This window comes from Amycolatopsis coloradensis (assembly GCF_037997115.1).
GTDB lineage: Bacteria > Actinomycetota > Actinomycetes > Mycobacteriales > Pseudonocardiaceae > Amycolatopsis > Amycolatopsis coloradensis_A.
Map to the genome: position 1 here is coordinate 2794084 of NZ_CP150484.1, position 164185 is coordinate 2958268.

Annotated in this window: 159 protein-coding genes (1 of these 159 cut by a window edge); 95 read left to right on the forward strand and 64 right to left on the reverse strand. The window is 69.0% G+C overall.

Annotation, left to right across the window (positions count from 1 at the left end; all coding sequences use genetic code 11):
* Positions 1–348: the 5' portion of a lipid droplet-associated protein gene (locus LCL61_RS13265; RefSeq protein WP_340687113.1), read on the reverse strand. 309 nt of this gene lie to the left of the window's left edge; only the first 348 of its 657 coding nucleotides appear in the window; its start codon is at positions 346–348; its stop codon lies beyond the left edge, outside the window.
* A gap of 151 nt (positions 349–499) precedes the next feature.
* On the opposite strand from LCL61_RS13265, the gene LCL61_RS13270 reads away from it, so the two are divergent.
* A complete protein-coding gene (locus LCL61_RS13270; protein ID WP_061986082.1) occupies positions 500–1513 on the forward strand; it encodes a 4-hydroxy-3-methylbut-2-enyl diphosphate reductase in 1014 nt (337 codons plus the stop codon).
* A 90-nt stretch (positions 1514–1603) separates the two neighbouring features.
* Here the strand turns inward: LCL61_RS13270 and LCL61_RS13275 are convergent, their stop codons facing one another.
* Positions 1604–2479, reverse strand: a complete 876-nt coding sequence (locus LCL61_RS13275) for a DUF6542 domain-containing protein (RefSeq protein WP_340687114.1) — start codon at positions 2477–2479, stop codon at positions 1604–1606.
* Between the two features lie 591 nt (positions 2480–3070).
* Positions 3071–3985, reverse strand: a complete 915-nt coding sequence (rmuC, locus tag LCL61_RS13280; protein WP_016337155.1) for a DNA recombination protein RmuC — start codon at positions 3983–3985, stop codon at positions 3071–3073.
* A gap of 178 nt (positions 3986–4163) precedes the next feature.
* Here rmuC and LCL61_RS13285 point away from each other — a divergent pair, with 178 nt between their 5' ends.
* Together LCL61_RS13285 and LCL61_RS13290 are read left to right on the forward strand one after the other, a co-directional pair.
* A complete protein-coding gene (locus LCL61_RS13285; RefSeq protein ID WP_340687115.1) occupies positions 4164–5315 on the forward strand; it encodes an exonuclease SbcCD subunit D in 1152 nt (383 codons plus the stop codon).
* Positions 5312–8263: an SMC family ATPase gene (locus LCL61_RS13290; protein WP_340687116.1), complete on the forward strand. Its 2952-nt coding sequence runs from the start codon at positions 5312–5314 to the stop codon at positions 8261–8263. Before LCL61_RS13285 ends, LCL61_RS13290 begins: the two co-directional genes overlap by 4 nt.
* 73 nt (positions 8264–8336) lie before the next feature.
* Here LCL61_RS13290 and LCL61_RS13295 read toward each other — a convergent pair whose 3' ends face one another.
* From LCL61_RS13295 to LCL61_RS13305, 3 genes are all read right to left on the reverse strand, one after another.
* Positions 8337–9488 (reverse strand): IS481 family transposase, encoded by a 1152-nt coding sequence (locus LCL61_RS13295; protein WP_340681357.1) that lies wholly within the window; start codon positions 9486–9488, stop codon positions 8337–8339.
* A 161-nt stretch (positions 9489–9649) separates the two neighbouring features.
* Positions 9650–10150: a methylated-DNA--[protein]-cysteine S-methyltransferase gene (locus tag LCL61_RS13300; protein ID WP_125674018.1), complete on the reverse strand. Its 501-nt coding sequence runs from the start codon at positions 10148–10150 to the stop codon at positions 9650–9652.
* Positions 10150–11607 carry a DNA-3-methyladenine glycosylase 2 family protein gene (locus LCL61_RS13305; RefSeq protein WP_340687117.1) on the reverse strand — a complete coding sequence of 486 codons (1458 nt, stop codon included), beginning with the start codon at positions 11605–11607 and terminating at the stop codon, positions 10150–10152. The genes LCL61_RS13300 and LCL61_RS13305 overlap by 1 nt, the downstream gene beginning before the upstream one ends.
* Before the next feature lie 105 nt (positions 11608–11712).
* On the opposite strand from LCL61_RS13305, the gene ychF reads away from it, so the two are divergent.
* On the forward strand, positions 11713–12795 hold the full coding sequence (gene ychF / locus LCL61_RS13310; protein WP_340687118.1) for a redox-regulated ATPase YchF: 1083 nt from the start codon (positions 11713–11715) through the stop codon (positions 12793–12795).
* Between the two features lie 261 nt (positions 12796–13056).
* On the opposite strand, the gene LCL61_RS13315 is transcribed toward ychF, so the two are convergent.
* Positions 13057–13425: a hypothetical protein gene (locus LCL61_RS13315; RefSeq protein WP_340687119.1), complete on the reverse strand. Its 369-nt coding sequence runs from the start codon at positions 13423–13425 to the stop codon at positions 13057–13059.
* Positions 13426–13467: 42 nt separating this feature from the next.
* On the opposite strand from LCL61_RS13315, the gene LCL61_RS13320 reads away from it, so the two are divergent.
* The 4 genes from LCL61_RS13320 to LCL61_RS13330 all read left to right on the forward strand — a co-directional run bounded on the left by LCL61_RS13320 (position 13468) and on the right by LCL61_RS13330 (position 17129).
* Positions 13468–13896 (forward strand): hypothetical protein, encoded by a 429-nt coding sequence (locus LCL61_RS13320; RefSeq protein ID WP_340687120.1) that lies wholly within the window; start codon positions 13468–13470, stop codon positions 13894–13896.
* A complete protein-coding gene (locus tag LCL61_RS42585; RefSeq protein ID WP_425341997.1) occupies positions 13893–14654 on the forward strand; it encodes a DUF6357 family protein in 762 nt (253 codons plus the stop codon). The genes LCL61_RS13320 and LCL61_RS42585 overlap by 4 nt, the downstream gene beginning before the upstream one ends.
* Entirely contained in the window at positions 14651–15841 is a 1191-nt protein-coding gene (locus LCL61_RS42590) for a DUF6357 family protein (RefSeq protein ID WP_425341998.1), read from the forward strand. Before LCL61_RS42585 ends, LCL61_RS42590 begins: the two co-directional genes overlap by 4 nt.
* Positions 15842–16067: 226 nt before the next feature.
* Positions 16068–17129, forward strand: coding sequence for an ankyrin repeat domain-containing protein (locus LCL61_RS13330; protein WP_340687121.1), 1062 nt, complete (start codon positions 16068–16070; stop codon positions 17127–17129).
* A gap of 46 nt (positions 17130–17175) precedes the next feature.
* On the opposite strand, the gene LCL61_RS13335 is transcribed toward LCL61_RS13330, so the two are convergent.
* Both LCL61_RS13335 and LCL61_RS13340 read right to left on the reverse strand, forming a co-directional pair.
* On the reverse strand, positions 17176–18537 hold the full coding sequence (locus LCL61_RS13335; RefSeq protein WP_340687122.1) for a M20/M25/M40 family metallo-hydrolase: 1362 nt from the start codon (positions 18535–18537) through the stop codon (positions 17176–17178).
* A 91-nt stretch (positions 18538–18628) separates the two neighbouring features.
* A complete protein-coding gene (locus LCL61_RS13340; RefSeq protein WP_340687123.1) occupies positions 18629–19003 on the reverse strand; it encodes a hypothetical protein in 375 nt (124 codons plus the stop codon).
* Between the two features lie 138 nt (positions 19004–19141).
* Here LCL61_RS13340 and LCL61_RS13345 point away from each other — a divergent pair, with 138 nt between their 5' ends.
* Genes LCL61_RS13345 through LCL61_RS13355 form a run of 3 tightly spaced genes read left to right on the forward strand, consistent with a single transcriptional unit; the run spans position 19142 to position 20078 of the window.
* The gene (locus LCL61_RS13345; RefSeq protein WP_016337139.1) at positions 19142–19345 is read left to right on the forward strand and encodes a hypothetical protein; all 204 of its coding nucleotides are present in this window, start codon (positions 19142–19144) and stop codon (positions 19343–19345) included.
* A complete protein-coding gene (locus tag LCL61_RS13350) occupies positions 19342–19722 on the forward strand; it encodes a type II toxin-antitoxin system death-on-curing family toxin (protein WP_340687124.1) in 381 nt (126 codons plus the stop codon). The genes LCL61_RS13345 and LCL61_RS13350 overlap by 4 nt, the downstream gene beginning before the upstream one ends.
* A gap of 17 nt (positions 19723–19739) precedes the next feature.
* Positions 19740–20078 (forward strand): helix-turn-helix domain-containing protein, encoded by a 339-nt coding sequence (locus tag LCL61_RS13355; RefSeq protein WP_340688567.1) that lies wholly within the window; start codon positions 19740–19742, stop codon positions 20076–20078.
* 377 nt (positions 20079–20455) lie between these two features.
* Here the strand turns inward: LCL61_RS13355 and LCL61_RS13360 are convergent, their stop codons facing one another.
* On the reverse strand, positions 20456–20746 hold the full coding sequence (locus LCL61_RS13360; protein ID WP_257484417.1) for a 4a-hydroxytetrahydrobiopterin dehydratase: 291 nt from the start codon (positions 20744–20746) through the stop codon (positions 20456–20458).
* Between the two features lie 75 nt (positions 20747–20821).
* Between LCL61_RS13360 and LCL61_RS13365 the strand changes: the two genes are divergently transcribed.
* From LCL61_RS13365 to LCL61_RS13375, 3 genes are read left to right on the forward strand one after another with little or no spacing between them, the layout of a single operon-like run.
* Entirely contained in the window at positions 20822–21874 is a 1053-nt protein-coding gene (locus LCL61_RS13365) for a thiamine ABC transporter substrate-binding protein (RefSeq protein ID WP_340687125.1), read from the forward strand.
* Positions 21850–23499, forward strand: a complete 1650-nt coding sequence (locus LCL61_RS13370; protein ID WP_425341999.1) for an ABC transporter permease — start codon at positions 21850–21852, stop codon at positions 23497–23499. The genes LCL61_RS13365 and LCL61_RS13370 overlap by 25 nt, the downstream gene beginning before the upstream one ends.
* Positions 23499–24512: an ABC transporter ATP-binding protein gene (locus tag LCL61_RS13375; RefSeq protein ID WP_340687126.1), complete on the forward strand. Its 1014-nt coding sequence runs from the start codon at positions 23499–23501 to the stop codon at positions 24510–24512. Before LCL61_RS13370 ends, LCL61_RS13375 begins: the two co-directional genes overlap by 1 nt.
* 85 nt (positions 24513–24597) lie before the next feature.
* On the opposite strand, the gene LCL61_RS13380 is transcribed toward LCL61_RS13375, so the two are convergent.
* The 3 genes from LCL61_RS13380 to LCL61_RS13390 are packed head-to-tail and all read right to left on the reverse strand — an operon-like array spanning position 24598 to position 27541.
* Complete coding sequence (locus LCL61_RS13380; protein ID WP_340687127.1) at positions 24598–25467, reverse strand: ABC transporter permease; 870 nt, start codon at positions 25465–25467, stop codon at positions 24598–24600.
* Positions 25464–26459: an ABC transporter ATP-binding protein gene (locus LCL61_RS13385; RefSeq protein ID WP_340687128.1), complete on the reverse strand. Its 996-nt coding sequence runs from the start codon at positions 26457–26459 to the stop codon at positions 25464–25466. The genes LCL61_RS13380 and LCL61_RS13385 overlap by 4 nt, the downstream gene beginning before the upstream one ends.
* Positions 26456–27541, reverse strand: coding sequence for a LolA family protein (locus LCL61_RS13390; protein ID WP_340687129.1), 1086 nt, complete (start codon positions 27539–27541; stop codon positions 26456–26458). The genes LCL61_RS13385 and LCL61_RS13390 overlap by 4 nt, the downstream gene beginning before the upstream one ends.
* 144 nt (positions 27542–27685) lie before the next feature.
* Between LCL61_RS13390 and LCL61_RS13395 the strand changes: the two genes are divergently transcribed.
* The 3 genes from LCL61_RS13395 to LCL61_RS13405 are packed head-to-tail and all read left to right on the forward strand — an operon-like array spanning position 27686 to position 30155.
* Positions 27686–28414, forward strand: coding sequence for a response regulator transcription factor (locus tag LCL61_RS13395; RefSeq protein ID WP_340687130.1), 729 nt, complete (start codon positions 27686–27688; stop codon positions 28412–28414).
* A complete protein-coding gene (locus LCL61_RS13400; RefSeq protein WP_340687131.1) occupies positions 28411–29742 on the forward strand; it encodes an ATP-binding protein in 1332 nt (443 codons plus the stop codon). Before LCL61_RS13395 ends, LCL61_RS13400 begins: the two co-directional genes overlap by 4 nt.
* 23 nt (positions 29743–29765) lie before the next feature.
* Positions 29766–30155, forward strand: coding sequence for a (deoxy)nucleoside triphosphate pyrophosphohydrolase (locus LCL61_RS13405; protein WP_340687132.1), 390 nt, complete (start codon positions 29766–29768; stop codon positions 30153–30155).
* Positions 30156–30563: 408 nt separating this feature from the next.
* On the opposite strand, the gene trpS is transcribed toward LCL61_RS13405, so the two are convergent.
* Entirely contained in the window at positions 30564–31529 is a 966-nt protein-coding gene (gene trpS / locus LCL61_RS13410; protein WP_340687133.1) for a tryptophan--tRNA ligase, read from the reverse strand.
* Positions 31530–31803: 274 nt separating this feature from the next.
* Between trpS and LCL61_RS13415 the strand changes: the two genes are divergently transcribed.
* Positions 31804–32103, forward strand: coding sequence for a YciI family protein (locus LCL61_RS13415; RefSeq protein WP_240599812.1), 300 nt, complete (start codon positions 31804–31806; stop codon positions 32101–32103).
* 7 nt (positions 32104–32110) lie between these two features.
* Here LCL61_RS13415 and LCL61_RS13420 read toward each other — a convergent pair whose 3' ends face one another.
* Complete coding sequence (locus LCL61_RS13420) at positions 32111–32269, reverse strand: hypothetical protein (protein ID WP_007028942.1); 159 nt, start codon at positions 32267–32269, stop codon at positions 32111–32113.
* A gap of 195 nt (positions 32270–32464) precedes the next feature.
* Here LCL61_RS13420 and typA point away from each other — a divergent pair, with 195 nt between their 5' ends.
* The 5 genes from typA to LCL61_RS13445 all read left to right on the forward strand — a co-directional run bounded on the left by typA (position 32465) and on the right by LCL61_RS13445 (position 41055).
* On the forward strand, positions 32465–34387 hold the full coding sequence (gene typA, locus LCL61_RS13425) for a translational GTPase TypA (protein ID WP_340687134.1): 1923 nt from the start codon (positions 32465–32467) through the stop codon (positions 34385–34387).
* A 743-nt stretch (positions 34388–35130) separates the two neighbouring features.
* Positions 35131–36840, forward strand: a complete 1710-nt coding sequence (locus LCL61_RS13430; protein WP_340688569.1) for an ABC transporter family substrate-binding protein — start codon at positions 35131–35133, stop codon at positions 36838–36840.
* A gap of 287 nt (positions 36841–37127) precedes the next feature.
* Positions 37128–38933 (forward strand): ABC transporter family substrate-binding protein, encoded by a 1806-nt coding sequence (locus LCL61_RS13435; protein ID WP_340687135.1) that lies wholly within the window; start codon positions 37128–37130, stop codon positions 38931–38933.
* A gap of 180 nt (positions 38934–39113) precedes the next feature.
* Entirely contained in the window at positions 39114–40130 is a 1017-nt protein-coding gene (locus tag LCL61_RS13440; protein WP_034305904.1) for an ABC transporter permease, read from the forward strand.
* Positions 40123–41055, forward strand: coding sequence for an ABC transporter permease (locus LCL61_RS13445; protein ID WP_425342000.1), 933 nt, complete (start codon positions 40123–40125; stop codon positions 41053–41055). The genes LCL61_RS13440 and LCL61_RS13445 overlap by 8 nt, the downstream gene beginning before the upstream one ends.
* Before the next feature lie 125 nt (positions 41056–41180).
* Here the strand turns inward: LCL61_RS13445 and LCL61_RS13450 are convergent, their stop codons facing one another.
* Positions 41181–42959 carry an ABC transporter ATP-binding protein gene (locus LCL61_RS13450; RefSeq protein WP_340687136.1) on the reverse strand — a complete coding sequence of 593 codons (1779 nt, stop codon included), beginning with the start codon at positions 42957–42959 and terminating at the stop codon, positions 41181–41183.
* A 195-nt stretch (positions 42960–43154) separates the two neighbouring features.
* Here LCL61_RS13450 and mshB point away from each other — a divergent pair, with 195 nt between their 5' ends.
* Genes mshB through LCL61_RS13465 form a run of 3 tightly spaced genes read left to right on the forward strand, consistent with a single transcriptional unit; the run spans position 43155 to position 45209 of the window.
* Entirely contained in the window at positions 43155–43997 is an 843-nt protein-coding gene (gene mshB / locus LCL61_RS13455) for an N-acetyl-1-D-myo-inositol-2-amino-2-deoxy-alpha-D-glucopyranoside deacetylase (protein WP_340687137.1), read from the forward strand.
* On the forward strand, positions 43994–44410 hold the full coding sequence (locus LCL61_RS13460; protein ID WP_340687138.1) for a hypothetical protein: 417 nt from the start codon (positions 43994–43996) through the stop codon (positions 44408–44410). The genes mshB and LCL61_RS13460 overlap by 4 nt, the downstream gene beginning before the upstream one ends.
* Entirely contained in the window at positions 44403–45209 is an 807-nt protein-coding gene (locus LCL61_RS13465; protein ID WP_340687139.1) for a hypothetical protein, read from the forward strand. The genes LCL61_RS13460 and LCL61_RS13465 overlap by 8 nt, the downstream gene beginning before the upstream one ends.
* Here the strand turns inward: LCL61_RS13465 and LCL61_RS13470 are convergent.
* The gene (locus LCL61_RS13470) at positions 45193–45954 is read right to left on the reverse strand and encodes a site-2 protease family protein (RefSeq protein ID WP_340688571.1); all 762 of its coding nucleotides are present in this window, start codon (positions 45952–45954) and stop codon (positions 45193–45195) included. The genes LCL61_RS13465 and LCL61_RS13470 overlap by 17 nt on opposite strands.
* Before the next feature lie 171 nt (positions 45955–46125).
* Here LCL61_RS13470 and LCL61_RS13475 point away from each other — a divergent pair, with 171 nt between their 5' ends.
* On the forward strand, positions 46126–46509 hold the full coding sequence (locus LCL61_RS13475; RefSeq protein ID WP_007028952.1) for a WhiB family transcriptional regulator: 384 nt from the start codon (positions 46126–46128) through the stop codon (positions 46507–46509).
* Positions 46510–46642: 133 nt separating this feature from the next.
* Positions 46643–49921, forward strand: a complete 3279-nt coding sequence (locus LCL61_RS13480) for a glycosyltransferase family 2 protein (RefSeq protein ID WP_340687140.1) — start codon at positions 46643–46645, stop codon at positions 49919–49921.
* Positions 49922–50339: 418 nt separating this feature from the next.
* Here the strand turns inward: LCL61_RS13480 and LCL61_RS13485 are convergent, their stop codons facing one another.
* Positions 50340–50771, reverse strand: a complete 432-nt coding sequence (locus LCL61_RS13485) for a metallopeptidase family protein (protein WP_007028954.1) — start codon at positions 50769–50771, stop codon at positions 50340–50342.
* A 116-nt stretch (positions 50772–50887) separates the two neighbouring features.
* Here LCL61_RS13485 and LCL61_RS13490 point away from each other — a divergent pair, with 116 nt between their 5' ends.
* From LCL61_RS13490 to LCL61_RS13515, 6 genes are all read left to right on the forward strand, one after another.
* Positions 50888–51241 (forward strand): DUF3499 domain-containing protein, encoded by a 354-nt coding sequence (locus tag LCL61_RS13490; protein ID WP_073848429.1) that lies wholly within the window; start codon positions 50888–50890, stop codon positions 51239–51241.
* A 72-nt stretch (positions 51242–51313) separates the two neighbouring features.
* Positions 51314–52669 carry a phosphomannomutase/phosphoglucomutase gene (locus tag LCL61_RS13495; RefSeq protein WP_340687141.1) on the forward strand — a complete coding sequence of 452 codons (1356 nt, stop codon included), beginning with the start codon at positions 51314–51316 and terminating at the stop codon, positions 52667–52669.
* Positions 52670–52721: 52 nt separating this feature from the next.
* Positions 52722–52943 carry a Trm112 family protein gene (locus LCL61_RS13500; protein WP_240599820.1) on the forward strand — a complete coding sequence of 74 codons (222 nt, stop codon included), beginning with the start codon at positions 52722–52724 and terminating at the stop codon, positions 52941–52943.
* Positions 52927–54018 carry a hypothetical protein gene (locus LCL61_RS13505; RefSeq protein WP_340687142.1) on the forward strand — a complete coding sequence of 364 codons (1092 nt, stop codon included), beginning with the start codon at positions 52927–52929 and terminating at the stop codon, positions 54016–54018. Before LCL61_RS13500 ends, LCL61_RS13505 begins: the two co-directional genes overlap by 17 nt.
* 66 nt (positions 54019–54084) lie before the next feature.
* Positions 54085–55308: a mannose-6-phosphate isomerase, class I gene (gene manA, locus LCL61_RS13510; RefSeq protein ID WP_340688572.1), complete on the forward strand. Its 1224-nt coding sequence runs from the start codon at positions 54085–54087 to the stop codon at positions 55306–55308.
* A 147-nt stretch (positions 55309–55455) separates the two neighbouring features.
* Complete coding sequence (locus tag LCL61_RS13515) at positions 55456–55965, forward strand: hypothetical protein (protein WP_340687143.1); 510 nt, start codon at positions 55456–55458, stop codon at positions 55963–55965.
* A 58-nt stretch (positions 55966–56023) separates the two neighbouring features.
* Here the strand turns inward: LCL61_RS13515 and LCL61_RS13520 are convergent, their stop codons facing one another.
* The gene (locus LCL61_RS13520; RefSeq protein WP_340687144.1) at positions 56024–59032 is read right to left on the reverse strand and encodes an AfsR/SARP family transcriptional regulator; all 3009 of its coding nucleotides are present in this window, start codon (positions 59030–59032) and stop codon (positions 56024–56026) included.
* Between the two features lie 143 nt (positions 59033–59175).
* On the opposite strand from LCL61_RS13520, the gene LCL61_RS13525 reads away from it, so the two are divergent.
* The 3 genes from LCL61_RS13525 (at position 59176) to LCL61_RS13535 (ending at position 62846) form a co-directional block, all read left to right on the forward strand.
* Entirely contained in the window at positions 59176–60090 is a 915-nt protein-coding gene (locus LCL61_RS13525; protein ID WP_340687145.1) for a cation diffusion facilitator family transporter, read from the forward strand.
* Between the two features lie 272 nt (positions 60091–60362).
* Positions 60363–61883, forward strand: a complete 1521-nt coding sequence (locus LCL61_RS13530; protein WP_340687146.1) for an amino acid permease — start codon at positions 60363–60365, stop codon at positions 61881–61883.
* Positions 61884–62141: 258 nt separating this feature from the next.
* On the forward strand, positions 62142–62846 hold the full coding sequence (locus LCL61_RS13535) for an LPXTG cell wall anchor domain-containing protein (protein ID WP_340687147.1): 705 nt from the start codon (positions 62142–62144) through the stop codon (positions 62844–62846).
* Positions 62847–62890: 44 nt separating this feature from the next.
* Here the strand turns inward: LCL61_RS13535 and LCL61_RS13540 are convergent, their stop codons facing one another.
* Positions 62891–65185 carry a hypothetical protein gene (locus LCL61_RS13540; protein ID WP_340687148.1) on the reverse strand — a complete coding sequence of 765 codons (2295 nt, stop codon included), beginning with the start codon at positions 65183–65185 and terminating at the stop codon, positions 62891–62893.
* A gap of 91 nt (positions 65186–65276) precedes the next feature.
* Between LCL61_RS13540 and ahcY the strand changes: the two genes are divergently transcribed.
* Positions 65277–66749, forward strand: coding sequence for an adenosylhomocysteinase (ahcY, locus tag LCL61_RS13545; RefSeq protein ID WP_340687149.1), 1473 nt, complete (start codon positions 65277–65279; stop codon positions 66747–66749).
* A gap of 63 nt (positions 66750–66812) precedes the next feature.
* On the opposite strand, the gene LCL61_RS13550 is transcribed toward ahcY, so the two are convergent.
* Positions 66813–67781: a hypothetical protein gene (locus tag LCL61_RS13550; RefSeq protein ID WP_340688573.1), complete on the reverse strand. Its 969-nt coding sequence runs from the start codon at positions 67779–67781 to the stop codon at positions 66813–66815.
* 355 nt (positions 67782–68136) lie between these two features.
* On the opposite strand from LCL61_RS13550, the gene LCL61_RS13555 reads away from it, so the two are divergent.
* The 3 genes from LCL61_RS13555 to LCL61_RS13565 all read left to right on the forward strand — a co-directional run bounded on the left by LCL61_RS13555 (position 68137) and on the right by LCL61_RS13565 (position 70186).
* Positions 68137–68706: a papain-like cysteine protease family protein gene (locus tag LCL61_RS13555; protein ID WP_340688574.1), complete on the forward strand. Its 570-nt coding sequence runs from the start codon at positions 68137–68139 to the stop codon at positions 68704–68706.
* Complete coding sequence (locus LCL61_RS13560) at positions 68703–69470, forward strand: hypothetical protein (RefSeq protein ID WP_340687150.1); 768 nt, start codon at positions 68703–68705, stop codon at positions 69468–69470. Before LCL61_RS13555 ends, LCL61_RS13560 begins: the two co-directional genes overlap by 4 nt.
* An 83-nt stretch (positions 69471–69553) precedes the next feature.
* Positions 69554–70186 (forward strand): dTMP kinase, encoded by a 633-nt coding sequence (locus LCL61_RS13565; protein ID WP_083650100.1) that lies wholly within the window; start codon positions 69554–69556, stop codon positions 70184–70186.
* 29 nt (positions 70187–70215) lie between these two features.
* Here LCL61_RS13565 and LCL61_RS13570 read toward each other — a convergent pair whose 3' ends face one another.
* The 4 genes from LCL61_RS13570 to LCL61_RS13585 all read right to left on the reverse strand — a co-directional run bounded on the left by LCL61_RS13570 (position 70216) and on the right by LCL61_RS13585 (position 75849).
* Complete coding sequence (locus LCL61_RS13570; RefSeq protein WP_340687151.1) at positions 70216–71328, reverse strand: aromatic ring-hydroxylating dioxygenase subunit alpha; 1113 nt, start codon at positions 71326–71328, stop codon at positions 70216–70218.
* On the reverse strand, positions 71325–72470 hold the full coding sequence (solA, locus tag LCL61_RS13575; protein ID WP_340687152.1) for an N-methyl-L-tryptophan oxidase: 1146 nt from the start codon (positions 72468–72470) through the stop codon (positions 71325–71327). Before solA ends, LCL61_RS13570 begins: the two co-directional genes overlap by 4 nt.
* Entirely contained in the window at positions 72467–74905 is a 2439-nt protein-coding gene (locus tag LCL61_RS13580) for an FAD-dependent oxidoreductase (RefSeq protein ID WP_340687153.1), read from the reverse strand. Before LCL61_RS13580 ends, solA begins: the two co-directional genes overlap by 4 nt.
* A 158-nt stretch (positions 74906–75063) precedes the next feature.
* Positions 75064–75849, reverse strand: coding sequence for an IclR family transcriptional regulator (locus tag LCL61_RS13585; protein WP_340687154.1), 786 nt, complete (start codon positions 75847–75849; stop codon positions 75064–75066).
* Positions 75850–76001: 152 nt separating this feature from the next.
* On the opposite strand from LCL61_RS13585, the gene LCL61_RS13590 reads away from it, so the two are divergent.
* The 8 genes from LCL61_RS13590 (at position 76002) to secA (ending at position 87094) form a co-directional block, all read left to right on the forward strand.
* Complete coding sequence (locus tag LCL61_RS13590) at positions 76002–76319, forward strand: bifunctional 3-phenylpropionate/cinnamic acid dioxygenase ferredoxin subunit (RefSeq protein WP_340687155.1); 318 nt, start codon at positions 76002–76004, stop codon at positions 76317–76319.
* Positions 76316–77476, forward strand: coding sequence for an NAD(P)/FAD-dependent oxidoreductase (locus tag LCL61_RS13595; protein ID WP_340687156.1), 1161 nt, complete (start codon positions 76316–76318; stop codon positions 77474–77476). The genes LCL61_RS13590 and LCL61_RS13595 overlap by 4 nt, the downstream gene beginning before the upstream one ends.
* Before the next feature lie 182 nt (positions 77477–77658).
* On the forward strand, positions 77659–78336 hold the full coding sequence (gene mtrA / locus LCL61_RS13600; RefSeq protein ID WP_005150760.1) for an MtrAB system response regulator MtrA: 678 nt from the start codon (positions 77659–77661) through the stop codon (positions 78334–78336).
* Between the two features lie 7 nt (positions 78337–78343).
* Positions 78344–80059 (forward strand): MtrAB system histidine kinase MtrB, encoded by a 1716-nt coding sequence (gene mtrB, locus LCL61_RS13605; RefSeq protein ID WP_340687157.1) that lies wholly within the window; start codon positions 78344–78346, stop codon positions 80057–80059.
* Positions 80056–81783, forward strand: coding sequence for an LpqB family beta-propeller domain-containing protein (locus tag LCL61_RS13610; protein WP_340687158.1), 1728 nt, complete (start codon positions 80056–80058; stop codon positions 81781–81783). Before mtrB ends, LCL61_RS13610 begins: the two co-directional genes overlap by 4 nt.
* 309 nt (positions 81784–82092) lie before the next feature.
* Positions 82093–82755, forward strand: coding sequence for a ComF family protein (locus LCL61_RS13615; protein ID WP_340687159.1), 663 nt, complete (start codon positions 82093–82095; stop codon positions 82753–82755).
* Between the two features lie 528 nt (positions 82756–83283).
* A complete protein-coding gene (gene hpf, locus LCL61_RS13620; RefSeq protein WP_340687160.1) occupies positions 83284–83973 on the forward strand; it encodes a ribosome hibernation-promoting factor, HPF/YfiA family in 690 nt (229 codons plus the stop codon).
* 289 nt (positions 83974–84262) lie between these two features.
* Positions 84263–87094, forward strand: a complete 2832-nt coding sequence (gene secA, locus LCL61_RS13625) for a preprotein translocase subunit SecA (protein WP_340687161.1) — start codon at positions 84263–84265, stop codon at positions 87092–87094.
* Positions 87095–87175: 81 nt separating this feature from the next.
* Here secA and LCL61_RS13630 read toward each other — a convergent pair whose 3' ends face one another.
* Positions 87176–87679 carry an Rv3235 family protein gene (locus LCL61_RS13630; protein ID WP_340687162.1) on the reverse strand — a complete coding sequence of 168 codons (504 nt, stop codon included), beginning with the start codon at positions 87677–87679 and terminating at the stop codon, positions 87176–87178.
* Between the two features lie 112 nt (positions 87680–87791).
* Between LCL61_RS13630 and LCL61_RS13635 the strand changes: the two genes are divergently transcribed.
* The gene (locus tag LCL61_RS13635; RefSeq protein ID WP_340687163.1) at positions 87792–88196 is read left to right on the forward strand and encodes an HAD-IA family hydrolase; all 405 of its coding nucleotides are present in this window, start codon (positions 87792–87794) and stop codon (positions 88194–88196) included.
* Here LCL61_RS13635 and LCL61_RS13640 read toward each other — a convergent pair.
* Complete coding sequence (locus tag LCL61_RS13640; RefSeq protein WP_340687164.1) at positions 88171–88950, reverse strand: RNA methyltransferase; 780 nt, start codon at positions 88948–88950, stop codon at positions 88171–88173. The genes LCL61_RS13635 and LCL61_RS13640 overlap by 26 nt on opposite strands.
* Before the next feature lie 34 nt (positions 88951–88984).
* Here LCL61_RS13640 and LCL61_RS13645 point away from each other — a divergent pair, with 34 nt between their 5' ends.
* Together LCL61_RS13645 and LCL61_RS13650 are read left to right on the forward strand one after the other, a co-directional pair.
* Positions 88985–90391 (forward strand): wax ester/triacylglycerol synthase family O-acyltransferase, encoded by a 1407-nt coding sequence (locus LCL61_RS13645; protein ID WP_340687165.1) that lies wholly within the window; start codon positions 88985–88987, stop codon positions 90389–90391.
* On the forward strand, positions 90388–90879 hold the full coding sequence (locus LCL61_RS13650) for a DUF6912 family protein (protein WP_340687166.1): 492 nt from the start codon (positions 90388–90390) through the stop codon (positions 90877–90879). Before LCL61_RS13645 ends, LCL61_RS13650 begins: the two co-directional genes overlap by 4 nt.
* 70 nt (positions 90880–90949) lie before the next feature.
* Here the strand turns inward: LCL61_RS13650 and LCL61_RS13655 are convergent, their stop codons facing one another.
* The 4 genes from LCL61_RS13655 to rsgA form a co-directional block, all read right to left on the reverse strand.
* Positions 90950–91834: an NAD-dependent epimerase/dehydratase family protein gene (locus LCL61_RS13655; RefSeq protein ID WP_340687167.1), complete on the reverse strand. Its 885-nt coding sequence runs from the start codon at positions 91832–91834 to the stop codon at positions 90950–90952.
* Positions 91835–91895: 61 nt separating this feature from the next.
* Complete coding sequence (locus tag LCL61_RS13660; protein ID WP_340687168.1) at positions 91896–92690, reverse strand: hypothetical protein; 795 nt, start codon at positions 92688–92690, stop codon at positions 91896–91898.
* Between the two features lie 71 nt (positions 92691–92761).
* Positions 92762–93442 carry a hypothetical protein gene (locus tag LCL61_RS13665; protein ID WP_340687169.1) on the reverse strand — a complete coding sequence of 227 codons (681 nt, stop codon included), beginning with the start codon at positions 93440–93442 and terminating at the stop codon, positions 92762–92764.
* Between the two features lie 179 nt (positions 93443–93621).
* Positions 93622–94632: a ribosome small subunit-dependent GTPase A gene (gene rsgA / locus LCL61_RS13670; protein ID WP_340687170.1), complete on the reverse strand. Its 1011-nt coding sequence runs from the start codon at positions 94630–94632 to the stop codon at positions 93622–93624.
* Positions 94633–94733: 101 nt separating this feature from the next.
* Here rsgA and LCL61_RS13675 point away from each other — a divergent pair, with 101 nt between their 5' ends.
* Together LCL61_RS13675 and LCL61_RS13680 are read left to right on the forward strand one after the other, a co-directional pair.
* Positions 94734–95492, forward strand: a complete 759-nt coding sequence (locus LCL61_RS13675) for an SOS response-associated peptidase (protein WP_340687171.1) — start codon at positions 94734–94736, stop codon at positions 95490–95492.
* Positions 95489–96097 (forward strand): alpha/beta family hydrolase, encoded by a 609-nt coding sequence (locus LCL61_RS13680; RefSeq protein WP_340687172.1) that lies wholly within the window; start codon positions 95489–95491, stop codon positions 96095–96097. The genes LCL61_RS13675 and LCL61_RS13680 overlap by 4 nt, the downstream gene beginning before the upstream one ends.
* Here the strand turns inward: LCL61_RS13680 and LCL61_RS13685 are convergent.
* Together LCL61_RS13685 and ybaK are read right to left on the reverse strand one after the other, a co-directional pair.
* Entirely contained in the window at positions 96047–96610 is a 564-nt protein-coding gene (locus LCL61_RS13685; protein ID WP_340687173.1) for a hypothetical protein, read from the reverse strand. The two genes, LCL61_RS13680 and LCL61_RS13685, sit on opposite strands and share 51 nt — an antisense overlap.
* A gap of 106 nt (positions 96611–96716) precedes the next feature.
* Positions 96717–97193, reverse strand: coding sequence for a Cys-tRNA(Pro) deacylase (gene ybaK / locus LCL61_RS13690; protein WP_340687174.1), 477 nt, complete (start codon positions 97191–97193; stop codon positions 96717–96719).
* Between the two features lie 190 nt (positions 97194–97383).
* On the opposite strand from ybaK, the gene LCL61_RS13695 reads away from it, so the two are divergent.
* Complete coding sequence (locus LCL61_RS13695) at positions 97384–98022, forward strand: sigma-70 family RNA polymerase sigma factor (RefSeq protein WP_126735738.1); 639 nt, start codon at positions 97384–97386, stop codon at positions 98020–98022.
* Complete coding sequence (gene rsrA / locus LCL61_RS13700; RefSeq protein WP_340687175.1) at positions 98019–98345, forward strand: mycothiol system anti-sigma-R factor; 327 nt, start codon at positions 98019–98021, stop codon at positions 98343–98345. Before LCL61_RS13695 ends, rsrA begins: the two co-directional genes overlap by 4 nt.
* 65 nt (positions 98346–98410) lie before the next feature.
* Here the strand turns inward: rsrA and LCL61_RS42595 are convergent, their stop codons facing one another.
* Positions 98411–98485 (reverse strand): 50S ribosomal protein bL37, encoded by a 75-nt coding sequence (locus tag LCL61_RS42595; RefSeq protein WP_369299112.1) that lies wholly within the window; start codon positions 98483–98485, stop codon positions 98411–98413.
* A 106-nt stretch (positions 98486–98591) separates the two neighbouring features.
* Here LCL61_RS42595 and LCL61_RS13705 point away from each other — a divergent pair, with 106 nt between their 5' ends.
* Positions 98592–100115, forward strand: coding sequence for a sensor histidine kinase (locus tag LCL61_RS13705; protein WP_340687176.1), 1524 nt, complete (start codon positions 98592–98594; stop codon positions 100113–100115).
* Between the two features lie 464 nt (positions 100116–100579).
* Here the strand turns inward: LCL61_RS13705 and LCL61_RS13710 are convergent, their stop codons facing one another.
* Both LCL61_RS13710 and LCL61_RS13715 read right to left on the reverse strand, forming a co-directional pair.
* Complete coding sequence (locus LCL61_RS13710; protein WP_007028999.1) at positions 100580–100834, reverse strand: WhiB family transcriptional regulator; 255 nt, start codon at positions 100832–100834, stop codon at positions 100580–100582.
* Between the two features lie 272 nt (positions 100835–101106).
* Positions 101107–102033: a diacylglycerol/lipid kinase family protein gene (locus LCL61_RS13715; protein WP_340687177.1), complete on the reverse strand. Its 927-nt coding sequence runs from the start codon at positions 102031–102033 to the stop codon at positions 101107–101109.
* Between the two features lie 245 nt (positions 102034–102278).
* Between LCL61_RS13715 and LCL61_RS13720 the strand changes: the two genes are divergently transcribed.
* The gene (locus LCL61_RS13720; RefSeq protein WP_219148581.1) at positions 102279–102818 is read left to right on the forward strand and encodes a hypothetical protein; all 540 of its coding nucleotides are present in this window, start codon (positions 102279–102281) and stop codon (positions 102816–102818) included.
* Positions 102819–102838: 20 nt separating this feature from the next.
* Here LCL61_RS13720 and LCL61_RS13725 read toward each other — a convergent pair whose 3' ends face one another.
* Together LCL61_RS13725 and LCL61_RS13730 are read right to left on the reverse strand one after the other, a co-directional pair.
* On the reverse strand, positions 102839–103321 hold the full coding sequence (locus tag LCL61_RS13725; protein WP_340687178.1) for a GNAT family N-acetyltransferase: 483 nt from the start codon (positions 103319–103321) through the stop codon (positions 102839–102841).
* Positions 103321–103914 carry an acid phosphatase gene (locus LCL61_RS13730; RefSeq protein ID WP_340687179.1) on the reverse strand — a complete coding sequence of 198 codons (594 nt, stop codon included), beginning with the start codon at positions 103912–103914 and terminating at the stop codon, positions 103321–103323. Before LCL61_RS13730 ends, LCL61_RS13725 begins: the two co-directional genes overlap by 1 nt.
* 62 nt (positions 103915–103976) lie before the next feature.
* On the opposite strand from LCL61_RS13730, the gene LCL61_RS13735 reads away from it, so the two are divergent.
* Positions 103977–104447 (forward strand): hotdog fold domain-containing protein, encoded by a 471-nt coding sequence (locus LCL61_RS13735; protein WP_340687180.1) that lies wholly within the window; start codon positions 103977–103979, stop codon positions 104445–104447.
* Between the two features lie 76 nt (positions 104448–104523).
* On the opposite strand, the gene LCL61_RS13740 is transcribed toward LCL61_RS13735, so the two are convergent.
* On the reverse strand, positions 104524–105201 hold the full coding sequence (locus LCL61_RS13740; RefSeq protein ID WP_340687181.1) for a hypothetical protein: 678 nt from the start codon (positions 105199–105201) through the stop codon (positions 104524–104526).
* A gap of 168 nt (positions 105202–105369) precedes the next feature.
* Here LCL61_RS13740 and LCL61_RS13745 point away from each other — a divergent pair, with 168 nt between their 5' ends.
* Positions 105370–106977 carry a GMC oxidoreductase gene (locus LCL61_RS13745; protein WP_340687182.1) on the forward strand — a complete coding sequence of 536 codons (1608 nt, stop codon included), beginning with the start codon at positions 105370–105372 and terminating at the stop codon, positions 106975–106977.
* A 1-nt stretch (position 106978) separates the two neighbouring features.
* On the opposite strand, the gene LCL61_RS13750 is transcribed toward LCL61_RS13745, so the two are convergent.
* Positions 106979–107584, reverse strand: coding sequence for a dTDP-4-dehydrorhamnose 3,5-epimerase family protein (locus tag LCL61_RS13750; RefSeq protein ID WP_340687183.1), 606 nt, complete (start codon positions 107582–107584; stop codon positions 106979–106981).
* Positions 107585–107971: 387 nt separating this feature from the next.
* Between LCL61_RS13750 and LCL61_RS13755 the strand changes: the two genes are divergently transcribed.
* Positions 107972–109147: an NAD(P)-dependent malic enzyme gene (locus tag LCL61_RS13755; protein ID WP_425342001.1), complete on the forward strand. Its 1176-nt coding sequence runs from the start codon at positions 107972–107974 to the stop codon at positions 109145–109147.
* Positions 109148–109372: 225 nt separating this feature from the next.
* Here the strand turns inward: LCL61_RS13755 and LCL61_RS13760 are convergent, their stop codons facing one another.
* Positions 109373–110776, reverse strand: coding sequence for a bis-aminopropyl spermidine synthase family protein (locus tag LCL61_RS13760; RefSeq protein WP_340687185.1), 1404 nt, complete (start codon positions 110774–110776; stop codon positions 109373–109375).
* 202 nt (positions 110777–110978) lie between these two features.
* Between LCL61_RS13760 and LCL61_RS13765 the strand changes: the two genes are divergently transcribed.
* From LCL61_RS13765 to LCL61_RS13780, 4 genes are read left to right on the forward strand one after another with little or no spacing between them, the layout of a single operon-like run.
* Positions 110979–112067, forward strand: a complete 1089-nt coding sequence (locus LCL61_RS13765; RefSeq protein WP_340687186.1) for an ABC transporter ATP-binding protein — start codon at positions 110979–110981, stop codon at positions 112065–112067.
* Positions 112067–112750 carry an ABC transporter permease gene (locus LCL61_RS13770; protein WP_340687187.1) on the forward strand — a complete coding sequence of 228 codons (684 nt, stop codon included), beginning with the start codon at positions 112067–112069 and terminating at the stop codon, positions 112748–112750. The genes LCL61_RS13765 and LCL61_RS13770 overlap by 1 nt, the downstream gene beginning before the upstream one ends.
* Positions 112747–113436 (forward strand): ABC transporter permease, encoded by a 690-nt coding sequence (locus LCL61_RS13775; RefSeq protein ID WP_340687188.1) that lies wholly within the window; start codon positions 112747–112749, stop codon positions 113434–113436. The genes LCL61_RS13770 and LCL61_RS13775 overlap by 4 nt, the downstream gene beginning before the upstream one ends.
* Positions 113433–114341 carry an ABC transporter substrate-binding protein gene (locus LCL61_RS13780; protein WP_340687189.1) on the forward strand — a complete coding sequence of 303 codons (909 nt, stop codon included), beginning with the start codon at positions 113433–113435 and terminating at the stop codon, positions 114339–114341. Before LCL61_RS13775 ends, LCL61_RS13780 begins: the two co-directional genes overlap by 4 nt.
* Before the next feature lie 76 nt (positions 114342–114417).
* On the opposite strand, the gene LCL61_RS13785 is transcribed toward LCL61_RS13780, so the two are convergent.
* The gene (locus LCL61_RS13785) at positions 114418–114933 is read right to left on the reverse strand and encodes an N-acetyltransferase (protein ID WP_340687190.1); all 516 of its coding nucleotides are present in this window, start codon (positions 114931–114933) and stop codon (positions 114418–114420) included.
* A gap of 393 nt (positions 114934–115326) precedes the next feature.
* Between LCL61_RS13785 and LCL61_RS13790 the strand changes: the two genes are divergently transcribed.
* Positions 115327–116892: a S8 family peptidase gene (locus LCL61_RS13790; RefSeq protein WP_340687191.1), complete on the forward strand. Its 1566-nt coding sequence runs from the start codon at positions 115327–115329 to the stop codon at positions 116890–116892.
* A gap of 132 nt (positions 116893–117024) precedes the next feature.
* Positions 117025–117741: a hypothetical protein gene (locus LCL61_RS13795; protein WP_340687192.1), complete on the forward strand. Its 717-nt coding sequence runs from the start codon at positions 117025–117027 to the stop codon at positions 117739–117741.
* On the opposite strand, the gene LCL61_RS13800 is transcribed toward LCL61_RS13795, so the two are convergent.
* Entirely contained in the window at positions 117738–118526 is a 789-nt protein-coding gene (locus tag LCL61_RS13800) for an SMP-30/gluconolactonase/LRE family protein (protein ID WP_340687193.1), read from the reverse strand. The two genes, LCL61_RS13795 and LCL61_RS13800, sit on opposite strands and share 4 nt — an antisense overlap.
* A 203-nt stretch (positions 118527–118729) precedes the next feature.
* Here LCL61_RS13800 and LCL61_RS13805 point away from each other — a divergent pair, with 203 nt between their 5' ends.
* From LCL61_RS13805 to LCL61_RS13820, 4 genes are all read left to right on the forward strand, one after another.
* Positions 118730–119299 (forward strand): TetR/AcrR family transcriptional regulator, encoded by a 570-nt coding sequence (locus tag LCL61_RS13805; protein ID WP_340688575.1) that lies wholly within the window; start codon positions 118730–118732, stop codon positions 119297–119299.
* Between the two features lie 26 nt (positions 119300–119325).
* Positions 119326–121269 carry an ABC transporter ATP-binding protein gene (locus LCL61_RS13810; protein ID WP_340688576.1) on the forward strand — a complete coding sequence of 648 codons (1944 nt, stop codon included), beginning with the start codon at positions 119326–119328 and terminating at the stop codon, positions 121267–121269.
* Between the two features lie 243 nt (positions 121270–121512).
* Entirely contained in the window at positions 121513–121728 is a 216-nt protein-coding gene (locus LCL61_RS13815) for a hypothetical protein (RefSeq protein ID WP_340687194.1), read from the forward strand.
* A 45-nt stretch (positions 121729–121773) separates the two neighbouring features.
* Positions 121774–122256, forward strand: a complete 483-nt coding sequence (locus LCL61_RS13820) for an FxsA family protein (RefSeq protein WP_340687195.1) — start codon at positions 121774–121776, stop codon at positions 122254–122256.
* Here LCL61_RS13820 and LCL61_RS13825 read toward each other — a convergent pair.
* Both LCL61_RS13825 and LCL61_RS13830 read right to left on the reverse strand, forming a co-directional pair.
* Positions 122253–122900: an SCP2 sterol-binding domain-containing protein gene (locus LCL61_RS13825; RefSeq protein ID WP_425342002.1), complete on the reverse strand. Its 648-nt coding sequence runs from the start codon at positions 122898–122900 to the stop codon at positions 122253–122255. The genes LCL61_RS13820 and LCL61_RS13825 overlap by 4 nt on opposite strands.
* Before the next feature lie 29 nt (positions 122901–122929).
* Complete coding sequence (locus LCL61_RS13830; RefSeq protein WP_063274063.1) at positions 122930–123565, reverse strand: SCP2 sterol-binding domain-containing protein; 636 nt, start codon at positions 123563–123565, stop codon at positions 122930–122932.
* Between the two features lie 128 nt (positions 123566–123693).
* On the opposite strand from LCL61_RS13830, the gene LCL61_RS13835 reads away from it, so the two are divergent.
* Positions 123694–124359 (forward strand): TetR/AcrR family transcriptional regulator, encoded by a 666-nt coding sequence (locus tag LCL61_RS13835; protein WP_016338219.1) that lies wholly within the window; start codon positions 123694–123696, stop codon positions 124357–124359.
* Here the strand turns inward: LCL61_RS13835 and LCL61_RS13840 are convergent.
* A complete protein-coding gene (locus LCL61_RS13840; RefSeq protein ID WP_340687196.1) occupies positions 124342–125187 on the reverse strand; it encodes a MaoC family dehydratase in 846 nt (281 codons plus the stop codon). The genes LCL61_RS13835 and LCL61_RS13840 overlap by 18 nt on opposite strands.
* Before the next feature lie 2 nt (positions 125188–125189).
* Positions 125190–126524 (reverse strand): 3-oxoacyl-ACP reductase, encoded by a 1335-nt coding sequence (locus LCL61_RS13845; protein ID WP_340687197.1) that lies wholly within the window; start codon positions 126522–126524, stop codon positions 125190–125192.
* A 92-nt stretch (positions 126525–126616) separates the two neighbouring features.
* On the opposite strand from LCL61_RS13845, the gene LCL61_RS13850 reads away from it, so the two are divergent.
* The 4 genes from LCL61_RS13850 (at position 126617) to LCL61_RS13865 (ending at position 130199) form a co-directional block, all read left to right on the forward strand.
* Positions 126617–127906 (forward strand): acetyl-CoA C-acetyltransferase, encoded by a 1290-nt coding sequence (locus LCL61_RS13850; protein WP_340687198.1) that lies wholly within the window; start codon positions 126617–126619, stop codon positions 127904–127906.
* 68 nt (positions 127907–127974) lie between these two features.
* Positions 127975–128928, forward strand: coding sequence for an ATP-binding cassette domain-containing protein (locus LCL61_RS13855; protein ID WP_340687199.1), 954 nt, complete (start codon positions 127975–127977; stop codon positions 128926–128928).
* On the forward strand, positions 128925–129728 hold the full coding sequence (locus tag LCL61_RS13860) for an ABC transporter permease (protein ID WP_007032380.1): 804 nt from the start codon (positions 128925–128927) through the stop codon (positions 129726–129728). The genes LCL61_RS13855 and LCL61_RS13860 overlap by 4 nt, the downstream gene beginning before the upstream one ends.
* A 99-nt stretch (positions 129729–129827) precedes the next feature.
* Entirely contained in the window at positions 129828–130199 is a 372-nt protein-coding gene (locus LCL61_RS13865) for a YciI family protein (protein WP_340687200.1), read from the forward strand.
* 58 nt (positions 130200–130257) lie between these two features.
* On the opposite strand, the gene LCL61_RS13870 is transcribed toward LCL61_RS13865, so the two are convergent.
* Together LCL61_RS13870 and LCL61_RS13875 are read right to left on the reverse strand one after the other, a co-directional pair.
* On the reverse strand, positions 130258–130764 hold the full coding sequence (locus LCL61_RS13870; RefSeq protein WP_340687201.1) for a DoxX family membrane protein: 507 nt from the start codon (positions 130762–130764) through the stop codon (positions 130258–130260).
* A 129-nt stretch (positions 130765–130893) separates the two neighbouring features.
* Positions 130894–131925 carry a glycerophosphodiester phosphodiesterase family protein gene (locus LCL61_RS13875; protein ID WP_340687202.1) on the reverse strand — a complete coding sequence of 344 codons (1032 nt, stop codon included), beginning with the start codon at positions 131923–131925 and terminating at the stop codon, positions 130894–130896.
* Positions 131926–131996: 71 nt separating this feature from the next.
* Here LCL61_RS13875 and LCL61_RS13880 point away from each other — a divergent pair, with 71 nt between their 5' ends.
* The 8 genes from LCL61_RS13880 (at position 131997) to LCL61_RS13915 (ending at position 138761) form a co-directional block, all read left to right on the forward strand.
* Positions 131997–132758 (forward strand): MerR family transcriptional regulator, encoded by a 762-nt coding sequence (locus tag LCL61_RS13880; RefSeq protein ID WP_340687203.1) that lies wholly within the window; start codon positions 131997–131999, stop codon positions 132756–132758.
* 112 nt (positions 132759–132870) lie between these two features.
* A complete protein-coding gene (locus tag LCL61_RS13885; protein WP_007032375.1) occupies positions 132871–134061 on the forward strand; it encodes an ATP-binding protein in 1191 nt (396 codons plus the stop codon).
* 275 nt (positions 134062–134336) lie between these two features.
* Positions 134337–134498, forward strand: coding sequence for a hypothetical protein (locus LCL61_RS13890; RefSeq protein WP_172843476.1), 162 nt, complete (start codon positions 134337–134339; stop codon positions 134496–134498).
* A 233-nt stretch (positions 134499–134731) separates the two neighbouring features.
* Positions 134732–135655: a helix-turn-helix domain-containing GNAT family N-acetyltransferase gene (locus LCL61_RS13895; protein ID WP_340687204.1), complete on the forward strand. Its 924-nt coding sequence runs from the start codon at positions 134732–134734 to the stop codon at positions 135653–135655.
* 267 nt (positions 135656–135922) lie between these two features.
* Positions 135923–136279, forward strand: coding sequence for a YciI family protein (locus LCL61_RS13900; protein ID WP_340687205.1), 357 nt, complete (start codon positions 135923–135925; stop codon positions 136277–136279).
* A complete protein-coding gene (locus tag LCL61_RS13905; protein WP_340687206.1) occupies positions 136279–136659 on the forward strand; it encodes a YciI family protein in 381 nt (126 codons plus the stop codon). Before LCL61_RS13900 ends, LCL61_RS13905 begins: the two co-directional genes overlap by 1 nt.
* Positions 136656–137873: an RNA polymerase sigma factor gene (locus LCL61_RS13910; protein WP_340687207.1), complete on the forward strand. Its 1218-nt coding sequence runs from the start codon at positions 136656–136658 to the stop codon at positions 137871–137873. The genes LCL61_RS13905 and LCL61_RS13910 overlap by 4 nt, the downstream gene beginning before the upstream one ends.
* 261 nt (positions 137874–138134) lie before the next feature.
* Complete coding sequence (locus LCL61_RS13915; RefSeq protein WP_340687208.1) at positions 138135–138761, forward strand: hypothetical protein; 627 nt, start codon at positions 138135–138137, stop codon at positions 138759–138761.
* Here LCL61_RS13915 and mctP read toward each other — a convergent pair.
* Together mctP and LCL61_RS13925 are read right to left on the reverse strand one after the other, a co-directional pair.
* On the reverse strand, positions 138758–140401 hold the full coding sequence (mctP, locus tag LCL61_RS13920) for a monocarboxylate uptake permease MctP (RefSeq protein ID WP_340687209.1): 1644 nt from the start codon (positions 140399–140401) through the stop codon (positions 138758–138760). The genes LCL61_RS13915 and mctP overlap by 4 nt on opposite strands.
* On the reverse strand, positions 140398–140676 hold the full coding sequence (locus LCL61_RS13925; RefSeq protein WP_340687210.1) for a DUF3311 domain-containing protein: 279 nt from the start codon (positions 140674–140676) through the stop codon (positions 140398–140400). Before LCL61_RS13925 ends, mctP begins: the two co-directional genes overlap by 4 nt.
* A 204-nt stretch (positions 140677–140880) precedes the next feature.
* Here LCL61_RS13925 and LCL61_RS13930 point away from each other — a divergent pair, with 204 nt between their 5' ends.
* A complete protein-coding gene (locus LCL61_RS13930) occupies positions 140881–142497 on the forward strand; it encodes an alpha/beta hydrolase (RefSeq protein ID WP_340687211.1) in 1617 nt (538 codons plus the stop codon).
* Between the two features lie 410 nt (positions 142498–142907).
* Positions 142908–143183: a helix-turn-helix transcriptional regulator gene (locus LCL61_RS13935; protein ID WP_340687212.1), complete on the forward strand. Its 276-nt coding sequence runs from the start codon at positions 142908–142910 to the stop codon at positions 143181–143183.
* On the opposite strand, the gene LCL61_RS13940 is transcribed toward LCL61_RS13935, so the two are convergent.
* From LCL61_RS13940 to LCL61_RS13990, 11 genes are all read right to left on the reverse strand, one after another.
* A complete protein-coding gene (locus LCL61_RS13940) occupies positions 143180–143755 on the reverse strand; it encodes an EndoU domain-containing protein (RefSeq protein WP_340687213.1) in 576 nt (191 codons plus the stop codon). The genes LCL61_RS13935 and LCL61_RS13940 overlap by 4 nt on opposite strands.
* 76 nt (positions 143756–143831) lie before the next feature.
* Entirely contained in the window at positions 143832–145079 is a 1248-nt protein-coding gene (locus LCL61_RS13945) for a DUF6297 family protein (protein WP_340687214.1), read from the reverse strand.
* Positions 145073–145678, reverse strand: coding sequence for an ABC transporter ATP-binding protein (locus tag LCL61_RS13950; protein WP_340687215.1), 606 nt, complete (start codon positions 145676–145678; stop codon positions 145073–145075). The genes LCL61_RS13945 and LCL61_RS13950 overlap by 7 nt, the downstream gene beginning before the upstream one ends.
* Positions 145675–146547: an LLM class F420-dependent oxidoreductase gene (locus LCL61_RS13955; protein ID WP_340687216.1), complete on the reverse strand. Its 873-nt coding sequence runs from the start codon at positions 146545–146547 to the stop codon at positions 145675–145677. The genes LCL61_RS13950 and LCL61_RS13955 overlap by 4 nt, the downstream gene beginning before the upstream one ends.
* A gap of 85 nt (positions 146548–146632) precedes the next feature.
* Complete coding sequence (locus LCL61_RS13960) at positions 146633–148456, reverse strand: phosphoenolpyruvate carboxykinase (GTP) (RefSeq protein WP_340687217.1); 1824 nt, start codon at positions 148454–148456, stop codon at positions 146633–146635.
* A 407-nt stretch (positions 148457–148863) separates the two neighbouring features.
* The gene (locus LCL61_RS13965) at positions 148864–149583 is read right to left on the reverse strand and encodes a DUF6802 family protein (protein WP_340687218.1); all 720 of its coding nucleotides are present in this window, start codon (positions 149581–149583) and stop codon (positions 148864–148866) included.
* Between the two features lie 91 nt (positions 149584–149674).
* Positions 149675–151510, reverse strand: coding sequence for a dynamin family protein (locus LCL61_RS13970; protein ID WP_340687219.1), 1836 nt, complete (start codon positions 151508–151510; stop codon positions 149675–149677).
* Positions 151507–151992, reverse strand: a complete 486-nt coding sequence (gene grpE, locus LCL61_RS13975) for a nucleotide exchange factor GrpE (RefSeq protein WP_340687220.1) — start codon at positions 151990–151992, stop codon at positions 151507–151509. Before grpE ends, LCL61_RS13970 begins: the two co-directional genes overlap by 4 nt.
* 39 nt (positions 151993–152031) lie before the next feature.
* Positions 152032–152688, reverse strand: a complete 657-nt coding sequence (locus LCL61_RS13980) for a TetR/AcrR family transcriptional regulator (RefSeq protein ID WP_340687221.1) — start codon at positions 152686–152688, stop codon at positions 152032–152034.
* Positions 152685–153164, reverse strand: coding sequence for a YqeB family protein (locus tag LCL61_RS13985; RefSeq protein WP_340687222.1), 480 nt, complete (start codon positions 153162–153164; stop codon positions 152685–152687). Before LCL61_RS13985 ends, LCL61_RS13980 begins: the two co-directional genes overlap by 4 nt.
* A 111-nt stretch (positions 153165–153275) precedes the next feature.
* The gene (locus LCL61_RS13990) at positions 153276–154796 is read right to left on the reverse strand and encodes a dynamin family protein (RefSeq protein WP_340688578.1); all 1521 of its coding nucleotides are present in this window, start codon (positions 154794–154796) and stop codon (positions 153276–153278) included.
* 209 nt (positions 154797–155005) lie between these two features.
* Between LCL61_RS13990 and LCL61_RS13995 the strand changes: the two genes are divergently transcribed.
* The 3 genes from LCL61_RS13995 to LCL61_RS14005 all read left to right on the forward strand — a co-directional run bounded on the left by LCL61_RS13995 (position 155006) and on the right by LCL61_RS14005 (position 157333).
* Positions 155006–156184, forward strand: a complete 1179-nt coding sequence (locus LCL61_RS13995; RefSeq protein ID WP_340688579.1) for a sensor histidine kinase — start codon at positions 155006–155008, stop codon at positions 156182–156184.
* Positions 156181–156837, forward strand: a complete 657-nt coding sequence (locus LCL61_RS14000) for a response regulator transcription factor (RefSeq protein WP_340687223.1) — start codon at positions 156181–156183, stop codon at positions 156835–156837. Before LCL61_RS13995 ends, LCL61_RS14000 begins: the two co-directional genes overlap by 4 nt.
* 82 nt (positions 156838–156919) lie before the next feature.
* Positions 156920–157333 (forward strand): VOC family protein, encoded by a 414-nt coding sequence (locus LCL61_RS14005; RefSeq protein WP_340687224.1) that lies wholly within the window; start codon positions 156920–156922, stop codon positions 157331–157333.
* A gap of 169 nt (positions 157334–157502) precedes the next feature.
* Here the strand turns inward: LCL61_RS14005 and LCL61_RS14010 are convergent, their stop codons facing one another.
* Positions 157503–158414: an SDR family NAD(P)-dependent oxidoreductase gene (locus LCL61_RS14010; RefSeq protein WP_340687225.1), complete on the reverse strand. Its 912-nt coding sequence runs from the start codon at positions 158412–158414 to the stop codon at positions 157503–157505.
* Positions 158415–158993 carry a TetR/AcrR family transcriptional regulator gene (locus LCL61_RS14015; protein WP_340687226.1) on the reverse strand — a complete coding sequence of 193 codons (579 nt, stop codon included), beginning with the start codon at positions 158991–158993 and terminating at the stop codon, positions 158415–158417. It abuts the gene before it with no gap.
* Between the two features lie 191 nt (positions 158994–159184).
* On the opposite strand from LCL61_RS14015, the gene LCL61_RS14020 reads away from it, so the two are divergent.
* The 6 genes from LCL61_RS14020 (at position 159185) to trmB (ending at position 164143) form a co-directional block, all read left to right on the forward strand.
* Positions 159185–160126 (forward strand): ABC transporter ATP-binding protein, encoded by a 942-nt coding sequence (locus LCL61_RS14020; protein ID WP_340687227.1) that lies wholly within the window; start codon positions 159185–159187, stop codon positions 160124–160126.
* Positions 160127–160155: 29 nt separating this feature from the next.
* Positions 160156–160887, forward strand: a complete 732-nt coding sequence (locus tag LCL61_RS14025; protein ID WP_340687228.1) for an ABC transporter permease — start codon at positions 160156–160158, stop codon at positions 160885–160887.
* A gap of 150 nt (positions 160888–161037) precedes the next feature.
* Complete coding sequence (locus LCL61_RS14030; RefSeq protein ID WP_340687229.1) at positions 161038–161955, forward strand: ABC transporter ATP-binding protein; 918 nt, start codon at positions 161038–161040, stop codon at positions 161953–161955.
* Positions 161952–162704, forward strand: coding sequence for a hypothetical protein (locus LCL61_RS14035; protein WP_340687230.1), 753 nt, complete (start codon positions 161952–161954; stop codon positions 162702–162704). The genes LCL61_RS14030 and LCL61_RS14035 overlap by 4 nt, the downstream gene beginning before the upstream one ends.
* A 169-nt stretch (positions 162705–162873) precedes the next feature.
* Positions 162874–163416: a hypothetical protein gene (locus LCL61_RS14040; protein WP_425342003.1), complete on the forward strand. Its 543-nt coding sequence runs from the start codon at positions 162874–162876 to the stop codon at positions 163414–163416.
* A gap of 43 nt (positions 163417–163459) precedes the next feature.
* Positions 163460–164143, forward strand: coding sequence for a tRNA (guanosine(46)-N7)-methyltransferase TrmB (gene trmB / locus LCL61_RS14045; RefSeq protein WP_340688581.1), 684 nt, complete (start codon positions 163460–163462; stop codon positions 164141–164143).
* Positions 164144–164185 lie beyond the last annotated feature (42 nt).

Here is a 164185-nt window from a genome sequence, read left to right on the forward strand (position 1 = left end):
GAGATGGCCGTTGGTCTCAGCGCGCGGCTCGGGAACCTCGGCGTCCTCTCGCAGCGGGATGACGCACGAGTCGCGCTCGTACCGGCGTTCGCCGACGTCCGGCGGGAGATCTTCGTCGAAGGTGGCCCAGCTCGGCGTGTCCTCGACCGGGCGGAGACCCGACAGCGCGTCGTCGCCCTTGATCGCGAGTTCGGTGACGTGCTGCTGGACGCGCATGGAGAACTGGAGTACCTGGCTGACCACCGTGACGGGGAGCCCGGTGAGCTGCTTGGGAAGTTCGCGAACCCGCTCGGCGGTGGTGACGGCGAGGCCCGCGGCGACCCGGAGGGGGAGCGGGAGAGGCTTCATGCGTCTAGCCTGCCGTATCCGGGCCATCCTGCCCAACCGAACGGGTGTGTCGCCTCACAGGACGTGACTCCACGCACATCCTTTGGAGGGGTTCCCTGGTCACCTGAACGTGAGTGCGGGGAGCCCCCGGGGCAGCCCGTACCCTGGGGGCATGAGTTCTGCGAGTCCCGGAATCACGCCCGCCGGCAGTCCGACGATCACCGAGTCCGGTGTGCCGGCAGGTGGCAAACGTGTCCTGCTCGCCAAGCCTCGCGGCTACTGCGCGGGGGTCGACCGCGCGGTCATCGCCGTCGAAAAGGCGCTCGAGCTCTACGGCGCACCGGTGTACGTGCGCAAGGAGATCGTGCACAACCGGCACGTGGTCGAGACCCTGCGCGAGCGCGGCGTGATCTTCGTCGACGAGACCTCCGAGGTGCCGGAAGGCGAACTGGTGGTGTTCTCCGCGCACGGCGTCTCGCCCGCGGTGCACGCCGAGGCCGCCGAGCGCAACCTGCGGACCATCGACGCGACCTGCCCGCTCGTGACGAAGGTGCACAAGGAAGTCAACCGGTTCGCGAAGGACGACTACGACATCCTGCTGATCGGTCACGAAGGCCACGAAGAGGTCGAAGGCACGGCCGGCGAGGCTCCCGACAAGGTGCAGCTCGTCGACACCGCCGAGGACGTCGACAAGGTCGAGGTCCGCGACCCGTCGAAGGTCATCTGGCTGTCGCAGACCACCCTTTCGGTGGACGAGACCATGGAGCGCGTCGATCAGCTGCGGGACAAGTTCCCCGGCTTGGCCGACCCGCCCAGCGACGACATCTGCTACGCCACCACTAACCGCCAGGTCGCGGTCAAGGCCATGGCCGCCGAGTGCGACCTCGTCCTGGTGGTCGGCTCGACGAACTCGTCCAACTCGAAGCGGCTGGTCGAGGTCGCGCTGAAGGCGGGGGCGCGCGCGTCGCACCTGGTCGACTTCGCGCACGAGGTCGACGAAGCGTGGCTCGAAGGCGTCGAGACCGTCGGCGTCACCAGCGGCGCTTCGGTGCCGGAGGTGCTGGTGATGGACCTGCTGGCGTGGCTGGCCGAGCGTGGCTGGGACAACGTCGACGAGGTCACCACGGCCAACGAGAAGATCGCGTTCGCGCTGCCGCACGAGCTGCGCAAGGCCGCGAAGGCCTGACGCCCGCTACGCAAAAGGGCCGTCCGAGGAGTTCCCCGGGCGGCCCTTTCCGCTGGTCAGCGGCTCAAGCGAGAGCAAAGGTCCCTTGCTTCACCGCTCGTCGTCCCACGGGCGGCGGCGGGGCGGCTGCCCTCCGCGGCGCGGATCGTCCGCGCGCGGCGGACGGCGGCGCGGAGCACCGGGGGCGCTTTCGCCGCGGGGATCGCGACGGCGCGGTTCGCCGTCTTCCGGCGGACGCGGCCGCCGGGGCTGACGTCCCGGCGGCGGCGGTTTGCGGGCGCCGGGCTCGGCGTCGCGGCGAGGGCGTCGCTCGTCGTCGACCGGGCGGCGGCGGGGCGGCGCACCGTCTCGCGGAGCACCGCGGCGGGAAGGCGGGGGCGGCGTCTGGCCGGTCCGGGACGCGGGGCGGCCACGGCCCGGCGCGGCGGCCGCGGCGGGACGGGCGGCGGGCTTGTCCTCGTCACGACGCTCGGGTTTGGTACCCGGCTTCACCTTCACCGGGGCATCGGGATCGCGCTCGCGGTAGATCCGGAAGATGCCGATCGCCAAGGTGACGCCGGTGGTGATGGCCATCGTCGGGAAGCCGTTGATCAGCGGCGTGCCGACGTCGAAGGCTCTCGACAGCAGGTCTGTGCCCTTGCTGCCGTCCGAGGTCAGGAGGATGACCCCCGGGACGGTCACGGCGAGGACCAGGGGCGGCTGCACCATCGGGCCGAACAGCCCGCGGCGCTGGACGGCCACCACGGCGGCCACCGCGCCGAGCGCGTAGCACGCCTTGAACAGCAGGCCCAGGTCCTTCTGCATCATCATGTCGACGAAGGCGCCAAGGATGGCGAGCCCGAAGCCCACCAGGACGGCCGCCCACCAGGGCAACCCTCGCCTGGCGCCGACGAGCGGACGCTCGTCCCAGGCAACGGGGACGTCGTCGGCATCAGGATCGCTCTGGCGATCGCGAATCGCGGTCACAGGCCCCACCGTATATCCAAGCTGCGGGCATACCGCCAACAGGCGGTGTGTCTATCGCCTGGTAGTGGTCATTCCGGACCACCCGGACGGACTGTCCGGGTGCTTACCGGAAGTACTACGGGTGAAGGATCCACAAGGTTGCCGAGCGGGCCGGAACGGAGCTCGCGATTCCGGAAGTCGCAGGTCGGGCGGTGCGGTCCGCATCCGGCCCGTGAGTGGTCAGGACGGGTGTCGAGGGTCCGGACAAGGTGGCGTGGGACTCAGGCTCGGCCGGTGAGGGACAAACGTCTTCGCCCCTGTGGCTACTCGACGTGTTCGGCAGGCGGGGAGTGTTACCGAGGGTGAGAGGGGTGTGGACATAGGGACGTTCAGCGTCCCTATTTCCACACCCCCCTCGCATCTCTCTCGCGTCACGCGGGATTCTGGTCAGCCACCGCACCGAAATCCACACAGTGGGCTTCTTGGGGCTGACTTACCCTCAGCCACCGTGCTCTGCCGGGCCGCGCCAAGTGGCTTCGCGACACGCCTTGAACAGCGACGGCATCGTCGTGAAGGGCCCCTTCACTACCTTCAGGGTAGGCAAGGAGGCCTTCACGAGGCCGGGAGTTCGTCCGCCTTCCTGATCAGCGGGACCGGCGCCGGGCTGCCCGCGGCGTCGGTCAGCGGCGAGACCGTGCTCCGGAAGCTCTCGAGCGCCTCCAGCTCCCGCCGCCGGGCCGAGATGAAGCGCTGCAGGTGGGTGCTCGACAGGTTCAGCGCGTCGACCGCGTTGCCCGCTGCCCGGTGCGCGGCCGCGGCGCCCGCCCGGACCTGCTCGACGTCCTCGACCAGCGCCCGTTCGGTCGCGGCGAACAGCGCGGCGGACGCCAGTACGGCGAACCCCGTCGGCCCGCAGAGGAAGACCCGCCGGTCCAGCATCCAGCGCAGCAGTTCCGGGTCGGTGTCCAGCGCGGCGACCACGGCCGCGTCGGACGGGACGAACATGATCGTCCCGTAGATCGCGTCGGCCCAGCGCTGGTAGCCCTTGCCCGCCAGCTCGGCCGCCCGCGACCGGAGCTGCCGGACGTGGACGCGCAGCGCGTCCAGCCGTTCTTCGGGGTCGTCGGTCTCGACGGCCTCGGCCCAGCAGGCCATGCTCGCCTTCGCGTCCACCGGCACGGTCCGGCCGCCGCCGACCCGCAGCACCATGTCCGGTTTCGCGGCGCCGCCGCCCGCCAGGTCCGTTTGCAGCGTGAAGTGCAGCTCCTCGCGGAGCCCGAGCGCTCGTGCGGTCTCCAGGAGGACCTGCTCGCCCAGCTCGCCCCGGCCGCTGATCGAGGCGAACGCGACCTCGTACCGGCGCAGCGCGAGCTGCTGCTGATCGGCCTTCGCCCGCTCGGCCGCGACCTGTTTCGCCGCCGCGTCCGCCCTCCGCATGCCGTCGTTGTACAGCCGCCACAACAGCGCGACGGCCGCGAGCAGCAGCAACGCGAGTACGACGGCCGCGGTGGTGATCACCGTCGCCACCGGTACCTCCCCTCCGGATCCGAGTCGGGGACATCATGGCGGAACCCACCGACAAGAACGGAACGGCGCGGTCGCGCTCCGTATCTGACCTGCGCCGTCCCCGGCGTGTCGGAAAGCGCGGTGCCGTCAAGGGCGCGCCTCCCCTCTCCGGCCGGTGCGCGGCCCTACCTTGGGCTGCGTGAAGCTCCTGCACACGTCCGACTGGCATATCGGCCGTACCTTCCACGGCGCCGATCTGCTCGCCGAGCAGGAAACCGTGCTCGGCCATCTCGCCGATCTCGTGGCCGCCGAGTCGGTCGACGTCGTGCTCGTGTCCGGCGACATCTACGACCGCGCGGTGCCCTCGGCGGAGGCCGTCCGCGTGGCCACGACCGCGCTGGGCAGGATCCGTCAGGCCGGCGCGGCACTGGTGATGACACCGGGCAACCACGACTCCGCGCCGCGGCTGGGCGCGTTCGCCGAGTTCGCCGCGGCGGGCGGGCTGCACCTGCGCGCCACGATCGACGGGCTCGCCGAGCCGGTGCTGCTGTCCGACGAGCACGGCGAGGTCGCGCTCTACGGGATCCCGTATCTCGAACCGGAGCCCGCGCGTCACGCCCTTGGCGTACCCGAGGCCCGCGGCCACACCGGCGTCCTCACCGAGGCGATGCGGCGGGTCCGCGCGGATCTCGCCGGGCGGCCGCCCGGAACGCGGTCGGTGGTGCTCGCGCACGCCTTCGTCACCGGCGGCGAACCGACCGAATCCGAGCGGACCATCGCGGTCGGCGGCGTCGAGCAGGTGCCGGGTTCGGTGTTCGACGGCGTCGACTACGTCGCACTCGGCCACCTCCACGGCCCGCAGACCCTCGCCGAGCACCTGCGTTATTCGGGCAGCCCGCTGGCGTACTCGTTTTCCGAGACGCGCCAGCGGAAATCGGTCTGGCTGGTGGAACTCGGCGCCGAGGGGCTCGCCGAGGTCCGGCGCCACGAACTACCGGTGCCGCGCCACCTCGCGATGCTGCGGGGCGAGCTGGCGGATCTCCTTTCCGATCCGGAGCACGACGGCCTCACCGAACACTTCCTCTCCTTCACGGTCACCGACCGGGTCCGCCCGATCGACGCCATGCGCAAGCTGCGTGAGCGGTTTCCCTACGCGGTGCACATGGACTGGCAGCCGGAAGGCGGGCACGACGGTGCCGCGCTGAAGTACGCCGAAGCCGTCCGCGGGCGATCCGACGTCGAGATCACCCGCAGTTTCCTGGAGGACTGCCGCGGATCCGCGCCGTCGGAGAGCGAGGAACGGCTGGTGCTGGCGGCGCTGGGCGCGGCGGGCAGGGAGCGCGAAGTATGAGGTTGCACCGGTTGGAGGTCGCCGCTTTCGGTCCGTACGCGGGCCGCGAGGTGGTGGACTTCGACGTGCTCGGCGCCGACGGGTTGTTCCTGCTGCACGGTGACACCGGAGCGGGGAAGACGACCCTGCTCGACGCGATCGCGTTCGCGTTGTTCGGCACCGTCCCGGGCGCGCGGGGCGAGGTCAAGCGGCTGCGCTGCGACCTCGCCGAGCCCGACCAGGTCACCGAGGTCGTCCTGGAACTGACCGTGCAGGGGCAGCGGATGCGGATCGCGCGCAACCCCGAGTACCAGCGGCCGAAGCGCCGAGGCGAAGGGATGACCGTCCAGCAGGCGAAGGCGGTGCTGAGCTGGGTCGGCACCGTACCCGCCGGACACGTGGCCGAGGGCATCACGCGGATCGACGAGGTCGCGCGCACGGTCGAGCGGCTCGTCGGCATGACGCACGAGCAGTTCTTCCAGGTGGTCTTGCTGCCGCAGGGCGAATTCGCGCGGTTCCTGCGCGCGAACACGGCCGAACGCGAGGAGCTGCTGGAGCGGCTGTTCGGCACCGAGCGCTTCTCCGACGTCGAGAACTGGTTCGCGAATCTGCGTGCCGAACGCGGCCGCGAGTTGCAGACGCGGCAGCAGACGCTTCGGGAGTGGGTCGCGCGATTCGCGCAGGTCGCGGGGCAGGAAGCGCCCGAGGAAGGGCAGGCCGAATGGGTCGGGGAGGTACTCGCCGAGTCGGCACGGCGCGTCGCCGAGGCCCAGGAACGCGACACGAAGGCTCGGACGGCGGCCAAGAAGGCTGAAGCGGTCTGGCAGGAGAACCGGTCCACCGCCGAACGGATCCGCCGGGTGCGCACCGCGTACACGCGGTTGTCGGCGATCGCCGAGCAGGCGGACCAGCGGGCGGAGTGGGCGGAAGAGGTCGAGGCGGCGCATCGTGCGGCGGGTGTCGTCGCGGAGGCGGATCTCCTCGAGCGCAGGCTGGATCAGCTCGCGGAGGCCGAAGCCGCCGAGGCGCTCCGGGCTCGGGAAGTGCCGGACGCGGCGGAGAGTTCGGCAGCCGAGCTTCGCGCTCGCGCCGGCGGGTTGCGGGAAGAAGCGGGCGCGCTCGCCGAACTCGTGGCGGAAAGCGAGCAGCAGCAACGGGATCTGGTCAGCCGCGATCAGCTGCACGCCGCCGCTGAGAAGGCGAAGAAGCAGGCCGAGGACTTCGCCGCCGAGCTCGGCGCGGCGCCGGAGAAGGTCGCGGCTTTGCGGGCCGAAGCGGCCGCTGCCGCCGAAGCCGAAGCGAAGCTCGACGGCGCCCGGGCTCGTGTCGACGAGCTGACCGCGCTGGTTCGTGACGCCGAAGAGGTGCCCAGGACACGACAGGCCGTCGAGCGGGCACGTGCGGCGGTCGGCGAGGCCGTGGACGGCCATCAGCAGGCCCGTCAGCACAGGCTGGATCTGCGGGAACGGCGTCTCGAAGGAATGGCGGCAGAACTCGCCGCCGGTCTTCACCGGGGCGAAGACTGCCCGGTCTGCGGCGCGACGGAGCATCCGTCGCCGGCGACGCACACCGGCGGCTTGGTCGACCCCGAGGACGAGCGCCGCGCCGAAGCCGCGGAGCAGCAGGCGCACGCGCGGCGCGAGAAGGCGAAAGCCGCGTTGCAGGAAGCCGAAAACCGCCTGACCGTCCTGATCGAGCGGCTGGGCGAGCACACCGAGGAGACATTGCGGGCCGGGCTCGCCGAAGCGCGCGACCTGGTCGCGACGCTGTCGGAGACGGCTCGCCGAAAGCCCGCTCTCGAGACGCGGCTCCTCGGACTGGAACGGAAGATCGAGCAGCTGACCGAACAGCGCGGGGCGGCCGAACGCCGCGCGGTCGAGGTCGCGACCGAGGTGCGCGGGCTGACCGAGCGGCTGGCCGAGCGCGAACGCCGGTTGGAGGCCGCGCGCGGTGAGTTCGCCGACGTCGCCACCCGGCGGCGTCATCTGCTCGGCTTCGCGACCCGCCTCGACGCGTTGGCCGAAGCGCGGCTGACCGTCGCGGGTGCCCGCGAGCGCCGTGACGAGCAAGCGAAACTGGTCAAGGAAGCGTTGCGGGCCAAGGGTTTCGCAGACCTCGAAGAGATGCGCGCGGCGGCGCGTCCGGACGAGCAGATCACGAAACTGGAAGCCAGCCTCGCCGACGCGAAGGTGATGGAGCGGGCCGCCAAAGCGGAACTCGCGCAGCCCGAGTTGTTCGGCATCTCGCCGGAGGACGAGATCGACGTCGGCGCTTCGGCGGACGCGGCGCAGGAGACACGAGCCGAAGCCGAGCAGGCGTTCGCGGCGCTGCGGACGGCGAAGACGCGGCACACGGACCTGACCGCGCTGGCCGAGCGGATGACGTCCTTGATGACGGAGCTGGCGCCGGTCGAAGAGGGATATCTCGAATTGAAGGCGCTGGCCGAAGTGGTCAACGGTCGCGGGCAGAACGCGCGGAAGATGTCACTGCGCTCGTATGTTCTCGCCGCGCGGCTTGAAGAGGTCGCGGTCGCGGCGACGGCTCGCCTGCGGACGATGAGCCAGGGCCGCTACTCCTTTGTGCATTCCGACGCGGCCGGGGCGCGGGGCACCCGCGGCGGGCTCGGCCTCGACGTGCTCGACGACTACTCAGGCACCATCCGGCCCGCGAAGACGCTCTCCGGTGGTGAGTCCTTCCTCGCGTCACTCTCGCTGGCCCTGGGGCTCGCGGACGTCGTCGCGGCCGAAACCGGCGGAGCGCTGCTGGACACGTTGTTCATTGATGAGGGCTTCGGCACGTTGGACGCCGAGACGCTCGACATCGTCATGAACATCCTCGACGAGCTTCGCGCCGGCGGTCGCGTGGTCGGGCTGGTCTCGCACGTGGAGGAACTGCGGCAGCGGATCCCGACGAGGCTGCGGATCCGGAAGTCGCGTACGGGCTCTTCGGTGGAGATCCACGCCGCCTGACCCCAGGTCTCGTGAGTGGTAAGGACGGTTCTAACCGTCTGTCCTGTTTCAGGACCTCACGGACAGATGTGTTTCAGTACTTGTCGGACAGTTTTGGGTTGGTCAGTGGTTGGTAGCGTATTGCTCTGTTGAGGGTGAGCTGGCGGGCGAGTGTGTCGCCGATCATGATGACGACGCGGTCGCCCTGCCAGAACACGGTGGCGCTCTGGCCGGCCCAGTGTCGGCCTAGCACGATGGAGCAGCCGGAGAAGGCGATGACCCCGGTGCTGGAGACGGGGCGTTGGGTGGTTCCGCTGGGAGCTGTGGAGCCTTCGGGTGGAGTGGCTTTGGGACTGGCGTCGTAGCGTTGCTGCGGGGTCTGGCCGTCGAGGCTCTGGTGTCTTCGGTTGTTGTAGATTGTGCGGTAGTCGTCGAGCAGCTGTTGCAGGGCGGCAAGATTCTCGGCCGGGGGCCGGGCGGCGAGCCATTTCTGCAGAGTCTGATGGACGCGTTCGTTCTTGCCGCAGGTTTGCGGGTGATAGACCGACGAGGCGATCGTGGTGACGCCGTGTTCGGCGAGGTGACGTTCCAGATCGGCCATCCAGCCGCGGTGTTTGCCGGAGAAAGCCAGCCCGTTGTCGGACAACAGTTTCACCGGCGCCCCGTAGCAGGCGATGGCCAGTTGCACTGCGGTCCAGGTGTCAGCACCGTTCTCGCTGACCGCGGCATAGGAGCCGACATCGAGGCGGGAATGGTCATCCAGGATCTGGATGATGCAGACCTTGGTGCCGTCGGCCAGGTAGTGCTCCGTCCCATCGATCTGCCAGCAGCCGTTCGGGTCCGGGTACTGGAACCGGCGCCGCGTGCGGGGCTTCTTGCGTGGCTCGGGTTCGATCTGGCCGCGATCACGCAGGATCCGGTAGATCGACGACTGCGAGGGCGGCGGGAGCATCCCGGCGTCCTCCAGACGCCAGCGAATCGAGATCGGCCCGTTGTCCAGGCCTTCCTCCTCGAGCTCTTTACGGGCCCGCAGCACCGCCTCGGCCACCTCCTCACCCAGCGCGGACGGATGGCTCAGCGGAGCGGTGCTGCGGCAGGCGAACCCGACGGTCCCCTCGCTCCGGAACCGAGCCACATACCGATAGAAGGTGTCACGGGAAACCCCGTGCTCGCGACAGAACCGCGCCACGTTGATCTTCTCGCCCGCAGCCGACCTGACGATCGCGGCGACGAACTCAGGATCCATCGGAAAACCTGCTCTGCCCATCGCCGCATGATCACCACACAAGCCCTGGTCACCACGCCGACAAGCCGGTCAGTGTCCGTGAGGTCCTGAAACATCAACTGTCCGACATGTCCTGAACTCAGACAGACGGTTCTAACCGTCCTTACCACTCACGAGGCGGATCAGGCCGCTTCGTGCGTCAGCAGCCACTGCTTCGCCGGGACACCCCACCGGAAGTTCCCCACGCCGCCGCCGGTCCGCACCACCCGGTGGCACGGCACGAACAGCGCCGCCGCGTTCTTCGCGCACGCCGACGCGGCCGCCCGCACCGCCGCCGGATTCCCCGCCAGCGCCGCGTACTCCGCGTAGCTCACCGGCTCGCCCGCAGGCACCTTCCGCAGGATTTCCCAAGCGTGCTCCCGGAAAGCGCCGGATCGCTGCCGCACCTCGACATCGGCGACCGCGTCCAGGTCGCCGTCGTGGTAGCGGCGGATCGCGGTACTCACCGGGCCGAGGTCCCGTCGCTGCTTCACTTCGCCAGGGGCCAGCGACGGCGAGATCAGCGGCGTCAGCTCGCCGACGTCGCCGGTCCAGCCCGAGGCGAGCACGGCCCCGTCGCCCGCCACCACGGCGGTGAACGGGCCGATCTTGGTGTCCATTGTGGACCAGTACGCGATGCTCATCATTCTCCCTTTTCGGCGCGCCACAAGTACATGCCGGCGTACGAGGACCAGGGCTGCCAGGCCCGTCCGCGTTCGGCCAGCGTCGTTTCGTCGTCGGTGATGCCCAGCGCCGCCGCTCCACGGCGCAGCACCGGGTCACCGGTCAGCAGGACGTCCGGCGCGCCCAGCACGCGCATCAGGACGTAGTCCGCGGTCCCCGGCCCGATTCCCGGGACGTCCAGCAGTTCCGCCCGCAGCTCCCCGGGATCGCGGCCGACGTGGACCGCCACCCCGTCCGCGAGCGCGCGGGCCACCGCGGCCACTCGTTCCGGGCCGTGTTCGGCGACCTGGGCCGCCGTCGGGAACAGCGTGGTCAGCCCTTCCAGCGACTCGTCGCAGCTGGGCAGGCGTTCACCGAGAGCGTCGGCGAGCGACGCCGCCTCAGCGGGGGACAGCATCGCGCGCAGCACGAACTCGTCGCCGTCGACGGTGCCGGGTACCCGGATGCCGGGGATCGCCTCGACCAGCGGCGCGAGGGCGGGGTCGGCCCCGAGGACCCGCGCGACCGCCTCGGGATCGGCGTCGAGGTCGAGCAGCCGCCGCACCCTGGCCACCGCGCTGCTCAGGTCGCGCAGGTCGGAGAGCCGCAGGTCGCAGCGAACGTGGTCGTCCTTCGCCGTCAGCCATACGACGCCGGGGCCGTGCGCGAGCCGCAGCGTGCGCCCGTAGCCGGTCACTCCGGAATCGTCGCGCGTCACGTGCTCGACGCCGGGGACGGCCTGCCCGGCCAGGAACTCCAGCACGCCGGCCGCGTCGAACGGCTTGCGGAACGGCAGCCGCAGGCTCAACCGGGTCCCAGTCGGCAACTCCTCGGCCTTGCGACGGCGCAGGCTCGCGGCGCGAAGCTGCGAAGGCGTCGTCGCGAAGACCTCCCGGATCGTCTCGTTGAACTGGCGGACGCTGGAGAAGCCCGCGGCGAACGCGACGTCGGTCAGCGGGAGCCCGGACATCTCGATCAGCAGCCGCGCCGAGTGCGCCCGGTGGGCCCTGGCCAGCGCCAGCGGTCCGGCGCCGAGTTCCGCGGTGAGGACGCGGCCGAGCTGCCGTTCGGAATAGCCGAGCCGCCGCGCGAGCCCCGGGACGCCGTCGCGTTCGACGGTCCCGTCCGAGATGAGCCGCATCGCCCGCGCGGCGAGATCGGCCCGGATATCCCAATCGGGTGAGCCGGGGACGGCGTCGGGCAGGCAGCGGCGGCAGGCGCGGAAGCCGTTCGCCTGCGCGGCCGCCGACGTCGGGTAGAAGCGGACGTTCTGCTGTTTCGGCGTCGACGCGGGGCAGGACGGGCGGCAGTAGATCCCGGTGGTGGAGACGGCCATGATGAACTGGCCGTCGAACCGGGAATCACGGGCGGCGACGGCGCGGTAACACCGTTCGGCGTCGCGCCAGACGGCCCGTTCGGCCAGGGTCTGCTCGGTCATGACATCGATCGTGCCACCAGGTCGGGGGCGTGGCTGGCGGAAATCCGACACGGCGATCAAGGCCTCGGCGGATGGGGCGGCGGGCGGCACGTAGACTTCTGGCCCGTGAGTCTCACCCTCGGCATCGTCGGCCTGCCCAACGTCGGCAAGTCCACCCTGTTCAACGCGCTGACCCGCAACGACGTGCTCGCGGCGAACTACCCGTTCGCCACGATCGAGCCCAACGTCGGCGTCGTCCCGCTGCCGGATCCGCGGCTGGACCAGCTCGCCGAGGTCTTCGGCTCCGAGCGGACCGTGCCCGCCGTCGTGTCCTTTGTGGACATCGCGGGGATCGTGAAGGGTGCCTCCGAGGGCGCAGGCCTCGGCAACAAGTTCCTCGCGAACATCCGCGAGGCCAACGCGATCTGCCAGGTCATTCGCGTGTTCGACGACCCGGACGTGATCCACGTCGACGGCCGCATCGACCCCGGCAGCGACATCGAGACGATCAACACCGAGCTGATCCTCGCCGACCTGCAGACCCTGGAGAAGGCGCTGCCGCGGCTGGAGAAGGAAGCGCGGACGAAGAAGGAGAACAAGCCCGCGCTCGACAACGCCCAGAAGGCGAAGGAGATCCTCGACGCCGGGCGGACCCTCTTCCAGGCGCAGAAGGAGGTCGACTTCGAGGCCCTGCGCGAGCTGAGCCTGCTCACCACGAAGCCGTTCCTCTACGTCTTCAACGCCGACGAAGGCATCCTCACCGACGAGTCGCGCCGCGAGGAGCTGGCCAAGCTGGTCGCCCCGGCCGACGCGGTGTTCCTCGACGCCAAGGTCGAAGCCGAACTGCTCGAACTGGACGACGAGGAGTCCGTGCGCGAGCTGCTGGAGTCCGTCGGCCAGCACGAGCCGGGCCTCTACTCCCTCGCGCGCGCCGGCTTCCACACCCTCGGCCTGCAGACGTACCTGACCGCGGGGCCCAAGGAGTCACGCGCCTGGACGATCCCGCAGGGCGCGACCGCCCCGCAGGCCGCGGGCGTCATCCACACCGACTTCGAGCGCGGCTTCATCAAGGCCGAGGTCGTGTCCTTCGCCGATCTGATCGAGCACGGCTCCATGGCCGCCGCCCGGTCGGCGGGCAAGGTGCGCATGGAGGGCAAGGACTACGTCATGGCCGACGGGGACGTCGTGGAGTTCCGCTTCAACGTCTAGCGACGAATCGGGCGCAACTCGCGGCCCGCGGTTCGCTGCCTAGGATGACTGTTCGGTGTTCGGTAGTGACCGAACACCGGACAGTGTGGCTCGGCCGAACCTGCGGACCGGTGTCGCGAGGTCGGCTCGAATCCGCTCAAACGCAACTACTCGCTCCTTCATACTCGGCAGTGGTTCGATCGTTTTGAAGCTCAATCGCTGAGAAAGATCAGGGCCGTCCCTGCCGCCGATGAGCCCGCAGGGTTCCGCTTCACCGTCTGATCACACGCCGTAGTGGTCCTGGAACATCGTCGCGGGTGCCTTGCCATGCCGCTCCGTGTAGGCCGCCACGATTTCCTCCGTCACGTCCTCACCGGTCTGAAGACGGACGAGGTACGGAACCGCCCAGTGCAGCTCGGCGGCGTCGAAATCCTTCTCCCAGAGCGGACTGAGCCCGGTCCGCGACTCGTCGAGCACCGCGGAGAGCGCGACTTGCCCACCCGCGTTCACGGGATGCGGTCCCATCGAGATCGAAACGCGTGAAGCGGCGCCGGCCGGGTGCACGGCCACCTCCATGGGGTGTGGGTGACGCCCGGGTGCCGTGCGTGCGATCACGAGGAACCGCAGGGGCCCGCGTTTCGTCTTCTTCATGCGGCCATTCGAGCACGCCGCCACGGACCGAGGATGAACCGCATGACGAGCCCCGCCCTCTCACCGCTCGCCCATGCACTGGCGCGCACGGACTTCGCGCAGAACTGGTACCGCTGGTGCGACGCCAAGCGCGACTGGGCGGCCGAGGCGACGGGTACCTACAGGGAAGACTCCCTGCTCACCGAGAGCGGCGCGTTCGCCGCTCTCGCCGTCGTGGCCAGCCTGGCGGTACAGCTCGGGCGGGGAGTCAACTCCCAGGAGTGCCGCCTGGCGGTGCTCGCGGACGGCGAGCGGCAGGGTGAGCCCGAGATGCTGCACGCGCTGGCGCTGGCCATCCGCCGCTCCCGGGGCGAGCCCGATCCGGATCCTCCCTACCCGCGGCCGATCATCGGCAGCCACGGTCAGCTGGAGGTCGTGTCCCACGGCATCGTCGACGTCCTGGGCCAGGTCGCCCGCGGCTGGGCGTCATGACCGAAGTCCTCTTCTCCCGCGAGAACGGCTGGATCCCCCGCGTGATTCGCGAGGGTGGTGAGCTCAGGCTCGAACTCGGCGCCGGAGCCGACGCCAACCACGACCCCCGCAGGTTCGCCTTCCCCGTTTCGGAGGCCCACCTCGAGGTGATCCGCGACGACCTGACCCGGCACCTGCTGCTGTGGAGCGCGATCCTGCCGCTGTGCGAGGCGGCCGGGATCCGGGGCCCGCTCGACGAACGCGCGGCGGTCGCGTTGCTGGACCCGATCCTCTTCGGCGCGCCCGCCGACGTCGAGTCGTTGTTCCGGGACATGCGCTGGGACAAACGCCGGCTCGTCGCTCAGGGCGCGGACGTCGAGCTGCTCGAACGAGAGCAGCTCTTCGACGCGTTGCGCTCGGCGAGCGTGTTGTCCGATTGGTCGCTCGTCCAGCACTACGACGCGAACCGCGAGCGCGCCCGGCGCGGCGTCCGGCTCGCCCCGCTCGACGAGGCGCTCCTCAGGTACACAGGCCGCTACCTGCATGGCGGGAAGGTCCCGGCCCGGCATCCCGATGCCGTCGATCCCGCCCTGCTGCCCGAGGTCCTGCGGGTGATCGCCACGGCGGAAGAGGCCCGGCTCCCCTTCGTCCGGCGAAAGCGTGCGTGGCGGCGAATCGAGGAGGCTGTCGAGCACGCGGTTCGCCGCGCCTACCCCGACCTCGTCGACGACGCGGTGCGCACGGTGAGTTTTCTGATGTGTTCGGAAGGACGACGATGAGGCCACTGACCTTCAGTGACGACAAGGAAAACGAGCAGAAGTGGGTTCCGGGCGGTGCGCGATCCGCCTCCGACGCGTTCCGGGAGTTCGTCGACCGGCACCGTGCCGACGACAACGCGACGTTCTGCATCGAGGACGAAGAGAACGAAGAAGCGCTGCTGCTCATGTTCGACGTCGGCACCATCTGCCGGATCAAGGGAGCGGAGAACTCGCGGGTCGAGTACCGCCTCGTCACCAACGGCGGCGATTACCGGAGCCAGGTGGCCAACTTCGTCCGCGGCGGTACGGCCGCGCTCGACCGCAGCGGCCCGTGGTGGCCGGACGTCGCCGCCCTCAACCGGGCGAGGCTCCGCTTCGAGTTCGACGGGTCCGTGTTGCGACGGACCCATCCGCGCGTGCTGCGCCGTCGGCTGGAGATTCTGACCGTCATCGACGGACACGAGCCGGCGACGGTCGACGGCGTCACGCACTTCGGCTTCGGCAACGGCGGGGGCGACACGGCCAACGCGTGGTTCACCGCCGGCGGACGCGGCCTGGTGGTGACGTTCGACCACACCAGCGCGCTCAACTTCTCCGAAGACCCGCAGGCGCAGGCGGCCCTGTACGACGGTGTCCCGGCGGACCTCCTCGCCATGGTGAAGAACGTGCCGGAGTCGGACACGACGCTCAACGTCTCGCATCCGGACGGTGGCACCGTGGTGGCCGCCAGCGGCGTCTTCACCTTCTCGGGACCCTGCGCCATGGCGGACGGACTGGTGTCCCGGTTGCAGGAGACGCAGCTGGACGTCCGGGACACCGGGGTCGGCTGGCTGCTGGAGGGCCTCCTCTCGCTGGAGGACTTCACCCCCGCCGCGGTTTCGGAGGAAGTGGCGTGGTGGAGCGCGGAGGAAATCGAGAAGGGGTTCGCCGCCGGTGGTCATGAGGAGGCCGCGCCGTTCGACCGGGAGACGGTGGATCGTTTCTGCGAGATCTGGGCCGACTCCGGGTACAACGATCGCTGGGATGTGCACTACGTCCTCTTCGACGGCAACACGGTCGAGGACGCGGGCGAGGCTCGGGACGAGCTCCTGACGCTGGTCCGGGGGCTCGGGCTCGAGCGCGTGGACGCCCCGCCGGGAGCCGCCGACGGTGAGGTGTGGGTCCGCACGGATCCGCGCATCGACGCCGAACTCGAGCGCTGGTCGTGACCGCCGAACTCATCACGTCGTTGGTCGACGCCGTGGGACCGGTGGACGGCTGGGAATCGCTGGCGATGATCCTGGAGTTCGGTGACGGGTTTCGCAGTGCGCACGGGTACGCGTACTCACCCGAAGGTGTCACACCCGTGGCCTGCAAGTGGTCCAGCATCGAGGCAGAACTTCCGGGAAATGCGCGAACAGCTGCGCCCGAAGTTCGACTGAGGGGACGAGCACGATGGCACGAAAGCGGAAGACCCTGCCCAAGGACTTCCAGGAGATGCTGACCTCGGCGTCGGTGGACGACCTCAAAGCCGTCTTCGGCAAATGCGAGATCGACGCGCGCGGCGGCTATGCCAAAGGGACCGCCCTCGGTTTCCCGGAGTGCCCGGACGAGCTCATCGTCTGGCTGACCGGGCAGGGGCTCGCCGTCGACACCCCGGACAGCTACGGCAGGACCCCGCTTCACGCGCGGGCTTCCCGCGGTGTCCCGAAGCAGATTCCTTTGCTGCTCTCGCTCGGCGCGGACATCGATGCGGCCGACACCGCCGGGAAAACGCCGCTTCAGGCGGCGGTGGAGAGGCTGAGGACCGAGTCCGCGCGAGTGCTGATCGAGTACGGGGCATCGACCGGGATTCTCGACAGGCGCGGTGACCCGTTGCTGATGCGATGCCTGATCAGTACGGAAAACGCCTATCTCCGCGAGTCTGCCGAGATCGCGAAAATGCTGCTTGACCGGGGAGCGAGCATCACGCCCGAGATGCGCCGGAAGGTCGAGCGGATCGGTAGTGGTTTCGAGTTCCACCGCGAGACCTTCAACCGCGACATCCTCGGAGAGACCGACGCCGCGCTCAGTGAGCTGTACCGGATCTTCGGGGTCGAGCCGGTCGCCCGGCGGTCGAAGCACGACGGGGTGTCGCCGATCGCCGTGCCCGACGGAACCTGGCAGGAGCGGCACAAAGCGCTTTGGGAGCTTCTCGTGCCGTCGAAGGGTGCGGGCGCGACAGTGCAGTGCGAGGTCGTCCGCGTCACCGGCCGGATCTCCGGCGAGATGTTCCGGAACGGCGGGGCGAACTGGGATCGCGATTATCGTGCGATGGCCGACGCGTTCCCGGGTTTCCTGACGCTGGGCGAGCCTCTGGGCGACGAGGAACTCCGTGAGGCCAAGGAGATCGCCAAGCAGGTCAGGTCGGGCCGCGGCGCGGACGGCCACCTCGATCGCTTGAGCGAACTCGCCGTCGCCTGGGTCGCGAAGAACCCGGCCCCGATCGCCTTGGGAACGGTGGACTACACACGCTGAGGATCGCCGGGTGTCCTCGATGAGCATCGAGGACACCCGGCCCGGCTCACTTCCGCAGCAGGCTGTACGCCGCCGAGCCGATCAGCTCCAGCGAAACCTGAAGCCGCTCAAGGGAAACGTTGTCCTTGATGGTGTCTTCCGGCGTGTGATAGGTCGGCTCCAGCAGCGCCGGGCCGGATTCGCCGCGCCAGCTGAAGTTGCCCGAAGCGATCCCGCGCTCGAAGAACGGCACGTGGTCGCTCGAACCGCGCGCCACCGGGCCCTTGACCTGAGGGTCGTAGCCGAGTCGCTTCGCGGCGGCGTTGACGGCGGCGGTCGTGGCGTTGTCGGCGCCGTCGACCGAAAGCAGCCAGTAGGTGATCGCCGGGTCCCAGCTGGTGGCGACCATGTCGTTCTGGAAACAGCCCGCGATCCGCTTGGCTTCCGGGTCGGACAGGTTCTTGACGTAGTGCCGCGAACCGATCAGCCCGTATTCCTCCGAGCCCCACAGCGCGAACCGCAGCGTCTTGTTCGTCGGCAGGTACCGCAGGACACGTGCCAGTTCCAGGCAGAGCACGGTGCCGCTGCCGTCGTCGTTGGCGCCGGGGGAGCCGGGGACGCTGTCGTAGTGCGCGGTCACCATGACCACGCCGTCGTCCTTGCCGGGGAACGTGGCCGGCCGCTCGGCGATGACGTTGTACGACGTCAGGTTCTTGTGGTGGGTGGCCGTCGCCTTCAGCGTGACCGAGCCCTTGGCGAGCCGTTCGCGCAGGCGCTCCACCTGGACCTGGGCCAGGCCGAGCACCGGAATGGTGACCGGGGTGGCGAGCGTCGGGGAGAACGCGGACAGCTTCCGTGCCGGGTCGGCGCCGATCCGGCCGAGCAGCACGGCGTCCGCTCCGCGCTGCGCGGCCATCAGGTACGCGTCGGCCTTGTTGGCCACGGCGGCGATCAGCACGATCTTGCCGGTCAGATCGTCGGGCAGCGTGCTGCCGTCACCGGCGTCGACGACGACGGCCTCGCGCGTGACGTCCTGGGCGCCCTGCGGCGACGAGCCGGTCTGCCAGCTGTCGCGCCCGATCGACAGGCTGCCCAGGAACTTGTCGGCGATCGGGAACGGCTGCAGCGTGACCTGGTAGCGCAGGTCCCGAAGCACCTTCGCGATGTAGTCCTTGGCTCGCAGTTCGCCTTCGGTGCCGGCGATCCGGGGACCGATCTTGTCGCTGAGCACCCGCAGGTGCTCCAGCGCCCGCCGCGACCGCACTCGCGCGACCACCGGGTAGTCGCCGAATTCCAGCGACGGCGGGAACTGCGCGCCCGGACGTTGCTGCGTGGCCGCGGCGGCGGTGCCGGGGTTCAGCCCGATCGTCGCCGCGCCCGCCAGTGCCACCGCGCCCGCGAGCACCTCACGTCTGCGCAGACCTGCCATGGAACACCCCTCACTTCTCGGAGAAACTCGTTCGAGTAGCTAAGAGTCACGGGGCCGCCAGGGCAACCTCCGATCGTCCCCTTTTTCCGGTTCACTGCACGGCGACCCGGCGGTAGGCGTGCGAGACGGCGACGGCGCCGGTGATCGCCGCGGCGAGCACCCCGCCGATCAGCAGCACGGTCCCGAGGAAGGGCTCGAAGTCGCCGATGTCGGCGAGCCGTCCCCAGAACGAACCTTCGAGCAGGGCGCCGACGAGGATGAACACCGGCGCGGCGACGCCGAGGAAGAGGATCCACCGGTACTGGGCGGCCAGGGTCAGCACGAGGATCCCGGTCACGCCGAGGATGAACGGGCCGGGCGGGATGTCGGGGAAACCGGGGACGCCCGAAGCGATCTGGATGATCAGGCCCGCGACGCCGACGAAGAGGAAGAAGGCGTTGGCGACGGCGGCGGTGGAACGGTTCATGGTGGAACTCCTCACTGGTCTGATGACCTCTGAAGGGTTCCGCTCGCGGCGGCGGAGGGCGTCGGCCCGGAAGCGGCATTCGCGGCTACGCAGGTTGGCGTAGGGGACTTCTGCCACCAGAGTGGTATCATCAACGACATGGCCATGACCCTGAGGTTGAACGACGAGCAGGAGCGCGCTCTCGCCCTGCTGGCGGAGGCCGACGGCGTGAGCAAGCACGAAGCCACGGTCCGCGCCATCACCGAGGCCGCCGCGCGCCGCGTCCGCGACGATCGGGTCCGGGCGCTGTCGAAGGACGGCCGGGAGCGCTACGCCGCCTTGCTCGACCGTCTCGCCCAGTGATCGAGTACCTCACCGTCGAAGACCTCCTGGCGCTCGCGGAGGACCTCCGGGTGCCCAAGATCCGCGATCTCGGGCTGCTCGACTCCGCCGCGCACCGGCCCCAGTCCTCGTTGATGGGGCAGGACGCCTATCCGACGCTGCACGAGAAGGCGGCGGTGCTGCTGGAGTCGGTCGTGCGCAACCATCCGCTCGTCGACGGCAACAAACGCCTGTCCTGGATGGCGACGTTCGTCTTCTACGGCCTCAACGGGTACGACCTCGACGCACCGGAGGACGACGCGTACGACCTGGTGATCGCTATGTCCACCGGTTCGCGCACCTACCGGGAAGCGGCGGTCGAGCTGGCGGCGTGGGCGAGGGTAACTTCGGACGGATGAAGCCGCTGAGTCCCGACATGTTCGCGCCCGGCTGCCCGTCGAACCTGACCCCGTTCCGGATCGGCGACAAATGGGCGGGCCTGGTCGTGCAGTGCCTGGAAGAAGGGCCGCGCCGGTTCTCCGAACTGCGGGTGCCCTTGAGGGGAGTCACGCCGAAGGTCCTCACGGAGACCCTGAGGGCGCTGGAGCGCGACGGCATGATCACGCGGACGGTGTACGACGAGACGCCGCCGCGGGTGGAATACGAGCTCACCTCGCTCGGCCGGACGTTGTTCGAGCCGATGGAGGCATGTCGTGAATGGGCGGCGAAGCACCTTCCGGAGCTGGTCGCCGCCCGCGAGGCCTACTCGGGTTAGCCGAGCAGGCCCAGTACGACGATCGTCAGCAGTGTGATGGCGGCGGCGAACGTGGTCACCCAGGCGCGCTGGGCGGCGGTGATGGAGGCGTTGTTCACGGCGGTTCCCCGGGGGAGAGAAGCGACAGTTCCGCCGGGAACAGCGCGTTGATCAGGCTCCGCGTTACCTGCCGGACGCCGGTGTGACCAAGGTCACTGGTCGTGCTGGTGATGCCGATCGCGCGCCGTGTACCAGAGCACTCCGGCAGCGGCCGCCACCATCGCGCCGAACGCCGAGAACCCCACCACGATCGCTTGCGTCATCACTCGTCCTTTCTCGTTGTGTCCCTATCGGGATGACGTCCGAGAAGCGGAGTCGTGGCGCGATCGTCGCGGACGTCACATGCCGTCGAGTACCCCGTCGATCTGCGACGCGAGTGAGAAGTCCTTTTCCGTCAGTCCTCCCGCGGAGTGCGTGCTGAGCCGGAACGTCACCGTCCGCCAGCGGATGTCGATGTCGGGATGGTGGTCGGCCGCCTCCGCCAATTCGGCCACCTTGTCCACCGCTTCGATGGCCTTGGGGAAGCTCGGCAGCTTCGCCGTCCGCTCGATCGTCACGCCGTCGCGGGTCCACCCGGAGAGCTTGGTCACGGCTTCGTCGGCCTGCTGGTCGTTCAAGATTTCCGCCATGACTCCATGGTGGTACGCCGTCGGCTACGCTGCACGTTTGCCACGGGTCCCCCCTTGAAGAACGCAGGAGGCTAGATGAAACGCGCCCTCCGCACGGTCGTTGCGGCTGGCACGGTGGCCGCCCTCGTCGCGGGCTGCTCGCTCTCCGGGAACACGGGGAACGACCCGCAGGCGCCGGCGACGGTCACGCTCGTGACACACGACTCGTGGCTAGCGCCCCAGGAGGTCCTCGACGCTTTCGAGCGGCAGTCCGGGATCAAGATCTCCGTGCTCAAGCAGGGGGACGCGGGCGCGCTGACCAACAAACTGGTGCTGACCAAGGCGAACCCGATCGGGGACGTCGCGTACGGCATCGACTCGACGTTCGCCTCGCGCGCGCTCACCGAGGGCGTTTTCGAGCAGTACACCAGCCCGGAGGCCGATCGAGGCCCGCAGCGCTACTCCGTCGACCCCGAGCACCGGCTCTCCGCGGTCGACCTCGGCGACGTCTGCGTCAACATCGACACCCGGTACTTCGCGGACAAGGGGATCCCGGAGCCGAAGTCCTTCGCGGACCTGGCCGACGCCAAGTACAAGGACCTGATGGTCGCCGAGAGCCCCGCGACGTCGTCGCCCGGCCTGGCGTTCCTGCTCGGCACCGTCGCCCAGTTCGGCGAGCAGGGCTGGCAGGGGTACTGGACGCAGCTGAAGGCCAACGGGCTCAAGACGGTCAGCGGCTGGGAAGAGGCCTACTCCAAGGAATTCTCCGGTTCCTCGGGCAAGGGCCCGCGCCCGATCGTCGTCTCCTACGCCTCTTCGCCCGCCGCCGAGATCGGTGACGACGGCAAGCCGCGCACGAAGGCACTGCTGGACACCTGCTACCGCCAGGTCGAGTACGCGGGGGTGCTGAAGGGCGGCAAGCAGGTCGAGAAGGCCCGCAAGGTCGTGGATTTCCTGCTGTCCCAGCAGTTCCAGGTGACGGTGGCGAGCAACATGTACGTGTACCCGTCCCGTCAGGGCGTCGAGCTCCCGCAGGGCTGGGCACAGGCCGCGCCGCAGCCGCAGCAGCCGAAGACGCTCGAACCGGCCAAGATCCAGGCCGGGCGCGAGCAGTGGATCGCCCAGTGGCGCACACTTCTCGAAGGCTGAGCGCGCCCAAGCCGACGTTTCGAGGGGCCGGGCTGGCCGCACTCGCCGTGCTGCCGCTCGGTTTCCTCGTGGTGTTCTTCGCCTGGCCGGTCGCGGCGATCGTCGCGCGCGGATTCGGCTCCGGCGGGGTCGGCACGGCCATCGGCGACCCGCTGACCTGGAAACTCGCCGGATTCACCGTCGCCAGTGCCGGGGTCTCGACGATCGTGGCGGTGCTGGCCGGCCTGCCGGTCGCGTTCCTGCTCGCGCGGGTGCGGCTGCCGGGGGTTTCGCTGGTCCGGACGCTCGTGCTGGTGCCGTTCGTGCTTCCGACCGTCGTGGTCGGCCTGGCGTTCCGCGCCCTCTGGCCCGACGGCGGGCTGCTGCCGCTGGTGCTGGCCAACGCCTTCTTCAACGTCGCCGTCGTCGCGCGCACGGTTTCCGGGCTGTGGAGCCATCTCGATCCGCGCACTCCTGCCGCGGCGCGGGCACTCGGCGCGTCGCCGTGGCGTGCCTTCCGCTCGGTGACGCTGCCCGCGCTCGCCCCGGCCGTCGCGTCTTCGGCCGCGGTGGTGTTCCTGTTCTGCGCCACCAGTTTCGGTGTCGTGCTCATCCTCGGCGGGGCGAAGTACCGGACCCTGGAGACCGAGATCTACCTGCGCACGGTCGACCTGCTCGACCTCTCCGGCGCGGCCGCGTTGTCGCTGGTGCAGTTCGCCGCCGTCGTCGCCGCGCTGGCCGTCGGCGCGCTGGCGAGGCGGCGCAGGGAGAACGCGGTCCGGCTGCGTTCGCGGAGCGAGACCGCGCGGAGGCCGAGGGGTGGCGAGTGGTGGGCGGTGTCCGCCGGGCTCGCGGTGGTCGCGCTCCTGATGACGCCGATCGTGGCGTTGCTGGTCGAGTCCGTGTCCACTTCGGACGGTTGGAGCCTCGCCGGGTACGAAGCGCTCGCCGGGCACGGCTCCCGTGGCGCCCTTCAGGTTTCCGGCTGGGACGCGGCGTCGATGTCGCTGCGGACGGCGTTCGACGCGACGGCGCTCGCGATGATCGTCGGGGTGCTGGCCTCGGTCGTGCTGGTGGCGTTGCGCCGCACGCCGGGCAGGCTGGCCAGGGGTATGGGCGAGACGATGGACGCCGCGCTCATGCTGCCGCTGGGTGTGTCCGCGGTGACCGTCGGTTTCGGCTATCTCGTCACGCTCGACGCGCTCCCCGGCGACCTGCGGACGTCTCCGCTGCTGGTGCCGCTCGCACAGGCGCTGGTGATCATCCCGCTGATCGTGCGGATGGTGCTGCCGGTGCTGCGGTCGGTCGACATCCGGCTGCGGCAGGCCGCGTCGACGCTCGGCGCGAGCCCCGGCCGGGTGTGGCGGGAGATCGATCTCCCGCTGACGGCGCGTTCTCTGGTCGCGGCGGCAGGCTTCGGTTACGTGGTCGCGCTCGGCGAGTTCGGCGCGACGAGCTTCCTGGCCAGGCCGGACGCGCCGACGTTGCCGGTCGCCGTCGCGACGCTGATCTCGCGGCCGGGGGAGCTGAACAACCAGATGGCCTACGCGGCCTGCGCGCTGCTCATGATCGTGACCGTGGTGGCGGTGGTGCTGATCGACCGGTTCGGCGCGGTCCGCGGGCAGAATTCGGTAGGGGAGTTCTAGTGTCGCTGTCGGTACGGGATCTGACCGTCCACTATGGATCATTCGCGGCGGTGAAGAGCGCCGGGCTGGACATCGCCGACGGCGAGGTGCTGGCGTTGCTCGGCCCGTCCGGTTCGGGGAAGTCGACACTGCTGCGGGCGATCACCGGTCTGGAGCCGCTGACGTCGGGCACCGTGCGGTGGGACGGCGAGGACCTCTCCGGTGTCCCGGTGCACCGGCGGGAGTTCGGGCTGGTGTTCCAGGACGGGCAGTTGTTCCCGCACAAGGACGTCGCCGCCAACATCGCGTTCGGGCTGCGGATGCACGACGTCCCCCGCGCCGAGCACGCCGGACGGATCCGGGCGCTGCTCGATCTGGTCGGGCTGGCCGGTTACGAGCGGCGGAGGGTGACCGAGCTGTCCGGCGGGCAGGCGCAGCGGGTGGCGCTGGCCCGCGCGCTCGCGCCGGAACCACGGTTGCTGCTGCTGGACGAACCACTGTCCGGTTTGGACGCCGGGCTGCGCGAACAGCTGGCGATCGACCTCGCGGCCCTGTTGCGGCGCAGCAAGATCACCGCGCTGCTGGTCACGCACGATCAGGAGGAGGCGTTCACGCTCGCCGACCGGGTCGCCGTGCTCGACGACGGGGAGATCCGGCAGGAGGGCGCGGTACGCCGCGTCTGGCGGCAGCCGGTGGACGAGGACGTGGCGCGGTTCCTCGGCGTGACCACCTTCGTCGACGGCGAGGCGTCGGGAGGGACGGTGCGGACCGTGCTCGGCGAGGTCACGCTGCCCGACGTCGAGGACGGCGCGGTGCGGCTGGGGCTGCGGCCGCACGGTCTGCGGGTCACCCAGGAGGGTGTCGAGGGCGAGGTCGTCGCCGTCGTGCATCGGCGGGAGCACGTGCGGCTCGTCGTCGCTCCCGGCGGCGATCTGTCCACTGTGGACGCGGTCGCGCCGGTCACCGCCGATCTGCGCCCCGGTGACACCGTGCGCCTCGCTCTGGACCCGGACGGTGTCGCCCTCGTGGGCTGAAGGGGACTTTCCCCTCGTCTCACGCGACGAAAGGGCCCTTCACCACGTCGCATGCGGTGAAGGGCCCTTTCAGCCCACGTCGGGGTCAGCCGTCCCGCGTCGTGAGGCGCGCGTAGGCGATCGAAAGCCCGATGGCGATGTAGCAGGCGGCGCGCAGCGCGCCTTCGCCGAGCATCGCGGTGTCCACCGGGTCCATCAGCACCGATGCGGGCGCCTGCGACCAGTTCTCGTTGAGCAGGAACGGATGCAGCCACGACACCGCGTCCAGGAAACCGAGGATGGTGAACACGATCGTCCCGGCCAGCACCGAAGCGACGACCAGCATCGGATGTTCGGTGAACGCCGAGATCGCCAGCGCGACCGCGCCGACCGCCCACAGTTGCAGGATCACCCACGCGGCCACGAGCAGGACGCGGCCCAGCGCGTCCCAGACGCTCAGCGTCGAGCCGGTGAGGGTGAACATCGAGTCGGTGCCGCTGATGAGCAGGCCGGTGACGAAACCGGTGAACGTCATGGCCAGTACGGCGATCGTCGAAACCGTCGCGACGCCGAACGCCTTGATCGCGAGCAGCCTGCCCCGGCCGACCGGCGCGATCAGCCAGCCGCGCAGCGTCCCGTGGGCCGCCTCGCCGGCGATCGCGTCCGCCCCGGCCATCGCCGAAGCGAGCGGGAGCAGCAGCCCCAGTGTCATGGTCAGCGCGGCGACCGGCAGGATGAATCCGTTGTTCACCGCGGAAGCGAGCAGCGCACCGTCCTGTCCGCCGCTCGTTTCCGAAGCGTCGACGAACGTCAGCGCGACCCCGATGATCACCGGGATCAGCGCGAGCAGGCCCAGTACGGCGAGCGTGCGAGGCCGCCGGAAGATCCAGCGGAGTTCGGCGCGGTACAACCGGAGCAGGCCGACGCTGTCCTGCCCGGTCCGTGCCGCGGGTGCCGCGGCCAGAGCGTGGGTCACGACTCCCCCTCACCGTCTACAGTGGACTCCGGCTGGGTCAGCCTGGCGAACAGGTCTTCGAGTCCGGTCCGCGCCCTCGCCGCCTCGTGCACGGCCACCCCGGCCGTCACCAGATGACGCAGCACGTCGGGGGCTTCGGCGGCGGTCAGGTCGACGCGGACGCCGTCCGGTGTGAGCCTGCTGCCGATCCTGTTCTCCCGCAACGTCTCCACCGCGAGTTCGGCGTCCGGCGTCCGCACCAGCAGCGCCGCGTTCCCCGACTCCAGCAGTTCCGCGAGCTCGCCCTGGGCGATCACGTTCCCGGACTGGAGCACCGCGACGTGCGTACAGGTCGCCTCGACCTCGGCCAGCAGATGCGACGACACCAGCACGGTGACGCCGTCGGCGTGCAGTTCGCCGATGATCCGGCGGATCTCCCTGGTGCCCGCCGGGTCGAGGCCGTTCGTCGGCTCGTCGAGCACGACCATCCGCCTCGGTACGAGCAGCGCGCTCGCCAGGCCCATCCGCTGCTTCATCCCCAGCGAATAGCCCTTGTAGCGCCGGGTGGCGGCGCCGGTCAGGCCGACGCGCTCAAGTGCCGCGTCGACCGCTCCGGGGATCCCCGCCGTGGCCAGCCGCGGTTCGGCCGCGGCCACGCGCAGCAGGTTCTCCCGCCCGGAGAGAAAAGGGTGGAAACCCGGCCCTTCGACCAGCGCGCCGACGTCGGGCAGCGCGTGCGCCGCCTCATCGGGCATCCGTTTGCCGAAGAGTTCGACCTCGCCTTCGGTGGGCCGCACGAGACCGAGCAGCATCCTGATGGTCGTCGTCTTGCCCGAACCGTTGGAGCCGAGCATCCCCAGCACGGCGCCTTCGGGAACGTCGAGATCGACGTGGTCCACGGCCACCGTGCGGCCGTAGACCTTGCGCAGGCCCCTGGTGCGGGCCGCCATGGGTACCGCCGGAGCGGACGCCTCCTGGGAAGCGTCCGCTCCGGCTTCGAACGTGGTGGTCACTTCGCGGCCAAGGCCTCGAAGAGGACCTGCTCCGGCACCGCGCCGGCGGCGTAGCGGCCGTCGTCGGTCAGCACGCCGCTGCCGACCTTGGTGGTCACCAGCCAGCCGCTGCCCCAGGCACCGCTGACCGGCTTGGCGAACCGCGAAAGCAGCGCCTTCGGGTCGACCTGACGGCCCTGCTCGTCCTTGGCCTCGCCGGCCTTCGCCAGCGCGTCGGCCGGGATCTTGCCGGTGATCGCGGTGTCCCAGCCGTCGCCGACGACCTTGAGCTCGGACTTCGCCTGCTCGGCCAGCTCACGGTTCTTCGGGTCGAGCTCGGCGGTCTTCTCGGTCACCTTCGCGCCCTTGGGCGGGGTGAACTCGAAGTTCGACGCGGGCTGGTTCGCGAAGTTGATCTCGCTGAACGAAGCCTCGAACGCCGGGGCGGAGGTGCCGTTGGCCAGCACCGTGACCCGCAGCGGCATCCGGGTCTGGTCGTCGATCGCGACGCGGATCTCGCGCAGGAGGGTCCGCTCGGTCGGCTTCGGGGTCAGCACCAGTTCGTACGCGGCCCGGTTCGCCACCGAGGCCGTCCCGTCGACGGCGATCGTGCTGCTCTCGCGCACCTTGCCGAGCAGTTCGGAGGCGACCGTGACCGGGTCGACGGCCTGGGCCTTGTCCTGGTGCTCCTTGGCCAGATCGGCCGGGATGGTCACCTTGGTGGCCGAATTGTCCTTGGAGTCGTACTCCCAGACGCTCTGGCCGTTCCGGACGATGGTCTGCTGGCTGGAGCCCTCGGTGAGCGAGATCTTGCTCTTGCCCGCGCCGTCGGTCGAAACCTGCGCCGAGTCGATGTCGAGCGCCGAGACACCGGGCAGTGCGCTGCCGACCTGTGGCAGGCCGAGGTCGTTGCTGACCTTGACCTTCCCGTCGAACGCAGACGGCTTCGCGGTGAGCGTCGACTGCACCAGCTCTTCGGCACTGATCTGCGGCAAGACGGGCGCGTCGCCCGCGGTGGCCGGCATCGCGACGACGACGAGCCCGCCGACGCCGAGAGCCGTCCCCACCACCGCCGCGGTGATGGCCTTCCTCTTCGGATCCATGCTGTCTCTCCCTGTTTCCCCGAACCCCAGTGTGCTCGGGTCTTGGCGACAACGCTTCCCCGGAAACGCTGAGACACCACTCAGACTCCGCCGCCGGAGCTGAGATGGCGCTGAGAGGTCGCGCGTGAGCTGGTCGAAGCGTGAATGATGAGGGGCGTGAAACCTCGAGTACTGGTGGTCGACGACGAGCCCGGCGTGCGCAAGGCGTTGCAGCGGGGCCTGCGCGCCGAGGACATGGACGTGGTCACGGCGGCCGACGGGCCCAGCGGCCTGCGGCTCGCGCAGACGGGCTCCTTCGACGTCGTCCTGCTCGACATCATGCTCCCCGGTCTTTCCGGCTATCGCGTGCTCGAACGCCTTCGCGCCCTCGGTGTCACCACACCGGTACTGATGATTTCGGCGAAGGACGGCGAGGTCGACCAGGCGGACGGCCTCGACCTCGGTGCCGACGGCTACCTTGTGAAACCGTTCTCGTTCGTCGTCCTGGTCGCGCAGGTGCGTGCGGTGCTGCGGCGGGCCTCGCCGGACGCCATCCGCGGGCCGCTGCGCATCGGCGCGCTCGAAGTCGACCGGAGCCTGCGGCAGGTCCGCTACGACGGTATCGAGGTGGCGTTCAGCCCCCGTGAGTTCGCGCTGCTGGAGGTGCTGGCGGGCCGGGCGGGAACGGTCGTCACCAAGGACGAGCTGCTGCGCGCCGTCTGGGGTGACGAGCAGGCCGCGACCCGGAACGTCGTCGAGGTCTACGTCGGCTACGTGCGCCGCAAACTCGACGCGGTCGGCGCGGGCGCACTGGTCCGGACCGTGCGCGGGCACGGTTACCTGGCCTCGGATCCGCAGCTCGACGAAGTGATCGCCCCGGCGGGACAGGGGTGATCGGCTCGCCGTCTTGGTGGCGCCGCCGATCGCTGGAGGTCCGGATCACCCTGCTCACGGCCACGGTCACGCTCGGCTTCCTGCTCGGGCTGGCGGCGGTCGCGGGGGACAATCTCCAGCCGCTGCTGATCGGCTCGGTCGACGACGAGCTGAGTGCCCAGCTGGAAACCGCGAAGGCCGACGTCGCCGCGGGACGGGCGCCGTCGGGATCGGCGGTCACCGTCCGCGTCCTCGACACCGGCGGCGGCCCGGTGGACGGCCTCCCGCCCGCGAACCTCGGCCCTTCCGACGTCCGCGCGCTGAAGGCGGGCGAACCCGTCACGACCGGCGGTGAGCACAGCTGGCGGTGGGCGGGCACCGTGGTCACCGCACCCGACGGGCAGCAACGGCTCGTCGTCGCGGGTGCGGGCTTGGTCGGCTTCGGGACCGCTGTGCACTCCGGCGGGCTGTGGCTGTTCGTGGTCGCGTCCGTCGGCGCGGTGGGTGCGGGGATCGCGACGTGGCTGCTGGTGCGGTTCGCGCTGCGGCCGGTGGCGCGGATGCGCGGGTCGGTGCGGGTGCTCCCGCCCGGCGCGCGGCTGCCGCTCCCGGATTCGCACGACGAACTCCGCGCGCTGGCGGAGGAGTTCAACGCGTTGCTGGCCAGGCAGGAGGAAGGTGCCGAACGGCTTCGCCGGTTCACCGGGGACGCCGCGCACGAGCTCCGGTCGCCGGTCGCGTCGATCCGCGTGCAGGCCGAGGTCGCCGTCGCCAATCCCGATCCCGACCTTTCGCAGGAGACACTCGCCGACATCCTGGAGGAGGCGGAACGGCTCTCCGCGCTGCTCGACGGGCTGCTGGCGCTGGCGAGGTCGGACGCGGGGGAGGTCCCGCCCGCGGAACCCGTCGAGCTGGTGAGCGAGGTGCGGGCCGCGGTCGCGCGGATGCCCGCCGGCGCGCCGGAGATCCGGGTGAGCGGCACGGTCGGGACCGCGTGGGCGCTGGCCACGCACGCCGAGGTCGAACTGGTGCTGAGCAACCTGCTGCGCAACGCCTGCCGGTACGCGCGGGGCCAGATCGTGGTGTCGGTGCTGGCGGCGCGGTCCACCGTGCGGGTGGTGGTCGACGACGACGGGCCGGGGATCGCGCCCGAACACCGGGAGCGGGTGTTCGACCGGTTCTACCGCGTGTCCGATTCGCGGGCCCGGTCGTCCGGCGGCACCGGGCTGGGGCTGGCGATGGTCGCGGAGGCCGTCCGGCGCCGAGGGGGCCGCGTCCGCGTCGGTGAGTCACCCGATGGCGGGGCACGTTTCCAGGTCGTCTGGCAGGCGGCGCGGCCTGGCGCGTGAAGGCGCGGTCGTAGGGTGAGCGCGTGGTGATCGTGGGCGCCGCCATCGTGCGGAACGGACAGCTCCTGGCGCAGCAGCGGGCTTGGCCCGCCGACCACGCCGGGCAATGGGAACTGCCGGGCGGACGGGTCGAGGACGGCGAAAGCGACGAAGCCGCTCTGGCCCGGGAATGCCTGGAGGAGCTGGACGTCGCCGTGACGGTTGCGGGCCGGGTCGGCGAAGACGTGCCGCTGCCGAAGGGCAAGGTGCTGCGGATCTACGCCGCTTCGCTGGTCAGCGCGGGGGAAGAGCCGCGAGCCGTGGAGCACGAGGACGTCCGGTGGATCTCCGCGCAGGAACTCGACGACCTCGACTGGCTGCCCGCCGACCGGGTCCTCCTGCCCGCCCTGCACACCCTGCTCGCAAGTCCGTGAAGGCCTCCTTCCCTACCTTGAGAGTCAGGGTCCCGGCGAAGTCGCCTAAACGCTGGCCGGTGCCGTTCTTGGTGATTCGAACTGGACCTCCCGAACGGATGACAGAGGCCCTGAACGGACGATGTCCACAAAGGACGCCAGAGGGGAAGGCGGATGTCCGTTTGATGCTTATCTATACGGTTTTGATCGGGTTCGTGAGTGATAAGGACGGTTCTAACCCTCTTTATCACTCACGACCCCTTCGCAAAACGCCCGAATCGGGCACGGCCATCCCCAAGGTGTCCCCTGTGGACAGTCGAGAAGTGTCAGGCCGCCGTGACGGGCCCTTCACCACCCACTTGGGCAGCGTGAACACGACTTTGCCGGGACCCTGACCCCGAAAGCGGGGAAGGAGGCCTTCACGGACCTTCAGCCGGCGCCGATGAGCCGCAGCGCGGACTGGAGCCGGTGCTCGCCCCGTTCCGCCGCCCGGACGGCACCCGCCTTGCGCACCCGCTCCAGCTCACCCGGGTCCGCCAGCAGTGCCAGCGCGCGCTCCCGGACCGGCCGCAACTCCTCGATCAGCGCCTCGGCGACGGCCTCCTTGACCTGGCCGTAGGAGTCGAACCGGTCGGCGAGGTCCTCGGGCTTCTCCTTGACGCACGCCGCGAGGATGTCCAGCAGGTTCGCCATCCCCGGCCGGGTTTCCGGCGCGTAGGCCGGTTTCGACCCGCCGTCGGTCTTCGCGCGCTTGACCTTCCGGCGGACCTGGTCGGGCTCGTCGAGGACGAAGATCACCCCCGCCTCTTCCTTCGTCGACTTCGACATCTTCCGCGTCGGCTCGGCGAGGTCCATGACCCGCGCGCCGGCGGGCGGCAGCACCGCCTTCGGCATGGTGAACACGTCGCCGTAGGTGGTGTTGAACCGCTTCGCCAGCGTTCTCGCCAGCTCGACGTGCTGCCGCTGGTCCTCGCCGACCGGGACCTCGTCCGCGCCCTGCAGCAGGATGTCGGCCGCCATCAGCACCGGATAGGTCAGCAGGGACAGCCGCACCCCGGCCCGGCCCTTCGACTTCTCCTTGAACTGGATCATCCTGGCGGCCTCGCCGTAGTTGCAGGTGCACTCCAGAACCCAGTTGAGGGCGCCCAGCTCGCGGGCGATGTCGGATTGCACGAACACGCGGTCCGGCTCGATCCCGGCCGCGATCAGCACGGCCAGCTGTTCGGACGCCATCGAACGCAGCTTCGCCGGATTGTGCGAGTTGGTCATGGCGTGCAGGTCGGAGACGAAGTACAGGTCGTCCGGCCCGCCCTCGTCCGCCCAGCGCCGGATGGCCCCCAGGTGGTTCCCGACGTGGACGTGGCCGGACGGGGTGATCCCGGACAACCTGATCATCTGCCTTCTTCCTTCCGGATTCGGGCCGCCCCAGGGTCCGGGCACGAAAAAGGCCGCCCGGTGGGGCGGCCTGGTGGTGCGCTCGTCTGGCTCAGCGCAGGACTTCGGGGCCGCCGGAGGGCGGCCACCACTGGGCGTTCTGCGCGCGCATGTGGCTCATCCTACAGGACGAACCGCGGGTGGTTTCACTCATTACGGGCGTGGAGCGTCAACACTTCATATCAGCCGAGGCAGTACACCCGTCATATTGGCGCCGCGGGTCTACCTTCGACTCATGTTTGTCGTCCTGCTGACCTACACCGCGCCCATCGAAGAAATCGACTACGTGCTCCCGGACCACGCCGACTGGCTGACCAAACAGTACGAACACGGCAATTTCCTCGCCTCCGGCAGGCGCAACCCGCGCATCGGCGGCGTGATCATCACCAAGCCCATGGCCAGGGGAAAGCTGGACGCGATCCTCGCGACCGACCCCTTCTCGATCAAGCACATGGCCGCCTACGAGGTGATCGAGTTCTCGCCGACCCGCACCGCGCCGGAACTGCGGGCGATCAACGAGGCGGTGGTTCATTGACGATCTTCTAAGCGGCCTTCGCGATCTTCGTCTTCGCCTTTTTCAGGGCGAGGACGGGGCATTTGCCGCACCTTGACTTCGACCGGCAGCATTTCTTCTTGACCTTGCCGGACTTCATCCATTTGCGCACGAGCTTGTGCGGGTCGTCGGGTAGTTTCTTGCCCACTCGCGCTCCTTCTCCGACCGGCGTCGGCGACCTCTACACGTTAGGTGAGCCTAACCGATCTGGGGGCGTGGGGCTGCTCACAGTCGGGCTACAGGTATCCTGGTGTGGTCCGCGTATGGCCAAAGTCGGCCAGGCGTGTCTCGAACGCGCGAGCGCGGGCACCACACCCGAACTTGAAACCTTTGGAGCCTTCGCGTGCCCGCAGCCAGCGCCACCGCAGTCGATGCCGGCCGCTCGTCCGGCAAGACCCGGCCCGACCTGCGCAACGTCGCCATCGTCGCACACGTCGACCACGGCAAGACGACCCTCGTCGACGCGATGCTCCGGCAGTCCGGCGCCTTCGAGGAACGCGCCGAACTCGTCGATCGCGTGATGGACTCCGGGGAGCTCGAGCGGGAAAAGGGCATCACCATTCTCGCGAAGAACACCTCCATCCGCCGCAAGACCGAAGAGGGCATGGTGACGATCAACGTCATCGACACCCCCGGTCACGCCGACTTCGGCGGCGAGGTCGAGCGCGGCCTGTCCATGGTCGACGGGGTCGTGCTGCTGGTCGACGCCAGCGAGGGCCCGCTCCCGCAGACCCGGTTCGTGCTGCGCAAGACCCTCGAAGCCGGCCTGCCGGTGATCCTGGTCGTCAACAAGACCGACCGGCCCGACGCCCGGATCTCCGAGGTCGTCGAAGAGACCCACGACCTCCTGCTCGACCTGGCCGGTGACATCGAGGACGCCGACCTCGACGCGATCCTCGACCTTCCGGTCGTCTTCGCCTCCGCGCGTGCGGGCAAGGCGAGCCTCGAGCAGCCCGCCGACGGCGCGGTGCCCGAGAGCGAGAACCTCGACCCGCTGTTCGAGACCCTGATGCGCCACGTGCCGCCGCCCTTCGCCGACCGCGAAGGCCCGCTGCGCGCACTGGTCACCAACCTCGACGCCTCCAACTTCCTCGGCCGGATCGCGCTGATCCGCATCCACTCCGGCAGCCTGCGCAAGGGCCAGACGGTGGCCTGGATGCGCGAGGACGGCAGCATCCAGAACGTCCGCATCTCCGAACTGCTGGTCACCGAGGCGCTCAACCGCGTCCCGGCGACCGAGGCGAGCGCGGGCGAGCTGGTCGCCATCGCCGGTATCCCGGAGATCACCATCGGCGACACCCTCGCCGACGTCGAGAACCCGGAGGCGCTGCCCCGGATCGCCGTCGACGAGCCCGCCATCTCGATGACCATCGGTGTCAACACCTCGCCGCTGGCCGGTCGCAGCGGCGGCGACAAGGTCACCGCCCGCCTGGTGAAGGCGCGCCTGGACCAGGAGCTGATCGGTAACGTCTCGATCCGCGTCCTGCCGACCGAGCGTCCCGACACCTGGGAGGTCCAGGGGCGTGGCGAGCTGGCGCTGGCCATTCTCGTCGAGCAGATGCGCCGCGAGGGCTTCGAGCTGACCGTCGGCAAGCCGCAGGTGGTCACGAAGATGATCGACGGCAAGCTGCACGAGCCGTTCGAGCGGCTGTCGATCGACTCCCCGGAGGAGCACCTCGGCGGCATCACGCAGCTGCTGGCCGCCCGCAAGGGCCGCATGGAGCACATGGGCGGGCACGGCACCGGCCGCATCAAGCTCGACTACGTCCTCCCGGCGCGCGGCCTGATCGGCTTCCGCACCGACTTCCTCACCGAGACCCGCGGCACCGGTATCGCGAACCACGTGTTCGAGGGGTACTTCCCGTGGGCGGGCGAGATCCGCACCCGTCACTCCGGTTCGCTGGTCGCCGACCGGTCCGGTCCGATCACCGCGTACGCGATGATCCAGCTGGCCGACCGCGGCACCTTCTTCGTGGAGCCTGGCGCCGAGGTGTACGAGGGCATGGTCGTGGGCGAGAACCCGCGTGCCGAAGACCTCGACATCAACATCACCAAGGAGAAGAAGCTGACCAACATGCGTCAGTCCTCCGCCGACGTGATGGAGACGCTGGCCCGCCCGCGCAAGATGGGCCTGGAGGAGGCGCTGGAGTTCTGCTCCGTCGACGAGTGCGTCGAGGTCGCCCCCGACGTCGTCCGGATCCGCAAGGTCACGCTGGACGTCAACCAGCGCGCCAAGGAGCGCAACCGCAACAAGAACCGCGGCTGACCCCGCTCGTCCCGCGCCGGAGGGCGCCTGCTCACTCACCGTGAGTAGGCGCCGCGTTTGGCCATGATCCGCACGGCCTCGTCCCGGTTCTGCTTGATCCACTNCTGCTCCGGAAGGCGAAAGAGCTCGCTCCCGACGAGCCCGATCTGCTGGACGACGTCGTCGACGCCTGCTCACTCACCGTGAGTAGGCGCCCTCCGGCGTTTTCGGGGCCAAATGTGGTCACGCACCGTATTCGGACGGGCGTTCTTCGTTAAAGAAAGGTCCTTTCCCGACAATTTCGATGGAAAGCCGATCTCCTTTTCGGACGGTGTTCACATCACCGGAACACCCCGGACGGAACGGCGACGGAGCGGCCACGCGCGCCGGGCGGCGAACCGGTTCCGGGCGGACGCGAAACAAAAGACGCTAAATGCGTCCGGATAGGACTCCCGGTCGCGATCGTTTCGGTCATCAATCGTGCGGTGGCGAACATTCCCGCAGCCGTTCCGGAATGTTCCGGGTTTGCGGAACCGATTGCCGGAAGGGCGCGCTTCGGCGTCTTCGAAAAGCTTCGGCCCGGCAGGAACCCCGGGGGTCTCCCGGACGTCCACCGGAGGAGGACGGCATCCGGTCGGGCGACGGCCGGGCCGATATGGGAATCTCGCTGCCGAGGCCATGGCCGGCGTGATAGCTCTATGGCGACCAGGCGAGGGACAAACCAGGAGGATCCAGGCGTGCGGTCACCGACCACAGCGGCGTCCATGCTGGCGTGCGCGGCCGTGCTCCTCGCCGCCTGCAGCAACACCCCACCCCCGCCCGTGGTCAGCTCCTCGGCCTCCCCGGTGAGCACGTCGACCACGAAGACGCCTTCGCAGGTGGTCGTGGGTGTCGACGACGTCCTCGGTGGCTACAACCCGCACAACCTCGCCGACGCTTCCCAGGTCACGTCGGCGCTTTCGCAACTGCTGCTCCCGTCGGTGTTCCGCCCGAAGGACGACGGAAGCTTCGAGCTGGACAAGAACCTGATGAAGTCGGCCGAGGTCGTCTCGCAGCAGCCGTTCACGGTCGCGTACACGATCCGCCCGGACGCCTCCTGGTCCGACAGCGCGCCGATCGCCGCCGAGGACTTCGCCTATCTCCGCGAGGCGATGCGCGACCAGCCGGGCGTCATCGGCGCCGCCGGCTACCGGCTGATCTCGGATATCCAGTCGCGTGAAGGCGGCAAGCGGGTCGAGGTCACCTTCGCGAAGCCGTATCCGGGCTGGCAGACGCTCTTCGGCAACCTCCTGCCCGCGCATCTGCTCAAGGACGCCCCGAACGGGTGGCAGGGCGCGCTGGCGACGACGTTCCCGGCGGTGGGCGGCCCGTACTCGATCAAGGGACTCGACACCGCGCGCGGAGAGATCACCCTGGAGCGCAACGAGCGCTATTGGGAGAAACCCTCCGCCCTCGACCGGATCGTGCTCCGTGCGGCCGATCAGGACGGCACACTGGCCGCCCTGCGCAGCGGCAACGACCAGTTCGCGATGACCAGGACCGACGGCACCGGCCTCAAACGGCTCGGCGAGCTCGGCTCCGCCGTCCAGCTGCACACGGTCGCGCGTCCCACGGTCGCGCAGATCCTCCTGCGGCCGGTGAGCTCGACGCTGTCGGATCCCCAGGTGCGCGAAGGCGTCACCGCGCTGATCGACCGCGGCAAGCTGATCACCGAGGCGACCGACGGCGGCCCGTCCGACAAGCTCCGCGCCGACGCGCAGGTCCGCGTCCCGTCGGCACCCGGTTTCCAGCCGACGATCCCGGCCCCTGGCCCGCCGTCGGCGGCGGATCCCGCCAAGGGCGAGGAACTGCTCAAATCCGCCGGATACACCAAGGAAGCGGGCACCTGGCGGAAGAACGGGAAGAACCTTTCGCTGGTCGTGGCCTCGCCCGCCAAACAGGAGCCGTACGCGACGATCGCCAAGGAGCTGACGGCGCAACTGGTGGCCGCGGGGATCGAGGTCAACGCGATCGCCCCGCAGCCGAGGGAGCTCTTCTCGACGATGCTGGCCATGCCGGTGCTCAACGGGATCCAGCAGACGACGCCGGAGGGCGCGGGCAACGTCGGTATCGACATCGCGGTGATCGGCCAGGTCACCGGCGGTGCGGACGTCGCTTCGGCGCTGGCGTCCACCTTCGGCTGCCGTCCGGATCAGCTCACCGACAAGACCAAGGCCGTCGTCCCGGGGAACCCGCTGGGCTTCTGCGACCCGGCCCTGCAGGCCCCGATCGACGCCGCGCTGACCGGCGCCACCCCGGTGGCCGACGCGCTTTCGGCCCTGGAACCGGAATTGTGGCGTCGGAATGTTGCCATTCCGTTGTTCCAGCTGGCCGATACCCTCGCCATCGGCTCTGGTATTTCCGGAGTAACCGCAGGTCCTCCTATGGTGGGCCCTTTCGGGTCCGCGGTGAACTGGACACGGGGTCCGAAGTAGCCGTTTCGAGTCCGAGCCGGACCCTGGAGGGTGACCTTTCCCGGCACGTTCGAGTGGTGGACTGATTCCTCAAGGTAACCACTGTATTTCTTGATGTCAGCCGCAAGTTACCCTTTGGTCACGATCGCCCCGGAACTGGTGACTGTTCGTGCATTTCCTTTCTAGCGTGCACCCGCAGTGCGCCAAATGAGTGTTGCTTGGCGTGTCATAAGCTCCGGGCCATCTCACCGGAGCGGTGTGGGGTCCTGTTCCGATCTCAGGAACCCAGTGCTAGGAGGGCACACTTCATGAGGAAGTCCAAGGCAGTCTCCGCCTGGTCGCTGGTCGCGGCCTCCGCGCTTGTGCTGAGCGCATGCAGCGGTGGCGACAGCGGCAGTACCGACCCGAACGGGTCGTCGACCGACATCAAGAGCATGGCGACCGGCAAGGCGCAGAACGGCGAAAACTTCAAGCTCGCGGACACCCCGGGGTACGAAGGCACCGTCACGGTGGGTATCGACGACGGGTACTCGGGCTACAACAACGACACGCCTGACACCAACACGTCGTACAACACCTACATCCTGACCGCCGTGCTCGCGGGTGCCGATGTGCTCGACGGCAACAACAAGGTGCTGCTGAACAACGACGTGTTCGACTCCTGGGAGGTCACCTCCAAGTCGCCGCAGACCGTCGTCTACAAGATCAAGCCGAACGTCAAGTGGTCGGACAACGAGGCGTTCGACTGCGACGACATGTACCTGTCGTGGCTGGCGCACTCCGGCAAGGCGAAGACCTCCGACGGCAAGCAGGCCTTCCTCGCCGCTTCGACGACCGGCTACCAGCTGATCAACGAGGCGACCTGTAAGGACGACCTGACCTTCGAGACCAAGTACACCGAGCCGTACCTGGACTACAAGGGTCTGTTCAACTCGACCGCGATCATGCCCGCGCACATCGTCGAGAAGAACTCGGGCGTCGCCGACATCACCAAGCTGACGCCGACCAGCGACGCGGCCCAGCTGGCGAAGGCCGGTGATTTCTGGACCAACGGCTTCAAGGGCTTCAAGGCCGAGAACATGCCGGCTTCGGGTCCGTACAAGATCACCGCGTTCGACGCCAACCAGAAGGCCGTCACGCTCGAGAAGAACCCGAACTGGATCGGTGGCAAGGGTGGCCCCTCCAAGATCGTCGTGAAGGCGATGGAGGACACCAAGGCCATGGCGACCGCGCTGCAGAACGGTGAGATCGACATCGCCGCTTCGACCCAGCCGGACGCCACCGCGGCGAACACCATGAAGGGCCTCGCCGCCCAGGGCATCACCTACGGTTCGGCCTCGCAGCTGACCTTCGAGCACATCGACCTCAACTACAAGCGCATGTTCAAGGACAAGGACCTGCGCAAGGCGTTCTTCGAGGTCGTCAACCGCCAGGAGATCACCGACAAGCTGCTGAAGGAGGTCCAGGCCGACGCGACCCCGCTGAACAGCATCGTGTTCATGCCGGGCGAGCAGGGCTTCAAGGACCTGTACAGCAGCAAGGCCGGTCTGGGCGCCGAGGCCGCGGCCAAGACGCTGACCGACGCCGGCTGGGTCAAGGGTGGCGACGGTATCTTCGCCAAGAACGGCCAGCGCGCGTCGTTCAAGATCTCGCACAACCAGAACACCCGCCGTCAGCAGACCGTCGAGATCATCATCTCGCAGGCCAAGGCCGCCGGTATCGAGATCACGGACGACCAGGACGCCAACTTCCTGAAGGGTGGCCGTCTCGCGGCCAGCGACTACGACGCCGCGCTCTTCGGCTGGTCCGCCGCTCCGTTCAAGGCCGAGCAGAAGTCGATCTACATCACCCGTGTCGACGACAGCAGCCAGAACTACCAGGGCCTGTCGAACAAGACGATCGACGAGTCCTTCGAGGCGGCCGTGAAGGCCACCGACGAGGCCGTTCAGCTGGAGAACTACCAGAAGGCCGACCAGGCGATCGCGGACGAGTACGCGACGCTGCCGCTGTTCCAGACCCCGTCCATGTGGGCGTTCAAGGGCATCGACCGCACCTACATGCAGTCGTACAACGGTGTCCTGTGGAACGTCGGTGAGTGGGAGCAGAAGAAGTAAGGCTTCCGCCCCGCTTTTTCACCACTCGCTTACGCGATCCTGGTGGTACGGGGTCCGGCCACAAGCCGGGCCCCGTACCCGCCGGAAGTAGCTGTTGACCGTAGGGTTACCGCCACTACGGTGGACAACCGGGCAGCGGTCCAGCACTTCGGCGGCCAGGCCCGGATGAGGAGCAGTTCGTTGAACCTGGTGATCTACATTCTTCGCCGTCTGGCGATATCGATTCCCGTCCTGCTGGTCGGGACTTTCCTGTGTTTCGTCATGGTCGCCGGCACCGGTGACCCGCTCGCCGAGATGAAGAGCAACCCGGCCATGAGCAAGGAAGCCATCGCGCAGATGGCTTCGCAGCTCGGCCTCGACCAGAGCATCGTGCCCCGGTACTTCACATGGCTCGGCAACTTCGTCACCGGCGACTGGGGCGTTTCCATCGCACAGGGCAACGCGCAGGCCCCGGTGTTCCCGAAGGTCATGGACGCGTTCGAGGTCACCTTGAAGCTCGTCGTCGGCGCCGAGATCCTCGCGCTCGTCCTCGGCGTCCTCGTCGGTGTGGTCGCGGCGGTCAAGCAGTACTCGATCATCGACTACATCGCCACCACGCTGGCCTTCCTGCTGTTCTCGATGCCGATCTTCTGTGTCGCCATCGTGCTCAAGCGCTACGCGATCGAGTTCAACGGCTGGGTCCGGGACCTGGGACTGTCCGATGTGCTCGGTAACCCGTGGATCCGCACCACGAGCCCGGAATCGCTGAATTTCGACGGTCCAGGCGGTTTCCTGGCGAGTTATGTCGGCGCGTACCTGTTGCCGACGCTGTCCATCATGGCGATCAGCTTCGCCGCGTACAGCCGGTTCCAGCGCGCTTCGATGCTGGAGACGCTGAACGCGGACTACGTGCGGACCGCGCGCGCCAAGGGACTCGCCAACGGCCGGGTCATCTTCCGCCACGCCTTCCGGAACGCGCTCATCCCGGTGACCACGCTGTTCTCCGTCAACTTCGGTGCCGTGCTCTCGGGCGCGATCATCACCGAGACGGTGTTCAACTGGAATGGCATGGGCAAGCTGCTCGTCGAAGCCGTGACCAAGAGCGACACACAGGTGATGATGGGGTGGCTGGTGCTCATCGCCAGCAGCATCATCGTCGCCAACCTGATCGCCGACCTGATGTACGGCATCCTGGACCCGAGGATTCGCGTTGGCTGACTTGAACTCCCTTATCGCGGCGGAAGGTTCCAAGCCCGCCGATGGCACGCTTCCGCCCGAGGCGCTGCCCGAGCCGCAGAGTCAGGGCAAGCTGGTCCTGCGCAAGTTCCTGCGGCACAAGCTGGCGATGATCTGCACGGCGGTCTTGCTGCTGCTCGTGCTCACCGTGCTGATCATGCCGATCTTCTGGCCGTACAGCTACGAGGACAGTTCCTTCCCGTCCTTCGCCAAGCCCAGCGCGGATTACCCGCTCGGCACGACGCAGGTCGGCAAGGAAATGGTGTCGCAGATCCTGCGCGGCACCCAGTACTCGCTGCTGATCGCGCTCATCGTGTCGCTCGTCGCCACCACCATCGGAACCGTTTTCGGTGCCATGGCGGGGTACCTCCGCGGCTTCACCGACTCGGCGATATCCCGCGTGACGGACCTGTTCCTGATCGTTCCGCAGATCGCCGCGGCCGCCATCCTGGCCAAGGTGTTCGGCGGCGGTACCTGGTACATCGTCGCGATGGTGCTGGCGGCCTTCGGCTGGATGCCGATCGCCCGTATCGCCAGGGCCGAGTCGATGTCGCTGTCCCAGCGCGAGTTCGTGGACGCCGCCCGCGCGTCCGGCGCCGGGACGTTCCACATCGTGTTCAAGCACCTGGTGCCGAACATGGTCGGCCTCATCACGGTCAACGCGACCCTCGCGATCGCGCAGGCCGTGCTGATCGAGGCGGCACTGTCGTTCATCGGGCTCGGGGTGCAGCTGCCGGACACGTCGCTCGGCCGGGTCATCCTCGAGAACTACGCGCAGCTCCAGGCGCGGCCGGCGCTGTTCTTCGGCCCGTTCGTCGTGCTGGTGCTGATCTCGCTGACGATCAACTTCATCGGTGACGGCCTGCGGGACGCTTTCGACCCGCGGCAGCGCCGCCAGAAGGCGTAAGGCCCTCTTTAGCGCGTGAAGGCCCCCTTCCCTCGGCTCAGCCGAGGGAAGGGGATCTCGATCCGTTCGTTCGANAGGCCTCCTTCCCTACTTTGAGGGTAGGGAAGGAGGCCTTCACGGAAACGTCAGTCGGCCACCGGGGCCAGCTTGCCCGCCTCCCAGGCCGCACGCCGCTCGGCCTGCAGCACCGGGTCCGCGACCGGGGCGGCCGACAGCAGACGACGGGTGTAGTCCTCGCGCGGCGAGTGCAGCACCTGGTCACGCGTGCCGACCTCGACCAGCTTGCCGTGCTGCATCACCGCGACGCGGTCGGCCAGCAGGTCGACGACGGCGAGGTCGTGGCTGATGAACAGGCAGGCGAACTGCAGCGAGCGCTGCAGGTCCAGGAACAGGTCCAGCACCCGCGCCTGCACCGACACGTCCAGCGCCGAGGTCGGCTCGTCCGCGATCAGCAGCGCCGGGTCGAGCGAGAGCGCCCGCGCGATGGCGACGCGCTGGCGCTGGCCGCCGGACAGCTCGTGCGGGTAGCGGTTGCGGTAGTGGCCGCCGAGCTCGACCTTGTCCAAAAGGGACGCCACGCGCTCGTTCAGGGCCTTGCCCTGCAGGAACTTGTGCAGCACCATCGGCTCGGCGATCGATTCGCCGATGGTCATCTTCGGGTCCAGTGTGGACGCCGGGTCCTGGAACACGATCGAGAAGTAGCGGCGCAGCGGGCGCAGCTCCTTGTTCGACATGTTCGTGATGTCCTTGCCCGCGATCGACACGGTGCCCGCGGTCGGGGTCAGCAGGCGGATCGCGCACCGGCCGACGGTCGACTTGCCGGAACCGGACTCGCCGACCAGGCCGACGATCTCGCCCTTGGCGATGCTCAGCGAGACGTCGTCCACCGCCCGGTTCTTCGCCTGGCCGCGACGGCCGGGGTACTCCAGCACGAGGTTCTTGATCTCGAGCGCGGGCGCGTTCTCCTCGATCACCGCGGCGAGCTCGGAGTCCTCGAGCCGGATCTCCTCGGCGATCTTCGTGGCCTCGTCGCTGTCGGCGGAGATGCCCTCCTCGAGCAGGCGGCGGCCTTCCGGACGCTGGCCGAGCACGGGGACCGCGGCGAGCAGCTTGCGGGTGTACTCCTGCGACGGCGACGCGAACAGCTCGCGCACCGGCGCCTCTTCGACGATGTTGCCCTGGTACATCACGACCACGCGGTCGGCGAGGTCGGCGACGACACCCATGTCGTGCGTGATCAGCACGATCGCGGTGTTGAGGGTGTCACGCAGCTTGCGCAGCAGGCCGAGGATCTCCGCCTGTACGGTGACGTCGAGCGCCGTGGTCGGCTCGTCGGCGATGATGACCTTCGGGTCGCACGAGATCGCCATCGCGATGACGACGCGCTGCCGCAGACCGCCGGAGAGCTGGTGCGGGTACTGCTTGAAGCGCAGCGGCGGGTTCGGGATGCCGACCATCTCCAGCAGCTCGATGGCGCGCTTGTCGGCGGCTTCCTTCGAGATGTCCTGGTGCGAGCGGAGCGCCTCGCGCAGCTGCCAGCCGACGGTGTAGACCGGGTTCAGCGCGGTCATCGGCTCCTGGAAGATCATCGCGACCTGGTTGCCGCGGATCTTCTGGAGGTCCTTCTCCTTGAGGTCGGCCAGGTTGCGGTCGCCGAGGCGGAGCTCGCCCGCGATCCGGCTCGTCTTCGGGAGCAGCCCGAGCACCGACATCGAGGTCACCGACTTGCCGGAACCGGACTCGCCGACCACCGCGACGATCTCGCCCGGTTTGACGTCGAAACCGATGCCCTTGACGGCGTTGACCACGCCCTCGTCGGTCGGGAACGAGACGCTCAGGTCGGAGATGGACAGAACCGAACCCGACACGCCGCCGAGGTCCGACGATGCTGCTTCAGTGCTCACCAAGATGCCCTTCGTGGGGGTACATATGGTCACGGCGCAGTGCCCGTGCCCTACTAATGCGTCCTCGGCGGTAAAGCATGCCTCGGACGTGCGCGAGGATAACCGAGAGTCGCCCGACTAAGGTCGGTGCTCGGGCCTTCCGTTCCCGACACCCTATAAAGGAAAGCGCGCCGTGTTCGAATTAGTCTTCAAGCCGTGATCTCCGATCTGCCCAAATTGCTGCTCGTGCACGCCCATCCGGACGACGAGAGCATCACCACCGGTGGCACCATCGCGCGTTACGCCGCCGAAGGCGCCGAAGTGACCGTTGTCACGTGCACTCTCGGTGAGGAAGGCGAGATCATCCCGCCGTCCCTCGACGGTCTCGGTTCGTGGGCCTCGGACCAGCTCGGCGGCTACCGCGCGGGCGAGCTGGCGTCGGCCTGCGCGGCGCTGGGCGTCACGCGGCACCGGTATCTCGGTGGCATCGGCCGCTGGCGTGACTCGGGAATGGCCGGGACGCCGTCGGCCGCCCACCCGCGCGCGTTCTCCGGCGGCGACCTCGACGAGCAGGCGGCTCAGCTCGCCGAGATCCTCGACGAGGTCCGGCCCCAGGTCGTCGTCACGTATGACGCCTTCGGGGGCTACGGGCACCCCGACCACATCCGTGCGCACGAGGTCACGATGGCCGCGGCGCCGAAGGCCGTGTCGGTCGAGCGGGTCTTCCACACGGTTTCTTCCCGCGACGCCGTCGCGGCGGGCCTCGCCGCGCTGCGCGGGCGCTCCCCGTTCCGGGTCCCCGAAGACGGCGAACTGCCGGTGACGCCGGACGAGACCATCACGACCGTCCTCGACGTCGGCGCGCACATCCCGGCGAAGGCGGCCGCGCTGCGGGCGCACGAGACCCAGGTCAGCGTGCCCGCTCCGCCGCATCTCGCGGATCACTTCGCGCTGAGCAACGACGTCGCGCAGCCGATCATCCCGAACGAGTACTTCGTGCTCGCCCACGGACCGGCCGAAGGCGCCGCGGCCGACCTGTTCGGGGGACTCGCGAAGTGACAGTGCCTTCCGCGCCGCTCACCTCGCGGCAGCGTCTGCTGCTGGCCCTGCTGACCTTCGACGCGTTCCTGCTCGGACTGCTCGAACTGTTCTTCCTGCCGCTCCGGCTCGACGGGATCGTGCTGCCGAAGCTCGGGGACGCGCCCATGCCGGTGACCGTGGTGCTCGCGGTGATCACCACCCCGCTGCTGGTGCGGGCGACCGCGAAAGTGGTGCGGCCCTCCTTTTCGGTGATTCCGCTGCTCGTCTGGGTACTAGTCGTACTCGGAGTGGGCGCGACCGGGCCCGGTGGTGATCTGGTGCTGATACAGGACTGGCGGGCCTTGCTGCTGATCGGCGGCGGGGCGCTGCCGGGAGCACTGGCGCTGGGTGGCGGTCTTGGCAGGGCGGCGAAGGGAGCTAGCAGTGGGTGAAGCGATTTCGGACCGTCAGGTCGTGGCGGTGCTGCGACCTTTCGTCCGCGCCTGCGGGCCGATGGTCGACGCGCTGCGTGACGCGGATCCGTTCGGCCTCCAGGCCAGGGGGCGTCGCCACGAGGACCTCGACGGCGTCGAGCCCGGGCTGAAGGACAAGCTGCTCAACGGGATCACCTCGGTCAAGGTGCCCGGCACCGCGGCGTGGGCCGAGATGTCGAACTACCAGCGGACGGACTGGTGGGTGAACCGGGTCGGCCGGTTCACCGCGCTGATCACCGCGATCCCCGGCCTCGGCGGCGCGCTGGCCGACCGGCTGCCCGTGCAGGACGCGCTCGGCTCGGCGGCGCAGGGGGTGTTGCTGTGCGCGATCGCGGGGGAGTACGGCGTGACCGACGTCGGCGCCCGGGTCCGGCTGATCGCGTGGGTCCTTTTCGAACGCGACATCGATCCGGTGATCGCGGCGGGCAAACACGCCGAACACGACAAGGCCGCCGAAGACGACGAAGCGGCGAAGCTCACCGAAGAGCTCGACGACGCGAAGAAGAAGCACGGGAAGATCACCCTGAAGGCCGCCGCCGGCACGTTGTGGCGACTCGGCCGTGGTCTGCTGGGCATCGTCGACGAACTGGAGAAGCGTCCCCGGGGCCGCCTTTTCCACCGTGCGCTCGGGAAGCTGCCGGTCGTCGGCATGGCAGGCGACTATCTCGGCGAGCGGTCCGGCCTCAAACGCGTCTGGAAGCGGGCGCACGAGTGGTTCACCGCGCACCCTGAGGGCGAGCTCACTTCCAGAACATGAACGCGTCCTGGCCGTACATGGCCGCGAGCTTGAACCCGCCGACGGTGTCGAAGACCGCGAAGGACCCCTGCCACAGCAACGAGCTGGCTCCGGGTACGAGGAACAGCACGGCGAACAGCACGATCGGCGCCCACGGCCGGGCTTTCGCGCCGAACTCGCGCGCGCCGGGCGAAAGGTAGGGCTCGATCGCGCCCCAGCCGTCGAGGCCGGGGATCGGCAGGATGTTCAGGATGAACGTGACGATCTGAAGCAGCGCCAGGAACGAAAGTCCGATCACTAGTCCGCTCGCCATCGGCACGAGCGCGACGACGAGGGTCAGCAGGACACCGACACCGAGGTTGCTCAGCGGGCCGGCGAGCGACACCCACGACTGGACGCCGCGTGACCGCAGGCGCCCGTGTTCGATCCACACCGCGCCACCAGGCAGCGGGATGCCGCCGATGAAGAGGAATACCAACGGCAGGATGATGGACAGTGCCGGATCCGTGTATTTCCGGACGTCCATGGACAGGTAACCCTTGTGGGCGACGCTGTGGTCGCCGCCGCGGAACGCCACCATCGCGTGACCGAACTCGTGCAGCGTCAGTGACGCGACCCAGCCGCCGGCGACGAGCAGGACGACGCCGGTGATGATGAGCGGGTCGTACTCCTGGCTGGAAATCGTCGTCGTGTCACCGAAAGCCGCCAGTACACCGCCCAGGACGGTGACCGCGAGGATGCCGAGGAAGATCGGGCTTGGCCGCACTGCTGATCTCTGCACCCCTCCAGTCTTCCGTATGCCCGATGTGAAGTTCTCGGCGTGTCCCCTTGCGCTTCTACGCGCGGGTATCCCCCGAACTCGCTACTCCGCTTGACCTGACCGCACTACACGGGTGTAATCACAGTGATGTCATTCGTCGCTGGAAGGGGGCGGCGGATGGTGTTTCAACACCGCCAGCCTGGGGAGTGCGTGGACAGCGAGGAGGCGGACGTGCGGTTGGAAGCAGATGGAAGGGAATGGGGGCAAGTCGTGGGTTGGGGTGAGGTCCCGGAGCAGCAACTGGGCGATCTCACCGAGCTTTTCGACGATGCCTCCGCGGAAGAGCAGGACTGGCAGGAACGGGCCCTCTGCGCGCAGACGGACCCGGAGGCGTTCTTCCCCGAGAAGGGCGGCTCCACCCGTGAAGCCAAGCGGATCTGCCTCGGTTGCGAGGTCAAGGACGAGTGCCTCGAGTACGCCCTCGCGCATGACGAGCGGTTCGGTATTTGGGGCGGGCTCTCCGAACGTGAGCGTAGGAAACTGAAAAAGCGAGCTGTGTGACGGCGATCTCCGGTGGCCTGTGCGCGCCGGAGATCGCTTACGCCCGCTTCCACATAGTGGGGCCACCAACGGGTGACAGGGTCGCGTCGTAGGGTGGCGGCACTCGACTTCGCCGCCACATCTGGAGTGCCCGTTGTCCCGCACTGCCGCGTCACCTGTGTTGCGCACGGTCCCCGTTCTGGCCATTGTGGTCTGTCACGACGGCGAGAACTGGTTGCCACTGGCGCTTTCCGCGCTGCGGCGCAGCGGGGTCCGGCCGCGGCACGTCCTCGCGGTCGACACCGGATCCACCGACGGGACGGCGAAGATCCTCGCCGACGCGGCGTCCGTCGGCGAAGCGCCGGTCTTGGACGGAATCCTCACACTTTCCCGTGATGTCGGCTTCGGCGCCGCCGTCGGTGAGGCCGTCGAGCACGCCGTCGAACGCTGGGGTGATCCCGGTGGCTGGCTCTGGCTGCTGCACGACGACTGCGCGCCGGAACCCGACTGTCTCGAAAACCTGTTGGCAGCGGCCGAAAACGAGCCCGAGGCGACGGTGCTCGGCCCGCTCGCGGTCGACTGGAGCGACCCGCGGCTCATCGTCGAAGCCGGGTTGTCGACCGACTCCATCGGCCACCGGCAGCAGATCTCACCGGACGAGAACGACACCGCCGTGCTCGCCGTGCCGAGCGCGGGATCGCTGGTGCGGCGGGAAGCTTGGCACGAACTCGGCGGCTACGATCCGCGCTTTCCCTTGCTGCGCGAGGATCTCGACTTCGGCTGGCGTGCCAACGCCGCGGGCGGCCGCGTGCTTTCGGTGCCGGCGGCCCGGCTCCGGCACGCTCGCGCGCTCAGCACCGGACAGCGCGAACCGGGCGCCCTCGGTCTTTCCCTCGCGACGGCGAACCGCGCGCACGGGCTGCGCGTGTTCCTCGTCAACTGCTCGCCACTGTCCTTTTGGTTCGGTCTTTTTCGAATTCCGCTGTTCGCGGTGCTGCGGGCGCTCGCGTTCCTGGTGCTGCGGCGTACCGGCGAGGCGGGCGCGGAGCTCGGGGCCACCTGGTACCTGCTGCGCGGCCGCGGCGGACTGCGCGCGGCCCGCGCCGAACGCCGGAAGAGCGATCGGCCGGGCCACGTCCGCGGGTTGTTCACCGGCCGGATGACGCGGGTGCGCAACGCGGTGCGCGCCGGTGTCGTCGGTCTCGTCCGGCGTGGCGTGGAACGGGATTTCGCCCTCGGGACGGTGCCGGAGAGCGTCGATCAGGGAGGGGCCTGGATCCCGCCGGAGGCGGTGAAGGCCGGACAGGATCGCCCGGTCGGTCCCGGCGCGCTGCCCGCGGGGGCGATGCGCGGTGTCGGCTCGCGGGGGACGGGGCTGCGGCGGCCCAGCGGGGTCGTCGCGGTCGCGATTCCCGAAAAGCCCACGGCTCCGGAGGAGGGGCCGAAACCGTCGCCGGTGCCCCGGGACGGCGGGCGGCGGCCGGAACCGGAACTCGTGTTCGTCGAGGTGGACCGGAAACGCGTCCTGGGCGCGACCGTGTTCGCCCCGCCGGTGATCATGCTCGTGGTGCTGACGGCCCTCGCCTTCGTGATCAACGGTTCCCGGCTCGGGCTGGACCTTTTCGGCGGGAAGCTGCTGCCGGTCGGCGGGCTCGGCGAGATCTGGTCGTCGTATCTCGCGCCGTGGCACGCGATCGCGGGCGGGACGGCGAGCCCCGCGCCCGCGACGTTGCCGGTGCTGGGCACGCTCGGCGCGATCTTCACACCGATCGGCGGGCCGGCGGCACTGGTCGCGATCCTGCTGATCGGTGACATCCCGCTCGCCGCCCTGAGCGCGTACGCCGCCACTCGGCACCTTCGCGTGCGTCGCTGGGTTCGGGCCGTCGTCGCGGCCGCGTACGGCGTGCTCCCCGCGGCCACCGCTTCGGTCGCGCAGGGGCGGCTCGACGTCGTCGTCGTGCATCTGCTGCTGCCCCTGGTGATCGCGGGCATCGTCGGGCTGCTCGTCCGCGCGGACTCGCGATGGCTGCACGTTTCCGCGCTGAGCGCGATCGGGCTGGCGCTGATCGGCGCCTTCTCACCGCTGGCGCACGCGCTGGCGCTGGTCGGGTTGCTGATCGGGTTCGTGGTGCTGCCGTCGCCGACCGGGCTCGCGCGGCGGATCGCTTCGGTCGGCATCGTGGTGTTCCTGCCGCTGGCGTTGCTGCTGCCGTGGCCGAGTGTGCTGCTGCGGCATCCGGAACTGCTGCTGCACGGGCTCGGTGGCGGTGCCACGGCCGCGTCCGGGGCCGACCTCGCCGGACTGGACCCGGGCGGTCCCGGTGCCTGGCCGATCGGGGTGGCGCTGGTCGCCGCCGCGATCGTCGCGCTGGTGGTCCGGCCGTCGAAGGGCGCCGGCGGCGGTGCCGCGGTCGTCGTGCTGGGTGTGCTCGGGCTCGTGGCGGTGCGGTTCGTTGCCGTGACGCCGATGTCGGGCGGCGCGCACGCGACCGGATACGCCGGGGTGCCGTTGCTGGTGATCAGCGCCGGTCTGTTGTGGACGGTGCTGGCGACCTGGCAGCGAGGCGGATCCGGGGTCGATCCCGCGCCGTGGCTGGCGAAGGTGACGGCCGTGGCGGGGGTGCTAGTGCTGCTGGCGCTGGCGACCGGTGCGGTCGTCGCCGGACGGGAAGGGCCGTTGCGGGCGGGCGAGCGTCCCTCGCTGGCTCCGGAGGTTTCCGCGGAGCTGGCTTCGAGTGGCCGCTCGGTGCTGGTGATCGGTGACCTCGCCCGGCAGACCGGTGGGCGGTTGCCGACTTTCGGCGACGACGAGTTCGCGCCGACGCCGGGCAGCGCCGATCGGCTCGCCACGTGGCGCCGGGACCTCCTGCGAGGCTCGCCGGACGCCGTCAAGCAGGCCTTCGCGGCCGCTTTGGCCTCGGGGGTCTCGTATGTCGTCCTGCCGAGCGGCGCGGACGGCGGTGCCTTTGTCGAACTCGCGCGTGACCTGGTCGCCCCGGCCGCACCGACCTCGGACGGGCGTCCGGTGCTGCGCCTGCTGCCCGCCGGCGGGCAGGTGGCGCTGATCTCGCCGGAACTGGCTCAGGCGGCCGTGACCGGGAAGGGCGCGCCCGGAGCGTCGCCCGGGGTGGCGCCGGTGCAAGCCGGGCTGCCGGACGTGCGGGTGCGCGTCTCGGAAGGACCGACCGGGCGGCTGCTCGTGCTGGCCGCGGAGTTCGAGGCGGGCTGGCAGGCGAGCGTGGACGGCAAGGCGGTGCCGATCGTGCGGGCGTGGGGGCATCAGGTGGCGGTCTCGGTTCCGCCCACGCCGTCGGAGGTCGTGGTGGAGCACCAGGGGACCACGCGGAACCTGTTGCTGCTGGCGCAGGTGGCCGCGGTGCTGTTCACGCTGCTGACGGCCGTTCCTACGCGGAGGCGTTCTTCGGTTTCTTGAGCGCTTGTCTCGGTCCTGCTTGCGCTTCTGTCCGCTGCGCTTGGGGCTCGTTGTCCTGAAGGCCTCGGGTCGCCGGGCTTCCGCCGCTGGGTTTGGGCTCGGATGTCCCCAATGTGGCATTTGGGTCGCTCAGCGTCCCCACCGACCCATTGGCGACATCGCCTCCGACGGTAGGCCCGGTCGTCACGGCTCGGGGTTCCCAATGTCGCATTCGGGTCGCTCAGCGTCGCAAATGCGACATTGGGAACCCTCCGGCCCTCTCCAAGACGCCGAACCCTGAGTTGTCCACAGCGCCTTCCCCTTGTGGACAACTCGGCGCTCCAGCGCCGTTTCCGCAGGTCCCGTCGCCGCGCCCGCGATACACTGGGCTGGGGACGCCCCCCAGGGAAGGGCGGGGGCTGGGGTGCGGAGGTGAGGGTTATTCGCCTTCGATGACGTCGGGTTCGACGCCGAGGTAGCCCGCGACCTGTTCGACGAGGACGTCGTGGACGAGTTCCGCGAGTTCGCCGGGGTCCTTCGCGCGCGCTTCGAGTGGGCGGCGGTAGAGGACGATGCGGGCCCGCGTCGGGAGGCCGGCGCGGTCGACGCCGGCGGGCACGAGCCGCGAGAGCGGAACGGCGCCGTCGTGCAGCACGCCGTCCACTCCGGTCGGTGCGCCATCCGAGCGAACTTCGGGGACGTCGTCGACGGCGACGTCGAGCTTCGTCAGCTCGTGCCGCCAGCGCGCCTCGATCGGTTCGAGCGCGTCCAAAACCAGCGCGTCGAACCTTTCCGCCCTGCTAGCGGCGGCGGGAAGGGTCGACGGATACAGCGCTCCGCGCAGGCCCCGGCCGTGCCGGTCCCGTCGCATCCGCCGTCGCTGTCGGGAATCACGAGCCGTCGCCACGCACCGAAGGGTACGCGCTCGGCGATTCAAAGCGCGTGTCGCCGGTACGACCGGCCCGCGACGCGCTATCGTTCTCGATCGTGCGGAGCGTACGAAAGTGTTCGCGAACGGGTTGTCTCGAGCCCGCTGTCGCCACGCTCACGTATGCCTACAGTGATTCGACAGCCGTGGTGGGCCCACTGGCCACCGCGAGCGAGCCGCACTCCTATGACCTCTGCGAGGCGCACGCCCTCCGGCTGACCGTGCCCAAGGGCTGGGAAGTCGTCCGGCACGAAGGGGCCTTCGCCGCCCCGGACCCGTCCGCCGACGAGCTGACCGCGCTGGCCGAGGCCGTGCGCGAGGCGGGCCGGTCCGACAAGCCCGCGCCCGAGCCCGAACCCGAGGGCCCCTCGGGCAGGCGTGGCCACCTGCGCGTCCTGCCCGGCCGCGCCTGACGCGAGGGCTCGCCGGTAGGCTTTCGAGCGCGCCAGAGGGCGTTGTAACGAGACTATTGGCGGGGAGCAGGCGTGCCAGACCTTTCGGGCATCGTGAAGGCCTACGACATTCGCGGCGTGGTCGGTGAGCAGCTGGACGCGGCACTCGTCCGCGACCTCGGATCGGCGTTCGCCCTGTTGATCAAGCCGGAGTCCGACTCCGTGGTGATCGGCCACGACATGCGCGACTCCTCGCCCGAGCTGTCCGCCGCGTTCGCCGACGGCGTGACCTCGCAGGGCCTCGACGTCGTGTCGATCGGCCTCGCCAGCACCGACCAGCTGTACTTCGCGTCCGGGTCGCTCAACCTGCCGGGCGCCATGTTCACCGCCAGCCACAACCCGGCGAAGTACAACGGCATCAAGCTGTGCCGCTCGGGCGCCGCCCCCGTCGGCCAGGACTCCGGCCTCGCGGAGATCCGCGACACCGTCGAGCAGGGTGTGCCCGCCTTCGAGGGCCAGCGCGGTTCGGTGACCGAGAAGGACGTCCTCGCGGACTACGCGGCGTACTTGCGCAAGCTCGTCGACCTCTCGGGCAGCCGTCCGCTGAAGGTCGTCGTCGACGCCGGCAACGGCATGGGCGGCTACACCGTTCCGACGGTTTTCGCGGGCCTGCCCATCGAGGTCGTCCCGATGTACTTCGAACTCGACGGCAACTTCCCGAACCACGAGGCCAACCCGCTCGACCCGAAGAACATCGTCGACCTCCAGGCGAGGGTGCGCGAGGAAGGCGCCGACGCGGGCCTCGCCTTCGACGGCGACGCGGACCGCTGCTTCGTCGTCGACGAGCGCGGCGAGCCGGTCTCGCCGAGCGCCATCACCGCGCTGGTCGCGATCCGCGAGCTGGAGAAGGAGCCGGGCGGCACCATCATCCACAACCTGATCACGTCGAAGGGCGTCCCGGAGATCGTCGCCGAGCACGGCGGCAAGCCGGTGCGCACCCGGGTCGGGCACTCGTTCATCAAGGCCGAGATGGCCAAGAGCGGCGCGATCTTCGGCGGGGAGCACTCCGCCCACTACTACTTCCGCGACTTCTGGCGTGCCGACACCGGCATGCTGGCCGCGCTGCACGTGCTCGCCGCCCTCGGCGAGCAGACGGGCCCGCTGTCCGAGCTGACAGCGGAGTACTCGCGCTACTCGGCTTCCGGTGAGATCAACTCCACCGTCGACGACCAGGTCGCGCGCATGATGGCGGTCAAGGACGCGTTCGGCGCCCGCGACGGCGTCGAAATCGACGAACTGGACGGGCTCACCGTGCAGCTTCCCGGCGGCGGCTGGTTCAACCTGCGTCCGTCCAACACCGAGCCGCTGCTCCGCCTGAACGTCGAGGCCGCCGACGCCGAGGCCGTCCGGGCACTGACCGAAGACGTATTGGCGATCGTCCGTGGGTAACGAATGTGTCGTGAAAACGCACATAGAGACGTCCCACAGGTAGGGAGTAACCATGGCCGTCACGTTCGACGCACAGTTGCTGGAGATCCTGGCCTGCCCGTCCCCCGATCACGCGCCGCTGCGGCCGGGGACGACGGCCGACCCGGAGGCCGACGCGCTGACCTGCACGGAATGCGGTCGCGTGTATCCGGTCCGTGATGGAATCCCGGTACTGTTGCTGGACGAAGCCACCGAGCCGACGACCCCGGATGGCGCCCATGCCGACGGTCCCTGACGAGTCCCTGCTCGACGATCCCGCGAGGCTGGCCGAGGCCGACACCGCGGGGCTTCTCCGTGCCGCCGCCATGGCGGGCGCCCAGGTCCGGGCGACCGCCGAAGCCGCGGCCGAACTCGAGCTGAGCGATCGCCTGGACGTCGGGCGCCCGCGCTCGCTCGTGCTGATCGACCGGCCGGGGGTCAGCCGGACGCTGACCCGGCTGGTCGCCGCGCTCCTGACCCCGTCGTGCCCGGTGCCGGTGGTCGTCGCCGAGGTGGTGCCGAGCTGGATCGGCGCGCTCGACGTGGTCTTCGCGCACACGGACGACGCCGGTGACCGCGAGCTGGCCGCCTCCCTGGAACGCGCCGCCCGGTTCGGGGCGACCGTCGTGCTGTCCGCGCCCGGCGAAGGACCCGTCGCGGCCGCCGTCGCGGGCAAGGGGCTGCTGCTCGCGCCGAGGCTCCCGGTCCCGCCGGAGATGGCGTTCCCGCGCGGGCTCGCCGCCGCCCTGCTCACCGCGAACGCGCTCGGCCTGCTGGTGGCCGACCTGGAGCAGCTCGCGGACCAGCTCGACGCGGAGGCCGAGAAGGATTACCTGGCCAGGGATTCGTTCGCGAACCCGGCCAAGGCGATGGCGCTGAAGCTGGCCGAGCGCCAGCCGCTGCTGTGGGGGCTGGACCCGGTCGCGGTCGCCGTCGGCGAGCACGCGGCCCACGCGTTCGCCGCGCACGCCGCCGTCGTCTGTGACGTGGAGGACTACCGCCAGGCACTGGCCAGGCCCGCTTTGCGGCGGGCGGCGTTGTCCGGCGGCGTGGATCGCGATATTTTCGCGGACCCTGAGGAGGGGGACGGCGCGACGCCGAGGGTGCTGCTCCTCTCGGTCCGGACCGGGCCCGCCGCGGAGGCGGCCCGCTATCAGGCGGAAGACCTGCTGCCCGGCGGCGACGTGATCGCCCCGGCCGAAGAGATCGAAACGGACGAGATCGTGCGTGCGGCCGTTCTCGCGCTGCGTTTCGAGCTGGCCGCGGTCTATCTGGGGCTGGCCGTCGGCAGCATCGGCGGCGCCGGGAGGTACACGCCTGCAACGGCGTGAGTCCCGAGCGCGACGTAAGCAATGAGGGCCGGCACCACCCGTGCCCGGCGAGGAGTTGAGGTGACAGTGGAGCTGCTGCGCAATGCCGTGCGGCCCTACGCGTGGGGGTCCAGAACGACGATCCCCGAGCTGCTGGGGCGCCCGGTGCCGGCGCCGCATCCGGAGGCGGAACTGTGGATGGGCGCTCACCCCGGCGACCCGTCCCACGTCATCGGCCCCGACGGCACCGAGCGGAGCCTGCTGGAGCTCGTCGAAGCCGATCCGGTCGGCCAGCTCGGCACGACCTGCGCCGACCGCTGGGGCGGAAGGCTGCCGTTTCTGCTGAAAATCCTCGCCGCCGAGGAGCCGCTTTCGATGCAGGCGCACCCGTCGGCCGCGCAGGCGGCGGAGGGGTACGCGCGTGAGGAGTCGGCCGGGATCCCGCGCGACGCCTCGAACCGCAACTACCCGGACCCGACGGCCAAACCGGAACTGGTCTGCGCGCTGACGGAGTTCCACGCGCTGGCGGGCTTCCGCGACCCGGAACGCACGATCGCGCTGCTGAAGGCGATCGAGACGCCGGGGCTGGCGAAGTACGCGGTGCTGCTGGAGGCCCAGCCGGATCCGGCAGGGCTGCGCGCGCTGTTCACCACCTGGATCACGCTGCCGCAGGCCGCGCTCGACGAGCTGCTGCCCGAGGTTCTCGATTCGTGTGTGAAGCACGTCCAGGAACGCGGCGAGTTCGACGTCGAATGCCGGACCATCCTGGAGCTCGGCGAATCGCATCCGCGCGACGCGGGGGTGCTCGCCGCGCTGCTGCTCAACCGCCTCACCCTCAGTGCGGGCGAGGCGATCTACCTGCCCGCCGGCAATCTGCACCTGTACCTGCACGGCACCGCCGTCGAGATCCTGGCGAACTCGGACAACATCCTGCGCTGCGGGCTGACCCCGAAGCACGTCGACGTGCCGGAGCTGCTGCGCGTCGTCGACTTCGCGTGCGGCGAGATGCCGGTCCAGAGCGGCGAACGCGAGGAGCGCCTGTCGGTGTATCGCACCGACGCGCCGGAGTTCGAGCTGTCGCGGATCGAATGGGAGGCCGGGGACGGCGGCGAGGTCGCCGTCCACGACGTCGGCCCGCAGATCCTGCTGTGCACCGCCGGTGGCCTACTGGTGACGGCCGACGACGGCGAGCAGGTCGAACTCCGCCGCGGCCAGTCGGTGTGGCTCCCGGCCGCCGATCCGGAGGTCCGTGTGCGTCCGTTGTCCGGGGAGCGCACCCAGGTGTTCCGCGCCACCGCCGGCACCTGCTGATTCCTCGCGTTCAGAGGACTGAACGCGTGCGGGCTTGGCCGAAGTGTGTGCGTTCCGTGTGGTGGGTTCCGCAACTATCGCCCGAAGGGGTGACCCGGCGCTTGGCGTCGGCTCGTCCCGGATGTCGATAGCCAAGGAGCAGCAGTAGTGACTTCCCATCCCGACACGGCGAGCGGACGCGCTTACCGGGTGCCGGTCTCCGCGCGCCCCACCGCCCTGCTCGCCGCGCTCGGAGCCGCCGTGGTGACCGTGCTCGTCCCGGTCGTCGACCTGGTGCTCCCGCTGCCGAGCGGCCAGGACCTGGTCGGCTCCGCGCAGGCGCTGTCGGGGCTGGCGGGCGGAACGATCGAGTCCGTCAAGGCCGCGGGCTCCGGTCTGCACGACCTCGCCGCCGGCGCGGAGAGCAGGCTGAGCCTTCCGCTGGTCGTGCTCGTCTCGCTCGGCGCGCAGGTGCTGCTCACGGCCGCGCTGGTGGTGACCGGCAGCCAGCCCGTCCGCGTGATGCTGACCGTCGCCGGGCTGATCAACGTGTTCGCGGTCGCGCGCCTCGGGCCGGCCGCGCCGCCGGTGTGGGACGCCGCGGCCAACGGCGTGCTGGTGATCGTGCTGGCCTGGTTCTCCGCCGGACGGCGAGAACCACGGCTCGCCGCGGTGTGATTCCGGACTGATGGTGATTTCCGGGTGGTGCTCGTCTGAGGGGTCGGGCACCCCCCGGTCAGGCCGGGGCGGGTTCGGTGAGCGACAACAGCAACCGGACGAGGGTCGAAGCGTTGGCGTCGTGGGGGACTTCCAATCGCTTCGCCTCTTCGCCCGCCGCCTCGGCCGCCTTCGTTTCCCCGACGGCCTCGTATGCCCTGCGCAACACGTGCAGGGTGAGGGCCGTCGCGGGTTTCCCGCCCATGGCGCGGAATTCGTCAAGGCACTGGCGCAGCACGGGAATCGCGCGATCGGCCCGTCCGTCGCCGATCCAGCTCGCGGCGATCGCACGCGTGCAGGAAAGCTCTCGCGGTCGTTCTTCGAGCGCTCCGGCCAGCCGTCGCGCGTTCTCGTAGGCCTTCACCGCGTCGTCCCGCCGTCCGGCGCCCGCGAGGATCGCGCCCTGGGTGCGCAGCGACTTCGCCAGCGCCGATTTCGCCGTCGTCCGGCGCAGCACCCGGACCGATTCCTCGATCGTCGCCAAGGCCTCCTCCGGGCGGCCGTCGAGCATCAGCGACCACGAAAGTCCTTGCAGGGCAACGCCGAGCTGCCGTTCGTCGCCGCGTTCGCGCGCGTGCGCGAGGCTACGCCTGTCGATCTCCAGCGCCTCGGAGATCTTGCCGAGGCGGTGCAACGCCGCGGACTCCGCCTGTCGCGCGTACGCCCCGCTTTCCTCCACAGTGGACAGTTCGCGGGCCTGGGTCGCGGCGTGCAGGGATTCGCCCGCCCTGCCGAGCCCGACGAGGCAGCGCGCCAGGTTCGTCTCGACCCACGCCTGCGCGGAAATGTCGCCCAGCTCCGCCAATTCCTTCGAACATTCGCGGTAGCCCTCGGCGGCGAGCTCGTATTCGCCGCGAACGTGCAGCAGTACCGCCAGGTTCGCCTCGGCGATGACCACGATGTGCCTGTCGCCGGCCTCGCGGGCGGCGTCGCGCAAGGTCTCGTACGCCGTCCGCATGTCGGTGTAATGACTGTGCAAGTACAGGTACGCGCTCAGCCTTTCCAGTATCCGCAACGCTTTCCGCCGCCAGCCGACGGCGCACAGCGACGAGACGGCGGTGACCAGGTTGGCCCGCTCCACGGAGAACCAGGTGCCGGGGTCGCGCAGCAGCCGCTCGACCAGTTCGTCCGCCAACGGCTGCGCGGGCACGTCGTGATCCGACAACGGCATCGGCACCGTCCGCGGCAGACGGCGGGCCGCCGTGTCGGCGAGACACAGCGCCGCGTCCGACACCTTCGCGACCGTCGCCACTCGCTCGGCGTGGGTCTCCAGCGCACGGCCGAGTTCCGTGGCGAACACGCGCACGAGATCGTGGACGCGGAACCGCTGCTCACCCGTCGGATCGAGACCGGTGGCTTCGAGCAGGCTGGCCTCGACGAGTTCGTCGATGGCCTCGTCGGCGTTTTCGCTGCCGGCACTGTCGATCAGCGTCGACACCGCCCACGCGGGCAGGTCGAGGGTGCGGCAGCGACCGATCAGCCGGAACGCGCGCCGCGCCGCCGGGCTCAGCGCCTGATAGCTCAACGCGATACTGCCGCGGACCTGGAGATCGCTGACCTGGAGTTCGTCGAGGCGCGAGACCTCGTCCTCCAGTTTCCCGGCGAGTTTCCCGAGCGGAAGACCAGGCCGCATCGCGAGCCTGCTGCCGGCGATCCGCAACGCCAGCGGGAGATTGCCGCAGGCCTTGGCGATGCGTTCCGCGTCCGCGCGTTCGGCGCCGACCCGGTCCCGCCCGGCCAGCCGCGCCAGCAGGGTCATCGCCTCGGCGCCGGACAGCGGCGCGAGATGGAGCCGATCCGCCCCCGCGAGCCCGGAAAGCCGCTGCCTGCTGGTGATCAGCACCGCGCTGCCCGGCGTTCCCGGCAGGAGCGCGCGAACCTGCTCGGGGCTCGCGGCGTCGTCGAGCACCACGAGGACCCGCCGATCGGCGAGGCGGCCGCGATAGACCGCCGCCCTGGCCTCGACGTCGTCCGGGATGGCCGGGCCGGTGACGCCGAGCGCGCGTAACAGGTCGCCGAGGACGTCGGCGAGTTCGCGGGGGTCGGAGGCGCCTGCCAGCGGGACGAACAGCTGACCGTCCGGAAAGGACCGGCGGAGTCTGTGCGCGGTGCTGACCGCGAGCGTCGACTTGCCCGCGCCGGGTTCGCCGGTGATCACCGCGACCGGCACACGGGTGGCCTCGCCGAGTAGCGCGGAGAGCTTCGCGATCTCGCTCTCGCGGCCGGCGAGATCCGCGATGTCCGGCGGCAGCTGGCAGATCGGGAAGACCGGCGCCGCCTTGGCCGGGGGCACCGGATCCTCACCGCGCAGCACGGCGGCGTGGACCCGGCGGACCTCGGCGCCGGGCTCCACGCCGAGCTCTTCGACGAGGGTGGCGCGCAGATCACGGTGGACGGCCAGCGAATCGGCCTGCCGTCCGGCGCGGTGCAGCGCGATCATCAGCTGCGCGGCCAGCCGCTCGCGCAGGGGGTGTTCGGTGATCATCGCCTGGAGTTCACCGGTGAGTTCGCCATGCCTGCCGTCGGACAGTTCGGCGTCGACACAGTCTTCGAAGGCGGCGAGCCGTTCCGACTCGAGGCGGGCGATGTCCGCGTCGAGCCGGGGGACGTGCAGTCCGGAAAGGACCGGCCCGCGCCATTCCGCCAGCGCCCGGCGGTAGTGCCCGGCGGCCGCCGCCGGATCGCCCGCCCGCGCCGCCGCCTTCCCCGCCGCGACGGCTTCGCGGAAGGACAGCAGATCGAGGTCGGCCGGCTCGACCACCAGCCGGTAGCCGTGCGGATCCCGCGCTATCTCCAGCCCCTCGAACCGGGCCCGCAGGCGGGAGACGTACGTGTGCAGATTCGAGGAATACGACTTCGGTGGCGTGTCCGGCCAGAGGGTCTCGACCAGGGCGTCGACCGGGACGGACGAGTTCGCGTTCAGCAGCAGGACGGCCAGCAGGGCGCGCTGGTGATCGCCGCGCGGCGTCGTGCGCCGCCCGGGCGGACTCTCGATCGTCAGCGGTCCGAGCACGCCGAATCGCGGCACGGGCACCTCCCCAGGTCATGAGAGGGGCGAGACTAGCGAGGAGGCCCGACAATTCTGTGACCTGTCCCGCCCGCCGTGTCCGGGCGCATCCGCACTGCTAGCCTTCGAACCCGGCATATCGGGACACCATTGGGGAGTTGCACGTGTCTGCAGGTGGCGGAACCAAGGCGATCATCGCCGCGCTCGTGGCGAACGCCGGAATCGCGGCCGCGAAGTTCACCGGCTTCCTCATCACGGGGTCGTCTTCGATGCTGGCCGAGTCCGTGCACTCGCTCGCGGACACCTCGAACCAGGGGCTCCTGCTGCTGGGCCAGAAGACCTCGCAGCGCAAGGCGACCCGCACCCACCCGTTCGGCTTCGGGCGGGACCGGTACTTCTACTCGTTCATCGTCGCGCTGATGCTGTTCAGCCTCGGCTCGGTGTTCGCGCTGTACGAGGGCATCCACAAGATCTCGCATCCCGAAGAACTGACCTCGCCGCTGGTGGCGGTCGGCATCCTGGTGGTCGCGATCGGACTGGAGTGCTACAGCTTCTACACCGCGATCCAGGAGTCGAAGAAGATCAAGGGCGACGCGGGCTGGTGGGCCTTCATCCGCCAGGCCAAGACGCCGGAGCTGCCGGTGGTGCTGCTGGAGGACGCGGGCGCGTTGCTCGGTCTGATCTTCGCGCTCGCGGGTGTCGGGCTCTCGGTGATCACGGGCGACCCGGTGTGGGATGGCATCGGCACCGTGACGATCGGTGTGCTGCTCGGCATCATCGCGATCATCCTGATCATCGAGATGAAGAGCCTGCTGATCGGCGAGGGCGCCTCCGAAACCGACCTCGACGTGATCGTCGACGAACTCGCCGCGGGCAAGGTCGAGCGGGTCATCCACATCCGGACGCTGTACATCGGACCGGACGAGATGCTGGTGGCCGCGAAGCTGGCGCTGGTGCCTGGGCTGGAGACCGCCGACGTCGCGCAAGCCATCGACGACGCCGAAGCGCGTGTGCGGGCGAAGGTGCCGACGGCGAAGCTGATTTACCTGGAGCCGGACCTGGACCGCGCGCTGGTCTGAGCCGGTCTCCGCTCGCTTCACGTGCCATGAAAGGTCCTTTCCTTGCAAATTTTGCAAGGAAAGGACCTTTCATGGCGTTGGCGCGTGGTGCGGCCGGGCCGGGGCGGATGCTCGCTTCCGGAGGCGGGGCCGCGACCGCCATCCAGAGTAACCCTCCGTACTCCGGCGATCACCGTCAAGGCCTCCCGGTACTTCGTTGCTCTCCCACCGCGCTGGCGATCCGGGCGGAGGATAGGGTCCCTTGAACCGCAGTCAGGTGTAGGAGGTCAAGGGTGCCCGGAAACGGTCTGTGGCGTACGAAATCCATCGAGCAGTCCATCGCGGACACCGACGAGCCGGGGACCAAGCTCAGGCGGAACCTGAGCGCGTGGGACCTGACCGTCTTCGGGGTCGCCGTCGTCATCGGTGCCGGTATCTTCACCCTCACCGCGCGGACGGCCGGTGACTTCGCGGGGCCGTCGGTCTCACTCGCCTTCGTGTTCGCGGCCATCGCCTGTGCACTGGCCGCCCTCTGTTACGCGGAATTCGCGTCGACCGTCCCGGTGGCCGGGAGCGCGTACACGTTCTCCTACGCCACGTTCGGCGAGTTCATGGCGTGGATCATCGGCTGGGACCTCATCCTGGAGCTCGCGGTCGGCGCGGCCGCGGTGTCGAAGGGCTGGTCCGCCTACCTCGAAACCGTGCTCTCCTACATCTTCGGCAAGGGCACGAAGACGACGTTCGAGCTCGGCCCGATCCCGGTCGACTGGGGAGCCTTGCTCGTGGTGCTGGTACTCGCGACGCTGCTCGCCGTCGGCACGAAGCTGTCTTCGCGGTTCTCCATGGTGATCACCGGGATCAAGGTCGCGGTGGTGCTGTTCGTGATCGTGCTGGGCATCTTCTACATCAAGGGGTCGAACTACACCCCGTTCGTCCCGGACGCCCAGCCCGCCGCGGAGTCGGCGTCGACCGGCGTCGACCAGTCGCTGTTCTCGCTGATCGCCGGTGGCGGCAGCAGCGCGTTCGGCGTCTTCGGCCTGCTGGCCGCCGCGTCGCTGGTGTTCTTCGCGTTCATCGGGTTCGACATCGTCGCGACCACCGCCGAGGAGACCCGCAACCCGCAGAAGGCCGTGCCCCGCGGCATCTTCGGCTCGCTCGCCATCGTCACGGTGCTGTACGTCGCCGTGTCGCTCGTGGTCGTCGGCATGGTGAACTACAAGGAGCTCGCCACCACGGCGGGTGACGGCGGCAAGAAGACGCTCGCGTCCGCGTTCGCGGCCAACGGCGTCGACTGGGCGGCCAACATCATCTCCGTCGGTGCCCTCGCCGGTCTGACGACCGTCGTCATGGTGCTGATGCTCGGCCAGATCCGGATCATCTTCGCGATGTCGCGTGACGGCCTGATGCCGCGCGGCCTGGCGAAGACCGGCTCGAACGGGACCCCGAAGCGCGCGACCATCGTCGTCGGCGGCCTGGTCGCGGTCGCGGCGACTTTCTTCCCGGCGGACAAGCTCGAGGAAATGGTCAACGTCGGGACGCTGTTCGCCTTCGTGCTGGTTTCGGCGGGCGTGCTGGTGCTGCGCAAGACCCGGCCCGATCTGCCCCGCGCCTTCCGGGTGCCGTGGGTTCCGGTGATCCCGATCCTGGCGATCGTCGCCTGCCTGTGGCTGATGCTGAACCTGACCGTGCTCACGTGGCTGCGCTTCCTGGCGTGGATGGCGCTGGGCGTCGTCATCTACTTCGCCTACAGCCGCCGCCGATCATTGCTCGGCAAGCAGGACAAGGGCGAGGTGCCGACGTCCGTTTCGGACTGATCATTCTCGTTTCGGCGGCCCACCATTCCTTTGTGGATGGTGGGCCGTTTTCGTGCCAGGGCCGTCCGGTCTCGGAGTGATAACACCCGGGGGTCCCGCTGCCGCCGTAAAATCCGTGTGCGATACCGTCCGGGACCTTGCTTCCCCCTGATGGGTTAACGCGACTCCTGCAGAAGTACCGCGAGTTGACCGCGTTCCCTCGGAGGTGGCGCCGCGCTTCGCTCGTTTGTCCCCCCGATCGGTACAGGAGAGCTCCGAATGCAGACCAAGCCCAGACGGCGTGTTCGTTCCGCCGTCACCGTCGTCGCCCTCGCCGCCGTGGCCCTCGTCGGGACCGCGGGCACCGCCCTCGCGACCCGCAGCGACGACCGCGCGACCCAGGTCGTGAAAGACAACGCCACCACCTGCGAGGGGGCCAAGGTCCCGGGCAAGGTGCTGCCCACCTCGGACCTGACCTTCACCGGTGGCACACAGCAGGACAAGTACCTCGACATCACCGCGGTCGCCAAGGGCGTCACCGTCACGGCGATCGTGGTCAAGGGCGGCCACGGCTACAACGTCTACGTGCCCGGGGAGAAGGGGCTGCCCGAGAACCCGCCGTGGACGCAGCTGCGTTCGCCGCTGAACAAGGGTGACCAGCAGGCGCAGATCAGCCACTGGTTCGTCTGCGGTGAGAAGACCAAGCCGTCCGAGCCGACGAAGCCGACCGAGCCGACGAAGACCACCACGGCCAAGCCGCCGACGACGGCCCCGACTTCCCCGGACAAGCCGTCCCAGACGTCGGAAGCCCCCAGCAGCACCACCACCGCCCCGGCCCCCGTGGTCGACGGTAACGGCGGCAACGGCGGCGGCCTCGCGGACACCGGTTTCGACAACGCCTGGCTGCTGTGGGCCGGTGGCCTGCTGGTCCTGGCCGGTGCCGGCGTCCTGGTCCTGCTGCGCGTGCGCCGCAAGGCCAACTGAAGCTAGCTGACGCCTGAAGGCCCTCTTCCTCGCGAAGGGGGCCTTCAGCGCATCTGCGGGAAGTCCCCGAACAGCGATCCCTGCTCGCCCCAAGGGTTCTTCGGGCGTGGCCTGCCGAGGCCGGCGGCCATCGCGACGGCGTTGTCCCATTCGGCGTCGACGACGTAGTCCGTGTGCTTGAGGACCCCGGGTGCCCAGCGGTGCCGCCCGGTCGGCCCGCGCATCGGGTCGGGCAGCCAGTGGTCGCCGCCGAGGACCAGGACGCCCTGATCGTCGGCCTCGGCGGCCAGCGGCCCGGTCCCGCCGCCGGGCAGGTAGCCGTCGCCCAGCAGTTTCCCGGCCACCACGCGATGCCGCCACGTCGTGACGCCGCCGCCGAAGATGTCCGTGCCGCGGCACAGCGCACGCCAGCGGCCGTCGAGGCCTTCGAACAGTCCGGCCAGCTGCGCCTGCGGCAGCATCGCGGGGAAGGCACGCTGGTAACCCCATTGCAGCGGTGACCCCGCGGTCAGCAGCCCGACCCGGTCGCGGTCCTCCGGCGGGAGATCGGCGATCACGCGTGCCGCGGCGAGCACGGTCAGCAGGCTGCCGAGGTTGTATCCGGAAAGCACGACCCTGGTGCCCGGATCGGCCAGATGTTCCTTGACCCGGTCCGCGAGTTCCGGCACGACCTTGAGCGCGTAACTCGGCGGAACGGTCGGATGGGCGGCACGCGGCCAGAAGCACACGAGATCCGCCAGCGCGCCGAGGTGACGGCTGCGTTTGGGGGTCGTCGCGGCGGCGAACACGACGCGCAGCAGCCCAGCCGCCATCGCGCCCAGCGCGAACACGCCGATCGCGGAGAGAGGCTTGAACCAGCCCGGCAGCGGGCCGAAACCGAAGCGCAGCACCAGGAGCGCCCCGCCGCCCGCCGCCATCGCCAGCGCCACCGTGAGCGCGAGATGGTGCAGATGCTTGCGTTCCCACGACGCACGCGCCCAGGCACTCGCGGCTTCCTCTTCCTGTGCCTTGTCGATCTCCATCAGCGCGACGATCTTCGGGATGCCGCGGCGCAGCCGTCGCAGCGGGACGGCGACCGCGAAGCCCAGCACACCGAGCACGACGGCGAGCGCGAGACCGGCACCCCACAACACGGTCACCAGGGAGTAGGTGTCGGGCAGCCGGAGGTCGGTCGCGCCGACCAGCTGCCGCAGCGCGACCGCGAGCCCCGCGCCGAAGCCGCCGCCGAGCAGACCGGCCAGCGCGACGACCGGCGCCGCCGCCCACCCGCCGAGCCACGGCCGCAGCCGGTGCGGCAGGTGCTTCCACGCCGGCCGTCCGAGCAGGGCCGCCGGGACGAGGATCAGCGCGAACAGCACGGTCACCGCGACCATCGCGGCTCCGAGCGCCTCGACCGTCCCGTCCGCCCCGCCGAGCCCGCCGCCAGGGAGCCCCGCGGGCAGCGGCGTCCGGCGCACGACGGCGATGCCGACCAGGACGACGGCGACCCCGATCAGCCCGCCCCGGATCACCGGCCCGGCCGAGAAGCCGACCGTCGAGGCCACCAGCGTGGCGAGGACGAGCGCCAGCGCGCAGATCCAGACGATCAGGTCGAACGTCGCGGACGGCAGCCGGAACGGCCCGCCGAGCAACGGAAGCGCGACACAGGTCAAGGCGGCGACGGTGTGGAGGGTGCGCAGGCCGGGCGTCCGCGGCAGGTCCTGCGGTTGCAGCGGGCTCGAACTGGGGACGCGGTGCAGCCTGTTCCGCGAGCGCCAGTCCGACGACGGGATCCGGTCGAGCACGAAGATCAGCGCCAGCAGCGGCAGCACCCCGATCGCCGTCCGCAGCGGCGCGAACTCCCGCAGGAACGACGGCGCGCCTTCGAGACAGGTCGAGCCCGGCGCGAGGCACTGCGCGGCGAAAAGGTCGAGCGAGACCACCGCGAGCTGGCTGATCAGCAGCATCGTCAGCAGCAGTGACGCCACCCGCAGCAGACCTCGGCAAACCGCGCCGAGCAGCGCCGCGAACCGCCTGCCCTCCGGGACCGGCGGCAGCATCCAGTGCGCGACGTTCGCCAGCGAGAACGGGAACAGCAGCGCCCAGGTCGCCTTCGCCGCGCCTCCGGAGGTCATCCCGCTCCACAGGTAGCCTTCGAGGATGCGCGGGATCGAACGGCCGAGCGCGGGCAGCACCGGACCGGGAGCGGGACGGCGCAGCCGGTCCGACGGCCGGATCAGCCTGCCGATCCCATCGCCCGCGACGTCGACCACCGACGTCGAATCCAGCAGGCTTTCACCGCTCGTGCCCACTAGCCCGGGTACGCGTATTTCGACGACGCGGGTATCGGGACCCGGCATGACCACGGTGAAGCCTCCAAACCGTTTCAGTGGGGACTGAACCGACAACGGTACTGTTCCGATGTCATCCAACCTTGGAGGAAGCGCGCATATGACCCCCGAAAGCGTTGCCAAGCGGCACGACACCCGCAACGGCATCGAGTTCGCCGTCGCCGATCTCGAGGCCGCCGAGTTCGGCCGCAAGGAGATCCGCCTCGCCGAGCACGAGATGCCGGGCCTGATGGCGCTGCGCCGCGAATACGCCGAGGTGTATCCCTTGCGGGGAGCCCGCGTTTCGGGCTCGCTGCACATGACGGTACAGACCGCGGTCCTGATCGAAACCCTCGTCGCGCTGGGTGCCGAGGTGCGCTGGGCCTCCTGCAACATCTTCTCCACCCAGGACCACGCCGCCGCGGCGATCGTCGTCGGCCCGCACGGCACCCCCGAGGAGCCCAAGGGTGTTCCGGTGTTCGCCTGGAAGGGCGAGTCGCTGGAGGAATACTGGTGGTGCACCGAGCGGATGCTGACCTGGGACGGTGAAGGTCCCAACATGATCCTCGACGACGGCGGCGACGCCACCATGCTGGTGCACAAGGGAACCGAGTTCGAGAAGGCAGGCGTCGTCCCCTCGCCGGACGAGGACACCTCGGACGAGTTCCGCGTGTTCCTGCAGCTGCTGAGCGCTTCGGTCGCTGCCGACACGGGCAAATGGACCAAGATCGGTGAAGGCGTCCGCGGGGTCACCGAGGAGACCACCACCGGCGTGTTGCGGCTCTACCAGCTCGCCGCGGCCGGTGAACTGCTGTTCCCGGCGATCAACGTGAACGACGCGGTGACCAAGTCGAAGTTCGACAACCGCTACGGCATCCGGCATTCGCTGATCGACGGCATCAACCGCGGCACCGACGTCCTCATCGGCGGCAAGGTCGCGGTCGTCTGCGGTTACGGCGACGTCGGCAAGGGCGCCGCGGAATCGCTGCGCGGCCAGGGCGCGCGGGTGATCGTCACCGAGATCGACCCGATCTGCGCGCTGCAGGCGGCGATGGACGGCTACCAGGTCAAGAAGCTGGAGAACGTCCTCGGCGAGGCCGACATCATCATCACGACCACCGGTAACAAGGATGTCGTGCTCGTCGAGCACATGGCGCGCATGAAGCACCAGGCGATCCTCGGCAACATCGGCCACTTCGACAACGAGCTCGACATGGCCGGCCTGCAGCGCTACCCGGGCATCCGGCGCATCACCATCAAGCCGCAGGTCGACGAGTGGGTCTTCCCTGATGGCAAGAGCATCATCGTGCTGTCCGAGGGCCGCCTGCTGAACCTGGGCAACGCGACCGGGCACCCGTCGTTCGTGATGTCGAACAGCTTCTCCAACCAGGTGATCGCGCAGATCGAGCTGTTCACCAAGCACGAGGAGTACGACAAGGAGGTCTTCCGCCTCCCGAAGAAGCTCGACGAGAAGGTCGCGAAGATCCACCTCGACGCGCTCGGCGGTGAGCTCACGAAGCTGACCAAGGAGCAGGCCGAGTACATCGACGTGGACGTCGAAGGTCCCTTCAAGACCGACCACTACCGGTACTGACGGCTGCCATGAAAGGCCCCTTCATTGCAAAATTCGCAATGAAGGGGCCTTTCATCGCACGCGCTAGCGCCACTCGACCTCGATGCCGGCCAGCCCCGGCCCGGCGTCGCTGAAGAAACCGCTGGTCACGCCGCCCATGTCGAGGGGGAGCTCCTCGGACTCGACGGGCACGGCGTCGTCGCGCGTCCGGAACTGCCGGGTGCAGCGGGCGGGCAGCGCGCCGAGCGCGAACTTCAGCTGCACCAGGTAGCTCGAGCACTGGTCCCGCAGCATCCGGAAGTACCCCGGCGACGCGGTGCCGGAGTCGTCGCGGACCTCGAAGCAGAACACGTGGATCTCGCCCTCGGCGAGCTTCCGGTCGAAGAGCAGTTCGGTGGCCATCGTCTCGGCCCCGGCGTTGCGCCGGATCCGGCCGACCCGGCAGCCCTCGGCGGTGATCAGCTCGACGTCGCCGATGTTGCAGCCCGGGTCGCCGTTGTAGACGGTGACGTACCGGTCCGGGCCGTGCCGCCGGGCCCGGCACACCAGCCGGGTCTGGAGGCCGACCTGCCGGTGCGCGGCGTCGAAGGTGATCGTGTCGTGCACCGAGAGCATCTCGAGGTCGGCGTTGTAGCGGTTGGACGACGGGTACGCGCCCAGTTCGGCCAGCAGCTGGTCGACGACCGAGCCCATGTCGCCGGACCGGATGTCGTGGAACGACGCGGCCATCTGGTGTCCGCGCGCCCGCGCCGTCCGCGGTCCGATCAGCACGACGAGCGCGTCCGCGGGAAGTTGCAGCACCGATTCCAGCGCACGCACCGCGGGCAGCGCCTTGGGCACCTCCGGCTGCCGCAATCCGCGCTGCCAGTAGCTCAACGTCGACTGTCCGATTTGGACGCCGCGGAGCCCGAGGTGGGCGCGGAGCCGGGCGAGCGACAGGCCCCGGTAGGCGATCGCCTGCCGGAGCGCGTGGTGGAATTCGCCGCTGCGGAGAGCCTCGACGAGTTCTTTGGGCAAGGCTTCGAGCGGCTGACGGCGCGTGCCGTCGATGATCGTCGGGGTGTCGTCGTTCGAGGCATGCCTTCCCGCCGAGGACGCGTCAGCTCGAGTCGAGGCGAGCTTTCCCGCCGAGAACGTATCGGCACCGTCTCGTGTCACCGCTCGTCCCTTCACCAGACCAGTGTGTGCGCTGAGCGTGAACACCGCGGAACGTTCACGTTAGCAGCGCACTGTGAACACTACGTCCCCCGTTCGGGGTGGTTGACCCCGGAAGAGTGACCGTTCCGGGGTGTGGAAACGCCCCGGAACGGTCCGTTCCGCCGAGTGCCCATCTTGCTCTGTGTGAGCCTGCTGTTCACCGTTGTGACCACATTGGTTCGCCATGGTGACCAGGAGGCCCGTCGTGCCTGTGTTCTCGAGGAGGTTTTGCGCCGCCGGCGCCGCGAGTCTCGTGGCGTGGCTGGCGATCCAGACCCCGGCGAGCGCGCTGCCCTCGCCGCCTGCCCGCCAGAACCCCATCGCCATGCAGGCGCAGGAGAAGTCCCAGTGGTGCTGGGTGGCTTCCGGCAACACCATCGCGGCACACCACGGCGTGACCGTCACTCAGAACGAATTCTGCCGGATCGCCCACGACGAGCGCCGCCGGGAGTGCGCCGACGAGCCGGGAACGCTGGGCGACGTCCGGCGCGCCTTCGGCAAGCTCGGCTTCGCGGCCCCGGGGAACTACCTCAAGAGCCGCATTCCCTTCGCCGCCGTCCAGGCCCAGACCGGCGACGGCAAGCCCGTCCAGACGCGGGTCGGCTGGGCCGCGGGCGGCGGCCACATGCATGTCCTCTACGGCTCCGACGCCGGCCGGAAGTGGGTCTCGTGGGGGGATCCACTGCCCACCGGCAACCGCTACAACTGGTCGACCTACGACTTCTACTCGGCCAACAAGTCGTTCACCTGGACCCACACGCTCACCGGGATCCGGCGATGAGCACGCGGCGGTTCCTGGGGCTCGCCGGGCTGGTCGCGGTCGCCCTGCTGGTCTCGGCGCCCGGAGCGCGCGCGGATCACCTGTCCGGTGAAGATCTCGCCGCCGCGAAGGCGGCTGCCGACGACCTCACGCTGCGTGCCGAAATCGGTCGCTTCTTCACTCAGACGGGTGGTTCGAGCCAGGCGCCGTCGGTGAGCGTCGTCGACGAATCCTTCCCCGTTTACGAGCTTTCGAGGGATTTCGTCGCCGGTGACGGCGCGGTCGCCGGGCGGCTCGCCTACGTCGCGGTGCCGGTGGCGGCGTCCGACGGGCGGACCGCGACCGTCTGGTCGGTCCGCGGCGACGACGGCGTCTGGCGCGTCGGCAACATCGCGTCGGGTGACCGGGAAAGCGAACTGGCCCGGCGGCTGCCCGCCGGTGCGACGCTGCTCCACGAACCCCAGGTCGACGCCTGGTACGCGCTGCGCGACGGGCGGGTGACCCTGCTCGACTCGGGTGCCGGCGGCTACGCGAGCGGCGCCTCGGTCACCCTCGCGGAGTACCAGAAGACCGTCTCCGGCCGGTACGGCGCCATGCTCGCGAACTCGCCGTACGCCCAGGAGGGCAAGGCAGGCGGCTACAACGCCCAAGTGATGCCGCGCGGCGACGGCGGCCCCGCGCCCGACGCGCAGGACACCGGCTTCGTGCCGCTGCTGATCTTCGGCGGCTTGCTCCTCATCGGTGTCGCCGGCTTCTTCCTGCACTCGAAGAGGCGCGTTCCCTAGCGGACCGGTGGGCCGGACGTGAGCTGACCCGTCTGGCCCGCCGGTCGACCATCGCCCCATATCCTGTCCCGGTGGGACGACTCGTGGTGATCGAAGGTCTGGACGGCGCGGGCAAGCGCACCCTCGCCGACGCGCTGACCGGCGCGCTGAACGCGGCCGGGGCGAGCGTCACGTCCATCGCGTTCCCGCGGTACGGCGAAAGCGTGCACGCCGACCTCGTGAAGGAAGCGCTGCACCGCGGCCACGGCGACCTCGCCGACTCCGTCTACGGCATGGCGATGCTCTACGCGCTCGACCGGCGGGGCGCGGCCGACGAGATCCGCGCTCGTCTCGGCGATCACGACGTCGTGCTGCTCGACCGGTACGTCGCGTCGAACGCGGCGTACGGCGCCGCCCGGCTCCACCAGGGCGCGGACGGCGAATTCGTGCGCTGGCTCAAGGAGCTGGAGATCGACCGGTTCGGCCTGCCGGTGCCCGTCGCGCATCTGCTGCTCCGGGTCACGGCCGACGTCGCCGCCGACCGCGCGCAGCGGCGCGCGGAGAGCGACGCCGACCGCGCGCGGGATTCCTTCGAGACCGACGACGCGCTCCAGAAGCGGTGCTCGGTGGTCTACGACGAGCTCGCCGCGACGGGCTGGCTCGCGCCCTGGCACGTCCTCGACGGCGTCGCCGGCGTGGACACCCCGGCGCTAGCCACCTCCCTCCTCCGCACTTAGTCCTCTGAATGCGGTACTTGCGCGCGCAACTACCGCGTTTCGTCCTCCAAACGCGTGAGCAGCCAGGAGTGGAACTCGCCGATGTGGTGTTCGGACGGCATCAGCACCCCGCCGCCGCGGTAGGCGCGGGACGCCATCGCGGGCTGGCAGCGTTCGCAGGCGTCGAAGTCCTGCTCGTTGACGCGGTGGAACAACTCCACCGACCGTGACACGTCCCGCCCCGACGCAACGACCTCCTCGGAATAGAGCCAGTCGCATTCGACGACCGTCCGGTCCGGCGCGAGCGGGTACATCCGGTGGAAGATGACGTGGTCCGGCACCAGGTTCACGAACACCTGCGGCCGGATGGTGATCGCGTAGTACCGCCTGTCCTGTTCGTCCGCGACACCGTCGAGCCGGTCGAAGCCCGTCGTGCCGTCGATGGTGAAGCCGTCGACGGCCTCGCCGAATTCGGCGCCGTGCCCGACGTAGTACTGCGCCGCGTAGCCGTCGGCGAACTCCGGCAGCACCTCGGTCAGCTCCGGATGGATGGTCGCGCAGTGGTAGCACTCCATGAAGTTCTCGACGATCAGTTTCCAGTTCGCCTTGACGTCGTAGGTGATCCGGCGCCCGACCGAGAGCCGGTCGAGACCGTAGCGCTCGATCGATTCCAGGTCGCCCAGCCGCTCCCGCACCGCGCCCTCGACGTCGGCGTCGAACGACGGCGGGTCCGCGGCGAGGCAGACCCACGCGTAACCCAGCCATTCCCGCAGGCGCACGGTGTGCAGCCCGTACTCGGAACGGTCGATGTCGGGAAGGTTGGCCAGGTTCGGCGCCGCGATCAGCTTGCCGTCCAGCCCGTACGTCCACGCGTGGTAAGGACACTGGAACGCGCGTTTGACCGTGCCCGACTCCTCGGTGCACAGCCGCGCGCCGCGATGGCGGCAGACGTTGAGGAACGCCCGCAGCCCGCCGTCCCGCCCGCGGCTGACGAGCACGCTCTCCCGGCCGACCCGCACGGTCCGGAAGTCGCCGGCCGACGGCAGATCCGCCGATCTGACCGCGCAGAACCACTGGCGCTCGAAGATCTTTTCCTGTTCGGCCGCGAAGATCGCGGGATCGGTGTAGTAGCCGCCGCCCAGCGTCGGGATGAGGCTCGTCATCTCGGTACTCCGGTGAACCGGGCGGGATCGAACAGGGCGATCGGATGCCCGGTCGTACCGTCCACGACCAGGTCGGCGAGGATCTCACCGACCACCGGGACGAACTTGAAGCCGTGCCCGGAGAACCCGCAGGCGACCACCACGCGTTCGTGCGCGGGATGGCGGGAGATGACGAAATGTTCGTCGGGCGTGTTCGTGTACATACAGGTCGCCCCGCGCAGGAAGGTGCCGGGCAGCGCCGGCATCTTTCGCCGGACGAACGCCGAGATCTCGTCGACCTCCTCGGAGTGCACCGTCCGGTCGATGGTCTCCGGCGTGCACGTCCTGCCGCCGCGGAAGAACGCGACCTTCACGCTCCCGGCATCGTCGTGCGAGGGGAAACCGTAGAACTGGCGGCCGTTCGCGCCTTCCCAGACGTAGATCGGATGCCGTCCGGCGCGGAACGGCTCCGCCCCGCCCGACGGCGCGAACCAGTACTGGACCTGGCGTTCGACGGTGAAGACGATGCCGAGCTCGGCGAGCAGTTCCGGCGCCCACGCGCCGGGACAGATCACCAGTCGTCCCGCCGTGTAGAAGTTCCGTGACGTCCCCACCCGGACACCGGTGGACGTCTCCCGCCACGAAAGGACCTCCTCTTGGTGGTGCAGCTCCGCCCCGGCCCGGGCGGCGAGCTGGAGATGCGCGGCCACACTGCTTTCCGGCACCACGAACCCGGCGTTCTCCTCGTACAGCGCGATCTCGTGATCGTCCGGGTTCATCGTCGGGAACCGGCGCCGGATCTCCGCCGCGTCCAGCAGCTCGTGCGGCAGCTCCCATTTCCGGGCGCTGGCAAGGCTTCCCGCCACCGTCCTGGACTCGGGGCCGCCGAGCATGATCCCGCCGCACCGGGTGAAGACCTTCCGGCCGGAGTCGCGTTCGACCCCGTCCCACAGTTCGTGCGCCCGCAGCAGGAGCGGGACGTACGCGGGATCCTCGAAGTACGCCTGCCGGGTGATCCGCGAGCCGCCGTGGCTGGACCCGAGGTTGTGCACGGGCGCGAAACGGTCGATGCCCAGCACGCGCTGACCTCGCCGGGCGAGCCGGTACGCCGCGGCGCTGCCCATCCCGCCGAGGCCGATGACGATGACGTCGTAGTGGCTCATGCGGCGCTCCTGATCCGGTTCATGCCGGGGTCGAACAGCGGTTCACGCGCGACGACGGCGGGGATCCGCTCGCCGAAGTACTCGATCTCCAGGGGCCTCCCCGGCTGGGTGAACTCCACCGGAAGCCAGGCGTACGCGATGTTCTTGCCGACGGTGTAGCCGTACGCGGCGCTCGTGACGTACCCGGCGGGACGCCCGTCGGCGAACACCGGCTCCTTGCCGAGCACGACCGAGTACGGATCGTCGACGGTGAGACAGGTCAGTTTCCTGGTCACCGTTTCCTCCGAGCGGCCGGCCAGCGCGTCCCTCCCGACGAAGTAGCCCTTGTCCATCCGCACGGCGAAGCCGAGCCCGGCCTCGTACGGATCGTGCTCGGCGGTGACGTCCGTTCCCCACAGCCGGTATCCCTTCTCCAGCCGCATGCTGGAGAAGGCGTCCCGGCCGGCGGCGATGATCCCGTGTGCCTGCCCGGCTTCCCAGAGCGTGTCCCACAGACGGCGGCCGAGGTCCGCGCTCGTGTACAGCTCCCAGCCGAGTTCGCCCACATAGGACAGTCGCATCGCGGTCACCGGCACCTGGCCGACGTACGCCTGCTTCGTCTTGAAGTAGCCCATCGCCTTGTGCGAGAAGTCCGTTGTGGACAGTGGTTGCAGCACGGCTCTCGCGAGCGGGCCCCAGAGCCCGATGCAGCAGGTACCCGGCGTGGTCTCGTGGATCTGCGCGGCGCCGTCGCCGGGGAGGTGCCGCCGCAGCCAGCCGACGTCGATGGCGCTGTTGACGCCGACCTGGAACCGCTCGGCGCCGAGCCGCGCGACGGTCAGGTCGCTGCGCACGCCGCCGTCCTCGTCGAGCAGCAGGGTGTACGTGACCGAACCGGGTTTCTTGTCGAGCTGGTTCGTGGTCATCGTCTGCAGGAACGGCAACGCGCCCGGTCCGGTGACCTCCACCCGTTTCAGCGACGTCATGTCGAACATCGCGACCCGTTGCCGCGCTACCAGCGCTTCGGCGCCGCCGATCGGCGACCAGTACCGCGCGGCCCAGCCGTCGCGCTCCGGGATGAGGCCGACCTCCGGGAGATCCGCGTTCGCCTCGTACCAGTGCGGCCGTTCCCAGCCGCTCGCTTCGAGGAAGAACGCGCCGAGCTCCTGCTGCCTTTCGTAGAAGGGACTCGTTCGCAGCGGTCGCGGTTCTTCCATGGGCTGCGAGGGATGGACGATGTCGTAGACCTCGGTGAAGCTCTGGCAGCTACGGGCCATGACGTAGTCCGGGGCGAGCTGCACCCGCTCGAACCGGGCGAGGTCGCACCCGTGCAGATCCACGCCGGGCTGGCCGTCGACGAGCCACCGCGCCATGGCACTGGCGACTCCGGCCGAATGCGTGATCCACACGGCCTCGGCGACCCAGAACCCGTCGAGGTCCGGATGTTCGCCCAGCAACGGCATGCCGTCCGGGGTGAAGGAGAACAGGCCGTTGATACCTTCCTCGACCTTGGTCTCGCCCAGTGACGGCAGCAGGTCGACGGCGGCGGCCCAGGACGGCTCGAAATCCGCGGGGGTGAACGCGAGTTCCGACGGCATCCCCTCGCCGGTGCCGATCTCGTGGGGAGGCAAGGGCATCGGCCGGTGCCCGTACGCGCCGATGCCGATCCGATCGACGTGCTCGCGGAAGTAGAGGTCGGCGTCCTGGTGCCGCAGGATCGGCCGGGTGGCCTCCTCTGTCACGCCGGCGAGTGAAGGCAGCGGGCTGGTGCGCGCGTACTGGTGCGCCATCGGGACCAGCGGGATCGCGAGGTCCACCAGTTCGCCGAGCACCGGCCCCCACATCCCGGCGCACGAGAGCACGATGTCCGCGCGGAAGCTCCCGGTCCCGGTGGTGACGCCGGTGACCCGGCCGCCCGACCGTTCGATCCCGACGACCTTCTGGCGCGCGAGGAACTTCGCGCCGCGCGCGATCGCGCGGCGTGCCTGCGCTTCGGCGGCGCGCAGGGGTTTGGCCAGGCCGTCGGAGGGGATGTGGAATCCGCCGAGCACCTTGGCCGGATCGAGCAGTGGATGCAGCGCGGCGCATTCGTCCGCCTCGACGAGCCTGCTTTCGACGCCGGACGCGGTGGCCCAGCCGTGCCGCCGCTTGAGGTCGGCGAGCCGCTCTGGTGTCGTGGCCACCTCCAGCCCGCCGACAGGCCGGAAACACGGGTTCCCGTCCAGGTCGAGCGCGCCGTACTTCGCGACGGTGTACGCGGCGAACTCGGTCATCGTGCGGCAGGAGTTGGTCTGGAAGACCAGACCGGGTGCGTGCGAACTCGACCCGCCGGTGGTGAACAGGTCGCCCTGGTCCAGCACGGTGAGATCGGTCCAGCCACGGTCGGTGAGCTCGTCGGCGAGGGCGCAGCCGACGATGCCGGCGCCGATCACGACGACGCGGGGTCCTGGGGGCATGGTGAGGGGTACCTCCTGCCTGCCCTGGAGAATCCACCAAGGACACGAGGGCATCGGGGTGACAGGCGCTGTTGCGGATGAGGCACGTTGTTCCGTCTTCAGCAACAAAGTGCGGCACGTGCGGGCGCGCTGTCAAGACGCCGAAGAGGTCGGCCTCTTCACTCGGTGAAGTACCCCAGCTGCGCCGAAAGATCCGCCGACGCCTCGGTGAGCGGCCGGACGATCTGCCGCACCCGCTGTTTCGACAGCCGGTACGACGGGCCGGAAGCGCTCATCGCCGCGACGACGTCGCCACCGGGGCCGCGCACCGGCACCGCGACCGCGTGCATCCCCAGCTCCAGCTCCTCGAAGCAGGCCGCGTACCCGTCCTCGGCGACCCGCTCCAGCTCGGCGGTCAGCTCCTCCGGATCGATCGTGGTCCGCGGCGTGAACCGTTCGAGCTTCCGCCGGAGCAGACGTTTGCGCTCGACGTCGCCCATGTACGCGAGCAGCACCTTTCCGCTGGACGTCGCGTGCAGGGGAGTGCGCTGCCCGGTCCAGTTCTGCGTGGTGATCGCGGCCGAGCCGCGGGCCTGGCTGACGTTGATCGCGACGCCGTCGTCGGCGATCGCGATGTTGACCGTCTCGCCGAGCGTCTCCGCCAGGCCCTGGCAGGTCTGCCTGCCCAGTTTCGCCAGGTCCATCCGGCCGGTGGCGGCGCCGGCGAGCCGGACGACACCGAAGCCGATCGCGTACTTCCCGCGTTCGCCGAGCTGCTCGACGAGACCGCGGTTCTCCAGGACACTCAGCAGGCGCGACGCCGTCGACTTGTGCACGCCGAGTTCGCCCGCGATCTCGGTGATCCCGGTTTCCCCGTTGCGCGCCAGCAGTTCCAGCACGCTGATCGCACGGTCGACGGACTGCACCTGACTGGGCGTTGCGTTCCCCGCGTCCTGGTTCCGCATGACGCAACAGTAGCCGTTTCGCCCGCATTCGCTCGGCTGAGTGGGCGAATCCCTTGACGTACCGGCCTCTCCGGGGTGATTGTTGCGCAGAGCACGTCCCGTCTCGTAATACGCAACATCAACAACCGTCGGTCCTTTCCCCGGAGGCCCCGATGATCCGTGCCTGCTCCGTCTCCGAACTGCCCGAAGGCGAAGCCCTCCGCCTGCCGGGCCCAGTTCCCGTCTCGGTCTTCCATGCCGAGGGCGCCTATTACGCCCTCGACGACACTTGCAGCCATCAGGACGCGTCGCTCGCGGACGGCTGGATCGAGGGCTGCTACGTCGAATGCCCGCTGCACGCCGCGCGATTCGACCTGCGGACCGGCGCCCCGGACTGCCTGCCGGCCAAGAACGCCGTGCGCACGTACCCGGTCGTGATCGCGGACGGCGTGATCTACGTGGACACCGAGGCACGCCAGGAAGTGGCTTGAGAACGATCGCCGTCGTCGGCACCTCGCTGGCGGGACTTCGCGCGGCGCAGGAGTTGCGCGGGCGGGGTTTCGACGGGCGGCTGGTGATGATCGGCGCCGAACCGCCGTACGACCGGCCGCCGCTGTCGAAGGATTTCTTGCTGGGCAAGGTTTCCGCCGATGATCTCGCGCTCGCCGGGCAAGACGATCTCGACGCGCTGGCCGCCGAATGGCATCTCGGTGTCCGCGCCGAGAAGCTCGGCCGCGAAGGCGTGACGCTCGGCGACGGCACCACGGTCGCCGCCGACGGCTACGTCATCGCGACCGGGGCGGTGGCCAGAACCCTCGACGCGGCAAGGGATCTGTCCGGCATCCACACCTTGCGGACCCTCGGCGACGCGGTCGCGCTGAAAGCCGCTCTCGCGGCGGGGCCTTCCTCGGTCGTCGTCATCGGCGCGGGATTCATCGGCGCGGAGGTCGCGTCCGCGTGCCGCCTGCTCGGGCACGAAGTGACGGTGGTCGAGGCGATGCCCGTGCCACTCGCCTCGGTCCTCGGCGCGCGGATGGGCGCGGTGTGCGGGGACCTGCACGCCGAGAACGACGTCCGGCTGATCACGGGCGTCCCCGTCGCCGGGTTCGACGGCGACGGTCGTGTCACCGGCGTGCGGCTCGCCGACGGCCGCGAGCTTCTCGCCGACCTCGTCGTCGCCGGAGTGGGGGCGCGGCCCGCCATCGGATGGCTGACCGGCTCCGGGCTCGCCGTCGACGACGGGGTGCTGGTCGATTCCGGCTGTGTCACAGTGAATCCCCGAGTGATCGCGGTGGGTGACGTCGCGCGGTACCGCTGTCCACTGCGCGGCGGGCGGGTCCGCGCCGAGCATTGGACGGCGGCCTCGGAACAGCCGGGCGTCGCGGTCGCGAATCTGCTCGCCGGATCGACCGTCACGCATTTCGCACGGCACGGTTACTTTTGGTCCGATCAGTACGGACGGCGGCTCCAATTCGCCGGAGTGGCCACGGAAGACGTGCGGATCGCCGAAGGGGACGTCGCTTCGAAGCGGTTCGTCGCGACCTATCACCGCGGCGACGTCCTGGCCGGTGTGTTCGCGATCGACTCGCCGAGGCCGTTCACCAGGCTCCGACGTGCGCTGAGGTCTCTTGGTGAACCCCGCCGGTGAGTCGGCGCAGCGGGTTCACGCGTGTGGTCGCTTTGTGACGTACTTCTTCAGCTCCGCTGACGGGGCTCCAGGGCCCGAAGACCCTACTCGGATGGAGCAATTTGCCCGATTCGATGATCTTTCTGGTGGTCACATCGCCGGGTCGCGCGCTCGCGCGGGGAAACTAGTGCGAACATAGGTTTATGAAGGCACGTGTTCTGGTCGTCGACGACGACCCTGCTCTCGCGGAGATGCTCACCATCGTGCTGCGTGGGGAGGGGTTCGACACAGCCGTCGTGGCCGACGGCTCACGGGCGCTGCCCGCGCTTCGCGAGCTGAAACCGGACCTGGTCCTCCTCGACCTCATGCTGCCCGGGATGAACGGCATCGACGTCTGCAAGGCGATCCGGGCCGAGTCCGGCGTGCCGATCGTGATGCTCACCGCCAAGAGCGACACCGTGGACATCGTCCTCGGGCTCGAGTCGGGGGCCGACGACTACGTGGTCAAGCCCTTCAAACCGAAGGAACTCGTGGCCCGCGTCCGCGCCAGGATGCGCCGCACCGAGGCCGAGCCCGCCGAGTCGCTGACGATCGGCGACCTCGCGATCGACGTCCCCGGCCACGAGGTGACGCGCGAGGGGAAGGCCATCCCGCTGACCCCGCTCGAGTTCGACCTGCTGGTCGCGCTCGCCCGCAAGCCGCGTCAGGTGTTCACCCGCGAGGTGCTCCTCGAGCAGGTGTGGGGATATCGCCACGCCGCCGACACCCGGCTGGTGAACGTGCACGTCCAGCGGCTGCGTTCGAAGGTGGAGAAGGACCCGGAACACCCCGAGGTGGTGTTGACCGTTCGCGGCGTCGGGTACAAGGCCGGCCCGCCGTGATCACCCCATGAGCGGACGCTTGCGAAGGCTTGCCCAGACCACGATGCGCCACTTCCGGCGCATCGTGGTTTTCGTGCGCCGCAAGGTCGTCTCGTTCAACGAACTGTGGCGGCATTCGCTGCAGTTCCGGGTCACGGTGTCCACACTGGCGCTGTCGTCGGCCGTGGTGTTCGTGCTGGGCATGGTGCTGCAGAACCAGATCACCGAACGGCTGCTGGAGACCAAGCAGAACGCGGCGATCGCGCAGACGAGGGCGGTCGTCGAGACCGCGGCCGGTGAACTGGTCGGTGTCGGCACCGAAAGCCCCGAAGCGCTGACCGCGCGGATGAAGAACGCGCTGAAGAAGATCTCCAGCACGACGACTTCGCAGGACAGCGCCGGATCGGCCGCCGGAACCTTCGAACCGGTGCTGGCGGCCGGCGGCCGCGACCAGTCGAGCAAACCGGTGTTCGCCGGCCCCTACGACCGGGTGCCGGAGCGGCTGCGCCAGTTCGTGGAGACCGAACAGGTCAGCCACCTGATCCACACGGTCACCGAGCCCGACGGCGGCAGGACGACGTACCTGATCGTCGGTGCCCCGGTGAGCACGATGATCAACCCGCTCCAGCTCTACCTGCTGTATCCGCTCACCAGTGAGCAGAACACCGTCTCGACCGTGCAGAACACGCTGCTCGTCGGCGGTCTCGTGCTGCTGCTCCTGCTGGCCGGGATCACGAACCTGGTCACCAGGCAGGTGGTCCGGCCGGTCCGGCAGGCCGCCGCGGCCGCCGAACAGTTCGCGGGCGGAGACCTCGACCAGCGCCTCGCCGTGCTCGGCGAGGACGACCTGGCCAAACTCGCCGTCTCCTACAACGAAATGGCCGCGAGCATCCAGCGGCAGATCCGCCAGCTGGAGGAGTTCGGCGGCCTGCAACGCCGGTTCACCTCGGACGTCTCGCACGAACTGCGCACCCCGCTGACCACCGTCCGGATGGCCGCCGACGTGCTGCACGCGTCGCGCGAACAGTTCCCGGCCGGGCTCGCGCGCTCCACCGAACTGCTGGTCGACGAGCTCGACCGGTTCGAGGCCCTGCTCGGCGACCTGCTGGAGATCAGCAGGCTCGACGCGGGCGTCGAAGAGCTTTCCGCCGAGCTGATCGACGTCCGGCCGATCGCGACCAGGGCCGTCGAGCAGGTCCGGGTGATCGCGGGCAACGCGGGCAGCTCGGTCGAACTGGTGCTGCCGGAGGAGGAGGCGTACGCCGAGGTCGACGCGCGCCGCGTCGAGCGGATCCTGCGCAACCTGCTGGCCAACGCGGTGGACCACAGTGAAGGGAACCCGGTGGTGCTGACCCTCGCGGTCAACGAGACCGCGGTCGCCATCACCGTGCGGGACCACGGTGTCGGCCTGCGGCCAGGCGAAGCGGAACTGGTGTTCAACCGGTTCTGGCGCGCCGACCCGTCCCGTAACCGCCGGACCGGCGGCACCGGGCTCGGCCTCGCGATCAGCCAGGAGGACGCCCGGTTGCACGGCGGCGTGCTCGACGCGTGGGGCGAGACCGGTCACGGCGCCTGTTTCCGGCTCGTGCTGCCGCGGCGGCAGGACACGCCGATGGGGGAGAGCCCGCTGGTCCTGCCCCCGCCCGATCACACTCCGACGGACACGCACGGGTCCTCCGGGCTGCTCGAAGTCCGCCCCGCCCCCGACGCGATCCTCGCCGAGCCAGAGGAGGTCGGCCGGTGAAACGGCTCCTGCCCCTGCTCGCGGTGTTGCTGCTGCTCGCGGGCTGCGCGAACATCCCGCTCGAATCCCAGCCCGCCGTCGTCTCCGGGGACAAAGCCGGTCAGGCGCCGGCGGACGTCGCCGAACCGGCGGCCGGGATCGACCCGCTGACCGTCACCCGCCAGTTCATCCGCAACTCCGCGACCCCGGGCACGGCGAACGCCGACGCGCGGGTCTACCTCGACGAAGAAGGCCGGCGCAACTGGAAGCCGTCGCCGGGGCTGACGATCATCGACGACACCTTCGGCACCGTTTACGACACATCGTCGTCGTCGGGGAACCCGGACGAGCAGGTGGTGAACGTCCGCGGGTTCAAACTCGGCAACCTGAGCCCCGACAGCGCGTTCATCCCGGTGAAGGCCGAGTACTCCCAGCAATTCAAACTGCGGAAGCAGCCGAACGGCCAGTGGCGGATCATGGACCCGCCGCAGGAACTCGCCGTCACCGACGAGGATTTCGCGCTCAACTACTTCCGGGTGCCGATCAGCTTCTACTCGCCCGACTCCGGCGCCTTCGTCCCCGACCTCCGCTACGTCGCGGCGAAACCGCAGGCCGGATTGCCCGGCCGGGTGATGGACCTGGTGCTGCAGGGACCGTCCGAAGGGCTGAAGGGCGCGGTCAAGGACCTGCTCGGCGACCAGGTCACCACCGAAAGCAACGTCCGCAGCACGGACGACGGGACACTGGACATCAACCTGACCGGCGTCGGCGGGGCCAGTCTCGCGGACCGCAACCTGATCGCCGCGCAGATCGTCCTCTCGCTGCAGACGGTGACGCTGAGCCGGATCCGGCTGCTGGCCGACGGCACCGCGCTGGTGCCGGACCACGAATACTGGCGCGCCAGCGAGCTGCCCAACTACAACGTGGACATCGCGCCCAACTCGGAACTGCTGGGGCTGATGACCGTGAACGGGCGGGTCCGGTCGCTCGGCGACGGACAGCCGGTCGGTGGTCCCGCGGGCAACGGCGGGTACAAGGTGGTCAGCGCCGCGCAGTCCGTCGACGGGAAACGGCTCGCGGTGGTCGAAGAACGCGACGGCAGGCAGTGGCTCCGGGTGGGCGACCTCGGGCACGACCTCGCCTCGGTGGACCTGTTCGGCGGCAGCCTGAGCCGTCCCACCTGGCGCCCGGTCGCCCGTGGCGGCGGGCTCTCGGGCGAGGTCTGGACGGTCGTCGACCACAACACCGTCGCCAGGGTCACCCTGGCCGCGGACGGCCGCTGGGTGAAGGCCGGCGTCGACGCGACCATGCTCACCGGCCTCGGCCAGATCACCGAACTGCGCCTTTCGCGCGACGGATCGCGGCTGGCCGCCGTGGTCAACGGGCAGCTGGTGGTCGCCTCGATCGTGCGGACGGCGGACTCGGTGGCCCTGCGGGCGCCGCGGAAACTGCAGGAACGCGACCTCAAGGACGTGGTCGACGTCGACTGGGCGACCCAGGACCACCTGATCGCCGCGACCTCGTCGACCTCGCTGCCGGTGGTCAAGGTGCCGCTGGACGGGCAGCGGATGGACGCGTTCAACAGCTCGAACCTGACCCCGCCGGTGCACGGCGTCACCGCGGCGCCGAGCAGGCAGAACCTGGTCGCGGACGCGGGCGGGCTGTGGGTCGCCTCCGAGCTGGGCGAAGTCTGGCGGCCGCAGGCGCACACCGTCACCGACGCGGACCCGTTCTACCCAGGCTGAGCACTTCGGCTTACTTCGGGGCGCCCGCATGTCGCGAAAGCCACCCTTGAGGTGGGGAGCAAGGGACCTTTAGTGCCGCTAGCTTTCCTAGCGACGCTAGCGTTCCGTGGCGGCAGAAGTCCGTGAAGGCCTCCTTCACTACCTTGAGGGTAGGCAAGGAGTCCTTCACGGACAGAAGCCAAGCCGCCCGGAAGCCTTCTCCCAAACTGCGGTCCTGACTGGTCCCCTGAGGACGAAAAGGGTCCAAACCGGACCTCTCACGACACGACGCGCCCTGGAACTGTCGGAGCCCCGGCCGACACTCGCCCCATGTCCAAGCTCCTGGATCTCCTCATCCCCGCCCGCTGCGCGTCCTGCGGAGCGCCGGGCGCGCCCTGCTGTGCCACCTGTCAGACCGCTTGGGGTTCGCTCAGCGAGATCATCCGCGGCCCGACGGCCGGTCTCGTGCCCGTGTACGCCCTGACCCCCTACGCCGGCGAGGCCCGCCGCCTGATCCTCGCCTACAAGGAACGCGGCCGCCGCGACCTCGCTCCTTCCCTGGGGCGGGCGATCGCCGAAGCCCTCGCCCAGTTGCCCGATCCGGAGCCGGAACCTTGTCTCGTTCCGGTGCCCTCGCGGCGGCACGCCTCCCGTGTGCGCGGCGGGCCGCACGTCCGGCGGGTTGCCGAAGAATGCGTGAAAGTACTAAGGGGCAAGGGAAAAGTCGCGACAGTGGCGCCGGTTCTCAAGCTGCGGTCCGGAGTTCGCGACGCCGTGGGACTCAGCCGGGCCGAGCGGTCGGCGAACCTTGACGGCCGGATCCGCCTCGCTCCCGGAGCCTGCCGGGAGAAGGTCGTCCTCCTTGACGACGTCATCACAACCGGAGCGACCGCCGCCGCTTGTACGCGGTTTTTGGACATAAACGGAATTCACGTTTCCGCGGTGGTGGCGCTGGCCGCCGCCGGGCGATCGCGCTGTCACCTACAAGAGTGATGAATGATCGGGAACGGGAATGGGTACAAGGGCGTTGACGGGATATGAGGGAGCTTGAGGAGAACACTCCGACGGCCCGCCACTCCACCGGGGTGGCGGCGGATTCCCTCGGGGCCGGTGTCCTAGGCACCCTCCGCATTTTCCTGTCCGAAGGCTTGCGCCGTCCGCGTGAAAACAAATCACGGGGTCGACGCCCGGCAGGCCGGATTGTCGCGCTGGCCGCACGATCTTCGTCGCGTGCGGTGACGAGGTCTCACGTCCTGATATCCCCCGGCTCGGGGGCTGTTGCTCGCGGCGTGATGCAGCTAACGTGCAGCGCTATCAGCAATCCCGGCAGGCAGGGAGGTGACCAGCCCATGTCCCTGGCGCCGGAGCCGCGCTGAGTCCGCGCTCGGACATCCGACACGAGACGTCGTGACCGTATGCCGAGTTCCCTCACCGCCCGCGATCCGGGCTTCGTCCCCGCATTACCGGCGCCCTAGTGAACACATCTACAGCTCGCAGTCATTTCAGCGAGGGAGGTCGTGTATGGACATCGTCGTTAAGGGCCGCAACGTGGAGGTGCCCGACCACTATCGGGCACTCGTCAGCGAAAAGCTGGCCCGGCTAGAGCGCTACGACAAGAAGGTCATCCGTTACGACGTGGAGCTCTTCCACGAGCCCAATCGCCGGCAGTCGAAGAACTGCCAGCGCGTCGAAATCACCGGTAAGGGCCGAGGCCCCGCCGTACGCGCCGAAGCGTGTGCCGGCGACTTCTACGCAGCGCTGGATTCCGCACTGAACAAGCTCGAAAACAGGTTGCGGAAGACACACGACCGCCGGCGCGTGCACTACGGCCGCAGCCGCCCGGAATCCGTCGCCGAGGCGACTTCGATGGCGGCCGCCGGTGGAATGACCACCGACACCCGACATCTGGCGGGTACCGCTGTGCTCGAAGCGCCTGAGGCCGAACCCATGGCCAACGGTTTCGCTGTCGAGGGCGGTGACTTCGAGATGCCCCAGCAGCAGCGCTGGGACGACGGGGTGACCGAACACCAGCCCGGTCGCGTCGTCCGCGAGAAGAAGCATGACGCGGAGCCCATGACGGTCGACCAGGCTCTCTACGAGATGGAACTGGTCGGTCACGACTTCTACCTGTTCAACGACGCCGACGCCGGGTGCCCGAGCGTCGTCTACCGGAGGCGAGGCTTCGACTACGGCGTCATCCGGCTGAGCTAGCCGGCCCCACGTCCAGACGGCGTGCGGGCCCGTGTTGCGCACCACNCCCGGGAATTGTTCCGTTGATCCCCCACGACGAACACCGCGCCCGGCGGTACCTGGACGCTGAAGTCCGGATCAGGCGGGACGCGGCCTCGTCCCGTCAGTTACCGACCGACGGTGCGTGCGCGAACACCGAGGTGTTCCCTACGATGGGGGCGGACGGTGGTGCGTTACCAGGCACCACCGCGTACGAGATTGCCCGGGACCGGCTCGGGTGCGATCACAATCAGCTAGTGAGGTCGACCGGATGGTGCTGAACCGCCTGCTCCGCGCGGGCGAGGGCAAAATGGTGAAGCGGCTGCGACACATCGCCGATCACATCAACACCCTCGAAGACGACGTCAAGGATCTGTCGGACTCCGCGCTGCGGGCCAAGACCGACGAGTTCCGTAAACGGCACGCGGACGGCGAGTCCCTCGACGACCTCCTGCCGGAGGCCTTCGCGGTGGCGAGGGAGGCGGCTTGGCGCGTGCTCGGCCAGCGGCCCTACGACGTCCAGCTGATGGGCGGCGCCGCGCTGCACCTCGGCCAGGTCTCCGAGATGAAGACCGGTGAGGGCAAGACCCTGACCCAGGTCCTCCCCGCGTACCTGAACGCCGTCTCCGGCAAGGGCGTGCACGTCATCACGGTGAACGACTACCTCGCCAAACGTGACGCCGAGTGGATGGGCCGCATCCACCGCTTCCTCGGCCTCGAGGTCGGCGTCATCCTGGCCGACCAGACCCCCGAGGTCCGTCGCCAGCAGTACGCCGCCGACATCACGCACGGCACGAACAACGAGTTCGGCTTCGACTACCTCCGCGACAACATGGCGTGGAGCCTCGAAGACTGCGTGCAGCGCGGCCACAACTTCGCGATCGTCGACGAGGTGGACTCCATCCTCATCGACGAGGCCAGGACGCCGCTGATCATCTCGGGCCCGGCCGACCAGTCCTCGCGCTGGTACATCGAGTTCGCCCGGATGACCCCGCTGATGAAGCCGGACGTCCACTACGAGGTGGACATCCGCAAGCGCACCGTCGGTGTCACCGAGAAGGGTGTCGCGTTCGTCGAGGACCAGCTCGGCATCGACAACCTCTACGAGGCCGCGAACACGCCGCTGGTCGGCTACCTGAACAACGCGCTGAAGGTCAAGGAGCTCTACAAGCGCGACAAGGACTACATCGTCCGTGACGGTGAGGTCCTCATCGTCGACGAGTTCACCGGCCGCATCCTGCACGGCCGCCGCTACAACGAGGGCATGCACCAGGCGATCGAGGCCAAGGAAGGCGTCGAGATCAAGGCCGAGAACCAGACGCTCGCCACGATCACGCTGCAGAACTACTTCCGGCTCTACGACAAGCTGGCGGGTATGACCGGTACCGCCGAGACCGAGGCGGCCGAGTTCCACCAGACCTACAAGCTGGGTGTGGTGCCGATCCCGACCAACAAGCCGATGGTCCGCGCCGACCAGGCCGACCTGATCTACAAGACCGAGCAGGCCAAGTTCGAGGCCGTCGCCGAGGACATCGCCGAGAGGCACGAGAAGGGCCAGCCGGTGCTGGTCGGCACCACGAGCGTCGAGAAGTCCGAGCACCTGTCGAAGCTGCTGCTCAAGCTGGGTGTCCCGCACGAGGTCCTCAACGCCAAGCATCACGATCGGGAGGCGCTGATCGTCGCCCGCGCCGGGCGCAAGGGCGCGGTCACGGTCGCCACCAACATGGCGGGCCGCGGTACCGACATCGTGCTCGGCGGCAACCCGGACATCATCGCCGACGAGGTGCTGCGCGACCGCGGCCTCGACCCGGTGGAGCACTCCGAGGAGTACGAGGCCGCCTGGCCGAAGGTGCTCGAAGAGGTCCAGGCCGACACCAAGGCCGAGGCCGAGGAGGTCCGCGCGGCGGGTGGGCTGTACGTGCTCGGCACGGAGCGGCACGAGTCGCGCCGGATCGACAACCAGCTCCGCGGTCGTTCCGGCCGTCAGGGCGACCCGGGCGAGTCCCGGTTCTACCTGTCGCTCGGTGACGAGCTCATGCGCCGCTTCAACGCCACGATGGTCGAGCGGGTCATGACCACCATGCGGCTGCCGGACGACGTGCCGATCGAGCACAAGATGGTCTCCAAGGCGATCAAGAGCGCTCAGACGCAGGTCGAGCAGCAGAACATGGAGATCCGCAAGAACGTCCTCAAGTACGACGAGGTCATGAACGAGCAGCGCAAGGTGATCTACGCCGAGCGTCTGCGCGTCCTCGAAGGCGAGGACCTGCGCGAGCAGATCGAGCACATGCTGGTCGACGTCATCAACGCGTACGTCACCGAAGAGACCTCCACGGGCTACTCCGAGGACTGGGACCACGAGAAGCTGTGGACGGCGTTGAAGCAGCTGTACCCGGTCAAGGTCACCTGGGAAGAGCTCACCGAGGACGACGACCTCGACGCCGACAAGCTTCGTGAGGCGTTGCTCGAAGACGCCCACCGCGCGTACGACGAGCGCGAAGCCGAGATCGACGCGAAGGTCGGCGAAGGCGCGATGCGCAGCCTGGAGCGCCAGGTGATGCTCACCGTGCTCGACCGCAAGTGGCGTGAGCACCTCTATGAGATGGACTATCTCAAGGAGGGCATCGGCATGCGGGCCCTGGCGCAGCGCGACCCGGTCATCGAGTACCAGCGCGAGGGCTACGACATGTTCCGCGCGATGCTGGAGTCGCTGAAGGAGGAGGCCGTCGGTTTCCTGTTCAACCTCCAGGTCGAGCAGGCCGAGCCCACCACCCCGGCGCCGGAGTCGGCGTCCGCGCTGCCCGCCGGTGTCGGCTCCGGGAACGGCCAGGCCGCCAACGGCGACGGACGGCACGCCCGCCCGACGCCTCCGCAGGCGCCGGCGACCGACACCGAGTCCGTGCCGTCCGCCTTGCGGGGCAAGGGACTCGGCGGCGGTTCGCGGTCCGGGCTGACGATGTCGGGCCCGTCCGAGGACGGTGGCGTCGAGTCGCATTCGGACAGTGCCGGCAGTGCCGGTGGCGACCAGAGCGGAACCCGCCGGGAGCGCCGCGCCGCGCAGCGCGCCTCCCAGAAGAAGGGCAAGAAGGGCCCGCGCCGCTAAAGGCCCCAAAGCGCGTGAAGGCCCCCTTCCCTCGGCCACGGTTTCGAATGACCAGCCGAGGGAAGGGGGCCTTCACGCGCATCAGGCCGCGAGCGCGGAGACCCGTCTCGGCGGCTTCAGCAGGTGGAAGCGGGTGCACACCCAGCCCGACGGCGTCCGCTCGAAGCGGGCGGCCAGCGCGAGGCAGCGTCCGTTCTGTTCGACGGTCGCGCAGGCTTCGACGACGCCGTCCGCCGGATGCCCCAGGTGGACCGACTTCGGCCGGTAGCCGCCCGAGAGACGGCGGCGGCCGCTGTCGAGCAGCGCGCTGTGCAGAGCCGGGTCGAGGATGGGCCGCACCTGGACCGCGGGACGGCGCCCGTCACAGGCTTCGAGGATGGTGGTCAGGAGCCTGCCGACCTGCCGGCCGTCGGGGGTGTCCGGTCGCGGCCGTGGTTCCTCCACGACGGCTTCGCCGAACAGCGGCAGGTCCAGCACGAGCTGGTTGTCCGGCGCCGCGGCCCGGTGCACCAGGCCGTCCGGCCTGCCGGCGACCCGGTACGGCGGCTCACACGGTTCAAGCCGTCTCAGTACGTACGACTTCATCTGACAGTCCCCCTCCGCGGCCCCCTCGGCCGCGCCCAGCAACTAAGGGGCAGATGGCGGGCCGAGCCGCGACAAGGACCGCCCGAGAGGATGAACCGGGCGGTGATCGCTTGTGTACGGTGGGCCCGTGCTGAAAGGGCTGGTCATCGACTACGTCGGGGTGCTCACGGACGCCGGCGCGGACGAGCTGTACGCCTTCCTGCGGGCGGCGAGGGAGCGCGGCATCAAAACGGCCTTGCTCTCGAACGCTCCCGGCGCCTCCGACGAGGCCAAGCGGTCACTCGGCCCGTTCTTCGACGCGCTCGTCTTCTCCGGTGAGGTCGGCGTGGCCAAACCCGAACGCGAGGTCTACCTGCTCACCGCGGGACTGCTCGACCTGCCCGCCGGCCGGTGCGTGTTCGTCGACGACGCCGCGCACAACGTCCGCGCGGCGGTGGCGGCCGGGATGGCGGGAGTGCACCACACCTCGGTCGAGGAGACGCTGACCGAGCTCAGCGTCTTGTTCCCGGCGCCTTAGCGCGCCGCACCAGCTCGAAGGACAGCACCGCCGCGGCGGCCGAGACGTTCAGCGACTCGACCTCGCCCGGCATCGGGATCGACACCCACTCCGTGACCAGCTCGCCGACCTCGGCGCCGACGCCGTTCGTCTCCCCGCCCAGCACGAAGGCCGCGCGCTGCGGCAGCTCGACGTCGAACACCGAGCTCCGGGCGGAAGCGCCCAGCGCGAAGATCCCGTAGCCGGCTTCGGTGAGCATCTCGGCCGCCTCGCGCGCGCTGCCGCATCGCAGCACCGGCGCGCGGAACGCGACCCCGGCCGAAGCCTTGACCACCATCGGGTCGAGGGCGGCGACGCCGCGCCGCGGTACCACGACCCCGTCCAGCCCGGCCGCGGTCGCCGTGCGCAGGATCATCCCGACGTTCGCCGGGGTGGTGATGCCGTCGAGCAGCAGCACCCGCGACGGCGGCCTGCCGTCGGACAGGGCCGCGTGCAGGGAGCGCATCCGCGGGGCGACGACGTCGGCCAGCACGCCCTGGTCCTGTTTGCCGTTGCCGGCCAGCACCTTCACGCGATGGGCGCTCGCGCGCTGCACCGGTACCCCGGCGGCCTTGGCGGCACGCTGGATCTCGGCCGCGTTCGGCCCTCGCACCGTGTCGGCGAGGATCACCTTGTCCACCTCGAGCGCCGCGTCGTCCAAGGCCTCGAGCACCGGTTTGCGCCCGTACACCGTCAGGAACCGGTCCTTCGGCGAGATCACCGACTCATCACCCACACCGACGAGTGTCCCACTGTGTAAGGATCGGCTCATGCCCGACCGCCTCTCCGCGCTGGACGCCTCGTTCCTGTACGTGGAAGACCACTCGACCCCGATGCACGTCGGCGGTGTGGCGATCTTCGAGCGGCCGCGCGACGGCTTCACCCACGAGCAGCTGCTGGACCTGATCGGGCAGCGCCTCGCCTTCCTGCCGCGTTACCGGCAGCGCGTGCTGGAGGTGCCGGGGCATCTCGCCAGGCCGGTGTGGGTCGACGACGTCGACTTCGACCTGAACTACCACGTCCGCCGGTCCGCGCTGCCGCAGCCGGGTTCCGACGGCCAGCTGTTCGACCTCGTGGCGCGGCTGATGTCGCGGCGGCTCGACCCGGGAAGGCCGCTCTGGGAGGCGTATTTCGTCGAGGGCCTCGCGGGCGACCGCGTCGCGCTGGTGACCAAGACGCATCAGTCCGTCGTGGACGGGATTGGCACCATCGAGCTCGGGCAGCTGATCCTCGACGCCACCCCGCAGGAGCCGGAGCCCTTCGACGACACCTGGCAGCCCCGCCGGGAACCGAGCCGTACGCAGCTGATCCTCGACGCGGTCGCCGAGACCGTGCAGCGGCCGACGGAGCTGGTGGAGAACGTCCGTTCCATCGCCCACGACGCCACCGCGATGGCGGGCAAGGTCACCGAAACGGTCGGTGACGTCGCGTCGGCGCTGAAGACCATGGTGAATCCGGCGCCGTCCGGGCCGCTCAACGTCCGCACCTCGGGCGGCCGCATGTTCGCCGTGGTCCGTACGCGGCTGGAGGATTTCCGCAAGGTCCGCGCCGCGCACGGCGGGACGGTCAACGACGTCGTGCTCGCCGCGATCACCGGCGCGCTGCGGGAATGGCTGCTCTCCCGCGGCTCGAACCTGACCGCGACGACCACCGTGCGCGCGCTGGTGCCGATGGCCGTCCGCGACGCCGAGACGGCCGAGTTCTCGACGCCGGCACTGGTCGGGAACCAGGTCGACGCCTATCTGGTCGATCTCCCGGTCGGGGAGCCGAACGCGGTCCTGCGGCTGCAGCACATCGGCCACGCGATGGCGGACCACCTCGACTCCGGCCGTTCGGTCGCCGCGCGCGGGCTGCTGACGGTCGGCGGTTTCGCCCCGGCGACGCTGCATTCGCTGGGCGCGCGGGCGGCCGGGTCTATGTCGGGGCGCATTTTCAACGTGCTGATCACCAACTCACCGGGCCCGCAGGTGCCGCTCTACGCGGGACAGGCGAAGATGGTGGAGATGTTCCCGGTCATGCCGCTGGTGCGCAATCAGGCGCTGGCGATCGGGGTCACCTCGTATCACGGCGGTGTCTACTTCGGACTGAACGGCGACCGCAAGGCCGTGTCCGATGTGGACCTGCTCGCCGGGATGATCGAGGAATCGTTGGAAGAGCTGAAGGGTGCGCACTGGTGAGGGTCTATCTACCGGCGACGATCGCGATGCTCCGTGAGCTCGAAACCACCGGCGAGTTCCGGGCGCGGAGTGGCACGGGATTCGCGCTGACCCCTGCGCTGCGGGAGTCCTACGCCAGCGGTTCCGACGAAGAACTCGAATACGCCGCGCTGCTCGACGCCGCGAGGGCGTCGCTCCGGCTGATCGCGGCCGAAGAGAAGCCCGAGCCGCGGCGCGTGGTGATCTCGGCAGACGTCGAGGAGGCCACGTTGCGCCCGGATCTCGACTCCGCCGTCGTCCGGCTGTCCGGGCCGGTGAAGATCGCCGACGTCGCCGCGATCCACGTCGACGCGGCCGAAGCGGCCGAGTCCGTGCAGGCCGCCGCCGCGGTGATCGACCAAGCCGACCTCGGCGACCCGGACGCGGAGTTCACCCTCGGCGACGCCGAAGACCACGAACTCGCCTGGTACGCGCCTCAAGAACTCCCGTTCCTGCTGGAACTCCTGTAACCCCTCCGCGTTTCGTCCTCTGAATGCGATCCTTGCACGCGCAACTACCGCATTCAGAGGACGAAACGCGTCAGAACCAGGACGGGCCGGGAACCGGGCGTTCGGGGCGCCAGCCGGTCGCTTCGGTGAGCCGGGCCGAGACGACGCGCTGCGAGCGCGCCAGCACCGACATCAGGCCCAGGCGGTTCGCCAGCCACTTCGGCAGCGCGCGCGGACGGCGGACACCGGCCGCCGCGGCCATCGCCTCGCCGAGTTCCTGCTTCCGCACCGGATCCGCGGCCAGGTTGTAGACACCGCTCGGTGCCCGCAGCGCCGCGATCGCGCCCGCCGCCGCGTCGTCCGGATGGATCGCCGCGGTCCAGTCGGTCCGGCGGCCGAAGATCAGCGGCGAACCGCGCCGCGCGGCCGCCAGCATCGTCGTGGTCATCGGATCGTCGGCGACCAGGAGTCCGATCCGCAGCCGGATCGCGGTGCGCCCCTCGTCCGCCAGTGCCGCGATGTTCGCGTGCGCCACCGTCGAAGACGCGATGTTGCCGCGCAGCTCGAGGGGCGCGTCCTCGTCCAGTTCCTGGTCGCCGCCGTCGGCGTAGACGAACGAAATCCCTTCCTGCACCACGATTCCCACCTCACCGACCCGGCGCACGGCATTCGCCAGCGTCCTGCTGCCGGTGATCCGCACCCGGTCGTTCTCGGCCCAGCCGGACAACGTCATCGCGTGGCGCGCGTCCGGGATGCGGGTCGCGACGTTCAGCACCGCGTCGTGCCCGTTCAGCGCGCCTGCCAGGGAATCGAGGTCGAACAGCGAACCCGGCACCGGTTTCGCCCCGGTCGCGCGCACCGCCGCGACCCGGTCCACCCCGCGGGCCAGCCCGCTCACCTCGTGGCCTTCGGCCAGCAGACGCCGCACCAGCGGACGCCCCAGCACTCCGGTGGCCCCGATCACCATCACCCGCATGTCCGCTCCTCCTGTCCCGCCTTCACGAGAGGGACGAGACGCGCGCGGGGAACGTGACGGGTCAGCCCGCCGGGATCTCCCCGATCTCCTCCGGCGGCGGCGCCTGGATGTCGGCCCGCGTGCCCCATTCGCTGTAACGCGTGACGATCCGGGCCGTCGCGCTGTCCGGGACACCCGAAGCGGCGAGGACCGGCGCGAGGTCGAGCACGATCCGCACCGGCCGGTGCGTGTCGTCGAGCCAGACCTCCATGGGGATCTTCCCGACCTTCCCCCGCAATTCGCCGACGGCCTCGGCCGACAACCCGGCGGGCAGATCACCGCCCAGCGCGGCCAGGTCGACGTCCAGCCGGTAGTGCTCGGCGGGCATCCCGTCGAGTTCGGTGTGCCAGGATTCGGTGAGCGTGCCCGCCTTCCGCACCTGGTCGAGCGCGCGGGCCGGGTCGTTCTGCTTCGCCAGCTGGTCGATGCTGCCGCCGGCGACCTGCGAAAACGGATCCGCGCCGTCGGGGGAGACCTTCACCCAGGGTTTTCCGCCGGGGACGTCCTCGCGGGCGGCTTCCGGGACCTTGGCGAAGACGATCTTGTCGACGAGCCGGAGTTCGAGGGGTTCGCCGAGGAAGTCCGTGGACATGGCCAGCGCGGTGCCCGCCCCCGCGACCCTCGCCTGTCCCTGGCTCTTCGACCGCATCGTGCCCGCGGCGACCTCGGTGACGAACTTCGCGGCCTTGCCGTCCATGGCGGACGTGGCTCCGTCGGCGAGCGCGCGGGCGTCGGCGAACGACACGGCTCCGCCGTCGCACGCGCCGAGCAGCGCGCCGGCGACGAGCACGACGGTGGACAGGGCCGTTCTCCGCATGAGGACCTGCTTTCAAAGGCGGGCGCCCAAGCGAAACACAGCGGTGGTCCGCACCCCGATCGGGGGACGGCTCAGCGGCTGTCGCCGACCGCCTCGGGCGGCGGCGCGATGATCACCACGTCCGAAGCCCAGCTGTCGTACTTGACCGTGGTCTTGCCGATGGTGACCCGCACCGGGCGCTGCTCGCCGTCCAGCCACAGTTCGGCCGGGGCCCCGCCGAGGTCGAGGACGTACCGCGTGGCGGCCGTGCCGTCCGCATCGGCCTGTTCGGACTTGGTGACCTTGCCCGACTTCGAGATCCGGTCGATCGTCCGCGTCGGATCCATCGTCTCGACGACGTTCGTCAGCAACGCGCCGTTGGCCGCGGAGAGCGAATCCTTGCCGCCGGCGGTGATCTTGACCCATTCCTTGTCGGTCTTGAATTCCTGGACCTGCGTGTCCGACAGGTGGTAGTAGAGGACACCGTCGGCGAAGATCAGGTCCCGTTTCTCACCCGCGACCTCGGCGACCATGGAGAACTTGCTGTTCTGGCCCTCGTAGAGCCCGGAACTGGTGACCACGACCTTGCGGCCGTCCTCCGCGGTGGTCTCGAGCGCGATCTTGGACGAGCGGGCCTTCTGCGTGCCCGCGGCGGCGGCCGAGGCCAGTTGCGCCGCGTCGTTCACCGGCTGTGCCGCCGGTTTCTCTTCCCCGGAGCAGCCGCCCAGCAGCAGGAGAGCGGTACAGACGACGGCGAATCCGGTGGCACGCATGGGACTCCCTCGGGTGAATGGTCTGTACCACTACCGTAGCGCCTATCGCGTGAATTTCCACCGTCCGATGGTCCGGAAGCGCGTGAAGGCCCCTGCGTCCTGAAGGGCTCCTTCGAGACGTCGAACGTCTTCAGGAGGCCCTTTGGGGCACTGGGGGTCGCCGAACGAGCCGGAATTGGTTACCGATCGTCGTCATGCCCGGCTCGGGACCCCAAAAGCCGACGCAGCGACGTCAGCCGCTCCGCGCTCGCGTGACCTTCGGTGACCACGTCGTCGAGTGCGCAGTCCGGGTCCGAGGGTGGCCCGAGGTGCCCGCAGCCGGAGGGGCACTCCTCGGCGGCCTCGGCGAACTCTTCGAACGCCAGGACGATGTCGTCGGCGGTCACGTGGGCCAGTCCGAACGAGCGGACGCCGGGGGTGTCGACCACCCAGCCGCCGCCGGGCAGGGGGAGCGCGACCGCCGCGACGGACGTGTGACGGCCCTTGCCGACCGCGCTGACCACGCCGGTCGCCAGTCCGGCGTCCGGCACCAGCCGGTTGACCAAAGTGGACTTCCCGACCCCGGAATGCCCGACCAGCGCGGTGAGCCTGCCCTTGAGCCGTCCGGTCAGTTCTTCCGGATGCTCGTCGTGCCGGGTGACCACGGCGGGGATGTCGAGGCCCGCGTAGCCGGCGAGGAGTTCGTCCGGGCTCGCGAGGTCGGCCTTCGTCAGGCACAGGACCGGTTCGAGGCCGCCCGCGTAACAGGCGACGAGACAGCGGTCGATGAATCCGGTGCGCGGCGGGGGATCGGCCAGCGCGGTGACGATCAGCAACTGCTCGGCGTTGGCGACGACCACCCGTTCGAAGGGGTCGGTGTCGTCCGCGGTCCGGCGCAGCACACTGGAGCGTTCGTCCACCCGGATGATGCGGGCGAGGGTGTCGGGCCTGCCGCTCACGTCGCCGACGATGCCGACGGTGTCGCCGACGACGACCGGGACCCGGCCCAGCTCACGGGCCCGCATCGCGGTGACGACCCGGTCCGGATCGGAGTCGATCGCGCAGGTCCAGCGGCCGCGGTCCTTGCCGATGACCATCGCGGTGGAGGCGTCCGCGTGCTCGGGGCGGCGTTTGCTGCGCGGCCTGGTGCCCTTGCCGGGACGGATCCGCACGTCGGATTCGTCCAGCCTGCGCCAGTCCTTGCCAGCCAAACCGCCTCCTGCTCTTCGCACACCGCGGAACAATGATCCCATGCTGCTCGCCAACGCCTCGGTAGCGTGTAACGATGGCTGTCGATCAGGGAGGTTTTCGCATGTGCGGGCGTTATGCCGCGACCAAGGACCCGGCGGCGCTGATCGACGAGTTCGCCGCGGTGGACCTGACCGAGGGCCGGGTCCGGACCGATCACAACGTGGCGCCGACCAAGGTCGTCCCCACCGTCGTGCAGCGGCATCCGCGTGACGCCGACGGCGCGGTGCTCGAAGACGAGCCCGCCGTGCGGTCGCTGCGGATGATGCGCTGGGGGCTGGTCCCGTTCTGGGCGAAGGACCCCGGCGTCGGCTCGAAGATGATCAACACGCGTGCCGAGACCGCCAAGGAGAAGCCGTCGTTCAAGAAGGCGGTTTCCGCGCGGCGTTGCCTCGTCCCCGCCGACGGCTGGTACGAGTGGCGGCGTGACGGCAAGGAGAAGCAGCCCTTCTTCATGACCGGACCGGGCGACGAGTCGCTCGCGTTCGCCGGGATCTGGGAGACCTGGCGGCCGAAGGACGACAAAGAGGCCGACCCGCTGATCACCTTCTCCGTGATCACCACCGACTCGGTCGGCAGGCTCACCGACATCCACCACCGCATGCCGCTGCTGATGCCGCGCGAAAAGTGGGACACCTGGCTCGACCCGGATCTGGCCGACGTCACCGACCTGCTCGTCCCGCCCCCGGCGGACCTGGTCGACACGATCGAGCTGCGGCCGGTGTCCAGCCTGGTCAACAACGTCCGCAACAACGGCCCGGAGCTGGTGGACCGCGTCGAACCCGCCGCCGAAAGCTCGCTCTTCGAGCTGCCGAACTCATGACGAAGCTGGAGATCGACACCGCCTATGGCCCCGCGCGGGCCGAGCTGCACTGTGCCGAGGAAGGCGTCGCGGTGCTGATGCTCGGCCACGGCGCGGGCGGGGGGATCGGCGCGAAGGACCTGGTCGCGGTCACCCGCGCGGCGCAGGCGGCCGGTGTCCACGTCGCGCTCGTCGAGCAGCCGTACCGGGTGGCGGGCCGCCGGGCGCCCGCTCCCGCCACCCAGCTCGACACCGCCTGGCTCACCGTGGCCGACGAGATCTCCGCGCGCTTCGACGATCTTCCGCTCGTGTTCGGCGGCCGGTCGTCCGGGGCCCGCGTCGCCTGCCGGACCGCCGCGACGGGGCAGGCGGTGGCGGTGCTCTGCCTGGCCTTCCCCGAGCATCCGCCGGGGAAGCCGGAGAAATCCCGGCAGGCCGAGCTGGACGCCGTCGAGGTCCCGACCTTGGTGGTGCAGGGTGACCGGGACCCGTTCGGCCTGCCCAAGGCGGGGCCGCATCACGAGATCGTGGTGCTCGAGGGCGACCACAACCTGAGTGCCGACCTCGAAGGCGTGTCACGGGCGGCTGCCGAGTGGCTGGAGCGTGTGCTGCGGCCGCTCACCTGAGAGCCGCCGCCGCGCGTAGTGGACGGTGACGGCCGCCAGCAACGGACCCCAGAGCAGGAGCGGCGCGTAACAGGCCGCCATGACGATGTCGTAGACCGGCGAGTCCTCCCTGGTCCCCGGCGCCACCGAAGATCCGGCCTGCGCCCAGCGGAACAGCCACTGGACGCTCAGCGCGATCAAGGCGATCGCCCCCGCGGCGGCCGGGAGGATCGCCGCGAGCGGCGGAATCCGGCGGCCACGCAGCCCCGGGACCCAGCGTGGCCACACCTCACCCCACGGCCGGACGAGCCCGAGGGTGAGGAACGCGAGCGCCTCGGTGAGGAGGCTCAGGCCGAAGACGTAGGCCGTGCCCCAGCCGGGGATGCCGAATTCCGCCAGCCCCTGCTCGGTGAACCCGACCGGGACGCCGAGGCCCATCGCGATCCGCCACAGCCCGGAAGGCAGGGTCACCAGCAGCGTCGCGTGGGCGGCGAGGTTCGCCCACCTCGGCACGTCGGGCACGCTCTTGGTCATTTCGTCGCTCCCGGGAGTCGTCGTTCACGTTGCCGACGACGATTCCCGAGCACGGCCGCGTGATCTTCCCGCTCCGGGCCGATCCCGCTCCCTCGCGAGGGGGAGGTCAGCCGGCGATCGGGGCGACCACGGCACCGGTGAGCCGCGCCAGGTCGCCGGGCGCGAGTTCGACCTCCAGCCCGCGCCGCCCGGCCGAGCAGTGCACGGTCTCGAACTTCTCCGCCGACGAGTCGATCACCACCGGCAGCCTGCTCCGGTGCCCGAGCGGCGAGATCCCGCCCAGCACGTATCCCGTCGCGCGCTGCGCTGCGGCGGGGTCGGCCATCTTCGCCTTCTTCCCGCGCACGGCGGCCGCCAGCGCCTTCAGATCCAGCTGGCCGGTGACCGGGACCACACCGACGGTCAGTTTCCCGTCGACCTCGGCGACCAGTGTCTTGAACACGCGCGCGGGGTCGAGCCCCAGCGCTTCGACGGCTTCGAGGCCGTACGACTCGGCCCGCGGATCGTGGTCGTAGGCGTGCAGAACATGCGCCACCTTCTGCTTCGCCAGCAGCGCCGTCGCCGGGGTTCCCTTGCCTGCCATGGGCGGAGTCTACGAGCGCGCCGGGAATGCCCGGCCGGGCCTCACTGTTGGAACACACGTGTCCACCACACTCGAAGCTCCCCGAATCCTGATCCCGCGTACGCCGGGCGGCCAGGTGATCCGCCCGCGCGTAAACTCGACGACGTCTCATGCGCACAAGCGCATCGACGCCGATCGGGAAGGGAACGGTTTGCCGAGCACGCAGAATCCCGCGCCGGACACGGGCACGGACGCCGAAGAGGCGGCCGCGCGGGCCGAGCGCTTCGAGCGGGACGCGATGCCCCTGCTCGACCAGCTGTACTCGGCCGCCATGCGGATGACCCGGAATCCCGCCGACGCCGAGGACCTCGTCCAGGAGACGTACCTGAAGGCGTACGCGGCCTTCGCGTCTTTCAAGGCGGGCACGAACCTCAAGGCGTGGATGTACCGCATCCTCACCAACACCTACATCAACGGCTATCGCAAGCGCCAGCGCCAGCCGGTGCAGCAGCCCACCGAGGAGATCACCGACTGGCAGATCGCCAAGGCGGAGAGTCACACCTCCAGCGGCCTGCGCTCGGCCGAGGTCGAGGCGATGGACAATCTGCCCGACGCCGACGTCAAGGAAGCGCTGCAGAAGCTGCCAGAGGAGTTCCGCCTCGCGGTCTACCTCGCCGATGTCGAAGGTTTCGCGTACAAGGAGATCGCCGAGATCATGGACACGCCCATCGGCACCGTGATGTCCCGGCTGCACCGCGGCCGCGCCCAGCTCCGCGACCTGCTCGCCGACGTCGCCCGCGAGCGGGGCTTCATCCGCTCGGGCAAGCAGCAGGAGGTGGCGGGGCGATGACCGAGGACTACTGCGCCGGCGCGGACGACAAGGTCAGGTGCGAGGAAGCCCTCGCCGACATCTACCTCCTGCTGGACAAGGAGTGCAGCGCCGAGCGCGACGCCGCCCTGCGAAAGCACATCGAGGACTGCCCGCCGTGCCTCGAGGAATACGGCATCGACGAGCACATCAAGCAGCTCCTCGCGCGCAAGTGCGGCGGCGACCACGCGCCGGACGACCTCAAGTCCCGGCTGCGGGCCTCGATCCGCCAGACCGTGCAGACCAAGGGCTCGATCACCATCGAGCGCACCGAGGTCAAGATCGAGCAGACCTTCGAGCAGTAGCGGCTCAAGACACACGAAGGCCCCCGTACCGATCGGTGCGGGGGCCTTCGTTGTCTGATCGATGATCAGGAGTTGGGCTTCTTGCCGTGGTTCGCGCCGTTCTTCTTACGGTCGCGACGCTTGCGGGCGCGCTTCGACATGTTTCACTCCTCGTCCGAGTGGCCCTCGCGGGGTGATACGACACCGCTGGGCCAGGGTCAACCTCTCCAGTGTGTCATGCGGCCCTCACCCTGCTTGGATGGGGACGTGTCCACCCTTTCCGATCTGCTCGCGGAGAACACCGGCCTGTCCGGTGAAGCCGCGGACCATCTCCAGACCGTGGTCGCCGAATGGCAGCTGCTGGCCGACCTGTCCTTCGCCGACTTCCTGCTGTGGGTCGCCGTCTCGAAGGAGCTGCAACCCGACGGCGGCGACTACGTGTGCGTCGCCCACGCACGCCCGACGACGGCGCCGACGGCCCATCCGGAGGACGTCGTCGGCTCCCGGTTCACCGTCGACGAGCACCCGCAGCTGGCCAAGGCCGGCCGTGAGGTGCGGATCTGCCGCGAAGAGGATCCGCACTGGTACCGCGACCTGCCGATGCGCCGCGAGGCCATCCCGGTGGTGTTCGCGGGCACGGTGATCGCCGTCCTCAGCCGCGAGACCAACCTGGCGGCCTCACGGGTGCCCAGTCCGCTCGAGATCGCGTATCTCGGCAGCGCGGGCGACCTGTGCCAGATGATCGTCGACGGCACGTTCCCCAGTCCGGGGAACCAGACGGACACGCATACGAGCCCGCGGGTCGGCGACGGCCTGATCCGCCTCGACCCGACCGGCACGGTGGTCTTCGCCAGCCCGAACGGGTTGTCGGCCTATCACCGGATGGGGCACGAGTCCGACCTCGTCGGGCAGCGCCTCGCGCCGCTGACCCGGTCGCTCATCCGTGACCCGTTCGACGCGACCGAGGTGTCGCACCGGATCATCGAGGCGCTCGACGGCAAGCCCAGCAGCCGGACGGAGGCGGATTCGCGACGCGGCGCCGTCGTGCTCTTCCGTGCGCTCCCGCTGCGTCCCGCCGGGCAGGCCGCGGGCGCGCTCGTGCTGGTGCGCGACGTCACCGAGGTGAAGCGCCGTGACCGCGCTCTCCTTTCGAAGGACGCGACCATCCGCGAGATCCACCACCGCGTGAAGAACAACCTGCAGACCGTCGCCGCGCTCTTGCGGCTCCAGTCGCGCCGGACCTCCAGCGAGGAGGCGCGGCTGGCGCTCGGCGAGTCCGTGCGCCGGGTCTCGTCGATCGCGATGGTGCACGAGGCGCTGTCCATCTCGGTGGACGAGCGGGTCGACCTCGACAAGCTGCTCGACAACGTCCTCCCGATGGTCGGTGAGGTCGCGACGGCGGAGTCGCAGGTCGGGCTTTCGCGCACCGGCTCGTTCGGTGTCGTCGTCGCCGAGATCGCGACGCCGTTGGTGATGGTGCTGGCCGAACTCGTCCAGAACGCCATCGAGCACGCGTTCCCCGACGGACGGCCGGGCAAGGTCGAACTCGTGGTGGAGCGCTCCGCGCGCTGGCTCGACGTCGTCATCCGCGACAACGGGCGCGGACTCCCCTCGGGTTTCTCACTGGAACGCAGCGACGGCCTCGGGCTCCAGATCGTGCGGACACTGGTGGAGTCGGAGCTGCGCGGATCGCTGTCGATCAGGGGACTGCGCGGGGAATCCGAAGAGACCGGCGGACGACGGCTGGGAACCGAAGCGGCGCTGCGGATCCCGTTGTCGCGACGTCTCTAGTGGACCGTCCCTTTTGATCGTCCACAAGGGACAGTCTCATCCGGACACGTTTTAGGGCCGGCGCCCGAAGAGCGTCTTCGGCTCCTCGCGCTGTTCAGGNCGTGCCGACTCGGCGGTGTTCGGCCATTCCGCCGGGCCGCAGTCGTGGAAACGGTTCCTGCACCCGCCCCACCGTGTCCTGCTCACCAGTGGGCCCGCCGGGTTCCGACCAGTCCGTGAAGAGCCCGTCGAGTACGCCTTTTTCGGCGTCCGGCCCTGTAACGGTTCCGCGGGAGGACTTGGAAAAAGTCCGCTGAAGCCATACCCCCGTGAGGGCGTGTCGGCCTCGCTTGTTAAGCTCAAGTCGGGTACGTGTCACCTCGCGACGCACGGCCATGCAGCCACTGCACCGCGGGGTTTTTCCCGAAGCTTGGGGTCTTGCTCAGTTGTGAGTAATGCGATGAAGCGTGCTGAGTCCGGAAGACTCAGGCGGAGGTACGCGTGCCGATGTGCGTACGACGGCGCTTCAGGGCCCGTCGCTCGTCCTCGCTCATCCCGCCCCAAACGCCTGCGTCCTGCCCGCTGGCCAATGCCCAGGCCAAGCAGTCGGAAGCGACGGTGCAGCGGTGGCACACGGCCTTCGCCTGCGCTACCTGCGACAGAGCAGGACCGCTGGTTCCCACGGGGAAGAACAGCTCGGGGTCCTCGTCTCGGCAGGCCGCGTCGTGGCGCCAGTCCATGTTTCTGAGCTCCTTCATAACGGCGCGGTACTCCGCGCCATAGTCGTCATGGCGGTCGTTTTTTGGGTGCTTGTGAATGCTTTCACGAAGGACCCGTTTCGACAAGGGTTTTCTGAAGATCGGTGAGTCAGCTCACCCGGCCGAGCGACGCTCCTGACCTGCGGTTTCGGTCCGAAACAGCCTTCCGAAGGGAAGGCCGATGCGGTGAGCGGAGGTTCTGCGTCGATGAGCGGCAGTTCGTACTTTGCCGCAGGCGATCAGCGGTCCGGTCGTCAGACGATTACCGTCAGTGCTTCCGGGACGCTGAAGAACTCCACCCTCTTCCGCTGGCCGACGAGGTCGCCGTCCACCTGGAAGTTTACCGGTTCAGCAGCGTCTATGCGGATCATCGGCAGGTCATCGTGACGAAGGAGACGTCGCCCGCGTTGGTTGCTCTTCGTGAGCAATGCCTGCCGTACATGCTTGAACACGGTGGGCAATCCCAGACCGCTCAACGCGAAAAGGCCCAGTCCGGTGTCGAACGAGCTGCCCGGGTTCAGATGGACGGGACGGTTGCCCAGGTAACTCCACGGATCGGTGTTCGACACGAAAGCGGTCAGCACATCGGTGGGCTCTTCACCCGGGATCCTGACCGTGAGCGGCGGACGGCCGAGCGGAGGCCGCAGATGCGACGCCACCGCGGCCCTCAGGTAGAGCCCGGCGGTGGTCTGCTTGCCCCGGCGTTTGGCCACGCGGCCGACGACGTCGGCATCCCAACCCAGGCCGGCGTTGAAGGTGAACCAGTGGCCGTCGGCGATCCCTAGGCCGACTTCGCGGCTCCGGTCGTTCTCGATGGCGTTGAGGAGCTGATGGGTCGCTTCCACGGGATCGTGCGCGATGCCCAGCGCCCGGGCGAAGACGTTCGCCGAACCGCCCGGCACGACACCGAGCATGGGGGCGCCCCCGACCTTCGCCGGATCGCCGTCGGCGTCCGCGAGCAGACCGTTGACCACTTCGTTGACCGTGCCGTCGCCGCCGTGGGCGACCACCAGGTCGATCCCGTCGCGGGCGGCGGACCGCGCGACGGCCATCGCGTGGCCGCGGTAGTCGGTCTCCACCACGTCGAGTTTGACCTGGCTGGCCAGTGCGTGCGCCAGCACGTCACGGCCACCGGCGGTGGTCGAGGTGGCCTGGGGGTTCACGACGAGGATGGCACGCACGTACCGCAGGGTAAGCCTCTTGGGGTCGAAGAGGGGAGCGTCAGGTGACGCGAAGCTCAATGGCCCGTGCGTCCTCGAAGCAGCACCGTATGGCCCTGTGGCGGGCGTCCCTCCTCACTGTCGGCTGGTGACAGCGCGTCGTGACAAGTGCACCCGGGCCGACCGCCCGCTCATCGACGACACTGCCAATTCTTCCCCTGCGGCGGCGAGGGGAAACCGGCCGACCGGGTGGCATACGATCGAAAGTGCTCACGTACGGTGACCCGCCCTGGTGGAGCACCGTGTCCGGAAGCCTGGAAGGCTGTTTCGCCGTGTCCATCGCCGACAAGCTCTCGCCCGCGCCCCGTGAAGTCCGCCTCGCCGGGGCCGTCACCGCGCTGCCGGGGCTCGCCCTGATCGTGTTCGCGATCCTGCTCCTGGTCAACGGCCAGGCCGGACCGGAGAACCTCCTGGCCGAGGTCGCCTATTACCTCGTCCTCGCCGCCGGAACGCTGGCCTGCGCGGCCGGCCTGATGATGGGGAAGACCTGGGCGAGGTCGCCCGGCGTGGTCGTCGCGCTGATCCTGGTCGGCGTCGGCTGGTACGGCGCGGGCCCGTCCGGGCAGCCGGTGTGGGGAGTGCCGCTCGCGCTGATCGGTGTCGCCGTCATCGTGCTGCTGTTCCGCCGCCCTTCGCGCGCGTGGGCGCTCGGGATGCAGGAAGGCGAGAGCGAGGAAGAAGCCGCCGAGCGGGACGGCGCCGCAGGCCGTGCGGCGCGTCGTGAACGCGAGGAACGCGACTCCTGAGCACGCGAGTCACGCCTTGGCTAGACCTGGGCGGCGAGCGCCTTCAACGGACCGTCGGTGAGACGGTCGACGGTCCATTCGTCCATCGGCACCGCGCCGAGTGACTTGTAGAACCCCTGCGCCGGGTTCCAGTTGAGCACCGACCATTCGAGACGGGCGTAGCCGCGCTCGACGCAGACCGCCGCGAGGGTGGCCAGGAGCGCCTTGCCGAGGCCGGAGCCGCGCTGCTCGGGGCGGACGTAGAGGTCCTCCAGGTAGATGCCGTGCACACCGCGCCAGGTGGAGAAGTTGAGGAACCAGAGCGCGTAGCCGACGATCTCGCCGTCGACCTCGGCGACGTGCCCGAACAGGCCCGGCGCGTCGCCGAACAGCGCGACGCGCAGCTGCTCAGGCGTGAGGTGGCATTCGTCCGGGGCGCGTTCGAACTCGGCGAGGTCGTAGACGAGCTGGACGACGGCGTCCACGTCTTCTTCGCGGATACGCCGGATGCGGTCGTCGGCCACTAGTCCTCCGTCGTGGGGAGCAGGTTGAGATGTTCGATCTGCGGCTCGCCGCGTTCGTCGCCGAGCACCGCGACGCCGGCCGGGTCGAGTCCGAAGTGGACGCCCGCGGTCGACGGGAGGCCGATCCAGCGTGCGACCAGGACCCGGCTGAAATGCCCGTGGCCGACGAGGATCACGTCACCCTCGCCGAGCGGTTCGCGGACGCGTTCGATCAGCTTGTCGGCGCGGGCGTTGACGTCCTCCGCGCTTTCGCCGCCGGGGACCGGATGCGACCAGACCGTCCATCCGGGAACGGTCTCGCGGATCACCGGCGTGGTGACGCCCTCGTAGTCGCCGTAGTCCCATTCGGCCAGCTCTTCGGTGACCTCGTCGACGCGCAGCCCGGCCAGCTCGGCCGTCCGCAGCGCGCGGGTGCGAGGGCTGGAGAGGACGAGCGCCGGGTTGCCGCCGAGCACCGCGCGCAAGGTGCCGCCCGCCGCGCGGGCCTGCCCCTCGCCGGCGGCCGTGAGCGGGATGTCGGTGCGTCCGGTGTGCCGTCCGTTGACGGACCACTCGGTCTGACCATGCCGGAGGAGGAAGAGCCGATGTGCCACGTTGCGAATATAGCCCGCGGTCCGGTTATGCTACTGGTGAGTAACATGATGAGGAGACCGTGATGGCGCAGAATCCGACCTACGCGATGTGGAACAGGCTGGCGGGCAAGCCGGTCGGCAAGCAGCTGTTCTCGGCGGCGATGTGCCTGCGTGTGCCGTATTTCCGGACGGTGCTCCCGTCGGTGCGCGAGCTGCGTCCCGGCCGGTGCGAGGTGACGTCCCCGAAGTGGTGGGGTGTTTACAACCACATCAAGACTTTTCACGCGATCGCGGCATGCAACCTCGCCGAGATCGCCATGGGCATGCTCGCCGAGGCGACCGTCCCGACGACGCATCGCTGGCTGCCCAAGGGGATGACGGTCGAGTACGTGGCGAAGGCCGAGACGAGCCTGCGCGCGGTCGCCGAACTGCCGGAGTTGCCGGAATTCGGCGACGAGGGCTTCGAGCTTCCCGTGCCGGTGACGATCACGGACACGAACGGGAAGACCGTCGTGGCCGCGACCATCACCATCTGGGTGACCAAGAAGAAGTAAGCACCTTCGCATTTCGTCCTCTGAATGCGGTCCTTGCGCGTGCAACTACCGCATTCAGAGGACGAAACGAGGGTCGTCAGAGGGGTTTGAACCGCACGTAGGTCGCCAGCTTGAAGGTGTTCCGCCCGCTCGGGGACGGCAGCCCGAGCAGCCGGTCCGCCACCGGCGCCAGCGGGCCGCAACCGGTCGTGCGCGGCAGGGCGAGCTGCGAGTCGACGACGCCGAACTTCACCGTCGTCGGATTCTGTGAGATCACCTCGAACGGCACCGCGGGGTCGTCCTTGACCACCGAGTGCAGCGGCGCGGCGAGGGTGCCGACCGTGCATTCCTTGGGCAGTAAGGGATGCCGCAGGGCCGCGTAGAGATCCAGTTCGCCGCGGCGCTCGTCGTTCGACTGGAAGTCCGAGTAGCCGCCGTACTTCAGCCGCAGGCTCGCGCCGAAAGTGCCGCTGATCCGGGTGGGAGCGTGCTGCAGGTCGCCGAACACCTGCGCGTACTTCCCGTCCACTCTGCCTTCGGAGAACGTCAGCCGTATCTCCCCGAGCGGGACCTCCCTGTCGCTTATGGTCAGGACTCCTTGGGAGACAAAGGCTTCGCAGCGCCAAGTGCCAGGGTCGGCGTTGGCGGGCGGGGCGGGGCAGGCGGAGAAGTCGAAGTCGGGCAGCGGCGACGGTGCCGCGGAGGCGTGGCCGGGGAAAACGAGGAGGGCGGCTGCGGACAGTGCGGCCGCGGTCGCGGCGAGAAGGCGTCTCATGACCTGAAAGCGTGGTCCGTACGGGTCTGGATCACATCGGGGAAGCCACCCAAGGGACCCCTGGAATCGCCACGTTCGAGTGAAAATAAACGGTGTTTACCCAGCTGACGCGAATCTGCTTCGGATTCGCCCTTGAAGGCATCTGGAACAGCGGGCGATCATCGGCCCATGTCCCCACTGTCGCGCCGCGGGTTCCTCGGGTTCACCGCGCTCAACTCCGCCGCCGCCCTCGGGCTCACCACGATTTCCACCGCACAGGCCGGAGAATCGTCGCCGGGCTTCTCGACGGCCGTGGTCGTCGGCACCGGGTACGGCGCCGCGGTGACCGCGCTCCGGCTCGGCGAAGCCGGGATTCCCACGGTCATGCTCGAAATGGGCAAACTGTGGGCCGACCCCGGTCCCGACGGCAAGGTCTTCTGCGACATGCTCCGGCCGGACCGGCGGGCCGCGTGGTTCAAGAATCGCACGCAGGCCCCGCTCGCGTCGTTTCTCTGGATGGACCTGGCGAACCGGGACATCAAGCGGTACCCCGGTGTGCTCGACAGGGTGGACCACGGCGACATGTCCGTCTACGTCGGACGGGGCGTCGGCGGCGGTTCGCTGGTCAACGGCGCGATGGCCGTGACGCCGAAGCGGTCGTACTTCGAGGAGATCCTGCCCGGCGTCGACGCGGACGAGATGTACGGGAAGTACTTTCCCCTGGCCAACCGGGCCCTCGGCGTGAACCACATCGACCCGCACTGGTTCGAAACCTGCCGTTCCTACCGCTACGCGAGGGTTTCCCGGAAGGCCGCGACGCGGGCAGGCCTCAAGACGGTGTTCGTGCCCAGCGTTTACGACTTCGAATACATGAAACGGGAAGAAGCGGGCACGGTACCGAGGTCGGCCCTCGCGTCCGAGGTCATCTACGGCAACAACCACGGCAAACGTTCCCTCGACAAGACCTACCTCGCGGCCGCGCTGGGCACCGGGAACGTGACCATCAAGACACTGCACCAGGTCCGGGGGATCACCCGGCAGAGCGACGGCACGTACGTCCTCACCGTGCACGAAACCGCCGAGGACGGCGCGGTCGTCGCGAGGAAACAACTCGGCGCGAAGTATCTGTTCCTCGGCGCCGGTAGCCTCGGTTCGACGGAACTGCTCGTGCGGGCGCGGGAAACCGGGACGCTGCCCGGACTGAACGACGAGGTCGGCCGCGGCTGGGGCACCAACGGCAACGTGATGCTGGGCCGCGCCAACCACGCGTGGGATCTCGGCGGATCGCTGCAGTCGGGGATGCCCGCGCTCGGCATCGACGCGTGGGACGACCCGGTGAACCCGGTCTTCGCCGAGGTCGCGCCGGTGCCTGCCGGGGTCGAGACCTGGCTGAGCCTCTACCTGGCGATCACGAAGAACCCCGAACGCGGCCACTTCACCTATGACGCCACCGCCGACTCCGTGCGGCTGCGCTGGGACGCCGCGCAGGGGAAGCCGTCGATCGACGCGGCGAAGTCGTTGTTCGACAAGGTCAACCGGGCGAATCGCACGATCTACCGCAGTGACCTGTTCGGGGATACGCGGTCGTTCGAGAACCGGTTCACCTATCACCCGCTGGGTGGATTGGTGCTGGGTGAGGCCACCGACCTGTACGGCCGGGTGAAGGGCTATCGGAATCTCTACGTCACCGACGGGTCGCTGATCCCGGGCAGTACCGGCGTGAACCCCTTCGTGACGATCACCGCGCTGGCGGAACGGAACGTCGAACGGGTGCTGAGCGAGGACGTGGCGCGCTAGCTCAGTTCTCGGCCCGCAACTTTTCGTAGTAGGCCACGCAATCTTCGTACCGAGGAAGCACTCCCTGCTCCAAGGCCTCTTTCAGGTAGGGCGCCGTGGTGTCCTTTTCGGACAACACGGGTTCGATCTCCTGGGGCCAGGGGAGCGCGAGATCCGCGTCCATCGGGTTGACGCCGTGCTCGCCCACCGGGTTGTACGGCTCGGAGCAGAAGTACGTCATGACCGTGTCTTCTTCGAGTGCTACGAAGGCATGGCCGAGGCCTTCGGGGATGTAGACCGCTTTGTACTCGGCGCTGTCGAGCAGCACGGAGGCCGATTCGCCGAAGGTGGGCGAGCCGACCCGGAGGTCCACGATGATGTCGAGCAGCGCACCTCGCGGGCAGTACACGTATTTCGCCTGTCCTGGCGGGGTGTCCGCGAAGTGCACGCCGCGGATCGCGCCGCGCCGGGAGACGCTGGTGTTGGCCTGGCCAAAGCGAAAGCGGTGCCCGACCGCGTCGGCGAACGCCTGTTCCTGGTAAGGCGCCACGAACAGGCCGCGGTGATCGGGGAAAACCCGCGGGGTGAACTCGAAACAGTCGGGGATGCTGAGGCGCCTGGCTTGCATGCCCCCAATGCTAACCAGGGCTGAGGCCGCCTTCCCAAACCGGATGGACGTCTTGCGAAACATCTCTTGAGCTGCGGAAAGCCGGGCCGGTTTGTGACATCAACCGCACCAGAGGGGCACACTGGTCCGCACGCCTGTCACAATGATCTGACCGCTGCGTCCGCGGCCGTCGCCACACCCACGGCACCGATGGCCGATTGGACGCTTCGCCGACAGGCCGGCGCTACCGCGCTGGGCTGCCGTGTCGGAGGACGAGTTACCCCAGGTGGCCGGGCCATGCCCAGTCTTGGCCTGCTCACCGGCCAGTTCCCCCGCTCGCAGTCCCAGGAGAATCCCATGACCTTCGCTCGAATCGAGACTTCGCCGTCCTTAGACACGGCGGAAGCAATGACGGGAACCACGATGACCACGCCAGTGACGGACACCGAGATCTTCGAGGGCCACGAGGGCGGCAAGCTCTCCGTGGCCGCGACGCGCCCGATCTCCTCGCCCCGTGACCTTTCGGTCGCGTACACGCCTGGCGTGGCGAAGGTGAGCCGCGCGATCGCCGAGGACGCGGCCAAGGCGAAGCGGTACACGTGGGCGGACAGGCTGGTCGTGGTGGTCAGTGACGGTACGGCGGTGCTCGGCCTCGGTGACATCGGCGCGAGCGCCTCGCTGCCGGTCATGGAGGGCAAGTCGGTCCTGTTCAAGACCTTTGGCGGGCTCGACTCGATCCCGCTGGTGCTCGACACGACCGACGTCGACGAGATCATCGAGACCCTGGTCCGGCTGCGCCCGTCGTTCGGCGCGGTGAACCTGGAGGACATCTCGGCGCCGCGCTGCTTCGAGCTGGAGGACCGGCTCAAGGAGGCCCTCGACTGCCCGGTCATGCACGACGACCAGCACGGCACGGCGATCGTCACGCTGGCCGCGCTGCGCGGGGCGAACCAGGTCCTCGGCAAGGACATCTCCGGCCAGCGCGTGGTCGTCTCGGGAGCGGGCGCGGCGGGTGTGGCCTGCGCCAGGATCCTGCAGAACGCCGGCGTCGCGGACGTCACCGTGCTCGACTCGCGCGGCATCATCCACGAGGGTCGCGAAGGCCTGAACCCGATCAAGCAGAAGCTCGCCGAGACCACGAACACGGCCGGTCTGCGCGGCGGCCTCGGCGAGGCGCTGAAGGGCGCCGACGTCTTCCTCGGCCTGTCCGGGGCGACCATCGACGAGACCCTGCTGGCCGGGATGGCCGACGACGCGATCGTGTTCGCGCTGTCCAATCCCGACCCGGAGGTTCACCCGGTCGTGGCGTCGCGGTACGCCAAGATCGTGGCGACCGGGCGCAGCGACTTCCCGAATCAGATCAACAACGTGCTGGCGTTCCCCGGCGTCTTCCGCGGCGCGCTGGACTCCGGCGCGCGGGCGATCACGGAGAACATGAAGCTGGCCGCGGCCGAAGCGATCTTCGCCGTGGCGCAGGACGACCTCGGCCCGGACCGGATCGTCCCGAGCCCGCTGGACCCGCGTGTCGCGCCCGAGGTGGCCGCCGCGGTCGCGAAGGCCGCCGAGGCCGACGGCGTGGTGTGACGGTCCCTTTCACGCTCGCTCAAGCGCCATGAAAGGCCCCTTCATCGCAAAATTCGCCGGGCTCCCGTCGAGCCTGCTCGGCGGCAACGTGACCACGCAAGCTTNTCATCGCAAAATTCGCGATGAAGGGGCCTTTCATGGCGTGTGGGGGTTGAGGTCCGTGCATGGGACCGAACCTGGGAAGACCGCATGAGGTTCCGATGACACAACGGCCGGAAGCGCGGCTCAGCCGAGCAGTTCGGCCAGCCGGTGCCGCGGCAGGTCGATCAGCCGCGCGTCCGTCAGGTCCGGCGGCACGTCGAGCGAGACGTTCGCGAGCCGCGCGTGCGCCCGGGTCAGCAGTTCTTCCTGGTGGTCGACGGCGTCCGCGACGACGATGGCGTGCCGGTTGTCCGGGGTGCTCCGCAACAGCCGCAGCTTGTACTTCGCGCCGATCAGCCGGTTCAGCGCGGCCTGCGCCTCGGCGTTCGTCAGGTCGGGATGCGAATTCGGGACCAGCAGCGCCAGCCTTCGCGCGTTGGTGCCCAGCAGGGTCCGCAGCAGCCACGGGCCGGGGTCGGCCGAAAGGTCCATCGCGACCGCGTCGCCCTCCGGGCCGGAGCCGGACCAGTCGACCGGACGCGACTCGAGCGCCAGCCCGCCTTCGGTGGCGATCTCGTGCAGCTTGTCCAGCAGTGACGGCTTTGCCGCACCGGCGGATTCCACCGACTGCGGGCCGTGCGTGTAGATCGCCGCCTTCCCCTTGCCGCCGCGGTTCTTCTTCGACTTCGCGGTCGGCTGACAGACGTAGAGGTCCGCCGCGCTCCCGATCGCCTGCGCGCCGAAGTACCGGTTGAAGTCCGGCAGGATCGCCTCGAAGGTCAGCCCGAGCGTCGCGAGCGCCCGTTGCACCTGCGCGCCCAGCGCGGGATGCCGGGGGCTGTAGCCGTACGCGAGCAGCAGTCGTCCGTCCGAGGGTTCGGTGAGCGCCTGCACCCCGCGCGCCGCGAACAACCCCATTCCTTCGGGGGTGTAAGGCGGATCACTGAACACGAGATCCATCCGCCCGGTTACCGAGGGTGGGAGGCCGACGCGCAGATCCGTGTGCAGGGTGCGGATGGACCGCTCGCCGAGTTCGTCGATGTAGGCGAGAACACGATCGTCGAGGTCGACGACGGTGAGGTCCGCGTCGGGCCGCAACGCGCGCACGGCCAGCGAAGTGAGGTCGTGGTCGCCGAGGAACAGCAGCTTCGCCGTGCCGAGGTCGTACCGCTCGTCCAGCCACAGCGCCCGGTTCAGCACCGTTTCCGGCGTCGCCTGCACGTGGTCCAGCGCGGCCAGCGGCGCGGGCACGTTCTCGACGTAGCTGGTGATGGTCTTCAGCAGGTCGGGGTCGGATTTCCGGTCCCGTGCCGCGAAGCGCGCGTACTTCTCGCGCGCGGCGGGGGTCAGCCGGAAGCGGGACTCGTTCCGCTCGAGGTCGTCGCCGAGCGCGTTCAGGACGTCTTCGACACTCCGGCGTGGCGCGGTGCTGATCCGGACCAGTTCGCCGAGGTCACGCCAATCCGTCCGGAGCAGGGAAATCACCTGATGGAGCGGTCGCACGTGGACACCGTGCGCCGCGAGGACGTCATCGACGGAGGAACTCACGCCACGCAGCCTAGGCCGTGTCCTGTGTGGCACGCTCGCGGTCTCCGCGCCCAGGCGGCGCCCGCACCGCCGGGAATCACCCGGATCACGGAGCCCATCGAGCGTGCCGCCCAGGACACTGCCGGTGACCCGCCCCCTGGGACACCGTGCCAACAGGGCCGATCTGGGCTACGGTTTTTCGACCAGACATGGGGAGAGACACGTGACTATCGAGTTCCGTGGCGTGACCAAGCGGTATCCGGACGGGACGGTCGCGGTCGACGACCTGAACCTCACCGTGGAGGATGGCACCATCACCGTCTTCGTCGGGCCGTCCGGCTGCGGCAAGACCACGTCGCTGCGGATGATCAACCGGATGGTGGAGCCGACTTCGGGCACGGTGCTGCTCGACGGCGAGGACGTCAGCGACGGCGACCCGGCGTTGCTGCGCCGCGGCATCGGCTACGTCATCCAGCACGCCGGCCTCTTTCCACACAGGACGGTGCTGGACAACGTCGCCACCGTGCCGCTGCTGTCCGGCTGGGACAAGGGCAAGGCGCGCAAACGCGCGGCCGAGCTGCTCGAAACCGTCGGCCTGCCCGCGGAGTTCGGGAAGCGGTACCCCGCACAGCTTTCCGGTGGCCAGCAGCAGCGCGTCGGCGTCGCCAGGGCGCTCGCGGCGGATTCGCCGGTGCTGCTGATGGACGAGCCGTTCTCCGCCGTCGACCCGATCGTCCGCGAGGAACTGCAGGACGAATTGCTGCGTCTTCAATCGCAGCTGGGGAAGACGATCGTGTTCGTCACCCACGACATCGACGAGGCCGTGCGGCTGGGCGACAAGATCGCGGTGCTCCGCGTCGGCGGGGTGCTCGCGCAGTACGGCACGCCTTCGGACGTGTTGCGCCATCCCGTCGACGACTTCGTCGCGTCCTTCGTGGGCAAGGATCGCGGTTACCGCGGGCTGTCCTTCCTGTCGGCGGACGGGATCGTCGTCGAAGAGGTCAAGCGGGTCGAGGTCGGCAAGCCCGCCCCCGGGCCGTCCGACGACTGGCAGGTCGCGGTCAACGCCGAGGGCCAGCCTCGCGGCTGGCTGCGTCCTGGGTCCACTGTGGATGGTGAGCTCGCGGAGACCGATCTCGTCGCGGGCGGATCCTTGTACGTCCAGGGTGCGCCGATCCGGGGCGCGCTCGACGCCGCGCTTTCGTCGCCCGCGAGCCTCGGTGTCGTGGTCGACGCCGACCAGAAGGTCCTCGGCGTGGTCAGAGCCCAGCAAGTCCTCGAGGTGATCGAAGCGCCGTCGCTGAGTTCCTGATGGGGGACTTCTTCGCGGAGCTCGGCCGCTACCTGGGCAGCGCCAACAACCGGTCGCAGTTCTTCGGCGACCTGCTCGACCACATCTATCTTTCGCTGGTCCCGCTGGCGCTGGGCCTGGTGATCGCGGTGCTGGCGGGCTGGCTCGGCCATCGCTACCGGGCCGTGTGCAACGTACTGCTCGTGGTGTCGAACCTGCTGTACACGATCCCGTCACTCGCCCTGTTCGTGGTGATCCCGGGCATCATCGGTTCGAAGATCCTCGACAGCGTCAACGTCATCGTCGCGCTCACCGTCTACACCGCCGCCCTGCTCGTGCGCCCGGTGCTGGACGCGCTCGACGCCGTCCCGCCGCACGTCGTCGCCGCGGCCACGGCGATCGGCTACAAACCCGCGCGCCGCTTCCTCGCCGTCGAGCTGCCGCTTTCGGTGCCGGTGCTCGCGGCGGGCGTCCGGGTGGCTTCGGTCAGCAACATCAGCCTGGTCAGTGTCGGCGCGCTGATCGGCACAGGCGGGCTCGGCGTGTTGTTCACCGACGGTTTCCAGCGCGAGTACTTCTCGCCGATCGTCGTCGGGATCGTCGCGACCCTGCTGCTCGCGCTGATCGTGGACCTGGTGCTGGTCCAGCTCCGCAATCTCCTCACACCCTGGGACCGGGTGGCGACCAAGGCGGGGGCGAAATGATCGGCGACGTCCTGAACTGGTTCGGCGACCCGGCCCACTGGCAGGGCGCGGACGGCGTCCCGGCCCGGCTGCTGCAGCATCTCGGCTACACGGCGCTGGCACTGGTCTTCGCGCTGCTCATCGCGATCCCGCTCGGGCTCTACGTGGGGCACACGGGCCGCGGCGCGGTGCTGCTGGTGAGTGGCGGCAACGCGATCCGCGCGTTGCCGACGCTGGGGCTGGTGACCTTCCTGTTCCTGCTCTTCACCGAAAGCGAGCTCTCGACGATCATCGGGCTCGTGGTACTCGCCATCCCGCCGATCCTCGCCGGGACGTACGCGGGTCTCCAGGCGACCGACCACGGCGTGGTCGACGCGGCGCAGGGCATCGGAATGACCGGCTGGCAACGGTTGTGGAAGGTCGAGGTGCCCATCTCGCTGCCGCTGGTGCTCGGCGGGGTGCGGAACTCGGTGCTGCAACTGGTGGCGACGGCCGCCGTGGCCGCCTACGTCGGGCTCGGCGGGCTCGGCCGGTTCCTGCTCGACGGACTGGCCATTTTGGACTATCCGCAGGTGGTCGCGGGCGCGGTGCTGACGACGTTGCTCGCGGTCGTGCTCGACCTCGCGCTGGCGGGTGTCCAGCGAGTGCTGGTGCCCAAGGGAGTTCGGCTGGCGCAGGCCGCGAGCGGGAAGAAGGCGAAGGTATGAGTGCCGGTAGGCGGAGGGTGGCGGCTCTGTTCGCCGGTATCGCTTTGCTCGCTGCGGGCTGTGGCAACCCGCTCGCCGGAGGCGCCGAGGGCGGGGCGACCGGCGACATCATCATCGGCGCGTCCGACGTCGGGGAAAGTCTTCTGCTGGCCCAGATCTACGCGGGCGCGCTGCGCAACGCGGGCGCCGAGAACGTGACCGTGCGCCCGCCCGTCGGCAGTCGCGAGGTCGTCGTCAAGGCCCTGCAGGACAAATCGCTTTCGGTGGTGCCGGACTACAGCGGCAACCTGTTGCGCTACTTCGACAAGGATACGCAGGCGACCACACCACAGGACGTCTACGCGCAGCTGAAACAGAAGCTGCCGTCCGGATTCGAAGTCCTCGAACAGGCGCCCGCCGAGGACAAGGACCTGCTGGTGGTGCGCAAGGAACTCGCCGATTCCGGGATCCGGACGTTCTCCGATCTCGGCAAGCGGTGCGGGGAATTCGTGTTCGGCGGTCCCGGCCAGTGGAGCAGCCGCTGGAAGGACAAGATCAAGACGCTCTACGGCTGCGAGTTCGCCGAGATCCGCACGACCGACACCGGCGGCCCGGTCACGGTCGCCGCGCTGAAGTCGGGTGACATCCAGGTCGCGGATCTGTTCAGCACGTCGTCGTCGATCGCCGCGAACGGGTTCGTCCCGCTGGTGGACGACAAGAACATGTTCCCCGCGCAGAACATCGTGCCGCTTGTCGCGAAGGGGACGTTGTCGCCGAAGGAGGTCGACGCGTTGAACCGGGTTTCGGCGGTGCTCACGACCGACGAGCTGACCGAGTTGAACGTCCGGTTCAGCGAGGAGAAGCGCAACCCGCTCGACGTCGCCGAGGAGTTCCTGCGCCGGAACAACCTCCTCGCGCCCACCTGACCCCATGCATTTAGTCCTCTGAATGCGGTCCTTGCGTGTGCAACTACCGCATTCAGAGGACTAAACGCGGAGGAGGCTAGAGGCGGTCGAAGGCGGGTGAGTAGCGGAACTCGCCCTGGAGGTCGGGCGTGTACGCGCGCAGGGTGCGGACCTGGAAGTGCGGCGCCCATTCCGCGACCGGCGGCGTGATCCCGTGCCGCGCGGCGAGCACGAAGCCGAAGCGGGAGTAGTAGTTCGGGTCGCCCAGCAGGACCACGGCGCCGTAACCGAGCGCGTCCGCCGCGCCGAGCACGGCGTGCACGAGCGCGGAGCCGACGCCGGAAGCGTGATGCTGGGGCAGGACTCCGAGCGGGCCGAGACCGACCGTGGACTTCTCGTCGGAGCCGAGTTTGGCCGGGCTGCAGCAGACGTGCCCGACGACCTCCCCGTCGCGTTCGGCCACGATGGACAGTGCGCCGATCAGGTCACCGTCCTCCCGCAGTTCGTCGACGAGTTTCGCCTCGACCACCGGGACACTGAGTTTCTCGAACGCGGCCAGATGGACGGCGTGGATCGCCTCGCGGTCGGCCGGGGTTTCCTGTCGGATCAGCATGCGCCCGAGTGTGCTCCATCCGAAGGTAGGATGGAAATCGATTTCCGCGCCGCGAGGTCGCGACTTTAGTAGGCGGCCATCCGTGTGTACTTCCACGGCGTTGAAACGGCCGAGGGGACGGAAAACGACCACCAGATGTGCGGATCCCCAATTCTTCGTGGGCCGTACGGCGGTAAAACGCGACTAAAGGCGGGGGCTGAACGGTGCCCGAGCTGCGTCGACGCGACGTCCATTACTACCGGGATGTCCGTAATGCAAGGTCTTCCTTGGGGTGAAACCGCGACTTAGTCTCAGCCTGCGCTCCTAAGTGGAACGCGCTTCACCTCTGAGTCACCCCAACGATCCGGCGGGCTTCGTCATGCCCGTGGGTCGACCCTGCCTGGGAGGAATATCTTGAACAATTCCCTGGGAACCTTGAAGAGACGACTGCCCGCCTTCGGTGTGGCCGCGGCCGTCGCCGTGCTGACGGCGCTGGGCGGCACCACCGTCGCGTCGGCGGCCGAGGGTTCGATCGTCAACGCGGGTAGCGACAAGGCGATCAAGGACAGCTACATCGTCGTGCTGAAGGACGGCTCGTCGGTCGAAGCCACCGCGAAGAGCGTGACCCAGCGCCACGGCGGCACGGTCGAGAAGACCTTCGCGTCTTCGGTCCGTGGTTTCTCCGGTGCGCTGACCGAAAAGCAGGCGAAGCGCGTCGCCGCCGACCCCGCCGTCGCGTACGTGGAGCAGAACCAGACCGTCTCGATCTCGGTGGACCAGCTGAACCCGCCGTCGTGGGGCCTGGACCGGGTCGATCAGCAGAGCCTTCCGCTCAACCAGAAGTACGGCTACAGCACCACGGCGTCGAACGTCACCGCGTACGTCGTCGACACCGGCATCCTCACCACGCACCCCGACTTCGGCGGGCGCGCGACCCACGGCCGTGACACCGTCGACAACGACAACGACGCCACGGACTGCCAGGGTCACGGCACCCACGTCGCCGGCACCATCGGCGGTACCGCGCACGGTCTGGCCAAGGGCGTCAAGCTCGTCGCCGTCCGCGTGCTGAACTGCTCCGGTTCCGGGACGACGGCCGGCGTCATCGCCGGTGTCGACTGGGTGACCGCGAACGCCGTCAAGCCCGCCGTCGCGAACATGAGCCTCGGTGGCGGCGCTTCGACGACCCTCGACCAGGCCGTCCAGCGGTCGATCGCGGCAGGCATCACCTACGGTGTCGCGGCCGGTAACGACACCGGTGCCAACGCCTGCAACACCTCGCCCGCCCGTACGCCGGAAGCGATCACCGTCGGCTCGACGACGAACACCGACGCGCGGTCGAGCTTCTCCAACATCGGCACCTGCCTCGACATCTTCGCGCCGGGCAGCGGCATCACGTCGACGTGGCTGAACAACGGCACCAACACCATCAGCGGTACCTCGATGGCGACTCCGCACGTCGTGGGCGCGGCGGCCCTGTACGCCTCCGCCAACCCGTCGGCCACGCCGAAGCAGGTCCGTGACGCGCTGGTCGCCAACGGCACCAAGGACAAGGTGACCAACCCGGGCACCGGTTCGCCGAACGTGCTGCTCTACACCGGCACCGGCGGTGGCCCCGACCCCGAGCCGACCCCCTGTGGCACGCAGACCAACAGCGGCGTCGTCGCCATCCCCGACGCCGGTGCCGCGGTGACCAGCACGATCACCGTCGCGAACTGCGCCCGCAACGCCTCGGCCACCACCAAGGTCGCGGTGAACATCACGCACACCTACGTCGGTGACCTCGTCATCGACCTGGTCGCGCCGGACGGCAGCTCCTACCGCCTGAAGGGTTCGAGCAACGACTCGTCCGACAACATCAACACCACCTACACCGCCAACGTCTCGTCCGAGGCCGCGAACGGTGCCTGGAAGCTGAAGGTCCAGGACGTCTACCGGGTCGACACCGGCACGCTCAACAGCTGGTCGCTGACCGTCTGATCCACCCCTGGAGTGCGTCAAGGCCCCCTTCCTCCTGCTGGGAAGGGGGCCTTCACGTCTCCGGAGAGTGATTCGGCGCCCAGTTGCGGCGTTCGTCCACTAAGGACCTTCGCGAGGCTTTACCCTCTCCGCATGCAGCCCGGACCGCCCTATCAGCAGGGACCTCAGCAGCCGTATCCGCCGCAGGGATATCCGGGGTATCCGCCGCCCGGATACGGCCCGCCGCCCAAGAAGTCGAACACCGGGCTCATCGTCGGCCTCGTCATCGGCGCGGTCGTGCTGCTCGGCGGTGGCGGGGTCGCGGCCTTCCTGCTGCTGTCCGACTCCGGTTCGTCGTCGACCGCGGCGCCGACGTCGTCCAAGAAGACCGGTCCGCCGGACAAGTACTCCAAGCTGCCCACCTGCCAGAAGATCGGGACCGGGGTGAGGAACCTGCCGCCGCTCGAAACGCCGAAGGGCGAGGAGCCGGCGAGCACGTCGAACAACGACATCATCTACACCGCGTCTTCGTGTTCCTGGCGCGAATACGGGGCTCCGTCGGCTTCGGTGACCATGTACCTGGCGAAGTCGAAGGAACCGGGCACCGGTGCCGGCGAGGACTGGGCCAAGGCGGGCTACGACAACGCCATGCGGGACGGCGGCGAAGTGATCCCCACCCTCGCCAAGGCGACGAAGGCCGGTTACAACGACATCCGGTCCGATGGGCAGTGCTCGATCAAGCTTTACCAAGGCAACGTCGAAGCGCAGATCATCGTGAGCGGCGCCGACCCGTCCAAACCGCTCGACCAGACGCTGTGCAAGGAAAACGCCTTGAAGGTCGCGAAGGCGACCTCCGAGGCAATCGGCTAGCCGATCTCGGTGACCTGGACCTGACCGGTCGGCCCGTCGCCGAACGGGTTCTCCCAGCCGTGCCACTCCGCGGCGAGGACGTAGAGCGAACGCCCGTCCTCGCCGCCGAGCGTGCAGGAGAAACAGCCTCGATCGGCTTCGACCTTCTGAAGTACTTCGCCTCCTTCGCGGACGCGGACGCAGTGCTTGCCCGCCACGTCCGCGTACCAGACGGCGCCGTCGGCATCGAGGCAGATGCCGTCCGGGTGGTCGCCGCCGAGCTCGGCCCACACCCGCCTGCCGGACAGCGAGCCGTCCTCGGCGATGTCGAACGCGGTGAGCCTGCTGCCGTACGACTCGGCGACGATCAGCGTCGCGTCGTCGGGCGTGACGGCCATGCCGTTGCCGAACAGGATGCCGTCGGCGACCTGGCGCACCTCGCCGTCGGGGGTGACGACGGCGATGGCGCCCGGTGCCTGGAAGTCGTTCATCCCGTTGACGAAGGCGTTGCCGCGGCCGTCGACCACGACCTCGTTCCAGAGGGAGGCGACCGGGCGCAGGTCCGCGTAGGTGCTCAGGTCCGCGTTGAGCAGGCGAGCGTTCGGGCCGTCGACGATGAGCAGGCGGCCGTCGGGGAGCCAGTCGAAGGTGATCGGCATCGCGGTCGGCACGTTCGCGATCAGTTCGCTCTCGCCGCCGGGCGTGACCGCGAGGATCTGACCGCCGCCCCAGTTCGCCAGCCAGAGGCGGCCGTCGTGCCAGCGGGCGGATTCGGGGAGCTTGAGGCCGTCGAGCAGGGTCTTCATGGTGTCTCCTTCGGTCGTTTGCCCACTACACGAACGGGCCTCACCGTTTTCGACACCTCAACGCCGTGAAGGCCTCCTTCCCTACCTTGAGAGTAGGGAAGGAGGCCTTCACGGACTTCAGCCTTAATCGCTTGACGGAGTGAGTGCTCACTCCGCAAACTGGAGGCATGACAGAGACCACCGCCCGGCGGAGAGCGCCGGGGATGAGTGCCGACGAGCGGCGCCGGATGATCGTCCAGTCCGTGCTGCCCCTGCTGGTGGAGCACGGCGCCGGTGTCACGTCGAGCCAGATCGCGCGTGCCGCGGGCATCGGCGAGGGCACGGTCTTCCGCGTGTTCAAGGACAAGGACGAACTGTTCGCCACCTGCTTCGCCGAAGCGCTGAAACCCGACCAGGTACTCGACGCGATCGCGGTCATCGACCTCGACCAGTCCCTCGACGACAGGCTCATCGAGGCGGCCGACGCGCTCAGCGCGCACCTCCAGCGCATGGGCGCGCTCATGGCGGTCATGCACGGCTCCGGCAAGTGGCCGGAGCATCGCCACGGCGACCGCAGGGACCGGCGAAAGGAGTCGATGAGCGCCATGCGCGACGCCATGGCCGAACTGTTCGAACCGGAGAAGGACCGGCTCCGCCTGCCGCCGGCGCAGTCCGCGGCGCTCTTCCTGTCGCTGCTGTTCAGCGGCCGGATCCGGTTCAGCGAAACCGGTGACGAGCCCACCACGATGGAGCTCGTCGACGTGTTCCTCAACGGCGCCTTGGCGGCCGCGTGATCGGCCCGCCCGGCGGGGGAGGCGGCCTGGAACTGTTCATGGCGCGCGGCGGCAGGCGACGCCGTCCGCCGTCGACGGTGCCCGACAGCGGTCTGACCGGCCCGGTCGACATCCCGGAGCCTGAACCCGAAGCCGTCCCGAAAGACTTGAAGTCCCGGCTCAACCGCATGTGGGTCAACATCGCGGGCACGGTCCGCGGACTGCCGAAGGTCGCGAAGCTGACTTGGCAGGCAAGCCCAGTCCTGACCATCGTGATCACCCTGGTGACGCTGCTTTCCGGCCTCCTCCCGACGGCGACCGCGTACGTGGCGAAACTGCTGATCGACTCGGTGGTCGCGGCGATCCAGGGGCACGGGACGAAGAGCGCGATCGTCGGTGTCGCCCTCTTCCAGTTCGGCATCCTCGTGCTCACCGCGGTTTCGCAGGCGCTGACCACCTACGGCCAAGCACTGCTGCAGGAACGGATGACGCTGACCATCCGCCATCAGGTGATGGACCACGCGAGCAAGCTGCACCTTTCGTACTTCGAGGGTTCCGCGTCCTACGACATGCTGCGTCAAGCCGCGCAGGAGGCGCCGACGCGGCCGCTGTCGATGATGAACTCGGCGCTGGGCTTGATCCGGACACTGATCACCTTCGGCAGCATGATCGCGCTGCTCGTCTCGATCAGCCCGCTGCTGGCGCTCGTCGCGCTCGTGGCGCCGATCCCCGCGTTCATCTCCCAGTCGAAGTACGGCGCCCGCGCGTTCTGGCTGACGCTGATGATGTCCCCGCTGAAACGGCGGATGGACTATCTGTCCTCTTTGGTCACCACGGACACGTACGCCAAGGAGACCAAGCTCTTCGGGCTCGGCCCGTACTTCGTCGACCGGTTCCAGCGGCTCGGCCAGGTCTTCTACGACCGGCAGCGCACACTGACCCGCAAGCGCAGCGTCAGCTCGACGTCGTGGGGTCTGCTCAGCACCGCCGCCGGATCCGCGATCGCGCTGTACATCGCGCTGGAGGCCGTCGGCGGCAGGCTCACCCTCGGCGATCTCGCGCTGTACACGGCCGCCGCGGCGTCGGTGCAGACGTCCGTCCAAGGGTTGTTCACCGCGTTTTCCGGGATGTACGAGAACAATCTCTACCTCGACACGCTGTACCGTTTCCTCGGGACGAAACCGGAGATCGTCGCGCCACCGGAGCCGCGACCTCTTCCGTCCACAGTGGAGGGTCACATCCGGTTCGAAGAAGTGTCCTTCACCTATCCCGGAGCGGCCGACCCCGCCCTCGACGGCGTGAGCTTCGAGATCCGGCCGGGCGAGACGGTCGCCGTCGTCGGCCGCAACGGCGCCGGGAAGTCGACACTGTTCAAACTGCTGTGCCGGCTGTACGACCCGACGGGCGGGCGGATCCTGCTCGACGACGTCGACATCCGCGAGTACGACCCGGTGGAACTGCGGCGGCGGATCAGCGCGATGTTCCAGGACTACGTGACGTATCAGGGCACCGCGGCGGAGAACATCGGACTCGGCGACCTGACGCACCTCGTCGACCGGGAACGGATCGAGACGTCGGCGAAACGGGCCGGTGCCGACGAGCGGATCGAGCGCCTGCCCAGTGGCTACGACACCCCGCTCGGCCGCTGGTTCGACCAGGGCGTCAGCCTGTCCGGTGGCGAATGGCAGAAGATCGCGTTGTCCAGGGCGTTCCTGCGGGAAGCACCGATCCTGATCCTCGACGAGCCCACCTCCGCACTGGACGCCCAGGCCGAGCACGATCTCTTCTCGCGGCTTCGTGAGCTCTCGGAGGGGCGCACGACGCTGTACATCTCGCACCGGTTCTCCACCGTCCGCCAGGCGGAGCGGATTCTGTTGCTGGAGCACGGAAAGGTCGCCGAATACGGGACACACGACGAACTGATGGCGGCGAAGGCGGGCTATGCCGACCTGTTCACGTTGCAGGCCGCCGCGTACCTCGACGAGGCTTGACCGTGCGGCGGATCATGGTCGTCGGCTGCAGCGGCGCCGGGAAGTCGACGTTCTCTCGACGGCTCGGCGCCATACTCGGCCTGCCGGTCACCCACCTCGACCGGCTCTACCGGCGGCCGGGGTGGACACCGGCACCGGATGCCGAGTTCCACGCCGCGCAACAGGAGGTCATCGCGTCCGACGCCTGGGTGATCGACGGGAACTACGGGGCGTCGATGCATCTCCGCCTCCCGAGAGCGGCGGGTGCTGATGCGATGCCTGCGCGAATACGGGCAGGACAAGCAGGCGTCCGGCTGCCCCGAAAGGCTGGATCTGGAGTTCTACTCCTACGTCTGGCGCTGGCCGAAGGACCACCGGGAGCGGACGGTGCGGCGGCTGGCGGAACAAGGGGCGCACGCGCGGCGGATCGTGCTGATCGGCCCACGTGAGGCGGAGGAGTTCCTTCGCCGGATCGGTTGACCGGGGGGTTGGGAGCAAAACGGGCAACCCGTACGTTGTCCAGGTATGGCTGTCGCGTTCCTGCTCTATGTCGTCGCCGAGATCGCCGCCGTGTGGGCGGTGGGCTCGGCCGTTGGCGTCCTCGGCACGATCGCGCTGCTCTTCGCCGGCGCGTTCGTCGGGTCCTGGCTCGCGCGTCGTGAAGGCGGCCGCGCCTTCCGGGCGTTCGCCGAGTCCGCGCGGCTCGGCCGTCCCGCCGACGCGGAGAAGGAACTCACCGACGGGATGCTGATCGGGCTCGGCGGCCTGCTGATCCTGCTGCCCGGTTTCGTCAGCGACGTCATCGGCCTGCTGTTCATCCTGCCGCCGACACGGAGCGTCGCGCGCAAGGTCTGGCAGAAGCGGATGGCGCGCCGGGCGGTCAAGTTCGCCAACCGCACGCGAGGGCCGGTGATGGTCGTGGACAGCGAGGTCGTCGTGGACACGCCGCCCGCGGAGGCCGCCAAGAAGCAGCCGCCGGTGATCGAGGGCCGCATCGTCGAGGGCTAGGCGCCGCTCGGCTTCGGGATGTCGAAATACCCGCTGAACCGCACGGCCGGTGCGTACTCGCCCTTGACCTTCACCTTGCCCGTCACGAACATCGCCGCCACCGCCGCGTTGCCGGTGGCCATCCGGATGAAGTCGTCGACGGACAGCGTGATGGTGGTGTCCGGAGAGCGCGCGAGATCGGTGCTGGAAACGCAGACGCCGTCTTCGATGACCGTTTGAAAACGATCGAAACCGTCTTCTCCGTCACCGTCGGTAAAACGCCACGCGACGACGAAGTCGACATGCCGCGCGCGTTCCGGAACGAAATGATCCGACATTCTGCGGAAAATCTCGTCGAGGAAAGCCGAACGCAGGTCCGGATGATCGGCGATGGCCTTGAGCTGCTCCCGCGACGCGCGTTGCACGACGTCGACGAGCACCTCGGTCTCCAGTGAGCTCAGCTCGATGCCCGCACCGGTTTCGCCCAGCATGTGCAGGGTTTCCAGGACCTGGGTGAACTGCTCGGGGCTCAGTTTGGCGAGCTCGAGTTTCTCCGCGAAGGCGTTGACGACGTGCTCGCCACCGGTGCGCGTTTTGTGCGGCCTCGACGGACGGGAAAGGCGTACCTTGTCCCGCCAGCGCCGGTTCGGAGAATTTCGGGGCACGGCACGGAAGTGTATCTGCTCGGCCGGGTTCAGGACGGCTTCGGCAGGTCGAAGAAACCGATCAGACCGGCCGCGAATGCCAGGTCACCTTTTACTTTGATCTTTCCCGTGACGAATAGCACAGCCGGCGTCGCCTGATGGGTGATGAGCCGGAAGAAATCGACGGGCGCGATCGTGATCGTCACCCTCGGCTTCTCCCTCATGTCGCGGCTGACCGTGCACTCGCCGTGCGAGATCACCGTCTCGTAGCGGTCGTACCCGCCGTCGCCGGTGCCGCCGGACAGCCGCCAGTGCACCACGGCGTGCAGGGTCTTCGCGCGGTCCTGCCGGATGTGGGCGCCCATGCGGTCGAAGATCTCACGCAGCACGCGCTCCCGGAGCGGCCGTTCGGCGACGACGCTCTCGAGCTGTGTACGCGAGGCGCGCGCGACGAGGTTCGCGAAGCGGGCCGGGTCCACCTTGCGGAGGTCGAACGCGGGCGCGGACTCGGCGAGCCGCCCCAGGGCGGTCAGCAGCCGCCGGACGTCGTCCTTGCCGAGGTCCTTCGGGTCGATGGCGCCCGCGACCTCGTTGACGTCGAGAGAGTGCGCTTCGGCGGAATCCGGCTCGATCCGTTCCAGCGCGTCGACCAGCGCGCGGCCGGTCAGCCCCACGATCTCGGTCATCTTCCCTCCAGTTCCGCCTACCCGAGCGTAAGGCTACCCGCGAGTAGGTAGACGGGCAAGCGTGCCGAAATCACCCATGCCGGTGGTAGCCCGGTAGCGTCTTACGCGAACTAATGGGAGGTCTTGAGTTGTCCGAGGAAGTGCCGCGTCCCGCCGAACGCGCCAAAAGGCTGCCGAGAGCGGTGCGGGAACGCCAGATCCTGGACGCGGCGGTCTCGGTGTTCTCGCGCTACGGCTATCACTCCGCGTCGATGGACGAGATCTCCGAGGTCGCCGGCGTGTCCAAGCCGATGATCTACACCTATCTCGGCTCGAAGGAAGACCTCTTCGGCGCGTGCATCCGCCGCGAAGCCACCCGCCTGCTGGAGGCGGTGCAGGACGGGATCAAACCCGATCTGCCGCCCGACATGCAGCTTTGGCACGGGCTCCGCGCGTTCTACCGGTTCGTCGCCGACTACCGCGAGTCCTGGACGGTGTTGCACCGCCAGGCCATGACCGTCGGCGGCACCTTCGCCGCGGAGATCACCGACATGCGCACCCGCGCGATCGAGCTGGTCGCCGCGCTGGTCGTCTCCGCCGGCACCCGCAAGGGCCTCGGCGAACAGGCCGAGTTCTCCGGCGCGGGGCTGTCCGCCGCGCTGGTCGGGGCGGCCGAGTCGCTGGCCGACTGGGCACTCGACCACCCCGACGTCTCCGACGGCGTGCTCGCCTCGTGGCTGATGAACCTGGTCTGGCTCGGGTTCAACGACCTCGTCGAGGGCGAGATCTGGAAGCCGTCAGAGAGCGACGACTGAGCCCTCCAGGTGCGGCTTCGGCTTGCGCGCGTTCCACAGCTCGAACGCCCAGCCATCGCCTTCACTCCAGGTGGTGAAAGCGGCCTTGGCGGGCAGCAGCACCGGCTGCTTGAACTTGACGTCGACGGTGAACGCCTCCGGGAGCCTGCCCTCGAAGGCCGAGAGCGCGTGCGCCTTCGTCCACATGCCGTGCGCGATCGCCGCCGGGAAGCCGAACGCCTTCGCGGTGATCGGGTGCAGGTGGATCGGGTTGCGGTCGCCGGATACCTCGGCGTAGCGGCGGCCGATGTCGCCGGGCACGTGCCAGATCGCGTTGGGAGTCGGCTGGGAAAGCTGACCGCGCGAGGTCTTCTCGCCGCTGCCGCCTCCGCGGCGCAGATACGTGCTGACGTCCGTCCACACAGGACTGTCGCTGACCAGCAGCTCGCTGACGACGTCGAACTGCTTGCCCTTCTCGTGCGGGCGCAGGTCCTCCGCGCGCACGCGCAGGGTGAACGACTCGTCGAGCCGCAGCTGCCGGTGCTGGGTGATCCGGTTGGCGACGTGCACCATGCCCAGCAACGGGAACGGGAAGTCGGCCTCGGTCATCAGCGCCATCTGCAACGGGAACGCGAGGATATGCGGATACGTCGCCGGGAGCACGTCGTCGAGCCGGAATCCGCACACCTGGTTGTACGCGGCGAGGTGGGCCGGATCGACGACGACGCCCTCACGGACGAACTCGGTCGACGGCAGCGTGTCCCCGCCGCTCTTGCGCAGCGAGCCGAGCAACGCCTTGGGGTACAGCGAAGACAGGCTCGGCGATTCGTGGAGTTCCTTGACGGCCATGCTCACGCCCCCAGCAGTGCCTGGCCGCAGACGCGGACCACGTTGCCGTTGACCGCGGCCGAAGCCGGGTTCGCGTACCAGGCGATCGTCTCGGCGACGTCGACCGGGAGCCCGCCCTGGCCGAGGCTGGACAACCTGCGCCCCGCCTCGCGGATGAACAGCGGGACGGCGGCGGTCATCTTCGTCTCGATGAAGCCGGGCGCGACGGCGTTGATCGTGCCGCCGTACTCGGCGAGCTTCGGCGCGCCGTCGTTCACCATGCCGATGACGCCCGCCTTGCTGGTGGCGTAGTTGGTCTGGCCGACGTTGCCCGCGATCCCGGCGATCGAGGAGACGCCGATGATCCGGCCGTTCTCGTGCAGCACCTTGTCGGCCACGAGCTTTTCGTTCACCGCGAGCTGCGAGGCGAGGTTGACCGCGATGACCGAGTCCCAGCCGCCTTCGGTCATGTTGCCGAGGGTCTTGTCCCGCGTGATGCCCGCGTTGTGCACGACGATGTCGACACCGCCGTGGCGCGTGGTCAGGTACTCGGCGAGTTTCTCCGGCGCGTCGGCGGCGGTGATGTCCAGCTGCAGCGACGAGCCGCCGACCTTGTTGGCCACCTTGGACAGGTCCGCGCCCTGCGCGGGGATGTCGAGCGCGACGACGTGGGCGCCGTCTCGGCCCAGCACCTCGGCGATGGCGGCGCCGATACCGCGGGAAGCGCCGGTGACCAGGGCGACCTTGCCTTCGAGGGGTTTCGTCCAGTCGGCCGGGGCCGAGGCGGTCTTGGTCTCGGTGCCCACGCGGATGACCTGGGCGTCGACGAAGGCGGACTTCGCCGACAGCAGGAACCGGAGCGTGGACTCAGTGGCCTCTTCGGCTCCTTCGGCGACGTACACGAGCTGAGCGGTCGCGCCGCGCTTCAGCTCCTTACCGACGGAACGGACGAAGCCTTCGAGCGCACGCTGGGCGATCCGCTCGTGTCCTTGGGCCAGCTCCGGCGGCGTTCCGAGGACGACGACGCGGCCCGACGGTCCGACGCTCCGGATCACGGGGTGGAAGAAGTTGTAGACCTCGCGAAGCTGCTTCGGGTCCTTCACGCCTGTCGCGTCGAAGACGAGCGCTGCGTGCTTGTCGGCCGCCGTCGAGAGGACCTCGATACCCGCGCGGTGCAGCTGCGCCTCGATCACCTTTTCGAGACGGCCGCCCGGCGCGGCACCCAGAAGTGCGGGACCCTCGAGAGCGGGCTGGCCGGGCTTGTACCGGCGGAGCGTGGCGGGGTTCGGCAGGCCGAGCTTCGGCACCACGAATTTCCCTACCGGGCTCTTCGTGAACTGCTGGTACCTGTCAGCCATTACGTGCCTCCCGTGCAGTTTGCGTCACGTCGCAGTCTAACCTACTCGCTAGTAGGTTACAGTGTGAGAGAGCCTACGGAGGAGTGGAAAAAATGGCCACGAAAAGGACGGCACCCGTGCGCAAGGTCGCGATCATCGGCGGCAACCGGATCCCCTTCGCCCGCTCGAACGGTCCGTACGCGAAAGCGTCGAACCAGGACATGTTCACGGCCGCCCTCGACGGCCTGGTCAGCCGCTTCTCCCTGCAGGACGAGGTGATCGGCGAGGTCGCCGCCGGCGCCGTGCTCAAGCACGCCCGCGACTTCAACCTCGCCCGCGAAAGCGTCCTCGGCAGCAGGCTGAACCCCGCCACCCCGGCCTCCGACGTGCAGATGGCCTGCGGCACCGGCCTCCAGGCGATCATCAACGTCGCCAACAAGATCGCCCTCGGCCAGATCGACTCGGCCATCGCGGGCGGCGTCGACACCACGTCCGACGCGCCGCTGGCGGTCAACGACGACCTGCGCCAGATCCTCGTGCAGCTCAACGCCGCGAAGACGCTGCCAGAGCGGTTGAAGCTCGCCGCGAAGCTGCGCCCCGGCCACATCGTCCCCGAGATCCCGCGTAACTCCGAGCCGCGCACGGGCCTGTCCATGGGCGAGCACGCCGCGCTGACCGCGAAGGTCTGGGAGATCACGCGCGAGGCGCAGGACGAGCTCGCCGCCACCAGCCATCAGCGGCTCGGCGCCGCGTACGACAAGGGCTTCTTCGACGACCTGGTGACGCCGTACCTCAAGCTGGCACGCGACCAGAACCTGCGGCCGGACTCCAGCGTCGAGAAGCTCGCGAAGCTGAAGCCCGCCTTCGGTGGCCCCGACGGCACGATGACCGCGGGCAACTCGACGCCGCTGTCCGACGGCGCGTCGACGGTCCTGCTCGCGACCGAGCAGTGGGCGAAGGCGCGGAAGCTGCCGGTGCTGGCGTACCTGACGTTCTCGCAGACCGCGGCCGTCGACTACGTCCACGGTGACGAAGGCCTGCTGATGGCGCCCGCGTACGCCGTCCCGCAGATGCTCACGCGTGCCGGGCTCACCTTGCAGGACTTCGACTTCTACGAGATCCATGAGGCCTTCGCGTCGCAGGTGCTCGCCACCCTCAAGGCGTGGGAGGACCCGGCGTTCGCCAAGGAGAAGCTAGGTCTCGACGAGCCGCTCGGCTCCATCGATCGGGCGAAACTGAACGTCAACGGTTCTTCGCTGGCGGCCGGTCACCCGTTCGCCGCGACCGGTGGACGGATCGTCGCCACCCTCGCGAAGCTGTTGAACGAGAAGGGATCCGGTCGCGGACTCATCTCGATCTGCGCCGCGGGCGGCCAGGGCGTCACCGCGATCCTCGAAAAGTGACGTTCGCCAGCAGCGGATCGGGGAAAAACCCCGGTGCCTTTGTCGGTGCCGGGGTCTAGGTTGACCGCATGTTCGCGGTTCAGGCGAAAGCACTGGTCAAAACCTACGGGTCAACACGGGCGCTCGACGGGGTCGATCTGTCGATCCCGAAGGGCAAGGTGCTGGGCCTGCTGGGGCCGAACGGCGCCGGCAAAACGACGACGGTCCGCATCCTGACCACGCTGCTCCGCCCGGATTCGGGCGAGGCGGAGGTGGCCGGGCACGACGTGCTGGCCCAGCCCGACGCCGTCCGGCGGTCGATCGGGCTGTCCGGGCAGTACGCCGCCGTGGACGAGAACCTCACCGGCTTCGAGAACCTGTACATGGTCGGCAGGCTGTACGGGAGCAAGAAGGCCGCGGCGAAGTCGCGGGCGCGTGAGCTGCTCGCCCGGTTCCGGCTGGAGGACGCGGCGGATCGCCCCGCCAAGACGTACTCCGGCGGTATGCGGCGGCGGCTCGACCTCGCGGGGGCGCTGGTCGCCGAGCCGACCGTGGTGATCCTCGACGAACCGACCACCGGGCTCGACCCGCGCGGCCGGATCGACACCTGGGAGGTCATCAAGGAACTCGTCGCCGACGGCACCACCGTGCTGCTGACGACGCAGTACCTGGAGGAGGCCGATCAGCTCGCCGACTCGATCGTGGTGATCGACAAGGGGAAGGTCATCGCGCGCGGCACCGCCGACGAGCTCAAGCAGGAGATCGGCGGCGAGCGGCTGGAGCTCGTCGTGGCGAACACGAGCGACCTCGCCATGACCACGCAGGTGCTCACCGAGGTCGGGTCGGGCACGCCGTCGGTCGACGAGCACACCCGCAAGGTCGACGTCCTGGTCGAGGGCGGGCCGAAGGCGCTGATCGAAGCGTTGCGGCGGCTGGACGCGCAAGGTGTCGCCGTCCAGGACGTCGCACTGCACCGGCCGACGCTCGACGACGTCTTCCTTTCGCTCACAGGACACGCCACGGACGAGGGGGAGAAAAAGTGAGCGCGGTCGCGAAGGCCTTTTCCGACGGTGGCGTGATCACCTGGCGGAACCTGAAGAACGTCCAGCGCAACCCGGACTGGCTGATGGCGGCGACCCTGCAGCCGATCATGTTCGTGCTGCTGTTCGCGTACGTCTTCGGCGACGCGATCGGCGGCGAGGCGGGCGGGCTCGCGTACCGGGAGTTCCTGATCGCGGGCATCTTCGCGCAGACGGTCGCGTTCAACTCGGCGTTCACCGTGATCGGCTTCGCGAACGACCTGCAGAAGGGCATCATCGACAGGTTCCGTTCCCTGCCGATCTCCCGCCTCGCGGTGATCTTCGGCCGGACGACGTCCGACCTGGTGATCAGCGTGGTCGCGCTGGTCGTCATGTCGCTGTGCGGGCTGCTCGTCGGCTGGCGGATCCGCGGCAGCTTCCTCGACGCGGTGCTCGGCTACCTGGTGATGCTGATGTTCGCCTGGGCGCTGTCCTGGGTCGGCGCGTGGATCGGGCTCGTCGCGCGCAGTGTCGAGGTGGCGCAGAGCGCCGGGCTGATGTGGATGTTCCCGCTGAGCTTCATCTCGACGGCGTTCGTCCCGGCGGACAAGCTGCCGGGCGTGCTGAAGGCGATCGCCGACTGGAACCCGTTCACCGCGGTGATCAACTCGGCGCGTGACCTGTTCGGGAACCGCTTCGGCGCGGCACCGACGGGCTGGCCGGCCGAGCACGCGTCGCTGTACGCGATCTTGTGCTGCGTCGCCATCATCGCGATCTTCGCGCCGCTCGCGACGGCCCGGTACAAGAAGGTCGCGAGCCGATAGAAAAACTTTTGTTCCGAAATGTCGAACCGCCGTCGAGCCGCTCGACGCGTCGGTGAAGGCGGGGTAGAAACAGCCCCGCCAAGACACTGAGGAGCGACGATGCGGTTTCTGATGATGCACCGGCTGGACGAGAGCGCCCCGGAGGCCTGGAACCCCAGCAAGGAGTTCATCGAGAAGATGGGCGCCTTCATCGAGGACTCGTTCGAGAAGGGCATCCTGATCACGGCGGAGGGCGTGCACCCATCGGAGAAGGGCGCGAAGGTCCGCAAGGCGCGCGGCGGCAAGATCACCGCGACCGACGGCCCGTTCACCGAGGCCAAGGAGGTCATCGGCGGGTTCGCGCTGATCAACGCCAAGGACCTGGCCGAGGCCGTCTCGTTCGCCGAGTCCTACGCCGCGTTGTTCGACGAGATCGAAGTCGAGGTGCGGACGGTCGTCGAGGCGGAGGACATCGAGGCCTTCACCTCATGACCCCACACGTTTAGTCCTCTGGATGCGCTTTCGCATCCAGAGGACTAAACGCGGGTCGTCACTTCGTGATGGCCTTCTCGGCCTTCTTCGCCAGCTTCTCGGCGCGCTTCTCCGTCTTGGCGGCGGCCCGCTTGGCGCGCCAGCCGAGCGACGGCTTGCCCGCGGTGTCGGCGGCGGCCAGCAGCAGGCCACCGGCGAGGCCGGCGTTCTTGATGAACTGGATCTGCTGCTGCTGACGCTCGGCCGGTTCCTTGATCTCCCAGAACCGGTGCGCGGCCAGCGTCGTCGGGACAAGGCTGCCGAGCAGCAGCAACGAGGCCAGGCGCGGTGCCTTGCCCGCGGCGAGCGCGACCCCCGCACCGACCTTCACCGCGGCGTCGATCCGGACGAGGGTGGCGGGGTCGCGGGGCACCGACTCCGGCACCACGCCCTCCAGCTTGTCGAAGGACTCGGTGAGGAACGGCTCCGCGGCTTTGGCGTGCCCCTCGGTGTCCCTCAGCGCGCCGATCCCGCCGGAGATGAAGATCGCGGCGAGGAGCGGACGTGCGACGCGACGGAGAATCACGGTCGTAACCTTTCTGATCCGGACCCGGGAAACAAACCTAACCCCAGTCTTCCCGCCCGCCACGTCGCCGAACCGCGCTAACGGCGTATCGCGAAATATTTCTCTGGCGCTAGACGGCGCTAGACTCCGCTAGCGGGCCCGATACGCCTTGGGCAGCTTGAAGCCGCGGCCGGCCACGACCTCCCGCAGCCGGTCCGGGTAGTCGGTGATGATGCCGTCGACGCCGTCGTCGATCAGTTTGTGCATGGTGGCCGGGTCGTTGATCGTCCAGGGCACGACCTTGATCCCCGCTCGATGCGCCTCAGTGACCAGCGCCTTCGTCGTGAACGGCCGGTAGTCGGGGTCGCCGACCTTGCCGCCCTGCGGGTTGCCGTGCACCGGCGAGAGCGTGCTCGCGCCGAACGACTTCACCGCGCGGACGGGGCTGCCGCCGAAGTCGTCGATGTCGAGCCCGCCGAGCCACGGCGACTTGCCCGGCTGACCGGCCTGCAGGAACTCGGGCTGGGTCAGCGCGACCGTCGGGAGCCAGGGCGCGACCTCGCGGAACCGCATCAGCGCGCCCCAGTCGAAGCTCTGGATGGAGACGTTGTGCGCGAACCCGCCGCGCACGATCTCGCGCACCGCCCGCTGGACGAACTGCTCACGCGGCGCCGTCTCGTGCGGCGCGGCGGCCTCGACCTTCGTCTCGATGTTGAACTTGATGCCCCAGGCGCGGTGGTCCCTTGCCAGCTGGAACAGCTCGGAGAGCGTCGGCATCTTGGCGCCGGGGGAGAGCGTCTGGCCGGGATGGGCGGGCTGCCGGAGCGAACCGCAGTCCAGCGTGCGGACCTGCGCGAACGTCAGATCCTTCACATATTTGCCGACGTACGGGTACGCCGGGTCGCCGGGGGTCGCGGGCGCGGTGTCGCGGCACTTCGCGGGTGTCGTCTTGCGGTCGTGGGTGATCACCTCGCGGCCGTCCTTGGTGATCTGGAGGTCGAGTTCGAGGGTGGTCACCCCCAGCTCCATCGCCTTGCCGAACGACGCGAGCGTGCTCTCGACCGTGAGGCCGAGCCCGCCGCGGTGGGCCTGGATGTCGAAGGCGCGTCGCGGATGCGCGTCGGCGATCCCGGCCGTCGTCAAGGTCAGCGCAGTGGCGATGACCAGCGCGAATGTCTTCATTGGTGAACCATGCCACGGTCGGGTGAACTTCGATTGACTTTGACGCAACGTCAACCTCTACCTTCGTGGACATGCCGAACGAGAAGGAGTGGTCGATCCAGGACATCGCCCGCTCGGCCGGGACCACGAGCCGCACGCTGCGCCACTACGGCGACATCGGGCTGCTCGAACCGAGCCGGGTGGGGAGCAACGGATACCGCTACTACGACCAGGACGCGCTGGTGCGGCTGCAACGGATCCTGCTGCTTCGCGAACTCGGGCTGAGCCTGCCCGCGATCGGCGAAGTCCTCGAAGGGGAGCAGGACACGACAGCGGCGCTACGCACGCACCTGAAGTGGCTGGAGCAGGAGCGACAGCGGCTCGGACGGCAGATCGAATCGGTCAGGACGACCTTGAGGAAGACAGAAAGAGGTGAACAACTGATGGCAACGGAAGTGTTCGACGGCTTCGACCACACGAAGTACGAGAAGGAGGTCACCGAACGCTGGGGCGCCGACGCCTACAAGCAGGGTGACCGGTGGTGGAAGTCGCTGAGCGCCGAGGACAAGAAGGCGCACCAGCACGAACAGAAGGACATCGCCGCCGCTTTCGGTGAGGCCCGCTCCAAGGGTCTGCCCGCCGACGGCGACGAGGCCCAGGCGATCACGCAGCGGCTGTACGAGTGGCTTCGGCCGGCCGTGCGGGCCGTCTCGAAGGGCTACTTCGCCGGGCTCGGGCAGCTGTACGTCGACGACCCGCGCTACGGGCAGTACGACGAGAAGCACGGCGCGGGCACCGCGGAGTACATCCGTGACGCGATGGCGGTCTACGCCGAGCGCAACCTGCGCGACTAGGAACGAGGGACGGGGCTGCAGACCCGTCCACTCGGAGTAACCCGTCGCGACACGCCTACCCCTCTATGGCGGAATATCGGGTCCACGCTAGAAACGCCGATAGCGTGTGAGAGTGGATCCCATCCGCAACCCCTTCGCCCCGGGCGCCGGTCAACGGCCGCCCGAACTGGCAGGCCGCGTGCGCGAGCTCCAAGCCTTCGAGGTCGTGCTCGAACGGGTCGCCCGCGGGAGACCCGAACGCAGCCTGATGCTGACCGGCCTGCGTGGCGTGGGGAAGACCGTGCTGCTGGGCGAGCTGCGCTCGCGGGCCATCAAGCACGGCTGGGGCGCGGGCAAGATCGAAGCCCGCCCGGACACCGAACTCCGGCGGCCACTGTCGGCCGCGCTGCACCGCGCGATCCGCGACCTCGCCGTGCGCCATCGCGCGCCGGACCGGGTCGAGCAGGTGCTCGGCGTGCTCAAGGCGTTCGCGCTGCGCGCCAACAAACCGGACGCGAAGCTCCGTGACCGCTGGCAACCGGGTATCGACGTGCCCGCCGCGCAGGGCCGCGCAGATTCGGGCGACATCGAGATCGACCTGGTCGAGCTGTTCACCGAAGTCGCGGAGCTGGCTGCCGACGTCGGCACCGGGGTCGCGCTGCTGATCGACGAAATCCAGGACCTGCTGCCGGAGGATGTTTCCGCGCTCTGCGCGGCCTGCCACGAACTCTCGCAGTCCGGGGCGCCGCTGGTCGTGGTCGGCGCGGGGCTGCCGCACGTGCCCGCCGTCCTCTCGGCGTCGAAGTCGTACTCGGAGCGCCTCTTCCGTTACGCGCGTATCGACAGGCTGGAGCGCGAAGACGCCGACCTCGCGGTGATGGCGCCCATCGAACGCGAGGACGCGGGCATCGAACCGGAGGCGCTGGACGCCTTGTTCGACGCGTCGGGCGGATATCCGTACTTCATCCAGGCCTACGGCAAGGCCGCCTGGGATGCCGCACCGGCGGATCCCATCACCGTGAAGGACGTCCAGGTCGCGGCGCCGGAGGCCGAATCGGAGCTCGCGGTCGGCTTCTTCGGCTCCCGCTACGAGCGGGCGACGCCGGCCGAGCGCGAGTACCTGCTCGCGATGGCCGAGCTGACCCAGGGCCGGGACGAGTCCGCCGGTACCGCCGATGTGGCCGTCTACCTGGGGCGGAAACCTTCGTCGCTGTCACCGGCGCGGGACAGCTTGATGAAGAAGGGCCTGGTGTACTCCGCCGAACGCGGGCACATCGCCTTCACCGTGCCGCACTTCGGGCACTACCTGCTCGGCCGGGACTAAGTCTCTCTCCAGCTTTATCGCCTCAGCGCTAGAAAGCGGTAGAAACCCCTACCGCCGCTTCATCGCGCCCTCTTCCGTCGTATAGAGCTGACGCTAGACACCTCTGGCGTTATCAAGAAGTGACCGGCGCCACCAAATCTCTCCGGTTTTACGCCCCAGTTGCCGATGATTCATCGGCAGGTGTGCCAAGTCACCGGATAATCGTTGGCATCCTTGTGAAAAAGGGTGCATACTAGAAGCACAGCCACGAAGACGCAAGATCTACTCCCAAGGGGATGACAAAACCGATGAACAACATCGCCGCCAAGCTCCGTGCCCGTCGCGCCGAGGCTCGTACTCGCCGGGCCCTGAACCGGGCGATCGACACCGCGGCCACCGCGACCGTTCGTCAGGAGCTCATCGCTATCTCCCAGGCGCGTCACACGCACATGCGCTGACCCGACGACAACCGTTGTAGGTGTCGCCCATTCGAGTGACCTACGACACATAGTGCGTGAGGTGTAACGACGCGGAACGTGGCGTCGATACCCACTACGACCCCGTGATGCTGGCGGACCCCCGACCTGGCAGCATCACGGGGTTTCCATATGCCCACCCCGAAAGATTTCTTGCCTTCACCGCTTCGCGGAGTAACACTTGACCTAGTCAACGAATCTGTTGAGGTGGTCAAATGAATCGATCCGCGGACCGGGTGGCGACCGTCCGGGCCTTCAACCGCCTGTACACCGGCGTGATCGGCGTCCTCGACGAAGGACCGGCCGACGCCGAGTACTCCCTGAGCGAAGCCAGGGTCATCTTCGAACTCGCTCAGCAGGATTCGACCCAGGTCACCGACCTGCGCAAACGTCTCGACCTCGACGCCGGATACGCGAGCAGGCTGCTCGCGAGACTCGAAGGGCGCGGTCTCCTCACCCGCGAACGCAGTGACGAGGACGCCCGCCGTCAGATCGTCCGGCTGACCGAGGACGGTCGCAAGGCCTTCGCCGTCCTCGACCAACGGTCGGTGGGCAGGATCGGCTCGCTGCTCGGCAAGTTCGGTGAAGACGAGCAGGAGCGGTTGCTCGGCGCCATGGACACGATCACCTCGCTGGTCGGCGAGCGCGCCTCGAATCCCACGCTGGTCCTGCGCCCGCCCCGTCCGGGCGACTTCGGCTGGGTCGTCCATCGCCACGGTGCCCTCTACTCCCGCGAGTACGGCTGGGACGAACGCTTCGAAGCACTCGTCGCCCGTGTCGTCGCCGAGTACGTCGACCGGCGCGGAGACCCGCGCCAAGCGGGCTGGATCGCCGAACTCGACGGCGAGCGCGTCGGCAGCATCTTCTGCATGCCCGCCGAAGACGGCACCACCGCGAAACTGCGGATGCTGCTCCTGGAACCGGCCGCGCGGGGACGGGGCGTAGGGAAACGCCTGGTCGCCGAATGCGTCGAGTTCGCGAGGGCATCCGGCTACACGGCGATGGAGCTCTGGACGGTCTCGCTGCTGGACGCGGCGCGGGCGATCTATCGGAAGGCCGGCTTCCAGCTGGTGAGCGAAGAGACGATCACGGGCTTCGGTTACGAGCTGACCGGGCAGACCTGGCGGCTGGAGCTGTGAGGTGTTCGTCGTCTACTGCCCCACCTGCGACCGGCGAGCCGTGGTCGGGGTCGCCTCGATCGATTTCGTCGACGACCTGGCGCCGGGCATGATCTCCGTTTCCGGTCGCTGCCCGGACGGCCACTACGCCGTCCTCCTGACCGGGAAGGCCTTCGCGCCCCATGAGTCGTGCGGCAGCGGGAACCGCACGACCGGCTCTTCCGCTACTGATGTCGATTTGCCGCGGGCTCGTTCGTCTAGGGACCATCGATTCCCAGGGAGGACACCATGCCCCACTACATCGGATTCATCCGTTCCACGACGGACTCGCACGACCACCTCGGCCCCGATGAGGCGCAACGCGTGCTCGAGAGCTATCTGGCCTGGGCGGACGAACGCACCAAGGAGGGCAGCTTCGTCGGTGGCGGCGGGCTGTCGAGGAGCGGCCGGGTGCTGCGCGCTTCCGGCGGCGAGGTGGGCGCGACCGACGGGCCGCACACCGAGGCCACCGAGATCGTCGGCGGCTATCAGGTGATCGAGGCCGCGGACCTCGATCAGGCGGAGAAGATCTTCGCGACGCATCCGCATCTGGCGTTCGGGCCGATCGAGGTGCGCAAGGTCGGCGAACGCGGTTGCGAGGACTGATGCCGAAGTTCGTGGGTCTGATGACCTTCCCGCAGAATTCCGAGCCCGTCGGTGAACGCCCGGCCGAGAACGGTATCGAGCGGTACTTCGCCTGGCAGGAGGAGTTGCGATCGTCCGGCAAGCTGGTCGCGGCCGCCGGGCTGGACCCGGAATCGCGGGTGGTGCGCGGCGGGACGATCACCGGCGGACCGTTCACCGAAGCCAGTGAGATCGTCGCCGGGTATCTCGTGGTCGAAGCCGCTGATCTCGACGAAGCGGCGAAGCTGTTCGAGACGCATCCGATCGCGGTGGACGGTGTCGGGATGTTCGTGGTCAGCGAGATCGCGCTCGAGCTCGACACTCCACGTGAAGAACACCTGAGCCGCTTCGGGCTGTCATGAGCCGCCCGGCCGGCGTGGTGGAGCATCTGTTCCGGCACAGTGCCGGGCGGATCGTCGCCACGCTGGCCAGGGCGCTCGGCCCCGAACGGCTGGACCTGGCCGAGGAGGCCGTCGCCGATGCGCTGGAACAGGCGCTGCGCACCTGGCCGCAGTGCGGGGTGCCGGACAACCCGCAGGGCTGGTTGTTCCGCGCCGCACGGAACCGGGCGATGGACGTCGTCCGGCGCGAGCAGACGTTGCGCGCCCTGCTGCCCCGGCTCGTGGAGCTCGACGGTCACGAAACCGGCCGTCGGGCGGATGACGAACTCGTGTTGATGCTGCTGTGCTGCCATCCCGCGCTGCCGACGGTCTCGCAGGTGGCGCTGACGTTGAAGACCGTCGGCGGGCTCGGCGTGAACGAGATCGCGGCGGCCCTGCTGACGAAACCGGCGACGGTGGCGCAGCGGCTCGTGCGGGCGAAGAAGTGGTTGCGGGAGTCGGGGAAGCCGCTCTCCCTGCCGGGGCCGGACGCGCTTGAGTCCAGAGTGGACAGTGTGCTGGCCGTGCTCTACCTGCTCTTCAACGAAGGTTACGACGCGACGACCGGCGAGGTCGCGGTGCGCGGCGAGCTGTGCGGGGAGGCGATCCGGCTGGGGCGGCTGCTGCTGGCCGAGCCGAAGACGGATTTGCCGAGGGTGCGGGCGCTGGTCGCGCTGATGCTGTTGCAGGGGAGCAGGCTGCCCGCGCGGGTCGACCGGGAGGGTGACCTGCTGCTGCTCGACGAGCAGGACCGGGACCGCTGGGACCACGCGATGATCGCCGAGGGGACGCGGCTGTTCGAGCGGGCGTGCACCGGGCCGGAGATGTCGGCGTACCACGTCGAGGCGGCGATCGCGCTGTGCCACAGCACCGCTTCGCCACCGGACTGGCGCCGGATCGTCGGCCTGTACGACGATCTGCTGGCGCTGCGGCCGTCACCGGTGGCCCGGCTGAACCGCGCGATCGCGCTTTCGATGGTGGATGGCGCCGTCGCCGGGATCGCCGAACTCGAAGCGATCGAGGCCGACCTGCCGGACTACACCCTGCTGCCCGCCGTCCTCGGCGCCCTGTGGCTGCGGGCCGGCGACCCGGCGCGAGCCGCGGAGCACTACCGGCGAGCGCTCGCGCTGCCCTGCTCGGAACCGCAACGCCGCTTCCTCACCCGACGCCTGACGGCCTGCGCGGCAGCTCTCTGACCAGGACTTTTCCTTGCTCCGCGCGTACCCCACCCCCCACCACTCCCAGGGGGGCGCGCCCCGCACCAGCGTATCGGGAGGGGGTGTCGCGGGGCGGGGTCCGGAGGGATTCGGGGGCGAGTTGTCCACAACGGCGGGTGGGTGTGGACAACTCGGTGCAGGGGCCGCGGGCAGCGGCGGACGGGATGCGAAGGCTTCCGAAAGCGGAGGCAGCGACGTCGAAGACATCCGCAGTTCACGCGGGCAGGGTTTTCTGGAGGAGTGAACTGGACGGCGTACGTCGACGGCTACTGCGAACGCCTCACCCCCGGCCTCTGGGGCGAGCCGCTCAACAGCCTCAGCAATCTCGCGTTCCTGATCGCGGCGATCGCGGTCTGGCGGCAGCCGAAGGGCCGTGTCTTCGCCGTCCTCATCGGGCTGGTGTTCCTCGGCAGCACGGCCTTCCACCTGCTCGCCACCCGCTGGTCCGCGGCCGCGGACACCGGCTTCATCCTGGTGTTCGTCCTGTACTACGCCGCCGTGTTCCCGCATCTGTTCTTCGGCGTCCGCCGCGCACTGTCGTGGCTCGGCATCCCCGTGTTCCTCGCCTTCACCGCCGCCGTCGCGTCGCTGGGCGGCGGACTGTACCTCTCGGCGTTGATCGGGCTCGTGATCTTCGCGGTCGTTCTCAGGGGTGAACACCGCCGCAGGTTCGCCCTCGCCGCGGGCGTTTTCGGAGTGTCCCTTTCGTTTCGCACGGCCGACCACACGGTCTGCGGGAACTTCCCCGCCGGAACGCACTTCCTGTGGCACCTGCTGAACGGGCTCGTCCTCTACCTGGCATCGACCGCGGCCGTGAAAAGGGCCGCGTCCCGGCAGGACGCGGCCCCTTCGATCAGCGGTGACTAGTGGACGCCGATTTCGCGGAGATCCTTGTCGTGCTCGTCGGCGTGGTAGTCCTCGGCCTCGGTGTCGTCCGTGCCGTTGAAGACCTTCAACTGCCGAGCGATCACCGTGAAGATCACGGCGATCAGCAGGTTCGCGATCAGCGCCACGAAACCGACGTAGATCTGCACCGGCGAACCGCTGAACGGGTGCCAGCCGAAGATCGACAGATCGCCGAGCTTCAGCGCCGAGCCACCGAAGTGCGCCTTACCGGTCGCCGGGTTGGGGATGTTGTAGAGCATGACCAGGCCCCAGCCGATGCCGACCACCCAGCCGGCGATCAGGCCCCACCGGTGGAACCACCGCGTGTAGAGCGAGATCGCGACCGCGGGCAGCGTCTGCAGGATCAGCACGCCGCCGATGAGCTGCAGGTCGATCGAGAACTGCGGGTCGATGAACAGGATGAACGCCACCGCGCCGAACTTCACGATCAGCGAAGCGAGCTTGGCCTGCTTCGCTTCCTCACCCGGCGTCGCGTTCTTCTTGATGTACTCCTTGTAGATGTTGCGGGTCCACAGGTTGGCCGCCGCGATCGACATGATCGCCGCGGGCACCAGCGCGCCGATGCCGATCGCGGCGAACGCGATCCCGGCGAACCACGACGAGAACTGCGTGTCGAACAGCACCGGGACGACGGTGTTCGTGTCGGGCTTGCCGGTCGCGTTGTTGGTGATCGGCGAGACCGACGCGCTGATCGCGACGTAGCCGAGCAGCGCCAGCAGGCCCAGGACCAGCGAGTACGCCGGGAGCGCGACCATGTTCCGCTTGATCACGCTGCGGCCGCGCGAGGCGAGCACGCTGGTGAGCGAGTGCGGGTACAGGAACAGCGCGAGCGCCGAACCGAGCGCCAGCGTGGCGTACTGCAACTGGTTGTTGGCGTTGAGCAGGATGCCGTCCGCCTGCGACGGCGTCTTGTCGAACTTCGCGTCGGCCGCGTCGAAGATCGCCGACCAGCCGCCGAGCTTCGAGGGCAGGTAGATGATCGCCACGATGATCACGAGGTAGATCAGGATGTCCTTGACGAACGCGATCAGCGCGGGCGCGCGAAGACCCGACTGGTAGGTGTAGACCGCCAGGATGATGAAGGCGACCAGCAGCGGCAGGTGGCCGACGATGCCGGAGCCGTTGATGCCCATCGTCCGCAGCACCGCTTCGAGGCCGACGAGCTGCAGCGCGATGTACGGCATCGTCGCGATGATGCCGGTGATCGCGATCAGCAGCGCCAGCGTCGGCGAGCCGAACCGGCCGCGGACGAAGTCGGCGGGCGTGACGTAGCCGCGGACGCGCGAGACCGACCACATGCGCAGCGCCGGCATCAACACGATCGGGTAGACGATGATCGTGTACGGCAGCGCGAACAGGCCCATCGCGCCGGCGCTGAACATCAGCGCGGGGACGGCGACGAACGTGTAGGCCGTGTAGAGGTCACCGCCGAGCAGGAACCAGGTGATCCACGAGCCGAACTTGCGGCCGCCGAGACCCCACTCGTCCAGGTGGTCGAGGGTGTTGCCGGCCTTCCAGCGCGACGCGACGAAGCCGAGCACGGTGACCACCGCGAAGAGGATCGTGAAGATGATCAGCTCTGGCCATTGGATGTTGGTCACTTGACGTCCCCCTCGTCGAGCTCGTCCACGGACAGCCGATCGGGACGCTCACTGGTCGGCTTGTCCTTGGTCATCACGTAGACGATCCAGGTGCACACGACACCGACCACCACGAACACGAATTGGAACCAGTAGAAGAACGGCATCCCGAACAGCCGGGGACCGTCCGAATTGAACAAGGACGTGATCAGCACCAGCAACGGGATGATCAACAGGAGGTTCCAGGGGCTGAACTGAAAACCCCTCACCTTCCCGTCTGCCTTACCTGACGCCATCGGACCTCACCTAACGTTCCCGTACCCCCGGATGGTCCCGATGACCCTAGAACCTCTCCCCCGCCCGGGTCACGCGTGCCCGATATCGATTTGATCAGCGACGCCCCATACGACGAAGGGCGGTTGCCGTCGGGGTCCCCGGCGGATATCAATAGCCGCAAGTCGCGAACAGGAACTTCGCACGCAAGATCAAAGGGGCATCGGATGAAGAAACTCCGCTATGCGGTGGTGATCCCGGCTGTCGCCGGCACCATGCTGGCCGGGTTCACGCCTGCGTTCGCAGGGCCGGAGGCTGCCGGGCAGCAGCCGCTGAACTCCACCAACATTCCGGCGAAGTACGCGGACCAGAAGCTGGACTGGCACAAGTGCACCGCCAGTGAGCTGCCGTCCGCGCCGCCTCCGGGGGCCGAGAACATCGAGTGTGCGACCTACCGCGCGCCGCGTAACTGGTACAAGACGAACGAGAACATCGATCTGACGATCGCCGTCAGCCGCCTCGCCGCCACCAGCGGCAAGGCGACGGCCAGCGTCATCACGAACCCGGGTGGCCCCGGCGCTCCGGGCCGTAACTTCCCGGCCCGTCTGCGTAACCAGACGAAGCTGCGCGTGAACCAGGAGATCATCGGTCTCGACCCGCGCGGCACCGGCAAGAGCACGAACATCACCTGCGGCAACGCGATCGGCACCGGCTCGGACCTCGACCCGCGCGACCGCAGCCGGGCGAACCTCAACCTGATCCTGGACGCCACCAAGTACGCGGCGGACTCCTGCCAGGTGAAGTCCGGCGAGCTGGGCCCGCTCATCAACACCGCGCAGACCATCCGCGACATCGACCTGCTGCGTGTCCTGCTGGGCCGCGACAAGATCAACTGGGTCGGCTACTCGGCGGGCACCTGGATGGGCGCGCACTACGCGCAGCAGTTCCCCACCCGGACCGGGCGCTTCCTGCTCGACTCCGCGACCGAGTTCACCACCACCTGGCAGAACTCGTTCGACTGGCAGCCGCTCGGCTTCGAGCGCCGCTGGCGTCAGGACTTCCTGCCGTGGATCGGCAAGTACGACAAGGTCTACGGCTTCGGCAAGACCGGTGAAGCCGCGCGCCAGACCTACGAGAAGGTCCGCTTCGCGCTGACCCAGAACCCCGTCGAGGTGGACGGCGTCCCGGTCTCGGCCAACGCCCTCGACTCGACCATCGCGTCGTACCTCTACAGCAAGCGCAACTTCACGGCACTCGCCGACTACCTGGTCAACCTGAAGACGCTGACCGAGGGCTCCTCGACGCAGCAGCAGAAGGCCACGGCCGCGCAGAAGGTCAAGGCGGAGACGGTGGACGGTGACGGCGTCATCGGCCCGCAGCCGCTGTTCGTCCCGACCGACGGCGACTCCTACAACGCCAGCTTCTGGACCATCCCCTGCAACGAGGGCAAGTGGACCGGCAACCGGCAGAGCGTCATCCGCCAGTCGCAGAAGCTGATCGACCGTGATCTGCCGCTGCTCGGCGCGGGCTGGCTGATCCAGCCGTGCATCTTCTGGAAGAACAAGCCGGTCGACCTGCCGAAGCTCGACGGCCGCGGTGTCCCGCCGGTGCTGATCGTCCAGTCGGTGAACGACCCGGCGACCCCGCTCGAGGGCGCGACCCGTGCGCACCGCGCGTTCGCCGGCTCGCGGATGATCACCGTGACCGGTGAGGGTGACCACGGTATCTACGCCGGCGGCAACGCGGGTGTGGACAAGGTCGTGGAGGACTACCTCGTCGACGGCAAGGTGCCGAACGACCAGAGCCTCCCCGGACTCCCACTTCCGGTGCCCGCGGGCGCCTGAAGCCACTAGGGATTGTGGCCCCGTCGAGTTTCGGCTCGGCGGGGCCCTTTTCTTGGGGTTGTCCACGACCTGTGCACAGAGTTGTCCACAGGCTGGGGGTAACTCGGTGGGGTTGGTCGTGAGTGGCGATTCGGGTTAGGGCCAAGAGTGTCCTAAGTACCTACTGCAGGTGCACGGAATGGCGCTTTCGCGTGATCAGCTGGACGACACGCGTGATTGGATGGACGACACGCGTGATCCGGCGGACGGTTCGTGGCGTAGCCCCGGCCGCGGTCGTGTCGTCCATCCAGTCACGCGTGTCGTCCGCCCGATCACGTGACATCGCCGGTGCCGCACCCTGGCGAGTGGTAAGGACGGTAGAACCCGAATCGCCACTCACGACCAACCCGACCGGTATTAGTATTGGCGCCATGGTGCGAGTGCCGTTGACGGACGAGGAACGCGAACGCGGCGAGCGGCTGGGGCTGGCGCTCCGGGACGCGCGCGCGGCGTCGTCGCGGAGCATGGTCGAGGTCGCGGCCGAGGCCGGGATCTCGGTCGAGACGCTCCGGAAGATCGAGACCGGGCGGATCCCGACACCCGCCTTCTTCACGGTGATGGCGATCGCGGACGCCGTCGGGCTGCCGCTGGACGTGCTGCGAGCGGCAGCCGAGCACGGCACCTCACAGGTCGCCGAAGCGAGTTAGGGGCGCAGGGCGGCCAGGGTGTGTGCCCGGTCGTTCAGGTAGAGGAAGCCGTCGATCGGCAGGTCGAAGCTGTTCAGCAGGCTTTCCAGCGTGGCGTATTCGTCCACGCCCAGCCGCAGGTTCTCGTTCATCGCGTGCGCGACGAGGACATCGGCCAGTTCTTCCCACTCACCCGACCAGTGCAAGGTGCGGTAGAACGCCAGTACGTCCGGCGCGATCCGGCCGGAGATCTGGTCGAGCAGGCTGTCGCCGAAGAAGCTGATCCGGCCGGCGGCCAGGTCGGCGACGGTCGGGTTCGCAGGGTCGGCGGCGGTGTCGGGATTGCGGACCACACCGGGGCCTGCCACCGGATAACCCGTCTTGACGTTGCCGTTGTCCTCCACCAGCACGATCAGGTGCACGCCGTAGCGCTCGCCGGCGCAGCGCCAGCGGCCGTTGTGCAGTCTGACGCGGGGCTCGCTCGGATCGTTCGCGACGTCCTTGATGACCGCGATGATCTGCTCGTCGGTCCAGCCCGCGGGGAACTCGCTGGTCGCCCGCCGCCCCTTTCCCGGTGCGTGCCCGCCGCCCACTCGTGCTCCTTTCGTCGCATCGAGGGTAACCCGCGTTCGGAGTATTCGGATGAGCCGAAGGCGGGAACGGGTGACCTCAGGCGATCACGCTGAGCAAGACGGCACCGACGACGAGAACGTCGACTCCCCGCAGGGCCTGGAATCCGGCCGCTCCGCCGCTGACGTCGTAGTTCATCGGCGGCCGGGTCGCCGTCCGCGACGCGGCGACGACGGCGAGCGGGATCGCCAGCCACACCGGCCAGGCCGGGACCACGCCGAGCGTCAGCGTCACCAGGCCGAGCAGGAGCCCCCAGGCGAGGCCGAGCAGCGCGATCACCAGGCCGTTGACCAGCCGCAACTCCCAGTCGGACGCGCCGAGCCACCGCCTGCGGCCGGGGTTGCGCCACAGTTCGCCGAGCCCGCCGACGAACGGCACGAGCGCCGCGTACGCGCCGAGCGCGAACAGCGGCGCGACCGGGATGGCCGGAAAGGCCAGGTGCGCGACGCCGACCAGGCACGCGATCACCACACTGGCCGCCGCGTAGCGCATCCGGCCGAGCACCCCGGCCCACGCGAGCCGCAGCGTCGTCGGTCGCCGCAGCGACAACCACGGCACCGGCTTCGATTCCGGGATCAACAGCATGGGGTCCATGAAGACCGCGGCCATCGCCCGCAGGAGGCGCGCGTTCCAGCCGTCGACGAGTTCCTGACGCCCGGCCCCGGACATCGGCTCGCCACCGAAGGCCACCGCGACCGCCACCACGAACAACGCGACCGCCAGCACCTCGACGGCGATCGCGCCCCACCCCGCGACGGCGACCGCCAGGCCGGCCACGGCGAGCACGACCGGCGCGAGCGTTTCCCCGCGGATCGCCGTCCGCCGCGCGGTGACCGCCGCCAGGATCGCCCCGGACGCGGTCAGCGCCGACATCGCGATCCACACGTCCTTCGAGCCGCCGCCGATCGCGGTGACCAGCGCCCCGGTGTAACCGACCACCAGGACCAGGCCGAGCCAGAGCGTCCACATCCGCTTGACGACGACACGGCGCCGGTCGACGCGGGCGAAGTCCATCCATGTCAGCGCCGCCGGCTCGGCCCAGACGAAGCCTCGGCGCAGCAGGCCGCGCCAGAACATCGCGCACAGCACGATCAGCAGCCCGAACACCGCCGGGAAGTCCACAACGGACTGTCCAAAAAGGAAATCCCGGAGCTTCGGCAGGTTCTGGAAGGCGGTGAACAGTGCGCCGAAACCGAACAGTGCCAAGAAGGTCTGGTAGTCGCCGTTGAACAGGCCGCCGAATCGCTGTCGTCCGGGGACGTGCGTGGGCGCTTTCGTGGTCACCACAACTCAAGCGTGGAGTCGGCCGCTTCGAGCAGCGGGGGATGGTGCGTGGCCACGACGACGGCCGCCCCGGCCTCGGTCGACCGCTTGATCAACGACGTCAGCCACTCCTTCCCGGCGGCATCGAGCGCCCGCTCGGGCTCGTCGAGCAGCAGGACGTCGTGCGGCCGCGCCGTCGCACCGAGGAGCAACAGACGACGGCGTTGCCCGGCCGAGAACTTGCCCGCCGTGACCTTCGCGCGTTCCGATAGGCCCGCGTCCGCCAGAAGCGCGTCGAAATCGCCGAGATCGGTACCGAACGAGCCCTCCAGCAGTTCGAGATGCTGGAGCGGGGTCAGCTCGGCGAAGAAATCGGAATCGTCGAACAGCACGGAAACCTTGCGGCGGAAGGAAACATCGCGTTCGTCGGGCTTACCGCCCGCGACGACGACGCGGCCTCGCTGCGGGGTCTGCGTTCCGTACAGGCACCGGAGCAAGGTCGATTTCCCGACCCCGTTGGGGCCGACGATGACGGCACATTCGCCCGCCTCGACCTCGAAATCGAGTCCGTCGAACAGCCAGTGCTCCCCAGCCTGGACGCCGAGCCCGCGTACGTCGATCATTGGCCGCGCAACGACTCGATCACCGGTGCGAGCGCGTCCATGTTGTGCTCCAGCACGGTGAAATAGGTGAAACCGAATCGCTCGCGGTGGGCAAGGATCTGTTCGGCGATCTGCTCGTGGGTGCCGACGAGAGCCGTCGGAAGTTCGGCGAGCTGGTCGACGGTGAGGTTGCCTTCGAGCAGCTCTCGCAGGCTCTCCAAACCCTTTCGCCGGTCTTCGACCACGGCGACGAAATGCGAGAGGATATTGAATTCGGCAGCGCGGCCGTTCAGTTTTCCGCGGACGAAGTTCACTCGCTCTTCGATTCCGGCGGCGTCGTCGACGGCGAGCGCGCCGCCGTCGGGAACGGCCGCCGTGCCGGTGAATCCGATGATGTCGGCGTGTTCGGCGGCGAGGGTGAGCAGCCTGTCGCCGCGTCCGGCGATCATCAGCGGCGGGCCCGGTTTCTGCACCGTCGGCGGTTTGTGGTTTACGTCGGCATAGAGACGCTTGAGCTCTTTGATGGTGTTTTCGAGATGGTCGACGCGTTTTCCGGCGCGGGGGAACTCCATACCCGCCGCTTCGAATTCGGCTTTCACGTAACCGGCGCCCAGGCCGAGATCCAGCCTGCCCTCGGTGAACTGGTCCGTGCCGGTGACGTCGCGGGCCAGCAGCACCGGGTTGTAGAAGGCGGTGTTGATGACGAAGGTGTTGAGCCGGGGGCGGCTCGTCACTTCGGCGGCGAGCACGAGGGCCGGGAACGGCGGTGCCATGCCGAGATGGTCGGCCGCGCCGATCACGTCGAATCCGAGGTGCTCGGCCTTGCGGCACTTCCCGACCCACGCCGCACGGGTCTCCGGGACGACCATGTTGACGCCGAATTTGACCATGCGGCCACGGTACCGAGAGCGAAAGAAGAAGGCCTCATCCCCGGGAATGACTCCGGGGATGAGGCCCACTCCGACGTTCGGACGATCAGCCGAGACGCTGCTTGAGCGCCTCCAGCTCGTCACGCAGCGACGACGGGACCTTGTCGCCGATCTTCTCGAACCACTCCTCGATGAGCGGCAGTTCCTGGCGCCATTCTTCGGCGGAGACGTCGAGCGCGGCCTGGATGTCGGCCAGCGGCTCCTTGAGGCCGTCGGTGTCGAGGTCCTCGGCGTTCGGCACGAAACCGACCGGGGTCTCCTTCGCGTTGCCCTTGCCCTCGACGCGGTCGATGACCCACTTCAGGATCCGCGAGTTCTCGCCGAAGCCCGGCCACAGGAAGCGGCCGTCGTCGCCACGGCGGAACCAGTTGACGTAGAAGATCTTCGGCAGCTTGTCCGCGTCGGCGTTCTTGCCGAGGTCCAGCCAGTGCTTGAAGTAGTCACCGGCGTGGTAGCCGAGGAACGGCAGCATGGCCATCGGGTCGCGGCGCACGTTGCCGACCGCGCCGGCGGCGGCCGCGGTGGTCTCCGACGACATGGTGGCGCCCATGAACACACCGTGCTGCCAGTCGCGGGCCTCGTTCACCAGCGGGACCGTGGTCTTGCGGCGGCCGCCGAACAGGATCGCCGAGATCGGCACGCCCCGCGGGTCGTCCCACTCGGGCGCGAGGATCGGGCACTGCGACATCGGCGTGCAGTAGCGCGAGTTCGGGTGCGCGGCCTTCTCTTCCGACTCCGGCGTCCAGTCCTGCTTCTTCCAGGAGGTGGCGTGCGCGGGCTTCTCGCCCATGCCCTCCCACCAGACGTCGCCGTCGTCGGTGAGCGCGACGTTCGTGTAGACCGTGTTGCCCTTTTCGATGGTGCGCATCGCGTTGGGGTTGGTGTGCCAGTCGGTGCCCGGCGCGACGCCGAAGAAGCCGAACTCGGGGTTCACCGCGTACAGGCGGCCGTCCTCGCCGAACCGCATCCACGCGATGTCGTCACCGAGGGTCTCGGCACGCCAGCCGGGGATGGTCGGCTGCAGCATGGCGAGGTTGGTCTTGCCGCAGGCGCTCGGGAACGCCGCCGCGACGTAGTGGACCTTGTCCTCGGGCGAGATCAGCTTGAGGATCAGCATGTGCTCGGCCAGCCAGCCCTCGTCGCGGGCGATGACCGAGCCGATGCGCAGCGAGTAGCACTTCTTGCCCAGCAGCGAGTTGCCGCCGTAGCCGGAGCCGTAGCTCCAGATCTCACGGGTCTCGGGGAAGTGCGAGATGTACTTGGTGGTGTTGCACGGCCACGAGACGTCCTCCTGGCCCGGCTCCAGCGGCGCGCCGACGGAGTGCAGGGCGGGGACGAACTCGCGCTCGGTGCCGTCCTCGGTGACGAACTTGTCCAGCGCGGCCTTGCCGGCGCGGGTCATCACGCGCATGGAGGCGACGACGTAGGCGAAGTCGGTGATCTCGATGCCGAGCTTGGGGTCCTCGGCACCGAGGGGGCCCATGCAGAAGGGGATCACGTACATCGTGCGACCGCGCATGCATCCGCGGTACAGCTCGGTCATCGTGGCCTTCATCTCGGCCGGGTCCATCCAGTTGTTGGTGGGACCGGCGTCCTCTTCGTCCTGCGAACAGATGAAGGTGCGCTCTTCGACGCGGGCGACGTCATTCGGGTCGGAAGCGGCCCAGTACGAGTTGGGCTTCGCGTCGAGCTGCACGAACGTGCCGGCCGAGACCAGCTCGGCGTTGATCCGAGCGGCCTCTTCGTCGGACCCGTCGACCCACACCACGCGGTCCGGAGTGGTCAGTTCGGCGACCTCCCGGACCCAGGACAGCACGCCACTGTGCGTCGTCGGCGCATTTTCCAGTCCAGGGATGGCGACTGCGGTCATCTCTTCTCCTGACTTCCGACGGCAGAAGCCCACACCGGGAACGACGCTGTTCCGATGCGGGCTTCGATGCCGGCGACCGAATGGCTTCGCACACCGGCGGGAAAGCCGGTGTGCAGGTTTTGGGATTCCCCGAGAGTAGCCGGATGACCGGCAGGTAACCGAGAGCTGACCTGTCGGTTCTCTCACAAGAACGATAAGGGAATCGATTCAGTATCACCGGAATGGGCCATACGCAGAAATTCTTCCGGTGATCGACGGCACAAGCGCGAGGCGGGCGAAGGACGAATCGGACATGAGAAAGCCCGGTACAAGGTGCCGTACCGGGCTGTTCTGTGACCAGGATTACAGGAATTACCGCTTCGAATTGGCCTGGACCATTCTTGTATTGGTCCAGGCCATTTCAGGAATCAGTTGGGGCTGATCCACTGGCCGGTGGCGGAATCGATCTTCGCCACACCTTCGAGTGTTTCGGTGCCCGCGCCACCCCAGGCCGCGTCGCCCGCCGGGTCGCCTTCGGTCGCCGGGACGGTCGCGAAGGCCGCGCCGATGTCGTTGTTGACCACGCCGCTGCCGACCTCGGTCCACTGGCCGGGCCCGGTGTGCTCGTAGGTCTTGGAGTTGCCGGAGGCGTCGGTCTCGACCGCGATGTCGGCGCTGCCGTCGCCGTCCTTGTCGGTGAAGGCGATCGTGCGGCCGTCCTCCGTCTGGACGACGGCGGTGTCGGGGGTTCCGTCACCGTCGGTGTCGATGGTCGGCGGGCCGACCTCGACGTCGCCGCTGGGCATGTCGGCGTGCATGGTGCCGCTGGTGCCCGCGTCGGAACCGTCGTCGTTGCCGCCGCCACCCGCTTCGACCCAGGAGCCGGAGGCCTCGTCGTAGACGGCCTCCTGGACGACCTTGCCGTTCTCGTCGAGCACCGCGTACTGGTCGGCCTCGCCGTCGCCGTCGGTGTCGACGAACGCCTGGCCGGTGCCGTCCTGGTGCTGGATGACCGCGGCGTCGTTGACGCCGTCCTTGTCGAGGTCGTAGTTGAGCTCGGCCTGATACTCCTCGCCGTCAACGTGGACAGTGACCGCCTCCGTGGAGCCAGTCTCGGTGTCCGTGCCGCCGCTCTCGTCGACCCACATGGGATAACCCCCTCGTTGACCTGCTGGTGTGTCGAAGCTTATGACTCACCGTAGGCCGGTTCGGTTCCGGTCCACAACAGGACCACCCCGGTCAGGCGTCGCGTAGTGACCGGATGCGACCGAGCAGTGCCTCAGCGCGGTCTCGGCCGTCCGAGACGTCCTTCAGGCGCTTCGCCACCACTGAGATCTTCTTCGCCCGCTCCTGCGCGCCCATCTTGATCGTCTTGTCGACTTCCTTCAGCTCCGCCTCGATCGCGTCGATGCGGCGGCCGAGGGCTTCGTCGAGCGCCATCGACAGCTGCTGTTCGGCCTCGATCAGCTGCTCCGCGACGAGCTGGTCCAGCGTGGACCGCGCGTCGGCGATCGCCTCGACCAGCCATTGCTTCATATGCTGCTTGTCCGACGCGTGTTTGCGGGTCCGCGCCATCCACCAGCCGGCGCCGAGGCCGATGATGATCGTGGCGGGCAGGATCACCGGGTTCAGGATCGCGACCCCCGCCAGCGGCAGCGCGGCGACCTTGCCCGCGCCGAGGCCACCGGAAACCCCCATGAAGATGAGCAGTTTGTCCTCGGCGGTCGGCGGTTTCTTGTCCGGCGGGCGCAGCACGACCGGCGGGCCGCCCGCCCTGGCGAACTGGCCGCGGATGATCTCGAGCTCTTCGGGTGAGAACAGCTCCGAAAGCGCGACGTTGGTGACCTGGTTGAGCCGCTGCGAGAGCAGCATCGAGATCCGCTGCGACGTCGTCTGCAACGCGATGTCGACCTGCTGGGGCAACGCGGCGAGGGCGTCCCGTTTCGCGCCGTCGATCAGCTGCCGGAAATGCGTCGACGCGTCGCGCATCTGCCTGCTGGTCTCGTGTCCGACCTCGACGCGGGTCCGCTGGATCTCCGCGCGCAGTTTCAACTGCCAGCCCCGCGTCGAAGACCGGCGTTCGGTGGTCAGGTCGTCACGACGCTGGCGCAGCTGCTCGGCTTCGGCCTCACCGGCGGACAACGCGCGGCTTTCCGCCTGCAGCTTCGCCTTGAGCTCGCCGAGCGCGCTCGACAGCGCGCGCAGGGTGTTGGCCTCGCCCAGCATCGCCGAGCGGCCGACCAGCATCTCCTGCAACGCGCCCTGCAACCCGGCGATCCCGGCCTTCTCGCGCAGCATCGTGGCCATCTGCTCGTTCGGGGCCTTGGCCGCCGTCTCGAACATGCGCGCGGAAACCGGGTGGAACACCGCGTCGGCGAACCGGGGGGCGTGCTCGGCGAGCAGCCGCCGGTCGGCTTCGAGGACCTCGCGCCAGCCGCGGAACTGGTCGGTCTTGGTCAGCGCGAACAGCACGGTTTCGACGCGTTCGCCCATGTCATGCAGGAATTGCAGCTCCTGCGCGGTGAACGGCGAAGACGAGTCCACGACGAACAGCAGCGCGGTGGCGCCGGCGGCGGCCTCCTTCGCGAGTTCACCGTGCATCGAGTCGAGCCCGCCGACCCCGGGAGTATCCACAATGGACACTCGTTCGAGCAGCGGGACCGGGCCGGAGACCTCGACGTAACGCGGCGGGATCTGCCCTTCCGGCAGTTCGTGCGCGGCCGAAACCCAGTGGATCAGATCGTTGAGGTTGATCGGCACCGGCGCCAGCTGGCCCGGATAGCAGGCCTGCGCGGACCACTGCTCGGCGTGCTCGAAGACGAGATACGTCGCGGTGGCGACGTCGGCGTCCACAGGGGACAGTCCCGGCATGGACAGGAGGGCGTTCACGAGCGAGCTCTTGCCGCGGTTGGTCTCGCCGACCACCACGACCGACGGCTTCTTCGGCCGCGCCTTCCGGATGTCCTCGACCCACTTCGCGGCCTGAGGATCGGCTTCGCGGACGACGGTGAGCAGTTGTTCGCGCGTGCTCTTCACGACCGCCGGAAGATTCGCCGCAGCGCTCGGAGCGGTCACAGGGCCTTCTTCGCGTAGACGATGACGATCGGCGCGCGCAGGACCCGCTCGTGATCGGCGAAACCGACCACCTCGGTCTCCGCGACGAGCCCTTCGAGCGCCGGATCCTCGGTCGCGACCGCGCCGCCCGCCTCGTGCACGGCCGGATCGAACCGCTCACCGTCCGGGCGCAGGGCACGGACGCCGATCCCGGCGAGACCGTGTTCGAGCCGCTCGACGACGCCGCCGCTGCGGGCGCGATCGAGGGCGTACAGGCACAGCTGGATCAGCGCCTGCCTGTCGGCGAGAGCCTGTTCGAGGTCGGCCGGACCCGTGGTCGTGGACTCCACATCGGTGTTGGACGCGGCCTCGACGGCCTCGGTTCCCTCGGGCCGCGAAGTCTCTCCGTCCGCTTCGGCGATGATCGCCGCCGAGATCTGGCCGGTCGGCACGTCGTCCGGATTCACGTCATCGACCGCCTTCTTGCGCAGCCAGGCACCCACCCGAATCGACCCCCGTAACTGGTGTCCCGGGCCTACCGATCAGCCCGGGGAGATTTCACCAGTGTCGGGCACACGGCCGCCAGCCGGGGGCGAAATCGACAGAACGGGACGGAGGAATCTGGCGATCAGCTCCTTCATCACCGCGAGTTCCGCCGCCGGATCGAGGTCGGGCTCCAGAATCACGCGGGAAAGCGGCGCGTCGACCAAGGCGACGAGCCAGCTGGCCACCGTCTTCGGAGCGAAACCGGGATCGATCCGGCCCGCGTCCACCGCCCGCGTCACCAGTCCGACGAGACCGTCGCGCAGTGCGCGGTCGTTGCCCTGGATGAGCCTGGCCAGATCGGCGTCGCGGGAACACTGCGCCGCGACCTCGAGGACGAGCTTGGCGATGACAGGGTGCAGGAGCTGTTCCGATACGTGGGTGATGACCTGGAGGATGGCTTCCCCCGGATCCTCGATCTGTTCGGCGGCCGCGAGCAGGGCCGCGGTCTCGTCGGCGTCCTGCTCGAAGATGCCGACGAACACCGCGCGCTTGTTCGGGAAGTAGTGGAAGAGGCTGCCGGTGCTGATCCCCGCGGCGCGGCAGATCTCCGCCGTCGTCGTCTTCTCGAAGCCCTTCATCGCGAAGCAGCCCGCGGCGGCGTCGAGGATGGCTCGGCGTTTCGCCTCGTGCTTGGCCGGGTCGACCGTCCTCATTTCACCGCCGGCGGCTCGTCAAGCCACGGGTAGCCGTGGTCGAGGAAGGCCTTGGCGACGGTCTTGCGATCGACGTCGCCCTTCTGCCGCACCAGTTCCCGGCCGTCGGCGGCGAGCAGGACCAGCTCCTTGCCGTCGAGGAAGACGGCCTCCAGCTGTGCTTCGTACGCGCGGCTGCGGCCCTTGGTGGTCAGCGTGATGCGGGTCGGGGTCACCTTGACGATCAGCCGCTCGTGCGCCCAGACCGCGGCGAAGAGCAGGCCTGCGACGAGGCCGACGCCGATCCCGGTGACCGTGCCCCACGGCTGCGGGATCTCCGAGACGAGCTTGAAGGGGCCCTTGAACGGGACCCAGCTCAGGGAAGCCACCCAGCCCGAGATCGAGTGGAGGAACCAGCCGAGCGCGGCCCCGGCCAGCGGGCAGCCGAACCAGGAGGCCGTGCGCAGCCACTGGGGCTCGTCGACGATCGTTTCCATGCGCCCATTATTAGACCGAGCGCTCGGTTTATCAATCCGGCCCGCATTTAGTCCTCTGGATGCGGTAGTTGCGCGTGCAAGGACCGCATCCAGAGGACGAAATGCGGGAGGTCAGTCGCGGATCTGCTGCCAGATGAGGAAGTACGCCCGGTGCACGACGTGCGCGACGCGGCTCTGGGCGGGCGTCGCGCCGAAGGACGCGAAGGAGCGCCACCAGCCGGCACGCTCCAGAGCGTGGGCCGCCAGCTCGGCGCGCGGAGCACCCGGCTTGCCGAGCTGGGCGCCGATGTCGGCGTTGCTGCCGACCCGCAGGACCTCCTCGGACAGATCCTCGGGCATGTCGACGGCGCCGGACGCGACCAGCGTGAGCGCTTCGAGCAGCCGCAGCTGGTGTGCCTCGGGCTTGGCGAGCAGGACCTCGATCGCGTCGTGGACGCGCTGCCGTTCGGCCGGGTCGCCGGACGCGTGGGCCAGCGCGGTGACCGAAGCCAGCGCGGCGGCCGCCTTGATGCCGTCGGCGCGGGCGGCGAAGACGATGCTCAGCCGCTGGCGGACCGCTTCGAGACCGGAGGCGTCGAGCAGCTTCCGGCGAAGCGAGCCCGCGGTGATCTCGGGTTCCTTGCGGATCGCCTCGACGGCGTACCGGACGCCGAACAGGTCCAGCTTCTCCAGCAGCCGCAGCCGGGTGCCCGCCGCGACGTCGCATTCCCAGCTGGTGAAGATATCCGCCGAGATCAGCATGGTCTCGAGGATGTCGTCGTCCATCTCGGCCAGCTGGCGCAGTGCTTCGGCGTCGGGCGAGGTGAACCCGCCGGACTCGGCCGACTCCGCGATCAGCCCGATCACCGGCAGCACGTCCGCGACGCGGGGCTTCAGCGTCGCGGCCTGCTTCTCCGAGAGCAGCGTCGCGGCCTTCCACACGTCGCCGCCCGAGCCTTCGACCGACTCGGGCGCGATGGTGTCCGCCTTGTTGAGCACCGCGATCGCGTTGACCGGGCCCGCCTCGCGGCTCGCGGTCGCGGCGGTGAACGCGGCGAGCGCCTGCTGGTCGTCGGCTCGCACGCCCTGGGTGACCACGTAGAGCACGGCCTCGGCGCCCGCGACGGCGTTGCGCGAGGTGTCGTCCAGCTCGTCGGAGCCTTCTTCCTCCTCGCCGTCGTCGGGCTTACGGTGCTTCGCCGCGCCCAGGAGCTCCTCGGTCCGCGACACCGAAGCGGCGTCGAGCGAGCCGAGGCCCGGGGTGTCGATGACGGTCATGCCCTGCAGGACCGCGTTGGTGAGGTACGCCTCGATATGCGAGACCTTGTCGATGTCGATGCCCAGCTCGGCCGGGATCATCCCGTCGGCGGAGAAGGGCAGCACCTGTTTGCGGCCGTCGTTGAAGACGATCTCGACCCGGTCGACCGTGCCGTACTGGAACCTGGTCACCAGCCGGGTGCACTCGCCGACGTCGGTCGGCGCGACCCGGCGCCCGATCAGGGCGTTGACCAGGGTGGACTTCCCCGATTTGATCCGGCCCGCGACGGCGACCTGCAGCGGGCCGCCCAAGCGCCGCAGCACCTCGGCGAAACCGGCCGCGGTCCGCGCGGACACCTGGGGCTGGAGGCGGTGGCAGAGGTTCGCCACCGACATCGACAGCGGGCCGGCGAGACGGCCCTGCTCCGTCGCTGAGGTCACGGTGCCCACCCCTCCCAGTCGTCGAGCACACCGAGGGGAATCGTGCCATGCCGCTCATCCTCGGGTCGCACCGAAGGTGGTACCGGCGACCGACGCGCGAGCGGCACCGGCCGACATAGTGTTACCAGGTGCGACGGTTGAGCCTCTGGATGCGTGCCCACCCCATGGCGGGGGACAGTCTCATCGCCGTCGTCCTGCTGCTGACCGACCTGCTGATCTACGTGGCGGCGACCGAAACGCCGGAAGTCCCGATGCCGCCCTGGTACGTGACGGTGCCGCTGGACATGGCGATGGTCGCCCCGCTGGTCTTCCGGCGGAAGGCGACGCTGTGGTCGGCGTATCTGGTGCTGCTGATCGGCATCCCGCACGGCGCGCTGGAGCTGGGCGCCGCCAGCGCGTTCGCGGTGATGATCAGCATCTACTCGGTGCTGGTCTACGTCGGGCGCAAACAAGGACTGCTGTATCTGGCGGCGACGCTGGTCACCTCGGGGATCCAGCTGTGGGTCGACCCGCCGGAGGACGTGTGGGTGCTGGCGATCATCGGCGTCTTCTCCAGCGCACTGTGCTGGACGCTCGGCGAGTTCGCCGGCGCGAGGCGCGCCTATCACGAGGAGGTGGAAGCCAGGTTGCATCTACTTGAGACGGAACGGGACCAGGCGACCAGGATCGCCGTCGGCGAAGAACGCGGACGCATCGCCCGTGAGCTGCACGACGTCGTCGCGCACGCGGTGAGCGTGATGGTCGTGCAGGCCGACGGCGCGTCCTACGCGGTCGACGGGAATCCCGAGATGGCGAAACGGGCCTTGCAGACGATTTCGGAGACCGGCCGCGGCGCGCTCGCCGAGCTGCGGCGGCTGCTGGACGTGCTTCGCAGCGACGGCGACGACGAGCCGCGCGTGCCGCAGCCGGACGCCAGCGCGCTGACCGACCTGGCGGACCGGATCCGCCAGGCGGGGGTGCCGGTGACGCTGGCGATCGGTTCGGACGCGCTCGCCGGGCTGCCCGCCGGGGTGTCCCTCGGCGTGTACCGGATCGTGCAGGAGTCGCTGACGAACACGCTGAAACACGCGGGCCAGGGCGCGCAGGCCGAGGTGGTGGTGCGGCGGGAGGCGGACGTGATCGACGTCAAGGTCACCGACGACGGCGCCGGCCGCGCGAAACAGCTGGTGCCCGCGGCGGCGAAGCACGCCGCGCCGCCGCGAAAACTCGCCGTCCCCGGTGGGAACGGATTGATCGGAATGAGGGAACGGGCGAACGTCTTCGGCGGCACGCTGGAGGTCGGGCCCGCCCCCGGTGGAGGGTGGCAGGTGCACGCGAGGCTCCCGGTTAGGTTGGCGACGTGATACGGGTGGTGGTCGTCGACGACCAGGAATTGATGCGCGTCGGGTTCCGGATGGTCCTGGGCGCGCAGGCCGACATCGATGTCGTCGGCGAGGCGGGTGACGGCGCGCAGGCCATCCGCCTGGCGGAGGAACTGCGGCCCGACGTCGTGCTGATGGACGTCCGGATGCCGGTGCTGGACGGGGTCGAGGCGACGAAGCGGATCGTCGAGGCCGGGACGGCGCGGGTGCTCGTGATGACGACGTTCGACCTGGACGAGTACGTCTATTCGGCGTTGCAGGGCGGGGCGAGCGGGTTCCTGTTGAAGGACACGCAGCCGGATCACCTGGTGTCGGCACTGCGGGCGGTCGCTTCGGGCGACGCCGTGGTCTCGCCGTCGGTGACGAGGCGACTGCTCGATCGGTTCGTCGGCGGCGGCGGGAAGCCCCTGCGGGACGCGGCCGAGCTCGACGTCCTCACCGACCGGGAGCGGGAGGTGCTCGTGCTGATCGCGAAGGGCCTCTCGAACTTGGAGATCGCCGAGACGCTGTTCCTGTCGGAGGCGACGGTGAAGACGCACGTCGGGCGGATCCTGTCGAAGCTGGATCTGCGTGACCGGGTGCAAGCCGTGGTGCTCGCCTACGAGACCGGGCTGGCACGTCCCGGGGTCACCTGAGAAGTCCTCCGGAAAAGTGGTCATTCGGTGAGCACTTTGCGGCGGATCCTTGTCTTCAGAGCCACTACTTGAGGAGAAGGAAATGCTGCGAGGTCTCACCACCACCACGTTCTACGCCGACGACATGACCGCCGCGATCGAGTGGTACTCCGATCTCTTCGGGATCGAGCCGTACTTCGTCCGCAACGGCCCCGACGGGACGCCGGCGTACGTCGAGTTCCGGATCGGCGACTATCAGCACGAGTTCGGCCTGGTCCGCGGCGACTTCCGGCCGCCGATGGCCCAGCCCGGCCCCGGTGGCGCCATCGCGAACTGGGCCGTCGACAACGTCGAGGACGCCTTCGCGAAGCTGCTCGCGAAGGGCGCGAAGGAGTACGAGCCGGTCATAGAGCGCGGGCCTGGGTTCGTGACCGCGGCCGTCGTCGACCCGTTCGGCAACGTCCTCGGCGTCATGTTCAACCAGCACTACCTGGACGTGCTGGCCGGGAAGAAGTAGTGAGGGTAAGGCAAACGTGGCGTGTCCGTGACGACCTCCGGTATCCGACCAGGCTGAAGGCTCCTTTCACCGCATCAGACGCGGCGAAGGGAGCCTTCAGCCCACCACAGGCCCACGAACACGGCAGGCCGCGAAAGCTGCCGGTTGGTCGTGGTGCGTCACGGGTGTCTCAGCGGTACAGGGCGTGCTCCGCAGTCTCCGGATCCTTGCCCGCGTCCCGGACTTCGGCCATCCACTTGCCGAAGTCGGGGCGTGAACCGTCGACGTCGGTCAGGCCGTACTCGTTCATCAACGTCCACGACGCGAGCGTCTTGCCGGCGAACCGCGAGACCTCCGCGTCGGTCGCCAGCTTCGCGACGCCCCGCCCGAGCAGTGCCGGGGTCTCCGAGATGGCGAAGTCGGCCGGAGCGGACTTGCCGACCGCGTCCCGCCACGTCTCCTCGGTGACCCCGAAGTAGTCGAGCATGGCTTCCGAACGCAGGAAACCCGGCGTGACGGTCATGCCGACACAGCCGTACTTCTTCAATTCGGCGCCGAGCGCCCTGCCGATCGCGCGGATCCCGCATTTCGCGAGGAAGTACGGGATCCCCGCGCCGACGTACTCGTCGTGGTCGCCGTCGGTGACCTCGATGACGAGACCGCCCTCCCGCTTCACCACCAGCGGGAGAAGCCGGTGCAACGCGATCAGATGCGTGTCGATCGCGTTGTGCACCAGCGTGAGCGCGTCGTCGAGGCTGGAGTCCCAGTACGCCCCATCGAAGTCCGCGTACTGGTCACCGCCCCAGACGTCGTCGACCAGGACGTCGATCCGGCCGTCCACTTCGGACTCGATCCGAGCCCTCAGCGCGTCCACATCGGACAGTTCGGTGAAGTCGGTCCGGACGGGGATGCCCCGGCCGCCCGCCGCGTCGACGAGTTCCGCGGTGTCTTCGATCGTCTCCGACCGCTTCATCGGCGACTGGTGCTCACGCGTCGTGCGGCCGGTGACGAACACCGTCCAGCCGAGCCTGCCCAGTTCCACCGCGATCGCCCGGCCACATCCCCGCGTCGCCCCCGTGACCACGGCCACTTTCCGATCCATTCAGGACACTCCCTTCCACGCGGTCAGCACCGCGTCCACGTCTTGTCCCAACCGTTCGGTGATCCGGCCCTTCGGCCGGATCGACCAGTCCAGCGCGGCCCCGTTCGCCACCCCCAGCAGCACTCGTGCGGCGCGGACGACACCCGGCGCACCCGGCAGGTCACGCGTCGCGACGCGCACCAGCCTGCGCAATTCCGCTTCCACGGCGGTGAAATGTTCACCGAGCAGGGCGCGCAGTTCCGGATCGCCGATGTCCACCCCCAGCTGCCCGAGATGGTTCGCCGCGGTCTCCGCGTCACCGAGTCCCTCGTACACCACGACGACCGCCGCCCGCAGCGCCTCCACGGGGTCGGCCAGCTCGCCGCATTCCCGCATCAGTCCTACGACGGATCGCGTGTTCGCCCGGCTCAGCGCCAGCAAGAGACCGTTCTTCGAACCGAATCGCTGGGCGACGGTGCCGACCGCGACACCGGCCTCCGCCGCCACCTGGGCCAGCGTGAAACCCGGGCCGACCATGCCGATCACGGTTCCCGCCGCTTCCAGCAGCCGCTCGTCGGTGATGGTGCGGGGTCTCGCCATGTGGATTATTGAACCATGGTTCATTAACCCCGGCGAATCAGGGTCACTCTCAGGGGTATCACCGATCGCGTACGCCGCCGGAAGACGGCAAGCTACGTCTCAGGTCGGGTACCAGGTTGGCACCTCAGGATGACGCGCTCGGCCACCCACATGGACGACGATTGTTCTCGCAGTCGCCGAGGGGAGCAGACATGATCGAGGCAGCGGGCCTCACCAAGCGGTACGGCAAGACACTGGCGGTGAACGACCTGTCCTTCTCCGTCGCGCCGGGGGAGGTCACCGGCTTCCTCGGCCCCAACGGCGCGGGCAAGTCGACGACCATGCGGATGATCCTCGGCCTGGACAATCCGACGTCGGGCCAGGTGCGTATCGGGGGCAAGCTCTACCGCGAACTGAAGGACCCGCTGCGGACGGTCGGCGCACTGCTGGACGCCAAATGGGTGCACCCCAACCGGTCGGCGCGCGCGCATCTGCAGTGGATGGCGCGGTCCAACAAGATCCCGGCGGGCCGGGTCGACGAGGTGCTCGAGATCGTCGGGCTCACCAGCGTCGCCGGGAAGCGCGCCGGCGGTTTCTCCCTCGGCATGTCGCAGCGACTGGGGATCGCGGCGGCCCTGCTGGGCGACCCGGAGGTCCTCCTCTTCGACGAGCCCGTCAACGGCCTCGACCCCGAGGGCATCCTCTGGATCCGGAAGTTCATGCACCGGCTGGCCGGCGAAGGCCGCACGGTGTTCGTTTCCTCGCACCTCCTTTCGGAGATGGCGCTGACCGCGAGCCACCTGGTCGTGATCGGCAAGGGGCGCCTGATCTCCCAGTCCTCCACCGAGGACTTCGTGGCGCGGGCCGCCGAGAACACGGTCAAGGTGCGGTCGCCGCAACTGCCCGCGTTGCGCGCCGCGCTGACGCAGGCGAGCGCTCAGGTCACCGACGCCGACCGATCGCTCGTCGTGTCCGGTTTGGACAGTGAGAAGATCGGCGAGATCGCCGCGGCCAACCAGATCGTGCTGCACGAGCTCAGCCCGCAGACCGGCTCCCTGGAGCAGGCCTTCATGCAGATCACCGGCGATTCGGTCGAGTACCACACCGGTCTCAGCAACGACTCCGTGGAAGCCGCGTTCTCCGCCGCCCAGTAGCCGCTCACTCTTCCGAGGAAAGAAAAGCCATGACTCTGCTCGCCGTGGAACGCATCAAGCTGTTCACCACACGCTCACCCTGGTGGTGCGCACTGATCACCCTCGCGGTCGTGATCGGCTTCGCCGCCATCTTCGCCGGCGCCGCGCCATCGGGGGAATTCACCGACGTCGGCATGTCCCAGTTCGGCTACGTCTTCGGGATGACCGTGGTCATGGTGCTGGCCGCGCTTTCGGTGACCACCGAATACCGCTTCGGCACCATCCGGACCACCTTCCAGGCCGTGCCGAACCGCCGCGCCGCGCTGCTGGCGAAGACCGGCGTCGTCGCGATGCTCTCGCTGGTGATCGGCGAGATCGCCGCGTTCGGCGCCTGGGCCCTCGCCTCGATCATGCGGCCGGAGGATCTCGCGCTGAACACCGGCGCGGAGTGGATCAGCGTCGCCGGGGTCGGCCTGGTGTTCGCCCTCGCCTCGGTGATCGCGGTCGCCGTCGGCATCCTGATCCGGCAGAGCGCCGGCGCCATCTCGCTCCTGCTGATCTACACCCTCGCGGTCGAGAACCTGATCCAGCTCATCCCGAAGATCGGCAAGGACATCTACGACTGGATGCCGTTCCACGTCGCGGACCGGTTCCTCACCGGCTCGGGCCCCGCGGCGGCGGAAGCGCCGTTGAGCCAAGCCGGGTCGCTCGCCTACTTCGCCGGTTTCGCGCTGGTACTGCTGGTCATCTCGCTGGTCGTCGCGGACAAGCGCGACGCGTAAGGACTTCCACAGGGGAGAAAGCCGGATGTCTCGCTCGGGGGAGTGAGGCGTCCGGACGGGGAGAAAAAAGGGGAACAAGGACCGGGCCGCCTATCGGGGGGCAGCCCGGTCCTTTCCCGCGTAATGTCGGAATCCACTGGAGGGAGGCTGATGATCGAGGCCACCGGACTCACGAAACGCTACGGCGACAAGCTCGCCGTCGACGGACTTTCCTTCACCGCCGAAGCGGGCCGGGTGACGGGATTCCTCGGCCCCAACGGGGCGGGGAAGTCCACCACCATGCGGATGATGCTCGGGCTCGACAACCCGACGTCGGGCTCGGTGACGATCGACGGCATGGCCTACCGCGAGCTGCGTGATCCACTTCGGACGGTCGGCGGCATGATCGACGCCACCTGGCGGCATCCCGGCCGCACCGCCCGCGAGCACCTCCGGTGGATCGCCGCGACGAATGGCCTGCCGGACAAGCGCGTCGACGAGGTACTCCGGCTGGTCGGGCTCGACTCGGTCGCCCGCAAACGGGCCGGGCAGTTCTCGCTCGGGATGTCGCAGCGGCTCGGGATCGCCACGGCGCTGCTGGGCGACCCCCGGGTGCTGCTGTTCGACGAGCCGGTCAACGGGCTCGACCCCGAGGGCATCGTGTGGATCAGGAAGCTGATGCACGCGCTCGCCGCCGAGGGGCGCACCGTGTTCGTGTCCAGCCACCTGCTGCCGGAGATGGCGCAGACCGCGCAGGACCTCGTCGTGATCGGCCGGGGGAAGCTGATCTACCAGGGCACGATGGAGGAGTTCGTCGGCCGGGCGAAGGGCCTCGGCGTGCGGGTCCGCAGCCCGCATCTGCCCGAACTTCGGACCGCGCTCACCGACAAGGGCGCCGAGTTCCGCGAGGAGGACGGCGCGCTCGTCGTGTCCGAAATGGACAGTGACACCATCGGCGAACTCGCGTTCGCCGCCGGCGCGACGCTCCACGAGCTGAAGCCGCTCGCCGGCTCGCTCGAACAGGCGTACATGCAACTCACCGCCGAGGCCGTCGAGTACGGCGCCGGCGTACCGGAGGTGGCCCGATGACCGCGGCGAACATGCTCCGCGCGGAGCGGATCAAGCTGCTGAGCACGCGCGCTCCCTGGTGGTGCGCGGCCATCGCGGTGGTGGTCGCGCTGGCCTACACCGCGCTGTTCTTCGGCTTCGTGCCGCTCGAAGGCCAGACAGGCGTCACCTCGACGCAGGTCGCCAGCGCGCTCGGCCGCACCGTGGTGCTGGTCCTCGCCATCCTCGCGGCGGCGACGGAGTTCAACTGGGGCACGATGAAGCTCACCTTCCAGGCGGTGCCGTCGCGCGTGCCCGCCTTGCTGGCGAAGGGCGCCGTCGTCGGGGTGTTCTCCGGGCTGATCGGGCTGCTGGTGGGCTTCGGCTCGTGGGCGGTCGCGTACCTGATCAAACCGGCCGCCGACCTGGGCCTGGCTTCGGGCGCCGACTGGCGTGCGGTGGCGGGCCAAGGCCTGACCTTCTTCCTGACCGGTCTGCTCGGCGTCGGCCTCGGACTACTGTTCCGCAGCCCCGCGTTCGCGCTCGGGTTCGCGCTGGCCTGGACGCAGGTGCTCGAAGGGCTCGTCGTGCTGATTCCGAAAGTGGGCGACGACATCTACCAGTGGATGCCGTTCTTCGCGGCGAATCAGTTTTCCGGGCCGGATCTCACGGTGTCGATGTTGAAACTCGAACCACCGCTGGGGCCGTGGGGTTATTTGGCTTATTTCGGCGGCATCTGCGTGATTATCTATGCGGCCGGGCTGATGATCACCCATCGAAGGGATGCGTGAGCATTTACCGCGGCCAAAGGAGTTAAGTCCACGTTAAGAGGCTGTGGCTTCTCTCACACGGAGCGGACATACTGTTCCAGCCCGGGCGATGCTCGGGATGAGCCTATTTCTCGGCTCTCGGCCCCGGAGGTGATCCTTGACGGTGGATTCCGGTCAGGGAGTGGAACGCATGATCCCGCAAGCCCGCACGGAAAGTACGCAGCCCCGGCTCGAGCCCATGCTCGACCTCGAATGGTCACAGGCGATCGAACTGCCCCGCACGGTCGCGTCCGCGACCCGGCCATCCGATATCCGCCGCGCCTGGGTACACCGCGCGCCCGAAGATCTCGTTGTCGCGCTGTACCGCGCGTCCAGCGGAATGCACGGCGAAATTCCAGCGCCGTGGTGGCTTCGCGCCGTCGTGGAAGGCAGACTCGAATCGCGGGAACTCGGTTTCCGCATCGAAGATCGGATCGCCGGTCTGCTCGGCAGGCGTCCCGGCTGGGAATTCGTCCCGTGGGCCGCGGACGGGGAATCCGGTTACTGGGAGTTCATGCCCTCTGAACGCGGAGCGTCCGGGCATTCGATCCCGACCACGGTGCTGAACACGAGCCGCCACGACGGCTGGATCGACGTTCTCCCCGCCCATTCCAGCACGACGCCGTCGCCGACCGCGGTCGCCGGATTCGCGGGCCTGCGCTCGCGGCTGGGGGAGTTCGAAGCCGTCCGGTAACCCCGCGTTTAATGGGCTGGTGGAAAACGAGGACCAGCCACGGATGCGCAGCGTGGTCAGCTATGTCAAACGCGGCGGCCGGATGACCGTCGGGCAGCAGCGAGCCTGGAACGAACTCTGGCCGTCGCTCGGCCGCACCGTCGCCGAACTGCCCGAAGGACCGGTGGATTTCGGCGACTGGTTCGGCAGGCAGGCGCCGGTGATGGTGGAGATCGGTTCGGGCATGGGCGAGACCACGTCCCAGCTCGCCGCCGCCGCGCCGGAACTCAACTACGTCGCGGTCGAGGTCTACGAACCGGGGCTCGGCCAGCTGATGTTGCGCGCCGAGAAGCTCGGGGTGAAGAACCTGCGGCTGATGCACGGTGACGCCGTCGTGCTGCTGACCTCGTATGTGGAGCCGGGATCGCTGGCCGGGGTCCGGCTGTTCTTCCCGGACCCGTGGCCTAAGAAGCGGCACCACAAACGGCGGATCGTGCAGCCGGAGTTCGTCGCGCTGGTTGCCTCGCGGCTCGCGCCGGGCGGCACCTTCCACATGGCGACCGACTGGGAGAACTACGCCGAGCAGATGATGGAGGTCTGCTCGGCCGAGCCGCTCCTGCGCAACCGCCACGCCGACGAGCCCGGAGGCTGGGCGCCGCGGCCGGAGTGGCGGCCGATCACGAAGTTCGAGAACCGCGCCGACGTCGAGGGGCGGATATCGCACGACCTGATCTTCGAGCGGGTCTAGAACGACCTCGCCAGAAAGGGCCGGTCAGGACGTCCCCACGTC

What these genes read in the sequence shown, in the direction of transcription:
- LCL61_RS13905 (WP_340687206.1), top strand. Translation starts at nt 136,279, where the DNA reads ATGCCGAAGTTCGTGGGTCTGATGACCTTCCCGCAGAATTCCGAGCCC.
- LCL61_RS14005 (WP_340687224.1), top strand. Translation starts at nt 156,920, where the DNA reads ATGCTGCGAGGTCTCACCACCACCACGTTCTACGCCGACGACATGACC.
- LCL61_RS13795 (WP_340687192.1), top strand. Translation starts at nt 117,025, where the DNA reads ATGCAGCCCGGACCGCCCTATCAGCAGGGACCTCAGCAGCCGTATCCG.
- LCL61_RS13950 (WP_340687215.1), bottom strand. Translation starts at nt 145,678, where the DNA reads ATGATCGACGTACGCGGGCTCGGCGTCCAGGCTGGGGAGCACTGGCTG.
- LCL61_RS14030 (WP_340687229.1), top strand. Translation starts at nt 161,038, where the DNA reads ATGATCGAGGCCACCGGACTCACGAAACGCTACGGCGACAAGCTCGCC.
- LCL61_RS13910 (WP_340687207.1), top strand. Translation starts at nt 136,656, where the DNA reads ATGAGCCGCCCGGCCGGCGTGGTGGAGCATCTGTTCCGGCACAGTGCC.
- LCL61_RS13355 (WP_340688567.1), top strand. Translation starts at nt 19,740, where the DNA reads ATGTTCGCGCCCGGCTGCCCGTCGAACCTGACCCCGTTCCGGATCGGC.
- LCL61_RS13655 (WP_340687167.1), bottom strand. Translation starts at nt 91,834, where the DNA reads ATGCGGGTGATGGTGATCGGGGCCACCGGAGTGCTGGGGCGTCCGCTG.
- LCL61_RS13775 (WP_340687188.1), top strand. Translation starts at nt 112,747, where the DNA reads ATGATCGGCGACGTCCTGAACTGGTTCGGCGACCCGGCCCACTGGCAG.
- LCL61_RS13755 (WP_425342001.1), top strand. Translation starts at nt 107,972, where the DNA reads ATGACGGGAACCACGATGACCACGCCAGTGACGGACACCGAGATCTTC.
- LCL61_RS13990 (WP_340688578.1), bottom strand. Translation starts at nt 154,796, where the DNA reads ATGTCGGTGGCGAACCTCTGCCACCGCCTCCAGCCCCAGGTGTCCGCG.
- LCL61_RS13955 (WP_340687216.1), bottom strand. Translation starts at nt 146,547, where the DNA reads ATGGTCAAATTCGGCGTCAACATGGTCGTCCCGGAGACCCGTGCGGCG.
- mtrA (WP_005150760.1), top strand. Translation starts at nt 77,659, where the DNA reads ATGAAGGCACGTGTTCTGGTCGTCGACGACGACCCTGCTCTCGCGGAG.
- LCL61_RS14020 (WP_340687227.1), top strand. Translation starts at nt 159,185, where the DNA reads ATGATCGAGGCAGCGGGCCTCACCAAGCGGTACGGCAAGACACTGGCG.
- LCL61_RS13315 (WP_340687119.1), bottom strand. Translation starts at nt 13,425, where the DNA reads ATGAAGAAGACGAAACGCGGGCCCCTGCGGTTCCTCGTGATCGCACGC.
- LCL61_RS13360 (WP_257484417.1), bottom strand. Translation starts at nt 20,746, where the DNA reads ATGGCGGAAATCTTGAACGACCAGCAGGCCGACGAAGCCGTGACCAAG.
- LCL61_RS13840 (WP_340687196.1), bottom strand. Translation starts at nt 125,187, where the DNA reads ATGGCCGTCAAGGAACTCCACGAATCGCCGAGCCTGTCTTCGCTGTAC.
- LCL61_RS13925 (WP_340687210.1), bottom strand. Translation starts at nt 140,676, where the DNA reads ATGGCGTCAGGTAAGGCAGACGGGAAGGTGAGGGGTTTTCAGTTCAGC.
- LCL61_RS13965 (WP_340687218.1), bottom strand. Translation starts at nt 149,583, where the DNA reads ATGTGGGTCGACGAGAGCGGCGGCACGGACACCGAGACTGGCTCCACG.
- LCL61_RS13850 (WP_340687198.1), top strand. Translation starts at nt 126,617, where the DNA reads ATGGCCACGAAAAGGACGGCACCCGTGCGCAAGGTCGCGATCATCGGC.
- LCL61_RS13500 (WP_240599820.1), top strand. Translation starts at nt 52,722, where the DNA reads ATGGCCGTCACGTTCGACGCACAGTTGCTGGAGATCCTGGCCTGCCCG.
- LCL61_RS14040 (WP_425342003.1), top strand. Translation starts at nt 162,874, where the DNA reads ATGATCCCGCAAGCCCGCACGGAAAGTACGCAGCCCCGGCTCGAGCCC.
- rsrA (WP_340687175.1), top strand. Translation starts at nt 98,019, where the DNA reads ATGACCGAGGACTACTGCGCCGGCGCGGACGACAAGGTCAGGTGCGAG.
- LCL61_RS13660 (WP_340687168.1), bottom strand. Translation starts at nt 92,690, where the DNA reads ATGCGGAGAACGGCCCTGTCCACCGTCGTGCTCGTCGCCGGCGCGCTG.
- LCL61_RS13935 (WP_340687212.1), top strand. Translation starts at nt 142,908, where the DNA reads ATGGTGCGAGTGCCGTTGACGGACGAGGAACGCGAACGCGGCGAGCGG.
- LCL61_RS13585 (WP_340687154.1), bottom strand. Translation starts at nt 75,849, where the DNA reads ATGCGGAACCAGGACGCGGGGAACGCAACGCCCAGTCAGGTGCAGTCC.
- LCL61_RS13535 (WP_340687147.1), top strand. Translation starts at nt 62,142, where the DNA reads ATGCAGACCAAGCCCAGACGGCGTGTTCGTTCCGCCGTCACCGTCGTC.
- ahcY (WP_340687149.1), top strand. Translation starts at nt 65,277, where the DNA reads ATGACCCCCGAAAGCGTTGCCAAGCGGCACGACACCCGCAACGGCATC.
- LCL61_RS13685 (WP_340687173.1), bottom strand. Translation starts at nt 96,610, where the DNA reads ATGACCAAGAGCGTGCCCGACGTGCCGAGGTGGGCGAACCTCGCCGCC.
- LCL61_RS13430 (WP_340688569.1), top strand. Translation starts at nt 35,131, where the DNA reads ATGCTGGCGTGCGCGGCCGTGCTCCTCGCCGCCTGCAGCAACACCCCA.
- hpf (WP_340687160.1), top strand. Translation starts at nt 83,284, where the DNA reads ATGGACATCGTCGTTAAGGGCCGCAACGTGGAGGTGCCCGACCACTAT.
- LCL61_RS13995 (WP_340688579.1), top strand. Translation starts at nt 155,006, where the DNA reads ATGGCGGGGGACAGTCTCATCGCCGTCGTCCTGCTGCTGACCGACCTG.
- LCL61_RS13665 (WP_340687169.1), bottom strand. Translation starts at nt 93,442, where the DNA reads ATGCGTGCCACCGGATTCGCCGTCGTCTGTACCGCTCTCCTGCTGCTG.
- LCL61_RS13415 (WP_240599812.1), top strand. Translation starts at nt 31,804, where the DNA reads ATGTTTGTCGTCCTGCTGACCTACACCGCGCCCATCGAAGAAATCGAC.
- ybaK (WP_340687174.1), bottom strand. Translation starts at nt 97,193, where the DNA reads ATGGCAGGCAAGGGAACCCCGGCGACGGCGCTGCTGGCGAAGCAGAAG.
- LCL61_RS13980 (WP_340687221.1), bottom strand. Translation starts at nt 152,688, where the DNA reads ATGAGGACGGTCGACCCGGCCAAGCACGAGGCGAAACGCCGAGCCATC.
- LCL61_RS42585 (WP_425341997.1), top strand. Translation starts at nt 13,893, where the DNA reads ATGACCGAAGTCCTCTTCTCCCGCGAGAACGGCTGGATCCCCCGCGTG.
- trpS (WP_340687133.1), bottom strand. Translation starts at nt 31,529, where the DNA reads ATGATCAGGTTGTCCGGGATCACCCCGTCCGGCCACGTCCACGTCGGG.
- LCL61_RS13305 (WP_340687117.1), bottom strand. Translation starts at nt 11,607, where the DNA reads ATGACCGAGCAGACCCTGGCCGAACGGGCCGTCTGGCGCGACGCCGAA.
- LCL61_RS13390 (WP_340687129.1), bottom strand. Translation starts at nt 27,541, where the DNA reads ATGGATCCGAAGAGGAAGGCCATCACCGCGGCGGTGGTGGGGACGGCT.
- LCL61_RS13675 (WP_340687171.1), top strand. Translation starts at nt 94,734, where the DNA reads ATGTGCGGGCGTTATGCCGCGACCAAGGACCCGGCGGCGCTGATCGAC.
- LCL61_RS13395 (WP_340687130.1), top strand. Translation starts at nt 27,686, where the DNA reads ATGATGAGGGGCGTGAAACCTCGAGTACTGGTGGTCGACGACGAGCCC.
- LCL61_RS13340 (WP_340687123.1), bottom strand. Translation starts at nt 19,003, where the DNA reads ATGAACCGTTCCACCGCCGCCGTCGCCAACGCCTTCTTCCTCTTCGTC.
- LCL61_RS13540 (WP_340687148.1), bottom strand. Translation starts at nt 65,185, where the DNA reads ATGCCGGGTCCCGATACCCGCGTCGTCGAAATACGCGTACCCGGGCTA.
- LCL61_RS13855 (WP_340687199.1), top strand. Translation starts at nt 127,975, where the DNA reads ATGTTCGCGGTTCAGGCGAAAGCACTGGTCAAAACCTACGGGTCAACA.
- LCL61_RS13785 (WP_340687190.1), bottom strand. Translation starts at nt 114,933, where the DNA reads ATGCTGATCCGACAGGAAACCCCGGCCGACCGCGAGGCGATCCACGCC.
- LCL61_RS14015 (WP_340687226.1), bottom strand. Translation starts at nt 158,993, where the DNA reads ATGGCGAGACCCCGCACCATCACCGACGAGCGGCTGCTGGAAGCGGCG.
- LCL61_RS13680 (WP_340687172.1), top strand. Translation starts at nt 95,489, where the DNA reads ATGACGAAGCTGGAGATCGACACCGCCTATGGCCCCGCGCGGGCCGAG.
- LCL61_RS13330 (WP_340687121.1), top strand. Translation starts at nt 16,068, where the DNA reads ATGGCACGAAAGCGGAAGACCCTGCCCAAGGACTTCCAGGAGATGCTG.
- LCL61_RS13295 (WP_340681357.1), bottom strand. Translation starts at nt 9,488, where the DNA reads ATGGATCCTGAGTTCGTCGCCGCGATCGTCAGGTCGGCTGCGGGCGAG.
- LCL61_RS13435 (WP_340687135.1), top strand. Translation starts at nt 37,128, where the DNA reads ATGAGGAAGTCCAAGGCAGTCTCCGCCTGGTCGCTGGTCGCGGCCTCC.
- LCL61_RS14010 (WP_340687225.1), bottom strand. Translation starts at nt 158,414, where the DNA reads ATGGATCGGAAAGTGGCCGTGGTCACGGGGGCGACGCGGGGATGTGGC.
- LCL61_RS13820 (WP_340687195.1), top strand. Translation starts at nt 121,774, where the DNA reads ATGGCTGTCGCGTTCCTGCTCTATGTCGTCGCCGAGATCGCCGCCGTG.
- LCL61_RS13320 (WP_340687120.1), top strand. Translation starts at nt 13,468, where the DNA reads ATGACGAGCCCCGCCCTCTCACCGCTCGCCCATGCACTGGCGCGCACG.
- LCL61_RS13300 (WP_125674018.1), bottom strand. Translation starts at nt 10,150, where the DNA reads ATGAGCATCGCGTACTGGTCCACAATGGACACCAAGATCGGCCCGTTC.
- LCL61_RS13740 (WP_340687181.1), bottom strand. Translation starts at nt 105,201, where the DNA reads ATGAGACGCCTTCTCGCCGCGACCGCGGCCGCACTGTCCGCAGCCGCC.
- LCL61_RS13570 (WP_340687151.1), bottom strand. Translation starts at nt 71,328, where the DNA reads ATGACGAGCCTCATCCCGACGCTGGGCGGCGGCTACTACACCGATCCC.
- LCL61_RS13895 (WP_340687204.1), top strand. Translation starts at nt 134,732, where the DNA reads ATGAATCGATCCGCGGACCGGGTGGCGACCGTCCGGGCCTTCAACCGC.
- LCL61_RS13710 (WP_007028999.1), bottom strand. Translation starts at nt 100,834, where the DNA reads ATGGACTGGCGCCACGACGCGGCCTGCCGAGACGAGGACCCCGAGCTG.
- LCL61_RS13830 (WP_063274063.1), bottom strand. Translation starts at nt 123,565, where the DNA reads ATGACCGAGATCGTGGGGCTGACCGGCCGCGCGCTGGTCGACGCGCTG.
- LCL61_RS13900 (WP_340687205.1), top strand. Translation starts at nt 135,923, where the DNA reads ATGCCCCACTACATCGGATTCATCCGTTCCACGACGGACTCGCACGAC.
- LCL61_RS13750 (WP_340687183.1), bottom strand. Translation starts at nt 107,584, where the DNA reads ATGCAAGCCAGGCGCCTCAGCATCCCCGACTGTTTCGAGTTCACCCCG.
- solA (WP_340687152.1), bottom strand. Translation starts at nt 72,470, where the DNA reads ATGAGCCACTACGACGTCATCGTCATCGGCCTCGGCGGGATGGGCAGC.
- LCL61_RS13475 (WP_007028952.1), top strand. Translation starts at nt 46,126, where the DNA reads ATGGTGTTTCAACACCGCCAGCCTGGGGAGTGCGTGGACAGCGAGGAG.
- LCL61_RS13960 (WP_340687217.1), bottom strand. Translation starts at nt 148,456, where the DNA reads ATGACCGCAGTCGCCATCCCTGGACTGGAAAATGCGCCGACGACGCAC.
- LCL61_RS13590 (WP_340687155.1), top strand. Translation starts at nt 76,002, where the DNA reads ATGATCCGTGCCTGCTCCGTCTCCGAACTGCCCGAAGGCGAAGCCCTC.
- LCL61_RS13735 (WP_340687180.1), top strand. Translation starts at nt 103,977, where the DNA reads ATGGCGCAGAATCCGACCTACGCGATGTGGAACAGGCTGGCGGGCAAG.
- LCL61_RS13270 (WP_061986082.1), top strand. Translation starts at nt 500, where the DNA reads ATGAGTTCTGCGAGTCCCGGAATCACGCCCGCCGGCAGTCCGACGATC.
- trmB (WP_340688581.1), top strand. Translation starts at nt 163,460, where the DNA reads ATGCGCAGCGTGGTCAGCTATGTCAAACGCGGCGGCCGGATGACCGTC.
- LCL61_RS13560 (WP_340687150.1), top strand. Translation starts at nt 68,703, where the DNA reads ATGAGCACGCGGCGGTTCCTGGGGCTCGCCGGGCTGGTCGCGGTCGCC.
- mtrB (WP_340687157.1), top strand. Translation starts at nt 78,344, where the DNA reads ATGAGCGGACGCTTGCGAAGGCTTGCCCAGACCACGATGCGCCACTTC.
- LCL61_RS14035 (WP_340687230.1), top strand. Translation starts at nt 161,952, where the DNA reads ATGACCGCGGCGAACATGCTCCGCGCGGAGCGGATCAAGCTGCTGAGC.
- LCL61_RS13875 (WP_340687202.1), bottom strand. Translation starts at nt 131,925, where the DNA reads ATGAAGACATTCGCGCTGGTCATCGCCACTGCGCTGACCTTGACGACG.
- LCL61_RS13745 (WP_340687182.1), top strand. Translation starts at nt 105,370, where the DNA reads ATGTCCCCACTGTCGCGCCGCGGGTTCCTCGGGTTCACCGCGCTCAAC.
- LCL61_RS13630 (WP_340687162.1), bottom strand. Translation starts at nt 87,679, where the DNA reads ATGAAGTCGTACGTACTGAGACGGCTTGAACCGTGTGAGCCGCCGTAC.
- LCL61_RS13345 (WP_016337139.1), top strand. Translation starts at nt 19,142, where the DNA reads ATGGCCATGACCCTGAGGTTGAACGACGAGCAGGAGCGCGCTCTCGCC.
- LCL61_RS13985 (WP_340687222.1), bottom strand. Translation starts at nt 153,164, where the DNA reads ATGGAAACGATCGTCGACGAGCCCCAGTGGCTGCGCACGGCCTCCTGG.
- LCL61_RS13770 (WP_340687187.1), top strand. Translation starts at nt 112,067, where the DNA reads ATGGGGGACTTCTTCGCGGAGCTCGGCCGCTACCTGGGCAGCGCCAAC.
- LCL61_RS13580 (WP_340687153.1), bottom strand. Translation starts at nt 74,905, where the DNA reads ATGCCCCCAGGACCCCGCGTCGTCGTGATCGGCGCCGGCATCGTCGGC.
- LCL61_RS13365 (WP_340687125.1), top strand. Translation starts at nt 20,822, where the DNA reads ATGAAACGCGCCCTCCGCACGGTCGTTGCGGCTGGCACGGTGGCCGCC.
- LCL61_RS42590 (WP_425341998.1), top strand. Translation starts at nt 14,651, where the DNA reads ATGAGGCCACTGACCTTCAGTGACGACAAGGAAAACGAGCAGAAGTGG.
- LCL61_RS13645 (WP_340687165.1), top strand. Translation starts at nt 88,985, where the DNA reads ATGCCCGACCGCCTCTCCGCGCTGGACGCCTCGTTCCTGTACGTGGAA.
- LCL61_RS13335 (WP_340687122.1), bottom strand. Translation starts at nt 18,537, where the DNA reads ATGGCAGGTCTGCGCAGACGTGAGGTGCTCGCGGGCGCGGTGGCACTG.
- LCL61_RS13865 (WP_340687200.1), top strand. Translation starts at nt 129,828, where the DNA reads ATGCGGTTTCTGATGATGCACCGGCTGGACGAGAGCGCCCCGGAGGCC.
- secA (WP_340687161.1), top strand. Translation starts at nt 84,263, where the DNA reads ATGGTGCTGAACCGCCTGCTCCGCGCGGGCGAGGGCAAAATGGTGAAG.
- LCL61_RS13880 (WP_340687203.1), top strand. Translation starts at nt 131,997, where the DNA reads ATGCCGAACGAGAAGGAGTGGTCGATCCAGGACATCGCCCGCTCGGCC.
- LCL61_RS13485 (WP_007028954.1), bottom strand. Translation starts at nt 50,771, where the DNA reads ATGCGACGGGACCGGCACGGCCGGGGCCTGCGCGGAGCGCTGTATCCG.
- LCL61_RS13290 (WP_340687116.1), top strand. Translation starts at nt 5,312, where the DNA reads ATGAGGTTGCACCGGTTGGAGGTCGCCGCTTTCGGTCCGTACGCGGGC.
- LCL61_RS13890 (WP_172843476.1), top strand. Translation starts at nt 134,337, where the DNA reads ATGACAAAACCGATGAACAACATCGCCGCCAAGCTCCGTGCCCGTCGC.
- LCL61_RS13930 (WP_340687211.1), top strand. Translation starts at nt 140,881, where the DNA reads ATGAAGAAACTCCGCTATGCGGTGGTGATCCCGGCTGTCGCCGGCACC.
- LCL61_RS13780 (WP_340687189.1), top strand. Translation starts at nt 113,433, where the DNA reads ATGAGTGCCGGTAGGCGGAGGGTGGCGGCTCTGTTCGCCGGTATCGCT.
- LCL61_RS13845 (WP_340687197.1), bottom strand. Translation starts at nt 126,524, where the DNA reads ATGGCTGACAGGTACCAGCAGTTCACGAAGAGCCCGGTAGGGAAATTC.
- LCL61_RS13505 (WP_340687142.1), top strand. Translation starts at nt 52,927, where the DNA reads ATGCCGACGGTCCCTGACGAGTCCCTGCTCGACGATCCCGCGAGGCTG.
- LCL61_RS13800 (WP_340687193.1), bottom strand. Translation starts at nt 118,526, where the DNA reads ATGAAGACCCTGCTCGACGGCCTCAAGCTCCCCGAATCCGCCCGCTGG.
- LCL61_RS13805 (WP_340688575.1), top strand. Translation starts at nt 118,730, where the DNA reads ATGAGTGCCGACGAGCGGCGCCGGATGATCGTCCAGTCCGTGCTGCCC.
- LCL61_RS14025 (WP_340687228.1), top strand. Translation starts at nt 160,156, where the DNA reads ATGACTCTGCTCGCCGTGGAACGCATCAAGCTGTTCACCACACGCTCA.
- LCL61_RS13615 (WP_340687159.1), top strand. Translation starts at nt 82,093, where the DNA reads ATGTCCAAGCTCCTGGATCTCCTCATCCCCGCCCGCTGCGCGTCCTGC.